At 31.8% G+C, this 230,686-nt stretch carries 211 protein-coding genes, 2 tRNA genes, 3 rRNA genes and 1 other RNA gene (2 of these 217 running past the window's edge); 113 read left to right on the top strand and 104 right to left on the bottom strand.

Annotation, left to right across the window (positions count from 1 at the left end; genetic code table 11):
- The 6 genes from ABGB03_RS09455 to ABGB03_RS09430 all read left to right on the top strand — a co-directional run.
- Window positions 1–267: ribosomal RNA gene (locus tag ABGB03_RS09455) — 16S ribosomal RNA — on the top strand; it begins 1,257 nt to the left of the window's first position.
- 90 nt (window positions 268–357) lie between these two features.
- Window positions 358–431, top strand: a tRNA-Ile gene (locus ABGB03_RS09450).
- Window positions 432–530: 99 nt separating this feature from the next.
- A tRNA-Ala gene (locus ABGB03_RS09445) sits at window positions 531–604 on the top strand.
- A 278-nt stretch (window positions 605–882) separates the two neighbouring features.
- Window positions 883–3,710: ribosomal RNA gene (locus tag ABGB03_RS09440) — 23S ribosomal RNA — on the top strand.
- A 141-nt stretch (window positions 3,711–3,851) separates the two neighbouring features.
- Window positions 3,852–3,959 (top strand): 5S ribosomal RNA (gene rrf / locus ABGB03_RS09435).
- The 16S, 23S and 5S rRNA genes sit together here with 2 tRNA genes alongside, the layout of an rRNA operon.
- Window positions 3,960–4,103: 144 nt before the next feature.
- Window positions 4,104–4,604 (top strand): hypothetical protein, encoded by a 501-nt coding sequence (locus ABGB03_RS09430; RefSeq protein ID WP_347922252.1) that lies wholly within the window; start codon window positions 4,104–4,106, stop codon window positions 4,602–4,604.
- Here ABGB03_RS09430 and ABGB03_RS09425 read toward each other — a convergent pair.
- From ABGB03_RS09425 to ABGB03_RS09385, 9 genes are all read right to left on the bottom strand, one after another.
- Complete coding sequence (locus tag ABGB03_RS09425) at window positions 4,597–4,839, bottom strand: DUF6095 family protein (protein WP_347922250.1); 243 nt, start codon at window positions 4,837–4,839, stop codon at window positions 4,597–4,599. The two genes, ABGB03_RS09430 and ABGB03_RS09425, sit on opposite strands and share 8 nt — an antisense overlap.
- Window positions 4,829–5,647 (bottom strand): N-acetylmuramic acid 6-phosphate etherase, encoded by an 819-nt coding sequence (gene murQ / locus ABGB03_RS09420; protein WP_347922248.1) that lies wholly within the window; start codon window positions 5,645–5,647, stop codon window positions 4,829–4,831. The genes ABGB03_RS09425 and murQ overlap by 11 nt, the downstream gene beginning before the upstream one ends.
- 28 nt (window positions 5,648–5,675) lie before the next feature.
- Entirely contained in the window at window positions 5,676–6,539 is an 864-nt protein-coding gene (locus ABGB03_RS09415) for a DUF4249 domain-containing protein (protein ID WP_347922247.1), read from the bottom strand.
- 3 nt (window positions 6,540–6,542) lie between these two features.
- The gene (locus ABGB03_RS09410) at window positions 6,543–8,918 is read right to left on the bottom strand and encodes a TonB-dependent receptor (protein ID WP_347922245.1); all 2,376 of its coding nucleotides are present in this window, start codon (window positions 8,916–8,918) and stop codon (window positions 6,543–6,545) included.
- Between the two features lie 70 nt (window positions 8,919–8,988).
- The gene (locus tag ABGB03_RS09405) at window positions 8,989–11,205 is read right to left on the bottom strand and encodes an NADP-dependent isocitrate dehydrogenase (protein ID WP_347922243.1); all 2,217 of its coding nucleotides are present in this window, start codon (window positions 11,203–11,205) and stop codon (window positions 8,989–8,991) included.
- 198 nt (window positions 11,206–11,403) lie between these two features.
- A complete protein-coding gene (locus ABGB03_RS09400) occupies window positions 11,404–11,973 on the bottom strand; it encodes a pentapeptide repeat-containing protein (protein ID WP_347922241.1) in 570 nt (189 codons plus the stop codon).
- A gap of 700 nt (window positions 11,974–12,673) precedes the next feature.
- Window positions 12,674–13,024 (bottom strand): 50S ribosomal protein L19, encoded by a 351-nt coding sequence (gene rplS, locus ABGB03_RS09395; RefSeq protein ID WP_347922239.1) that lies wholly within the window; start codon window positions 13,022–13,024, stop codon window positions 12,674–12,676.
- Window positions 13,025–13,148: 124 nt separating this feature from the next.
- The gene (gene trmD, locus ABGB03_RS09390; RefSeq protein WP_347922237.1) at window positions 13,149–13,826 is read right to left on the bottom strand and encodes a tRNA (guanosine(37)-N1)-methyltransferase TrmD; all 678 of its coding nucleotides are present in this window, start codon (window positions 13,824–13,826) and stop codon (window positions 13,149–13,151) included.
- A 316-nt stretch (window positions 13,827–14,142) separates the two neighbouring features.
- A complete protein-coding gene (locus tag ABGB03_RS09385; RefSeq protein ID WP_347922235.1) occupies window positions 14,143–15,156 on the bottom strand; it encodes an NAD(P)/FAD-dependent oxidoreductase in 1,014 nt (337 codons plus the stop codon).
- Between the two features lie 99 nt (window positions 15,157–15,255).
- Between ABGB03_RS09385 and ABGB03_RS09380 the strand changes: the two genes are divergently transcribed.
- Window positions 15,256–15,624, top strand: a complete 369-nt coding sequence (locus ABGB03_RS09380) for a transcriptional repressor (protein ID WP_347922233.1) — start codon at window positions 15,256–15,258, stop codon at window positions 15,622–15,624.
- A gap of 113 nt (window positions 15,625–15,737) precedes the next feature.
- On the opposite strand, the gene nhaA is transcribed toward ABGB03_RS09380, so the two are convergent.
- The 12 genes from nhaA to ABGB03_RS09320 all read right to left on the bottom strand — a co-directional run bounded on the left by nhaA (window position 15,738) and on the right by ABGB03_RS09320 (window position 26,828).
- Complete coding sequence (gene nhaA, locus ABGB03_RS09375; protein ID WP_347922231.1) at window positions 15,738–17,033, bottom strand: Na+/H+ antiporter NhaA; 1,296 nt, start codon at window positions 17,031–17,033, stop codon at window positions 15,738–15,740.
- 34 nt (window positions 17,034–17,067) lie between these two features.
- A complete protein-coding gene (locus ABGB03_RS09370) occupies window positions 17,068–18,318 on the bottom strand; it encodes a sigma-70 family RNA polymerase sigma factor (protein ID WP_347922229.1) in 1,251 nt (416 codons plus the stop codon).
- A complete protein-coding gene (locus ABGB03_RS09365; protein ID WP_347922228.1) occupies window positions 18,318–18,665 on the bottom strand; it encodes a YciI family protein in 348 nt (115 codons plus the stop codon). Before ABGB03_RS09365 ends, ABGB03_RS09370 begins: the two co-directional genes overlap by 1 nt.
- Before the next feature lie 87 nt (window positions 18,666–18,752).
- On the bottom strand, window positions 18,753–19,118 hold the full coding sequence (locus ABGB03_RS09360; RefSeq protein ID WP_347922226.1) for a DUF1801 domain-containing protein: 366 nt from the start codon (window positions 19,116–19,118) through the stop codon (window positions 18,753–18,755).
- Complete coding sequence (locus ABGB03_RS09355) at window positions 19,118–20,029, bottom strand: alpha/beta fold hydrolase (RefSeq protein WP_347922224.1); 912 nt, start codon at window positions 20,027–20,029, stop codon at window positions 19,118–19,120. The genes ABGB03_RS09360 and ABGB03_RS09355 overlap by 1 nt, the downstream gene beginning before the upstream one ends.
- A 9-nt stretch (window positions 20,030–20,038) precedes the next feature.
- Window positions 20,039–20,683, bottom strand: a complete 645-nt coding sequence (locus ABGB03_RS09350) for a hypothetical protein (protein WP_347922222.1) — start codon at window positions 20,681–20,683, stop codon at window positions 20,039–20,041.
- Window positions 20,684–20,781: 98 nt separating this feature from the next.
- Entirely contained in the window at window positions 20,782–21,261 is a 480-nt protein-coding gene (locus ABGB03_RS09345; RefSeq protein WP_347922220.1) for a nuclear transport factor 2 family protein, read from the bottom strand.
- Window positions 21,262–21,370: 109 nt separating this feature from the next.
- Window positions 21,371–22,567 carry an alpha/beta fold hydrolase gene (locus ABGB03_RS09340; protein WP_347922218.1) on the bottom strand — a complete coding sequence of 399 codons (1,197 nt, stop codon included), beginning with the start codon at window positions 22,565–22,567 and terminating at the stop codon, window positions 21,371–21,373.
- Between the two features lie 34 nt (window positions 22,568–22,601).
- A complete protein-coding gene (locus tag ABGB03_RS09335; protein ID WP_347922216.1) occupies window positions 22,602–23,042 on the bottom strand; it encodes a GNAT family N-acetyltransferase in 441 nt (146 codons plus the stop codon).
- 62 nt (window positions 23,043–23,104) lie between these two features.
- The gene (locus ABGB03_RS09330) at window positions 23,105–23,713 is read right to left on the bottom strand and encodes a tRNA (guanine-N1)-methyltransferase (protein ID WP_347922214.1); all 609 of its coding nucleotides are present in this window, start codon (window positions 23,711–23,713) and stop codon (window positions 23,105–23,107) included.
- A gap of 115 nt (window positions 23,714–23,828) precedes the next feature.
- On the bottom strand, window positions 23,829–25,277 hold the full coding sequence (locus ABGB03_RS09325) for a glyceraldehyde-3-phosphate dehydrogenase (RefSeq protein WP_347922212.1): 1,449 nt from the start codon (window positions 25,275–25,277) through the stop codon (window positions 23,829–23,831).
- Between the two features lie 141 nt (window positions 25,278–25,418).
- Window positions 25,419–26,828, bottom strand: coding sequence for a trypsin-like peptidase domain-containing protein (locus ABGB03_RS09320; protein ID WP_347922210.1), 1,410 nt, complete (start codon window positions 26,826–26,828; stop codon window positions 25,419–25,421).
- Window positions 26,829–26,987: 159 nt separating this feature from the next.
- On the opposite strand from ABGB03_RS09320, the gene dapF reads away from it, so the two are divergent.
- The 5 genes from dapF to ABGB03_RS09295 all read left to right on the top strand — a co-directional run bounded on the left by dapF (window position 26,988) and on the right by ABGB03_RS09295 (window position 31,003).
- Entirely contained in the window at window positions 26,988–27,767 is a 780-nt protein-coding gene (gene dapF, locus ABGB03_RS09315; protein ID WP_347922208.1) for a diaminopimelate epimerase, read from the top strand.
- Window positions 27,761–28,285 carry a GNAT family N-acetyltransferase gene (locus tag ABGB03_RS09310; RefSeq protein ID WP_347922206.1) on the top strand — a complete coding sequence of 175 codons (525 nt, stop codon included), beginning with the start codon at window positions 27,761–27,763 and terminating at the stop codon, window positions 28,283–28,285. Before dapF ends, ABGB03_RS09310 begins: the two co-directional genes overlap by 7 nt.
- The gene (mltG, locus tag ABGB03_RS09305; protein WP_347922204.1) at window positions 28,285–29,328 is read left to right on the top strand and encodes an endolytic transglycosylase MltG; all 1,044 of its coding nucleotides are present in this window, start codon (window positions 28,285–28,287) and stop codon (window positions 29,326–29,328) included. The genes ABGB03_RS09310 and mltG overlap by 1 nt, the downstream gene beginning before the upstream one ends.
- Before the next feature lie 3 nt (window positions 29,329–29,331).
- The gene (locus ABGB03_RS09300; RefSeq protein WP_347922202.1) at window positions 29,332–30,237 is read left to right on the top strand and encodes a DUF2279 domain-containing protein; all 906 of its coding nucleotides are present in this window, start codon (window positions 29,332–29,334) and stop codon (window positions 30,235–30,237) included.
- A 112-nt stretch (window positions 30,238–30,349) separates the two neighbouring features.
- A complete protein-coding gene (locus tag ABGB03_RS09295; RefSeq protein ID WP_347922200.1) occupies window positions 30,350–31,003 on the top strand; it encodes a peptidoglycan-binding protein LysM in 654 nt (217 codons plus the stop codon).
- On the opposite strand, the gene ABGB03_RS09290 is transcribed toward ABGB03_RS09295, so the two are convergent.
- Genes ABGB03_RS09290 through dnaA form a run of 5 tightly spaced genes read right to left on the bottom strand, consistent with a single transcriptional unit; the run spans window position 31,000 to window position 37,165 of the window.
- Window positions 31,000–31,716 (bottom strand): SAM-dependent methyltransferase, encoded by a 717-nt coding sequence (locus tag ABGB03_RS09290; RefSeq protein ID WP_347922198.1) that lies wholly within the window; start codon window positions 31,714–31,716, stop codon window positions 31,000–31,002. The two genes, ABGB03_RS09295 and ABGB03_RS09290, sit on opposite strands and share 4 nt — an antisense overlap.
- Window positions 31,717–31,719: 3 nt before the next feature.
- A complete protein-coding gene (locus ABGB03_RS09285; protein ID WP_347922196.1) occupies window positions 31,720–33,705 on the bottom strand; it encodes a PQQ-dependent sugar dehydrogenase in 1,986 nt (661 codons plus the stop codon).
- A 55-nt stretch (window positions 33,706–33,760) separates the two neighbouring features.
- Window positions 33,761–35,233, bottom strand: coding sequence for a PQQ-dependent sugar dehydrogenase (locus tag ABGB03_RS09280; RefSeq protein WP_347922194.1), 1,473 nt, complete (start codon window positions 35,231–35,233; stop codon window positions 33,761–33,763).
- A gap of 32 nt (window positions 35,234–35,265) precedes the next feature.
- Window positions 35,266–35,727 (bottom strand): low molecular weight protein-tyrosine-phosphatase, encoded by a 462-nt coding sequence (locus tag ABGB03_RS09275; protein WP_347922192.1) that lies wholly within the window; start codon window positions 35,725–35,727, stop codon window positions 35,266–35,268.
- Between the two features lie 10 nt (window positions 35,728–35,737).
- Window positions 35,738–37,165, bottom strand: a complete 1,428-nt coding sequence (gene dnaA, locus ABGB03_RS09270) for a chromosomal replication initiator protein DnaA (RefSeq protein WP_347922190.1) — start codon at window positions 37,163–37,165, stop codon at window positions 35,738–35,740.
- A 203-nt stretch (window positions 37,166–37,368) separates the two neighbouring features.
- On the opposite strand from dnaA, the gene ABGB03_RS09265 reads away from it, so the two are divergent.
- On the top strand, window positions 37,369–37,767 hold the full coding sequence (locus ABGB03_RS09265) for a thioesterase family protein (protein ID WP_347922188.1): 399 nt from the start codon (window positions 37,369–37,371) through the stop codon (window positions 37,765–37,767).
- Here the strand turns inward: ABGB03_RS09265 and ABGB03_RS09260 are convergent.
- Genes ABGB03_RS09260 through ribD form a run of 4 tightly spaced genes read right to left on the bottom strand, consistent with a single transcriptional unit; the run spans window position 37,764 to window position 40,833 of the window.
- Entirely contained in the window at window positions 37,764–38,378 is a 615-nt protein-coding gene (locus ABGB03_RS09260) for a YigZ family protein (RefSeq protein ID WP_347922186.1), read from the bottom strand. The genes ABGB03_RS09265 and ABGB03_RS09260 overlap by 4 nt on opposite strands.
- A 1-nt stretch (window position 38,379) precedes the next feature.
- Window positions 38,380–39,243, bottom strand: a complete 864-nt coding sequence (locus tag ABGB03_RS09255; RefSeq protein WP_347922184.1) for an EamA family transporter — start codon at window positions 39,241–39,243, stop codon at window positions 38,380–38,382.
- On the bottom strand, window positions 39,240–39,863 hold the full coding sequence (locus ABGB03_RS09250) for an HAD family phosphatase (protein WP_347922182.1): 624 nt from the start codon (window positions 39,861–39,863) through the stop codon (window positions 39,240–39,242). Before ABGB03_RS09250 ends, ABGB03_RS09255 begins: the two co-directional genes overlap by 4 nt.
- Window positions 39,850–40,833, bottom strand: a complete 984-nt coding sequence (ribD, locus tag ABGB03_RS09245) for a bifunctional diaminohydroxyphosphoribosylaminopyrimidine deaminase/5-amino-6-(5-phosphoribosylamino)uracil reductase RibD (protein WP_347922180.1) — start codon at window positions 40,831–40,833, stop codon at window positions 39,850–39,852. The genes ABGB03_RS09250 and ribD overlap by 14 nt, the downstream gene beginning before the upstream one ends.
- Window positions 40,834–40,889: 56 nt before the next feature.
- Here ribD and ABGB03_RS09240 point away from each other — a divergent pair, with 56 nt between their 5' ends.
- From ABGB03_RS09240 to ABGB03_RS09230, 3 genes are read left to right on the top strand one after another with little or no spacing between them, the layout of a single operon-like run.
- Complete coding sequence (locus ABGB03_RS09240; protein ID WP_347922178.1) at window positions 40,890–41,684, top strand: GNAT family N-acetyltransferase; 795 nt, start codon at window positions 40,890–40,892, stop codon at window positions 41,682–41,684.
- Window positions 41,681–42,529, top strand: a complete 849-nt coding sequence (gene prmC, locus ABGB03_RS09235; RefSeq protein ID WP_347922176.1) for a peptide chain release factor N(5)-glutamine methyltransferase — start codon at window positions 41,681–41,683, stop codon at window positions 42,527–42,529. Before ABGB03_RS09240 ends, prmC begins: the two co-directional genes overlap by 4 nt.
- Window positions 42,526–43,116 carry a TIGR00730 family Rossman fold protein gene (locus tag ABGB03_RS09230; protein ID WP_347922174.1) on the top strand — a complete coding sequence of 197 codons (591 nt, stop codon included), beginning with the start codon at window positions 42,526–42,528 and terminating at the stop codon, window positions 43,114–43,116. The genes prmC and ABGB03_RS09230 overlap by 4 nt, the downstream gene beginning before the upstream one ends.
- Before the next feature lie 24 nt (window positions 43,117–43,140).
- Here ABGB03_RS09230 and ABGB03_RS09225 read toward each other — a convergent pair whose 3' ends face one another.
- A complete protein-coding gene (locus ABGB03_RS09225) occupies window positions 43,141–43,620 on the bottom strand; it encodes a TetR/AcrR family transcriptional regulator (protein ID WP_347922172.1) in 480 nt (159 codons plus the stop codon).
- 66 nt (window positions 43,621–43,686) lie between these two features.
- Between ABGB03_RS09225 and ABGB03_RS09220 the strand changes: the two genes are divergently transcribed.
- Both ABGB03_RS09220 and ABGB03_RS09215 read left to right on the top strand, forming a co-directional pair.
- On the top strand, window positions 43,687–43,992 hold the full coding sequence (locus ABGB03_RS09220) for a cupin domain-containing protein (protein WP_347922170.1): 306 nt from the start codon (window positions 43,687–43,689) through the stop codon (window positions 43,990–43,992).
- 423 nt (window positions 43,993–44,415) lie between these two features.
- Window positions 44,416–47,067 carry a T9SS type A sorting domain-containing protein gene (locus tag ABGB03_RS09215; RefSeq protein WP_347922168.1) on the top strand — a complete coding sequence of 884 codons (2,652 nt, stop codon included), beginning with the start codon at window positions 44,416–44,418 and terminating at the stop codon, window positions 47,065–47,067.
- 5 nt (window positions 47,068–47,072) lie between these two features.
- On the opposite strand, the gene ABGB03_RS09210 is transcribed toward ABGB03_RS09215, so the two are convergent.
- The 3 genes from ABGB03_RS09210 to ABGB03_RS09200 all read right to left on the bottom strand — a co-directional run bounded on the left by ABGB03_RS09210 (window position 47,073) and on the right by ABGB03_RS09200 (window position 52,582).
- On the bottom strand, window positions 47,073–49,532 hold the full coding sequence (locus tag ABGB03_RS09210) for a glycoside hydrolase family 2 protein (protein ID WP_347922166.1): 2,460 nt from the start codon (window positions 49,530–49,532) through the stop codon (window positions 47,073–47,075).
- Window positions 49,522–50,211, bottom strand: a complete 690-nt coding sequence (locus ABGB03_RS09205; RefSeq protein WP_347922164.1) for a copper homeostasis protein CutC — start codon at window positions 50,209–50,211, stop codon at window positions 49,522–49,524. The genes ABGB03_RS09210 and ABGB03_RS09205 overlap by 11 nt, the downstream gene beginning before the upstream one ends.
- A 139-nt stretch (window positions 50,212–50,350) precedes the next feature.
- Window positions 50,351–52,582 carry a family 20 glycosylhydrolase gene (locus ABGB03_RS09200; RefSeq protein ID WP_347922162.1) on the bottom strand — a complete coding sequence of 744 codons (2,232 nt, stop codon included), beginning with the start codon at window positions 52,580–52,582 and terminating at the stop codon, window positions 50,351–50,353.
- Between the two features lie 96 nt (window positions 52,583–52,678).
- On the opposite strand from ABGB03_RS09200, the gene ligA reads away from it, so the two are divergent.
- Window positions 52,679–54,673 (top strand): NAD-dependent DNA ligase LigA, encoded by a 1,995-nt coding sequence (gene ligA, locus ABGB03_RS09195; protein ID WP_347922161.1) that lies wholly within the window; start codon window positions 52,679–52,681, stop codon window positions 54,671–54,673.
- A 100-nt stretch (window positions 54,674–54,773) separates the two neighbouring features.
- Window positions 54,774–55,517: a hypothetical protein gene (locus ABGB03_RS09190; protein WP_347922160.1), complete on the top strand. Its 744-nt coding sequence runs from the start codon at window positions 54,774–54,776 to the stop codon at window positions 55,515–55,517.
- On the opposite strand, the gene ABGB03_RS09185 is transcribed toward ABGB03_RS09190, so the two are convergent.
- From ABGB03_RS09185 to ABGB03_RS09175, 3 genes are all read right to left on the bottom strand, one after another.
- The gene (locus ABGB03_RS09185; protein WP_347922158.1) at window positions 55,506–55,895 is read right to left on the bottom strand and encodes a DoxX family protein; all 390 of its coding nucleotides are present in this window, start codon (window positions 55,893–55,895) and stop codon (window positions 55,506–55,508) included. The two genes, ABGB03_RS09190 and ABGB03_RS09185, sit on opposite strands and share 12 nt — an antisense overlap.
- 65 nt (window positions 55,896–55,960) lie before the next feature.
- Window positions 55,961–56,875: a metallophosphatase gene (locus ABGB03_RS09180; protein WP_347922156.1), complete on the bottom strand. Its 915-nt coding sequence runs from the start codon at window positions 56,873–56,875 to the stop codon at window positions 55,961–55,963.
- Window positions 56,876–56,882: 7 nt separating this feature from the next.
- Window positions 56,883–57,638, bottom strand: a complete 756-nt coding sequence (locus ABGB03_RS09175) for a 5'-nucleotidase C-terminal domain-containing protein (protein ID WP_347922154.1) — start codon at window positions 57,636–57,638, stop codon at window positions 56,883–56,885.
- A gap of 132 nt (window positions 57,639–57,770) precedes the next feature.
- On the opposite strand from ABGB03_RS09175, the gene ABGB03_RS09170 reads away from it, so the two are divergent.
- The 14 genes from ABGB03_RS09170 (at window position 57,771) to ABGB03_RS09105 (ending at window position 71,965) form a co-directional block, all read left to right on the top strand.
- Window positions 57,771–58,289, top strand: coding sequence for a hypothetical protein (locus tag ABGB03_RS09170; RefSeq protein ID WP_347922152.1), 519 nt, complete (start codon window positions 57,771–57,773; stop codon window positions 58,287–58,289).
- Window positions 58,289–59,164: a 4-hydroxy-tetrahydrodipicolinate synthase gene (gene dapA / locus ABGB03_RS09165; RefSeq protein ID WP_347922151.1), complete on the top strand. Its 876-nt coding sequence runs from the start codon at window positions 58,289–58,291 to the stop codon at window positions 59,162–59,164. Before ABGB03_RS09170 ends, dapA begins: the two co-directional genes overlap by 1 nt.
- A gap of 124 nt (window positions 59,165–59,288) precedes the next feature.
- The gene (gene bamD, locus ABGB03_RS09160) at window positions 59,289–60,101 is read left to right on the top strand and encodes an outer membrane protein assembly factor BamD (protein WP_347922149.1); all 813 of its coding nucleotides are present in this window, start codon (window positions 59,289–59,291) and stop codon (window positions 60,099–60,101) included.
- Between the two features lie 10 nt (window positions 60,102–60,111).
- The gene (locus tag ABGB03_RS09155) at window positions 60,112–60,441 is read left to right on the top strand and encodes a DNA-directed RNA polymerase subunit omega (protein ID WP_347922147.1); all 330 of its coding nucleotides are present in this window, start codon (window positions 60,112–60,114) and stop codon (window positions 60,439–60,441) included.
- Between the two features lie 6 nt (window positions 60,442–60,447).
- A complete protein-coding gene (gene coaBC / locus ABGB03_RS09150; RefSeq protein WP_347922144.1) occupies window positions 60,448–61,659 on the top strand; it encodes a bifunctional phosphopantothenoylcysteine decarboxylase/phosphopantothenate--cysteine ligase CoaBC in 1,212 nt (403 codons plus the stop codon).
- A complete protein-coding gene (locus tag ABGB03_RS09145) occupies window positions 61,652–62,542 on the top strand; it encodes a DUF4835 family protein (protein WP_347922141.1) in 891 nt (296 codons plus the stop codon). The genes coaBC and ABGB03_RS09145 overlap by 8 nt, the downstream gene beginning before the upstream one ends.
- Window positions 62,543–62,626: 84 nt before the next feature.
- Window positions 62,627–64,279: a DNA repair protein RecN gene (gene recN, locus ABGB03_RS09140; RefSeq protein ID WP_347922139.1), complete on the top strand. Its 1,653-nt coding sequence runs from the start codon at window positions 62,627–62,629 to the stop codon at window positions 64,277–64,279.
- 39 nt (window positions 64,280–64,318) lie between these two features.
- Window positions 64,319–65,137, top strand: a complete 819-nt coding sequence (locus ABGB03_RS09135; RefSeq protein ID WP_347922137.1) for an SDR family oxidoreductase — start codon at window positions 64,319–64,321, stop codon at window positions 65,135–65,137.
- Window positions 65,138–65,369: 232 nt separating this feature from the next.
- Window positions 65,370–66,941 (top strand): T9SS type A sorting domain-containing protein, encoded by a 1,572-nt coding sequence (locus ABGB03_RS09130; RefSeq protein ID WP_347922134.1) that lies wholly within the window; start codon window positions 65,370–65,372, stop codon window positions 66,939–66,941.
- Window positions 66,942–67,041: 100 nt separating this feature from the next.
- Window positions 67,042–68,055, top strand: a complete 1,014-nt coding sequence (locus ABGB03_RS09125; RefSeq protein ID WP_347922131.1) for a glycosyltransferase — start codon at window positions 67,042–67,044, stop codon at window positions 68,053–68,055.
- The gene (locus tag ABGB03_RS09120; protein WP_347922128.1) at window positions 68,052–69,011 is read left to right on the top strand and encodes a YbbR-like domain-containing protein; all 960 of its coding nucleotides are present in this window, start codon (window positions 68,052–68,054) and stop codon (window positions 69,009–69,011) included. The genes ABGB03_RS09125 and ABGB03_RS09120 overlap by 4 nt, the downstream gene beginning before the upstream one ends.
- Before the next feature lie 7 nt (window positions 69,012–69,018).
- Window positions 69,019–69,615 carry a dephospho-CoA kinase gene (gene coaE, locus ABGB03_RS09115; protein WP_347922125.1) on the top strand — a complete coding sequence of 199 codons (597 nt, stop codon included), beginning with the start codon at window positions 69,019–69,021 and terminating at the stop codon, window positions 69,613–69,615.
- Window positions 69,616–69,706: 91 nt separating this feature from the next.
- Window positions 69,707–71,248, top strand: coding sequence for a HAMP domain-containing sensor histidine kinase (locus ABGB03_RS09110; protein ID WP_347922122.1), 1,542 nt, complete (start codon window positions 69,707–69,709; stop codon window positions 71,246–71,248).
- A gap of 6 nt (window positions 71,249–71,254) precedes the next feature.
- Window positions 71,255–71,965, top strand: a complete 711-nt coding sequence (locus ABGB03_RS09105; protein ID WP_347922120.1) for a response regulator transcription factor — start codon at window positions 71,255–71,257, stop codon at window positions 71,963–71,965.
- Between the two features lie 76 nt (window positions 71,966–72,041).
- Here the strand turns inward: ABGB03_RS09105 and ABGB03_RS09100 are convergent, their stop codons facing one another.
- From ABGB03_RS09100 to ABGB03_RS09060, 9 genes are read right to left on the bottom strand one after another with little or no spacing between them, the layout of a single operon-like run.
- Window positions 72,042–72,557, bottom strand: a complete 516-nt coding sequence (locus ABGB03_RS09100; RefSeq protein ID WP_347922117.1) for a nuclear transport factor 2 family protein — start codon at window positions 72,555–72,557, stop codon at window positions 72,042–72,044.
- Window positions 72,554–73,468, bottom strand: a complete 915-nt coding sequence (gene miaA / locus ABGB03_RS09095) for a tRNA (adenosine(37)-N6)-dimethylallyltransferase MiaA (RefSeq protein WP_347922115.1) — start codon at window positions 73,466–73,468, stop codon at window positions 72,554–72,556. Before miaA ends, ABGB03_RS09100 begins: the two co-directional genes overlap by 4 nt.
- Window positions 73,458–74,294, bottom strand: coding sequence for an ion transporter (locus tag ABGB03_RS09090; RefSeq protein WP_347922112.1), 837 nt, complete (start codon window positions 74,292–74,294; stop codon window positions 73,458–73,460). Before ABGB03_RS09090 ends, miaA begins: the two co-directional genes overlap by 11 nt.
- A 34-nt stretch (window positions 74,295–74,328) precedes the next feature.
- A complete protein-coding gene (locus ABGB03_RS09085; RefSeq protein WP_347922109.1) occupies window positions 74,329–76,323 on the bottom strand; it encodes a DUF3857 domain-containing protein in 1,995 nt (664 codons plus the stop codon).
- A complete protein-coding gene (locus ABGB03_RS09080; RefSeq protein ID WP_347926406.1) occupies window positions 76,307–77,695 on the bottom strand; it encodes an exonuclease domain-containing protein in 1,389 nt (462 codons plus the stop codon). The genes ABGB03_RS09085 and ABGB03_RS09080 overlap by 17 nt, the downstream gene beginning before the upstream one ends.
- Window positions 77,696–77,707: 12 nt before the next feature.
- Window positions 77,708–78,379 carry a YggS family pyridoxal phosphate-dependent enzyme gene (locus ABGB03_RS09075; protein WP_347922107.1) on the bottom strand — a complete coding sequence of 224 codons (672 nt, stop codon included), beginning with the start codon at window positions 78,377–78,379 and terminating at the stop codon, window positions 77,708–77,710.
- Between the two features lies 1 nt (window position 78,380).
- Entirely contained in the window at window positions 78,381–79,598 is a 1,218-nt protein-coding gene (locus tag ABGB03_RS09070; RefSeq protein WP_347922104.1) for a DUF1015 domain-containing protein, read from the bottom strand.
- Between the two features lie 6 nt (window positions 79,599–79,604).
- A complete protein-coding gene (locus tag ABGB03_RS09065) occupies window positions 79,605–80,492 on the bottom strand; it encodes a 3-hydroxybutyryl-CoA dehydrogenase (RefSeq protein WP_347922101.1) in 888 nt (295 codons plus the stop codon).
- Window positions 80,493–80,505: 13 nt separating this feature from the next.
- On the bottom strand, window positions 80,506–81,468 hold the full coding sequence (locus tag ABGB03_RS09060) for a Gfo/Idh/MocA family oxidoreductase (protein WP_347926404.1): 963 nt from the start codon (window positions 81,466–81,468) through the stop codon (window positions 80,506–80,508).
- Between the two features lie 130 nt (window positions 81,469–81,598).
- Between ABGB03_RS09060 and ABGB03_RS09055 the strand changes: the two genes are divergently transcribed.
- A complete protein-coding gene (locus tag ABGB03_RS09055; protein WP_347922099.1) occupies window positions 81,599–82,240 on the top strand; it encodes a protein-L-isoaspartate(D-aspartate) O-methyltransferase in 642 nt (213 codons plus the stop codon).
- 606 nt (window positions 82,241–82,846) lie between these two features.
- Here ABGB03_RS09055 and ABGB03_RS09050 read toward each other — a convergent pair.
- On the bottom strand, window positions 82,847–83,341 hold the full coding sequence (locus tag ABGB03_RS09050; protein WP_347922097.1) for a GNAT family N-acetyltransferase: 495 nt from the start codon (window positions 83,339–83,341) through the stop codon (window positions 82,847–82,849).
- A gap of 68 nt (window positions 83,342–83,409) precedes the next feature.
- On the opposite strand from ABGB03_RS09050, the gene ABGB03_RS09045 reads away from it, so the two are divergent.
- Window positions 83,410–83,622: a hypothetical protein gene (locus ABGB03_RS09045; protein ID WP_347922095.1), complete on the top strand. Its 213-nt coding sequence runs from the start codon at window positions 83,410–83,412 to the stop codon at window positions 83,620–83,622.
- 12 nt (window positions 83,623–83,634) lie between these two features.
- On the opposite strand, the gene ABGB03_RS09040 is transcribed toward ABGB03_RS09045, so the two are convergent.
- The 3 genes from ABGB03_RS09040 to smpB form a co-directional block, all read right to left on the bottom strand.
- Complete coding sequence (locus ABGB03_RS09040; RefSeq protein ID WP_347922093.1) at window positions 83,635–85,539, bottom strand: Xaa-Pro dipeptidyl-peptidase; 1,905 nt, start codon at window positions 85,537–85,539, stop codon at window positions 83,635–83,637.
- Window positions 85,540–85,544: 5 nt separating this feature from the next.
- Complete coding sequence (locus ABGB03_RS09035; RefSeq protein WP_347922091.1) at window positions 85,545–86,075, bottom strand: hypothetical protein; 531 nt, start codon at window positions 86,073–86,075, stop codon at window positions 85,545–85,547.
- A gap of 77 nt (window positions 86,076–86,152) precedes the next feature.
- Window positions 86,153–86,611, bottom strand: a complete 459-nt coding sequence (smpB, locus tag ABGB03_RS09030; RefSeq protein ID WP_347922088.1) for an SsrA-binding protein SmpB — start codon at window positions 86,609–86,611, stop codon at window positions 86,153–86,155.
- A gap of 86 nt (window positions 86,612–86,697) precedes the next feature.
- On the opposite strand from smpB, the gene ABGB03_RS09025 reads away from it, so the two are divergent.
- Window positions 86,698–87,438, top strand: a complete 741-nt coding sequence (locus ABGB03_RS09025; protein ID WP_347922086.1) for a DUF6503 family protein — start codon at window positions 86,698–86,700, stop codon at window positions 87,436–87,438.
- A 3-nt stretch (window positions 87,439–87,441) separates the two neighbouring features.
- On the opposite strand, the gene ABGB03_RS09020 is transcribed toward ABGB03_RS09025, so the two are convergent.
- From ABGB03_RS09020 to clpB, 7 genes are all read right to left on the bottom strand, one after another.
- Window positions 87,442–87,957 carry a phosphoglycerate mutase family protein gene (locus ABGB03_RS09020; RefSeq protein ID WP_347922084.1) on the bottom strand — a complete coding sequence of 172 codons (516 nt, stop codon included), beginning with the start codon at window positions 87,955–87,957 and terminating at the stop codon, window positions 87,442–87,444.
- A 61-nt stretch (window positions 87,958–88,018) separates the two neighbouring features.
- A complete protein-coding gene (deoD, locus tag ABGB03_RS09015; protein WP_347922081.1) occupies window positions 88,019–88,717 on the bottom strand; it encodes a purine-nucleoside phosphorylase in 699 nt (232 codons plus the stop codon).
- Between the two features lie 17 nt (window positions 88,718–88,734).
- Window positions 88,735–89,403 (bottom strand): deoxyribose-phosphate aldolase, encoded by a 669-nt coding sequence (gene deoC, locus ABGB03_RS09010; RefSeq protein ID WP_347922078.1) that lies wholly within the window; start codon window positions 89,401–89,403, stop codon window positions 88,735–88,737.
- A gap of 217 nt (window positions 89,404–89,620) precedes the next feature.
- Window positions 89,621–90,109: an acyl-CoA thioesterase gene (locus ABGB03_RS09005; protein ID WP_347922075.1), complete on the bottom strand. Its 489-nt coding sequence runs from the start codon at window positions 90,107–90,109 to the stop codon at window positions 89,621–89,623.
- Window positions 90,110–90,163: 54 nt separating this feature from the next.
- A complete protein-coding gene (locus tag ABGB03_RS09000) occupies window positions 90,164–90,763 on the bottom strand; it encodes a TetR/AcrR family transcriptional regulator (RefSeq protein ID WP_347922073.1) in 600 nt (199 codons plus the stop codon).
- Window positions 90,764–90,811: 48 nt separating this feature from the next.
- Complete coding sequence (locus ABGB03_RS08995) at window positions 90,812–91,672, bottom strand: TraB/GumN family protein (RefSeq protein ID WP_347922071.1); 861 nt, start codon at window positions 91,670–91,672, stop codon at window positions 90,812–90,814.
- Window positions 91,673–91,811: 139 nt separating this feature from the next.
- Window positions 91,812–94,415, bottom strand: coding sequence for an ATP-dependent chaperone ClpB (gene clpB / locus ABGB03_RS08990; protein ID WP_347922068.1), 2,604 nt, complete (start codon window positions 94,413–94,415; stop codon window positions 91,812–91,814).
- A gap of 142 nt (window positions 94,416–94,557) precedes the next feature.
- On the opposite strand from clpB, the gene ytxJ reads away from it, so the two are divergent.
- Both ytxJ and ABGB03_RS08980 read left to right on the top strand, forming a co-directional pair.
- Window positions 94,558–94,941: a bacillithiol system redox-active protein YtxJ gene (gene ytxJ, locus ABGB03_RS08985; protein ID WP_347922065.1), complete on the top strand. Its 384-nt coding sequence runs from the start codon at window positions 94,558–94,560 to the stop codon at window positions 94,939–94,941.
- A gap of 64 nt (window positions 94,942–95,005) precedes the next feature.
- Complete coding sequence (locus ABGB03_RS08980; RefSeq protein ID WP_347922062.1) at window positions 95,006–95,986, top strand: tetratricopeptide repeat protein; 981 nt, start codon at window positions 95,006–95,008, stop codon at window positions 95,984–95,986.
- 65 nt (window positions 95,987–96,051) lie between these two features.
- On the opposite strand, the gene ABGB03_RS08975 is transcribed toward ABGB03_RS08980, so the two are convergent.
- Complete coding sequence (locus ABGB03_RS08975) at window positions 96,052–97,233, bottom strand: hypothetical protein (protein ID WP_347922060.1); 1,182 nt, start codon at window positions 97,231–97,233, stop codon at window positions 96,052–96,054.
- A gap of 113 nt (window positions 97,234–97,346) precedes the next feature.
- Window positions 97,347–98,639, bottom strand: coding sequence for a fumarylacetoacetase (gene fahA / locus ABGB03_RS08970; RefSeq protein ID WP_347922059.1), 1,293 nt, complete (start codon window positions 98,637–98,639; stop codon window positions 97,347–97,349).
- Between the two features lie 215 nt (window positions 98,640–98,854).
- Here fahA and glyA point away from each other — a divergent pair, with 215 nt between their 5' ends.
- Window positions 98,855–100,144, top strand: a complete 1,290-nt coding sequence (glyA, locus tag ABGB03_RS08965) for a serine hydroxymethyltransferase (RefSeq protein ID WP_347922058.1) — start codon at window positions 98,855–98,857, stop codon at window positions 100,142–100,144.
- A 40-nt stretch (window positions 100,145–100,184) separates the two neighbouring features.
- Here glyA and ABGB03_RS08960 read toward each other — a convergent pair whose 3' ends face one another.
- Window positions 100,185–100,622 (bottom strand): nuclear transport factor 2 family protein, encoded by a 438-nt coding sequence (locus ABGB03_RS08960; protein WP_347922056.1) that lies wholly within the window; start codon window positions 100,620–100,622, stop codon window positions 100,185–100,187.
- Between the two features lie 196 nt (window positions 100,623–100,818).
- On the opposite strand from ABGB03_RS08960, the gene ABGB03_RS08955 reads away from it, so the two are divergent.
- The 3 genes from ABGB03_RS08955 to ABGB03_RS08945 are packed head-to-tail and all read left to right on the top strand — an operon-like array spanning window position 100,819 to window position 102,126.
- Complete coding sequence (locus ABGB03_RS08955; RefSeq protein WP_347922054.1) at window positions 100,819–101,361, top strand: DUF2975 domain-containing protein; 543 nt, start codon at window positions 100,819–100,821, stop codon at window positions 101,359–101,361.
- 12 nt (window positions 101,362–101,373) lie between these two features.
- A complete protein-coding gene (locus tag ABGB03_RS08950; RefSeq protein WP_347922052.1) occupies window positions 101,374–101,910 on the top strand; it encodes a DUF2975 domain-containing protein in 537 nt (178 codons plus the stop codon).
- 3 nt (window positions 101,911–101,913) lie between these two features.
- Window positions 101,914–102,126, top strand: coding sequence for a helix-turn-helix transcriptional regulator (locus ABGB03_RS08945; RefSeq protein ID WP_347922049.1), 213 nt, complete (start codon window positions 101,914–101,916; stop codon window positions 102,124–102,126).
- Window positions 102,127–102,128: 2 nt separating this feature from the next.
- Here ABGB03_RS08945 and ABGB03_RS08940 read toward each other — a convergent pair whose 3' ends face one another.
- The 3 genes from ABGB03_RS08940 to ABGB03_RS08930 form a co-directional block, all read right to left on the bottom strand.
- Window positions 102,129–103,724, bottom strand: coding sequence for a hypothetical protein (locus tag ABGB03_RS08940; protein ID WP_347922046.1), 1,596 nt, complete (start codon window positions 103,722–103,724; stop codon window positions 102,129–102,131).
- A gap of 111 nt (window positions 103,725–103,835) precedes the next feature.
- Window positions 103,836–104,570, bottom strand: a complete 735-nt coding sequence (locus ABGB03_RS08935; protein ID WP_347922043.1) for a hypothetical protein — start codon at window positions 104,568–104,570, stop codon at window positions 103,836–103,838.
- 182 nt (window positions 104,571–104,752) lie between these two features.
- Window positions 104,753–105,787 carry a glutaminyl-peptide cyclotransferase gene (locus tag ABGB03_RS08930; RefSeq protein ID WP_347922041.1) on the bottom strand — a complete coding sequence of 345 codons (1,035 nt, stop codon included), beginning with the start codon at window positions 105,785–105,787 and terminating at the stop codon, window positions 104,753–104,755.
- Between the two features lie 89 nt (window positions 105,788–105,876).
- Here ABGB03_RS08930 and ffs point away from each other — a divergent pair.
- From ffs to fsa, 3 genes are all read left to right on the top strand, one after another.
- Window positions 105,877–105,975, top strand: an RNA gene (ffs, locus tag ABGB03_RS08925) — signal recognition particle sRNA small type.
- 50 nt (window positions 105,976–106,025) lie between these two features.
- Window positions 106,026–106,829 (top strand): SDR family oxidoreductase, encoded by an 804-nt coding sequence (locus ABGB03_RS08920; protein ID WP_347922038.1) that lies wholly within the window; start codon window positions 106,026–106,028, stop codon window positions 106,827–106,829.
- Between the two features lie 105 nt (window positions 106,830–106,934).
- Window positions 106,935–107,588 (top strand): fructose-6-phosphate aldolase, encoded by a 654-nt coding sequence (gene fsa, locus ABGB03_RS08915; RefSeq protein WP_347922036.1) that lies wholly within the window; start codon window positions 106,935–106,937, stop codon window positions 107,586–107,588.
- A 54-nt stretch (window positions 107,589–107,642) separates the two neighbouring features.
- Here the strand turns inward: fsa and ABGB03_RS08910 are convergent, their stop codons facing one another.
- Window positions 107,643–109,052 carry a hypothetical protein gene (locus tag ABGB03_RS08910; RefSeq protein WP_347922033.1) on the bottom strand — a complete coding sequence of 470 codons (1,410 nt, stop codon included), beginning with the start codon at window positions 109,050–109,052 and terminating at the stop codon, window positions 107,643–107,645.
- Window positions 109,053–109,306: 254 nt separating this feature from the next.
- Here ABGB03_RS08910 and ABGB03_RS08905 point away from each other — a divergent pair, with 254 nt between their 5' ends.
- Window positions 109,307–110,932 carry an ATP-binding cassette domain-containing protein gene (locus tag ABGB03_RS08905; protein WP_347922031.1) on the top strand — a complete coding sequence of 542 codons (1,626 nt, stop codon included), beginning with the start codon at window positions 109,307–109,309 and terminating at the stop codon, window positions 110,930–110,932.
- A gap of 109 nt (window positions 110,933–111,041) precedes the next feature.
- On the opposite strand, the gene ABGB03_RS08900 is transcribed toward ABGB03_RS08905, so the two are convergent.
- Complete coding sequence (locus ABGB03_RS08900) at window positions 111,042–111,275, bottom strand: DUF2007 domain-containing protein (protein ID WP_347922029.1); 234 nt, start codon at window positions 111,273–111,275, stop codon at window positions 111,042–111,044.
- Window positions 111,276–111,399: 124 nt separating this feature from the next.
- Between ABGB03_RS08900 and ABGB03_RS08895 the strand changes: the two genes are divergently transcribed.
- From ABGB03_RS08895 to ABGB03_RS08855, 9 genes are all read left to right on the top strand, one after another.
- A complete protein-coding gene (locus ABGB03_RS08895; protein WP_347922026.1) occupies window positions 111,400–112,836 on the top strand; it encodes an aminotransferase class V-fold PLP-dependent enzyme in 1,437 nt (478 codons plus the stop codon).
- Entirely contained in the window at window positions 112,833–113,510 is a 678-nt protein-coding gene (locus tag ABGB03_RS08890; protein WP_347922024.1) for a hypothetical protein, read from the top strand. Before ABGB03_RS08895 ends, ABGB03_RS08890 begins: the two co-directional genes overlap by 4 nt.
- Entirely contained in the window at window positions 113,507–114,643 is a 1,137-nt protein-coding gene (locus ABGB03_RS08885) for a P1 family peptidase (RefSeq protein WP_347922022.1), read from the top strand. Before ABGB03_RS08890 ends, ABGB03_RS08885 begins: the two co-directional genes overlap by 4 nt.
- Window positions 114,644–114,657: 14 nt before the next feature.
- The gene (locus tag ABGB03_RS08880; protein ID WP_347922019.1) at window positions 114,658–115,389 is read left to right on the top strand and encodes a sulfite exporter TauE/SafE family protein; all 732 of its coding nucleotides are present in this window, start codon (window positions 114,658–114,660) and stop codon (window positions 115,387–115,389) included.
- A gap of 82 nt (window positions 115,390–115,471) precedes the next feature.
- Window positions 115,472–116,524: an AraC family transcriptional regulator gene (locus tag ABGB03_RS08875; RefSeq protein WP_347922017.1), complete on the top strand. Its 1,053-nt coding sequence runs from the start codon at window positions 115,472–115,474 to the stop codon at window positions 116,522–116,524.
- A 90-nt stretch (window positions 116,525–116,614) separates the two neighbouring features.
- Entirely contained in the window at window positions 116,615–116,968 is a 354-nt protein-coding gene (locus ABGB03_RS08870) for a hypothetical protein (protein ID WP_347922014.1), read from the top strand.
- 1 nt (window position 116,969) lies between these two features.
- On the top strand, window positions 116,970–117,323 hold the full coding sequence (locus ABGB03_RS08865) for a hypothetical protein (RefSeq protein WP_347922012.1): 354 nt from the start codon (window positions 116,970–116,972) through the stop codon (window positions 117,321–117,323).
- A 20-nt stretch (window positions 117,324–117,343) separates the two neighbouring features.
- Complete coding sequence (locus tag ABGB03_RS08860) at window positions 117,344–117,817, top strand: YHS domain-containing (seleno)protein (protein ID WP_347922010.1); 474 nt, start codon at window positions 117,344–117,346, stop codon at window positions 117,815–117,817.
- A 7-nt stretch (window positions 117,818–117,824) separates the two neighbouring features.
- A complete protein-coding gene (locus tag ABGB03_RS08855; protein WP_347922007.1) occupies window positions 117,825–118,361 on the top strand; it encodes a carboxymuconolactone decarboxylase family protein in 537 nt (178 codons plus the stop codon).
- Between the two features lie 60 nt (window positions 118,362–118,421).
- On the opposite strand, the gene ABGB03_RS08850 is transcribed toward ABGB03_RS08855, so the two are convergent.
- Window positions 118,422–119,270, bottom strand: a complete 849-nt coding sequence (locus tag ABGB03_RS08850; protein ID WP_347922005.1) for a phosphatase PAP2 family protein — start codon at window positions 119,268–119,270, stop codon at window positions 118,422–118,424.
- Window position 119,271: 1 nt separating this feature from the next.
- Window positions 119,272–121,701 carry a phenylalanine--tRNA ligase subunit beta gene (gene pheT / locus ABGB03_RS08845; RefSeq protein ID WP_347922003.1) on the bottom strand — a complete coding sequence of 810 codons (2,430 nt, stop codon included), beginning with the start codon at window positions 121,699–121,701 and terminating at the stop codon, window positions 119,272–119,274.
- Between the two features lie 125 nt (window positions 121,702–121,826).
- Here pheT and ABGB03_RS08840 point away from each other — a divergent pair, with 125 nt between their 5' ends.
- The 3 genes from ABGB03_RS08840 to ABGB03_RS08830 all read left to right on the top strand — a co-directional run bounded on the left by ABGB03_RS08840 (window position 121,827) and on the right by ABGB03_RS08830 (window position 124,167).
- On the top strand, window positions 121,827–122,048 hold the full coding sequence (locus tag ABGB03_RS08840; RefSeq protein ID WP_347922001.1) for a hypothetical protein: 222 nt from the start codon (window positions 121,827–121,829) through the stop codon (window positions 122,046–122,048).
- Between the two features lie 82 nt (window positions 122,049–122,130).
- Complete coding sequence (locus ABGB03_RS08835) at window positions 122,131–122,859, top strand: hypothetical protein (RefSeq protein WP_347921998.1); 729 nt, start codon at window positions 122,131–122,133, stop codon at window positions 122,857–122,859.
- A gap of 81 nt (window positions 122,860–122,940) precedes the next feature.
- Window positions 122,941–124,167: a TlpA disulfide reductase family protein gene (locus tag ABGB03_RS08830; RefSeq protein ID WP_347921995.1), complete on the top strand. Its 1,227-nt coding sequence runs from the start codon at window positions 122,941–122,943 to the stop codon at window positions 124,165–124,167.
- Window positions 124,168–124,325: 158 nt separating this feature from the next.
- On the opposite strand, the gene ABGB03_RS08825 is transcribed toward ABGB03_RS08830, so the two are convergent.
- The 8 genes from ABGB03_RS08825 to ABGB03_RS08790 all read right to left on the bottom strand — a co-directional run bounded on the left by ABGB03_RS08825 (window position 124,326) and on the right by ABGB03_RS08790 (window position 140,177).
- Window positions 124,326–124,994, bottom strand: coding sequence for an ATP-binding cassette domain-containing protein (locus ABGB03_RS08825; protein WP_347921992.1), 669 nt, complete (start codon window positions 124,992–124,994; stop codon window positions 124,326–124,328).
- Between the two features lie 644 nt (window positions 124,995–125,638).
- On the bottom strand, window positions 125,639–126,376 hold the full coding sequence (locus ABGB03_RS08820) for a hypothetical protein (protein WP_347921990.1): 738 nt from the start codon (window positions 126,374–126,376) through the stop codon (window positions 125,639–125,641).
- Window positions 126,377–126,510: 134 nt separating this feature from the next.
- Window positions 126,511–128,466 (bottom strand): M1 family metallopeptidase, encoded by a 1,956-nt coding sequence (locus tag ABGB03_RS08815; RefSeq protein ID WP_347921987.1) that lies wholly within the window; start codon window positions 128,464–128,466, stop codon window positions 126,511–126,513.
- A gap of 275 nt (window positions 128,467–128,741) precedes the next feature.
- Window positions 128,742–129,839, bottom strand: a complete 1,098-nt coding sequence (locus tag ABGB03_RS08810; protein WP_347921985.1) for a helix-turn-helix domain-containing protein — start codon at window positions 129,837–129,839, stop codon at window positions 128,742–128,744.
- A 304-nt stretch (window positions 129,840–130,143) separates the two neighbouring features.
- A complete protein-coding gene (locus ABGB03_RS08805) occupies window positions 130,144–133,206 on the bottom strand; it encodes a glycoside hydrolase domain-containing protein (protein ID WP_347921982.1) in 3,063 nt (1,020 codons plus the stop codon).
- Between the two features lie 8 nt (window positions 133,207–133,214).
- Window positions 133,215–136,151, bottom strand: coding sequence for a DUF5107 domain-containing protein (locus tag ABGB03_RS08800; protein ID WP_347921980.1), 2,937 nt, complete (start codon window positions 136,149–136,151; stop codon window positions 133,215–133,217).
- 223 nt (window positions 136,152–136,374) lie between these two features.
- Window positions 136,375–137,568, bottom strand: a complete 1,194-nt coding sequence (locus ABGB03_RS08795; protein ID WP_347921978.1) for a serine hydrolase — start codon at window positions 137,566–137,568, stop codon at window positions 136,375–136,377.
- A 71-nt stretch (window positions 137,569–137,639) separates the two neighbouring features.
- Entirely contained in the window at window positions 137,640–140,177 is a 2,538-nt protein-coding gene (locus tag ABGB03_RS08790; protein ID WP_347921976.1) for a DUF559 domain-containing protein, read from the bottom strand.
- A gap of 79 nt (window positions 140,178–140,256) precedes the next feature.
- Here ABGB03_RS08790 and ABGB03_RS08785 point away from each other — a divergent pair, with 79 nt between their 5' ends.
- Window positions 140,257–141,162, top strand: coding sequence for a patatin-like phospholipase family protein (locus ABGB03_RS08785; RefSeq protein WP_347921973.1), 906 nt, complete (start codon window positions 140,257–140,259; stop codon window positions 141,160–141,162).
- 5 nt (window positions 141,163–141,167) lie between these two features.
- On the opposite strand, the gene ABGB03_RS08780 is transcribed toward ABGB03_RS08785, so the two are convergent.
- The 3 genes from ABGB03_RS08780 to ABGB03_RS08770 form a co-directional block, all read right to left on the bottom strand.
- Window positions 141,168–141,689: a hypothetical protein gene (locus ABGB03_RS08780; protein ID WP_347921971.1), complete on the bottom strand. Its 522-nt coding sequence runs from the start codon at window positions 141,687–141,689 to the stop codon at window positions 141,168–141,170.
- A gap of 71 nt (window positions 141,690–141,760) precedes the next feature.
- Window positions 141,761–143,305, bottom strand: coding sequence for an FMN-binding glutamate synthase family protein (locus ABGB03_RS08775; protein WP_347921968.1), 1,545 nt, complete (start codon window positions 143,303–143,305; stop codon window positions 141,761–141,763).
- Between the two features lie 6 nt (window positions 143,306–143,311).
- Window positions 143,312–143,854: a DsrE family protein gene (locus ABGB03_RS08770; protein WP_347921966.1), complete on the bottom strand. Its 543-nt coding sequence runs from the start codon at window positions 143,852–143,854 to the stop codon at window positions 143,312–143,314.
- A 140-nt stretch (window positions 143,855–143,994) separates the two neighbouring features.
- Between ABGB03_RS08770 and ABGB03_RS08765 the strand changes: the two genes are divergently transcribed.
- Window positions 143,995–146,328, top strand: a complete 2,334-nt coding sequence (locus tag ABGB03_RS08765) for a UvrD-helicase domain-containing protein (RefSeq protein ID WP_347921964.1) — start codon at window positions 143,995–143,997, stop codon at window positions 146,326–146,328.
- 67 nt (window positions 146,329–146,395) lie between these two features.
- On the top strand, window positions 146,396–147,490 hold the full coding sequence (locus tag ABGB03_RS08760) for a serine hydrolase (RefSeq protein WP_347921962.1): 1,095 nt from the start codon (window positions 146,396–146,398) through the stop codon (window positions 147,488–147,490).
- 74 nt (window positions 147,491–147,564) lie between these two features.
- On the opposite strand, the gene ABGB03_RS08755 is transcribed toward ABGB03_RS08760, so the two are convergent.
- Window positions 147,565–148,434: an alpha/beta hydrolase gene (locus tag ABGB03_RS08755; protein ID WP_347921960.1), complete on the bottom strand. Its 870-nt coding sequence runs from the start codon at window positions 148,432–148,434 to the stop codon at window positions 147,565–147,567.
- Window positions 148,435–148,483: 49 nt separating this feature from the next.
- Between ABGB03_RS08755 and ABGB03_RS08750 the strand changes: the two genes are divergently transcribed.
- Window positions 148,484–149,104 carry an L-threonylcarbamoyladenylate synthase gene (locus ABGB03_RS08750; protein WP_347921958.1) on the top strand — a complete coding sequence of 207 codons (621 nt, stop codon included), beginning with the start codon at window positions 148,484–148,486 and terminating at the stop codon, window positions 149,102–149,104.
- Between the two features lie 8 nt (window positions 149,105–149,112).
- Here ABGB03_RS08750 and ABGB03_RS08745 read toward each other — a convergent pair whose 3' ends face one another.
- Window positions 149,113–149,460, bottom strand: coding sequence for a hypothetical protein (locus tag ABGB03_RS08745; protein WP_347921955.1), 348 nt, complete (start codon window positions 149,458–149,460; stop codon window positions 149,113–149,115).
- A 159-nt stretch (window positions 149,461–149,619) separates the two neighbouring features.
- Between ABGB03_RS08745 and ABGB03_RS08740 the strand changes: the two genes are divergently transcribed.
- On the top strand, window positions 149,620–149,892 hold the full coding sequence (locus tag ABGB03_RS08740) for a hypothetical protein (protein ID WP_347921953.1): 273 nt from the start codon (window positions 149,620–149,622) through the stop codon (window positions 149,890–149,892).
- A gap of 309 nt (window positions 149,893–150,201) precedes the next feature.
- On the opposite strand, the gene ABGB03_RS08735 is transcribed toward ABGB03_RS08740, so the two are convergent.
- From ABGB03_RS08735 to ABGB03_RS08725, 3 genes are all read right to left on the bottom strand, one after another.
- On the bottom strand, window positions 150,202–151,059 hold the full coding sequence (locus ABGB03_RS08735; RefSeq protein ID WP_347921951.1) for an OmpA family protein: 858 nt from the start codon (window positions 151,057–151,059) through the stop codon (window positions 150,202–150,204).
- 96 nt (window positions 151,060–151,155) lie between these two features.
- The gene (locus ABGB03_RS08730) at window positions 151,156–152,145 is read right to left on the bottom strand and encodes a glycosyltransferase family 2 protein (protein WP_347921948.1); all 990 of its coding nucleotides are present in this window, start codon (window positions 152,143–152,145) and stop codon (window positions 151,156–151,158) included.
- Window positions 152,142–152,588: a type I restriction enzyme HsdR N-terminal domain-containing protein gene (locus tag ABGB03_RS08725; RefSeq protein WP_347921946.1), complete on the bottom strand. Its 447-nt coding sequence runs from the start codon at window positions 152,586–152,588 to the stop codon at window positions 152,142–152,144. The genes ABGB03_RS08730 and ABGB03_RS08725 overlap by 4 nt, the downstream gene beginning before the upstream one ends.
- A 117-nt stretch (window positions 152,589–152,705) precedes the next feature.
- Here ABGB03_RS08725 and holA point away from each other — a divergent pair, with 117 nt between their 5' ends.
- Window positions 152,706–153,710: a DNA polymerase III subunit delta gene (gene holA, locus ABGB03_RS08720; protein WP_347921943.1), complete on the top strand. Its 1,005-nt coding sequence runs from the start codon at window positions 152,706–152,708 to the stop codon at window positions 153,708–153,710.
- Window positions 153,711–153,718: 8 nt separating this feature from the next.
- Here holA and ABGB03_RS08715 read toward each other — a convergent pair whose 3' ends face one another.
- From ABGB03_RS08715 to uvrA, 11 genes are all read right to left on the bottom strand, one after another.
- Window positions 153,719–154,480: a metallophosphoesterase gene (locus ABGB03_RS08715; RefSeq protein WP_347921941.1), complete on the bottom strand. Its 762-nt coding sequence runs from the start codon at window positions 154,478–154,480 to the stop codon at window positions 153,719–153,721.
- Window positions 154,481–154,563: 83 nt separating this feature from the next.
- Window positions 154,564–154,941 carry a DoxX family protein gene (locus ABGB03_RS08710; RefSeq protein WP_347921938.1) on the bottom strand — a complete coding sequence of 126 codons (378 nt, stop codon included), beginning with the start codon at window positions 154,939–154,941 and terminating at the stop codon, window positions 154,564–154,566.
- A gap of 7 nt (window positions 154,942–154,948) precedes the next feature.
- Window positions 154,949–155,632: a LytTR family DNA-binding domain-containing protein gene (locus tag ABGB03_RS08705; RefSeq protein WP_347921936.1), complete on the bottom strand. Its 684-nt coding sequence runs from the start codon at window positions 155,630–155,632 to the stop codon at window positions 154,949–154,951.
- Window positions 155,622–156,680: a histidine kinase gene (locus ABGB03_RS08700; RefSeq protein ID WP_347921933.1), complete on the bottom strand. Its 1,059-nt coding sequence runs from the start codon at window positions 156,678–156,680 to the stop codon at window positions 155,622–155,624. The genes ABGB03_RS08705 and ABGB03_RS08700 overlap by 11 nt, the downstream gene beginning before the upstream one ends.
- The gene (locus tag ABGB03_RS08695) at window positions 156,667–157,323 is read right to left on the bottom strand and encodes a hypothetical protein (RefSeq protein WP_347921932.1); all 657 of its coding nucleotides are present in this window, start codon (window positions 157,321–157,323) and stop codon (window positions 156,667–156,669) included. Before ABGB03_RS08695 ends, ABGB03_RS08700 begins: the two co-directional genes overlap by 14 nt.
- Before the next feature lie 100 nt (window positions 157,324–157,423).
- Entirely contained in the window at window positions 157,424–159,025 is a 1,602-nt protein-coding gene (locus tag ABGB03_RS08690; protein ID WP_347921929.1) for a class I SAM-dependent methyltransferase, read from the bottom strand.
- Between the two features lie 77 nt (window positions 159,026–159,102).
- A complete protein-coding gene (locus ABGB03_RS08685; protein WP_347921927.1) occupies window positions 159,103–161,514 on the bottom strand; it encodes a thiamine pyrophosphate-dependent enzyme in 2,412 nt (803 codons plus the stop codon).
- Between the two features lie 174 nt (window positions 161,515–161,688).
- The gene (locus ABGB03_RS08680; RefSeq protein ID WP_347921925.1) at window positions 161,689–164,523 is read right to left on the bottom strand and encodes a metalloprotease; all 2,835 of its coding nucleotides are present in this window, start codon (window positions 164,521–164,523) and stop codon (window positions 161,689–161,691) included.
- Window position 164,524: 1 nt separating this feature from the next.
- Window positions 164,525–165,781 (bottom strand): hypothetical protein, encoded by a 1,257-nt coding sequence (locus tag ABGB03_RS08675; protein ID WP_347921922.1) that lies wholly within the window; start codon window positions 165,779–165,781, stop codon window positions 164,525–164,527.
- Window positions 165,782–165,806: 25 nt separating this feature from the next.
- The gene (locus tag ABGB03_RS08670; RefSeq protein WP_347921920.1) at window positions 165,807–166,496 is read right to left on the bottom strand and encodes a TIGR00730 family Rossman fold protein; all 690 of its coding nucleotides are present in this window, start codon (window positions 166,494–166,496) and stop codon (window positions 165,807–165,809) included.
- 32 nt (window positions 166,497–166,528) lie between these two features.
- Window positions 166,529–169,360, bottom strand: a complete 2,832-nt coding sequence (gene uvrA, locus ABGB03_RS08665; protein ID WP_347921918.1) for an excinuclease ABC subunit UvrA — start codon at window positions 169,358–169,360, stop codon at window positions 166,529–166,531.
- Between the two features lie 208 nt (window positions 169,361–169,568).
- On the opposite strand from uvrA, the gene ABGB03_RS08660 reads away from it, so the two are divergent.
- From ABGB03_RS08660 to ABGB03_RS08650, 3 genes are read left to right on the top strand one after another with little or no spacing between them, the layout of a single operon-like run.
- The gene (locus ABGB03_RS08660) at window positions 169,569–170,138 is read left to right on the top strand and encodes a hypothetical protein (RefSeq protein ID WP_347921916.1); all 570 of its coding nucleotides are present in this window, start codon (window positions 169,569–169,571) and stop codon (window positions 170,136–170,138) included.
- A gap of 39 nt (window positions 170,139–170,177) precedes the next feature.
- Entirely contained in the window at window positions 170,178–170,660 is a 483-nt protein-coding gene (locus ABGB03_RS08655; RefSeq protein WP_347921914.1) for a GNAT family protein, read from the top strand.
- A 7-nt stretch (window positions 170,661–170,667) separates the two neighbouring features.
- Window positions 170,668–171,045: a hypothetical protein gene (locus ABGB03_RS08650; RefSeq protein ID WP_347921912.1), complete on the top strand. Its 378-nt coding sequence runs from the start codon at window positions 170,668–170,670 to the stop codon at window positions 171,043–171,045.
- 262 nt (window positions 171,046–171,307) lie between these two features.
- Here ABGB03_RS08650 and ABGB03_RS08645 read toward each other — a convergent pair whose 3' ends face one another.
- A complete protein-coding gene (locus ABGB03_RS08645; RefSeq protein ID WP_347921910.1) occupies window positions 171,308–173,041 on the bottom strand; it encodes a DUF2207 domain-containing protein in 1,734 nt (577 codons plus the stop codon).
- A 4-nt stretch (window positions 173,042–173,045) separates the two neighbouring features.
- Window positions 173,046–173,600, bottom strand: a complete 555-nt coding sequence (locus ABGB03_RS08640; protein ID WP_347921909.1) for a LemA family protein — start codon at window positions 173,598–173,600, stop codon at window positions 173,046–173,048.
- A 216-nt stretch (window positions 173,601–173,816) separates the two neighbouring features.
- On the opposite strand from ABGB03_RS08640, the gene ABGB03_RS08635 reads away from it, so the two are divergent.
- Complete coding sequence (locus ABGB03_RS08635; protein ID WP_347921908.1) at window positions 173,817–174,347, top strand: hypothetical protein; 531 nt, start codon at window positions 173,817–173,819, stop codon at window positions 174,345–174,347.
- Between the two features lie 10 nt (window positions 174,348–174,357).
- On the opposite strand, the gene ABGB03_RS08630 is transcribed toward ABGB03_RS08635, so the two are convergent.
- The 4 genes from ABGB03_RS08630 to ABGB03_RS08615 are packed head-to-tail and all read right to left on the bottom strand — an operon-like array spanning window position 174,358 to window position 178,429.
- A complete protein-coding gene (locus tag ABGB03_RS08630) occupies window positions 174,358–176,394 on the bottom strand; it encodes an ATP-binding protein (RefSeq protein ID WP_347921906.1) in 2,037 nt (678 codons plus the stop codon).
- A gap of 46 nt (window positions 176,395–176,440) precedes the next feature.
- Window positions 176,441–177,154 carry a hypothetical protein gene (locus ABGB03_RS08625; protein WP_347921904.1) on the bottom strand — a complete coding sequence of 238 codons (714 nt, stop codon included), beginning with the start codon at window positions 177,152–177,154 and terminating at the stop codon, window positions 176,441–176,443.
- Complete coding sequence (locus ABGB03_RS08620) at window positions 177,155–177,820, bottom strand: DNA alkylation repair protein (protein WP_347921902.1); 666 nt, start codon at window positions 177,818–177,820, stop codon at window positions 177,155–177,157.
- A 6-nt stretch (window positions 177,821–177,826) separates the two neighbouring features.
- Window positions 177,827–178,429: an ACP phosphodiesterase gene (locus tag ABGB03_RS08615; RefSeq protein WP_347921900.1), complete on the bottom strand. Its 603-nt coding sequence runs from the start codon at window positions 178,427–178,429 to the stop codon at window positions 177,827–177,829.
- Between the two features lie 73 nt (window positions 178,430–178,502).
- On the opposite strand from ABGB03_RS08615, the gene glmM reads away from it, so the two are divergent.
- Window positions 178,503–179,894, top strand: a complete 1,392-nt coding sequence (glmM, locus tag ABGB03_RS08610; protein WP_347921898.1) for a phosphoglucosamine mutase — start codon at window positions 178,503–178,505, stop codon at window positions 179,892–179,894.
- Between the two features lie 66 nt (window positions 179,895–179,960).
- On the top strand, window positions 179,961–180,137 hold the full coding sequence (locus ABGB03_RS08605) for a hypothetical protein (RefSeq protein WP_347921896.1): 177 nt from the start codon (window positions 179,961–179,963) through the stop codon (window positions 180,135–180,137).
- A gap of 13 nt (window positions 180,138–180,150) precedes the next feature.
- Here the strand turns inward: ABGB03_RS08605 and ABGB03_RS08600 are convergent, their stop codons facing one another.
- A complete protein-coding gene (locus ABGB03_RS08600) occupies window positions 180,151–181,050 on the bottom strand; it encodes a lysophospholipid acyltransferase family protein (RefSeq protein ID WP_347926402.1) in 900 nt (299 codons plus the stop codon).
- A gap of 181 nt (window positions 181,051–181,231) precedes the next feature.
- On the opposite strand from ABGB03_RS08600, the gene ABGB03_RS08595 reads away from it, so the two are divergent.
- Window positions 181,232–181,882: a rhomboid family intramembrane serine protease gene (locus tag ABGB03_RS08595; RefSeq protein WP_347921895.1), complete on the top strand. Its 651-nt coding sequence runs from the start codon at window positions 181,232–181,234 to the stop codon at window positions 181,880–181,882.
- Between the two features lie 148 nt (window positions 181,883–182,030).
- On the opposite strand, the gene ABGB03_RS08590 is transcribed toward ABGB03_RS08595, so the two are convergent.
- Window positions 182,031–183,173 (bottom strand): TlpA disulfide reductase family protein, encoded by a 1,143-nt coding sequence (locus ABGB03_RS08590; protein ID WP_347921893.1) that lies wholly within the window; start codon window positions 183,171–183,173, stop codon window positions 182,031–182,033.
- Between the two features lie 133 nt (window positions 183,174–183,306).
- Here ABGB03_RS08590 and mnmE point away from each other — a divergent pair, with 133 nt between their 5' ends.
- Entirely contained in the window at window positions 183,307–184,698 is a 1,392-nt protein-coding gene (gene mnmE / locus ABGB03_RS08585; RefSeq protein ID WP_347921891.1) for a tRNA uridine-5-carboxymethylaminomethyl(34) synthesis GTPase MnmE, read from the top strand.
- 26 nt (window positions 184,699–184,724) lie between these two features.
- On the opposite strand, the gene ABGB03_RS08580 is transcribed toward mnmE, so the two are convergent.
- Window positions 184,725–186,002: a nuclear transport factor 2 family protein gene (locus ABGB03_RS08580; protein WP_347921889.1), complete on the bottom strand. Its 1,278-nt coding sequence runs from the start codon at window positions 186,000–186,002 to the stop codon at window positions 184,725–184,727.
- A 221-nt stretch (window positions 186,003–186,223) separates the two neighbouring features.
- On the opposite strand from ABGB03_RS08580, the gene ABGB03_RS08575 reads away from it, so the two are divergent.
- The 16 genes from ABGB03_RS08575 (at window position 186,224) to ABGB03_RS08500 (ending at window position 202,855) form a co-directional block, all read left to right on the top strand.
- Window positions 186,224–187,885: a serine hydrolase domain-containing protein gene (locus ABGB03_RS08575; RefSeq protein ID WP_347921887.1), complete on the top strand. Its 1,662-nt coding sequence runs from the start codon at window positions 186,224–186,226 to the stop codon at window positions 187,883–187,885.
- A 209-nt stretch (window positions 187,886–188,094) separates the two neighbouring features.
- Complete coding sequence (locus ABGB03_RS08570; RefSeq protein ID WP_347921886.1) at window positions 188,095–189,027, top strand: sensor histidine kinase; 933 nt, start codon at window positions 188,095–188,097, stop codon at window positions 189,025–189,027.
- On the top strand, window positions 189,024–189,704 hold the full coding sequence (locus ABGB03_RS08565; protein ID WP_347921885.1) for a response regulator transcription factor: 681 nt from the start codon (window positions 189,024–189,026) through the stop codon (window positions 189,702–189,704). The genes ABGB03_RS08570 and ABGB03_RS08565 overlap by 4 nt, the downstream gene beginning before the upstream one ends.
- Window positions 189,705–190,011: 307 nt before the next feature.
- Window positions 190,012–190,485 carry an energy transducer TonB gene (locus tag ABGB03_RS08560; RefSeq protein WP_347921883.1) on the top strand — a complete coding sequence of 158 codons (474 nt, stop codon included), beginning with the start codon at window positions 190,012–190,014 and terminating at the stop codon, window positions 190,483–190,485.
- A 110-nt stretch (window positions 190,486–190,595) separates the two neighbouring features.
- Window positions 190,596–191,822 carry an alpha/beta hydrolase-fold protein gene (locus tag ABGB03_RS08555; protein ID WP_347921881.1) on the top strand — a complete coding sequence of 409 codons (1,227 nt, stop codon included), beginning with the start codon at window positions 190,596–190,598 and terminating at the stop codon, window positions 191,820–191,822.
- Between the two features lie 2 nt (window positions 191,823–191,824).
- A complete protein-coding gene (locus ABGB03_RS08550) occupies window positions 191,825–192,523 on the top strand; it encodes a DUF4386 domain-containing protein (RefSeq protein WP_347921879.1) in 699 nt (232 codons plus the stop codon).
- A gap of 195 nt (window positions 192,524–192,718) precedes the next feature.
- Window positions 192,719–194,038, top strand: a complete 1,320-nt coding sequence (locus tag ABGB03_RS08545; RefSeq protein ID WP_347921877.1) for a S41 family peptidase — start codon at window positions 192,719–192,721, stop codon at window positions 194,036–194,038.
- 201 nt (window positions 194,039–194,239) lie between these two features.
- The gene (locus ABGB03_RS08540; protein ID WP_347921875.1) at window positions 194,240–195,337 is read left to right on the top strand and encodes an alpha/beta hydrolase-fold protein; all 1,098 of its coding nucleotides are present in this window, start codon (window positions 194,240–194,242) and stop codon (window positions 195,335–195,337) included.
- Window positions 195,338–195,553: 216 nt separating this feature from the next.
- Window positions 195,554–197,191 carry a serine hydrolase gene (locus ABGB03_RS08535; protein ID WP_347921873.1) on the top strand — a complete coding sequence of 546 codons (1,638 nt, stop codon included), beginning with the start codon at window positions 195,554–195,556 and terminating at the stop codon, window positions 197,189–197,191.
- Window positions 197,192–197,369: 178 nt separating this feature from the next.
- On the top strand, window positions 197,370–198,179 hold the full coding sequence (locus ABGB03_RS08530; protein ID WP_347921871.1) for a DUF2306 domain-containing protein: 810 nt from the start codon (window positions 197,370–197,372) through the stop codon (window positions 198,177–198,179).
- A gap of 32 nt (window positions 198,180–198,211) precedes the next feature.
- Window positions 198,212–199,222: a haloalkane dehalogenase gene (locus tag ABGB03_RS08525; protein WP_347921869.1), complete on the top strand. Its 1,011-nt coding sequence runs from the start codon at window positions 198,212–198,214 to the stop codon at window positions 199,220–199,222.
- Between the two features lie 13 nt (window positions 199,223–199,235).
- A complete protein-coding gene (locus ABGB03_RS08520) occupies window positions 199,236–199,892 on the top strand; it encodes a DUF4395 domain-containing protein (protein WP_347921867.1) in 657 nt (218 codons plus the stop codon).
- A 75-nt stretch (window positions 199,893–199,967) separates the two neighbouring features.
- Complete coding sequence (locus ABGB03_RS08515; protein ID WP_347921865.1) at window positions 199,968–200,750, top strand: helix-turn-helix domain-containing protein; 783 nt, start codon at window positions 199,968–199,970, stop codon at window positions 200,748–200,750.
- A gap of 89 nt (window positions 200,751–200,839) precedes the next feature.
- Entirely contained in the window at window positions 200,840–201,388 is a 549-nt protein-coding gene (locus ABGB03_RS08510; RefSeq protein ID WP_347921863.1) for a porin family protein, read from the top strand.
- 97 nt (window positions 201,389–201,485) lie between these two features.
- Window positions 201,486–202,001: an anthrone oxygenase family protein gene (locus ABGB03_RS08505; protein WP_347921861.1), complete on the top strand. Its 516-nt coding sequence runs from the start codon at window positions 201,486–201,488 to the stop codon at window positions 201,999–202,001.
- A 23-nt stretch (window positions 202,002–202,024) separates the two neighbouring features.
- Entirely contained in the window at window positions 202,025–202,855 is an 831-nt protein-coding gene (locus tag ABGB03_RS08500) for an NAD(P)H-binding protein (RefSeq protein WP_347921859.1), read from the top strand.
- Window positions 202,856–203,186: 331 nt separating this feature from the next.
- On the opposite strand, the gene ABGB03_RS08495 is transcribed toward ABGB03_RS08500, so the two are convergent.
- On the bottom strand, window positions 203,187–203,789 hold the full coding sequence (locus tag ABGB03_RS08495) for a hypothetical protein (RefSeq protein ID WP_347921857.1): 603 nt from the start codon (window positions 203,787–203,789) through the stop codon (window positions 203,187–203,189).
- 238 nt (window positions 203,790–204,027) lie between these two features.
- Between ABGB03_RS08495 and ABGB03_RS08490 the strand changes: the two genes are divergently transcribed.
- From ABGB03_RS08490 to ABGB03_RS08375, 24 genes are all read left to right on the top strand, one after another.
- Complete coding sequence (locus ABGB03_RS08490) at window positions 204,028–204,660, top strand: Crp/Fnr family transcriptional regulator (RefSeq protein WP_347921855.1); 633 nt, start codon at window positions 204,028–204,030, stop codon at window positions 204,658–204,660.
- Window positions 204,661–204,735: 75 nt separating this feature from the next.
- Window positions 204,736–205,293, top strand: coding sequence for a YeeE/YedE thiosulfate transporter family protein (locus tag ABGB03_RS08485; RefSeq protein ID WP_347921853.1), 558 nt, complete (start codon window positions 204,736–204,738; stop codon window positions 205,291–205,293).
- A gap of 11 nt (window positions 205,294–205,304) precedes the next feature.
- A complete protein-coding gene (locus ABGB03_RS08480) occupies window positions 205,305–205,718 on the top strand; it encodes a DUF6691 family protein (RefSeq protein ID WP_347921851.1) in 414 nt (137 codons plus the stop codon).
- Between the two features lie 112 nt (window positions 205,719–205,830).
- Complete coding sequence (gene nrfD, locus ABGB03_RS08475) at window positions 205,831–207,447, top strand: NrfD/PsrC family molybdoenzyme membrane anchor subunit (RefSeq protein ID WP_347921849.1); 1,617 nt, start codon at window positions 205,831–205,833, stop codon at window positions 207,445–207,447.
- A 17-nt stretch (window positions 207,448–207,464) separates the two neighbouring features.
- On the top strand, window positions 207,465–210,377 hold the full coding sequence (locus ABGB03_RS08470) for a molybdopterin-dependent oxidoreductase (RefSeq protein ID WP_347921847.1): 2,913 nt from the start codon (window positions 207,465–207,467) through the stop codon (window positions 210,375–210,377).
- 12 nt (window positions 210,378–210,389) lie between these two features.
- Window positions 210,390–212,102, top strand: a complete 1,713-nt coding sequence (locus ABGB03_RS08465; RefSeq protein WP_347921845.1) for a SulP family inorganic anion transporter — start codon at window positions 210,390–210,392, stop codon at window positions 212,100–212,102.
- Between the two features lie 74 nt (window positions 212,103–212,176).
- Window positions 212,177–213,901: a solute carrier family 26 protein gene (locus tag ABGB03_RS08460; RefSeq protein WP_347921843.1), complete on the top strand. Its 1,725-nt coding sequence runs from the start codon at window positions 212,177–212,179 to the stop codon at window positions 213,899–213,901.
- A 96-nt stretch (window positions 213,902–213,997) separates the two neighbouring features.
- Window positions 213,998–215,419 (top strand): MBL fold metallo-hydrolase, encoded by a 1,422-nt coding sequence (locus ABGB03_RS08455; RefSeq protein WP_347921841.1) that lies wholly within the window; start codon window positions 213,998–214,000, stop codon window positions 215,417–215,419.
- Between the two features lie 154 nt (window positions 215,420–215,573).
- Window positions 215,574–216,062 carry a c-type cytochrome gene (locus ABGB03_RS08450; protein ID WP_347921839.1) on the top strand — a complete coding sequence of 163 codons (489 nt, stop codon included), beginning with the start codon at window positions 215,574–215,576 and terminating at the stop codon, window positions 216,060–216,062.
- Window positions 216,063–216,797: 735 nt separating this feature from the next.
- Window positions 216,798–217,259 carry a cytochrome c gene (locus tag ABGB03_RS08445; protein WP_347921837.1) on the top strand — a complete coding sequence of 154 codons (462 nt, stop codon included), beginning with the start codon at window positions 216,798–216,800 and terminating at the stop codon, window positions 217,257–217,259.
- 11 nt (window positions 217,260–217,270) lie between these two features.
- Window positions 217,271–218,608: a cbb3-type cytochrome c oxidase subunit I gene (locus ABGB03_RS08440; protein ID WP_347921835.1), complete on the top strand. Its 1,338-nt coding sequence runs from the start codon at window positions 217,271–217,273 to the stop codon at window positions 218,606–218,608.
- 12 nt (window positions 218,609–218,620) lie between these two features.
- Window positions 218,621–220,087 (top strand): copper-containing nitrite reductase, encoded by a 1,467-nt coding sequence (gene nirK / locus ABGB03_RS08435; protein WP_347921832.1) that lies wholly within the window; start codon window positions 218,621–218,623, stop codon window positions 220,085–220,087.
- Window positions 220,088–220,177: 90 nt separating this feature from the next.
- Window positions 220,178–220,876, top strand: a complete 699-nt coding sequence (locus ABGB03_RS08430; RefSeq protein ID WP_347921830.1) for a formylglycine-generating enzyme family protein — start codon at window positions 220,178–220,180, stop codon at window positions 220,874–220,876.
- Between the two features lie 4 nt (window positions 220,877–220,880).
- The gene (locus tag ABGB03_RS08425; protein WP_347921828.1) at window positions 220,881–221,582 is read left to right on the top strand and encodes an SCO family protein; all 702 of its coding nucleotides are present in this window, start codon (window positions 220,881–220,883) and stop codon (window positions 221,580–221,582) included.
- A gap of 8 nt (window positions 221,583–221,590) precedes the next feature.
- Window positions 221,591–222,301 (top strand): iron-sulfur cluster repair di-iron protein, encoded by a 711-nt coding sequence (ric, locus tag ABGB03_RS08420; protein WP_347921826.1) that lies wholly within the window; start codon window positions 221,591–221,593, stop codon window positions 222,299–222,301.
- Between the two features lie 28 nt (window positions 222,302–222,329).
- Window positions 222,330–223,592, top strand: coding sequence for an alginate export family protein (locus tag ABGB03_RS08415; RefSeq protein WP_347921824.1), 1,263 nt, complete (start codon window positions 222,330–222,332; stop codon window positions 223,590–223,592).
- 14 nt (window positions 223,593–223,606) lie between these two features.
- The gene (locus tag ABGB03_RS08410) at window positions 223,607–224,386 is read left to right on the top strand and encodes a CbbQ/NirQ/NorQ/GpvN family protein (protein ID WP_347921822.1); all 780 of its coding nucleotides are present in this window, start codon (window positions 223,607–223,609) and stop codon (window positions 224,384–224,386) included.
- Window positions 224,387–224,481: 95 nt separating this feature from the next.
- Complete coding sequence (locus tag ABGB03_RS08405; RefSeq protein WP_347921820.1) at window positions 224,482–226,254, top strand: VWA domain-containing protein; 1,773 nt, start codon at window positions 224,482–224,484, stop codon at window positions 226,252–226,254.
- 89 nt (window positions 226,255–226,343) lie between these two features.
- On the top strand, window positions 226,344–226,682 hold the full coding sequence (locus tag ABGB03_RS08400; RefSeq protein WP_347926400.1) for a DUF4870 domain-containing protein: 339 nt from the start codon (window positions 226,344–226,346) through the stop codon (window positions 226,680–226,682).
- Between the two features lie 316 nt (window positions 226,683–226,998).
- Window positions 226,999–228,801 carry an AHH domain-containing protein gene (locus tag ABGB03_RS08395; protein WP_347921818.1) on the top strand — a complete coding sequence of 601 codons (1,803 nt, stop codon included), beginning with the start codon at window positions 226,999–227,001 and terminating at the stop codon, window positions 228,799–228,801.
- 9 nt (window positions 228,802–228,810) lie between these two features.
- Window positions 228,811–229,656 carry a DUF1963 domain-containing protein gene (locus ABGB03_RS08390; RefSeq protein WP_347921816.1) on the top strand — a complete coding sequence of 282 codons (846 nt, stop codon included), beginning with the start codon at window positions 228,811–228,813 and terminating at the stop codon, window positions 229,654–229,656.
- 313 nt (window positions 229,657–229,969) lie between these two features.
- Window positions 229,970–230,158 (top strand): hypothetical protein, encoded by a 189-nt coding sequence (locus tag ABGB03_RS08385; protein ID WP_347921814.1) that lies wholly within the window; start codon window positions 229,970–229,972, stop codon window positions 230,156–230,158.
- A gap of 2 nt (window positions 230,159–230,160) precedes the next feature.
- Complete coding sequence (locus ABGB03_RS08380) at window positions 230,161–230,622, top strand: hypothetical protein (protein WP_347921812.1); 462 nt, start codon at window positions 230,161–230,163, stop codon at window positions 230,620–230,622.
- Window positions 230,623–230,663: 41 nt separating this feature from the next.
- Window positions 230,664–230,686: the 5' end (the start) of a hypothetical protein gene (locus ABGB03_RS08375; RefSeq protein ID WP_347921810.1), read on the top strand. It continues 862 nt past the right edge of the window; only the first 23 of its 885 coding nucleotides appear in the window; the start codon lies at window positions 230,664–230,666; the stop codon falls past the right edge of the window.

Here is a 230,686-nt window from a genome sequence, read left to right as displayed (position 1 = left end):
CGAGCAGGAGCGAATCTATAAAACCTATCACAGTTCGGATCGGAGTCTGCAACTCGACTCCGTGAAGCTGGAATCGCTAGTAATCGGATATCAGCCATGATCCGGTGAATACGTTCCCGGGCCTTGTACACACCGCCCGTCAAGCCATGGAAGTTGGAAGTGCCTGAAGTCCGTCACCGCAAGGAGCGGCCTAGGGTAAAGTCGATAACTAGGGCTAAGTCGTAACAAGGTAGCCGTACCGGAAGGTGCGGCTGGAACACCTCCTTTCTAGAGAAAGACGACTAGAGGTAATAAGTAAGGAAAGAGATTGTTTATTCTCAACGCTGTTAATTATATTATAACTTAGAAAAAAAGTAGAGTCTCATAGCTCAGCTGGTTAGAGCGCTACACTGATAATGTAGAGGTCGGCAGTTCGAGTCTGCCTGAGACTACTAATTTTTTTTTTTGAAGTTTAAATAAAGGAAATTCTAGAAGTTTGAGTAGTAGTTATGTACTAACTACTAACTACTATATACTAACTACTAGTATATGGGGGATTAGCTCAGCTGGCTAGAGCGCCTGCCTTGCACGCAGGAGGTCATCGGTTCGACTCCGATATTCTCCACAAAATCTAGATGGTTAGATAGTTAGACCATTAGACATTTGTCTAAAAATCTAACGTTCTAAAAATCTAAGATGAAAGTTCATTGACATATTGAAAAAGATACATGAAATAACGAATTAAATTCATTTAATTCAGTAATTTATATTAGAATAATTGAGTTTACGAGCTTTTAATTATTCTAAGAACATTTAGTTTATGAGGTGTAAAGGATTAATAATTTATTATTATGAATTGAAAATCATGAATTAGATAGTAACTCATTAAAAAAGCAAAAAGTACAATAAGCTAAATAAGAGCGTATGGGGAATGCCTAGGCTCTCAGAGGCGATGAAGGACGTGATAAGCTGCGAAAAGCTGCGGGGATTGGCACATACGAATTGATCCGCAGATATCCGAATGGGGCAACCCAGCATGTTGAAGACATGTTATCCGTAAGGAGGCGAACCCGGAGAACTGAAACATCTAAGTACCCGGAGGAGAAGAAAACAAAAGTGATTCCGCTAGTAGTGGCGAGCGAACGCGGAATAGCCCAAACCAGTGTTGTTACGGCAATACTGGGGTTGTAGGACTGCGATATTGGTTGTGTAATGAATTAGAATCCTTTGGAAAGAGGAACCAGAGAGGGTGATAGTCCCGTATAAGTAAAGATCATTAACCATAGCAGTATCCTGAGTAGTGCGGGACACGTGTAATCCTGTATGAATTTGGCGGGACCATCCGCTAAGGCTAAATACTCCTGAGAGACCGATAGTGAACTAGTACCGTGAGGGAAAGGTGAAAAGAACCCTGAATAAGGGAGTGAAATAGAACCTGAAACCATACGCTTACAAGCGGTCGGAGCCCATTAGGGTGACGGCGTGCCTTTTGCATAATGAGCCTACGAGTTACCGTTTCTAGCAAGGTTAAGCACTTCAGGTGCGGATCCGTAGCGAAAGCGAGTCTGAATAGGGCGAACTAGTTAGTGGCGGTAGACGCGAAACCGTGTGATCTACCCATGGGCAGGGTGAAGCTGTGGTAACACATAGTGGAGGCCCGAACCCGTTGACGTTGAAAAGTCTTGGGATGACCTGTGGGTAGGGGTGAAAGGCCAATCAAACTCGGAAATAGCTCGTACTCCCCGAAATGCATTTAGGTGCAGCGTATTATTAGTTTTATAGAGGTAGAGCTACTGATTGGATGCGGGGGCTTCACCGCCTACCAATTCCTGACAAACTCCGAATGCTATAAAATGATGTAATGCAGTGAGGGCATGGGTGCTAAGGTCCATGTCCGAAAGGGAAAGAACCCAGACCATCAGCTAAGGTCCCAAAATGTATGTTAAGTTGAATAAACGAGGTTGAACTGCTTAGACAGCTAGGATGTTGGCTTGGAAGCAGCCATTCATTTAAAGAGTGCGTAACAGCTCACTAGTCGAGCGGTTCGGCATGGATAATAATCGGGCATAAACATACTACCGAAGCTATGGATTTGTATTAATACAAGTGGTAGGGGAGCATTGTAGTGTCGTCGAAGGTGAAGCGTGAGCTTTGCTGGAGAAGCTACAAAAGAAAATGTAGGCATAAGTAACGATAATGCGGGCGAGAAACCCGCACTCCGAAAGACTAAGGTTTCCTCAGCTATGCTAATCAGCTGAGGGTTAGTCGGGACCTAACGCGAACCCGAAAGGGGTAGTGGATGGACAACAGGTTAATATTCCTGTACCTGCTCACGTTAAAAGTGACGGAGGCGAATAGTTAGTGCGCACTGACGGAATAGTGCGTTGAAGGGAGTGGTAACACCCCGATAGTACACTGAGACTACGGTCAAGGTGATAATCTAGCGAATCGACTTCCAAGAAAAGCGAGTGAAGCAGCCCGTACCCTAAACCGACACAGGTAGTTGGGATGAGAATTCTAAGGAGCTCGAGAGATTCATGGCTAAGGAACTAGGCAAAATCGACCCGTAACTTCGGGAGAAGGGTCGCCCATCTTCGGATGGGCCGCAGTGAAGAGGTCCAGGCGACTGTTTATCAAAAACACAGGGCTATGCTAAATCGAAAGATGATGTATATGGCCTGACACCTGCCCGGTGCTGGAAGGTTAAGTGGAGGGCTTAGAGGTTTACCTCGAAGGTCTAAAATGAAGCCCCAGTAAACGGCGGCCGTAACTATAACGGTCCTAAGGTAGCGAAATTCCTTGTCGGGTAAGTTCCGACCTGCACGAATGGTGCAACGATCTGGACACTGTCTCAGCCATGAGCTCGGTGAAATTGTAGTATCGGTGAAGATGCCGATTACCCGCAGTGGGACGAAAAGACCCCGTGAACCTTTACTATAGCTTAGTATTGGCTTTGGATAAGTAATGTGTAGGATAGGTGGGAGACTTTGAAGCGGCATCGCCAGGTGTTGTGGAGTCATTGTTGAAATACCACCCTTTGCTTATCTAGAGTCTAACTTTCACTGAAAGGACAGTGCTTGGTGGGTAGTTTGACTGGGGTGGTCGCCTCCAAAAGAGTAACGGAGGCTTCTAAAGGTTCCCTCAGCACGCTTGGTAACCGTGCGTAGAGTGCAATGGCATAAGGGAGCTTGACTGAGAGACATACAGGTCGATCAGGTACGAAAGTAGAGCATAGTGATCCGGTGGTTCCGCATGGAAGGGCCATCGCTCAAAGGATAAAAGGTACTCCGGGGATAACAGGCTGATCTCCCCCAAGAGCTCACATCGACGGGGGGGTTTGGCACCTCGATGTCGGCTCGTCACATCCTGGGGCTGGAGAAGGTCCCAAGGGTTGGGCTGTTCGCCCATTAAAGTGGCACGCGAGCTGGGTTCAGAACGTCGTGAGACAGTTCGGTCTCTATCTACTGTGGGCGTTAGAAATTTGAGTGAATCTGACTCTAGTACGAGAGGACCGAGTTGGACAAACCTCTGGTGTACCAGTTGTTCCGCCAGGAGCATTGCTGGGTAGCTACGTTTGGAAGGGATAAGCGCTGAAAGCATATAAGCGCGAAACCCATCACAAGATGAGATTTCTTTAAAGGGTCGTGGGAGATGACCACGTTGATAGGCTATAGGTGTAAAGGCAGTAATGTCATAGCCGAGTAGTACTAATAACCCATAGGCTTATTGTACGCCTGTTTTTTTATAGAGTATAAATACAATATTCATGTAATTTTTTCAATATGTTAACTTATTAGAAGTGAGATATTAGATATTAGACTAAAGAAGTCTAAGAGTGAAAGCAATCTAAATCTAATATCTACTTAAAAACTTAAGGTGGTTATAGCAATGGGGCTCACCTCTTACCATTCCGAACAGAGAAGTTAAGCCCATTAGCGCCGATGGTACTACATTCGTGGAAGAGTAGGTCGCCGCCTTTTTTGTACTGACAATAAAGTTAGTATTTGTAAAACCCTTCATATCTCTATGAAGGGTTTTTTTATGTTATAATGTAAGGGTGTTGAATTTATGAGACTAATAGGAAAATAATTTTTTTATTCCTTCTATTTGGCTATTTTAGATTTATGAATATTATCATTCAATCTTCCATCCATACTTTAAGCAAATCAAAACAACTTTTATGCTCCCTTTCAAATGAGGATTTAAGTAATCACTCAGTTTCTCCTTATTATTCGTGTATAGGCTCACATATTAGGCATATTTTGGATTTTTATGACTGTATTATTGATGGAGTAGATAATACAACAATTGATCTTACCCAAAGAAAAAGAGATGAACGAATGCATACTGATTGCAATTATACACTTAGCCATGTTGAACGAATCATTGACACGCTTAAGAGATTAGACAATTACAACTTTACTAAACATTATGTGGTTAGTGATGATTTGGGTATAGGAAAGGTTGATATTATGTACACATTAGGTGCAGTACTTGCGCAAGCAAATAGCCATGCTATTCACCATTATGCAATAATAAGTTATATTCTTGATAGACTAGAAATTCCAATGAAAGATGAAAGTTTTGGATATAATCCAACAACACCTAGACAGATAGTTAATTAGATTTATCACTATCAAACATACTGCTCATAATTGTTTGAAGACCTTTGAATGCAAAAAATATAGCTCCAGCACAAATAACAAGACTTATAATCAGAATGGGAATATAAAGAGGCTTTTCTTTATTGGTTGTTGCAATATAAAATAATGTAGGTCCAGCAAACATCATCACTAAAGAAATAGTCATTTTTTTTAAACCTTTTCCCAATACCTCTTTATTTGTTCTTTTAGTTTCCATTCTTAAATGCTTTTATAGATGCTCTTACGCTTTTATATTTATCAAGTAGTTTAGATGCTTCTTCAGCGGTAATATTCAATTCATTCATGAGCATTTTTACTCCTCTATCAACTAATTTATTATTGCTTAGTTGCATATCAACCATTTTGTTTCCTTTTACTTTTCCCAATTGAATCATTGTAGCAGTAGTAATCATATTTAACACTAATTTTTGTGCAGTTCCAGCTTTCATTCGTGAGCTACCAGTAACAAATTCTGGGCCTACAATAACTTCAATGGGATATTTTGCTGTTTGCGATAAAGGACTATTATGATTACAGGTGATACATCCAGTAATAATATTGTTATTGTTGCACTTTTCTAAAGCAGCAATTACATAAGGAGTAGTACCAGAAGCAGCAATACCAATAACTACATCATTATTAGAAATGGTATGTTTTTGTAAATCTTCCCAACCTTGAGTTGTAGAATCTTCAGCAAATTCTACAGCTTTTCTAATTGCGTTATCACCTCCAGCTATAAGCCCTACAACTAGTTCATGAGGAACTCCGAAAGTAGGAGGACATTCACTTGCATCAACAATACCTAAGCGTCCACTAGTACCAGCACCAATATAAAATAAGCGCCCCCCAGATTTTAATTTACCAATTACTTGTTCAATAAGTATTTCAATTTGTGGCAATGCTTTTTCAATAGCAAAAGGAACGGTTTTGTCTTCATTATTTATGTTGGTGAGTAATTCTGAAACACTCATCTTTTCAAGATGATTATAGTTAGAATCTTGCTCTGTAGTTTTTGTAAAATTCATCTATCAAAAATAAACAATTTGAATAGAGTTATTCAACTATATATATAATTTCATCAACTTCTGATAGTCTAAAATACCCAAATGGAAAGTTATCTGGATTTGTTTGATTGATACAATTTCCTCTAACTGTTGCTGGTGTTGTTTCAAAAGGACCACCGCCTTCTTCACTATTTTGTTGTAATAAAATAAACATATACTCATAAAAAGCTTCAGAAATACCATGATTTTTTATGGTTACTTCATGTCCTGAGGTTAAGTCTTCTTCTGTGTAAAAACCAAAAATTTGGTTACCATTCGTAAATTCATCATCATATACTTCAAGCGTGGGATAAGCTGTAAAATTATTGCTGAATTCAAAGAAATAATAATTCTCTTCATTTTGAGGATCTGTATAATAGACTTTTAATTCAGTTTCTTCTCCAGAAAAGCCTCCATCGTTTTTTTGTTCAACATAATCAATTGGCACTACAGATTTTAAAATTTCTGTACCTGAATATGTTTCACCTTCATAATTTACCACTAGTGTATATTCAGCATTTAAAACTGGAATAAATGTATTGTTTTTATATATACCAGTTGTGTTATCCTCGTTGAAAATAAATTCATTTGCGTTTGTATCAAAAATTGAAACTTGTGCATTATTCGCAGGAGTTGCTTGATTATTGTAAAAAGGAGTAGATAATGATAGCTTTATTTCTTGTTCATTTCCACTAGTTCCTTTTACCCAATTTATTGAGGCTTCAATAATTAATTTAGGTTGTGACGTATTTAAATCTAAATCAATTACATCTTCACATGAATATATTGTTATACTTATTAGTATTAATATTAGCTTTTTGCTCACTGCTTTTATATTGTTTAAGTGTTTGCGAAAACTCTTTGAATTTTTCATTTGTTAGAATTTAAAGTTATAAGAAACAGAAGGAATGATTCCAAAAAGAGATAGTTTTAACGCTTCATTTACTCCAGTTGTTCTATTTTCTCTAAAGCTAATAGACGATGCGTTTTTTCGGTTATAGGCATTATATACACCAAAAACCCATTCGGTTTTCCACTTTTTATTAGAATTATTTTTTGGGGTGTATTTTGCAGATACATCTAATCTATGGTACGTTGGAATTCTGCTAGAGTTTCTAGCTTCATAAATAGGAATAGATATACCATTATATTCATATTGACCATTTGGAAATGTTGATGGTAACCCAGTTTGAAACAAAAAGTTTGAGCTTAAACTCCATTTGTCATTTAGCTTATATGATCCTGTTATAGATATATCATGGGTTTTATCATAAGGCGTATTATACCATAATCCATCGTTGATTCCCCTTTCTTCTGGCGTTCTTCCTTTTGTTTGCTGTTCTGATTTTGATAAAGTATACGCTATCCATCCTTGAAAATCACCTTCATTTTTTCTAAACAAGACTTCAAGTCCATAGGCTCTAGCTTTCCCATTAAGTATTACTTGCTCAATGGCATTATTAGCAATTAAATCTGCGCCATCTATATAATCTATTCTATTTTTAATGGTTTTATAAAATGTTTCTACCTCTAAGTTAAAGGTATTATCGTTTAAGGTTTTAAAATATCCTAAAGCAAACTGATGTAATTTTTGTGGCTTAACATATTTTCCACTTGGTGTCCAAACATCCAAAGGTGTTGGAGAGCTAGTGTTTGAAAGCAGATGCAAATACTGACTCATTTTATTATAGCTAGCTTTTACAGATGCTGTTTCGTTAAGTTGATATGCCATTGCAAGACGTGGCTCTAAATTGGCAAACGATTTAATAACATCACTACGTTTAAAACTTTCTGCGCCAATAGGATCTGCTTTTTCATAAATTTTGAGTTCATCATTAAAAATTAATGGATTATTATTTTCATAAATATTTAGTTCGTCTTGACCTAATCTTGTAAACGAACTAAAACGCAATCCATAACTCAAGGCCAATTTATCGGTTACTTGATGTTCAGCATCTATATATATAGCATTTTCAAAGGCATATTTGTCAATGAGTTTGAATGGATTGATTCCAGAGGTTTTTGTTGTTGGTTTTATATCTCCAGGATTAAACTTGTAGTAAATGCTATTTAAACCATATTGTAGTTTAAAATTGTTAGATATGTAATGCTTTAAGTCATATTTAACATTGAAATTTCTAATACCAGACGTCCAATCAAACTCTACAAAATTAAGCTTTAAGTCGTAATCATAATCAGAATAAATAAGTGATAAATTGGAAAATAACTTATCAGAAAACAAGTGATTCCATCTAAAGTTTATTACTGAATTTCCATAGGTGTTTTCAAAACTATCGGAAATGCTAAACACATCTCTTCCAAAATACCCAGACAGATAAATATTGTTTCTGTCGTTTAGTTTGTAACTTAATTTTGTGTTTAAATCGTAGAAATAAGCAATATTATCAATATCGAATAATGGTAAGAATAAATGAGCATAACTGCTTCTACCTCCAAGTAAAAAGGAGCCTTGCTCTTTTTTAATAGGACCTTCTGCTAATAATCTGCTAGATACTAATCCAATGCCACCATTCATTTTAAATTCATTACTATTTCCTTCCTTTTGATAGATATCTAAAACTGAAGAAACCCTTCCGCCATATTTTGCAGGAATTCCACCTTTATAGAGCTTAATATCTTTTATAGCATCAGGATTAAACACCGAAAACAACCCAAATAAATGTGATGAATTAAATATAGTGGCTTCATCTAATAATATTAAATTTTGGTCTGCTGCACCACCACGAACATTGAATCCAGAAGCACCTTCGCCAGCAGTAGTAACTCCTGGGAGTAGGGTTATAGATTTAATTAAATCTACTTCGCCTAACACTACGGGAATTTGTTTAATAGTATTTATAGATAAAGAGTTGAGACTCATTTGTGGCTTCCTAATGTTGAGTTTTTCAACATCTTCAACAATAACTATTTCATCTAAGCTTTGACTGTCTTCTGCTAGTTTGAAGTTTAAGGTTTGGTCTATATCTAAATTTATGGTTTGTACAATGCTTTTAAAACCCAAATAGCTTATTTGAAACTCATAAATACCTTTATCCAAAGTAATGGAGTAGAACCCATATTCGTTACTAGTTGTTCCAGTTTGTAGTGAAGGAATAATAATGTTGGCACCAATAAGTGTTTCGTTGCTACTCTCATCTGTTATAACACCACTCAAGGTAAATCTTTCTTGTGATAAGGTAAATAAGGGGAGTAAAAGAAACAATAAAAAGAGTTTCTTAGTAGAATATATCATCAGCAATTTTTTATACAAAAATAAAAAAGCTCCATGTGTAAATGGAGCTTTTAACAGTAAGTTAATACTTTTATAAACTTTTCAATATATCATTAAATATTTTACAAGGCCTCATTGCTTGAGATACTAATGTTTCGTTTGGTTCATAATAACCATCAATATTTATGCTGGCTCCTTGAATCTTATTTAATTCATCAACAATTGCGGTTTCATTATTTGTCAATTCCTTTGCAATATTTGTAAATTGATTTTTTAATTCTAAGTCAGTTTCTTGATTTGCTAATTCTTGTGCCCAATACATTGCTAAGTAAAAATGACTCCCTCTATTATCTAATTCTCCAGCTTTTCTTGAAGGGCCTTTTTTGTTTTCTAATAATTTCTCGGTAGCATCATCAAGCGTATCTGCTAAAACTTTTGCTTTTGGGTTATTTGTAGTTTCAGATAAATGCTCTAAAGAAACTGCTAAGGCTAAAAATTCACCTAATGAATCCCAACGTAAATGATTTTCTTCAACAAACTGTTGTACATGCTTTGGAGCAGAACCTCCTGCACCAGTTTCAAATAAACCTCCACCATTCATTAATGGTACAATTGAGAGCATTTTTGCACTTGTTCCTAATTCTAAAATGGGGAATAAATCTGTTAAATAGTCTCTTAGTACATTTCCAGAAACTGAAATGGTATCTTTACCATTCTTCATTCTTTTTAATGTGAATTGTGTTGCTTTTATTGGTGACAAAATTTGAATATCTAAACCACTTGTATTGTAGTTTGGTAAATACATATTTACCTTTTTAATTAATTCAGCATCATGTGCTCTATCTTCATCTAACCAAAAAACTGCAGGAACGTCAGTAGCTCTAGCTCTAGATACGGCTAATTTTATCCAATCTTGAATAGGCGCATCTTTTACTTGACACATACGCCAAATATCACCAGCTTCTACAGTATGCTCAGTTAATGTATTGTTATTAGAATCAACAACTCTTATTGTCCCGTTTGATACTACTTCAAACGTTTTATCGTGCGACCCATATTCTTCGGCTTTTTGTGCCATAAGTCCAACATTTGGTACTGTTCCCATAGTGGTGGGGTCAAAGGCTCCATGTTCTCTACAAAAATCAATAGTTGCAGTATAGATTCCTGCATAACTACTATCTGGAATCACAGCTTTTGTATCTTGAGATTTTCCTTTGGCATTCCACATTTGCCCAGAATTTCTTATCATTGCTGGCATTGATGCATCAATAATAACATCACTTGGCACATGCAAATTGGTAATTCCTTTATCAGAATTCACCATAGCCAAATCTGGATTGTTTTTATAGCAAGCATCGATATCTGCAAGAATTTCTTGTCTTTTTTCTTCGGATACTTCAGATAAATTCGATAATAAATTTCCAAATCCATTATTGACGTCAACACCAATTTCATCAAAGGTTTCTGCATGCTTTTCAAACAGATCTTTAAAGAATACTCGAACAGCATGACCAAAAATAATTGGGTCAGATACTTTCATCATAGTTGCTTTCATGTGTAAAGAAAACAATACACCTTTATTTTTAGCATCTTGTACTTGTGCTTCTAAAAAGCGCAGTAATACATTTTTTTGCATTACTGAAGCATCTATGATTTCTCCTTTTAATATGGTTAAATTATCTTTTAGTATGGTTGTGTTTCCTTCAGCATCAGTATGCTCAATAGTTACAGTTGTTGCTTCAGCAAGTGTGATTGATTTTTCATTATGGCAAAAATCACCTTCAGTCATTGTCGATACATGCGACTTAGAACTTGAACTCCATTTTCCCATAGAGTGTGGATTCTTTTTAGCGTAATTCTTTACTGCTTTAGGAGCACGTCTGTCAGAATTTCCTTCTCTAAGCACTGGATTTACAGCACTTCCTTTAATTTTATCGTATCTGGTTTTTATAGATTTTTCTTCATCATTTTCTGGTTCGTCTGGATAATTTGGTAAGGCATATCCTTTAGATTGTAACTCTTTTATAGCGCCTTTTAACTGCGGAATAGATGCACTAATATTTGGTAATTTTATGATGTTAGCTTCTGGTAATTTAACCAAATCGCCTAATTCGGCTAAGGCATCATTTTGCTTTTGATCTTCTGAAAGAAAATCAGGAAAACTAGCTAGAATTCTTGCAGCTAAGGATATATCTTTTGTTTCTATAGAAATGTTTGACGATTTTGTAAACGCTTTTACAATTGGAAGTAATGAATAGGTTGCTAAAGCTGGAGCTTCGTCAGTTTTTGTATAAATTATTTTCGACATATTATGCGATATTTTTTAGTTATAGAAGATGAAAAATTACAGTGTCAATTCACGCTAGTTTTTCAGTAAGCGAATATACAAAATTTGAAGCTTAAAGCTTAGTGATGTTATGGCAACTAAAGCTAATAATGTATAATTTATGTCATCTATAAAAAACGTGATATTTTTTAAGAATTTCATAAAAACAACTAGCAAAAATTATTCAATTATGATATGATGCGCAGAAAGCAAACCAATAACATTGGATTTTGAAAATTTTGCACCTTTCATTTTGTTTCTATTTGGACTGAAATTGAAATTATATGCTGTTTTAAAATCTGAAGCTTCTAAAATGGTATTTTCAAAAGTAGCATCTTTTAAATTGCAATTATCAAACTGTGTTCTTGATAAGTCAGTTTCAGTAAAATCTGTTTGTTGTAAACTACAATCGTTAAATACTGTATCGGTAATTTTTAGATGATTAAAAGCTGCCAAATCTAAATTACAATTCTTAAAATTGACGGAAAGTAAAAAGGTATTACATTCATAAAAGGGCATGCCAATCATTTTACAATCTCTAAAGAAGACATCTTTAAAAGTTGTTTCTTTTAATTTGGTATTGGTAAGGTTACAATTAATGAATTCACATTCCAGAAAACTTATTGTAGATAAAAAACACGATTCAAATGCACAGTCTATAAAAATGCAATTATCATATTCGGCTTTTGGTAGGCTAGTTTTGGTGTAATCTTCGTTTTTAAAAGTTTTGTCTAAAACAAGTGGAAGCATGGTCAATAAATCTTAGGCTAAGATATAATAGTTAATTAAAAAACAAAAGCCATATCACTTAGAAATTAATCTATGTTGACATGGCTTTCTTAAAATAGCTTCACATGATCTATTTAGCATTGCTGCTAACATCAGTTACGCATCCTTATGTTTGCTAACCTTTTCAATTCAAGTGTCACTATTTCAAAGAAACATTCTAAATGTAACTTTCAAAATGTATTGACCTGTTACTAAATGTTTCCAGTTTTAATTGTTTTTCTTGATACCCTATTAATTACATCTCATTTGCATGGTATATAATCTTTAAAGTATTGTTTCCTTTTTTAGATATCACTTTCGATCCTTCTACTTTTAGAAACTTTCAATTTTACTAGTTTACTGCCTGCATAACATACAGTTCTTTTTAAAATATCATGATTTATAAACCCCTACATGCATACACATGTCGTCTCTAAACCTCAAAAAACAATTATAATAAAGAACGTTACTTTACCAAATTAAAGGTATTACTTTAGTAATTAGAACATCAATTTTCATGATGCTTCCCTTAACTCTTATGCTAATTTAAGATAAGATTTTAAAATTACAAATTTTTGAAAGGGTTAGATATCAACTGTTTATAAACGCAGGTTATTAACAATTGTTAATAATGAAAAAGCCCCAACATTTGTTGGGGCTTTTATAAGTTTTTAAAAAAATTCTAGTGTCTTTTCTCTTTAATTCTGGCTTTTTTACCAGTAAGACCTCTAAAGTAGAAGATACGTGCTCTACGAACACTTCCTTTTTTGTTTATTTCAATTTTTTGTAATGCTGGTAAGTTTAATGGGAAGATACGCTCTACACCAATAGACCCAGACATTTTTCTAATTGTGAAAGTTTCAGAACTTCCAGTTCCTCTGCGTTGTAAAACAACACCTCTAAAGAACTGTGTACGTACTTTTTCACCTTCTTTAATTTCGTAATACACTGTAATAGTGTCACCAGCTCCAAATTCTGGTAAGTCTTTTCTTGTTACAAATTCGTCTTGTACAAATTTTACTAAAGATTCCATTTTAATCTTTTTAATAGTTGACTCGAAACAACATTCACGATTATCGCCAGAGGTTAATCCGAAATTGGGTGCAAATATACATAAAAAGTGAGAAGTAAAAAGTGAAAAGCAAAAAGTTTTTAATTTACTCTTCTAGCAAATCTGGTCGTCTATCTTTAGTACGTTGGTAGGCTTGTTCTTCGCGCCATTTTTCTATTTCAGGAAAGTTGCCACTAAACAATACTTCTGGAACTTTCATGCCTTTGTACTCTCTTGGTTTGGTATAAATAGGAGGCGCTAATAAATTATCTTGAAACGAATCGGTTAGGGCAGAGGTTTCGTTACCTAACACACCAGGAATTAAGCGTATCACTGCATCGCATAACACAGCTGCTCCAAGTTCGCCACCAGACAACACATAATCGCCAATGGAGATTTCTTTGGTAATAAACATATCTCGAACACGTTGGTCTACACCTTTATAATGCCCGCAAAGGATGATAATGTTTTCTTTTAATGAGATTTGGTTGGCAATACCTTGATTTAAGGTTTCACCATCAGGTGTCATATAAATAACTTCGTCGTAATCTCTCTCAGATTTTAGCTTGTTTATACACTTATCAATAGGCTCCACCATCATCACCATACCTGCGCCACCACCAAATTGCGTGTCGTCTACACTTTTATAATTACCAGTTGTGTAATCTCTAAGATTATGAAAATACACTTCTACTAAACCAGCGTCAATGGCACGTTTTAAAATAGAGGCCTCAAACGGGCTTTTAAGTAATTCGGGTAAAACGGTAATAATATCTATTCGCATATTGCAAAGATGCAATTATTCATTTAGAAAGAAAAGTGTTATTTTTTGATAGGATTCGCTGACGGTTAGGCTATGGTTAGTATGGGAATTAAAAGTAGTGAACTTTCGATTGAGTACTTAGCCAAAGCTTTTTATTTTGTTTTACCTTTTTTATTATAAAGCCAAATCAAAAAGATTTGGTGGACTCAATGAATATAGACTAAACTTTGGATTAAGCACCAAAATCCGTATAATTATAGCCATTGTTGTGTGCAGTTTTATTGAAGAATAATATCTTCCATTATTTGACAGTTAAATCCTATTCTATTGATTTTTTTCATTGCTTTTCAAGTTTTGAATGTATTAAATAGTTAGCTACAAAGGGTCCTACTTGTGTGCCATCAGATGAAGCTTGAGCCATATGCCCTTTGGGGTCATGTGCATTTCCAATTACCCATAAACCTTTGGTGCTTGATTGATAGAATTTGTCAGTAATAGCAAAACCATTCTGATCTACTTCGCACAAGTCTTTTACTAATGATGATTTTGCCTTAATTGGTGTTGCAATGAATATGCCATCAGACTCAATCTCTTTTCCAGACTTAGTTGATACATATTTTATTTCTCCTTTTGACCTGATTATTTCTGTTATTTTATCTATGTGTACTTTTATATTAGCCTGTTTCAGTTGAGCTATCTCTTTTCCAGAAAAAGGTTCATTTGCAATAACTGTAATGTCATTTGACCATGAAGTTAAAAATATACTCAAATGTGCTAACCGAGCTTGAGTCCCAAATAATGTAAGCTTTTTATTGTTTAATTCATAGCCAGTAAAGCATGGGCAAACATGGATATCAATACCCCAACCATCTTTTAATCCAGGAATATTGGGTAAAATATCAACAGCCCCTGTTGCAAGAATCAAGGCTGTAGAATTGATTTCAGAGTTTTCGGAAAATGTTGTGAAGGTATCATTTTCCTTTTTTTGAATTCTCATGACTTTTTCTTCAATGAATATTCCTCCGAATGATTCTACCTCTTTTTTTGTTTTAAGAAAATAATCATTCGGGTTCATATTATCAAACCCTAAATATTCATGTATTTTTGCCTTTTCTGGCATTCTCTTTTTGCCCCAGTTAAAAATAATCACTTTTCTATTGGCTCTAGCTAAAAAAAGTGCTGCGGCTAAACCAGAAGGGCCAGCTCCAACAATTATGACTTCTGTCTCTGATATTTCGTTCTTTTTTGTAATATTCATTTCATTATTTTTTGTAAAACTGATTATAGGTAATGGAAGAGCTAGTGATATAGCAACTAAACCTCCTTGTTTTATGGCATATCTTCGATTCATTTTTTATAATTTAATGCGACTTAGTCGCGTTAATTTGTTTTGCAAATATAATAATATTTTGTATTATTGCAACATAATCGCAATAATTAATTAACATTAATGAAAAGAAGAAATACAGTAACCAAAGAAGCTGTGCTTTCTGTTTTGAGTTCAGCAAAAAAAGCTATGAGTCAGGATGCTATAGAGAAAAAAATAAATATTGATATTAATAGAGCGACAATCTATCGTGTATTAAATCGATCTTGTGAAGATGGTATTTTACATAGAATTCAGGCAGATAATGGCAGGCAATATTTTGCTTTGGCTAAAAAGAAAGATGGGCTGCCACTACATCATTTTCATTTTCGTTGTAAACGCTGTGAAACTATTGAGTGTTTGCCTGTTCCAGTAGTTTTCTCATTACCCAATATATATCAGGTGGAAGAGGTTAATTGTGTTCTTACAGGAATTTGCAAAGATTGTACTTAGTTTAAATTGCACACAACTTAAGTGATATGACGTCGTTTTAATGACTTATATCAGTCGTTAGCGAAGTTATCGTTTTATTTATTTAAAATCAATATGCACTTATACGTATATGGTTAGGCTTTTCCACTCGTTCTTAAAATTACAAACCCAGTTATTGCCGAGATTAATGAGCCTATTAAAATACCAATTTTAGCGGAGTCGATATAGGTTGGGTTATCTACAAAAGCTAAACTTGCAATAAAAATGGACATGGTAAATCCAACTCCTGCTAAAAACGATACACCAATAATTTGCTTAAAAGCAATGTCTTTGGGTATTTCTATCAGTTTTAGTTTTCTAGCTATAAAAATAACGGTGGAAATGCCAATACTGTTTCCTATAACTAAGCAAATCACAATATTTGTAACCAAGGCAGTATCTAATGTAATATCACTACTAATCATAACGCCTGCGTTAGCCAAAGCAAACAGCGGAATAATAACATAGGCTACCCAATCGTGTAAGCTATGCTCTAAATGTTGTAATGGTGATTGGTATTTATTGGTCCAATCTTCAAGGTCGTCTATTTCGCGAATTTGTTCTTTAGAAAGTATTGCTTTATCAATTATTTCGGCTTTTTTAATATTATTGGTGATGCTTACTAAATTGTCTATAAACTCTCTTGTTTTTATACGTTGTCTCACAGGCACCGAAAATGCTAATAATATGCCAGCTAAAGTTGGATGAATACCAGCTTTTAAAAACAGCAACCACACAATGGCTCCTAAAAATATGAGTAAAAACTTAGAGTAAATGCCTTTATAGGATAGTGTGTATAAAAACGTAAGTATCAATAATGCATACACGAGTAGCATGATATTTAAGTCACCACTATAAAACAGCGCTATCACCAATACAGCACCTAAATCGTCCACAATAGCAAAGGCTGTTAAAAATATTTTTAGACTTAAAGGAATGCGATTCCCCAATACTTTTAAAATGGCTAACGAAAATGCAATATCTGTTGCCATTGGTATTCCCCAACCTTTAAAGGTTTCAGGGTTTTGGTTAAGCACCATAAATAACAACACAGGTACCAGCATACCACCAAGCGCACCAAAAAGTGGGAAGGCTATTTTTTTTACTGAGTTTAATTCGCCAATTAGGAATTCACGCTTTATTTCTAAACCAATCAGGAAAAAGAAAATAGCCATTAAGCCATCGTTAATCCATAAAATAATTGGTTTACTGAGCTCGAAACTTTCGGTTTTAAAACCAATTTCGTATTGCCAAATAGCTTGGTAAGTATCACCAAATGGAGAGTTTACCCAAACCAATGCTAAAATAGTAGCACCTAATAATAAAAGTCCACTAAAACTTTCAATTTTAACGAACTTTTGAAAAGGTGTGAGAATGCTACTTTTTATCATTGTCTTTGTAAAGATTAAGATTTTCTAGACTAAGTTAGCTTTTTTTTGGTTTTAAAAGCATCTGTTTCTTTTTTTCTAAAAAATCTTTTTCTAAATTATTACTTACCGTATTTAAAGCATTGTCTAAGTGTTGTACTGCTTTTTTAGGCTGGTTGGTGTTGCTGTAATAATCGGAAAGTGTAGCGTAATATAAATACACACGTTGTGCAAAGTCGTCTGCTGAGATTTGGTCTAAATAAGTTTTTGCGGTTTTATAATTTTGCTGTTGCATGCATACTACTGCCATAGTGAGTATATGTGATGCCATAGGTTGTAAAGCATGTAGGCTTTGGTACCATAATAATATCTTGTCCCAATTGGTGACTTCAAAGCGGTTAGCGCGTAAATGCTCGGAGGCAATGGCTGCTTCGTAATGATAACAGGAGAATTCCGAATTTTCTACAGCTTTATTCATCATCATGTTTCCTAATTCTATTAATGGAAAATGCCATTGTGTTCGGTCTTGGTGTTTTAAATCGAGCAGTTCGTTATTGGTGTTAATTTTTGCACTTAAACGTGCCGAGTGAAAACACATTAAAGCATACAAGGCATAACTAGCAGAAGTTCTGGTGTGTTTGTTTTTTAATAGCAGTTGACATAAACGCATGGCTTCGCCACATAAGTCTTGACGAATTAGTTCTTCTTTGTTGTTGGAGTGGAAGCCTTCGTTAAAAATAAGGTACAGTACTTCCATAACACTTTCTAATCTATTAGGTAAATCTTTTCCTTGTGGGATATGAAATTTTAATTGTGACTCTTGTATGGCTTTTCGCGCTCTAAACAGTCGTTTTTTAATTGTGTCTTCTTTGGTAAGTAGTGCAGAGGATATTTCTTTAATACTAAACCCAGATACTGTTTTTAGTGCAAATGAGATACGATCTGTTGGGTTTAAATCTGGATGGCAGGCTGTAAATATCATGCGAAGTTGCGCATCTTCAATTTCGGTATCTAAAAAAAGTTTATTAATTGCTATAACATCTGTTCCTTGGTGTATTTCAGGTAAATACGCTTTCTCTTTTTTAAGCTTTCTTAAGATATCTATTACTCTATTTTTTGCCGCCTTGGTTAACCAAGCTTCAGGATGTTCAGGTTGTTGGCGTCGCCAAGAGATACTGGCTTTTATGAAGGTGTCTTGAACAGCATCTTCAATAATATCAAGATTTGAGAGGCCGAATATTCGAGTAAGAACAGAGACCATCTTTCCACTATGATAGCGAAACAGATGGTCTATGTGCTTATGTTCCATTATTGGTCAAATACCATGATTTCGCGAATTTCAACAGTATTTCCTAAATCGTAATCAGGAAAATCTTTGGCTATTTCTTGCACTTCATCAAAATCTTTGGCTTGAATAAGGTAAAATCCACCAACAATTTCTTTGACTTCGGCAGAGGTTAAATCGGTTACAGTACGATTTTTACCAATAACACGTCTTATTTGAGGTGTTAATGCTTCACCTCCTTTGAGAATACCAGCTTTTTCCATTTTATTTCCCCATGCAAACCATTTTTCCATTCTGTTTTGCATATCTTCTGGAGATAACCCTAAATCTGTATACTCTTTTCCGATAAAAATCATCATAAAATCTTTCATAATTGTATGTTTTTATATGTTTATACTATTAAGACGTTTGTTAAGTTAAAACGTGGACATTTTTTTGAAAAATAAATTGTTGTGAATTTACTTAACTGCAATTGTTCCATTTCTGTATAAATCTAATGCATTATTTAATAATAATTCTATTGTTTGTATTGGAATGTCTTTATTTGGATTTATTCGTAATATTTTCATCCTATTACGTGTTCCTGTTTCTAATTTTTTGTGATTGAGGTGTTGGTCTTCAACAAAAAGAATGTATGGTTCATTGGTTTTTTTGTCAAACCACAGATAGCAAAACATTTTATTCTTATAACAAAAGCAAGGCATTCCATATTTTGTTGTTTCTGCTATATTTTCGTCTTGATTGAGAATAATATCACGCAAAGTCAATAAGCACCCTTTGTTGGGTTCATCTTTATTTAAAAAGAAGTTTTCATTGTTACTCATTATTTATTGAATTGTCGTTCTAAAAAGTTTATTTGTGCTTTACTAGATTTTTCAAATAATTGACTTGGGTAATATAATAAACCAAAATGACCTCCAGAAATATCAACCCATTCTTTTGATTGATTTATAGATTTAAAAATAGTTTCTGTAACTTTTGGACTAGCACCTTGCATTTCATCATTTTTAGCAACAATCATAAGTATTGGAGCCTTAAGGTGTGGAGCACACTGACCTAAATGTAATTGTTTTGGTGCTTCGGTAATAGAGAGCGAAACTATATTTTTCCAGTTTGTACCAAAGCGTCCACCATATTCTATAAACCACCTATAAGCTGTTAATTCTTTCAATTTTGAAGGTGTGTTTATTTGATCGTGAGATACAATAGTCATCTGTTTGGTAGTTGAATATGGCAATTCTAAAATATTATCGCTTAGTAATGTTTTTTTTGCAAATTGATATAAACTTCCATCTTTATCTTCTGCTGGATAGTCGTCACCAAAAGCTGGGATTATAGTAATAATAGCACTTACTCTTTCATCAATAGAACCAACCAAAAAGACTTCACGAGCACTCATGCTTGCTCCCCAAATTGCTACTTTGGAGGTGTCAATTCTTGATTGTGTATAAACGAAGTCAATTGCATCTATATAACCTCTCGATTGAACCCAAAAATTTATTTCTTGACGTGGCTCACCATCGCTAACCCCTAAGTTCCTATGATCATATAATAAAACGGCATATCCTACTTTTCTAAATCGTTCGGCATATTTATCGGCTGTCATTTCATTAATCGTTGTTGTAAAACCATGAGCCATAATAACAATAGGTGGCTTATTTTTATTGTTTTTTGGCACATATAGTCTACCTCTTAATGTGATACCTTGCGATAAAAATTCTATTTTCTGATACATTTTTAGTCATTAACCTTTCAACTCTTTATCAATCGCAGATATTAAATTTTCGGCATCTTCTTTTAAACCTTTTTGCATAAAAATAAACGTTTGAATAACATCTTTTGTATAGCTCATAATCCTTTTATACTCTGGATTTTTAATGAATTGATTATAATTTCTTGGTTTGAAAGAACCATAAATTTTAAATGTTTCAAATTCGGCAATAAACATTGGCTTGATGTAATTGATGTAATGTTCTACAAAATAAATGCTCTCATAATATTTATATATACCATATCTAACACCATATAAATTTGAAATAGATGCTCTTATTGAATCATTGGAAATAGAATTCATTCCAATTTGTTTGAGATAGTTAAAGGTTGTTTCATTTGGAGAAAATACGAGATATGGATACAGGTTAGCGAAATGAAAATTTAAAGAGTCATGATATTGAATGTTGCTTTTAATATTGCTGATGATGATTTCATTTGCTTTTTTAGAAATTTTTAAAGATTCAATATTGGAATTAATATCAGTAAGATTCTGAACCAAATCTGAGTGTAACTCTTTAAGAATGGCTAGTTCGGAGTTTTTCTCGCCAGAATTAGAATTTGAGCAGCTGAATAGTGAAATTCCAATTATTACAATATATAGATAGATGTTTTTCATATGGTTAAATTTTTGATAAGAAGAATTATAAAAAGACTAGATTTTGTTTTGTAATCTAGTCTTTTATATTCGAAACCTTATTCTTAGATTATCTATTCTTATTTTTTAAGAGGAGAATGATGTTCATGTACCATTTTCCAGCCATCTTTTGTCTTAACAAACAGTAAGGTAATTTGATCGTTTACAGTAACTAAATCTTCTCCAAATTTTAATTGAAAGTCAGAGTGGAAAGTTAAATTAGCTACATCTCCATAAACAGCAATTTGTAAATCTTTAGCATCGAACTTTACAACTTCTGTTACAGAGCCAAAGACATTACGCTCATGAGCTTCATTAGCTTCACCACCATTCCTTAGTTCTCCGTTTTTAAATTCTGTGAACTTAGGGCTGTAAGCATGGAATGAAATTAACTTATCCATATCGCCATCTTTTATGCTTTGTGCAATTGCGCCAAAAGTTTCCATTACTTCTTGTTTTGCCTCAGGAAATTCATCGTTTATTAAATCTACTTGTGCGTTGCAACTAGTTAAAAGAAACCCCAATGCCATAATTAATGTAAATGTTAATCTTGTTTTCATAATATAATATTTGTTTAATTGAATGATGTAAAATTCACTAAATACAATTACATAGAACTTTCAAAACAGTTCAAAAAACATTCTAAAACGTCCAAATAGGAATATTGAGTTATATTTTAATTTTATAAGACCTGTACTGATGAGGAGGAAGGTTGTATTTTTCTTTGAACGATTTTATAAAATGAGATGAATTTATAAAACCACAATCATAGCATATTTGGCTTATGTTTAGGTCACTTTCTATAAGTAAGGCTTTAGCACGCTCTAGTCGCTTGGATTTTATCCATTTAGATGGTGTCGTATTAAAAATATTCTTAAAGTCTCTTTTAAATGCTGATAAACTTCTCCCACATAATGTAGCAAATTCTTCAACTTTTAAGTTGCGCAAGAAGTTTTCAGACATAATTGTTTCTAAATCAATTCCTTTTTTTTTGGTTTTTATATTAGCATCTTGAAATTGTGATTTGTTCGGACGTATTCCAGTAACAAATTCTTCCATTTCAGCTAATATAGGATACGTGTCTCCAGTCCAAAAAAGATGGTCTTTACCGCTAAGTTCTACAAACTTTGAGTTTGGAATACGCTCTGCAATATATTTACCTTCTTCTACCAAAATCTCTATTTCATCTGTTCTAAATAGAAGGAGTGTTGGCACTTTTATTGAATCTAAAATTTTAGTAATGTCAATTTGTGTGCACTGTTTATGTAAAATTAATGCCGCTTTAGGGCTTGCTCCTGAGCGCAAATAACTAGTCAGCCAATCCATAAATCCATTATCATGAGCTAAAGAAGGAACTAACGATTTGAGTTCGCTAAGGTCTCCTTGTGTCCAATTATTTTCTATTAATTTATTGGAAACTTCTCGTTCTTCATCTGTTGGAGCCCAAGGGTAATCTTCAGAATATCTACGTTTGGCAAAGATTCCAAAACCTATTACACCTAAAGTTCGGTGAGGATAATTAAGTGAAAATAAGAGGCTAACCGATCCTCCTTCAGAATGACTAAATAAAAATGCTTTTTCTGAATTTGTGGCATCCATTACGGCATTAATATCGTCCATACGCTCTTCCATTGTAGAATATTCGTCAGAACGATCTGAAAGTCCAGTACCTCTTTTATCAAAAATTATTAATCTTGAGAAGAAAGTGAGCCTTGTTAAAAAAGCCGCAAGTCTAGGCTCAGTCCACATCGTATCAATATTAGATACCCAACCCGGAATATAAATGATATCAACTGGTCCATTACCTATAACCTGATATGCAATATTAAAATTATCGCTTTTTGTATATTTTGTTATTGGTTTCAAATTGCTTTCATTTTTTAGACTTCACATGATGTGACTATTGTGAATTTACCCAAAACAGATGTAAGTCTGGATCTTTAACAAAACCAACGCGTTCGTATAAATGTTGTGCAGGATTTGTTACTTCAGTTTGAATGCCTAAGCCCTTGTACCCTTTTTCGATGCACAAATCTTCAGCAGCTTTAATGAGTTGTTGTCCCACACCTTTGTTACGTATGTTTGCATCTACATATAAATCGTTTAACAGGTACATTGGTTGCATAGAAACAGAAGAAAATAAAGGATATAACTGCATAAAACCCACTGCTTGTTTGTCTATATAAGCAATGTAAATTACAGATTCGTTTTTACTAATTCTTTCGTTTAAAAATGTTCTAGCTTTTTTAATATTTGATGGCTGTTTGTAGAATTGTCTATAACCATCAAATAATGGAATTAGATCTTCTAAGTGTTCTGTAGTTACTTTAATAATAGTCATAGGTAAAAAAAAATCTGTAAACGAATTTACAGATTTTTAATGAGTTTTATTTTGAAAATGATTTATCCTTTTTGCTTGTTTAATTCGTCTTGTAATTGACGTCTTACTTTTTGCTCTCTCTCAAGAGCTGAACGTCTATGCTCCTCAAACTCTATTTCTACTTCTTCAAGCGCACTTTTAGCAGATTTTGTTATTGAGTTACTGTTTTTAAACTTGTAAATAAAAACTAATAAGAACGTTAATAAACCTGCAATAATGGACCACATTAATACATTGTAACCTGTTTTACTCATTTGCATACCAAACAAAGCCATACTGTCTTTTTCGGCATTTGTGGTATTTAAGGTTTCTTGAGTTTTAGACAGATTAGTTTGAAGGTCGTTTATTTCTTTTTGTTGAGCAGCTACCGTATTTCTGGTAGTATTTAATTTACTTTGAAGTGTATTTAATGAATCAATTGTATGTGCTTGTAAGGTTAGTAACATACTGCGTTTTACGGCTTCATACGATTGCCCATTTGTGCCTTTAAAGTTACCAGATTTTCTAAGGACAAATTCAAATTGTTCGTCTATTGTGCCTTCGTTAATGGATTGAGTTTCCTGTTCTTGAGCTAGAATACTTATAGATACTAAAGAAATAAGAAAAATAAAAAGGGGATACTTTAATTTCATTTTTTTGGTTGATTTGCGTGGTTATTCGTAAAGATAAACATTAAATTTTTAAGCCTCACAAATAGTGAGGCTCAAATATATACGATTATAACAAAAAAAAAGATGTTTTAGTATACTAATAATAGGTAAAACGTCTCACTTTTGCAATGTGTTTTGCAAGTCTAATAACTTGATGGCTATAACCATATTCGTTATCGTACCAAATATATAAAAGCACATTTTTACCATCTGCTCTAATAATAGTGGCTTTACTATCATAAATTGCTGGCGCCGAACTTCCAACGATATCACTAGATACTAACTCATCACTTAATTCATATTTAATTTGCTCTACAAGGTCGCCTTCTAAAGCATATTTTTTTATCACAGAGTTAATGCCATCTATTGATGTAGCATTTTCTAATTCCAGATTTAAAATAGCTAGCGAACCATTAGGTACAGGTACTCTAATAGCATTAGAGGTTAATTTACCTTCAAGACTTGGTAATGCTTTTGCTACTGCACTTCCAGCTCCAGTTTCGGTAATTACCATGTTAAGTGCTGCAGCTCTTCCTCGTCTATATTTTTTATGAAAATTATCTACTAAGTTTTGATCGTTAGTATATGCATGAATCGTTTCTAAATGACCACTTTTTACACCAAATGAATCTTCCATTACTTTTAAAATAGGTGTAATGGCATTTGTTGTACATGAAGCTGCAGAGAAAATATCTACTTTATCTGGGTTATGCTCAAACTGATTAACACCATGTACAATATTTGGTACACCTTTTCCAGGAGCTGTCAATAACACTTTGTCCGCACCTTTAGATTTTAAGTGACGACTAAGAGCTTCTTTATCTCTAAAAGCACCTGTATTATCAATTACTAAGGCATTATTAATTCCGTATTCGGTGTAATCTATATCTTCTGGAGCGTTTGCCGAAATAATATTAACAGTTGTACCATTTATTATTAATGCTTCATTATCTAAGTCTATAGTAACAGTTCCTAAAAAATCGCCATGAACAGAATCATTACGTAATAACGATGCTCTTTTTTCAAGAACTGTCTCGTTAATTTCTCCTCTAGTTACAATAGCTCTAAGACGCAACTGATTACCAACTCCTGCCTTAGTCATTAACTCACGAGCTACTAAACGACCAATACGTCCAAAACCATATAACACAACATCTTTTGGTTTAATAGAGCCGTTTTTACCAGCATCATTTAGTTTGTCGGCAACAAAAGCGATGGCATTGCTATATTTATCGTCTTCTAAATGATATTCGTAAGTAAGTTTACCAATATCTAATTTTGCTGGTGGTATGTCTAATGTTTTAATGGCTTGTGCAATTTCAACAGAATCAAAAACCGAAATTGGTTTTTGTACAAATTCTCCAGCATATTCGTGAAGGTTAAGAATTTCGCTAACATTTCTATCAATTAATTGGTTTCTAAAAAGAACCAATTCGATAGACTTGTCGTACCAAAGATCACTTATTATTTTAATAAATTCGACAGTAGCTCTTCTGCGGTCTGCTTGAAATGCTAATTCTTTTTCATAAGTTTCGTTAAAACTCATTGTAATTTAGTTTAGTGTGTTGTTAATTTTTTTGCAAAAATAGAATATTTCAAACGTTTTCGTAGCCAATTTTGATAAAAAAATAAAACCCTCAAATCCAATAATTTGGATGAGGGTTTTATTATGATTTTTAATTAAAAATTATCTAAATCTATAGTTTACTTTTTCACCATTATTTTTCACGATTTCTATTTTGTAAATTTTATCTGAATACTTTGACATTACAGAATTTACATCATTGATAGAATTTACTTTAACACCATTTATTGCAGTTACAATGCTGCCATTATCTACACCATCTGCTTTCCACTCGTCAATGTAACTACCACTTAGGTTTGTGATTTTTAAGCCATAATCAACCTTCATTTTTTTTAGATCCTTTTTAGATACTTCTTTTAAAGTACCTATTATTGGAACTGTAACAGAAGTTAGCTTAGCTAAGGTAACTGGAACAGTTTTCTCGTCGCCATCTCTTAGAACGGTTACATAGACAACATCATTTGGGCTTTTAGTATTTAAAAACCCTTTAAGATCTGAGAACTTTGAAATTTTTACATTGTCTAATCGTTTAATAATATCTCCTTCTTTAATCCCCGCTTTTTTAGCACCAGAATCATCTTCGACAGTACTTACGTAAAAACCTTCAGTATCATCAACACCCAATTCTTTAGCACTCACGCTATTAAGAGAGCCACCAGCAACTCCTAAGATGCCATTTTGTACATTACCAAACTCCATAATATCCTCAACAACCTTTTTAGCAATATTGCTTGGAACAGCAAACGAGTAGCCAACATACGATCCAGTTTGCGATGTGATTGCTGTATTAATACCTATTAGTTCCCCATCGGTATTTACTAAAGCGCCTCCAGAGTTACCAGGATTAACAGCTGCATCAGTTTGAATAAACGATTGTGCTTGATTACCACCAGATAGGTCACGCGATTTAGCACTTATAATTCCTGCAGTTACTGTAGATGTTAAATTAAATGGATTGCCTACTGCTAGAACCCATTCGCCAACTTTAGAGTTGTCACTATCTCCAAACGTGGTGTAAGGCAGCTCTTCATCGGCTTCAATTTTTAAAAGTGCAATATCTGTTTTTGGGTCTGTACCTAATAATTCAGCTTCATAAGTTTTGTTGTTGTTAAGGGTGATAGAAATTTCTTGAGCACCATCAATAACATGATTATTAGTAATTATCATTCCATCCGAGGAAATAATAACACCAGAACCAGTTCCTATTTGTGGCCTTTGTGAACGTCTTCCAAAAAATAAATCTTCAAAAGTATAAGATCCAGAATTTGTAGTTGTGTTTTTAACATGAACTACAGTATGTACAGTTTTTTCCGCAGCAGTAGAAAAATCAACAGCTTCACCAATTGGTAAATTTGTGTTTACAGCTTTGTAGTTTACTGGAATTGCAAACGGAGAGGTGGTAGCTTGCTGTTGCGCAATATTTGCTTCTTTTTCAATAAATAGTTTGTAGGATCCAAGTGTAAGAGCTCCTCCAAGAGCTGATACTAAAACAAGTGTAAAAATCTTTTTCATGATCTTAGTGTATTATTTTAATTGTTTTACGATTTGATAACGACTAAAATTAATAAAATATTGAAGATTGAAATTTATTTTAACGATTTTTTTTGTCATTTTTAACGATGATTTAACAACATAAAAAACTGTTTAATATTTCTATCTTTGTCATTCAAAATGAAACACACATTTTATAAATATCAAGGGACAGGAAATGATTTTGTGATTATAGATAATCGCGAAGGCATTTTTGATAAAGAAGACACCAAATTGGTCGCCAATTTATGTGATAGGCGTTTTGGTATTGGAGCAGATGGCCTTATTCTTTTAGAGAATTGTATTGATGCAGACTTTAAAATGGTGTATTATAATTCTGATGGGAATGAAAGCACTATGTGTGGTAATGGAGGCCGTTGTTTAGTCGCTTTTGCTAAAGAAATTGGCGTTATAAATAATGACACAGTGTTTTTAGCTATTGATGGTTTGCATCATGCTAAAATTGAAGGACATATAGTAAAGCTTCAAATGCAAGATGTTCCTAAAATAGAAACGTTTAGTAAGCATGTATTTTTAGACACAGGATCTCCACATCATGTTGAGGTAAGAGAGAATGTAGATGCCTTAGATATTCAAAAAGAAGGCGCTTCGATAAGATATGGCCAACCTTATAATGATGAAGGTGCAAATGTGAATTTTGTTGAGAAAATTGACGATTCTATATTTTCAGTGAGAACTTATGAAAGAGGTGTGGAAGGTGAGACGTTTTCTTGCGGAACAGGAGTGACTGCTGTTGGAATAGCAATGAAGGCAACTGGTAAAACCCAAGAAAACCTTATCACATTAAAAACTAAAGGAGGTGATTTAAAAGTGTCTTTTAAACCAGAAGGAGATGGTTTTAAAGATGTTTGGTTAATTGGTCCAGCGACACTAGTTTATAAAGGGCAAATAGAATGGTAACTCTTAAAGGCGAACATATATTTTTAAGAGCCCTAGAACCTGAGGATCTCGATTTTATATATGATGTTGAAAATGATCAAGATATTTGGGAGATAAGCAATACCATTACACCATATTCTAAGTTTTTAATTAAGCAGTATCTTGAAAATGCGCATAAAGATATATTTGAAGTAAAACAGTTGCGCCTTGTTATTTCTACTAAGAATAACCAACCTATTGGCTTAATTGATATTTTTGATTTTGATTTTCATAATAAACGTGCTGGAATTGGCATTTTAATTAAAGAAAACAGTAATAGACATAAAGGTTATGGTACTGAAGCATTAGAGTTATTAATAAACTATTGCTTCAAGCATTTAAACCTACATCAATTATATTGCAATATTTCAGAAGATAATAGCTCAAGTATTAAACTTTTTAAATACCATAATTTTGAAAAAGTGGGGTTAAAAAAAGATTGGAATATTGTTAATGGAGTGTATAAAAATGAATATTTGTTTCAACTAATAAATAACTAATGTATTTTAAAAAAATCTTACTTGCAATAGCGTTAATTGGTTTAGTGATTGCTGCATATTTTGCGTATTATGTGTATTCAGCAATGTTTGTTCCTAATACAGCTTTTAATAATGAGATTGCTTATATCTATGTAGAATCTGATGCGAGTTATAGCGATGTAAGAGAACATTTAGAACCATTACTAAAAGATATAAAGACTTTTGATGCCTTAGCAAACAGAAAAAAGTATACAGCCAATGTTAAAGCTGGTAAATATGTTATTAAAAAAGATATGACTAATAATGATATTATTAATTCTATTAGAAGTAATAATATTCCAGTTAAAGTGTCTTTTAATAACCAAAATTCGTTAGAATTATTAGCAGGAAGAATAGCTAAACAAATTGAAGCAGATAGTGTGTCGCTTATTGAAGCATTTAATGATAAAAGTTTTATTGAAAAAAGTGGATTTAATGAAGCTACAGCATTAGGCATGTATATTCCTAATAGTTATGAGTTTTTCTGGAATACTTCGGCTGAGAGTTTTAGAGATAGAATGTTAACCGAATACAATAAATTTTGGAACAATTCCAGAATAGAAAAGGCTAAAAAAGCTAATTTAACTCCGGATGAGGTTATAGCACTTGCTTCAATTGTACAAGAAGAATCCAAACAGAAAAATGAGCAACCAAGAATCGCAGGTGTTTACATTAATAGATTAAAAAACAGGTGGACTTTAGATGCAGATCCAACATTAAAGTTTGCTGCTTACAAATTACCTAAATATAAAAACACGATTATTAAGCGGGTTCTTAATGTTCATAAAGAAATTGAATCTCCATATAACACTTACAAAAACCAAGGCTTACCACCTGGATTAATAGTAATGCCTGATATTTCGGCTATAGATGCAGTTTTAAATTACGAAAAACATTCATACTTTTTCTTTGTAGTAGATGCAAAAAAACCTGGATATCATAAATTTTCTAAAACTTTAGCACAACATAATCAATACGCTAGAGAGTATCATAGTTATTTATCACAACAAGGTATAAGACGTTAGATTTTGATTTGTAAAATTAAAATCTCAACACTTTTATTTTTTATAAGCATTTCTGGTTTTAGTCAGCAGTTAAATTTATTTCTTAAACCAAATGATACTCTACATATTCAAAGAAGAAATACGGTAGTCATTTCTGAAGCGGCTTTTGGGGCTACTGCATTAATTGGTTTAAATGCTTTATGGTATAAAGATTATGACCGTTCTAAATTTCATACTATTAACGATTTGAATGAATGGATGCAAATGGATAAAGTAGGTCATGCTTTTTCATCATATCAATTGGCCAGAGTAGGAGCAGATGTTTTGAACTGGAGTGGTGTGAGTAAAAAAAATCAGCTTATTTATGGTGCTACTTTTGGATTCACTTTTCTGTCTGCGGTTGAAATTTTGGATGGTTTTTCTAAAGAATGGGGGTTTTCTTGGTCCGATATTACAGCAAATGCTTTTGGAACAGGCTTATATATTGGTCAAGAATTACTTTGGGAAGAACAGCGTTTACAGTTAAAATTTTCTTTTTCCCAATCACCTTACGCTGAAAAACGACCAGAAAGACTTGGTAATTCTTATTTAGAACAACTTTTTAAAGATTATAATGGTCAAACGTATTGGTTAAGTGTAAATTTAGATGCTTTTTTTAAAGAATCTAAATTTCCAAAATGGTTAAATATAGCCATTGGATATAGTGCAAATGGCATGTTAACTGGTAAAAATGAGTCTGTTAATAATATGTTCACAAGTCAAAACCAATATCGGCAGTTTTTTCTGAGTTTTGATGTAAATTTGAATAAGATTAATACAAAATCAAGTGTTTTAAAAACAATTTTTTCTGTGTTAAACGTTATAAAAGTGCCGCTCCCTACATTCGAGTTTAATAGCAAAAATAAAGCTGTATTTCATCTTTTGCACTAGTAGAAAATACACTTAAACGATTAATTTTGAAAATATTAGGAAATTGTGTAATTTTGCACGCTGAAATTTTGAGTTAAAAAATTAATGATTTTGCCCTCGTAAATTTTAAATTATGTATAAAGGATTAGTAGCATATTCGATTATTCCAGTTGTGGTGTTTTCAGCATTTTTTACTGCTTTTAAAACTACAGATACTTTAAACGAAGAAATGTATTCGACACAAGGCTTAGATCTTGCTTACAATTCTCCAAGTGATGCACCAATAATTGAAATTCCTAAATTATCAGATTATTATTTGCCAAGTTTAGGTAAATGTTTTGTTGGCTTTAAAGAGGCATTGGCATTTAAAGAATCTAGAGGAAATTACTTTACAGTAAATACTTTAGGTTATATGGGGAAATATCAATTTGGTAGAAATACGCTAAAACTAATTGGAATTTATAACACTAATAAGTTTTTGAATAACCCTGAACTTCAAGAAAAAGCATTTATAGCAAATACTATGCGAAATAAATGGGTTTTAAGAAGAGATATTAAACGTTTTGTTGGGAAAAGAATAGATGGTGTTTTAGTAACGGAATCTGGTATTCTTGCTGCTGCGCACTTGGCTGGACCAGGAAGTGTTAAAAAATATTTGCGTAGTTATGGTGCGATTGGTTTTGCTGATGCTTATGGAACTACCATTAGAAATTACATGAAGAAATTTTCTGGTTACGATACGTCTTTTATAGAAGCAAATAAAAAAGCGAAAGCTGCTTTGCTTTAATCTTTGTGTATTATAAATATTGCTGGTCTTTTGTGAAGGTCAACATTAGCTAATTTCCATTCACTTACCGTTTTTGTCTTAATATACTCGGTAGCTAGTGTAATATCGCAAGCAATACATACTTTAGTATTTTTATTTAGAGAGGAACAAATGTCTTCTAGCATTTTATTGTTTCTATAGGGAGTTTCAATAAATATTTGTGACTGATTTTGTTCAAAAGATAACCGTTCTAGTTTTTTTAAAGAGGCTTTTCGTTCATGTTTATCAATAGGTAAATAGCCATTAAAAGTGAAGCTTTGTCCATTCATGCCAGAACTCATTAATGCAAGAAGAATAGAAGAAGGTCCTACAAGCGGTACTACTTGTATGTCTTTTTCATGGGCAATTTTTACAACGTCCGCTCCAGGATCTGCTATTCCTGGGCAACCAGCTTCAGATAATAACCCCACAGGTTTTCCTTTAAGGCATGCGTTTATAAAATCTGGTAATTCGTTTTCTTCTGTATACTTATTAAGTATATGAATGTTAAGAGATTGCTGAGATTTTCCAGAACTAATTTTTTTAATAAAGCGTCTTGCAGTTTTCTCATTTTCAACAATGTAATCATCTACTTGCTCAATTATTTTTTTTATTGAAATAGGTAATACTTTTAGAGGCTCATTATCACCTAGTCTTGTAGGGATTAAATAGAGTTTTCCTTTAAATTCACTCATGTATTAGTTAATTATTAGCTTTTTATTTGAAAGTTGACTATTTGCTTTAAAAACTGAGACAAGATACAAACCTGAGGCTAGATTTCTTGTAGAAATTGTAATAATATGATTTGAAAAATTACTTAGGGTTTTAATATGTTTACCAGTAAAATCAAATAAATCTATTGAGAAAGGAATTTCATTTTCATCAAAAACAAAAAACACTTCTTGCCTAGCAGGATTTGGATACATTAAATAACTAAAACCTGTAGTATCAGTTTCTAAGCTACCATCACAATTCTCGTCTATATCATTATTAGGAATTTCTGCGGCGTTAGGGTTTATGTTGGGGTTAGTATCGTCACAATCGGTATTATTTGTAACATAATCATCTGGTTGGCTTGTTGCGGTTTGACTTACATTTGGATTTCCAAAGGTGTCATTGTCGGCATCTTGATACCAGATTGATGCATCTAATCCATCACAATCTTCATCAATATTATTATTAGGGATTTCAGTAGCGTTTGGATTTATGTTAGGGTTCGTATCATCGCAATCGGTATTATTTGTAACATAGCCATTCGGTTGACTTGCTGAGGTTTGGCTTACATTTGGATTTCCAAAGGTGTCATTATCTGCATCTTCATACCATATTAACTCATCTAATCCATCACAGTTTTCATCGATATTATTATTAGGAATTTCAGTAGCGTTTGGATTTATGTTAGGGTTTGTATCGTCACAATCGGTATTATTTGCAACATAACCATTTGGTTGATTTGCAGTAGTTTGACTTACATTGGGATTTCCAAAAGTGTCATTGTCTGCATCTTCATACCAAGTAGAAGTGTCTGTATCAATAATTCTATAGATTGTGCCAGAATTTAAACCAACAATATATAGTTCACCATTGATGTCTTCACCAAAAGAAACCCACCGATTACCATTAAATTGATCACTAAAAGACATGTTCCAGGAATTTCCATTGTTTTGTAAGGTGCCAATTTCATCACTACAATAATCTGCAAAAAAGTACAAACCAATAAAATTTGGATATGCAGATCCTCTATAACGATATCCTCCAGAAATTGAGCATTTAAAATTACCACTATTAGAGTGGGAGTATTCACCAATAGGAAACGTAAGTGTACTCACGTCTGGGCATCCAGTATTGTTAAATGTATTGTTTCCTTCGTAACAACGCCATCCATAATTTAATCCAGCTACAGTAGATGGTGCCATATTTATCTCTTCATATTCACCTTGACCAACATCTGCAATCCAGATATCTCCAGTTTGTCTATCGAAAGAAAATCTCCAAGGGTTTCTTAAGCCATAAGCCCAAATTTCATCTCGAGTGTTAGTGTCTCCATCATTGTAAAAGGGGTTGTTTGCTGGTATCGCATAATTATTACCATTGGAGGTGTTATTGATATCAATTCTAATCATTTTCCCTAGTAATGTACTAAGGTCTTGAGCTCTATTTTGTGGGTCTCCACCTGCGCCTCCATCTCCAGAAGCTATATATAAATAGCCATCTGGACCAAAGGCCATATCTCCACCGTTATGATTGCTATATGGCTGGTTTATTGATAAAATAATGAATTCTGAATTTTGGTTTGCGATATTAGCATCAGTGGAGCTTACCTCAAATCTTGAAATTACTGTGTCACCATTATTATCGATATAATTAACATAGAAATAGCCATTAGTGCTATAGTTTGGGTGAAATGCCAAACCGAGTAAGCCTCTTTCATCTCCACCACCATTAATATCAATGACAAGATTGTTAATGTCTAAAAAAGGTGTGACATTAACTGAGCCATTAGTATTAATAATTCTAATATATCCTCTTTGCTCTAGTACAAAAAGTCTATCGTCACCTGCATTTTTAATATTAACAGGCATATCTAATCCAGTAGCAAAACTCTGTATGTCTATTGTTTGAGTAAAAGAATAAGTAGATGCTAATAAACAGATACTTAGTATAAATGCATTTTTACTTTTCATAGCGCACCTTTTTTACTTAAATGTACGAATAAAATAGTATAATTGGATGTATTAATTACTTGACAATAAGCTTGTTTTGAGATTTTTCACCTTTATGTGTAAGAGTTTCAATTACATATATTCCTGAAGAAATATTTGCAAATTCTATTTTAGCTGTTGTTGAATTAATGGTATCTATTGTTGCTTTTATTTTTTGACCTTGGAGATTGATAGCATTCACTTCTTTTAAAGATGTAGCCTTATTAAAATTTAAAGTCACAACATTGTCTTTAGTAGGGTTTGGCGTAATACTAAACTTATAGTTTAAAGACTCGGTGTTTGTAGATAAAGTATATTCTTTAATCTTATATACTTGACCATTATTACTTAATGGATTACTAACCACGTATAATTCCTTGTTATTATCTTCGGCAAAAGCGACCCAACGTCTACTTGTAAATGTTGTCGGATGATTAGCTCTATTCCAACCTCCACTACCATCTGGAGTTAACATAAATATTTCTCCGCTACACCAATCTCCAGCAAAATATGTGCCTATTAAGTTTGGGTATGCCGAACCTCTATAGCGATAACCACCAGCAACAGAGCATCTAAATTTGCCATCACTTTCAAAATGGTTATATTCATGAGCTGCAAACTCTAAATTGCCAATCGGAGGACACCCACCACTTGTGTTAAATTCAGATGAGCCTTCGTAGCATCTCCAGCCATAATTCAAGCCACTAACATTGCCTGCGTTTAAATTTATTTCTTCAATATCTTCTTGACCTACATCACCAATCCATAAGTCACCATTAGCACTATCAAATGAAAACTTTGCAGGATTTCTAAAGCCATATAACCAAATCTCAGCTAAGGTATTAGGATCATCTGTTGGTGTTTCAACAAATGGATTTCCTGCAGGAATGCCATAGTTGTTTCCGTATGTATTTCCATTTGTAGGATTGTCAACATCAATACGAAGAATTTTTCCATGAATTTCTGCTAAATTCTGAGAACGATTATCAGGATCACCTTGGTCAGTTCCGCCATCACCTTTAGAAATGTATAAGTAACCATCAGATCCGAAAGCCATATCACCTCCATAATGTGCATCATAAGGATGAGGTATATTCATTATCACTAATTCTGAACTAGCGTCTGCAATATCTGGGTTTGCACTTACCGAAAATCTAGAAATTATATTGTTACCTACCTGATCAATATAATTAACGTAGAAGTAACCATTACTAGAATAGTTTGGATGAAAAACCAAACTCAATAAACCTCTTTCCCATTCAGATTGATAATTATCGTAAACCAACGCATCGATGTCTAAAAAAGGTGTAGGACCTACAGTTCCGTTAGATTTTATAATCCAAATAAATCCATCCTGTTCTAAAACAAACATTCTACTGTCTCCAGCGTTAGCAATATTTGTTGGATAATTAAAAGTTGGACCAAATGCTTCAAGATCTAATGTTTGAGCATTTATTGAAAAGGAGGTGAAAGAAAGCGCAAGGATAATAGAGCAGTAAATTTTTTTCATGTTAGATATATTAAAAATCTAAAATACATTATTCAAGAAATGTTTTTAAAGTCTTTATTACATATTCTATCACAGGCTAGATTTAATAGTTGAAATACATCTTCAAAACCAGAATCACCTCCATAATAAGGATCAGGAATATTAACTAATTTGTTATCTAACTCATTTAGAATTAATTCTACTTTCTTTTTATCATCATCATTTCGAGCTAAGGCGATGACATTATTATAATTTGAAGTATCCATAACATAGATATAATCGAATTCATCAAAATCGGATACTATAAATTGTCTTCCTCTTTGGTTAGTAATATCGATACCGTTTTTTTTTGCAACTTCAATAGATCTTTTATCTGGAAGTTCACCAATATGATAATTACTGGTTCCAGCAGATTCTACTATAAAATTATGTTTTGGGAGTTTGTGCTTTAAAATACCTTCAGCTAATGGAGATCGACAAATATTGCCCAAACAAACCATTAGAATTTTAGTCATTTTTTAATACTTATAATGAAAGTTTCTTTGAAAGGTCTTCAACATACTTTCTAAATTGCTTATCTGTAGAAGATAAATTGTCAACTGTTTTACATGCGTGAAGTACAGTAGCATGATCACGTTTTCCAATTTGAGATCCAATACTAGCTAATGATGCTTTAGTAAACTTTTTTGCAAAGAACATAGCTAATTGTCTAGCCTGAACAATATGTCTTTTTCTAGTTTTAGATTGCAAGGTGTCTACATCCATTTGGAAATAATCTGACACTACTTTTTGGATGTAATCTATAGATACTTCTCGTTTTGTGTTTTTTACAAATTTCTCAACAATATCCTTAGCAAGACCTAATGTAATTTCTTTTTTATTAAAAGACGATTGCGCAATTAAAGAAATAATAGCACCTTCCAATTCTCTAACATTCGACTTGATGTTTTTAGCAACATAATCTATAATATCATCTGGCATTTCAACACCATCTCTATAGAGTTTGTTTTTAAGAATTGAAACTCTAGTTTCAAAATCTGGATTTTGTAATTCGGCTGAAAGTCCCCATTTAAATCTTGAAAGTAAACGCTGTTCAATATCTTGCATATCAACAGGAGCTTTGTCACTTGTTAAAATAACTTGCTTTCCGTTTTGATGTAAGTGATTAAATATATGGAAAAAGACATCTTGAGTTCCTGTTTTTCCTGAAAGGAACTGTACATCGTCTATAATAAGGACGTCAATTAACTGGTAGAAATGAATAAAGTCATTTCTGTTATTTTTCTTAACAGAGTCTATATACTGTTGCGTGAACTTTTCTGCTGAAATATATAAAACTGTTTTTTCAGGATATTTATCTTTAATATCTACACCAATAGCATGCGCTAAATGGGTTTTTCCTAAACCAACTCCACCAAAAATTAATAATGGATTAAATGAGGTTCCACCAGGTTTATTAGCAACTGCTAAACCTGCGTTTCTGGCTAATCTATTAGAATCGCCTTCTAAAAAGTTTTCAAAACTATAGTTAGGGTTTAATTGAGATTCAATCTTAACATTTCTAATTCCAGGAATTACAAATGGATTTTTAAGTTCAGGGCTTTTATTATTTAAAGGAACATCAAGATCTTGAGATTTTAAACCGCTTCTATTTGAACTAGGAATTTTTTCGGTAAATGGTTGTTTATTGCCATAAGTGTTTTCCATTTTTATGACATAAACCAATTTTGCGCTTTCACCAAGTTCTTTGGTTAGAGCTACCTTTAATATTTTTACATAATGTTCTTCTAGCCATTCATAGAAAAACTTACTAGGAACTTGAATACTTAAAGCATTATCGGTTAGCTTTACTGCGGAAATTGGTTCAAACCATGTTTTGTATGCTTGCGGTTGTATATTATCCTTTATAAATTCAAGACAATTATCCCATACCGATTGCGCAGTTACACTCATTCTTCGTTGTAAAATTAATAGTTTGTTGTTGGTTAGTAGAAAATTTAAAGAATAGGGGTTTTCTCTGTTTGTTTTCTACACGACAAATATGTGAACAAAATTCTAAAAAAAAAATAGATATCTATTGAATTTTCAGTTTTTTTTTCTCATGTTTAAATCCGCATGAATGTACAAAATTATTTTAAAACTTCCTTTTATATTTTATGAAAAACTACGAGACAAAAATTCGTATTAGATATGGTGAGACTGACCAAATGGGTGTGGTGTATCATGGAAATTATTCAAACTTTTTAGAGATTGGAAGAATAGAATGGCTGAGGTCTTTGGGTGTGTCCTATAAGCAGATGGAGCTAGACGGCATCATGCTTCCGGTGATTTCATTATCATTGAAATATAAAAAATCGGCGTGTTATGATGATGTAATTTGTGTAAAGACGATATTGAAAAAATCGCCAACCGCGACCATAGAATTTGATTATGAAATCACAAATGAAGAAGGAGAAATTTTAACTTTAGGAAACACAATTTTAGCTTTTATTAATATGAAGACGAATCGCCCTACAAGGTGCCCAAAATTTATTTTAGACAAACTGCAAAATTAATCGTTAAACTCACTTATTTCGACTCCAAATATTTGGTCAAAAGCATCAAAAATTGGTTTCGCCTCTTTTTTTCTTACCGAAATATGGATTTGACAATCTAATTCTAATTTTTGATTAGTAATTTTTAGTTGTTTTTCTTTTATCACTCGCATGACCTTATTCATATTTTTGTAATCAAACTTAATAAGGAAATCTTTATTAATGGTTTTTTCAATAATCTTAGAATTTTCCAAAGCTAATTGAGCCGCTGTTTTATAAGCATTAATTAAACCACCAACACCAAGTTTTATGCCACCAAAATATCGAACTACTACAATAAGGACGTTGGTAAGGTTAAAAGATTGAATTTGACCATAAATAGGCATTCCTGCACTATTATTTGGTTCACCATCATCATTTGCTCTGTAAACATAATCTTCAGTTCCTAATTGATAAGCATAGCACCAATGTCTTGCAGAATGGTGTTGTTTTTTTAGTGTTTCTATATGGAGTTTAATATCGTCTTCAGAATTTATAGGAAAAGCATACCCAAAGAATTTGCTGTTCTTATCTTTAAACAGAACTTCTTTAGACGGTTTTGTAATGGTTTTGTATGTATCGTTAATTTCCAAATTATGCCAAAGTTACTAATAGAATAGAAACAATAGCTAAACTTATTCCTATCCAATTCTTTTTTGAAATTGATTCTCTAAATAAAAACAAGCCAACAAGTGTTGATACCATAACAATTGCAACATTATTAACAGTAAATAGAGTTGAGCTTTCAAGGCCTTCAAATTGCAATGCCTTTAATAAAAAGACAATGGAATAGTAGTTGATAACTCCTAAAACAATACCTCCAAAGATGTTCTTTATTTCAAATTTAAATGTTTGTTTTATTGCTTTATATGTTAAGATAAGCAAGCCTATAATTGCTGCACAGCCAAATATGGTAGCTGAAAATATAGGAATACCATTTTTTTGGACATACGTTGTTTCTAAATATTTTATAGATGCATCAATAACTCCTGAGCCTAAAAAGAGTATAAAAGGAAGAAACAACCCTTGTCTTAAACTAATGGAAGATTTAGCTTTTATAGCTGTAAGATAGACCGCAATAAGCGCTAAAATAATTCCAAATATTTTCTGAAAGTTAACACTTTCATTATAAGCATACAGTCCAAATATTACAGGAATAACCACACTCATTTTACTGGCTACCGAAGCTACAGATAGACCATTGCGTTGTGCAGTCAAAGCCATTAAGTTAAATACTGATATAAAAAGAAATCCTAATAATATAGCACCCAAAAACCATTTTGAGTTAAAAATTTCTGAGGTGTTAATTGAAGATTCGTAGCTAATAAGTCCACAAATACAAGCAGTTATATAATTAGTAACAATAGCATGAAACGTATTTATTTTATAACGATTAAATAGCTTGAACACTACAAAAATAGCAGTTGATGCAAAAATGCTGAGTATGAGATATATCAAAATAAATGCTTCTTAGTGGTAAATAAATGGGTTATGTCATCTCTTTCTGGAGTTAAATTCCAGGTATGGATTCCAAGCTTTGAGGCTGCATCAGTGTTTTCTTTTAAATCATCAATAAACAGACATTCAGATGGGGCTAAATTGTTCTCATTCAGCACAAACTCATAGATGGTATTACTTGGTTTACTTAAATGAATTTCTTGAGATAAATAAAACTTGTCAAAACAATTTTTAAATCGCTTATAACGCGATAAGCTCATATTTTCAATTACTTTTTCAATATGTAAATCGTTAGTATTACTTAATAAAATAAGCTTGTAGTAGTTTTTTATAGCAAGTTGCTCAATAAACTGTAATCTATGTTCAGGAAAATCTAATATGATGGAATTCCAAGCTTTAATAAAATCTAATTTTGCGATGTTTGGGAACTTTCTAGTAAAATAACTGGTTAATTCTTCAGTAGAAATCAATCCTTTTTCATATTCTGAAGCAATGTGATACATGTCTAAAGAAATTGTCTTAGGTACTCCTAGCTTGAACAATTCTCTTTCAATAGCAGGTTTATCTAAATTGATAAATACATCACCAAAATCGAATATGATGGTTTTAATTGTTGACATAAATTCTTAGAGTATCGTCAATTATTTTTTCTTCTGAAGTCAATTGTCCGCTAAAGAGGGGTGTTTTTACACCTTCTTTAAAGGTCATTTTTCTAGTAAAAACTCTAGCTTCATCCCAAAGATTAGCATCAATAAACAATTGTAAAGTTTTGGTACCACCTTCTATAATTACTGAATTGACATTAGCTTCAAATAATTTATTACAAATAGCCTTAGCTGAAGTTTCTTTAATAAGTAATGTTTCGGCTTTATCATCAAATACTTTGAGTTTTTTAGACAAGTTTTCGTGTTTGTCTAATACAATTCTAATAGGATTCTTTCCTTTCCAATCTCTTGTTGTTAAACTAGGATTGTCTTCTAAAACTGTATTTCTACCAATTAATATGGCTTGTTCTTCAGCGCGCCATTTATGTACCAACTGTCTAGAATATATGTTGGTTATCCAAACAGGTTTTTGCTCATTTTTGTGTTTTGGGGCAATAAACCCATCAGCAGTTTCTGCCCACTTTAAAATTATATAAGGACGCTTTTCATTATGAAACGTAAAAAAACGTTTGTGATGTTCTTTACATTCAGTTTCTAAAACACCAATAATAACGTTACATCGTGCTTCTTTTAGTTTTGCAATGCCTTTGCCAGAAACCTTTATATTATCATCCAAACAACCAATAACCACGTTTGGAATTTTATGTTCTATAATTAGATTGCTACAAGGAGGCGTTTTTCCATAATGAGAACAAGGTTCGAGAGTAACATAAAGTGTTGCTTCTTTTAAAAGTGATTTATCTTTAACTGAGTTAATAGCATTTACTTCAGCATGAGCACCACCATATGGGCTTGTAAAACCTTCTCCAATAATTGTTGAGTTGTAAACAATCACACAACCAACCATTGGATTTGGTGTGGTTGTGCCTAATCCATTTTTAGCAATATCTATGCAACGTTGTATATATACTTTGTGTTCTTTCAAAAAAAACTATTGAAGAACAATATTAAGATTTATATTTATGGAAAATTCAAATATCATTGAAAAAATTTGTCTTCCGTTTACTAGCTTATTTTGTGTGTGCTTTTATTATGATGATAGGTTTTTCTTTTATGACCTCTTTGCCTGAAGGATTAGAATCACTTTATAGTTCGTGGTTAACTTCTAACTATTTAGGGCTTTTGATTATTTCATTCCCTTTGTCTTATATAATTAATGATTTGATTGGTCTTTTAAAAGGATTTTTTTCTAAAAACGAAAAGGGATTGTCTTTTAGTTTTTTCTCGTTCAAGTCGCGTTTATATTACGTATTTTCACATCACAAAAAGAAGATTAAAAAATTAGGTGTTAATAACATGATTATTAGAGAAATAAAACCTGAAGATAACCAGTCTATAGAAGCAATTATGACGAACTGTTTTAAAGAGTTTGATATGCCAACGGTTGGTTCTTCTCTTGAAGATGATGATGTAAAACACATGTACGAAGGGTTTCAATCTGATAGAGCCATTTATTTTGTGGTAGAGGAAAATGGAAAGGTATTAGGTGGAGGAGGTATAAAGCAGCTAAAAGGATCAGCACAAGATACTTGCGAATTGCAAAAAATGTATTTTCATCCTGATGCACGTGGTAAAGGTTTTGGAAAAAAATTGTTTGATGCATGTATGAAGGCTGCTAAAGATTTCGATTATAAATTTTGCTATCTAGAATCTGCTCCGCAACTCAAATTGGCGCTTAAGCTATATGAGAAAAACGGATTTAAATATTTGGAAAAACCAATTGGAAACACAGGGCATACTATTTGTGGAGTATATATGATAAAAAACATACTATGATATTAAAATCATTAAGAACTTATTTTAACAATGCGCTAATAGGATACTATCCTGATACCGAAATAGACTCATTTTTCAATATGTTGTCTGATCATATTTTAAAAATGAAACGTGTTGATATTTCACAGAATTTATATGCCGTAGTGTCTGGAAAGAAATATGATAAGTATCAAAATGCCATTGATAGACTGAAAAACTATGAGCCTATTCAATATATTCTTGGAGATACTGAGTTTTATGGATTAGTTTTTAAGGTTAATCCTTCGGTGTTAATTCCTAGGCCTGAAACCGAAGAATTGGTCGCTTGGATTATTAATGAACATAAGAACAAGGAAGGTATTTCCATTTTAGATATTGGCACTGGTAGCGGATGTATAGCTATTACGTTGGCTAAAAACTTACCAAACGCTAAAGTTTTTGCGTTAGATGTTTCTGAAAATGCTTTAAAATTAGCTAAACAGAATGCTATTAGTAATGATGTTGAAGTAGAATTTATTGAAGCTGATATTTTAGATTGGGATTTTAATAGCTTACAATTTGATGTTATCGTTTCTAATCCACCTTATGTTCGAGAATTAGAAAAGGAAACGATGAGTGCTAATGTGCTAAATCATGAGCCACATTTAGCGCTATTTGTTAAAGATGACGACGCTTTATTGTTTTACAGAAAAATAACTGAAATTTCCAATGAGATACTGAAGCCAAATGGTCAATTATATTTTGAAATCAATGAGAATTTGGGTGAGTCTACAAAAGAATTATTAGCAAATTCCAATTTTAAAAATGTTGATTTAAAAATGGATATTTTTGAAAAAGATAGAATGATTAAAGCAATAAAAGGATGAAGGAACTAAAATCTGTCGCGGTTTTTTGTGGAAGCAGTGAAGGGAATGATACTAAAATAATTTCTGAAGCTAAAGCCTTAGGGAAAACTTTGGCAAGTGAACATATCACCTTAGTCTATGGTGCTGCAAAAATCGGCATTATGGGAAAAATTGCTCAATCCTCGCTTGATCATCATGGCAAGGTAATTGGCATCATTCCAGAATTCCTAAAAATGAAAGAAGTGGTGCATTTAGGCTTGAGTGAATTGATTACCACAGAAAACATGCATGAACGTAAGTTGAAAATGCATGAAATGTCTGATGGTTTTATTGCACTTCCCGGTGGTTTCGGAACTTTTGAAGAATTATTTGAAATCATCACTTGGGCACAATTGGGCTTGCATCAAAAACCAATAGGTTTGTTTAATATCAATGGATTTTATGATGATTTAATTCGCATGTTGGAAACCATGGTTTCCAAAGACTTTTTAAAACTGGATAATCTTGAGTTATTAATTGTAGATAATAACATAGACAGGCTAATCGATAAAATGAGAAACTTCAAACCGCAAGATGTTCCAAAGTGGTTAAAAGAGGATAGAACTTAGATTGGTTTTGTCCTGTATTTACAGTTATTCCTTTTTGGATTCAAAGTAGCCTTTCAGGATTAATTTCATTCCCCATTTTAGTATTTCTTTTGATTGTTTATTATTTAAACTGGATACATCCTTTGACACTATAAGTGGTTTAATTCCAATCAATATACTTAGCAAATTTACTAAATCATTCTTGTCCTTTGCAGCAATTTCTACATCCTTTAGAGCTAATTCCAGAGTTTTCTTCCGTCTTGCCCCTCTTTTTATTTTCTCTGCATTAGAGGTTATGACCACGCTAAGATATTTGTGAAAGGCATTTTCATTTTCTATGGCCAGCGTATTGAAATAATTCTGAATTTCAAAAATCTTATTTTCAAGATCTTTACTTTGCAAACTCTTGATTAGATTTTCAGGACTTAAGGTGTTTATATCCAAGCTAGCTTCTGCCGCAAGTATTTCAGTATTTGAATAATATCTATAATATAGTCGCTCTAGAAATTCCGGCTTCTTTTGCAACCTCTTCAAGAGAAAAATCAATACCCTTACTTAGTAATTTCTACGCACTTGCTAAAATATGTTCTCTTGTTTCAAGCTTTTGATTTAGTATTCGTGGAAACACCTACAAAAACTCAAGATCCACCACCACATTTTCACAATTCCTATAACGAGTCTTTTTTTATAGTTGAAGGCGAGATGGAGTTTTTTGTTAATGGTGAAACCAAGAAGGTGAAAGCTGGTGAGTCTATAGACATTTCGCTCAAAACATTGCATACTTTTAACAATATTAGTGGTTTCCCTTGTAAATGGATAAATATACATAGTCCGAAAGGCTTTGGAAGTTTTTTCGAGAATATGGGTGTGCCAATAAATGAAGAAAATGCAAAATAAAATCCATGGCACCAGAAATCGTTAGCAAGTTATTAATTCGGTGAAAGATTATGATATGATAATCAAGGTTTAGGTAGCATCATAGAATACTTTGGTAATACGTATGTAAATGTGAGTTCATGTTTTTACAACTGGAAACCCAAGGTTCATTTTCTAGAAATTAACGCAATTATAAAAATTACCACACTACTTAGTTCTATTTCATTAACAGCTAATACATGTCCTAGCTTTTGATACTTATGTTGCAAGGATTAACATATCTGTTTCAAGTCATTAATATGAAACGAGTAACGCTACAAATGTGATATAATTTACAACCTGAGTTTTACTAAAGAATTTCACATGCAAATATCTTTGTTTTAAGTTGTTATAAAAACAGTTTGAATCAATAAATAGATAAATCAAAAGAAAATAATCTCGCTTATGAAAACTTTTACTTTCCTAACTTTTATATTGTTATCATTAACTATGTATACTCAAAACACCTATGTTCCTGATGATAATTTTGAACAGGCTTTAATAGATTTAGGCTACGATACTGTTTTAGACGACTATGTGCTTACCTCAAATATCAATGCAGTTACGTTTTTAAATGTCAATAACAGTAACATTTCAGATTTAACAGGCATTGAAGATTTTACGGCATTAACCGAATTGAGATGTTTTGGAAACCAATTGACCGTTCTGGATGTTTCTCAAAATCTGTCTTTGGAAATCTTAAATTGCGGCTCAAATTCCTTGACCACACTCGATGTTAGGGACAATGCACTATTGGAGGAGTTGCGATGTGGAAACAACAGTATTACACAGCTTAATTTAAGTTTAAATACGAGCTTAATGCTTATCAACTGCAATAATAATGCATTGAAAGCTTTAATGGTAAATAATGGTAACAATACAAACATAATAGAGTTCAATGCATCTTCAAACCCTAATCTAATCTGTATTCAAGTTGACGATATAACCTATAGTTATACAAATTGGGGAAACTATGATGCTCAAACCTCCTTTAGCGAAGATTGCCATTTTAATGATATTTATGTGCCAGATGATAACTTTGAACAAGTATTAATTGATTTAGGTTATGATACGGTTTTAGATAACTATGTAGACAAAAATTCAATAAAAACAGTTACCTCATTAGATTTATTAGCAAAAGATATTGCAGATCTCACCGGAATTGAAGGATTCACAGGCTTAACGTTATTGACAGCATCAAACAATTTATTGACATCGGTAGATTTGTCAAAAAATATTCAATTAGAAACATTATATATAATGTTTAATCAACTCAATACATTAGATTTAAGTTCAAACATAAATTTAAAAACTCTTTTTTGTGGTTACAACAACCTTACATCTATAGAAATCACCCAGAACACAGCTTTAGAAAAGATAAGTATTGGACAAAATCAGTTAACAAGTATTGATATTACAAACAAACCAAACCTTAAAGATCTGTTTTGTGGGCATAACCAAATAACTAGTTTAGATGTCACACAAAATTTAGCGTTAGAAGTATTAGCTTGTAACTCGAATTTATTAACTGAACTTAATGTAAAAAATAATACTTTGTTAAAACGTTTAATATGTGGAGACAATGCTATTGAGCAGCTTAACTTAAACCTAAACACAAATCTTACAGAAATAAATTGCCCTTCTAACAACTTAGAAGCGCTTGATATAAGTAATGGTAATAATACTAATGTTACCTTTTTTGATGCTTCAAATAATCACAATTTAACTTGTATTCAAGTTGATGATATTACATATAGTTACACTAATTGGGGAAACTATGATGCTCAAACCTCCTTTAGTGAAAATTGCCATTTTACTGAAGCTTATGTGCCTGACAATAATTTTGAACAAGCCTTGATAGACTTAGGTTATGATACGACCTTAGATGGCTATGTAAAAATAAACTCAATAGATACCATAACTTTTTTAAATGTAAATTCGAAAAACATTATAGACCTCACTGGAATAGAGGCGTTTTTAAATTTAAAGACATTGTATGCTGTAGGTAATTCAATAACCTCAGTAAATTTTTCAAATAATGTATTACTAGAAGATTTATATTTTAATAACAACCAATTAAGCACAATAAATTTAAGTTCAAACACTAATTTAAAACAATTTCAATGTGCTTATAACAACTTGAATTCATTATCTCTAAATTATAATTTATTATTAGAGTCCTTAATCTTAAATAATAATAATATTTCTTCAATAGATGTTACTCAAAATACAGCTTTAATAAATTTTATTATTTCAAATAACCAAATATCAAATATTGACATTTCAAATAATTCAAACCTTATATATTTTTATTGTGATAACAACCAAATTTCTAGTTTAGATGTATCTCAATTATTAAATCTAAATTACTTAACATGTAGTAATAATAACTTGTCAAATTTAAATGTCTCACAAAATTCAGCCTTAAAAACTCTTTATTGCTATGACAACCAATTAACGAATCTCGATGTCACCAATAATACATTGCTTGAATTTTTATTCTGTAGAATCAACGATATTTCGAGCTTAGATGTATCTCAAAACACAGCACTCACTATTTTAAAGTGTGATGATAACAATTTAACCTCATTGGATGTCAGCCAGAATCCATATTTGACTACGTTGACCTGTCACATTAATAATTTAGAAACTTTAAACGTTAAAAACGGCAATAACTCTAACTTCGTAGAGTTTAATGCAACATCAAATACTGGTTTAACTTGTATTACAGTTGATAATGTAGCTTACAGTACTGCCAATTGGATCAATATAGATGCCCAAACAACTTTTAGTGAAAGTTGTTCAACGCTAAGTATAGATGACTTTAATTTGGCTGCTTCAATAACACTACATCCAAATCCAACAAGAGAGTTTATTAATATTAATGCAACTTCTAACTTTCAGGTTAACCTGGTAGAAATATTTAACGCCCTTGGTAAGAAAGTGCTTATATCCAATGATACATCTATAAATGTCAAAGAGCTAAATAGTGGATTGTATTTTGTAAAAGTTTCCCTAGGCGAAAAAGAAGTCATAAAAAAATTGATAATCAAATAAGAGATTTATTTAATAAATCCATTCAACGCTTTAATCTTCAAACCCTCTAGAGTTTCAGCTTCAGTTTCTAATTCAATTTCAATGGATTCATTAGGAAGTAAGTCGAAAAAATTATTACTAAAATGTCCTTTTGTTTTAGTAAAAAGAAATACATCTTTTTGCAGAGTAGAGCTAGATAGTTTTATCTTAAATCCAGAAGAAATCTTTGTTATTTCGTGATTGATGTCAGCCTGTTGAAGTTTTAAGTCTTTAGGTTTTGCTAAATAATGAGTTGAGGTTGTATTGTTAAAACTCGATATGAGAACAGCATTCCTTTTGTCAATATTAATCAGATTTAGTTCATGCATCAATTCGCTACTGTTTTCTAAAGCGGTAATCTCTTTTGAATAAGTCCAAAGCTCTTTACCTGAAAAATCAATTAATTTTAAGTGAAGTGTGTCAGTTACAGCTTCTAAATTATCATTGATGATAAATGTTTTAAGTATATCTCCTTCAACTTTTGATGATATTAAAACATTGTCAAAAGCCTTTTTTGTTTTATAATGTAACGCTTTCCAGTTTCCGAAAAAGTCAATACTAGACCATGAAATTGAAGGCCAACAGTCATTCAATTGCCAATACAAAGTTCCCATATTATAAGGTTTTGCTCTACGTTGTGCTTCTAAGCCTTTGGTAATACCATATGCTTGTAATAGTTGACTCATGTATACATAATCTTCTGGGTTTGTAGCTACAGGAAAATCACGTTTCATGTACTCATCAATCAACTGAAATCCGCGAACATGCTTTTGATGGTTTTTAAACCCTACTGAAGTAATTTCTAACGAATCACTTTGATTGATATAATTAATAACTTCATAACTAGGAAAGGATTGCATCCCGAACTCACTCATAAATCTTGGAACACGCTCTTCAAGATGCTCAAAAGGATATCCATCATGCCAAATCCACCAATCATGAGCGTCACCTTCAAATTCGTATTTAGGATTTCCACGGCCATATTTTGGCGACGATTCCCAATAATCTGTATCAGTTAAATTAGCGACTGTATTTGGTAAAATAGAGTCAAACACTTTTAAATAATTACCCCATATTTCATCTTTTTCTTCTTGTTGTCTTCCGTCTTGCCAACCCCAACGATGCCAACCTTCGCTATTCTCGTTATTTCCACACCACAAAGCTATACTTGCATGATTTCTTAATCGTTTAACATTGTCAATAGCTTCTTGTTGTACATTTTGTAAATAGTCTTTATCTCCAGGGTACATCGCACACGCAAACATAAAATCCTGCCAAACTAGGATGCCTTTTTCGTCACACAACTCATAAAAAATATCGTTCTCATAAATGCCTCCTCCCCAAACTCGCAGCATATTCATGTTAGCATCAACAACATCATCAAGCAATTTTTCATAATGTGTTTTAGTAACTTTATTTTGCATATTGTTTTGCGGAATATAATTGGCACCTTTAGCATATACAGGAACATCATTGACTTTAAAATAAAAAGATTCACCAATGCTATCTTTTTCTGCAACTAACTCTATAGTTCGTAAACCTTTTTTAACTGAAATACTATCTAAAATAGTTTTGCCTTTTTTAACTACCACTTTGATGTCATATAAATAAGGGTCTCCTAAATTATGTGGCCACCAACGTTTTGGGTTTTTTATTGTAAATGGTATTATTTTAGAATCGTTAGTTAAAAAATCTTCTAAAGAAGCCTGTAATGAATCATTTACATAAATATCAAAGTTTAATTTTTTTAGCTTTGAGTTAGTATCCAATATTACTGCTAATTCAGCTATAGAATCATTTAAAGACGGTTGTTCAATATGAAAACCATTAATTTTATAATCATTCCAAGCTGCCAATTTCACAGGTCGCCAAATAGCACTAGTATTTAGTTTAGGTCCCCAATCCCAACCGTATTGAAATTGTGCTTTTCGGGTAAAAATGCGATTGCCTTCTGGCAAGGTATAACCTAATTTTTCTTTGGCTTGTTCTTCATGTTTTATAGTGTTTTTGAATAGAATCCGTAATACGTTTTCAGTTTTTAATAAGGATTTTACATCTACTTGAAACTCACGAAAGGCATTGTTAGTTTTTAAGATTAAGCTGTCATTTAAAAATATAGATGCATAAGTATCTAAACCTTCAAAATCAAGTTCGATATTCTTTTTTTGAAGTGTTTTTTTTTCTACAGAAAAGGTTGTTTTATATTCCCAATCAGTTTCTGAAATCCATTGTAAATCATGCTCATTGTTTCCAATGAATGGGTTTTGAATAAGACTATTTCCCAATAAATCAGAATGGACATTTCCTGGAACCGTAGCAGGATTCCAAGTTGATTCATTCGCTTTTTTGAATTGCCAATTATTGTGTAGCTCAATAGTTTGAGGTGCATCATGTTTAGTTTGACAGCTAAAGCAAATAAGTATTAAGAGTAGAATACTATATCGCATCAAAAATGGCTTTAATTTTTTTTGAATCAGAATAGGTGAGAGGTGTTGAAAATAATGAACTTTCAATTTCTATTTTTGATGAGGCAGACGCATGAATTTCATTTAAACCTACGTCTATAAATAATTTAGCATTTTTAGGGTTGATGCCACTCCCAGCTAAAATGGTTACTCTGTCATTTGCTTGTTCATGCAATTGTTTTAGTAGATTCAATCCTTTTTCTGCTGAGGTTTCCAAACCTGAGGTCAATACTCTATCAACGCCTAAGTCGATTAATTGTTCTAACGCCTCAAAAGGATTTTTTACACAATCAAAAGCACGATGGAAGGTAAATTGTAATGGTTTAGATAACTCAACCAATTCTTTAGTTCTTTCAATGTCAATCGTATTGTCGTTACTTAAAATACCAGAAACAATTCCAGAACAACCTAAATTTTTGCATAGTTGAATGTCTTGTTTCATGATGTCAAATTCCTCATTTGTGTAGAAAAAATTGCCACTTCGCGGACGTATTAAGACAAATATGGGAATAGAAAGCATATCTATTACTTGTTTTAATAAACCATAACTTGGTGTAATACCTCCAACTGACAATTCTTGACATAATTCTATACGATGAGCTCCTGCTTCTTGAGCATTTTTAGCAGATTGATAGGAGTTAGCACAAATTTCTAGTTTCATATTATCTCCTACAAAGGCAGGATTCTTTTTAATTCATTTTGTCACATCGAGTGATTTTGATTTATCAAAATTGTATCGAGATACTAGGTTCTCGATATAAAATTCTTGCACAATTTCACTCGAACTTACTAGAGGGTAATTAATTTACAATTATTTCATCAATAAATGTCCAAGCTTTGTTCCCAGCACCTTGTTTACCTTCTGGAATAACACCATAGTTTGGAATACTTAATCTTATAGTTTTCGCTTTACCAACTTTTATTATGTTAAGTGGAACTAATAGTTCTCCTGAACTTGGGATAGCTATTATTGATTCTTCATTGTTATCATAACTTATCGCTATTTGTTTAGGCGCATAAATCCATTGTCCTTGCCCATTATGAAATCGCGTTTCAATAGAGTTGATGTCTGTTTCTTCACCTAAATCAAAGGTTATTTCAATATCTTCTCCAGAAAAACCTAACCATTCTTTGTCACCATAACGAGAATCACTTCCAGAAATGCCATTGACTAATCCTGCAGCTCCACTTCCTGGGTAGGATTTATGTGGTTCTTTGTTTATTGTAATTTGTTTTCCAACGGCTTTGTGTAAATTAATGTCCTGCGAAAAGGTATCTCCTAATTTACTCTCTGTATTAAAAACTGCTGCTTTTAGAGTTGTACTTTCAGTAATAAGTATTGGGCTGCTATAAGCGCTAGAATTTATTGTTGGCTCGGTACCGTCTAAGGTATACCGAATGGTTTTTTCTTTAGAAGATGTTTCCAATTGATAGGCTAGTTTATCGTTTTTTGTTACTAGTTTGCCTTCGATTTCATATAAATGATTAGCATAATTGATATTCAAAGCATCCAAACGTTTATGAAAATGTTCAACTCTTGATACAAATTCCTTATAATTCCTTTGTTCAGGGTAGGACCATACAACTTCGCTTAAAGCTAAAATTCGTGGAAAAACCATATACTCAATATGCTGTGAAGTTTTCATGTATTCTGTCCACACATTGCCTTGAGCACCAAGAACATATTTTACTTCTTCTTGTGTTAATTCTTCAGGAATTGGATCAAAGCTATATACTTTCTCTAATGGCAAAAAGCCACCAATAGCAATTGGTTCATCTTTATTTTCGGATTGATAATGGTCAAAATAACAATGAGAACCAGGTGTTAAAATAACATTATGATGTTGTTTGGCAGCTTCTATGGCTCCATTAAATCCTCGCCAAGACATTACAGTTGCATTAGGAGCTAAACCACCTTCTAGGATTTCGTCCCAACCTATTATTTGTCTGCCTTTGTTGTTAAGGTATTTTTCAATTCTAGTAATAAAATAGTTTTGGAGCTCATGCTCATCTTTTAAGTCTTCTTTTTTAATAAGGGCTTGACAATGGTCACAATTTTTCCATCTTGTTTTTGGTGCTTCATCACCACCAATATGAATGTATTCACTAGGGAATAATGCTAATACTTCATCTAAAACATCTTCTAAGAAAGTAAAGGTCTCTTCTTTTGGACAATAAATGTCTTCAAAAACTCCCCATTTTGTTGCAACGTCAACTTGCTCTCTTGTACAACCTAATTCAGGATAGGCTGCAATGGCAGCTTGCGCATGTCCAGGAAGTTCAATTTCTGGAATAACCGTTACAAAGCGACTTTGAGCATATACAACAACATCTTTAATTTCTTCTTGTGTGTAATAGCCACCATATTTTTTACCATCAAATTGATGAGGTTGATCACTATAGTGTCCAATTAAAGTTTCATTTCTATAAGCTGCAACTTCTTGTAGTTTTGGGTATTTTTTAATTTCAATGCGCCAACCCTGATCTTCGGTTAAATGCCAATGGAAAGTATTCATTTTCAACATGGCTAAAGCATCAATGTATTTTTTGATAAAATCAATAGAAAACATGTGGCGACCAACATCTAGATGCATGCCTCTATATTTAAATTGAGGTTCATCTTTAATAGTTGCACAAGGAATAGCTGCTTTGTTATTTTTAAACGTATTATTTTCAAATTCAGAAGGAAGTAGTTGCCTTAACGATTGCACAGCATAAAAAGCGCCTTGGTCCGTTTTAGCTTTTATGTTTATGCTTTTTGGAAGAATCTCTAAAGAATAACCTTCATTAGTAAGATTTTCGTCTTTAATAAATGAAATTAAATTACTGCCTTCTAGTTTTATATTGCTGCCATCTTGAATAAAAGACTTTAAGAATTCGGCGGAAATTTTAAAAGTATCATCATAACTAATTCCAGTTGAAGAATTTAAGATGAATTGACCTTGATTAACAATTTCTTCTGATGGTTGTGGAATTATTAACAATTCTGTAGTTAATTTTTTGTCTTCTTTACAGTTGAATAAAATGCTCATAAAAAGCAGAGTGACGAGTATTTTCTTGTAATGCATTTTAGTATATTAGAAGCTTTAAATATAGCCTAAAAAGATAACTTTTTCTGAAATTATTTTATGGATATTCAGCAACAAATAAAAAAACTAAGCGAAGAACTTCGTTTGCACAACTATAATTATTACGTTTTCGATAAGCCAACTATAAGTGATTATGAGTTTGATATAAAGTTAAAACGACTTCAAGAGTTAGAAACAAAATATCCAGAATTTGCTGAAGTTGACTCGCCAACAAAGCGTGTTGGAGGAGAAATAACAAAGAATTTCGAAACTGTTGTTCATGAACACAGAATGTATTCGTTGGATAATTCGTATTCAAAAGAAGATTTATTGGATTGGGAAACACGTATTAAGAAAATGATAGATGGTGATGTGAAATATACATGTGAGCTTAAATATGATGGTGCTTCCATAAGTTTGACTTATGAAAATGGAAATCTAGTTAAAGCTGTTACTAGAGGAGATGGTACACAAGGTGATAATGTTACTGCCAATATTAAGACTATTAAATCGGTGCCTTTGAAATTAAAAGGGAATTATCCTTCAAAATTTGATATTCGAGGTGAAATTGTATTGCCATTTGAAGGGTTCAACAAAATGAACGAAGAACGTATAGAAATAGGAGAGGAGCCTTATAGAAATCCAAGAAATACGGCTTCTGGAAGCTTGAAACTACAAGATAGTGCTGAGGTTGCAAAACGACCTTTAGAGTGCTTACTATATAATATTACAGGTTCTAATTTAGGAATTAACACACAATTTGAAAGCTTAGAACTTGCAAGACAAATGGGGTTTAAAGTCCCAAATGCTGCAAAATTGGTAAACTCCATCGATGCTGTTTTAGAGTTTGTTGATTATTGGAATGTACATCGTCATAATCTACCTTACGAAACAGATGGCGTTGTAATTAAAGTCAATGATTTGCAACAACAAGAAGAATTGGGCTATACTGCCAAAGCGCCACGTTGGGCAATGGCTTATAAATTTAAAGCAGAACAAGTTTCCACTACATTAAATGAGATTAGCTACCAAGTTGGTCGTACAGGAGCTATTACACCTGTAGCCAATTTAGAGCCTGTGGAATTGGCTGGAACAACCGTGAAACGAGCGTCGTTGCATAATGCAGACCAAATTAAAAAATTAGATATTAGAGTTGGAGATGAGGTGTTTGTTGAAAAAGGAGGGGAGATCATCCCTAAAATTGTTGCTGTAGATTTAACCAAGCGACCAATAAATTCTTTATCTACACAATATATAACCCATTGTCCAGAATGCAATACTGAATTAGTAAGGCAAGAAGGGGAAGCACAACATTATTGTCCTAATTATAATGGTTGTAATCCACAAATTATTGGAAGAATACAGCATTTCATATCTAGAAAAGCTATGGATATTGAAGGGTTAGGAGGAGAAACGGTTGCATTATTGGTTAATGAAGGATTGATTAGTAATTATTCAGATTTATATGAATTAACAAAGGAGAGGGTGATGCCTTTGGAACGAATGGCAGAAAAAAGTGCTGAAAATCTGGTAAATGGTATTGAAGCATCCAAACAAATTCCTTTTGAACGTGTATTGTTTGCTTTAGGAATACGATATGTAGGTGAAACGGTTGCTAAAAAGCTTGCAAAACACTATAAAGGCATAGAGGCTTTATCTCAAGCGACTATAATAGATTTGGTAGCAGTTGATGAGATAGGGATTAAAATAGCAGAAAGTGTTGTTGATTTTTTTGCTTCAGAAGAAAATAGACATATTATTGATAGGTTAAAAGCATTTGGTATTCAATTGGCTTTATCTGAGGAGGTTTTAGCAAATCAGACAGAAAAACTGAAAGATCAAATTTTCGTTGTTTCTGGTGTGTTTGAAACAGTTTCACGTACTGAATTAAAGAAACTTATAGAAGATAATGGAGGTAAGGTTTCTTCATCAATTTCTTCTAAAACGACTTATTTAGTGGCTGGAGATAAAATGGGACCAAGTAAGCGTGAAAAAGCTAATAGTTTAAATATTCCTATAATCAATGAAAAAGACTTCTTACAGTTAATTATTTAGAATAATTATAAATAGAGTTTTTTATCGATAAAAAGCACTTTTTTATCGTTCAATTGTAATATATTGTTATATTTGTCTGACAAATAGACCCCAAATCTATATGCGAAAGACAAAATTATTGCTAGGTATAATAATAGTGCTTACTATTACTTTTCTTGGTTTCCAAATATTTGGATTGCAAGATATTGGTAGTATAGTTAGGTCTTTATTGTTGCCATTACTAACAGTTTTGTATTGTATATCTAACAAATGCAAGAAATCTTATTTCTTTTATTTTTTGGTATTATATTCTATTTCGGAGTTTTCAGGAGTCTTTTTTCCTTTAGCCGAAAACTCTATTTTAATTGATGATATTCTTTATTATGGAGGAAACTTATTATATATAGCTGCTTATTTTTGTTTAAGTATTAGTATATTAATAACAATGAATTTGCGTAGGATATTTAACCGTTTTCCTTTTCATATCATAATATTGATAGCTTTAGATATCTATAGCATTATATTGGTTACTGATACAGCTTATCAAAGTGACTTTTTGTATGGTATTATTGATTATTTAATTGAATTACTTTACAATACGTCAATTATGTTCTTGTTGACTGTAGCATTGATAAATTATATTAGCAGGGATTCTAAAAAAGCAATGAATTTATTGTTAGGAGCCATTTGTATAGTATTCTCTGAAGTTATTCAAGTTGCATATTTCTATGTTTCAGAAAAAAATATCTTGAGCATCGTCTATTCAGTGTTATTGGTATTTGCTTTTTGTTTCTTCTATATACAATCCAGTATGAGTTATATGAAAGCAAAAAAATACGAGGTACTTGAAAAACTAAAGGTATAATCTTTTACCGATTAACGGAACTTCTTTTCGATGCATATAAAGTACAATTGCTGATAAAGCAAAAGTAATTACCGCTGTAATAAACAACATGCCTCCATCATTTTTTACTTCAATACCTAATTGTGTTAAATGCATTATTATAGCGCCTCCAATAAGTCCAAGCGTTAATACCGCTCCTGCCCATACTGTTTTTGGAATTAATAATAAAATACCAGCAATGAGTTCTAAAACTCCAATACCAATTCTTCCGAAAGGCTCTAAACCAACTGTTTCAAAAATATAAACACTGTCTTCATGCGCAGTAAATTTAAAACGAAGTGTTTGAATTAAAATAAAGGCAATAATAATTCGTAATGCTAACGGAATGTACTTTTTCATATATAGTAAGTGCTAATTATCTTTTTTAGACGGCTAAAAAAGAAAGACTTACAATTAGATTAAAATTATACGATAATGGTGGTTCCGTTTGAGGATTTGTTTTTATCGCTATCAAAGTAAAAATCGATTTTTCCTAAATACAAACCATAGCAGCCTACTTGATTTACTAATACATTATTTCCAATACTATTTTTTTCAATGGTTGGTTTTGGTAAAAAGGTATGTGTGTGTCCTCCAATAATTAGGTCTATGTTTTTAGTTGCTCTGGCAAGGGTTAAATCTGAAGGCTTATCAGGATTATTTCGATAATTATAACCTAAATGCGATAAACAAATAACCAAATCGCAATGCTCTTCATCTTTGAGGATACGACTCATATCTTGAGCTATTTCTTTAGGATTTAGATATACAGTTTCTTTATATAAATCTTTAGTTACCAATCCATCTAATTCAATTCCTAAGCCAAAAACACCAATTTTAATACCATCTTTAATAAAAGTTTTATAAGGTTTTACATGTGTATCTAAAGCAGTATTTGAAAAATCATAATTAGCAGAAATAAAGTCAAATTTCGCATGTGGCAATTGTGCATATAAACCATCAATACCGTTATCAAAATCATGGTTTCCAATAGTAGCTGCGTCGTATTTAAGCATACTCATAAGCTTAAACTCAAGTTCACCACCATAGTAATTAAAGTATGGAGTGCCTTGAAAAATATCGCCTGCATCAAGTAATAACGTATTTGGGTTTCCCTTTCTAATATTCTCAACTAGATTGGCTCTTCTAGCAACACCACCTTTGTTAGCATTTCTACCATCATCTGGACCAAAAGGATCAATATGGCTATGTACATCGTTAGTATGTAAGATGGTAATTTTTTTCTGTAATGAACTACTAAAAGATGATAAAGCTAGACCACCTAATCCAATTAGAGCACTACTAGCAACAGTTTGTTGTAAAAAATCTCTTCGTTTCATTTTTGGATTATTTGGTTTTTATAAATCTATTGTCTGCGCTTAAATTAAGGGTGTCAACTTTTTTGAAATAGTCAATTAGTATATTTCTAATTTTATAGTCAAGTTTGTAAAGGGAATCTCCTTGTCTAAAAAAGCTCATATTATCACCTCCATTATATAAATAGTCGTTTGTGGCTACATAATATGTTTTGTTATCATCAATTGCTTCACCTTTTATTTTAGCATCTAACAATTCAAAATCACGATTTAATTTAATACTCATTCCCGAGATTGGATGCGCACGTTTTGCTTTTTGAAGATAGCTTATCATTTCTTTAACTGAAGTTCCTTTTAAATCAGTAACAACCACGCTATTTTCAAATGGCATTATTTGGTATGCGGTTCTGCTGGTTATATCTCCTTTTGAAAGGATGGATCTTATGCCTCCATGATTTAGCATAACAATGTCAATATCATTTCCTGTTCTGGCTTTAAATATTGGATTTGCCATTTCTTTGACAGCATCAGCCATAAAATTACCTATAGCTGTATTTAATTCGCCATCTGTTTTTGAGTAAGTGTCTAGAGAATATGCTAAAACACTATCAAGATCACTATTTACATGTTCTCTAAAAGGTTTAATAAAAGCTTCTATGTCTTTATTTCCAGAAAGAGAATCGTTTATTTCAATTCTTTTACCTTCTATTTTAGTAAGATGTACCTCCTGCTTACAAGACACGAGAAGAATTAATACAATTAGGCTTAAAAAATATCTGTTAGTCATTAACGTTTGTTGTTATATTTAATACAATTTAATATAAAGATGTTATATCTATCACAAATAGATTGAAAGTGCTTAATTGTAATAGTTTTAATCTTGCTGGTTTACTACATTTGTATAAACGCATAAATATAAATGTTTTTAAAACGATTTAAGGAAAAATCAAATCAAAAATATATCAACAATATATTAAATTCAAGGAGCGTAATTGCAGATTCACGAAAAATTGAATCGATTGGAATTATCCTCTCTTTTGATGAATTTAATAATTATGAAGCGTTTAAAAGTCTGTTTAAAGAGGTAAATATATTAGAGAATAAAGTGAAATTTATTGCTTTTATAACGGATGAAAAATTAACGCCTAATAATTGGGATGCTTTTTTTAATTCTAAAAACTTTGGTTGGAAGGGTAAGATTGAAAATGTAGAACTTGAAGAATTTATAAACACTGAATTTGATGCTCTTATAAGTTATTATAAAGAAGATAATTTAGAGCTAAATATGGTAACAGCTTTATCTAAAGCAAATTTCAAAATCGGCATTTCTGGAAATGATGAAAGGCTGAATGATTTTATAATAGATGTAAAACCAAATGAAGTAGAGCTATTTAAAATGGAATTGATTAAATATTTAAAAGTACTTAATAAGATATAATGAACACATTAGTAGGAACAGGAGTTGCCTTAGTTACTCCATTTAAAGACGATTTAAGTGTTGATCATGATGCACTTTCAAACATTGTAAAATTCAATGTGGATAATGGCACTAATTACTTAGTAATAAGCGGAACCACAGGAGAAAGTGTAACTATTTCTAATAAAGAAAAGCAAGATATTGTAGCTACTATAAAAAAGGCTAATGCAGGAAAATTGCCTTTAGTTTTAGGTATCGGTGGTAATAATACAGCAGCAGTAATTAATGAAATTAATAATACTGATCTTTCAGGTTTTGCCGCCATATTATCAGTAGCTCCTTATTACAGCAAACCAACTCAAGAAGGATTTTATCAACATTTTAAGGCTATTTCTCAAGTTTGTCCAATTCCAATTATATTGTACAACGTACCTGGACGTACAGCTAAAAATATGCTACCAGAAACAACATTAAGATTGGCTAGAGATTTTGATAATATTGTAGCTGTAAAAGAAGCTGGAAATAATCAACAACAGTATTTAGAGCTTTTGAAAGATAAACCAAAAGACTTTTTGATAATTTCTGGTGATGATGATTTAGCTTTAGGAGTCACTTTAGCAGGAGGTTCAGGTGTTATTTCGGTATTAGGACAAGCTTTTCCTAAAGATTTTTCGCGAATGATGCAATTAGGACTCGACGGTAAAGCTGCTGAAGCTTACTTGCTACACAATAAGTTTATGGAAATTACTAGTTTAATTTTTGAAGAAAATAACCCTGCTGGCATAAAAGCTGTCTTTGAAAGTATGAACTTATGTAAAGATACCGTTAGACTGCCTTTAGTACCTGCAACAAAAAGTCTAAAGGAGAGAATTAATGACTATGTAAAACAGTATTAAATCATTTAAAAGTTAAATATTACTTAAACGTTATTTAGAAGGAAAATGTCGTTATATTTTAGCTTAAAATAATTGTTTTTAAAATACGTTATAAATGTCTATTTTTGCATCCTGTTTAAAATCTATGAAGAGACTTATTTACATATTTATTATAACTATAACATTTAGTTCTTGTAGTGAATTTCAAAAAGCTATAAAATCTGAAGACATTGCAGTTAAATTTGCAATGGGAACAGAGCTTTACGATACTGGAAAGTACAGAAAAGCACTGCGTTTATTCGAGCAAATTGCTCCAAAATACAGAGGTAAACCTCAAGCGCAAAAGCTTATGTATATGAAAGCCAAAGCGCATTATGAAGTTGGTGATTATTATACATCTAATTATGAAATGGAACGTTTTGTAAATTCTTATCCTGAAAGTGAAAAAGCTGAAGAAATTGCCTTTTTAGGTGCAAAGAGCTATTATCATCTTCCTCCAATTTACAGTAAAGAGCAAAAAGAAACAGTAGAAGCGATTGAGAAAATGCAAACTTTTATCAACTTGTATCCTAATTCTAGCTATTTAGCTGAAGCAAATAAAATGGTTAAAGAGTTAGATTTTAAGTTAGAAAGAAAAGCTTACGAAATAGCAAAACAATATCACACAATTGCACCACACAATAGAGATTATGAAGCTCCTATTAAAGCATTCGATAATTTTATATTAGATTACCCTGGAGCTACCTATAAAGAAGAAGCTATGTTTTATAGATTAGATTCAGCATATAATTTGGCTGTTAATAGTGTAGAGTATAAAAAAGAAGAGCGTATAAAAAATGCAATTGCATTCTACGATACATTTAAAAGAAGATTTGCTAATTCATCATTTATCGAAAAAGCAGATAAAATGAATACAGAATTAGTAGAATTACAAAAACAATACGAAAACAAAGGTTAATTATATAAAGATGGATTTAAAGAAAGTAAATGCTCCAGTAAATACAGAGACGTACAATAGAAATAAAATTGATGCGCCTACTGGTAATATTTATGAAGCAATTTCTGTTATTGCAAGAAGAGCAGAACAAATTAACACGGAGATAAGAAAAGAACTTATCGATAAGTTAGAAGAGTTTGCTACATATAATGACAGTTTAGAAGAAATCTTCGAAAACAAAGAGCAAATTGAGGTATCTAAATTTTACGAAAAATTACCAAAGCCTCATGCATTAGCTGTTCAAGAATGGTTAAATGAAAAAATTTACTACAGAAATACTGAGCAAGATTCTCAAGAATAATTAGTGATGTTTATTTTAAGTGGCAAGAATATACTTCTAGGCATAACTGCTGGTATTGCTGCTTATAAAACAGCGTCATTAGTAAGATTGTTTATAAAAGCAGGTGCACATGTTAAAGTGGTCATGACACCTGCTTCTAAAGACTTCATAACCCCTTTAACCTTATCAACATTATCTAAGAACCCAGTTATCACCTCGTTTACAAACGACGAAGATGAAAACAACGTATGGAATAACCATGTGGAGTTAGGTTTGTGGGCTGACTTGTTTTTAATTGCTCCTGCTACAGCTAATTCACTTTCTAAAATGGCTTCTGGTAACAGCGATAATATGCTTTTAGCAACTTACTTATCAGCCAAATGTCCAGTGTATTTTGCACCAGCTATGGATTTGGATATGTACAAGCATGAGTCTACTAAAACCTCACTAGAAAAGCTTCAAAGTTTTGGGAATGTAATGATACCAGCAACTAGCGGAGAATTGGCTAGTGGACTGGTTGGGGAAGGTAGAATGGCAGAACCAGAAGATATTGTTGCGTTTATAGAAAACCATGTGCTTTCTGGACTTCCATTGCATAACAAAAAAGTATTAATTACAGCTGGACCAACGTATGAAGCAATAGATCCTGTTCGCTTTATTGGTAATCATTCAAGTGGAAAAATGGGTTTTGAAATTGCCAAAGCAGCATCACAACTAGGAGCTGAGGTTATTTTAATTACTGGACCAACACATCAAAGTGTGAGCAGTAATTTGATTAAAATTATTCCTGTAGTTAGTGCAGAAGACATGTACATTGCTGTCCATAATAGTTTTATAGAATGTGATATTGCTATTTTATCTGCAGCAGTTGCCGATTATAGACCAAAATTTGTAGCCGATAAAAAAATAAAAAAGAAAGATTCTACGTTAACCTTAGAGTTAGAAAAGACGAAAGATATACTTGGTTCTTTAGGAAAAATAAAGAAAAACCAAATTTTGGTTGGTTTCGCTTTAGAAACTAATAACGAATTAGAGAATGCAATTGGAAAGCTTAAATCTAAGAATTTAGATTTAATTGTATTAAATTCGTTAAATGATGAAGGTGCTGGTTTTGGTGGTGCTACCAATAAAGTAACTATTATCGATAAAAATGAAAGCAGTGTTAATTATGGCCTAAAATCTAAAGCAGAAGTTGCTAAAGATATTATGCAAGAAATATTAAAACAATACCATGCGTAAACTACTACTACTTATAGCCTCAGTATTTTGTTCGTTTGTTGTAACTTCACAAGAGTTAAATTGCGATATTATTGTTAATGCGCAGCAAACTGGTAACGAAAATGTTCAAGTATTTAAAACTTTAGAGAATCAGTTAAAAGAGTTTGTAAATAATACTAAGTGGACTAACAAGAGTTTTTCTCAGAATGAGCAGATTAATTGTAGTATGGTAATAAATATTACTGGATACAATAATGATGTTTTTCAAGGTTCCATACAAATAAGATCTTCAAGACCAATTTTTAATTCATCATATAGTACACCTATTTACAATTTTAACGATAAAGATTTTTCATTTAGATATCAAGAATTTCAAAACATCACCTACAACCCTAACCAATTTCAATCAAATTTAGTATCAGTACTAGCATATCATATCTATGTAATGTTAGGGATGGATGCTGATTCTTTTGCTTTAAATGGAGGTGATGAATATTACCAACAAGCAAGGACAATTTTAAGCTACTCGCAACAAAGTAATTTTAAGGGTTGGAAACCAGAAGATGGGCTGCAATCTAGATTTGTACTAATAGATAACTTATTATCGCCAACATACAAAGAGTTTAGAAGTACGTTATACAACTATCATATTGGTGGTTTAGATACTATGCATTTAAACCAAAAAAATGCAAAACAAAAAGTTTCTGATGCTCTTTCTGGGCTAGAAGCCATAAATAGAAGAAGACCAAGCTCATTTATTATGCGTGTGTTTTTTGATGCTAAAGCTGAAGAAATTGAAGACATATTTACAGATGGACCAAGTATAAGTATTACAGATTTGGTAGCATCTTTAACCAAAATGGCTCCAAACCATTCTAATAAATGGAGAAACATTAATTACTAAGCTTACATTACCATTTTATATTTAAATTTGTATCTCGTTTCTTGAAATAGATAATGAAGCGATTAACTCTTAAAGTAATTATTTTTGCTAACAGCCTTATCCATAAAAAATTACGCTTTAATTGAAGATTTACAAATATCTTTCAACAATGGTTTAAGTATTATTACAGGTGAAACTGGTGCTGGGAAATCAATTCTTTTAGGAGGCTTATCGTTAATTTTAGGGAAGAGAGCAGATATTAGTAGCGTAAAAGATGCTTCTAGAAAATGTGTTGTTGAAGCTACATTTGATATAGCCAATTACAACTTAAAGAAATTTTTTAAAGAGGAAGATTTAGATTATGAACCTGAAACAATTATAAGACGAGAAATTTTGCCGTCAGGTAAGTCGAGAGCTTTTATAAATGACTCACCAGTAAATCTAAATATATTAGCACAATTAGGAACTTTTTTAATTGACATTCACTCACAACATCAAACTTTAGAGTTAACCAATGACGATTTTCAGTTTCAAATTATTGATGCTTTAGCTAACAACGCAGAGTTATTAGAAGATTATAAAACTACACTAAAATTTTTCAACAAAGTGAAAAATGAATTACAATCATTAAGGCTTCAAAAAGCTGAAGCACTTAAAGAATATGATTATAATTTGTTTTTATTTAATGAGTTAGAAGATGCGCAATTAGTTTCAGGGGAGCTTCAAGAATTAGAAAATGAATATGAATCATTAAATAATGTTGAAGAAATAAAAGAAGAATTACTATTATCAAATCAATTACTTAATGAAGAGCAAATAGGAATCCTAAACAATTTGACTTTACTAAAAAATAGCTTGCAAAAACTGTCCAAATTATCTAAAACGTATTCAGAATTGTTTGATAGAGTAAATAGTACGTTAATAGAATTGGACGACGTATTTGGAGAAATAGAAAACGCTCAAGGAAATTTAGAAGCAAACCCTAATAGACTAGATGAGGTTAATGTAAAACTTCAAAAAATTCATAATTTATTATTAAAGCATTCAGCATCTAATATTGATGAATTAATTGAAACAAAAACACAATTATCAGAAAAAGTATTAGTTACAGAGACTATTGAAGATGCCATTCTCGAAAAAGAGAATACTTTAAAAACATTAGAGCAATCTCTTAATAAACTAGCTGAAGATTTACATAAAAAAAGAAATAAAGCTATTCCAGAATTGTCAAATCAATTAGAAGCTATACTGATAGATCTTGGTATGCAAAATGCCAAATTTAGTATTTCAGTTACAAAAGAGAATAGTTTTTATAACAATGGAAAAGATAATTTAAACTTCTTATTTACAGCAAATAAAGGAGGTGATTTTAAACTTTTAAAGAAAGCAGCTTCTGGTGGAGAATTATCTAGAATTATGTTAGCTGTAAAATCTATTTTGGCTAAATATATTCAGTTGCCATCTATTATGTTCGATGAAATTGATACGGGAGTTTCTGGAGAGATTTCAAATAAAATGGCAGCCATTATGCAGCAAATGAGTAAGTCTATGCAAGTATTTACAATTACGCATTTACCACAAATAGCAGCAAAGGGGGATACACATTTTAAGGTTTTTAAAGAAGATGTAGATAATAAAACGACTACACAAATGGTAAAACTAAATACAGATGAGCGTATTGTAGAAATTGCTCAAATGTTAGGAGGAAAAGAAATGTCAACATCTGCAATTGCACATGCTAAACAATTATTGAATTAATAGTATCTTTGCTAACTCAAACTAACTAAACATTACAAGATGTCATACAATTTATTAAAAGGAAAACGAGGAATTATATTTGGAGCATTAGACCCTAATTCTATTGCATGGAAAACAGCCGAAAGAGTTCATGAAGAAGGAGGAACTTTTGTATTAACTAATGCGCCAATTGCAATGCGTATGGGGCAAATTAATGACTTAGCTGAAAAAACAGGCTCAGAAATCATACCTGCAGATGCAACCTCACTTGAAGATTTACAAAATTTGGTTGAAAAATCTATGGAAGTTTTAGGAGGTAAATTGGATTTTGTATTACATTCTATAGGAATGTCTGTAAATGTTAGAAAAGGACGAGCTTACACAGACCAAAATTACGATTGGACTCAGAAAGGAACAGATGTATCGGCAATGTCTTTTCATAAAGTCATGCAAACATTATATAAAAATGATGCTATGAATGAATGGGGAAGTATTGTAGCCTTAACATATATGGCAGCACAACGCGTATTTCCAGATTATAATGATATGGCAGATAATAAAGCCTATTTAGAGAGTATTGCGCGAAGCTTTGGATACTTTTTTGGGAAAGATAAAAAAGTACGTGTAAATACGATTTCTCAATCACCTACACCAACAACTGCAGGTAAAGGAGTTAAAGGATTTGATGGGTTTATTGCTTATGCAGATAAAATGTCTCCACTTGGTAATGCAACTGCTTTAGATTGTGCTAATTACACAGTAACTTTATTTAGTGATTTAACAAAACGTGTAACACTTCAAAATTTATTTAATGATGGTGGTTTTAGTAATATGGGAGTAAGTGATGCAGTTATGAGTACATTTATGGGAGAAGAATAAAATATATTAAGTAATATTTTCAATTAAAGCCTCTGATTATCAGGGGCTTTTTGCTTTCATTATTATCTGTCTTATCCTAAGTTTTTTATCGAAATAAAGAACGTCGCTAATCGGTTCAACGTAAATTTTTTATCGTTTAACGAATAATAGTTTACAACTTCCCTTTTTTGTAGTAATATGCGCCTGATTTACCTTAATCACAACAAAATAAACTTAACAAAATAGTAATAATATGAAAAAAATTACACTACTGACCTTACTTATGTGGTCATCTTTATTTTACGGACAAGAATACCTTAACGAAGATTTCGAAGGTTCTTTTTTACCAGCTAGTTGGGCAGATGTAGCAGGAACTGGAGATGTTGCGGGTTACCCTTGGGCAGCAACAACAAATGCTGCGAACTCTGGAACAAAATCTGCATTTTATAATGAATTATTTAATTTATCTCATGGTGAAAATGCTGGATCTCCAGATGCAAAAAATAAATGGTTGGTAACACCAGCAATGAATTTTACTTCTGCAACTAATCCGGAATTAACTTATTATGAAACGGTTAGGTTCCCAGATTTCCCCGCAACAACAGGCGTGTATTACTCGACAGATTATGCTGGAGATGCAAATACTGCAACTTGGATAGCTGTTAATACTACTTTTGGGTTTACTAGTGGAGAAGATTTAGTATGGAAAATTAGAGGAGCTTTTGATTTGTCTGGAGCAAATGGAAATTCTTCTGTAGTTCTAGGATTTAATTATCAAGGAACAAGTGATTCAGAATGGTTTATTGATGATGTATTAGTAAGAGAAGCACCAACTTGTGTTGAACCTTCTTTTGGAAGTATTTCTAATGTAATGGCGACTAGTGTTGATTTTTCTTGGACAACTGGACCTGGCGGAACAGAGACACAATGGGATGTTAATTTATTAGATATAACAGGTGGAGATACTGATCCTGATGCAGATGGAACAATAACAAATACACCAGGTGTACCTAGTGCTAATCAATTTACCTTTACATCTTTAACTCCAGGAAACTCTTATGCAGCATATGTAAGAGCAGATTGTGGGGGTGGAGATAAAAGTGCTTGGACTGGTCCATTTGCTTTTGATACATCTTCAAGCAATGATGATTGCTCAGGAGCTGAAGTGTTTACACAAGAAATTGAAATAGCTACTTCGGCATCAGCTACAGCGCACAATGGAACTATTAGTGGTGCTACCAATTCTGGTTTAGCTGCTGAAATGTGTAATGGAAGTGCTGGAACTGCAAATGACGATGTTTGGTTCGAATTTGAAGCTAGAACAGATGCTGTAAATATTACTTTTGAGAGTATGGATTTTGACGGTGTAGCTATGCTGTATTCTGGTACATGCGGTTCTTTAACTTTAATAGATTGTGCAGACGACACTTTTAGTGGATCTAATGACACAGAAGAAATTAATGCTTCAGGCTTAACTGCTGGTGATACTTATTATGTTAGAGTATTCAGTTGGGATGCGACACCTGTTGCCGATGGAAGCTTTACTGTTAAAGTTTGGTCTTCAGAATCTTTATCAATTGAAGATAACAATGATTTGGTTGAATTTAAGTTATATCCAAACCCAGTACAAGATAAGCTTAATTTAAGAGCTCAAGATAGCATAGAAAACGTATCTGTTTATAACATGTTAGGACAAGAAGTATTACGCCAAACTCCTAATAGAAATGCAAGTGAAGTAGATATGTCTGCTTTACAAACAGGTTCTTATTTTGTGAAAGTTACTATTAATGGAGTAACTGAAACTAAACAAATAATAAAAAGATAATATCTTATTTATATAAAACTAAAGCCTCGTTTTACGAGGCTTTTTTTATGCGTTATTTTTAGCAATTAAATATCAGTGCTTTCGTTACCTTTGTATTAATATGACTGCAAACGACCTATCATTTATAATTCCAATTTTTAATAGACCAGAAGAAGCAAAAGAACTTTTGGAAAGTTTTGCTGCTTTAGAGGGTAGCAAAGATTTTGAAATTGTTATTGTAGAGGATGGTTCAAATATTAGCTCTGAATCAGTCGCTCAGGAATATAAATCGCAATTAAATATTTCATATTATTTTAAAGAAAATTCTGGACCTGGAGATTCGAGAAATTATGGTATGAAAAAGGCAACAGGGAGTTATTTCATCATTTTAGATTCTGATTGTGTATTGCCAAAACAATATTTAATTAAAGTTTTAAATAGTTTAAACAATAATTATGTGGATTGCTTTGGCGGTCCTGATGCTGCCCACAACTCATTTAGTAACATACAAAAGGCAATAAATTTTGCAATGACCTCTTTTATATCTACTGGAGGTATAAGAGGTAAGGCGTCTAGTATTAACAAGTTTCAACCAAGAAGTTTCAATATGGGAATCTCTAAAAAAGCGTTTGATGCTACAGGAGGTTTTGGTCGTATACATCCTGGAGAAGATCCAGATTTATCTATTAGATTATGGAAACTTGGTTTTGAAACAAAACTTATTACTGAAGCTTATGTATATCATAAACGAAGGATATCATGGTCTAAATTTTACAAACAAGTATATAAATTTGGCTCAGTTCGACCAATTTTAAACAAATGGCATCCTGACACAAAAAAAATAACTTATTGGTTTCCTACTTTGTTTTGCTTAGGAGTGATACTGTCGTTAATAGCATTAATTTTTAACATAACATTCCTTATTTATTTGGTTTTTTGCTACTTTGCTTTGAGCTTTATTACCGCATTAATTAAAACTAAAAACGTAACTGTTTCTGTGTTAGCAATAATGGCTATATTAATTCAGTTTTTTGGATATGGGTATGGTTTCTTGAAGTCAACTTTAAAGCTTTTATTTTCTAAGAAAAGTGCAGAGAATTTATTTCCAAATTTATTTTTTAAAGGCATTTCATGAGACTATTTAAGCAAAATATTCTATCATATTTTAAAAGTAAGAGACTTAACGTGTTTTTGCTTTTTATTGTATTAGCTTTTTTGTTTTCTGTATTGTCAAAGCTTTCTCAGCGATACACGCATAGTTTTGTATTTAAAATAAATGCTATTAATGTTCCTGAAGATCATGTTGTTTTAAGTGATTCGACTAATGTTATGACTATTGCTTTAACAACGTATGGTTTTAGGCATATTAAGTATTATTTAAGAAACCCAGAAATTGATGTAGACTTTAGTAATTTAGATAAGACAAAAACCCATTATAAATGGATTGAATCGAATGAGATATCAAAAATAATCAATCAATTTGCCACAAATATCACTGTAGAAAATATAACACCCGATACAATAGCTTTTCGGTATGATGTAAATTCTGTAAAAATGGTGCCAGTGAAATTAGTGTCAAATATTAAATTTTCTGCTGGATACGATGTTATTAATGCGTATCAATTAGAACCAGATTCAATTAAAATAATTGGTCCAAAATTAATCACAGATTCAATTTCAGAAATTAAAACAAAATCGCTTAATTTAGAAAATATCAATGCAGACATTAACCATATTATTGAATTAAATTTGCCAAAAAATAGTAAAGAGATAAAAGTTTCTAAAAGTACCGTTGAAGTAAAAGGGAAAGTTGAAAAATTTACCGAAGGTACTATTGAAGTGCCTGTTAATGTTATAAATGTTCCAGAAAATATAAAGATAAATTTTTATCCAAAGACAGTTCCAGTAATTTTTTATACTAGTTTAAGTAATTTTAAATCTATTTCTTCAAGTAGTTTTTTGGTACAATGCGATTTCAATACCATTAAAGAAAACAATACACATTTAGTTCCTAGTATAGTAAATCAACCAAATAAAATTAAATCTGCTAAATTAAATGTAAAGCAAATTGAATTTATAATCGTCAATTAAGTTTATGATGAGCAAAATTATAGGATTAACTGGAGGAATAGGAAGTGGAAAAACAACAGTTGCAAATATGTTTTTCGAGCTAGGTGTACCCATATATATTGCAGATGTTGAAGCTAAGAAGCTAATGAACAGGTCCAAAATAATTAAAAGGAAACTCATAAAATTATTTGGAGAAGAAGCATACTTAGATGATAAATTAAACAAGCCCTTTATTGCCGAAAAAATATTCAGTAATAAGAAAATGCTTGAAAAAATGAATGCTATTATTCATCCAAAAGTAGCTACTCATTTTAAACGTTGGGTTACCAAACAAAAGACACCATATATTATTAAGGAAGCAGCCATTCTGTTCGAAAATAATAATTATTTGCACTGTACTGCTGTGATATTAGTTGTAGCAGATAAGGAGACTAGAATTCAACGCGTGATTAAAAGAGATAACTCATCTAAAGAGCAAATAAACGCAATAATTGATAACCAATGGAGTGATGAAAAAAAAATAAGATTATCTCAATTTGTTATTTATAATAATACATTACTTGATACTAGAAATCAGGTAGAAAAAATTCACGAAAAGATACTCACTACCATTTGTGAAATCTAAATTTTAACATTTGTGTTAATGTAAGGTTAAATGGTATTCTATCTAGATGTTAAAATGTTAATTTTGAGTGATGGGTAAAAAGCTATTCGTCTTGTTGGTAATATTAATGAGTTTGTCGCTTGTTGGAATTATTTTTGTACAAGCTTATTTTATTAATAATACGTTTAAAAATGAAGAAGAGCAGTTTACGTTTAATGTAAAAAAGGCGCTTACTTACACATCCGATAAAGTTGTTGAGTTAGAATACGATAAGTATGTAAATGAGCTAAAAAAGTTATTAGCCAAAGGTACAGTACCCGATTCAACCGATTTAAGAACAATTTTGGTTTATAAGCAAAATGATAACACCAACCAAATTGAAATATATGACACAGGTGTTTTAGAAGAAAGATTTACGCTCTTTGACATAGGTTTAGGTTTAGATAGTTCTACTATTAGTAGGTTTACAGGTTATTCTACCAGAAAGGTATTTAATAATATCGATATGGATAGTGATTTGCCAATTACACCTACGAAAACTACAAAAAGTATTTATTCTTTAAATAAGCTTCAAATGTCAGCTTTTGAAACGCAATATAGAGAAGAAGCTCAAAACACACCAATTCACTTACGAGTATCAAAAAATACAATAAGAGAGTTACTTAGCAAGAAACTATTAGAAAATAATATTGATATAGATTTTGAATTTTCTATTTATCATAAAGACTTAGCTACAAAAGTACAGTCCAATAATTTTGAATTACAACAAGCTAAATTAGGAGTGCCTATTTTTTTAGACAATAATGATGAAAGTGAATATACTTTATATATTAATTTTCCGGATAGAAATAAATTCATTTTATCCTCAATAGTAGGAATGGCATTACTAGCAATAATATTTACAGTCATCATTATTATTGCGTATGCAAGTGCATTATTTCAATTAATAAAGCAACGTCAAATTTCACAAATAAAGACCGATTTTATTAATAACATGACGCATGAGTTTAAAACGCCAATAGCAACAATAAACTTAGCATTAGATGCGATACGAAATCCAAAAATTATTGGAGATGAAGACAAGGTAAAGCGATATCTTGGAATGATAAAGGATGAAAATAAACGTATGCATGCGCAAGTTGAAAATGTACTTAGAATATCTAAACTTGAAAAGAACGAACTTAATATTAGTAAAGAAAGAGTTAAGCTTCATGACATAATAAATGATGCAGCAATGCACATTGAACTAATTGTGGAGGATAGGAACGGTTACGTAAAAACACATTTAGATGCTATAAATTGTGACGTGTTAGCCAATGAAACACACTTTACTAACGTTATAGTAAATATATTAGACAATGCTGTAAAGTATTCTAATGATGAACCTAAAATAGATATATATACCGAAAATGTTGGAAACAACATTTTATTAAAAATACAAGATCAAGGTAACGGAATGTCAAAATCCGTCCAAAAGAGGGTGTTCGAAAAATTTTATAGAGAACACACTGGTGATGTACATAATGTAAAAGGCCATGGATTAGGTCTTTCTTATGTTAAAAGAATTGTTGAAGACCATCAAGGTCACGTATCAGTAGAAAGTGAAAAAGGAAAAGGTAGTACCTTTATTATTAAGCTACCATTAATATCATAAATAGCTATGGAAGAGCAAAACAAGAAAATACTTTTAGTTGAAGATGATCCAAATTTTGGAACTGTATTAAAAGACTATTTAAACATGAACGATTATGATGTTGTTCATGCTAAAAATGGTATGGAAGGATTTGAGAAATTTAAAAAAGATGATTACGATTTATGCATTCTTGATGTCATGATGCCATATAAAGATGGCTTTACATTGGCTAAGGAAATTCGTGAAAAGAATACCGATGTTCCAATTATTTTCTTGACTGCAAAGGCTATGAAAGAAGATGTTTTAAAAGGTTATAAAGTTGGAGCAGACGACTATTTAAATAAACCCTTTGATAGTGAAGTACTATTAATGAAAATTAAAGCTATTATGCAACGTAAAGCTACTGATAGTGTTGCAGATAGTAAACAATTTGAATTTGAAATAGGTAATTTTCATTTAAACTCAAAGCTTCGTTTTTTACGATATAAAGGAGGAGAACCAGTTAAATTATCACCAAAGGAAAATGAGCTTTTACGTTTATTAGCTTTACATGAAAATGATTTAATGCCACGTGAACTTGCTTTAACTAAAATATGGCGAGACGATAATTATTTCACATCAAGAAGTATGGATGTATATATTGCTAAGCTACGTAAGTACTTAAAAGTTGACGAAAATGTTGAAATTTTAAATATTCATGGAGAAGGCTTTAGATTAGTAGTCAACCAAAAAGCTTAAACTTAAAATTAAGTTGTTAATTAAAAAAATCAGCTGATTATTTAGCAAATTCTAAATATAGCTGATTTTTTTTGCGTTAATATTTTTCGAAATCATCAATGACAAAAGCATTTTGGTATGATTGCTTTGTAATAGTATTACTTTCGTTAGAATCATAATCAACTAGTAATTTCCATTGATTTGCTTCTTTTATCATAATGACATGAAACTTGCCATAGTAAGACTGTTCATTGGGTAAGCCATAATTTACTGTAAGTTTATATATTCCTCGTTCTGATGCTTTATTATCATTACAAATACGCTCTAAAAACCTAAAAGATATTGTTTGAGGGCTTTTGCTATTAGTCCAACGATTAGCATAACCATTTATATAATCGGTTTTGTTTCGAAGTAATTTTGAGTTACCTCCAACACGTACAAGTTCTTCTGAATGTAAGCTTCCAAATAACTCATGATCAAAAGTTTCAAAAGCTTTAGTGAAATTTGACCAAACCTGATTATTTATTTCATTTAAGCATTTATTGTTTTGGGCTTGAATTTGTAGAGTAAATCCTATACAGATCAATATGATGAAGGATTTTAAAGTTTTCATAAGACGTCAATTTGATTTTGTATTTGACTAATAATATAATCAATATTAGATTGGTAATCAAACCAAAGAGTCTCTTCATTTTTTTTAAACCAAGTTAGTTGTCGTTTTGCAAAACGTCTTGTATTTTTTTTAATTTCAGAAACAGCAAATTCTAAATCCCATTCACCATTTAAATATTTAAATAATTCTTTATAACCAACAGTATTTAGCGCATTTAAATGTTGGTAATTTTCAAGACTTTTTACTTCATCTAATAAACCACTATTCATCATTATATCCACTCGCTTATTAATACGTTCATAAATAATGTTTCTATCTGCCAATAAGCCAACAGATATGGTTTTAAAATTGCGTGGTGTTTTTTCTTTGTTTAAAAATGAAGAATAGGGTTTTTCTGTACCAATACAAATCTCTAGTGCTCTAATAATACGATGAGGATTATCTATAGCTATAGAGTTATACGCCTTGATATCTAATTCTTTTAATTGTTTTTGAAGGCTCTCGATTCCACTTGATTTCAATTCAATGTTAAGACGTTTCCTAATTTTTGGATCAACACTTGGAAAGTGGTCTAGACCTTTAGTAATAGCATCTACATATAATCCAGAGCCTCCAACCATAATAACGATGTTATGTTTTTTGAAAAGCTCATTTAAACACTCTATAGCATTTTTTTCAAAAGCACCAACACTGTAGCTGTCTTTTATAGATTTATGATGAATAAAATGATGTTTAACTTGACAGAGTTCTTCTTGAGTTGGTGCAGCAGTACCAATTTGCATTTCTTCAAAAAACTGTCTAGAATCTGCCGAAATGATTTCTGTATTATAATGCTTTGCAAGCATAATGCTTAGAGATGTTTTCCCAATTGCAGTTGGACCGACTATAGAAATTAAATAGTTAGTCTTCATTTAGAACTTCACCACAATTATAGCAATATTCAGCATTGTCTTTATGTTTTTCGGCTAAGCAATTAGGGCATGCTTGTGTATTAACATGTATATCTTTTTTTGGGGTTTTTGTCATTTCTGAAGAGACTATTCCAGTTGGAACAGCAATTATTCCATAACCCATAATCATAATTATTGCAGCTATAAACTGTCCAAGAGCAGTAACAGGAGCAATATTACCATATCCTACGGTTGTTAGGGTTACAATAGCCCAATATACACTTCTTGGTATGCTTGTAAAACCACTGTCTTGCCCACTTTCTACCAAATACATTACGGTACCTAGTATTATACATATTATTAATACAAATGAAAGAAATACCACAATTTTTGCACGACTTGCTTTTAAGGCTCTAACAAAATTGGTAGATTCACCTATGTAGCGTGCTAGTTTTAAAATTCTAAAAATTCGCATTAAGCGTAATGCTCTTAAAGCAATTAAAGAATGAGAACCAACAAAAATTAGTGACACATATTTTGGTATGGTTGATAATAAATCAATAATGCCATAAAAACTAGTAATATATTTTAAAGGTTTTTTTACGGCGATTACTCTTGCTATGTATTCTATAGAAAATAAAATTGTAATAACCCATTCTGAAATATTAAGAAAAGTATGATATTTAGCATCAAAACTACTTACACTTTCGAGCATTACTAGAACAATACTTGCAAGTATTGTTATAAGCAAAACCATATTGAATAACTTACCTAATGTTGTATCTGCTTCATATAGAACTTCATGAAGTTTATGCCTCCAGTTGGTATTTTTTTTATTTTCTGTCAAGAATTTGTTTTTTATAAATGTAATAAAAGTTTCACTATTTCTTTTTTAGTGTTAATAGTGTTTTGGTTTGAGTATTTACAATATTACTCATAAATTGCTTTAATGATATGTAATAACCAACCGGATATCTCGTTTTTTTAAGGTTTATTTTTAATGATATATTTATCTTGTTATCTTGTCTACTAATTGCAAAAGTATAATTTCCCGTATCTTCCGGTAAACTCATTTTTTTGCTTTTCGGAAGTTCTGCTAATTCATATGAATCACCTAAATCCAATTGAAAATTGTACATATATGCCATTCTGTAGCCAAAATCAATTGGGTAGGTTCTGTCTTGTAATTTAAATGGATTAGTAGATATAAATGTATCTATAAAAGGGTTTAAATAAAAGGTTTCAGAAGTTGTCTCTAGATCTGGGTATTGAATTTGAAATGATTCTTCAAATTTATCATTATTAATAGATTTATTTTTTACCTCATGTTTAATAACTTCCATTTCTACATGATTGTTTTCAAAATTTTCTAAATAGCTTTCAGGGTTAGAGAAATAGTCTTTTTTCTTGCTTAGAGCAAAATAATCACTATACCTAGAGTTAATAGTGCCATTTAATACGTTGTTCTCATCAAATTTTAAATCTACTTGATATTGAATTATTGAAGAGTTAATACTAACTATATCAATCCACGAACTACCTTTTTTTAAAGTTAATAGTCTACCGTAGTCATTTAAACACCTGAAGGGTAATTGCCCAAAGTTTAGATACTCATCTGTTGCATCTAATAAGTAATGAATACCATCTATAGTTACTTGAGTTATTAAATAGTTAAAATCAGACAACACTGGGTAAAGTGTTGTTGCAAATCCATTTTCTCTTGTTGACAATAATACAGGAGTAGATTCTATATCATTTGCAGTAAGTAAATTGTGCAATAGTAAATTTACTTGTGATACATTTCCCGATTTATTCTTTACAATATCTTTAATAGATGCTTCTTTAAATGTTAAGTACTTTTCGTTCCAAGTGTAATTTTCTTGAACAAAATTATAGATATTTTTTGCTTTAGTTAACTTATCCTTTTCTTTAGTTATTGAAGAATTTAGTAAGTCTTTTACATGGCTTGTTCTATTAAATTGTTTTCCAAGGCTTGGATGGGATTTCAATTCTTTATCAACATCCTTCCATGTCTTAGTTATTCTATCTACAACGCCAGTAAAACTTGTTGTTTTTTTTAGTTCGTAGTCAATTTTAGATAAGTAATTTTTACTTGATGTCATATAATCTTCCTCGATAAAAGCAGGAATATTTTTCATTGCATAAATTGTATTTGTACAATCTGCAGTTCCTGTATTTGTTAGAGAAATCCCACTTGAATTTGGATTAGCCGACAAACATTTCTTTTCTATAACACTCTCATTTTTGTCTAATTTTAATACACCAACTAGTTTGATACCATATTCATAATTCCCTGGAATGCTGGTATTATATTGACTATATAGTTTTGGTATATCTTCCTGAAATTTCCATTCTTTGTAATTAAACATAAAAGGAGATTCTAGTTTATAACTATATGTAATTACGCTTCCAGAACTAATTTTTGGTAATGTAAATTTTACTATAGTATAATTCTTATCATAAACTTCTCTAAAAACCTCACTACCTCTAATGGCTGTTTCTCTAATTTGCCCATTCTCCAAATTATGAGTTTTAGCAATTATTTTGGAGACTTTTTCCTCTCGCCTTTTATCATCACTATTGTATAAATATATTTCAACAGTAGACTCATTTTCGCCATCTTTATCAAGGATTTTTACTTTTTTTTCAATTTCAGTTATTAAGTTATAAGTTTCTCTATGAACATAGCTATTCCCTTTTTCAAAAAGAACCAAAGCGTTTGCAGTTGTATCATTAGCATAAACATTTGTTTGCAAATCCCCTAATGTAACTTTTATACTAGATGAATTAAAATCACTTTGGGCATTTATCTGTAAAATAAAAATTAAACTTAGTAGGTTAATTATTGCTTTCATGTTGTTTTTCTAAGTTAATAATTTTTAATTTATGTCGCTTTCTTCTTAAATACGTTTGTATTATATGTTGAGAATCTCGATTATGCTGCATTGGTGTTATAATAGATTGTAACACTTCAAGATTATTTACTTGATAGTTTAAATTATAAAAACCATAACCTTTAAACACACCATTTTCAATTAAAACGGCACTACGTTCATCTACAGCACGCCCTCGATCTACTATGACCATATTTTCATTATCGAAACTATAGTAATCGATAATATTTAAAGCTCTTTTATTATAGGTCTCAAAATGCTCTTCATCTATACATGCTCCAAAGCATTGTTTAATTGTGTAGTTAAAACAGTTACTATTTGAATGGTGTAATCCTGCAAGTCTTTGACATAAATTATGTTCATCTACAGCTCTAGAAATAAAGCTCTTAGCACTTTGCATGTTAGAAAACGTAATAATTGGTGTTCCTTTTCTATTGATGCTTGCAACCTTTAAGTTAATATATCCATTATCATCTGTAAAACTAAATAAACCATGAGAAAAAATATTCTGTTTTAAGGCCCTATTGAAAATGGGTTTGTTCAGCTTGATTTCCTCACTTTCTTTAAGTAACGCAACAAGTTCACTTCCTGTATCTTCGTAAGTTACTGTAGCTACTTGCATTTGCATTTTTTTTGACTTTGGGTTTGAACTCGTAAAGTGCTGATTAACACGTTTTCTTATATTTTTACTTTTTCCAATGTATATAATATCTCCATTAGAATTATGCATATAATACACGCCAGTAATAGAAGGAAGAGAATCTATAATATCTAGCAGTTTAGGCTCCATTTGGTATTTTGGTTCTAGTCTAATAGATTCTTTAATAATGTTTTTATTTAAATCTTTAGCAAGTAACATTTTAAATAGCTTTACTGTTGCCTGAGCATCTCCAGCTGCTCTATGACGATCACTAACAGGAATTCCTAAAGATCTGGTTAATTTCCCTAAGCTATAAGAGTCTTCAGTAGGAATTAAATCTTTTGAAAGCTCAACGGTACATAAGGTTTCTTTGCTAAAATCAAATCCTAAGCGTCTAAATTCTGTCCGCAATATTCGGTAATCAAATTGTGCATTATGAGCTACTAGAATAGTATCTTGGGTAATTTCGACAATACGTTTTGCAATCTCATAAAATTTTGGAGCGTTTCGTAACATATTACTATTAATACCTGTAAGATTTACTACAAAAGGCTGAATGTCTCTCTCTGGATTTACAAGTGTAATGAATTGGTCAACTACTTCGTGACCATCAAATTTGTAAATGGCAATTTCGGTAATACCTTCTTCGTTGTACTTTCCACCAGTTGTTTCTATGTCTAAGATTGAATAAATAGGACTACTTTTTTAATTAGCATAATTACGTACTCCAAATATACTACTTCCAACTCTTATCATTGTACTTCCACAATCTATGGCAAGTTTATAATCGCCACTCATTCCCATTGAAATGGTTTTTAATTCACTGTTATCGGTTTTAATGCCTTTAAGAGAATTGAATGTTTGCGTTAACTGGTTGAATTCAGTTTTTAACTGCTCTTCATTATCTGTAAATGTTGCCATTCCCATTAAGCCAACTACTTTTATGTTTTTTAGGTCAGTAAATCCATCAGAATTTAAAATATCATGTGCTTCTTGATTTGATAAGCCAAATTTAGAATCTTCAGAAGCTATTTTTATTTGTAATAAACAATTTATAACTCTATTGTGCTTTAAAGCTTGTTTATTAATCTCTTTTAGGAGCTTAAAATTATCAATACCATGAATTAGCGAAACGAACGACGCCATGTATTTTACCTTATTTCGTTGAACATGACCAATCATATGCCATTGAATATCTTTTGGCATTTGCTCATATTTCTCAACCATTTCTTGAATTTTGTTCTCGCCAAAAATTCGCTGACCAGCATTATAAGCTTGCATTAGGTCACTAACAGGCTTTGTTTTAGAAACAGCCACTAAAGTGACCTGTTCTGGAAGTTGAGATTTTATGTTGTTAAGATTTTTTACTATGCTCATTCTAAAACTCATAAATTGTAATACCACTTCGTAATTTAGGTTCTATAAAAGTGCTTTTTGGAGGCATTATTAGATGCTCGTCAGCAATAGATTTTAACTCATCAATTGAAATAGGAACTAAACCAAATCCAACTATAAACTCACCACTGTCTACTTTACTTTTTATGGTTACTAAATCACTTTTACCATGCGAATAATCTAATCGTTGATCGTTTCTTACGTCATTAATACCTAAAATTGGTTGTAATATTGTTTTGTATAGGATTTGAGTATCCAAAGCATCTAATGCATTATTAATAATGTAATTTGCTTTTCTAAGATAAAGAGAATAAAATTCACCATCTAGATACATACTAAAATGGTGTTTCCTTGATGGTTTATAAAGAATATTTTCTCTGTTTTCAATACGAAATATGGTATCTAGTTTCATTAAAAAAGCTTCTTTAGTCATTCCATTTAAATCTTTCACTAAGCGATTAAACTCATGAATTACTAGTTCAGATTCAGGAATTAAATAGCTCATGAAAAAGTTATATGAACCGTTTATATTTTGTTCTTTAGATAAGAGGACTGAAGATGCAGACCTGTGATGACCATCGGCAATATAAAGTCTTTTTATTTTTGAAAATTCAGCAGTTATTGCTTCGATTTTTTCAACTTCATTAATAACCCATAAATAGTGTGTGTCTCTGTAAGTAGTAGTAAATTCAAATTCAGAGCGCTCATTTTGTTTTTCTGAAATTATTTTAGATAACGTATCATTATCAGGATACGTTAAAAGCACAGGTTCTGCATTAAAACCAACTGTTTTTAGGTACTCTTTAAATACTTCCTCTTTGTATTCTATAGTATCTTCATGTTTTTTAATGACATCTTTTTCGTAATCTTCAACACTAGCAGCTGCAACAATTCCGTTAAAAACATCTCCTTCGCGATTTACAATTTTGTACACATAAAAAGATGGTGTGCTATCTTGAATAAAAATAGAGTCTTCTTTAAACTCTAAATATCTATTTCTAACCAATTTATAGCGATCTTCTCCTTTTAGTTCTAAATGATATTTATAGCCAGGGTTTACAATATGTAAAAATGAAAACGGATTATAGTCAAGTCTTGCTTCACGTTCATCCTGTGTATAAGTTTGGTATGAACGTGAAGCAACTAAACTTACTTTGTCCCGTGTTGGACGTACTGCCTTAAAAGGAATTATTTTTGCCAAGATAGATTATAAAAATTGTTTAGCTACTTTTTCTGCTTTTCTGCTTTCAGAATAATCATAAAACCCTTCACCAGATTTCACACCCAATTTTCTAGCGCGTACCATGTTAACCAATAGAGGACAAGGTGCATATTTAGGGTTTTTGAATCCGTCGTACATCACGTTTAGAATGGATAAGCATACATCTAAACCAATAAAATCGGCTAGTTGCAATGGTCCCATTGGATGCGCCATTCCTAATTTCATAACCGTATCAATCTCTTGTACACCAGCAACGCCATTGTATAGAGTTTCTATAGATTCGTTAAGCATTGGCATTAAAATTCTATTGGCAACAAAACCTGGATAGTCATTTACTTCTACTGGAATTTTACCAAGTGTGGTAGACATATCCATAATTAGTTTCGTTACCTCGTCACTTGTATTGTAGCCACGAATAATTTCTACCAATTTCATAATAGGTACAGGATTCATAAAATGCATTCCTATAACCATGTCTGGTCTTGAAGTAACAGCTGCTATTTGAGTAATAGAAATAGATGAGGTATTGGTTGCAAGTATGGTGTCTTCTGGACATGCTTCATCCAACTGTTTAAATATTTTTAGTTTTAAATCAATATTTTCTGTTGCTGCTTCTACTACCAAACCAGCATATTCTACACCTTCAGTGACGCTGGTATGTGTGGTTATATTACCTAAGGTTTCTTCTTTTTGTGCTTCCGAAATTTTTTCTTTAGCAACCATTCTATCTAAATTCTTGGTAATCGTATCAATTCCCTTTTTTAGAGCAGCATCGCTTATATCTATTAATTGAACTTTAAATCCGCTTTGTGCAAATGTATGAGCAATACCATTTCCCATGGTTCCAGCTCCAATTACTGCAACATTTTTCATTAATCTATTTATTTTAATTAAAACAATTTATTATTTGAGTAGCAACACGTAAAGCTTCTGTTCCATCTTCTAGTGTTACTATAGGTGTTGTATTTGTATTTATAGCATGAGCAAAGGATTCTAGCTCATCTAAAATGGCATTATTACCTGAAATTTGAGGGTTATCAAAATATATTTGTTTCTTAATACCTTCGGCATTTTGAAGTATCATATCAAAATCGCCTGGATTTTTAGGTGCATCTTTCATTTTAACCACTTCACATTTCTTTTCTAAAAAATCTACCGAAATGTATGCGTCTTTTTGAAAGAATCGTGATTTACGCATATTTTTTAAAGAAATACGACTAGCAGTAAGATTAGCTACGCAACCATTTTCAAACTCAATTCTAGCATTAGCAATATCAGGTGTATCACTTATCACTGAAACTCCACTCGCCGATACATGCTTTACTTTGGACTTTACCACACTAAGAATAATATCAATATCATGAATCATTAAATCTAAAACTACAGGCACATCTGTACCTCGAGGATTAAACTCTGCCAAACGATGTGTTTCTATAAACATTGGATTAACAATTTGATCCTTAACAGCTATAAAAGCTGGATTAAATCGTTCTACATGGCCAACCTGTCCTCTTAAATTATGTTTAGCTAAAAGTTTACGAATTTCTTCTGCTTCTTCAACCGTGTTTGTAATAGGCTTTTCAATAAATACATGCTTACCTTTTGCTATGGCTTTAAGAGCACATTCATAATGCGATAAGGTAGGTGTGACAATGTCAATCATGTCTACTGCATCAATAAGCGCATCAATAGAATTATAGTATTTATAACCAAACTCCGCTTCAACATTTTTAGCATTTGTCTCATCTGCATCATAAAAACCTACAAGCTCATATTTGTCAGATTGATTTAAAAGTCTTAAATGAATTTTTCCAAGGTGGCCTGCACCAAGTACACCAGCTTTTAGCATGTTTATCGTTTTCAACAAAAATAAGATTTTTTATGCTTTTTTTAGACGGATTCTTTATTTAAAATTTAATGGTATTCTTGTTTTTTATCACTAACATTTTGGCTAATTTTAGCAAGCAAAAACATAAGCATTGAAAGATACATTTAAGCATAAAGGACTGCGTCAAAAACTAGTTGAAACCATAAAGGCAAAAGGAATAGAAGATGAAAATGTATTACAAGCTATAGGTAATATTCCAAGGCATTTATTTATGGATTCTGGATTTTTAGACCATGCCTATCAAGACAAAGCATTTCCTATTGCTGCAGATCAAACGATTTCACAACCGTACACTGTTGCTTTTCAAACAGAATTATTACAGGTTAAAAAAGGAAATAAGATTCTTGAAATTGGTACAGGAAGTGGTTATCAAGCAGCTGTATTGTGTGAGTTAGGAGCAAAGGTTTATAGTATAGAGCGTCAGCAAGAACTATTTAAAAAAACGAGTAAGTTTTTACCAAAATTAGGGTATGTTCCTAAAAAGCTCATTTTTGGAGATGGATATAAAGGACTACCTGAAGAAGCTCCTTTTGATGGAATAGTTGTTACTGCTGGAGCTCCTTTTGTACCTAAGCCATTGTTAGCACAATTAAAAGTAGGAGGAAGGTTGGTAATTCCTGTTGGTGATGACGTTCAAATAATGACTTTGTTTATTAGAAAAGGTGCCAAGGAATTTGAGAAACACGAACTAGGCGATTTTAGATTTGTGCCGCTTTTAGAGGATAAAAATTAGTTGCTTTGTTGTATAATGACTAGGTGATTTCTAGAATAAATTGCTCAAGAAAAGTTATTAGCCCAACTTTTTTTGTTCTTGTGCAAATACTGGTTGTCATATATTTTTTATCAGCTTTCTGATCCCAAAGCCCATAACCAATCTTGGTGTCCTGTTCGTGAGCATAGACTAAATATTTTTTATTTAAAAAAAAGTTTTTTCCGCAATCAGCTCCACCAGCAGTAGAAATTATTGTTATAGTATCTCTATAATTGAAGTCTTTTTTTCCTTTATGTATATGTTTTATTTCAAAAATGAATTCGTAATGAACAAAGTCTTTAATTTTGTTTGAACCTGTTGTTTTCTCTTTGGTAATTACTTTATTTATTTCAAGAACCTTGCCTGTAAAGATGAAGTCTGATTGATTTTGACCTTTTAAAATACCTACTCTAATACAGGAGCAGGCTAAGGATGTATGGATAAAAATACTATAAAAAAAATTGCTAAAAAATATTTCATAATAATAAGTTATTATAGTTTTTTGAAAAATAATTTGATTTTTAGATTTAGAAAACTAACAATGAGTGAACTATGCTTCTTGATGAGTTAACATTATGTAGTTTATATTTAAATTAGATTTTTTACCATCCTATAATCATCCATTACAAATCCATTACCAATATCTATAACGATAGCTTCTATATTCTTGAAGCCTGATTTTTCATAAGCCTTTATAGTGTTAACATTGCCTTTATTAACGGTTAATGAAATCGTTTTACATTGATAATTTTTGGCTTTTTCTTCAATAAAATTAAAAGCAGATTTTCCAATTTTTTTTCCTCTAAACTCTTTAAGAATATAAATTTTACTTAAAAAGAGGTCGTCTTTATTTTGTTTAATTGAAAGATAACCAACATTGTTTTTATCATATCTAATAATATAATATTCGTAGCCATCTTTATTTTGTTTTTGCATAGCTTCAGAGGTTTGAAACTTTGCGACCATATATTCTACCTGATCTTTTCCAATAATTGGTGTATAATGCTCATGCCAAACTATATTAGCTAGTTTGGCAATTGTATTAAAATGTTTTTTAGATGTTGCTGATAAGAATTCTAACATTTGTTTTTAAGTTTAAAATATATAGATTTACAATTGTAATATAATTCTTAATTGATGAATAATAAAAATTGAATATGAATAAGATTAAATACTTAGCAATAATATTTTTTATAGTAATTGTTTCATGTTCTAAAGAAGATGGTAGTTGTCCGTGTATAAAAAGTGTGATATCTGGACCACCTATATCTGGTGAGGGGGAGGTAGATGAAGGTTATTGTACTGGTGAAATTGAAAACCCATCACCCCAATATCATGTTTATCAAAGAATATGTGATTATTAAATTTATGTTATATTAGTTTTTAAAAGCAGCATTTAAAGCTTCAATACCTCCGACAATTGGAAGCACCAACGAAGTCTCATTAAGTTTTATAGTAAGCTCAGTTCCTGGTTGAGGTTGTAACGTAAACTCTTTATCACTAGAAAAAAACATTAAACCAATTTGCTGACCTTTTTTAATAACTTGATCGTCGGGGTTTAAATCAAAAGTCATAGTATAAAATTTACCTTTTTCTAAAGGTTCACTTTTTCTAATAGATTTGTAATTTTGCGGATCTGCCCAACCACGGTTAATAAGATTATCAGTTAGTTTTGCTCTTCTACCTTCTTGCCAAGGTAGCGACACTAACCATACAGACAAGTTTGCTGCTGGTTTATTACTTGATAAAGTTATCATAATTTTTGGTATACCAGAAATATGAACATCTTTAGTTAATGTAGGTGTTACATACAGTAAACGATGATTTGTAATGTCTGCTTGTGCTAAACCTGAACCAGAAAATGAATAATTATCTACTAAAGTTTCAGTTTTATTAGTACTTGTTTTTTTAGGGCTCAAGCCTCCTTTTATTGGAGCTCCAGGGCTCAAATATAAACTTACATTTGAAGCCTCAGGATTTGGATAATCTTTATATGCTGTAGGTTTATCTTGAGCATCATTTTCACGAACTATCCATGCACGAGCATCATTTTCAACACCATTCTCTATACCATGAAGGTAATGTGTAAACCAACGATTCATCATGGTCATTGGAGGAGGTCCACCATGACCGTTTTGATGATAATATATTTGTGTTGGTAATCCCATTTCTTTAGCTTTTTTGTAAATTCTATAGCTATGTTCTGGCATCACATTCCAATCGTTAAATCCGTGAGACATTAACAATGCTGCTTTCATTGGGCCCATATCATTTAGATAATCGCGACCTGCCCAAAAATCATTATAATCTCCAGTAGCCCTATCCATTCCGTTTTTCATTTCTGTATCACGAACCATTGCATTGCTATATTCTCTTTTTGATTTGAATACTGCAGTGGGAATATCTGCATCGCTAATTTTTGTATTTTTCATAGGAGTAAGTGGTTCTTCGCCTCCACTATGAATAAAGTCGTAAAGTACATCAATATCTTCGCCTAAATAGCCACCAGGAGAACGTACTAGTCCGTTTGAGCGATAATAGTGATAATATGATGTATTTGGAGCTATAGGAATTATAGCTTCTAAACCTTCAACGCCAGTTGTAGCAGCAGCTAAAGGAATTGTTCCGTTATAAGATGTTCCTGTCATTCCAACTTTTCCAGTTGACCAAAAAGCTTCAACAGTTTCATTGCCATAAGGTGTAGTATAACCTTTTGCACGACCACATAACCATTCAACCACTGCTTTTGGGGCTAGACTTTCGTTATCACCACCTACGGTTGGCGAGCCTTGTGATAATCCAGTTCCTGGAGATGATGAATGTACTACAATATAACCTCTAGGCACCCAAGTTTTTATTTGCGAATTAGAGATTATTGGGCGCTTTCCTGTTCTAGTTACTTCTGGATGAACTCTTGGTTTAGGCGTTTCTCCTAACTCATGCTTAACATCCCAAAAAGTCCCTTCGCCAAAACCAGCAGTTCCTGCATAATAAGGACTAGATTCGTAAACTACAGGGAGTTTTAAGCCTTCGGTATCGGTTTGCTTTGGTCTAGTTACTGCTACATGCATTCTATCGAGTTTGCCATCGCCATCTGTATCAAATGAAGTTTCTACCCAAAGATCATGACGAATCCAATCATCTGGATTATTAAAAGCTTCAACAATTTGTGCTTCACCATCTTTAAAAACGGGTTTGGCTTTTTCTTGAGCTATTGCTGAAAAAACAATAGATAGCGTTAATAGAAAAATGTATAAGTCTTTTTTAAAAATAACTTTCATTTGTATTAATTTTTATTTGGTAAATACTGTCTCGGAATTGGGTTTTCTTCAGATTCTTGCATCCAATAAATATTAAGAATCCACCATCTATTACCATCATTAAGTAGTTGAATGCTATTAATACCTCTCATAAATGGTTCTTTGTTATTTTTACTTCTATAAGATTCGTACGTGCTAAATACTTGTGTGATATTGCCAAACGTATCAATCTCTCGTTGCAATTCAATTTCATAAAAGCCATTTTCAATTAACCATTGTCCAGAGCTATTTATATAATCATCAGGAGTCATAAAACGAGCACCAATTTTGCCTTCTCTGTTTTTTCCTGATGGTATTAATTTTGCATCTGGATGAAACAGGAATCTGAATAAATCCCAGTCTCTTGCTTCTCCTTTTTCGCCTGAAATCACAGCATATAAAGTTTCAAGAGTGCTGTCTAATGTTTTTACTTTTTTAGTGTACGTTTTATTGCTTTCTTGAGCAACCAAAGTGGTGCAGAAACAGAAAATAGCTCCTAAAATGATTAGTTTTTTCATATTAATATGTTTTAATTAATTGAATTTTACAAAAAAATTCTTTTAAAGATAATAAGATAAAAGAAATACGTTTACTATTACTTGAAGTTTTTCTTGATACGATCTAAGTTACGTTTATTATCTCTGTCTTTTATAGTATCTCGTTTATCGTACAATTTTTTTCCTTTGGCTAAACCTATTTCTAGTTTAGCAAATCCTTTATCATTTATAAAAAGACGTAATGGAACTATTGTAAGACCAACATTCTTTACTTCCTTTTCAAGTTTTTTTAACTCACGTTTATTTAAGAGTAGTTTTCTTGTTGCTTTTGGTCTGTGGTTTATATAATTGCCATAGGCATATTCTTCAATAGTCATATTAACAACAAAGAGTTCTCCACGATCATTAAATTCGCAAAAACTTTCAGCAATAGATGCTTTACTACTTCTAATAGATTTAATTTCCGTTCCTGTTAAAACGATTCCAGCAGTGTATTTATCGAGAATATCATATTCGAAACGCGCTTTTTTGTTTTGTATATTTACATTTTTCTGCATGGAGTTCAAAACTACATAATTTTATTAATTATAATAGTGTTATTTTTTGGCTATTTTTGCGACAAAGCTTATTAAAAATACTAGAGATGAAGCACATTTTATATAGTCTTGTTTTTGTTTTAGTTATTACCTCATGTAAACAAGAAAAATTATTAACAGCTCAAGATATAGTAGATAAAACTATTGAAGTTTCTGGTGGGGAAAAGTTCAAAACATCTACTATTTTATTTGATTTTAGAGATATACATTATAAGGCAATTAGAAATAATGGCATATTTCAATATGAACGAATTATTAATGATTCTTTAGGACTAATTAAAGATGTGCTTTCTAATGATGGATTTAAAAGATACATTGATGAAAAGGAAGTGGCAGTCGTAGATTCTATGGCTGCAAAATATACAAGATCTGTTAATTCTGTGCACTATTTTTCGGTATTGCCTTTTGGATTAAATGATGCTGCGGTTAATAAAGAATATTTAGGTGAAGTAATTATAAAAGATAAAAATTATTATAAGATAAAGGTGTCTTTTAGTCAAGATGGAGGAGGAGACGATTACGAAGATGTTTTTGTGTATTGGATTGGAAAAGAAGATTTTAAAGTTGATTACTTAGCATATTCATATATGGATAGTCCAACCGATTTAGGGCTAAGATTTAGAGAAGCTTATAATGAGCGTTATGTGAATGGTTTGCGATTTGTAGATTATAACAATTACAAACCTGAATCTGAGATTACTGACTTGTTTATCCTAGACTCATTATTTAATTCAGGAAAACTTAAACTACTTTCTAAAATTGAAAATGTGAATATTGAAGTTAATTAGCTATTAGTCAATAACTAGTAGCGTATCCGACTTTTCACCACTTGGAGAAATTGTAACTATATATAAATTTGCATTATTGTTATCGTCCATATCATTATATTTCTTAGTTCCTAAAACAGCATTTACAAATGCAGGTGTGGTATTACTATGCCCAACAATTAATACAGTTTTTCCTTTAGTGTTATTAGCAAATTCCTCAGAGAATAGTTGTCTTGGATCATAAATAGTTACTTCTAAGCCTTTTTTTTCAGCAGTTGGTTGTGCTGTTTGCTTTGTACGATTATAATCAGTGGAATAGACCGCATCAAATGTTATGTTTTCAAAAACCAAACTCCATTTAGCAGCTCTTAAAACACCTTTTTGCTTTAATTTAGGATCCTTATTAGTCTTGTCGCTTCTGTTTTTTTCTGCATGACGAATAAAATAATAAGTGGTTATTTCTTCATTATTCGGCATGTCTTGCGCGTTAGATGGCAAAGTGAAAATTGCAACAAGTAATAGTATGATAAGGTTTTTCATTTATAATTTTTTTTGAAATTTAAAGTTAAGATTAATTCTTTAATAATTGAAAATAATAAATTTATGCTAGTTCCAAAGCAATTTCAATCATATCTTTAAAAGTTGTTTCACGCTCTTTGCTTGTGGTTCGTTCGCCAGATACTAAAGAGTCTGATATGGTTAGTATGGCAAGTGCATTTACATTGTGCTTTGCTGCAACTGTATACAACCCTGCTGCTTCCATCTCTACACAGAGTACACCGAATTTTGACCATTTTTTGTAACTTTCAAATGCATCAGCGTAAAATTCATCACTAGTAAAAACATTTCCAGCTTTGATATCAATATTTTTATTTCTAGCAGTATCAATAGCTTTCAAGAACAGCTCAAAACTTGCAGTTGGAGCGTAGTCAGCACCACCAAAGCGTAGTTCGTTTAGTCCAGAATTCGACGATGCTGCCATGGCTATAACAATGTCTCTAATTTTTACATTCTCATTGTATGAACCAGCAGTACCTACTCTAATTAGATTTTTTACGTCATAATCGTTAATAAGCTCGTGAGCATAAATAGAAATGCTAGGAACTCCCATTCCTGTTCCCATTACAGACACTTTTTTCCCGTTATGTGTTCCTGTATAACCAAACATATTCCTTATTCTATTAAAACAAACAGCATTTTCTAAAAATGTTTCAGCAATCCATTTTGCTCTTAAAGGATCTCCAGGAAGTAAAATAGTTTCGGCTATGTCCCCTTTTTTAGCTTCTATATGTATACTCATTTTTCTTAGATTTTAGGTTAGTAATCTGAATTTGATTGTTCACCATTCATAATTGCAATACCTGATGAAACTCCTAAGCGCTCAACTCCTAAATTAATATACTCCATAGCAGTTTTGTGGTTTTTTATGCCTCCAGAGGCTTTTATTTTAGTACTACCAGGTTCAACTACAGATTTCATGAGTTTTACATCATTTATAGTTGCACCTCCTGTACCAAAACCTGTAGAAGTTTTAATAAAATCGGCACCACTTTGTATTGCTAATTCACTAGCTTTTATTATTTCAATTTCTTCTAAATAACAAGTTTCTAAAATTACTTTTAAGGTGTTATTTGGCATTATTTTTTTTACGGCTTCTATATCTTTCCAAACAGCATCAAAGTCTTTACTTTTTAAGAGCCCAATATTAATGACCATATCAATCTCATCAGCACCATCTTGTATGGCTTTTTTAGTTTCAAAAACTTTAGCTTTTGTGCTCATGGCTCCTAGAGGAAACCCAATAACACTGCAAACTTTTACATTGGAATCTTTTAATTGTTCCTTAGCTAGTTTTATATAGCAGCTATTTATGCAAACTGAGAAAAAATTATATTGCTTTGCTTCATTACATAACTGAATAATATCTTCTTTGGTTGCTGTTGGTTTTAATAGTGTATGGTCTATGTAAGAGTTAAGAGGTTTCATGTAATTGTATAAAGTATAAAGTTACCTTTTTTTTAAATAAATTAAGTACAGTTTTTTTAATAGGTACAATATGCGGATAATAACAAGTTTAGAACAATGATTTTAGTCAGGTTTTAATTTTTTAGAATTATTTTTTACAGCCTAATAGAAGGAAAAGGAGAGTTTTTGTAAATCTAAATAAATAAAAAAATCGCGATAAAAGCGGTTTTTTTATTTGTTAATTTAGTTCCTTAATTCGCTTTAATTGTAATAAACGCTCTTCAAATATTTCAGCATTTACTGGATTAATAATATTATTAAATAAGCCCATAAGTTCTTCATCGTGAGTTTCTCTTTGTTGCTTTAATAGGTTAAAATGCGTAAAACCACACCATATTATTGCTTTTAAATGACTTTTATCTTCATTATACATTCGCATTTCAGCTTTTAAATTACTAGAATCATAGCCTATTAATTGAGATTCAATAGTAACAGTTTCCATTAAAAAGGCGGGTTTTAAATAGGCTATTTGATTGCTATTTGATACCCAGCTTTTTCCAATTCTTTTTGCCATATCATATATATCAATATTATAATGCTTTATGAGTTGGTCTTCACGATGGTTCATGAAATAGTTGATATAACTCCCATTGTTTAAATGATTAAATGGATCGCAATCTTGAAATCTAATTTTTGTTTTACTTTCTACTGTTTTTAATAGTTTCATAATTGTGTTTGTTTTTAAAATATACCAATTGGTATATTTTTGATTAAAAAAATATTATATTTTAAGTTCGTTATTAATCATTTGGTCAATTTGAAACATGGTATCTTTTAAATAAAACTCATCATCCATTGTGTAAGTCATAAATATTGCTCCTTGAATCATGGTATCTAAACGTTTTGCATATTGCATTGTGTTTATTTCAGGAGAAATTTCGCCTGCTTCGATTCCATTTTCAATAATAGTAGCTATTTGATCTTGTATTCTTTCTATTATCAATTTTACTTTTTCAAGAAGTAAAGTATTTTTATTGTTGTTTGCATCTACACCAACATTTATAACTGGACAACCACCTAATTGTTTACTGTAATCGTAATAATTTCTATAAAAATCTGTAATTAAAAGTAATTTTTGAATTGGTGAATCGGTTTGTTCTAAATGATTTGAAATACGAATCATTAATTTCTTTACAGTAAACTTAAAGGCCGAAATAGCGAGTTCTTCTTTGTTTTTAAAGTTGCCATAAATAGCACCCTTAGTTAACCCAGTGGCTTTGGTTAAATCACTCATGCTAGTCGCTGCATATCCATTTTTATTAAAAATTGGGGCTGCAGTTTCTATAATATATTGCGATGTTAATTGCGCTTTAGTTGTCATTGAACTTCAAATGTAATAAAAAAAATATACCAAACGGTATTCTTTCTATTATTTAACAGGAACTATAGTGTATCCAGCTTTTCTAAGAAGCATTATAACTCCATTTTCACCAGCCAAATGCCCAGCGCCAACACCAAAAAATGTAGACTGTTCTTTTGAGTATTCTTCAATTCTAGGTATCCAATTATTATTTCTGTTTTTTAATAAAACATCTTGGTGCTTTGCTATTGTTTGGTTTTTATCATCATCAATCATTTCCAACATAGCAGAGATATCTTCTTTTTCATAAATATCTAAAAGTTTGGAAAAAGTAGCTTTGTCGTAGGCTAAATTATCTTTGGCCATTCTAATTAAATCAATTACTTGATCTTCATAAGGAATCGTATCAAATACTTGTAATTGATCTTCAATAGTTTCTAAACCGTTAACCTCTTCATTTTGTTCTTTTGCAACTTTCATTAGTTCTATTTCATATGATTGCATTGGACAATCTATCATTTTTGGATAAAGCATTGATGTTAGAAAAAATGGCTTGATATTTTGCATCATGCTTATAGACATTCCTGCTTGATTTGTAAATAAAGAATCTATTGCTGCATACTCTTCTACAGAAACATAGTCTTTTAAGGTTTTTCCATCTTTCATATACATACCTTTCATTAATTTGGTTTGCATTGTTGGATCATCCATATCTAGTTCCAAAACCAATTGCGTGGTTTCGTCTAAAGCTTTTTTTACATCATCATCTAGCGTAGCATCGCAAGTAATATGAATGGTTCCAAATAGATAGGATGGTTTTTCTAAACCATTTCCTGATATTTTCCAAAGTGTAGAATTTTCTAACTGTTGTGCATTTATTGTTAAAGTATATAAAAACGCACATAATAAGAGTGATAAAAGGTATTTCATAAATCTATTTTAATTTGACCTATATGTATCTTATTTATATAATTTGTTACAAAAAAGAAAAGCAGCATTCATCTTGTTTAAGAATCTTGCTGCTTTTCAACTAACCAACCAACTATAAGACTGTTTAAGAAGTAAATTGTTACATTTCTTCTACTAAATCATTTTGATTTCTAAATACTAACTTATTGTCAAATGCATCTAGCAGTATAATACTCTCCGTTGTAACTGTTCCAGCCAATATTTCTTTACTCAAAGCATTTAAAACTTCTTTTTGAATAACACGTTTTACTGGTCTTGCACCATATTCTGGATTGTATCCTTTTTCAGCTAAGTAAGCTATAGCTTCCTGTGTAGCATCGAATGTAATACCTTGTTGCGCAACCATTTTTGTAACAGATTTTAATTGAAGTCTAACAATGTCTACAATATTTCCTTTTGTTAGAGGTGTAAACATAATAGTATCATCTATTCTGTTTAAAAATTCTGGTCTAACACTTTGTTTTAATAAAGCTAAAACATCAATTTTTGCTGCTTCAATTGCTGAATCAATATCTTTAGTCGCCTCAAAACGTTCTTGTATTATTTGACTTCCCATGTTTGAAGTCATAATAATAATCGTGTTTTTAAAATCTGCAACACGACCTTTATTATCGGTTAAGCGACCTTCGTCTAATACTTGTAATAAAATATTAAAAGTATCAGGATGAGCTTTTTCAATTTCATCTAACAATACAACAGAATAAGGTTTTCTTCGAACAGCTTCTGTAAGTTGACCTCCTTCTTCATAGCCAACATATCCTGGAGGTGCACCAACTAATCTACTCACTGCGTGACGCTCTTGATATTCGCTCATATCTATTCTTGTCATTGCGTTTTCATCATCGAATAAGTATTCTGCCAATGCTTTAGCAAGTTCGGTTTTACCAACTCCAGTAGTACCTAAAAATAAGAAAGTACCAATAGGTTTTTGCGGATTTTGTAAACCTGCGCGACTACGTCTTACAGCATCACTTACAGCAATAATAGCCTCTTCTTGTCCAACCACTCGTTTGTGAAGTTCTACCTCAAGTTTTAGCAGTTTTTCGCGGTCGGATTGTAACATTTTTGTCACTGGAATCCCTGTCCATTTTGCCACAACTTCTGCAATGTCTTCATAGGTAACCTCTTCTTTAATTAGAGATGTTTCGGCTTGTTCTTGAAGTTGTTTTTGATAGACTTCAAGTTGCTCTTGCGTTTCTTTAATTTTACCATATCTAATTTCGGCTACTTTACCATAATCGCCTTCACGTTCTGCTCTTTCGGCTTCTAATTTGAAGTTTTCAATAGCTTGTTTTGTATTTTGAATATTATCAACAACTTCTTTTTCACTTCTCCATTTGGCGTTTAGGTCATTACGTACTTCTTTTAAGTTTGCTAGATCGGATCGAAGCGTTTTTAATTTAGACTCATCTTTTTCTCTTTTAATAGCTTCAATTTCAATTTCTAACTGCATAATTTTTCTATCCAGAACATCTAACTCTTCTGGTTTGGAATTGATTTCCATTCGAAGTTTTGATGCAGCTTCATCCATTAAATCTATAGCCTTATCTGGTAAAAAACGATTGGTAATATATCTTGTAGATAACTCTACAGCTCCAATAATAGCCTCATCTTTTATTCGCACTTTGTGATGTGTTTCATATTTTTCCTTAATACCACGTAGAATTGAAATAGCACTTTCGGTATCTGGCTCATCAACCATCACTTTTTGAAAACGTCTTTCAAGTGCTTTGTCTTTTTCGAAGTATTTTTGGTACTCATCAAGAGTTGTTGCTCCAATAGCTCTTAATTCTCCACGAGCTAAAGCTGGTTTTAAGATGTTAGCTGCGTCCATAGCACCTTGACCACCACCAGCGCCAACAAGTGTATGTATTTCATCAATAAAGAGAACAATATCCCCCTCGCTTGTCGTAACTTCTTTTATCACAGCTTTTAAGCGTTCTTCAAACTCACCTTTATATTTTGCTCCTGCTATTAAAGCTCCCATATCTAAAGCAAATATTTGCTTATTTCTTAGGTTTTCAGGAATGTCACCATCAATAATTCTGTGTGCTAAACCTTCTGCAATGGCTGTTTTACCAGTTCCTGGTTCGCCAACCAAAATTGGATTGTTCTTGGTGCGTCGAGATAAGATTTGTAGAATTCTACGAATTTCTTCATCACGACCAATTACTGGGTCTAATTTCCCATCTTTTGCTAATTGGTTGAGGTTTTTTGCGTACTTATTGAGTGCGTTGTATGTTTCTTCTTGACTTTGTGAGGTCACTCTGTCTCCTTTTCGCAATTCATCAATGGTTGCTTGTAAACCTTTTTCAGTTATACCTTGGTCTTTTAAAATTTGAGCTATTTTGCTTTTTGTTTTAAATATGCCAAGTATTAAATGCTCGATAGATACATAATCATCGTTCATTTTTTTTGCTACTATTGTTGCCTCGTTAACAGCTTTTCCTGCTTCTCGAGATAGCATAATATCACCACCAGATACTTTTGGGAAACTTTCTAAATCCTTATTCAAAATATCTTGTAAAAGTGATACATTAACATTTAGCTTTTTTAAAATAAAAGGCAATACATTTTCGTCAACCTCGAAAATAGCTTTAAAAATGTGCTCATTTTCTATTTGTTGATGACCATACCCTTGTGCGATTTGTTGCGCTTGTTGTATGGCTTCTTGAGATTTTATTGTAAAATTATTTAAGTTCATACTATTATGTTTTTCTTTTCTGATTAGTTTTGTTCAATAATCTTACCAACAAAGTTTAAGAGACAAAATGTCTGTTTACATCAATAAAAGCAAGACTTTTCGTCAGTTTGTAAGGTTAAATAATTAGATCGACTTACATTTTATGGGAATATTTAAGAACATTTTTAAGCCTTCTGAACCAAAGGAAGAAAAATTACTGCCTTGGATTAATTTGAGTGCGATGCATCAATTAGATGATATTTTAGAAAAGTCTAAAACTAAAACACAGCTTATTTTTAAACATTCCACGCGTTGTGGAATTAGCCGAATGGTGATGAACCAATTTATAGATGCTTATGATGTTGATGCCAATTTAGATTTGTATTATTTAGACTTGCTAAATTTTAGAGGCATATCTAACGAAGTTGGTTATAGGTTTCAAGTGTTGCACGAATCACCTCAGTTACTCATAATTAAAAATGGTGTCGTGGTTTCACATGCTAGTCATGGAGCTATTAATGTGTTGGATATGAGTATATTTGATTAATGCTTTATAAGTATTGTTTAATTGTTTTTTGTAAGTTTACTTTTTTAAATATAAAACTAACCGAATGAAAAATGCACCAATACTATTTGTAATAGTGGTTTTATTTACAGCTTGTGGTCAAAAATCTAATAAATCCATTGAATTTTCTGAGCCCCAAGTTGAGGTTGTTCAAATTAACACACATCAAGGAACCACTCTTTTAGGGAAAGAATTGATTAACCGACAACTTGACCAAAAAAGAGATTCTGCTAGAATCTCGAATTATTTATTAGCAAAAAAGAGGTATGATAAAAATCCTAATGATGCTGAAGCTATAATTTGGGTAGGAAGAAGAATGGCATATCTTGGAGATTTTAAAGAAGCAATAAAAATTTTTACTGAAGGAATTGAAAAATTCCCAGAAGATGCTCGAATGTATAGACATAGAGGGCACCGTTTAATAAGTACCCGAAAATATGATGAGGCAATAGCAGATTTTAATATAGCTGTAAAACTAATTGAAGGTACTGAAGATGTTGTTGAACCAGATGGAGCTCCAAATGTAAGAAATATACCAGTTTCGAGCTTGCATACTAATATTTGGTATCATTTAGGCTTAGCTTATTATTTACAGAATAACATGGATAAAGCTTATTGGGCTTATAATGAAAGTTTGAAAGGATCAACAAACCCTGATATGAAAGTTGCTTCTGCTAATTGGGTTTATATGATATTAAGGAGAATGGGTAAAGAAGAAGAAGCTAAAAAAGTAGTAGAATCAATTACTGCTGAAATGGATGTTTTTGAGAATATGGCTTACCACCAATTATGCCTTTTTTATAAAGGAGAGATAACAGAGAAAGAGTTACTTGGCGAAAATGATCAAGAAGTTGAATATATGAATGATGCTATTGTTTATGGTTTAGGTAATTGGTATCTTTATAATGGAAATAATGAAAAGGCAAAAGAACTATTTACTAAGCTAGTAGATAAAGGTGTTTCAGCAGGATTTGCAGTTCTTTCCGCCGAAGCAGATTTGGTTAGAATGATGAAAGAGGAAGAATAGTTGACGTTTAAGATAGCGTAAAACATATAAATAAAAACTCCCAACTATTGTTGGGAGTTTTTTTGTTAGTACCTTAAGCTATAAGAACTTATTATATCTTTTAGCTTTAGTTTTAAATCTTCGCCAGTATCATAAACCATTTGCTCGTTAGATGGAAATGGTACTTGTCTATTTCTTGCAATATCTAAATCTTCAGGTGTTAATGCTCTTTTATCACCTCTATATCTAGCAAATACATTTTCGAAAATAAACTCACTATCTATTGGAAACGCATCAAGTGTTTGGTTAGATATTAAATCGGTATAAACTACTTCAGCAATTACTTGAGATGATTTTGTTTGTACAAATTCATTATACTTTGCTTTAACAGTAATAATCTTATCTATTTTTATATCATTCCCCAACGTGTCTTTGGCGACATTACCATCACTATCTAATTTGTATTTCCAACCATCTACCACATCTTTTTCTCTAACTATTTGGCGTTCTTTAATTCTTTCTGGAGAAATATTAATACGCTTTAATTGTAGCTGCATAGCAAAATCGTACTTAATATTTGCATTAGCATTTGCATGATAAGTTGTCCAGAATTGGTTTAAACCATAGGTGTCAAAATTAAGTAAATCGTCTTCCAATCGTTGAGGTATTATTTGCTGTGTTTGATTTTCTATACTAACAATGACATAATTTATTCCTCTTTGGTGAGCTTCATCCATTAACTCTCTAGAGTCTTCATAATTTGGATAAATACGTTCTATGTGTCTATAAACATCATAGGCTTCTCTCATGTTAGCTTTATTGTCTGTATCTAATAAAGCCAATCCTTTTTCATATAAATAATCGGCAGCATCGTTACGTGATTTTACAATATCGTAGCTATAATCACTAAACTTAAAGGCTATAGTTTTTCCATTAACTACTAACGGTAGCACTGGCTTAATAGCTTCTTGGCGCGCATCTAAATCCAAATACAATTCATATATTTCTGTAAAGAGTTCAGGGTTGTTACCTTTCTTTAAGTGTTTAATGGTGTTTAAGTCACGCTCAACCACTTTGTAATAAGCATCTCTAAGCATCAATGCATAATCTTGCTTACGCTTCTTATTTTTATTTGTTTCTAATTTTTTTAAAGCATTAGCAATTGCTTGGTCGTAATTTCCAGAATTCACTGCTTTTTCGACTTGCTTTCTCCCACTACATGATATGAGTACAGAAAGTAATACTGTTAAGAGTAGTAATTTTTTCATAAGCTCAATATTTTAGTTCTTTTTATCTATTTTTCAATTATGATGCCAAACAAAAAAAGAACCCTCATAAATTAGTTAATGAGGGTTTTAAGTATTTGACATTTAGTTAGTTGTTATTTTTTCTTTTTAGGATTAAAAACTGGGAGTAATTGTGATCGTACTTCACCAAAGCCAATTCTTGTATCATTCTTTTCACAGTATCCTCTTAAAATCACGGTGTCATTATCATTTATAAACTTACGCTCTGTATCATCCTTCATCTTGATAGGTTTTTCGCCTCTCCAAGTTAGTTCTAGCATAGAACCATAAGAATCTTCTGTTGGTCCAGAAATAGTTCCACTACCCATCATATCGCCCGAATTTACTGGACAACCATTTACAGTATGGTGCGCTAGTTGCTGCGCCATATTCCAATACATATATTTAAAGTTAGAACGAGACACAACGGTTTCTTTTGCACCTTTTGGCTTAATGGCAGCTTCTAAATTAATGTCGAAACTCTTTTTTCCTTTAAATTGTAAATATTCTAATGGTTTTGGATTTTGTTTTGGAGTATCAACTCTAAATGGTTCTAAGGCATCTAAAGTTACAATCCAAGGAGAAATGGATGATGCAAAATTCTTTCCTAAGAAAGGACCTAATGGCACATATTCCCATTTTTGAATGTCTCTTGCGCTCCAATCATTAAATAATACTAGTCCAAAAATATATTCTTCGGCTTCATCAATAGGAATTGGTTCGCCTAAATCGTTAGCATCAGTAGTAATAAAAGCCATTTCTAATTCGAAGTCCACTAACTTAGAAGGTCCAAAAACTGGAGTTTCTGTTTCGGCAGGTAAGGTTTGTCCTTGTGGTCTATGAACTGGTATTCCTGATGGAATTATTGATGAGCTTCTACCATGATATCCAATTGGCATGTGCAACCAATTAGGCATAAGCGCATTTTCTTTTCCTCTAAACATAGTACCAACATTGGTGGCGTGCTCTTTACTTGCATAAAAATCGGTATAGTCCCCAACTTGAACTGGTAATTGCATTTCAATTTCGTCTAAGCGAAACAAAACAATTTCTTTATGTGGTTTGTTGTTTTTTAAGGTAGCGTTGTTGCTGTCAAATATTTCAGCTATTCTATTTCTTACCAAACGCCATGTTTTACGACCGTCTGCAATAAAATCGTTTAAAGTGTCTTGAAGAAAAATATCATCTGTTAATGGGATACCATCAAAGTAACCCAATTGATGTAAGGCGCCTAAATCAATTGCTGTATCTCCAATTCTAGTACCTATAGTAATAATGTCATCACGGGTTAAAAATACTCCAAAAGGAATGTTCTGTATTGGGAAATCAGAATTTTTATCAACGTGTAACCACGAAGTTCTGTCTGGATTGTTTGCAGATAAAGGCATATGAAATGTATTATTTATTTTAATTTTTTTAAAGTAAAAATGTATGTCAAACCTACACATTTTTTTTAAAGTAATAATAAACTTAGACTATAAAAAAATGTTTGCAAGTTATATAATTAACAATAAGATAAATATATGTTTTTTGAAGGATTTAACTAATCTAATTTATTATTTTTGAGCAAGAATTAATATAATTACAAGAATTAATATAAGTTATGCAACGAGATAAACCAATCTTTGAATTAATAGAAGCAGAAAGAGAACGCCAATTACATGGCATTGAATTAATCGCTTCGGAGAATTTTGTGAGCGACCAGGTAATGGAAGCTGCAGGATCTGTATTAACAAATAAATATGCTGAAGGTTATCCAGGTAAGCGCTATTATGGCGGATGTGAGGTTGTGGATGAAGTTGAACAAATTGCTATAGATAGAGCAAAGGCATTGTTTGGAGCAGAATATGTGAATGTACAACCACATTCAGGAAGTCAAGCTAACACAGCTGTATTTTTTGCTTGTTTAAATCCTGGTGATAAAATTCTAGGTTTCGATTTATCACATGGAGGACATTTAACTCATGGATCTCCAGTGAATTTTTCAGGAAAACTATATAACCCTGTGTTTTATGGAGTAGAAGAATCTACTGGTCGTATTGATTATGATAAAATGGAGGCGATTGCAAAAGAAGAGCAACCTAAGCTTATTATAGCTGGAGCATCTGCTTATTCTCGTGATATGGACTTTGAGCGTTTTAGAGAGATAGCTGATAGTGTTGGAGCAATATTAATAGCAGACATTTCTCATCCTGCAGGATTGATTGCTAAAGGTATTTTAAATGACCCATTACCGCATTGTCATATTGTAACAACAACTACTCATAAAACGCTGCGTGGCCCAAGAGGAGGAATGATTATGATGGGTAAAGATTTTGAAAACCCATTTGGACAAAATTTAAAATCTGGAAAGCCAAAAATGATGTCTTCACTATTAAATTCTGCTGTTTTTCCTGGGAATCAAGGCGGACCATTAGAGCATATTATTGCTGCTAAAGCTATTGCTTTTGGTGAAGCTTTGACTGACGATTTTATGCATTACACTTTGCAAGTAAAAAAGAATGCTGACGCCATGGCTAAAGCTTTAGTTGATAAAGGGTATCATATTATTTCTAATGGAACTGATAATCATATGATGTTAATTGATTTAAGAAATAAAAATATAACGGGAAAGGAGGCTGAACAAGCACTTGTAAAAGCTGATATTACAGTTAATAAGAACATGGTGCCATTTGATGATAAATCACCATTTGTAACTTCTGGAATTAGAATTGGTACACCAGCTATTACAACTAGAGGTATGAAAGAAGAAGATATGGCTCCAATTGTGGATTTAATAGACGAAGTAATTATGAATTTCGAAAATGAAGACGCGTTAGAAGCAGTAAAAAAGAAAGTATACGATATGATGGCATATAGACCATTGTTTGTTCAAAATGAGTATCAAGCATAATACAAAATAAAAAAGCCTGCAAAATGCAGGCTTTTTTATTTTATTTCTCCAAAGGACCTTCCCAAATTACTTGCTCAATCATCCATTTGTCATCACGTTTAGATAGTAAGACATAATCAACTCCCCACCAAGCTGTAACTTTAGCTGCTGCAATTGAATTACTAACATCTAGAACTTCAACGACTTTTGGTGCATCAGGTTTTGCAAACTGCTTTTTCTCTTTTACATTTTTTGCATATGCTAAAGCTTTCTCAAAAGACATATAATCTTGTTGGTCGTAATTTCCATCTTTGTTTTTCCAGAATCCAAATTTATTTAAGCTAGGTTGTAAGCTTTCTTTAAGTTTTGCTGCATCACCTTCATAAAATCCTTCTAGATAATTCATACAGGCTTTTTCTACACCAGCTTTATCGTTTGTTTGTGCTTGGGATAAGCTAAATGCTAACACGCATAGCAACATAGTAATTGAACGTTTCATGAGTTTGTATTTATTGTTTTTTTTGATTTTCAATGTCTTAAAGTAATGAAAAGCATGATGTGTTATAGTTAAAAAGACGTTAATCTAATTAGTAAATAGATACTTGCTTAACTATATTTGATGTTAAAAATAAATATTTATTGTTTATCGATAAATATTTATCTATATTTGTATTGTATAATTTAATCAAACTATAATGAAAACGACAACAAATAAGCTTCTAAATGTAATGCATGTTATTTCTTGGCTTGTATTTATAGGCTTGTGTATTAATGTTGGAGCATTACTTATTTCTTTTGCTACCAGTCTTTTTATAAATCCGGAAGGTGCTAATAATATATACTTAGGCTTAAACTTATTTGACCTTAAAGAGTTTAGCAATTTACATTTTGTAATGATAATATTGCTATTAATACTTATAGAGGGTTTAAAAGCTCTAATGCTTTATAAAGTTGTTAGTATTTTTTCAAATATTGACCTTGTGAGTCCTTTTAGTCAAAAAGCTTCTAAGCTAATTGCTCAGATAAGTTATTTAGCATTCTCAATAGGCTTATCGCTCGCTATAGCTATATATTATGAATCTTGGCTTAAGATTGAAAAAAACATCGACCTTCCCACTTTACAAGAATACATTGATGGTGGTAAAGAATTCTTGTTTTTTGCTGGTATCATTTATGTGATTTCTTTAGTTTTTAGAAGAGGCGTGGAGTATCAAGACGAACTAGAAGAAACTGTATAAATTATTATAATTATGTCAAAAACAAATAACGTCATATTTATAGGTCTAAAAATCATTGCGTGGGTCATTTTTGTTGGCTTATGCATTGAAGCTGGAGGATTGATTGTTAATTTCTTTTTCAGTTTGTACAATCCGGAATTTATTCCAAACCTATACAACAAATTAGATTTAAGTAAATTGTATGAACGTAGTAAATGGTTGTTTTTTGGAATGTATAGCTTTTTATTGCTCATTACAATTCTGAAAGCATTTCTTTTCTATCTAGTTGTCAAACTAGTAACCAAAATGAATTTGTCAAAACCATTCAATGGGCTTGTTTCTAGGCATATTTCATTAATTAGTTATTATACTTTTTCAATTGGACTTATTAGTTACATAGCACTAAAAACTTTGAAAAGTTTGCATTATTATGAATATAAACTTAGTATGCATTATCAGTTTGCAACTGATGGTAGAGCATTTATTTTAATGGCAGCTGTTATTTATGTTATTGCTGTTATTTTTTCAAAAGGTGTAGAGTATCAAAAAGAACTAGAAGACACTGTATAAGCCATGAAAATTATTGTAAACCTAGATGTAATGATGGCTAAACGGAAAATGTCATTGAACGAATTATCGGAGACAGTAAATATTTCGTTAGCAAACCTATCTAAACTTAAAACAGGTAAGGTTAAAGCAATTCGTTTTAGTACACTTATGGCTGTTTGTGATGCTTTAGAATGTCAACCTGGAGATATTCTAGAGTTTTCAAAAGATGATGAATAAATTTAATCTTCTTCTTCAAACTCAACACTTTCGTAGGCTCCTAAATCTGGTGTAGCACTTCTAGTAGTGTTTAAAATATCTGATGATAGATTACCAAAGACGATTCCAAAATTATCTACTGGTGAGCCATTTGGAATATTTAGCATGTTGTTATTTGGATCTAAAAATCCTGGATCTTGATTAAAAATAACATTCTCGTATAATAAACTGTTATTAAAGTCGTAAACATCACCCGTAAAGTTATTGTTTGAGTTATCGAATTTTATCAAACTATTGATGAATTTAAAGTTGAAATCATCTGATGAGTCTTTGTCTAAAATTAATTCAGGGTTATCACTTCCATACACAATACAATTTGTAAAATTAGCAGCATCTAGAGGATTAGTAAATACTGTATTATCTTCATCTATAATAAAATTGTTCAGTAAAACTGAAGGGAACTGTCTAAAGCTATTATTCCAGTAATTAGCAAAGGTCGAATGCACAAAATTATATGATCCTCCATAAGTTCCAGCAAATGATGATTGCCCACTATTATTCACCACTATATTTTCTCCATCTATGGAGGTGCCTCTTCCTAAAATTCCAAAATTGCTTGAGTTATAAATCTGAGAATTTGTAAATGTAAATTTTGTTGGGTCATCTTGATTGCCGTCACTCAAAACTCCAATAGTACCATTTTTTATAGTAGCATGGTTTATTACATTATCTACACTATTGTTAAATAACCAAATGGTTTGCCATTGACCTGGTACATTAGCGAAACTTGGTTCTAATCTATCACCTTCAAAAATCACTTCACCTTCCATAAGTTCTTGATCTGTGCTTGGTACACCATTTACTTTTAGTGAGGCGCCACCAGTAATTAATAAACCAGAGTTAGCATGAAAATGCACTCTTGCACCAGATTCAACATTGAGTGTTTTACCATCAGCTACAGCTGCATAGCCATAAATAACGTATGGCTTTTCGTTGGTAAAAGTCAATTCACTATCATCTAGAAATCGACCTTCAATTGTGGTTTCATCTTCCATTCCATCACCATCTACATCAAAAGTGAGCGTTTCAGTTATATATTCGCCTTCAGAATTTAAAAAACGTTGCGGATAAATAAAATTGGCATCTTTTACAAGGGTTACTAATTCTACTTTTTGTAGATTTTCTCCAGAATCAAATTCAATAGCATCTGTGTATAAAAATTGTGTTTGTGAAGCCGCTAAGTCTTGGATATCTATAGTTGTTTCAATAAAAATATACATACTGTCTTTGGCGAGCATTTCAATATTTTCAAATACTTTACCAATGGTTTGGTTAGAACCACCTTCGAGACCAGTAGTACCATCAATAGTCATTCTGTAGAAAGAATTATAACCTTCACCAAGTTTGATTGATGGAATTATAATATCATCATTGCTATTATTATAAACTTTTAAGTTGTAGGTACTTGAACCAATATTGGTAAAAACAGTATCTAGATACACGGTGTCTTTTGAGAATTCTAGTGAGCCAGTACTTGCAGAAAATTCAAAATCTTTACGACAAGAACTCCAAAAAAGGAGAATGGTTAGGCTAAGTATAAAATAAGATAGACGCTTCATGTTGTAAAAGTAAACTTTCAAACTATTTAATTCCAATTTTTGAGTTTAAAAAATAGCAGTTAATTAAAAATATAACTTTTGTTGCTGAGTATTATTATTCCTGTAAAGATTTTAATTTTTTATAAACTCTAAAAATTCAATGCTACATTTCATAAATGCATCTAGCAATAAAAACTTGTTACTGTCTTTTAATAGGTCATTGTTTATTTGCTTAACATCACAATATTCAAAAAAAAGATATTTATACTCTTTTGGTACTTTAAGTTCTTCAGTTAGAAGTTTGTCGTTAAAAAAGCTATCAGTATTAAAAAGAGAATCTATTGATTTGTAAGATAAAGGTGTAAACTGTGGTTTTCTATTTTTTTTACGTTTAAATAACTTTCCTATTAATTTACCTATGGCAGCGAAATCAATATTACCACTTGGTGGAGGGGCATACAAATATGGTCGACGTTTCATGTCTTCTTTTATTTGATTCTTAAATGTTACAGTATATTCTTTTTCGTTAAATTCTTTAGGTTCCGGTTCCTTTTTAATTAAAACCTCATCAAGATTATTGATAGTTTTTTTGACTTCAATAACAATAATATCTTTAAAGTGATGTGATTCAACCAACAATGTTTTGGTTTGATGAAATAATGAACTAAATATTAATGTGTCATTTATTTTTGCACTTATGGTGAAGTAACCTTTATCATCGGAATAGGTTTTTACTTTTTGAGCTGTATTTGTAACAGTGAGCCCTTTTACAGTAGATAAATTATCATATACAATCCCTTTAATATTTTGGGAATATGTGAATACTGTGCATAAGAATAAAAACGAAAATAACTTGAATCTTAGCAAAGGTTAAATTTAAGCTGGTTATATTCAAATTAATGGCATTTTTATAGAGTAGTAATACTAATTAAGATACTTTAACAGGCATTTTAATTAAGAATTAACAAAAAAGATTTAATTTTTTGAACTATAACTCTTTCTTAGAAAATTTGTTAATCCATAAAGAAATTTTCCTGTTGCTGTTCTTTCTATTTTTCTATTATCTCTATTTCAAAAAGTTTGTCCCAATGTTTACCAGTTACAAATATTGTTTTAGTGTCTGGGTTGTATGCGATACCATTTAAAACATCTAAAGTTGGATGTTGTTTCACCTTTTTCTTTAATGAAGAAAAATCAATTAATCCTTCCACAGCACCGTTTTTTGGGTTTATAATAGCAACACCATCATTTTGATAGCTATTAGAATATATTTTACCATTAATCCATTCTAGTTCATTTAAATTCTCAACTTTACCTTTGTTTCTGTATACTTGAATATAATCTTTTTCAACTAGTGTTTCAGGGTCTAAAAGCCAAATATTTTCGGTACCATCACTCTTGTAAAGTACAGTCCCATCATTACAAATTCCCCAACCTTCTTTACTTTTTCCGTATTTAAAGTTGCTCTTTTTTTCAAAAGTATTTACGTCGTACACAAACCCAATACCACTTTGCCAAGTGAGTTGATATAGCTTATCATTTAAAATGGTAAGTCCTTCTCCAAAATATTCTTTAGCTAAATCAATATTTTTAATAACTTCACCAGTTTTGTAGTTTACTTTTTTAAGTTTAGATTTTCCTAGTTGACCTGTACTTTCATAAAGTTCACCATTATAAAACTCAAGCCCTTGCGTATAAGAAGTGATATCGTGTGGATACTCATTAATTATATTAAAACTATATATTTTAGGCGCAAAACTATTAAGGATAATAATGTTAGTAGAAACAGTTTCGTTTTGTTGATTATAGTATACGGTTGCTTCAATAACTTGCTTTCCTAGTTTACTATTACTTAAATCTAGAGTATTATTAATTCTTTGATTATTCATTTTATAAACTACAGAGTCAATAATATGATTTTTTGAGTTTTTAATAGATAAGGTTAAAGTTTCACTATTAGAAATAGCATTTTTAGTAGTGTTAGTTTCGATTGAGAAATTCTTTGATTTTTTTTCAGAATTACTACCGCAAGCAATCATTAATACTGGTAATACTATGATAGTAAGAATTTTAAGGCAACGCATAGCTTTTATTGAATTTTTCAGCAATTTATTTATTTAAATTCAGTAAAAAAAATCATTGTACAACTATTAAAAGATTGTATCTTTGCACTCGGCAAGTCCTACACAACCAGCTCCTGTTGAATCCTCCAGGGCGGGAACGCAGCAAAGGTAAATGGTCGTAGCGGTGTGATGTAGGTAGCTTGCCTTTTTTTGTGCCATAAAGTTTCTTACTTTTGGTTGAATTAATCTTAAAAATTTCATGTCTAAAGTTGTTTTAATTACTGGAGGTTCCTCTGGAATAGGAAAATCTGTTGGAGAGTTTCTTAAAGAGAAGGGCTATATTGTTTATGGTACTAGTAGAAATCCGCAAAATTATCCTGATAGCCAATTTCCAATTGTTGCCTTAGATGTTATTGATAATAAAAGTATTTTAAATTGTATTGAAAAAGTAATAAGTAATGAAGGAAAAATAGATGTACTTATTAATAATGCTGGAGCAGGAATAACAGGGCCTATTGAAGAAATTCCTGAAGCAGAAATCAAACGAAATTTTGATACTAACTTTTTTGGCCCAATAAATGTTATTAAAGCTGTATTACCATATATGCGTGGGCAGAATTCTGGATTAATAATTAATGTTACTTCTATAGCAGGTTATATGGGATTACCATACAGAGGTGTTTATAGTGCAAGTAAAGGTGCTTTGGAGCTTATTACTGAAGCCTTTAGAATGGAAATCAGGGATTTTAATATAAACATGACCAATGTCGCTCCAGGAGATTTTGCGACTAATATTGCTGCTGGACGTTATCATGCGCCTGTTAACAATAGTTCACCATATAAAGAATCTTATGGAAATACTTTAAAACTAATGGATGAGCATGTAGATAGTGGTCAAGATCCTTTATTGATGGCTAAAGCTATATTTAAAGTGATTAATTCTAAAAATCCTAAGGTACATTATAAAGTAGGGGAGTTTATGCAAAAATTCTCTATTGTATTAAAACGTATTCTTCCTGATAAGGTTTATGAAAAATTGTTGATGAATCATTATAAGTTATAGCATTTAAAAGTTGTTAATATGTTTTAATTAAAATTTAATTGAAAGCACACCTAATATTGTAAATTCGCCACAAATTTAAACACAACTAAAAACTAAGTTAATTAAATGAAATTTTTTATTGATACAGCTAATTTAAGTCAGATAAAAGAAGCTCAAGATCTTGGAGTACTTGATGGTGTAACTACCAATCCATCATTAATGGCTAAAGAAGGCATTACAGGACATGACAATATTTTAAAGCACTATGTTGACATTTGCAATATTGTTGATGGTGATGTTAGCGCTGAGGTTATCTCTACAGACTTTGAAGGAATGGTAAGAGAAGGTGAAGCTTTAGCGGAATTACACGATCAAATAGTTATTAAGTTACCTATGATTAAAGATGGGATAAAGGCTTGTAAATATTTTTCGGAAAGAGGTGTAAAAACGAATGTAACTTTAGTGTTTTCTCCAGGACAAGCATTATTAGCAGCAAAAGCTGGAGCAACCTATGTATCACCATTTATTGGTAGGCTAGACGATATTTCTACTGATGGTTTAAACCTTATTGGAGAAATTAGACACATATACGATAACTATGCTTTTGAAACACAAATTTTGGCTGCTTCAGTACGTCATACTATGCACGTTATTGATTGTGCTAAACTTGGTGCAGATGTTATGACTGGACCTTTAAGTTCAATTGAAGGCTTATTAAAGCATCCTTTGACAGATATTGGCTTAGCTAAGTTTTTAGAAGATTACAAAAAGGGCAACTAAACCCTTAAATTATATATACAGAAATAAAAAAGACTACTTTTAAAGTAGTCTTTTTTATTTTATTTCATCTAGCAAATCCTTGAAGTCGCTTTTGAATAAATTTGCGTTAGAAGTGATAATGTTGTCATTTCTATCGACAACAATTACTTTAATAATATATTGAATTGCCAATTGCTTTTTAGCAATTTCTGGATTTCTAAATCGATACTCATTACTAACATCAATATTATTTTGTTTTAATAATTGTTTCCAATTAGACTCATTATTAGAATTGATGTTTATAGATATAAAGTCAATGCTAGGGTATAATATTTTTAACTCATTCGCTTTTGCATGACTGTTTTTAAAATGATACTTATTGGCACTAGTCCAAAAATAAAGAACAGTGGATCTTTTGGTAACGTTGCTAAGTGTAGCTGTTTCATTTTTAAAGTTGAGCAATTCAATATCTGGAAGGTTATTTCCAGGACGCAATCTATTTAGCGTTTTATGTAGATTTGTTATATAGGCTTCGTTTTGTTTACTTACGTTCTTTTCTATAAAGGAATTGAACATAGCATCAGAATCTTCAAAAGACGTAGAATAATTTAAGAAGTTTATGGTTGGGATTTTTAAAAGAATATTTTTCATCATTTCATTATCAACCATATCATCAATCAATTCAAGCTTGTTTAAGTGATATTTAATATTAGTTCTTACTAGTTTTTCTTCATTATTATCTTCAAAATACTTTTCCATTGCTAAATTGTTAAAATGCGGAAAAAGAAAATTATAATAAGGGTAAAACTTTTTTAAATCTTCACGATTATAGTCAATTTCTTTCCTAAAATCAAAATAGTCATTTGGTAGTGAATCTAAAGGTAATGGCTCATTAGAACCAAAGTATCTATAGGCATAAATTTCTTTATCTCTGTAGTGACTATAATCAATACCTATTTTGGCAACGTTGGTAAAATAATCTGAAGGTGAGTATTTTTGTTTAAAAGCATCTAAAGACTGATATTTTTCATTTTTTATAGAATCAAGTTTCTTTAAAAATTTTTCTGGATTTAATTTAGACGCTTCATAAATAAAATGTTCTTCATCTTCAAGTTTTAAGAACATATTAATTAAGTAGTTGTTTTTCTTCGAGCCTTGACCAGAAAACACTAATGACTCATCAAAATCAAATGTATTTAACCTAATCATAATACTATCGTTTGGCTCAATAATTGCAACTTGATTTTCATTACCATGATAAAAAGAATGTAAACCAGGGTCTAGTGTTTCAATTTGATAAGAAAAACGATTATTCTTATCTAAGAATAATGTATCAATAAGTAATCCATCTCTAAAAAGTGTCACATAGTCATTACTCGGATTAATTATTTCACCACCAATATAAGCTTGACCACAAGTATTTTCGTTAGTGTTACAGCCAAATAATGTGGTGATAACTAGTATAAGAACAATTAGTTGTTTCATAGTAATCCTGCAATCTCAATCGAGAGATTTTACCTATTTCATTACAAAAGTATGTTTTGCATACTAAAACTGATGTTAAGGCGTTGTTAAATGTTATTATGACTGCTATTTAATTGCTTGAATGGATTGATTTTTCTACTTTTGCGCGAAACTTACAAGGGGCTTTACGTCAAGGAGTAAAATACTTAAATTTGTAGGTTCAAGAAGACTTATTTGTCGAACATTAATCATCTGAGTAATTTAAAAGCAAAAAAATGTTATCAGTTTCTAACTTATCTGTACAATTTGGTAAACGTGTCCTATTTGATGAGGTCAATACTACTTTCAACAATGGGAATTGTTATGGGATTATTGGAGCAAATGGTGCGGGGAAATCCACATTCTTAAAGATTTTGGCAGGCAAACAAGACCCTACTTCTGGACATGTACATCTAGAACCAGGTAAACGTATGTCTGTTTTAGAGCAAGATCATAGTTTATATGACGAGTTTCCTGTTTTAGAAACTGTATTAAGAGGAAACAAACCTTTGTTTAAGATTAAATCTGAAATTGATGCACTTTATGCAGATTATACTGATGAAAATGCTGAAAAAATTGGAGAACTTCAAGTACAATTTGAAGAAATGGATGGCTGGAATGCCGATAGTGATGCAGCAGCAATGCTATCAAACCTAGGCATAAAAGAAGATTTTCATTATACCTTAATGAAAGATTTGGATGGAAAACAAAAAGTACGTGTTTTAATTGCACAAGCCCTTTTTGGAAATCCCGATGTACTAATTATGGATGAGCCTACCAATGATTTAGATTACGAAACTATTTCTTGGTTAGAAAATTTCTTAGCAAATTATGATAACTGTGTGATTGTGGTATCTCACGATAGACACTTTTTAGATGCTGTTTGTACCCATATTTCTGATATTGATTTTAGCAAAATAAATCATTATTCAGGAAATTATTCATTTTGGTATGAATCATCTCAATTAGCTGCAAGACAACACGCACAACAAAATAAAAAAGCTGAGGATAAGAAAAAGGAGCTAGAGGAATTTATTAGGCGTTTTTCAGCTAACGTTGCCAAGTCTAAGCAGGCAACGAGTAGAAAAAAGATGATCGAAAAATTAAACATTGCGGATATCAAGCGTTCTAGTCGCCGTTATCCAGCAATTATTTTCGAAAGAGATAGAGAAGCTGGCGATCAAATATTAAATATTGAAGGTTTAGCAGCATCTTTAGATGGAGAAACATTATTTAGTAATATAGACTTAAACTTAGCAAAAGGAGATAAGGTTGTAATATATTCTAAAGACTCTAGAGCAACAACAGCTTTTTACCAAATCATTTCTGGTAACGAAAAAGCTGACGCAGGAAAATTTGCTTGGGGAGTTACAACAACACAATCATATTTACCACTAGATAATAGTGCTTTTTTTGATAACAAGTTAACTTTGGTAGATTGGTTACGTCAATGGGCAACTACCGAAGAAGAACGCGAAGAGGTTTACGTAAGAGGGTTTTTAGGAAAGATGATTTTTAGCGGAGAAGAAGCTTTAAAAACATCAAATGTGTTATCAGGAGGAGAAAAAGTACGCTGTATGTTATCTAGAATGATGATGATGCGTGCTAATGTATTAATGTTAGATGAGCCAACAAACCACTTAGATCTAGAGAGTATTACTGCTTTTAATAATTCGTTAAAGAACTTTAAAGGTACCGTGTTATTTACGACACATGATCATGAGTTTGCTCAAACTGTGGCAACTAGAGTGGTAGAATTAACACCTAACGGAGTTATAGATCGTTACACAACTTTTGATGAATATATGCAAAACTCGAAAATTAAAGAGCTACGAGAAAAAATGTATTCAGTTAATGTATAATTAGAGAACTTTTGTTTTCAATGGAAAGTATAAATAAGCCAAAAATCTAAGATTTTTGGCTTATTTATTTTATGTAGTAAAGTAAATTACAAATGTTTATCGCATTAAATTAAGCCTCCATTTCTGCTAAAACAGATTGCACAACAGTAACAGCTTTATCTAATTCATCTTCATGTACATACACTTCTTGGGAACCTGGAATTGATGCGGCAAAACCTGCCAATCTACCAGACTCTGTTTCATCTTTTATAATAGCAGTAATACCATTCTCTTCTAGTTTTGTCGTTAATTGCTGAACAATAATAAAACTTCCTGTATATATTTTAGTATAATGAGATTCCATAATAAATAAGTTTAAGATGTGTCTACTAAAGATACAAAAAAACAAATCAATTTGCTTATTTTTAGGACAATAAACGTGACTAATTCTTACAAAAAATGAGAATTAATTTTTTAAAACAATTTTAGTGAATCAACTTAAACACCAAATTTTAAGCTTACAGTCTAAGTCTCAGTCTCTTGAACCAAATGAAGCTCAAAGAAATATATATTTAGAAAAAGTAAATGCTTACGCCAATTCATTTCTTAATTCAATTGATACAACAAATGCATATTGTGGAGATAAAGAAACGCCTGAAATTTTTAAAGTAACCAATAAAACAAAGTCAATAGAGCAAATTTTAGAGCTTTATGCTAATGAGGTAGCAGCAAAAGGAATTAATGCAGCTTCTGGAGGGCACTTAGGTTATATTCCTGGAGGAGGAATATACACATCATCCTTGGCAGATTATTTAGTCGACGTTACCAATGAATATGTTGGAATGCATTATTCATGTCCCGGAGGTGTTGCGATAGAGCATGAACTTTTAAACTGGATGAAATCTATGTTTAATTTTCCGGGTTCTGCCATTGGAAATTTAACTTCAGGTGGTTCTATAGCTAATTTAATTGCGTTAACTGCTGCAAGGGATAAACATGGAATTAAAAATGCTGTAATTGAGAAAAGTGTTATTTATACTAGCCCTCAAGTGCATCATTGTATTCAAAAAGCACTTCGAATTATTGGTTTGGAAGATGTGCAAATTAGATATTTAAAGTTAGATGTATATTCAAGAATTATCGCTTCAGATTTAGAACAAAAAATTGAGAAAGATAAAAGGGAAGGACTAAATCCTTTTGTAGTTATAGCTTCAGCTGGAACAACTGATACTGGAGCAATCGATCCGTTACAAGCTATTGGGAAGATTGCAAAAGCAAATAATTTATGGTATCATATTGATGGTGCTTATGGAGGTTTTTTTATTCTTGTTGATAGAGTGAAAGAGCGATTTGAAGGCATAGAGATGGCAGATTCTTTAGTGATTGACCCTCATAAAGGATTGTTTCTTCCTTACGGACTTGGAGCTGTATTAGTTAAAGATAAAGATGCAGTATACCATTCCAATCATTATCGTGCCAACTACATGCAAGATGCTATTGATGATGATATGCCAGTAAATCCAGCAGATGTATCTCCAGAACTAACCAAACACTTTAGAAGTTTACGCATGTGGTTGCCCTTGCAGTTACATGGAATAGAACCATTTATCGCTTGTCTTGAAGAAAAGTTACTATTAACTCAGTATTTTAGAGAAGAATTAGTAAAAATTGGTTTTAAAGTTGGTCCTGAGCCAGATTTATCGGTAAGCTATTTTTGGTATCCTACTAATAATGATAATGAAAATAATTTTAATGAAACCCTTTTGAAAGAATTACATAACGATGGTGAAATATTCTTAAGTTCTACCTTAATAAATGGAAAGTTTGTAATCCGTATGGCTTTATTGTCATTTAGAACTAAATTAGAAACCATAGATAAAGCTATTGCTATGATAGAAAGAGGATTAACTAAAACAATAATATGAAAAGAATAGCCATAATGTTTTGTTTGACTATCGTATCAGTAAGCTTTTGTTTCGGACAAACAGTATATGATGATATTTCGAAAGAAATATGTGATTGTGCAGAAAGCAAACAAATAAAAAGTTATAAAGAGATTGAGTCATGTATGCAATCAGCTCTATTTAAAAATATAAACGCCTTATTAGTTGCCGAAAAGGTTGAGCTGATTACAGAACTGAACGAAGACGTTTTTGATAAGATTGGGGTTCATTTTACTAAGAATTGTGAGTATGCACTTGAACTAGTTGAAGATACTGTAAAAGAAAAAATCCCTGAGACTAAAGAGCCCAATGCGTTAGAATGTAATGATTTAACTAAAGGTAATTACTATTATGTTCATGAAATTGAGCTAGATGAGGTTGTTGTTGATACGACGTATGTGTCAATATCAGACAGGTTTTTTGTTGAAACAATGAATAATGGAAAGTCATATTCTTTGCTAGAGTTTCAAAGAAAAGGAGATTGTAATTTTGACTTGACTTTTGTTGAAAGCAATGATGAGTTTAAGGGTCAGATTAGTAATAAAGGAGATATTTTTAATTATGAAATTGTAAGTTCTACTCCTAATTCTTTTTTTATCAAAACAACTTATCAAGGTAAAATCTTCCATTTTGAATTAATAAAAGCGAACAGATGAAAACAAACTATTACTTATTATTAATCACATTAATAATATCAGCAAATATGGATGCACAAAACAAACGACTTAGAGATTACGGCATTGAAATAGGTGTTTTAAAAACAGGAAAACTAAATGCAATTACCGATGTTGATGGTGTTACAGTTGGTCATGAAACCATTATAGAAGGAGATAATGTAAGGACAGGAGTTACTGCCATTATACCGCATCAAGGAAATGTGTTTCAAAACAAAGTCCCTGCAGCCATCTATATAGGAAATGGCTTTGGAAAGCTAGCTGGATATTCTCAGGTTAAGGAATTAGGTAATATTGAAACACCAATTATTTTAACTAATACGTTAAGTGTTGCTGCAGGTATGGAAGGTTTAATAAGTTACACCCTAAACCAAGAAGAAAATAAAAATGTACGTTCGGTTAACTCGGTAGTTGGTGAAACGAATGATAGTTGGTTAAACGATATACAAGGACGTCATGTAACTGAGCAACATGTACTAAATGCCATTAAAAAAGCAAAAAACGGAGTAGTAGAAGAAGGTAATGTTGGCGCAGGAACAGGAACCATCTGTTTTGGATATAAGGGAGGTATTGGAACATCTTCAAGAAAACTTCCTAAGTCTTTAGGAGGTTATACTGTTGGTGTATTGGTGCAAACTAATTTTGGAGGTGTGTTAGAAATTAATGGTGTGCCAATAGCTAAAGAATTACAAAAGTATCCTTATCGAGATAAAATTTTAAATGATGCTGATGGTTCTTGTATGATTGTTGTTATTACTGATGCGCCATTAAACGCTAGGAATCTTGAACGTTTGGCTAAACGTGCTATGTTAGGGTTAGCTAAAACAGGAGGTATAGCTTCTAACGGAAGTGGTGATTATGTAATTGCGCTTTCTAATGCAAAAGAAAACCTAATCTCTTATCAAAGTGACTCTATGTTTAACCAGAAAAAAGAAGTAAGAAACGATGATATGTCTCCGTTGTTTTTGGCAACGATAGAATCCACAGAAGAAGCTATTTTAAACTCCCTTTTTGCTGCTGTTACCATTACTGGACGTGATAATCATAAAGTAGAATCTCTGCCAATTGATAAAGTAATTGAGCTTATGAAAACGTATAATAAAATCAAAAACTAATTTAAAAAAGTGAATTGAAAAACCTAGAATATTTATTTTTACTTCTAGCCTTATTGGCTGAAATTATTGGAACAATTGGAGGTTTTGGCTCTTCTGTGTTTTTTGTTCCTATAGCCAATTTTTATTTCGATTTCCAAACTGTATTAGGAATAACAGCTTTGTTTCATGTGGCAAGTAATTTGAGTAAGATTGCCATGTTTAAAAAAGGGATAGATAAAAAATTAGTGACTTATATTGGTATTCCTGCTGTTGTGTTTGTCATTATTGGAGGTATTATCGCCAAATATTTGAATGAATACTTGCTAGAAATCATTTTAGGAGTATTTTTAATTGGTTTGAGTCTTTTATTTCTTATAAAAAAAGGGTTGATTATTAAACCAAATAAAAGAGAAGCACTTCTTGGAGGTACATTTTCAGGATTATTTGCTGGGATATTGGGAACAGGAGGAGCTATTAGAGGATTAACCATGGCAGCTTTTAATCTTGAGAAAAATGTATTTATAGCCACTTCTGCTATCATAGATTTCTTTGTTGATTTTAGCAGAACCATTGTCTATTTCTTTAATGGTTTTATTACCAAAGAAATTTTAATCTATATTCCATTTTTAATAGTGATAAGTATTGTTGGTACTTATTTGGGTAAACTTTTGCTAAAAAGAATATCGCAAGATTCTTTTAAAAAAATGTCTTTATATTTAATACTGCTAATAGGGATTACGACACTTTTTAGCGCCTTATATTATTAACTGAATAATAGTATAGTCAGTTTTAATTGTTATCTGTTAGGTTTTTATAATAACTACTACTAATAAGCTAACAATTTTAATAATGGTTAGTAAATTTTTCCCAGAAATAAACAAGGTTTACTTCATAAACCAATACTCACTTTTTCAAATACTTTCTGGGCATGGAAGTATAGAAGTAGATTTTAAAACGTATTTGAATTGGCAAGATAAAATCATTTATTTAGAAAAAGGACAGTACATAAAGTTCTTATCTGATGATTTTGAGGTTAGACAGATAGTTTTTGATGAAGAGACAATCTTTAAAAACAAAGATGTAAGAGTGCTTTTTAAGCACCTAATATCTTTGGGCTACATAAATTTTAATGAATGTGATGACTGCCAGAAATATCTACAAAACACAGTTTTTTCAAATAAAATAACAGATATTATTGATGTTTCTTCTAAGCAATGGTTTTGGCAAAATCCATTTCATGCAAACAAAGAAGAGTATCACCTAATTTTTGATGTTAAGGATGTTATTGATGTAGAATATAAAAATCATCTTACTAACAACGAGTTGGCAGAAATAGTTAATGATAGTGGCTATGAAGCACAAGCATTAATAAAAGATAAAGTTGGAGTTTCTTTGAAGAATCTTTTAGGAAGCAAAAGATTATTAGAAGGAAAAAAGGAAATTGCGTTTACTGATAAAAGTATACAAGAAGTATCTTATGAATTAGGATTTAAGGATACGGCATACTTTAATCGTGTTTTTAAATTTCAAACAGGGAAAACACCAAAACAATTCAGGTCAGATTTCGATTTTCAACAGAGAGATTCTTTTGTTCAAAATATTTCAGAATTAATATATGACTATCATGCTCAAGAACAATCTCTTGGATTTTATGCTGATAAAATGAACCTTTCCATAAAAGCATTGTCTAAAAAAGTAAAAGATAAAATGAATATATCTTTAGGACAATTAATCCGGTTAGAGCTTACTAATACTGCAAAACGATTATTGTCCGAAGGTGCCAGTATCACTAATATTGCATACCAATTAGGCTTTGAAGAGCCTAACCATTTTTCTGCATTTTTTAAAAAATATTCTGGAGAAACACCATCTCAATTTCAAAATAAAAAGTACAATTTTTAGTGTTTTTTTTGTAGGTCTTTAACTGTATTCCATTCTGATATTTGCAATGTAATTACAAACATATTTTGTTTAATCATTAAAAATAAAAGAATGAATATTAAAGAATTAGCTGTAGAAATGGACAGTGTGGTTGCACAAGGTGCAATAGTAGATGCTGTCAAACAATTTTTTGCTAACGAGGCTACTACTTCAGATTTTGGAGATGTTAAAACTTCAAATAAAAATCAGATGATAGAAAAGATGGAAGGCTTTGCAGGAGCAATAGCCGAAGTAAATGGTATAAAGCATCATCACACAATTGTAGATGGAAATGTATCAGCTTCAGAGTTTACTTTCGATTTTTCTATGAAAGATGGCAGTCATATTTATTGGCACGAAATAATTCGACGTATTTGGAACGAAGAAGGAAAAGTTATTCAAGAAGACTATTTTAACGCCAACTAAAATGAAGTTTCGATTTATTTCTCCTACACTTCATGGAGTTGCAGATTATTCTGCAGGAGTTGGACTTATCATTGCACCTTTTGTATTAGGATTAGGAAGCGTTAATGCTGCATCTCATTGGATTTCTGTAGTTACAGGAATTGCAGTTTTAGCTGTTAGTCTTTTAACCAATTACAAGTTGGGAGCATTTAGACGAATACCTTTTCAAGGACATCTTGCTATAGATTTAGTAGTAGCTATAGCATTTACGATACTTCCATTTGCTCTAGGGTTTACAGGAATGGAAGCAAATTACTACTTGTTTAATGCAGCTGTAGTATTTACAGTCGTGTCATTAAGCGAAAACGATTATTAATAAATTAAAATTAAAAAAAAATGAAAAATATAATAAAAACAGTAACGCTTGCATTAGCATTTTTAGTAACGACTATAGGCTTCTCACAAGATAATAAAGCCAATAATATTGATAATAGCAATATAGCCTTACAAGGTTATAGTCCTGTGTCTTACTTAGACTTAGGGATAGCTCAAAAAGGATTAAAGCAATATAAATCTGAATACAAAAAAATTGCATATTATTTTACATCTGCAGAACAAAAAGCAACATTTGAAAAGAATCCTGAGCGATATGTACCTCAATATGGTGGTTTCTGCGCTTTTGGTGTGTATGCAGGAGCAAAGTTTAGACCAGACCCAAACAAGTTTATTGTAAAAGATGATGAGTACTTTTTATATCTATACAATTTAGAATTAGATGCTCAGCAGCTTTGGTTGGGAGAAAATAACCATGCAAAATTAGTATCTGTGGCAAATAAGAATTGGTCAAAACTAAGTAAAACTCATAATTAATATTGCTATGAAAGAAATACATGTCCCAACAAGAGATCAAGTAGATAATAAATCTAAGGTCATATTTGATAACATCAAAAGCAAAATAGGAATGTTGCCAAATATCTACGCAGTAACAGGATATTCTTCAGATAGTTTAGAGTTACACATGGAAACAACTAATCGAGCTGGGAAAGGAAGTTTTTCAATGAAAGAGCTAGAAGCGATTCGTTTAGTAGTTTCTGAAGTGAATGGTTGTGATTATTGTTTGGCAGCTCATACAGCCATTGCAAAAATGAATGGGTTTAACGATGAAGATGCTATAGCATTAAGAACTTTAAACAGTAGTAATGAAAAGCTATTAGTTTTAACAACTCTAGCTGCTGATATTGTTGAGAACAGAGGAAAGCCATTAGAAAGTAATATTGATAAGTTTTTCGATTTAGGTTACACCGAAAAGGCTTTGATAGATATGGTATCTGTAATAGTAGATATTACATTTACTAATTACATTCATGGCATCACTAGAGTACCAATTGATTTCCCAGAAGTTGTAAGTGTTTAGTTTATTTTTTTAAGATTAGAAGGTGCTTTGTTCGGTTGTTCATGAACAAAGTGCCTTTTTCTAAAAAGTTCCTACAAAACCAATTTGATTTCTACTGAATCTAAAATTCCAAGTTATTGCTTTTTGTTTTTTTGGATAGTCATAGGATTCCGAATTAAATAAGAATTTATCAATACTATCAACCACAACTATAGATAGAGCAGCTCCAAAAGCAACGTCGCTTAACCAATGAGCACCATCCATTAAACGTGTTAAGGCAGGAATACTACCAATAAAGTAAATTCCAATTTTCGTCCAGGTGTTATCAAATTGCTTAGCAATAGAATGTGCCATAGTAATTCCAAGAACCGTATGTCCTGATGGGAATGATAAATAGTCTTCGTTACCAGCAAATGGCTTAAAAGTGTAAGGGGTGTCACCTGAAAAAGGGCGAGCACGACCAAAAGCTGTTCGCGCAAAAATTTGTAAATAACCAGCAGTTATCGATGAAGAAATAATTAAAACACTAGTTTTTCTTATTTGCTCATTCTTTGTTAATAAACCAAAACCATAAAGGCCAGCATTTGCCATTAAATAGTTTTGTGGACTAGCGAAGTAAAAACCAAATTCTTGTATTGGTTGAGGAAAACTATCGTCCTGTTGTCTAAAAAAATTACTGGTTTCTCTATCTGTTGCAGATATTATTACAGTTCCCAATACCATCCCACCAAATTTAGCATAATCTTTACCTTTCCAATGTAATGGTCTTGTAACTGCATGCTTTATACTTCTCCATGAAGCATTAGTATCATATTTAAAAGTTTGCCAAGTATTTAGACTGTCTTTAGATATTTCAATTTTATCTTGGGCAACAATTATTGACCAATAATTGCTAAACAACAGAAAGAATATTATTAATGACCGATTCATTTTAACGCAACTCAGCTCCAAGCTGCTTTTCAAAATTAGCTTGCAGTTTGCTCATGATTTTGTCAATCTGCTTGTCAGTAAGTGTTTTGTGTTCGTCTTGCAACATAAAACTAACAGCATAACTCTTTTTGCCTTTTGGAAGGTTTTTGCCTTCGTAGACATCAAACAAATTCACATTTTTCAGCAACTGCTTTTCAGATTGATTTGCAATTTTATGGATATCATCAAATGAAACAGATTCATCTAATAACAAAGCAAAATCACGACGAACCTCAGGGTATTTAGGTATATCTTTAAAGGTAATTGTATTGCGTTTGGCCACTTCAAGAATGTTGTCCCAATTAAAATCGGCAAATAGTACGTCTTGCGAAATACCAAACGTTTTTAAAATCGATTTCTTTACAATTCCGTAGTCTACTAATTTAGTTTTTCCTAAACTTAAGCTTAAACCTTCACTAAACACATCATTTTTTATTGGAGACGTTCTAGCTCTAGAAATACCTAATCTACTTATTACTGCATCCACACTTCCTTTTAAGTAAAAGAAATCACTTGATTTGCTTTCGGCATTCCAACGTTCGGCATTTTTGCTTCCAGTTATTAATAATGATAAGTGTTTATGTTCTTCGCGAGTGTCATTATAATTATGATATGTTTTTCCAAACTCAAATAATTTTAAGCTTGTTTGCCTTCTATTAATATTATGAGCAATAGCTTCTAGACCAGAGAATAATAATGATTGTCTTAATACAGATAAATCTGTGCTTAGAGGATTCAACATAGTTACATTATGTTCTTCTTTTAACTGCTCACTTAATTTGGCGTAATTAGGCGTGGTTAAAGAATTAGCCATAATTTCATAAAACCCCTGAGAAACTAACTGATTACCAACTACGTTTTGCACTTTGTGATCTTCAAATCTTGAAGAATTTGAAATAGAAGCATTTAATTTTTCAGTTATACCAATATTGTTGTAACCATATACACGTAAAATTTCTTCAATAATATCGGCTTCACGTTGTACATCGTTTCTATAAGCAGGAACGGTTAATCCTAAACCAGTTTCTGTAACATTATTGATAGTGATGTCTAATGACATTAAGATACGTTTGATAATTTCGCGCGGAATTTCTTCGCCAATTAAATTTTTGGCATTTTCAAAGCTTAATCGTACTTGAAAATCTTCAATTTTAATTTTATATTCATCAATTACATCACTTGTTATTTCGCCTCCAGCAATTTCAGTAATTAATAAAGCGGCACGTTTTAAGGCATATTCTGTAATATTTGGATCGATACCTCTTTCAAATCTAAAAGAAGCGTCCGTATTTAACCCATGACGTTTAGCTGATTTTCTAATTGATACAGGATCAAAATAAGCACTCTCTAAAAAGATACTTGTGGTTTCTTTGGTAACACCAGAATGAATACCTCCAAAAACACCAGCAATACACATTGGATTTTCTTCACCATCACAAATCATTAAATCCTCGGCATGTAATTCGCGTTCTACCTCGTCAAGTGTTACAAATTTTGTTCCTGCAGGAAGTGTTTTTACAATGATTTTCTTGTTTTTAATTTTATCGGCATCAAAGGCGTGTAAAGGTTGCCCCAGTTCATGTAACACATAATTGGTAGCATCTACTACATTATTAATTGGAGATAATCCAATAGCTTTTAAACGATGTTGCAACCAACTTGGAGATTCTCCAATGTTTAATCCAGAAATAGTCACACCACAATAACGAGGAGATCTTTGTTTGTCTTGAATGTCTACATCAATTTTAAGAGCACGATTATCCACATGAAATGCACTTACCGAAGGTGTAATTAATTCAAGATGTACTTCTTGTTGAATCAATCCAGCTTTTAAATCGCGTGCAACACCAAAATGACTCATGGCATCAGCTCTATTTGGTGTCAATCCAATTTCAAAAACTTGGTCATTTTCAACATTAAAAATATCAGCAGCTAGTGTACCAACTTTAATTTTAGTATCAAGAATCATAATCCCATCGTGAGATTCTCCAAGACCAAGCTCATCTTCAGCACAAATCATTCCGTGGCTTTCTTCACCACGAATCTTACCTTTTTTAATTGTCCAAGCTTCGCCATCAGCAGTATATAAAGTCGTGCCAATAGTGGCTACAGGGACTTTTTGTCCAGCGGCAACATTGGGTGCACCACAAACAATTTGTAAAGGAGTTTCACCACCAACATCAACCGTTGTTACTTTTAATCTATCAGCATTTGGATGTTGCTCACAAGTTAGCACCTCACCAATAACAACGCCTTCTAGTCCACCTTTAACGGATTGATAGTTTTCAATACCTTCAATTTCTAAACCTAAATCTGTTAGTAATTCTCCAGTTTTTTCGGCATTCCAATCTATGTTAATGAATTGCTTTAACCAATTGTATGAAATCTTCATTTATAACCTAAATATTTATTGCGCAAAGATATAATATTCGAGCATCAATAAAAATATGGATAATCTATTTTGGCATAATAACCGTATATTAATTAGTAAATAATATTAACTTAAACATTAAACGAATGAAAACAGTATCAAAATTAATCGCTATAATATTCCTTTTGGGTTTTGTAGCTTGTAAAGACACAAAAAAGGAAGAGGAAGAAACTCTTGCTGCCATTGATGAAATTGAAACAATAGAAGGTGAGATGGAAGAGATCGCTGAAGATATTGAAAATGGAGTGAAAGATTTAGAAGAGGCTATTAAGGAACTTGAAGAGGATATTAAAGAGATAGTAAATTAATCATACAAATTCGATTAATAATACTGCCTAAATATATGGCAAACAACTATCAAAAAAAATTAAAACACAAAAACTTAAACAAATGAAACATTTAAAATATATAGTTCTTACTGCCGCTTTTTTAACTTTAGTAGGACAACAAGAAATATGTGCACAAGGCAAATCTGAAGCTGCCAAAGCAAAAGTAGAGCAAAAGAAGGAGTCTATTGAGAAAGAGATAAAAGAAGATATTAAAGAAGTAAGAGATGATAAAAGAGAAGATATGAAGGCGTTGCGTGAGCGCTTAAAGGCTGCTACGACTGATGAAGAACGTGAAGCTATTCTTGAAAAAATGAAAGAATTAAGGGGAGATGCAAAAGAGGATATAAAGGAATTGAAGGAAGATCTTGATGATGATGATAAATTGGAAAGAGAAGCCAAAGCGAAACTTAATCAAGAAGTCAAAGCAAAGGAAAACAAAGCGAAAGGAAATGCTTACGGAAAAAATAAAGGTGAATTAAAAGGTAGAGAATTTGGTTTGGCTCGTGCTGCTGAGGCGAAAGCTAAAGTTAAAAAGTATGAAGAAAGTTTTGAAAAAAATGATGAGCTTATAAAAAGAGGGAAATCTAGAATTCAGCAAGCAATGGAGCGTATTAAAAAGGCCAAGGAAGATAAGTCACTTACCGAAGACGAAATTAAAGAAAGAGAAGAGCGAATCAAAAAAGCCGAAAACAAAATAAATAGCCTTGAAGAAGCAATTAAAAAGGCTAAAGAAAAAATGAAAGAAAAGACAGAGCAATTATCAAAAATATTGGTTAAAGAAAATAATTAATTGATATAATCAATCTAAAGATAGAAGGCATTACTACGGTAATGCTTTTTTTTGTAATAAATTTGTTGTTAATTCGAGTTATTGAACAAATTATTAGGTATGAGAAATTGTTTGTGGTGCATTGTTTTGTTGTTTGTTTTTGCGTGCCAAGAAAAAGAAGCTAAAACATTAGAAATTGGTACCTATAGAGGAAATTTAATAGCACAAGATAATCAAGCAATGCCTTTTATATTTGAGGTAACGTCTAGCACGACTTTAAAAATTTATAATGCTGATGAAGTGATTGAAGTTGATGAAATATCTTATAGTAACGATTCGGTGTATATACGATTGCCTTACTTTGAAACAGTAATTGCTGCAAAATTTGATGGAAATAATTTTCACGGACAATGGATTGAAGAGGATAGGGATAGGAGTGTAGCCTTTTTTTCTGAATATGGTGTACAACAAAGATTTGATAAACCGAATACCGAAAAATACGTTGATGTTTCGGGTGTTTGGGAAATGGAGTTCAACGATTATGGAAACATTTACCCTGCAAAAGCTGTTTTAGAGCAAAACGGAAATAACGTGACAGGAAACATTAGAACACCAACAGGTGATTATCGTTTTTTGGAAGGTATTGTTGATGCAGATACGTTAAAAATTTCAACCTTTGATGGCGCACATGCTTTTTTATTTAAAGCGCATGTAACCGACTCGAGTATGGTTGGTGGGTTTTACTCAGGGAATCATTCACTCGAAACCTTTGTTGGGAAGCCAAATCCAGAATTCGAACTACCTGACGCATATACATTAACCTTTATTAACGAAGGTTATGACACGTTTAATTTTTCGTTTCCAGATTTAGAAGATAATATAGTGTCGTTTACCGATGAGAAGTTTAAAGATAAAGTGGTCTTGGTGCAAATTATGGGCTCGTATTGCCCTAATTGTTTAGATGAAACCAAATTCTACTCAAAATTCTATGAAGCGAATAAAGATAAAGGCTTAGAGATTGTAGCGTTGGCTTTTGAAAACGCAAAAACCAAAGAAAAGGCTATTAAAGGGATTACCAGAATGAAAGAACGTGTAGGTTTAAATTATGACATTTTATTAGCACAAATTGGCACGAACGATAAAGGTAAAGCGCAAGAAAAAATGCCAATGCTTAATAAAGTAGTCTCGTATCCAACCACTATTTATTTAGATAGAACAGGTAAGGTTAGAAAAATACATACAGGTTTTAATGGACCAGCTACTGGCGAGAAATATCTAAGTTTTCAAAAAGAGTTTAATGCTTTTATTGAGACGTTGTTGAGTGAGTAAGATTTTTTTGTTACGCTTATCGGTTGGTGTAAGGATAGTTGCGTGATTAAGCAACTAACTTAACAAAAATGGAACGAACCAGAGGAAAATCCACAGGATTTTCCGAGTAAGCAAGAACCAAGCAATTATTTTTACACGATGTTAGGCAAAGTATTTTATTATTCATTTGAGTTCAAATATTCATATTTTACTAAATCATCTTTGTCCAATATTTCAATTTTTTCTGTATCTTTTATAACGAAATTTTTATCTGTTATTTCAAGAACGTCATTATAATAATGGTCAGTCAAGATTATACCTTTTGATTTTTTAAGTTCGAGTAATAAACCTTTTATCACATCTTTATAAATCGGTTCAATCATTGAAAATGGTTCATCCAACATTAAGAATGTATGATTCAAGTTTCCAATAATAAGTAACTCAAGATAGCGTAATTGTCCTAAAGATAATTTCCCAATTTTTATTTTTTCAAAACTCGATACTTGTGGTGAATAAAAAATTTTGTCTTGGTCGTCTCCATTAGGAAAAAACAAAGGAATTATTTCTCTTACCACCCGTTCTTTTGGTAAAAAAGTGTCTTGCGGTAAGTAGCCTATCCTTTTCGATTGAATTACATCTTTTTGAGAAATAATTTCTGAATTTATTTTTATTAGAATTGAATCAGCTTTCACTGTTCCAAATATTAGTTTTAATAATGTAGATTTTCCAGTTCCGTTACGACCAAATATTCCAATTATCTCTCCAACTTTACAGTCAAGATTGATATTCTTTAAAATAGCTTTTTTTCCGTAAGATTTGTTAAGTTCAGTTACTTTTAATAAATCCATTTATCTGAATATCATATATATTAGAATTAATAAAAAGGAAATAACCATATTAATTAGCCACACTCTTTTTAAAAGGTCAGTTTTTGTAAATCCGAGATTGTAATATGCGTAATATTCATTTTTTCTAAAAGTCTGATAGCCCAAATAGCCTATAAAAATCCCAAATGATGAAAAAATAACAACACTCCATAAAATACCTGATGTGAAGGCAAAAATCAATGAAAAAGGAACGTTGAACATATTAATATCCAAAAAGTATTTAGAAATAGCTTTACTGTACATTTTTTGTAATAAATTCCATTTTGAATACGAGTTTCATATTTTGCCTAACTTTAATGATATGACGTCGTTTTAATGACTTATATCAGTCGATAAGCGAAGTTATAAGAAATTTCTGTAAAAGTAAATACCTTATTGGGTCTATTTATTAACAAGTTGTAATCTTAAGCATTCGTTAATTAGCAGTATACTAATAACTTGCATTGCTCTTGGTTGATGGGGTTTTGAGCTTTTTTAGCTTATATAATTCCAAATACTCTTGTATTTACTTAGTTGTTTGTATACTATATTGCCTTATTTTCTAGATTAGATAATGGATTGCTACTTAAAATACGCTTTGCATAAAAATGTACTTGTTGTAAAATTCATATCCTACTGTCTACACTATTAAAATTGCCAACTGCCGTCATATACGAATACCGAAGGATCTGTTTTCCAAATAAAGTTGCCTGTTGTAAAATTAACATGAACCATATTTTTGTCACTGTGTTAACGACAACAATATCATCTAAAAACCTATAAAGAAAATAGCCAACAAGAAATAATAATAGTGTTTGAATATTCAAGGCTAAGGTTTGTTTTAAATTTTTAAATATGGACTTAAGCGAGATAAGAAATGCACTTCCAGCTTTTTTATGCTCTCTTAAAATAAGATACTTACCATAATCAATCATTTTTAGTATAAACATAAATGGAATGGACAAAAGTATGAAGGCTATAATAAGAGCATTAAAGCTTTCAATTATATATAAGTAAGCCAATGGTGTCAAAACAATACTAATGGCTATTAAATATGGGATGAGGTTGAATAATCTCAACTTGAAAAATGAGAAACCATGTGTCTGCATTCCTTTAAGGAAAAATCCACTTTTACCTTTTTCAATTGAGTTTAACATGCCTGCATCAATAAATCCATCAATACATAAAAACAAGACAAAGAAAAAAAAGATTATTCCACCAAGGATTATAGAAAGGTATTGTGGAAAGCCATACCAGGGCATTTCATGTGATACAAAGGCTCCAAAAAAATCGTGAAATGCATTTAAATCTGAATAGTTGAACAAATCTTCATTTATTGTTCTTCCAGAAAAAAATAGGTTCATGGCGAATCTAAGAGGGACTAAACTTATATAAATCGTAAAGGATTTGAGTAAAAAAACAATTAGATGTGTTTTTATTAGATGTGTGTTTTTAGAAATTGAAGTAAGTATCATTTTTATTATTGTTAAGTATTATTTTAGAACCCTCCTAATAATTGAGCTATGTTGTGTATCCAAAATTGCCAACGATTAACAAATTTTCCTGTAGCATTAGCGATATCAACAGATTTTCCATTATTTGAATAAGTAAGATCTATAAGGACTTTGCGTTTTGGATCCAACTGAGCCTTTATTACAGGACTGTTTGAATAAAATTCTATTGTTGTATAGTTTAATTTAAAATCCCATTTAGCAGAAGTCCATACAGTACCATTTTCAAGAGAGATTTCTAGTTCTATTGGGAAGTAGCCATTACCATGGTTTTTAATATCAACACGATTGTAAAAAATAGGTTGATTGCCCGATAAATTGACATCTGGAAATTGTTGAAGACCGAGATCAATAAATTCATAATCTATCTTTTGCTGAAATATTTGATTGAGCTCATAGTCAATTGTTTTATTATCACGAAAGAACTGATCAAAAAACCATGATAGATTTGTTTCTGAGCTTTTATTCATAACTTCAAAGAAATCCTTAGGTTTTGGGTGTTTAAATTTCCATGTGTTGTAGTAAAAACGCATTCCTTTTTTAAAAGCTTCCTCTCCTAAATGCTTTTCTAACGTCCGCAACAAAGTTGCTGGTCTTGCATATGAATTTGTTCCATAGTTAGATGGTTTTTGCTTGTAGCTTTTTGTTAGAATAGACTCATTGTTTGGCTTAGTCAAATATTTAAATCGATCCCGATTTTCATTTGTGAAAGAAAAATTATCCCTATTGATATGACCACCATAATACATATCAATTATACGTTGTGTCCCATAGCTTGTCATTCCTTCGTCCATCCATGCATTTTCAAATTCATTCGAACCCAAAATGCCATAAAACATTTGATGTGCATATTCATGAATAGTTGTAGCTAAATGGACTGAAAACAAATTGTCTATAAAAAAACCATTTCTGCCTACAGTGAAGAATGTGGGGTATTCCATTCCTCCAGCTGCGTTTAAACCATTGGGAGGGTTTAAAAATGTAATAGTAGGATAGGGGTATTTACCTAAGTGCTCTTGAAAATAATCTATTGCATAGCGAAGTGCTTGAACTTGTTCTTCAACATCACTTTCATACTCTTTATTATATAGAAATCGAATAGCTATATTATTATAGCTTTCTTCGTATATTTTAAAATTAGGGTAAGCTGTCCAAGCAAAGTCGTGTACATCCTCTGCATGAAATTTAAGGGTTTTTGTGGAGTCTGTAGTTGTTTCAGACACCAATTGTCCAGTTGCTCCAATAACAAACTCTTTTGGGGTAGTTATCGCTACATTATACACCCCATAATCTGAAAAGAACTCTGTGTGAGGATGCAATTGATGACAGTTCCAACCTGTTTCTTCCAATACGCCAATTTTTGGGAACCATTGTGCAATAAGGAAAAAATCTTTTGCTATGGATGGGTCAGAATATCCTGTTTTAGAGAATAGCATGGGAAGTTTAACAGTGAATTCAATCTCAATATTGACAGTTTCGTTGGTCTTTATGGGTTTATCAAGTATTATTCTTGCTACAGTTGAATCTTGAATATTGTTGTCATCGGGTTGAATAAATTCTAAGTTGTTTAGAAATTCAGTAGCCCCAATTTTTATGGAGGTTATTTTATTAAACCCATTATAGTTTGAATCGAATTTCTTACCAACACCTCTATATTTCCCACCCGATTCTATCATATACGTTGTCCTGTCATGGGAAAAACCATTCATGTATAAATGAAACTGTAATTCATCTGTTGGTTTAGAAGTTATGTTTGTCCATTTAATAGCTTCCTTTCCTTTAAGTTTTTTTGTTGAAGGAAGTAATGTCACTTCTATATTATAATTTGCATTTCTCGGACTTAAAGGATTTGAATCAATAGATTGCTCTGACTGACCAAAGAAATTTGCTGATAGACAAAAGAGCGTAGCTAAACATAGTAATTGCTTATAAGTGTATTTCATTTCAAACTAAGTTTTAATTTAATGATTGTCCGGAATTACTCATAACTGAGTCGTCACGCTGAATTTATTTCAGGGTCTCATTTACAAAGCTTTGTTTTTCTGCTGATTATGAGATGCCGAAACGAGTTCGGCATGACGCAAATTCCAGTTATGATACAAAACGGATATTCAAATTTAATTTCTAGTCAAACATAGGTATAACTATATGTTTATGTGGGTCAACTTATAATTTGACACCTATTTGAAATGAATTAGAGGAAAAGTACTTGGTGTAATTATTCTACAAACGCCTTGGCATACTGAGAAGGTGTTTTTCCGGTACTCTTTTTAAAGTAACGATTAAAAGATGATTTAGAATTAAATCCGCAGTCATACGCCAATGCCAATAAGGTATATTGTTTGTTTTCTGGTATTTTAATTAAGCGTTTGAATTCTTTAACACGGAATGTGTTGACAAAATCATAAAAATTTTTACCTTCTTTTTCATTAATTATTTGAGATAAGTAATTGGGGTGAATATCAAGCTTTGTTGCTAAGTCATTTAAAGATAGATTCATTTCTTTATAATATTCATCTTCAGTGAATAGCTTTATTAAGTCGTTATGAACTTTCACAGCCAACTTGTCTCCAAGTCCAGAACTTAAATATTTTTCTTTTTGCTCATTATCAAGAGATTCAGCTTTAAATTTTTCTAAAACGAGTTTTTTGCCAGAAAAAATGGTTTGTTGTTGCACACCAAAAAACCCAATTAAAATAACAAACACAGAAACACCTAAGAAAATATATTGGTCATTATTGGTGAATATTACAATACACCATACAACACCTAAACCGTATGTTAAAAGCCGCAACCATTTTAAATTTATCTCTTCAATATCAGAAAATTGATTTCGAATTTTCTTTTTGTGCTTACTCAATAAAACACTTGACCATGCCACATAGATTATTCCAGATAGAAAAATCAATATTAATCCAAAATTCATAAAGTTTTCATAGCTTATCTCATCATTCTCATATAAATGCAATCTTTGTGCTGTGGAGGATTTAAAAAATAAAATAATACACATGTATCCAATAATTGACGGTGTTAAATGTAACCAAGCTACCCAGTTTCTTTTTGGGAACTGATTGGTTATGGAGGAAACATAGTAATATAAAAAAACACCATGAAGTAATGGTAGCACGTCAGGAAGACTCAATAGATAAGGAGACTTAAAAGGACTTCCTTTAAAATTAACATAGAAAAGGTACAAATGTAGAGCCATTAAAAGCATCCAGATAAACAAGAATAGGTCAGATTTAGATCTGTTTTTTTTATTTAGCAATAATGCTGATATAAATAGAGCAATACTTAAGCCAGATATATATATCATTTTTCTTGGTGGTGCCTAACTTTAATGATATAACGTCGCTTTAATGACTTATATCAGACTATAAGCGAAGTTATAAGAAATTTCTACAAAAGTAAATATATTGTTAGGCTTATTTATTAACAAGCTGTAATCTTAAACATTCGTTAATTAACAGTATGCTAACAACTTGTAGCACTTTTGTTAGATAACTTTAATCTGGTAAAAAAGTCAATTAGAAAACGAACATTATTAATGTCAGTTTATAACTCAAAGCGCTCTTGGTTGGTTGAAGCTTTGAGTTTTTTTTTGTTTATATAATTATAAATTAGTTGTTTTTTTTCAACACTAAAATTAAACCTTGATTCTTTTCTATAGTAATAGGTTTATTGATATCATAAGTTTTTAAATGTTGCAAATCTTTAATTTCAGGACTGCTTAATTGTGCTGAATTTTCATCAAAACCTAAGGCTTTCCAATCAATATTTAAAATTACTTGTTCGTTTTTATTAGACCATGAACCAATTGCGATTAAGATTTTATCATCATGAACATAGACTGTACTTTTAATATTTGGATGGTTTGTTTTTATAGGAGATCTATCCACCCAATAACCTAGCATTTCAGCATTAGCAATGTCAAATGAATCGAATAGTTCCCATAGTGCTCCTGGATTGAAATTTCCATAAACACGTGTGGTCATTCCATACACAAGGCCACGATATGGGTGACCTCCTTTTTCAAGCATTTCTCCTGTTAAACCAAAAGGAATTCCTGATACTTCAGTTAACCAATAATCTGGGTCTAAATCGTATTCAAAATATTCACCAAACCAAAGTCTAGATATATAAGGAAAATGTTCCATATATAAAAAAGCACTGTTAATAAACCCATCACGATTGTTGTATTGATTTGCTGAATGTAAATCAATCACAAACGAATCTCTATGCGTGTCAAATACACTTGCAATACGTTTTACAGTACTTCTGCTAAATGCAATGTCGTCTAAATAGAGTCCATCTATTTCTTGATTTTTTGCTAGCCAGTTAATACCTTCAATATAATAATTAGTCCATCTAGAAGTACCCTTATTTAATATTGAGGCATCATTTACTTCGGTAGCATGCCACGCAGAATGGTAATTAGATTTAAGGTGTTCTTGCATCCAACTATGGCCGCCGCCTAGACCATCGTTTAATATTTCATCACCAAGACTTTTTAGAGCAAATAACTCATGTGATTTATATGTGAGCTCTCTAATAGTATTATAAAGTTTTACACGAATACCTTTGCTATGAGCCTCATCGATATATGCTTTTTGCTTTTCAAGATTAAAGAATGGATAGTTAATGTAAGGATTAATTTCGTTAGCGTGATGCACATTTGCGATAGTTCCATTATAATTAATAACAGAATCTACAGGAACATATTTATGAACAAAGCGTGTATTAAAATGCTCTTCAGTGTCAATTAGTTTAAAAGGTGTAATTAAAAAGCGAATATTAAAATTTAAAGTGTCACCTTTTTTTATGGTTCTTGCTCCACTATAATTTTTTACCAAAACACCATCATTATTCATGGTGATATCAATACCACCTTTGCCTTCGTTATGCCAAGAAGGAGGGAGGTTTAGCGGTTTTGCTTGATAGAAATTGGTGTTTAGTGGACGCTCATAATTTTTATCTCTCAACACAAATTGAAGTCCTTTGTTGATGCCTCCTAACCAAGCACCTTCATGATGTTTGGTTACATCCCATTTCCAATTGATAGAGCTCTTTAATGAACTTCCTTTTTCACCAAGACCAAGAATATATGTTGCAGCTTCTTTTTGCATAGGAATTTGCAGATTAACGTCATTTAGATTGATGTCATTTTCAGCAGTTAATTGAATGTTATATTCTAGCATTCCATCATACTCTAGTGTTCCATTAACGCTCATCGTTAAATCGTCTGAACGGTTTGTAGCTTTCCAATTAACTGCACTTTTATGTGTTTGATTGATGGAGTAATCACTAGTAGTCCAATCTATTACTGAACCATCAGTTTTTGTAGCATTAAACTGAATAGGTTTTTTTAAAATAGGTTCTTTTTCTTTTGAAAATTTAGTCATCTCTAGAGTGAAATAAGAATCAATATTATTAGGTAAACCAAAATTGTTTAATTCTATATCACGACCTAGAATACTAAGTGTTTTATCTAATACATTTACTGGAGTAAAAGGTTTGATAATAAAATTTTCATCAGTTCCAATGGTTGAATTTAGCCAACGTAAGCGCGACATGTTTTCTGGGTGGCCATCACCATAGTTTTCTATCTTTTCTGATGACACATTTAGCTTAATATAAACCGTGTCTGCAACGCTGTTTTCGGGTTTGATTATTACACTTCCTTTGTAAATACCTTGCTTTGCAGTTTCTGGAATTTCAATGCCAAACCAAAGTGCTTGTGTCTTACCTTTTGATACTGAAACCGTCTTTTTAAAGGATTTTCCATTTAAATCAACACCACCTTTATTAAAGCATGTAATGGCTTCTTTTGAAATTTCGTTATTATCACTGTTTAAATCTGAAAAGGTAATCCCGAGATCATTCAAATCAATTTCAGGAGAAAACACACCTATTTGAAACGTGTAATATTCACCTCTTAATGCTTCGTCTGAAATACCATTTACGTTGTCAGTGTTTTTTATCCAACGAACAGGTAAATAATCAGTAAGTTTTATTGAGTTATTTCTGTATTCTGGGAATAAATAATAAGGTTGAGGATTGCTAGATATAAAACTGGAAACTTCTTCTTGAGTTGCAATAACTTCCATTGGAAAGAAACTATTAAAATTATCAATAGATTGAATACTTGATACATTGGCTTTAGGTAAATCGGCAATAGTGGTTTGTTCTATCTCATTTAGCCAAGCTTCATCGTCAGTTTGTGTTGGTGTTTTGTAATTTAATTTCGGATAATAAGAACCCGTAGATTCATGTGGAAAATAATATGCATAGTACGTTTTTGAATCTTGATTGGGTTGAAATACAATGTGTCCAAATTCATTGTTGATCTCAACAACATGCTTGTTTGTAACAATTAAGTTTGTTTTTGCATCAACAATAATGATATCTTTCGCTTCAGGATTATGATCACGTCGTCTCCATGGAATAGTCACTTGCGTTTTATCAAAATTGTCATTTTCTATTTGAATCACAGCTCTCTGGTTTCCAAAAGATTCAAATGCTTCTTTATAGATAGGATGTTCCCAGTTCCCGCTTTCGTAAACAACATCATATTTTGATGCTGTGACATCTTTGTCTCTGTAAGTGATATCACTAGTTTCCTTTTCTGTGCAAGAACATATCAGTAAAACAAATAGAACAGTTAATTTGCTTAGTTTATTCATGGTAATGGTTAGTTTAATGTTTTTATAGTCTCAAGAGCTAAATCAATATTTAATGTTTCAGAATTACTTTTAATATTTTTAAGCAAATCAACTTTTAATTTTTGAGTGTTTGCAGTATCTCCAAGTTTGTTGTTTGCTTTGGCAATGATGTAATTTTCTAGTTGTTCATCAACATCATAAGGTTTGCCAACACCTAAATTTCTTGGCCAAAATTTTGCTTTTTCGGCATAATCAATGGTTTTGTCGTATTCTTTTTGGTTATAAGCTTGCAATGCTAATTTAATGCAAACCAACGAATATATTTTTTTGCCCTCGGTAGAACCCTCAAAAGGTAGAATATTGAAATTTTCTAAGAATTTCAAAGCATTCAGATATTGTTTGTCTTGTAAAAGTGCTGAGGTGTAATTCATGCCTATGTGCGAATTTTCAGGAAATAATTTTATAAATTTCTCTCCAATTTCAATGGCTTTTGAGGTTTCATTATTAATTAAATGATTATTACTCAAGGCCAATGCTGTTCGCCAATCGTTAGGATTTAATTCTAAAGCTCTTTCAAGAAGCTCTCTTTCTTTTAATGAGGTCGTCTCAACCAACTTCAACTTTGTTAAATAAAATGCAGCAAAATCTGGTTCATTTTGGCATTGTTCAAATAATGTTGATGCTTTTTCTCTCAATCCTTTATGCCAATAAATTAGACCTAGATAGTATTTTAATTTCCAATGAGAATTTGTTTTCAGCGTAGTTTCTAAAAACTCAGATGTTTCAACACGATGTGGAAATACCATTTCAGCAGATGCCTCAAAAACACTTTTTAGATAGTTGCTTTCGTTGTTTTTGTCAAGATTAGCAAGCCAAAGATTAACAATTGGATGCTGTGGACTTTCCTTTAATACAGAGATTGCAGCTTGAGTGTCATTAAATTGAAGGTAAATTGCTGCCAATTCTAAATAGGATTCAAAAGGCAATTCATTAGTAATTCTAGTATTAAAAGTCGCTAAATCATTTAAGTTCATTAGTGCCTCTTCAAACCTCGCAAAATCTGAAAGTGGATCTAGTTTATAAATATTGTTTATAGCAGTGATTGAACTGTCTTCATCTTTTGATTGTCTACTTGCAAAGGCTTGAATCATATGAGCTATAATGTTGTTAGTGTCAGCATCAATTGCTTTGGAAGTATAATGAATTGCTTTAGTATAATTATATTCTTTTAAAAACAGTATTGCTAATTCAACAAACGAAGAGGAGCGAAGGCTTGCTGATTGTGAAGCTATCGAAAACCCAGATTTAGCATCAGTAATGTTTCCGAGTTTTTTATTAACAAGACCATATGCATAGTTTGATTCTGGATGATAAGTGTCTATGGATAAGGCTTCTTTACTATATTTTAAAGCATTTTTGTAATCCATTTGTCTATAATAAGCTAATGACAGTCTACTGTATGCTGGTATAAATCCTTCATCTTTTTCAATGCAATTATGATACTCTTTTGCAGCTTCTTCATATTGGCGCTGTTTTTCAAGCCCTAATGCTTTTGTGTAAATGCCATATGCAGAACCCCAATTAAAATCAGTTTTATGATTGATAGGTCTGTTTACTAAATAATCTTCTTGTTTTGATGAGTATTGAAGTAGGTTATCTCCAAGTTGGATATTAAAATCATCCTTTTGATTAATTGTAATTTTAGTTTTAAAAACCTCTAAAGGTTTAAGGTTTATTTCAAATTTGGTTGTTTCTCTGTTTTGTGTTATCTCTAAAGTTTCAGATAAATGCTCTAAAGCACTTACATAAATAGTTAGTGAATCCGTAGTGCTTTCAACATTAAGAACAGCATATTTAGAAGCAGCAACCATACCATTAGTGTTTTTTAACGGAAACCAAAGCTCTGTCATTACATCTGAATTGTAAGGTTGAAATTCTTTGTGCTTAAAAGGAGAAAAGGTGCTTCCGGGTGAGGCTTGATTGAATAATTTTCCTGATTGGTACTCTATATATTGTCCTTTAGTGTCAGTAAGTAAATCTTCCCAAATCATACCTTGATCAGATAATCCCCAAATCCATAGTTTTTTTCCAGGTTTTTCGTCATAATCTACATAATGACCAAATCCGAAGTCATCATCTTTCCAGTAACCGCCAAAAATATTTGAATATGAATTTAAAACATGATATGATTTATAACCACCAAAATTATTATTCTCGTATTTAGAAATATCTCTATTATTATCTATTGGCCAATTACCAGTTTCACCATTATGTCCAATAAAGTTTTTTCCAGGATATACGAATTCTAAATTCCCTGAAGCTTTAGCGGCTGCATTCATCCATTGGTAATAGCTTGTAAACTGATTGGTTGTGTTAAACCAAGACACCTTGGTTTCAAGGTAGGCTTTATTTTTTGGGAGTTTGATATCAATATTCCATCGTGTTCTTGATGGTAAATCATAAGCACCAACAATGCAAGAAACACTTCCATCACTATTTTCAATCAATTTATAATCAACAGGAGTAGAGCAAGAAGGTGCATGACCAATATCTCCAAAATTAAATTCCAATCCACCAGAAGTCCAAGGGCCTCTCATGGCAATATTTCTAAACTTGACTACATCATTATAATATAAAAACTCTTTTCCAGTAGATTTCTCAATAGCTCCCCAAACCTTACCGCCAATTTCAGGACAAACAAAAACTTTTATGTAGTCATTTTCCATAACGACCATTTTCCAAGATTGATCAATCACATTATTTGTATAACCATCAAATTTAAAATATGGATAAATGTTATTCATATCCACAACAGGACTAGGATCAGAAAAAGGATAGGTTTTAAAATTCATTAACACTTCTTTAATAGAAGCAATTCCTATAGATTCTGGACTGTTATTTTTTTTACAGCTAATCAAAAAAAAGGTACAAAAACAGAGTATTTGTATGCAAGTTTTAAGTTTCATATGGTTGGTTTAATGAGAGCTTAGAAAGCTTTTTTGTGCTAAGTTAAGTTTTTATTATGAAAATAATGAGGTGTTAAATCTTCATAAGATTACGTTAATTAACAATATTATAACAGCTACCTAAATATTGTGTAGTTAACTTAGGCATACATATGTCATCAATCTTAAGTACCGACAAGTATGTACTGTTTTTTTTTTAGCCCAATTGAAAGATTGGGCTTTTTTAATCTTCCCAAGCATCATTATAAGCATCTTTTATAGAGGATCTTAAAAAGCTATCGACACCTGTTTTATACGTGACACCTCTTGAGTTTACAATTACGGCAATTTCAATACCGTTTATTGGGAACATTTGTATTTGCGAGAGCATACCTTGTCCGCTGTTAGAAATGCTTCCATTTTTTCCGTAGTACTTTCCATGTTCTTCTCTGGAATCACCACTAAAATAAGCGTCCAGACCAAAGTAATTATCTTCTATAAGCGTTTTAGAAGCTTCGGTAATTAGATTGTCTGTATGCATGTAATAGGCATTTACAGCAGCCATTTCTACAATGGTCATAAAATAGCCTCCTCCACCAGAAATATGATCCCAATCACCATAGGTTAATCCCGAAACATTATTAACTCCGTCGTTCTTGTTGTAATATCTAGCAGGATTAGGTTGTTCTTCCGTGAAATCAATATTGTTTAAACCACATTTGTCAAATAAGGCCTTTTGCATGTACTGTTTGTAACCAGCTTGAGTCGCTTGGTCACTTTCTAGACTAACTAGTGGTGCATTAGGTAGGTTATTTTGTAAGGATGGGATTAATATTCTAAAAATGGCAAAGTTAATATTGTCGTAGTCTCTTGTTGCTGGTACAGTTACGCCATTTGCAACGGCTTGCTTAATGGCATCGTAAGATAAGGTGTTGTTAAAATCGGTATTATTCGTTTCAAAACCAGATTCATGACGCATAAGGTTAGCAAATGTTAGTTGATCTATTCCAGAACCTTGGCTCCATGAATTAGGTAAATAAGGAGCAATTTTATCATCAACATCTAAGTTGAGATCTTCAATAAGTTGCATAACAACAATTGCTGTGTAGAATTTTGTAATACTAGCAATATTTAATTCTTTAGTAGCAGTCATTGCCTCGACAGTACCATCTGGTTCTTGAATAGCGTTTCCAAATGCTCCAGTGCGAGCTAGTTGTCCATCTTTTGTTATGGCGTAGGTCCAGCCAATGGGAGCATCATTTCCCCAATTGACATAGTCTATTAAGTTTTGCTCAAATAAATCTAGATTAAATTGTGCTACTTGAGGTCCTTGTAATACAGGCTCATTGTTTTGACAGGTATAAGAAATAAGTAATAAGGAAACAAACATCCACTTATAGGTAAATGTTTTTTTAAGAATTGATTTGTGGCTAAACATGACTTTTATTTTTTTTAAAGATACTTAAAATACCTTAAATTAGGTTATTGTAGGTTTATTGGTAAGTGATGTTAACTAATATAGTTCCAAATATTCTTGAATTTACTTAGCTGTTTGTATGTGTGTAATATCTCCTTATTTTCTGGATTTGATAATGTTGGATCACTACTTAAAATACGCTTTGCATAAAAACGTGCTTGTTGTAAAATATTTTTATCTTTTATAATATCGGCTATTTTAAGGTTCAATACACCGCTTTGTTGTGTTCCCATAAGATCCCCAGGGCCACGAAGTTTTAAATCGACTTCGGCAATTTCAAAACCATCGTTGGTTCTTACCATGGTTTCTAGTCGTGTTCGACTGTCGTTACTCAATTTATAGCCAGTCATTAATATGCAATAGCTTTGTTCGGCACCACGACCAACGCGACCACGTAATTGATGTAATTGCGATAAACCAAAGCGTTCGGCACTTTCAATAACCATAACCGATGCGTTAGGTACATTTACCCCAACTTCAATAACTGTGGTAGCAACCATAATTTGTGTTTCGCCTTTTGCAAAACGTTGCATTTCGTAATCCTTATCGGCAGCTTTCATTTTTCCATGAACAATTGAAATTTGATATTCAGGTAAAGGGAAATCTCTCGATATACTTTCGTAGCCATCCATTAAATCTTTATAATCCATAGCAGAACTTTCTTGAATTAATGGATAGACAATATATACTTGCCTCCCTTTTTTTATTTCATCTCGAATAAATCCAAAAACTTGTAAGCGATTTTTATCAAATCTATGGACAGTTTTTATGTCTTTTCTGCCTGGTGGTAATTCGTCAATTACGGATATGTCTAAGTCGCCATAAACAGACATTGCTAAGGTTCTCGGAATTGGTGTAGCAGTCATTACTAAGATGTGTGGAGGAAGGGAAGCCTCACCAACCTCCCTAGAGGGGAGGCTTTTTAATTGATTCTCAATTTTTATAAGTACATTTTCTGTATCTCCAATAACCTGCTCATTGGTAAAACAGATAACATTAAAACCCAGCTCTTTTAAAATGAGTGTCCTTATTTCATCTATCTGTTTTTGTTGTTGAGCGTTATGGTAACCACCATCTATTTCAACCACTAATTTTTTTTCGATATTAACAAAATCAACAATAAACTCATCAATAATATGTTGTCGTCTAAATTTATAATCGATTTTTTTTGCCCTCAAACACTCCCATAAAATACCTTCAGCTTCAGTACTGTTTTTTTTGTTTTCCTGTTGTAAATCTTTCATCAGTTTATAAGTTGATGGTCGTGCAGTTTTATATCTATCGAGTACAGTTTTTGCGTCCTCCCTCTGGGAGGAAAGAGGAGGGCCTTTCTTCCAAAGTTTACTTCTTTGTGCTACTCCAAAACGATGTTGTTCATCAATAATTGCGAGGCCTAAATTCTTGAATTCCACCTTATCTTCAAGGAGCGCATGAGTGCCAATTAAGATGTTTAAATCGCCATTTTTTAAAGATTCATGGATTTTTTTTCTTTCTAAAGTTTTAGTTGAACCAGTTAATAGTTTTATTCTGATATTCAGATTTTTACAATATGAATTTAAACTGTTATAGTGTTGTACTGACAAAATTTCAGTAGGAGCCATTAAACATGCTTGAAAACCGTTGTCAATAGCTATGAACATTGACATTAGTGCTACTATTGTTTTTCCAGAACCCACATCACCTTGTAGTAACCGGTTCATTTGTGCGTTGCTTCCTAAATCTTGCCGAATTTCTTTAATAACTCGCTTTTGAGCGTTGGTTAATTTGAAGGGTAAATGCTCTTTAAAAAAAGTGTTAAAATAGTCACCGACTTTTGTAAATGGAAACCCTTTTATTTTTGATTTATGGATGAGGTTTTTTAAAATTAATTGTAATTGAATGTAAAACAATTCTTCAAATTTTAATCGAAATTGTGCATGTGCTAATAGCTTTTGAGATTCTGGAAAGTGCACATTAAAAAGCGCTTTCGATTTTGATAATAATTTTTGTTCTTTAATTAAGTTTTCTGATAATGTTTCTGTGAATTTTCCTTTGGTCTCCAAAAACAATTGCTGCATTATTTTTATAATTACGCGATTGGTAATTCCCTTATTGGATAATTTTTCAGTAGAAGGGTATACAGCTTGCATTGCTGAGCTTAAGTTTTTTTCATGATCTTCTAAAAGTTCCATTTCAGGATGAGGCATGCTGAATTTTCCATTAAACCAGTTAATCTTCCCAAAAACCACATATGTCGTGTTTAGTTTAATGCTCTCTCGAATCCATTTGTGACCTCTAAACCAAACCAATTCCATGCTGCCTGTATCGTCTGTAAAGTTTCCTACGAGGCGTTTTCCGCGTTTTTGTGCTATTTCTTTAAGACTTGTAATTTGACCTATTATTTGAACTTCGGCTGAGTTTTGTTGTAGCTGATTGATTTTGTAATACTGTGTTCTATCAATATATCTGTTTGGAAATAGGTTAACTAAATCTTGATATGTATGAATACCAAGCTCCTTACGCAGTAAATCTGCACGATTAGGACCAACGCCTTTTAAATAATCTATTGGTGTTTGGATGTTTGTATTCATTCAACTAAAATAATTCTTTTGTTAGTAATAGCAAGGTCAATTAGTAATTTGGTCTTAACTTTGTAGGATACAAATAATTATGAAAGCATTAGTTATATCAGGAGGAGGAAGTAAGGGCGCCTTTGCAGGAGGAGTTGCTCAATATTTAATGCAAGACCTTGGTAAAGAATATGATATGTTTTTAGGGACTTCAACAGGTAGTTTGCTTATTCCGCATTTATCATTAAATAAAATAGATAAAGTTTACGATTTATTTACCAATGTGACTCAGCGAGATATTTTTAGTGTAAGTCCTTTTATACAGAGAAAGAAAGGAGATAGAGAATATGTATCAATCGATTTTGTTAATTCCTTATGGCAATTCATTCGTAAGAAGCGTACGTTTGGAGAGAGCAAGCATTTAAAGAAAAATATAAGGCGAAATTTTACTAAGGATGAGTTTGAAACGATTATAGCTACCAAGGAAGATGTAGTAGTAACAGTATCAAACCTGTCCAAAAATAGAGTGGAGTATAAGTCTATTAATGATTGTACATATGAAGAGTTTTGCGATTGGATTTGGATTTCTTGTAATTACATTCCATTTATGTCGTTGGCAACTGTAGATGGTTTTGAATATGCAGATGGAGGTTTGGGTTGTGTAATTCCTATACGTGAGGCTATTTTACGAGGCGCAACAGAGGTTGATGCTATTGTTTTAGAGGCGGAGAGCATGGAAAAAAAGAAAGTACTTGGGAAAAACCCATTTTCATTAATGCTTGGATTGTTTGGTCACTTACTTGATCAGGTGGAGAAAAACGATATCACAATAGGTAAGTTGGCGGCAAAAAATAAGAATGTAAACTTAAATTTGTACTATACGCCTACTAGCTTGACGGAAAACTCACTAATATTTAGTAAACGACTAATGGTGAACTGGTGGAAGCAAGGGTATGAGTATGCTAAAAAGAAAGATCAAGATCCTTTGTCTAATGAGCTAAAGTGATTTAATTACCATAGTTCTCCTACTTCTTTTTTAATGAATGCTAAGGCTGCATCGCTTGGCGCTCTTTTTTCCATCATTTCGGTTAGAATAACCTCTCTAAGTTTGTCGGCAGTTCCGGTTTTTTCTAATAAACCAGCTTTTCTAATAAGTTGTATGGTGGCATTTTTTGCAGCTACAATGATGTTCCAACAATCATCAGTTACGTAGATTTGCTGTGATAAATTATGTTCAAATTCTTGTTTAATAGTTGCTACAAGTAATGATTCGTAAGTGTTTTTATCTGAGCTTGTTGGACTCACTCTTATTAGTAATTTAGCAGGTGCTATTCTTTCTAAGAATAGTGCCATACGCTCATAAGCTTGAAGTCGAATAGGTAAGGTGTTTACTTGAATGTCTTTATGGAGTAAAAAACGTCTGCGACCATCTTCGTTTTTTGTGTGCTCCTTAAAAAAATAGTAGGCAATCATTCCAGTTATTAATGCTGGAACTGCGTATAGAAATACTTCAAAAATTTTTTCAACTTCCATGTGTTATTGTTTATTTGTTGAGGCGTTAATTTATTTATAGTTATTGTAATTTTGGTAAACTGTACTTAATACTAGTTTTTTCCTCCCAAATATATGCAATCTTTTAATTCTTGCATATTTGTATAGGGGACAGATGTTTTTTCGTAGTTATATGTTTTGTTTAATTCTTCTGATAAATTATGATCGTCAACATTTACATCAATATCTTTCATTGTAAATTGGCAAGGGTGTTCATAACCAGCTGCATGTGTGATTTCTACCAATTCCTTTCTAAAAGTTTTAAAATATTGAGCAAGTCGTAAGGACTTTAATGGAATGTTAATGCCATTTTGCAACCATTTATTTTGTGTAGCAACACCACTTGGACATTTATTAGTATGACAAACTTGTGCTTGAATACAGCCAATACTCATCATAGCTTCACGTGCAACATTAATACAGTCAACTCCCATGGCAAAAGCCATGGCGGCTTTTGCAGGAAAACCTAATTTACCGCTTCCAATAAATACAATACGTTCGGTGAGTTCTCGCTTTTTGAATACTTTGTACAAATCGCTAAAGCCATATACCCAAGGAAGTGAGACATGGTCTGCAAAACTTGGAGGCGCAGCACCAGTACCACCTTCGCCGCCATCAACAGTGATAAAATCTGGGCCTTTGCCAGTTTTTAGCATAATATCGGCAAGTTCTTCCCATTCGTTAAGTTTACCAATAGCAGCTTTTATACCAACTGGAAGTCCAGTGTTTTTAGCTATATCTTCAACAAAGTCTAATAATTCCTTGACATTAGAAAATGCTGAGTGATTTGGAGGGGATAGTACATCTTTACCAACTTCAACACCACGTATATTGGCAATTTCTTGAGTAATTTTTGCTCCAGGAAGCACACCACCTTTTCCTGGTTTTGCGCCTTGAGATAGTTTTATTTCAATAGCTTTTATAAATGGGTTATTATGTACTAATTGTTTTAACTTTTCCATCGAAAAATTACCATTACTATCTCGAACACCAAAATAACCAGTTCCGAAATGGAAAATTACATCACCACCATTGCTATGATATGGGGATAAACCTCCTTCTCCAGTATTATGATAAGCACCTGCAATTTTTATACCTTTATTTAATGATTCTACAGCTTTTGCAGAAAGCGAACCAAAACTCATGGCTGAAACATTGATTATAGAAGCTGGACGATAGGGTTTTTTACGTTTATTGTAATAGCCCATAATTTTTGCACAAGGCAAAAAACTTGGATTAATTGAATTTGGGTGATTATCAGATAATCTATAAGGCATCATTGCATTATTAATAAAAATATGCTGATGCGCATAAATATCACGGTCGGTTCCAAAACCTTCATAGTTATTTTCTTTCTTTGCAGATGCGTAAATCCAACTACGTTCTATACGATTAAAAGGAAGCTCTTCTCTATTATTTGCTACAAAATATTGACGAATTTCAGGGCCGATTTTCTCAAACAAATAGCGTAAATGACCAATGATAGGGTAGTTGTGACTAATGGTATGTTTCTTTTGAAAGAAAATATCGCGTATTGCTACTAATATTAATAGTATAAGTATCCACATCCACCAAGATATTTGCGACAAAAACTCCATAATAATTTAAAATTTTATAAACGTATAACCATTGTTTTGATACTGTATTAAGGCCGTCATAGCTGATAAAGCAAACTTTACATTTGGATTAGCATTATCTTTTGTGATGCCTCTAAAAGAAGCAGTTTGCCCACAAATAATAATATCTGCTCCAGCTTTAGTAAGCTCATTTATTAATTCCAAATTCGGGTTGTCAACGCCATACTTCTCTTTATAGGCTTTATTATTTAATACATCTTGCCATGCACCACCATGAATTGTCATAGCAACTTTTAGCTGTTCTTTTTTCATACCTTCATTAGCATGCATATTTAAAAAACGAGCTGCCGTAACAATATTTTTATTTATAATACTTCTATCTGTCGATGATTGAGATACATCAAAAATCACTTTAAACTCTTTAGAAATGTCTGTCTTAATATCAAGAGTTTCTATAGTAAAAGTCTCACCAAAATTTTTAATAATTTTTCCTTCTAAACGTTCGTTTTGAGATAATAAAGAAAAGCAAGTTAAGGTAAATAGGTAAAGAGTAAATAGGAATTTTTTCATATTAATTAGTTAAGAGCGTTAAAGATATTTAAATTTTTAAGAAACCTAGTTGGCACAAATGTAATTGTTTATAATTATTGGTAAAATCATTAAGAAATCAAAGTAACATTGGCTAAATTCACGCTTTAAAAAAAACAAATTTGGAGACGTATTTAAGTCAATTAAATGAAGCGCAATTAGCACCAACTTTACAAAAGGATGGTCCTATGATTGTGATTGCTGGAGCTGGTTCTGGAAAAACAAGAGTACTTACTTACCGGATTGCTTATCTAATGAGTCAAGGTGTTGATGCGTTTAATATTTTGGCGTTGACTTTTACCAATAAGGCAGCTAAAGAAATGAAAGGCAGAATCGCTGAGATAGTTGGTGATGGTGAAGCTAAAAACCTATGGATGGGAACGTTTCACTCTGTTTTTGCTAAAATTTTACGTTTTGAAGGGCATCATTTAGGGTTTCCTAGTAATTTCACTATATACGATACACAAGATTCTCAAAAATTGTTGGGCTCAATAATTAAAGAAATGGGCTTAGAGAAAGATATCTATAAAACCAAGCAGGTTTATAGCAGGATATCTTCTTATAAAAACAGCTTAATAACGGTTAAAGCATATTTTAAAAACCCAGAGCTCATGGAAGCTGATGCTGCGACAAGACGTCCAAAAATGGGAGAGATTTATGCAGAATATGTTGACCGTTGTTTTAAAGCTGGCGCCATGGATTTTGATGATTTGTTGCTAAGAACTAACGAGTTGCTAACCCGCTTTCCTAATGTTTTAGCACAGTATCAAGATAAGTTCCGTTATATTCTTGTCGATGAGTACCAAGATACAAACCACTCGCAATATTTAATAGTTCGTGCTTTGGCAGATCGTTTTCAAAATATATGTGTGGTTGGTGATGACGCCCAAAGTATTTATGCGTTTCGTGGCGCTAATATTAATAATATTTTGAATTTTCAAAAGGATTATGATGATGTGAAACTCTACCGCCTAGAGCAAAACTATCGCTCGACCAAAAACATTGTAGGCGCAGCAAACTCAGTGATTGAACATAATAAAACCAAGTTAGATAAGGTAGTTTGGACTTCTAATGAAGAAGGTAATAAAGTTAAAGTACATCGTTCGTTAACCGATGGAGATGAAGGCCGTTATGTAGCAAGTACCATTTGGGAAGAAAAAATGAATAACCAATTGCATAATAACGATTTTGCAGTGCTTTATCGAACAAATGCACAATCACGTGCTATTGAAGATGCTTTGCGAAAACGAGACATCCCTTATCGTATTTATGGAGGCTTATCATTTTACCAGCGTAAAGAAATTAAAGACGTTACTGCATATTTGCGTTTGGTTTTAAATCCTGCAGATGAAGAAGCACTAAAACGTGTTATTAATTTCCCAGCACGTGGTATTGGGCAAACTACTATTGATAGACTAGTTGTTGCTGCAAATAATTATAAGAAAACCATTTTTGAAGTTTTAAAGAATCTTGATACGATAGATATTAGTATTAATAGCGGAACAAAAAATAAACTAAAAGATTTTGTGACGCTTATTGAAAGTTTTCAAGTAATGAATCAAACGGCAAATGCTTTTGATTTAGCTGAACACGTAACTAAAACAAGCGGATTAATACGAGAATTTAACAAAGACGGTACTCCCGAGGGCATTACGCGATTGGAAAATGTACAAGAGCTTTTAAATGGTATCAAAGATTTTGTTGAAGGGCAAATGGAGCTAGCTGATGCTGGAGATTCTTTAGCAGAATTTTTGGAAGATGTGGCATTAGCAACAGATTTAGATGGTGACAAAGGAGATCCAAATCACGTAGCTTTAATGACTATTCATTTGGCAAAGGGATTGGAATTTAATCATGTGTTTATTGTTGGTTTAGAGGAAGATTTGTTTCCAAGTGCTATGAGCATGAATACACGTAGCGAATTAGAAGAGGAGCGACGTTTGTTTTATGTGGCTTTAACTAGAGCCGAAAAACAAGCCTATTTAACCTATGCATTGTCACGTTACCGTTGGGGAAAATTAATTGACTCAGAGCCTAGTAGATTTATTGAAGAAATTGAAGATGAATTTTTAGATATTATTATTCCTATTGAAGAACGACGCATCAACCCAATGTTGTCAGCAGATATATTTGGAGATGTTGAGCCTAATAAAATTAGGTTTAAGCCACCAAAAAAGTATGAGCCTAAAAGAAAAAGTAATATAAAACCAAAACCTGAGGGGATTAAAATAAATACACCTAAGAACTTTAAAAAAATAACGAGCTCTAATGAAAACACTAATTTGTTTGACAGCAAATTAGTAGTAGGGAATATAGTAAAACATTTACGATTTGGAAAAGGTGAAGTCCTTAAAATAGAAGGTGTAGGTTCGGATATGAAAGCAGAAATAAACTTCCAAAATGGAGGGATAAAAAAATTACTACTTCGCTTTGCTAAATTAGATATTATTGGATAGAAACGCAATCGCCATTATTTTTGAATTTGTAACAAAACACTTTGAATACCATTATTGCTTACTAAAAATGAAGATCACAATTACATCCTTAGTTTTTATATTCTTTATGGTAATAGTGAGTCATGGACAACAAAGCTATTCTTATACTCAGCCTAAGGATCTTAACGATGGATGGAAAACAGTAAATCTGCGTTCAGAACACTTTGATTCGACAAAAATATATCAATTGTTCAATCAACTTAAAGAAGCTAAGCATAAGCTCAAAAGTATTTTAGTGGTAAAAAATGGGCAAATCATTCTTGAGGAATATTTTAATGAACATGCTGTTGATAAACAGCACGATCTTCGTTCTACCACAAAAAGTATACGTTCTGTTTTAATTGGAATTGCCATAGATAAAGGTTTTATAGGCAGTGTTGACGACCCAATTACAAAATACCTTAAAAACCCTATATTTAGCAAAAACTTGGATAAAAGAAAAGAAAAAATCACGATTAGACATCTTTTAACTATGTCATCTGGACTAGATTGCAACGATTGGGATCAAAAATCTGAAGGGCAAGAAGATAAAGTTTATAGGAAAAAGGATTGGATTCAATATACATTAGATTTACCAATGGTAAATGAACCAGGGTTGGTTTCCAATTATTGTTCAATGGGAGCTGTACTAATTGCCGAAATAATTACTCAAGCATCAGGAATAACAATCGATAAATTTGCTGAACACTATTTATTCAACTCATTAGGTATTGACAATGTTGGTTGGGATCATACAAGCAATAAAAATGTTATTCCATCAGGAAAACGATTGTATATGACCACACGAGATATGGCTAAAATAGGTCAACTAATGCTAAACAAAGGCATATGGAATAAACAGCAGGTAGTTTCTGAATGTTGGATTGAAGAATCCACAACCCCAAAAACAAAAATCACTGACATTGATTATGGGTTTTTATGGTGGAATATTCCCTTTAGAGTAAACGAAAAAACTATAACTTCTATAGTTGCTACAGGAAATGGAGGACAGTATATTATGATTTTTCCATCAGAAAGCATTGTTGCAATATTTAATGGAGAAGCATACAATTCGCAAGAGGAGAAATTACCTTTTGCTATAATTAATAATGTGATTTTGCCAACGTTTATGGATTTAGACTAATTAAAGCAAAGTCAGAAAATACATGTTTTTTTAAACTTATTTATGTTTGTTTGCCTTTAAGTCAACGCATTATTTTATTCCAAATGCGTTTGCGTAAAAGCCTTTAACTTTAGCACTGTGTCTAATAAATCAGTGCCAACCCAACCATGTCCAGCATCTGGATATAAAGTAAATTCGTGAGTTACGCCAAGTGTAGTTAGCTCATCTCTTAAAGCAGTTCCTTGAGTAATAGGTACAAGAGGGTCTTGTCCACCATAAAATAATATGGTTGGAGGTGCGGAAGCTGTTACTTGATGCAACGGACTTACTTCTTCTAAAAATTCGGTAGTTGGATCAATTCCAAATAAATCAATTAATTCTTGTAATGTTGCATTGGCATTGTTTAAATATGCAGGATCTGTAAAATTTGTTGGGCCAACAACGCTACAAACCATTTTTACATCATTATCAGTATCAAATGCATAACTCCATAATAATGATAAATGTCCACCAGCACTTACACCAATAAATCCAAAATCATCATCTATTGTATAATTATCTTTGTTTTCTTTTAAATGATTAATCACAGATGTTATATCGTTTATTTGCATTGGATATGGATTGTTGTCATCATCTGCTAACCTATAATTCATATTTACCACTGCTAAATTTGGATGTTCCTGTCTTACATAATTTTTAAATAAATTCATGTCACTTTTGTCACCACCAGACCATCCACCACCATGCACAAGAATCATTACTTTTGTACTATTCTCTCTATCTGCAGGTAAGTATATATCAAATGTTTGTTTGGCATCATTTCCATAAGCGACATCGAGTTCTTGATAGTATCTTGTAGGATCTAAAGTGTTGGTATTTGGAATAGTATTATCATCGTTTAATGAGCATGCAAATAGTATAAATGTGCAAATAACACTCAACAATGTAGATTTTGGAGTATTCATATTTAAATAATTAGTTTATTTGTATAACACTTTTAGCAAGATAATGAATATGGCAGATTTTGTAAAAATTTATGAAGATAATCCTAATCCAAAAGAAATAGCAAAAGTGGTTGCTGTTTTAAAAAAAGGAGGATTAATCATTTACCCTACGGATACCGTGTATGGTTTGGGCTGCGATATTACTAACAATAAAGCATTGGAGCGTGTTGCTAGAATTAAAGGAGTTAAATTAGAAAAGGCTAACTTTTCGTTTGTGTGTCATGATTTAAGTAACTTAAGTGATTATGTAAAGCAAATAGATACAACTACTTTTAAAGTCTTAAAGCGTGCGCTACCTGGACCTTACACATTTGTACTACCTGGAGCAAAAAGTTTACCAAATGCATTTAAAAAGAAGAAAACGGTAGGTATTAGAATTCCAAATAATAACATAGCATTGGAAATTGTTAAGCAATTAGGTAATCCAATTATTTCTACATCTATTTATGATGAAGATGAAATTTTGGAGTATACTACCGATCCTGAATTGATTTTTGAAAAATGGGATAACCTAGTGGATTTGGTTATTGATGGTGGTTATGGAGATAATGAACCATCTACAATAATTGATTTTTCATTTGGTGAACCAGAAGTAATTAGAGAAGGTAAAGGAAGCTTAGATATCCTTTAATTTAAAACTTATTTATTGTTGAGTTTATCTAGAATTTCAACATTTTGATTTATTATAATATTTAACTTATCATCACTAGTTAAGTACTTCTTACGCTCCTCGTTTACAACATTTTCAGTGAATTTTGATTCTCCAAAAACTAAATAATTAATATCTATATCTAGTTTGCTAACTATTTGCCTAATAATATCTAAACTAGGCTCTGGATATTTGCCATTACGATTTTCTATGGAAAATAGTCGAGTTAATTTATAAGAAGGCTTTATATCGACCATCCTACAAAATTTAGACGAATTATCATCAGCATACTTCTCTACTAATTTTTTTATTCGCTTATTAATTTCTGGTAACTCCATGTTTTAAGCAGGTTCAGACTTAACTGTACTAATAAATAAGAAAATAATTACTAAAATGTTAGTATATTATCTAATATTTTAGTAATTTTATTTTCAACTATTCATCATTAATATATCACAAATATATCATAAAAATATCAATAAGTAAATAATGCATCTATGATTACCAAATCTCAAAAGGAAAAGCTGCAAGAGCATTTAAAAAAGGATTGGATTCCCGAGGTTCTTGAAGAATTAAAAAACAACAATATTGTATCCTCAAGAGGAACCTTTTATAGTGAGAGTATGGTTAGGATGGTATTTACTGGAAAAATTAATCATAAAGAGATAGAACTAATAATTTTTAAAGTGTATAAAAAACGTAAGCTAGCTTTTGAAGCTTATGAAAAGGAAAAAGACCAGATTTTATTTATAAAATATGAAGAAGAATAAGCTTTTTAATTATATAATATTTATACTTTTTATTATGCTATTATTATTTACGCTGATGCTAAATATTTATATGAGTTACTAATAAGTAATATTTATTAAATCGTGATAGTTAATTCTTGTTGTTACAAATAGAGATATAGATGCATCTTACAACTTGCTATTAATCTCTGTTTTAAATCTATTCATGATTTTTTAGCCTGTTGCTCATACATTACCTAAGGACTAGTATGAGTTAACAGGCATTTTTTGCAAATAAAAAAAGCTCAACTATTAAGTTGAGCTTTTATATTTATATATATATAGAAATGATTAGCTTCCAGAAAGAGTTTTCATTTCTTTTTCTATCATGTCGTAAAACTGATCAATTTTTGGCATTACAACAATACGAGTACGTCTATTTTTTGCTCTATTTTCAGCAGTATCATTATCAACTAAAGGCACATGGTAACTTCTACCAGCTGCTATTAATCGAGTAGAGTTAACACCTAAATCTTCTAATACTCTAATAATAGATGTAGAACGCTTAACACTTAAATCCCAGTTGTCTAATAGTATACCATTACTTTTGTAAGATTGACTATCAGTATGTCCTTCAACCATACATTCAAAATCTGGCTTACCATTAACTACTTTAGCAACTTTAGCTAAAACGTCTTTTGCGTTTGAGGTTACTACATAGCTTCCACTTTTAAATAATAACTTATCTGAAATAGAAATAAATACCACTCCTTTTTCAACATTTATTTCAATATCTGGATCGTTTATTCCAACTTCACGTTTTAAACTTGTTACTAAAGCTAGCGTAACACTATCTTTTTTGTTTAACGCATCCTGTAAACGAGTAATTTTAAGATCTTTCTCTTTAATGCTTTCTAAAGTTCTTTCAACATTATCTGCTCCTTTTGCAGTAAGCATCGTTAAGTCTTTATTACTTTGTATTAGGCTTTCGTTATTTTTTCTCATGTCCGCAAGCTGATCTTTTAAAGCATCTGCTCGTGCATTAGCAGCAGCAGCATCAGATAGACATGCATTTAATTTAACGGTTGCAGTGTTTAATAGGTCTTGCGTTTCTTGTTGTTTTGCCTCCAATGCAGCATATTCTTTTTTAGATACGCATGAGCTTAAAACAAGCATAGCAGTAAGACTTAACAATAAAATTTTCTTCATGATGTGTTGTTAATTAATTTATATTCGACGAATATCACAAAATTATGTAAAAAAGAACAAATAAATGTGGTATTAACAAAACTTTTGCTAACGAAGTTATAAACTTTTAAAATATCGCTTTTTACTAATAAAATATGACCAAACGATACTCTTTTGAGTATAGTATTTCTGCATTTTTTTTTGAGATTTCCTTTGGGTTTTTAGGATGCTTAAATGATTATAAAATGAAAAGTGTGCTTTAAAAATTGCGAGGGTGTGTTTGGGTTTTAATTCGAATAAAAATTTAACACCAGCTATACCATCTAAAATAAGCCTAATAAGAACTAAGTAAAAAACACTGCCTGAGGCATTTTTTACAAGCGTAAATAAACTATTTCTAAAATTTAAGTAAGTTTTTTTAGGACTTGTGTTGCTAAGTGTAGCTCCTCCAACATGGTAGATAATTGAGTTACCAACATATTTGATGTTATATCCTAAGTTTTTAGTTTGCCAACAGAAATCAATTTCTTCCATGTGAGCAAAAAAGGTTTCATCAAAGCCTCCTAATGTTTTGTAAACGTTACTTCTTACAAATAAGCAAGCACCTGAAGCCCAAAAGATATTTATAGTATCATTATATTGACCTTGATCTTTCTCTATAGTGTTAAAAATTCGTCCACGACAATACGGATAACCAAATTTATCTACAAATCCACCAGCTGCTCCTGCATATTCAAAATAATCTTTGTTTTTTTGGTCTAGAATTTTTGGTTGGATAATGGCAGTATTTGGCTCATTAATAAACGTTTTTTGAATTGGTAACAACCAGTTTTTAGTTACTTCAACATCACTGTTCAACAAACAGAACACATCTGCCTTAACATGTCTTAACGCATCATTATAACCTTTAGCATAGCCACCATTAGTGCTATTTTGAATTATTTTTATTTGAGGAAAATGAGTTTTAAGAAACGAAGCCGAATCATCACTAGAAGCATTATCTGCTACATAAATATCTGCTTCAGAGGAAAATGATATTACCGAAGGCAAAAATTGTTCTAACAATGCCTTTCCGTTCCAGTTTAATATGACTATTGCTATTTTCACAGTTGGTATTCAGGAATATCCTTTAAAAATTGATAGCGTTCTTCATCAAAATCGATACTACAATAATAATGATTTAATCCGTTTGTAACCATTAAATATGTGGCATTTAGTGCCAAATTGTATCGTGCAATTTGGTCGAAAGCACTTTGATTAATGGTAATTTTAGGTGCTTTACATTCTACAATTAAGTGTATAGAACCATCGCTATTAAAAATAACGATGTCGTATCGTTTTTTAAGATTATTTATTTTTAACTCTTTCTCGACATTAATTAAAGACTTTGGATACTTCTTTTCATTAATAAGAAACTGCACACAATGTTGTCGAACCCATTCTTCAGGCTGTAAAACCACAAATTTTTTGCGGATCTCATCAAAAATATAAGGTTTATTTTCGCTATTTTTGAATCGGAAGGTATATGTGGGAAAATCTAATTTTTGCACAACACAAATTTATAATTATAATGTCACTTCGAGTGATTTTCAAAGAAAATTTTATCGAGAAATTCTCGAGATTCTGGGACGCAACTCGAACTGACTAAATTCATCATATTAATTGCTTTGGACGAAGTTAAACAGCTAGTAAACGATATTAAAAATGGCAATTTAAGGCCTATTTATTTCCTAATGGGAGAGGAGGCTTATTATATTGATAAGATTTCTGATTTTATTGAAGATAATGTACTTGCTGAAGAGGAGAAAGGATTTAACCAAATGGTGTTGTATGGTCGTGATGTAACGATTGATGATATTGTAGGAAACGCCAAACGGTATCCAATGATGGCTGAGCGTCAAGTAGTGATTGTAAAAGAGGCGCAAGACCTATCACGTAGTATTGAGAAACTAGCTTCTTATGCCGAAAACCCACAACCAACAACAGTTTTAGTGGTAAATTATAAGTATAAAAAAATTGACAAACGCAAGGCTTTATATAAGGCTATTAACAAAGTTGGTGTTGTTTATGAAAGCAAGAAATTATACGAAAACCAGGTAGCCGATTGGATACGTCGTGTATTGTCATCTAAAGGTTATAGCATTTCCCCAAAAGCTGCACAGATGTTGGTGGAATTTTTAGGAACCGATTTAAGTAAGATAAATAATGAGTTGGAAAAGCTGCAGCTTGTAATACCAAAAGACACTCAAATTTCGCCAGAGCTTATTGAGGAGAATATAGGCATTTCTAAAGACTATAATAATTTTGAGTTACGTAAGGCAGTAGGTGAGAGGGACGTTGTTAAGGTGCACAAAATCATCAACTATTTTGCCGATAACCCAAAGGATAATCCAATGGTAGTGACTGTATCATTGTTATTTAGTTTTTTCGCTCAGTTACTGCATTTACACGGTTTGAATGATAAATCGCCTAGAAATATCGCGTCTAAGCTTCGCGTAAATCCTTATTTTGTTAATGAGTATACCAATGCAGCTCGTAACTATCCAATGAAGCAGGTTAGTAAAGTAATAGCCACCTTGCGTGAATTTGATGTTAAAAGTAAGGGTGTTGGTGCTAATGCGGTACCACAAGGTGATTTACTAAAAGAGTTGATGGTTAGGATTATGAGTTGATTTCGGTTTTATATTTCCATTTCGACCATTTCTGCTCTTGCTCCAAATCTGATAGGTAGAATACTTGTTCCAATACCTTTTGATATATACATTTTCGGTTCAGATTCTTTATACCAGCCTTTTAAGTATTCTCCACTTCCTTGTGGTTTGAATGGGACAACTCCTAAAAAAGTAATTTGTCCTCCGTGTGTATGACCAGAAAGGACTAAGTCAATATTTAAACTTCCTTTTTGTTTAGCAATTATATCTCTATACTCAGGACAATGGGATAAGACAATATTTGTGTTGCTTTGTTTTAAGTTTTTGACTGCTTTCTCAAAATCAGAATTTCCACCAACTAAATCGTCAATTCCAATTATTGATATTTCGCGATTTCTAATTGAGATAGTTCTATTTTCATTTATTAGTAATTCACAATTATTGCTTGAATAAACTTTTTCAAGCTCGATTAGATTTACATTTCCCCAATATTCCCAATTACCAGTGATAGCATATTTTTTGATGGATTTGTCTATCAATTTAAGAAAATCATTAAATGGTGCTATATTTTCTGTTTTATCAACAGAATCGCCGGTAATAAATACTAAGTCAGGTTTTATTAAATTTATTTTTTTTGCTATCGATTTGTGAAAATATCTCAGTTGGTTAAAATGTAGATCAGAAATTTGAATGATCTTTATTTTGTTTTCATTCGATTTTGAAATATCGAAATAATTCCAGTCAACAACATATTTTTCAAACCAAAGCGAATCTAAAAAAAAACAATCCAATTGAGGCTAAAATGCCTCTCTTAATAAATTTTCTTCTTGTTATGTTAGCCATTTACTAAATTAAATGGAAATATTTTCAGTGTTTATTTCCTGTCAAACGAATACTTTCCAGGACCTGCAAAAAATATTGTAATAAATACTACTAAGTAAAGTAATGCTTTTTCTTGCCTTTCTATTGGGTCATTTAGATGCACAAAAAAGAACGCTACTAGCATTACCCCAATTGGAAATAGTGTTGCAAGTTTGGTTCTTAAACCAATTATTATAAAAATTGGTGCAATGACTTCCCCAATAATGGCTAATGTAAGCGAAGTAGGAGCTCCTACACCTAATGGATCTGGAAACTCAATAGTATCTGCAAATAAATTTTTAACTTTTGGGATTCCATGGGTAAGCATTAAAGCAGATGCTCCAATACGTAAAATAGCTAAGGCTAAGTCGGTAAAATTCTTTTTTAACATGGTTTAGTTAGTTTAATGACTTTAAAAAGTCCGATTTATAAGTTTGACCAATTGGAACAGTTTTGTCTCCAATAGTAATTACATTTCCTGCTAAGCTATTCATTTTTTTTAAATTAATCGCAAACGATTTATGACAGCGTACAAATTGTTTAGGTAACTGTTTTAAAATATTTGTAAATGTACTATTTGTTAATATATAGTTTTCTACTTGATGTATTTTTACATAATCACCAAAAGCTTCTACATACAAAATGTCGTCTGGAGCAACTTTATGCAGTACTTTATTAGATTTAAAAATTAAAAATTCTTCAACATCATTTTTTATGCTATTTGTGCGTTTTTCGACTACTTTGTTTACTGCAGTTAAAAAGCGTTCAAAAGAAAAAGGTTTTAGTAAATAGTCTATAGCATTAACCTCAAATCCTTCAATAGCATATTGTGAATAAGCAGTTGTGAAAATTACATCAGGTGGATGTTGTAAAGATTTATAGAAACTTAAGCCAGAAATTTTAGGCATGTTAATGTCAAGAAACAAAAGATCTATTGAGGTAGTATTACTTAAAAGAGTATTAGCTTCAATAGCATTGTTACAAGTAGTGACAAGCTTTAAAAAAGGAACATCTGCTATGAAGCTTTTTAGAACGGTTTGTGATGAAGGCTCATCATCTATAATAATGCAATTAATAGTCATGGTTTAAAATAGCTAAGGTTACTGCAAAGGTATTTTTTGTTTTGGTTATCTCTAGGCTATGCGATTCTGGATACACAATTTCCAAATTCTTTTTAATATTTTCTAATCCAACACCAGATGGCTCTTGATTTTCTATAGATTCTTTAAAAAGGTTATTTTCTATACGGAATGTAAAATCATTTCCTTTTTGATTGATGTTTATATTTATAAAAGTATCACTTAAATCACCTTTAATTCCGTGTTTAAAACTGTTTTCAAATAAAGGTAGCAACAACATAGGATAAATTGTAAATACTTCGTTTTCAACTTCAATATCTGTATTGATATTTGTAAAGCCATGTACACGATGTTTTTGAAAAGCTATGTAATTTTTTAAAAGCGTTATTTCGTCTTTAAGCGTTACTTTTTCCGTGTCGGAATCATAAATCACATATCTTAAAATATCCGACAACTGAACAATAGCATCTTTTACACCATCTTTTTTTTCAATAGTCAATGCATAAATCACATTGAGTGAGTTAAATAAAAAATGAGGATTGATTTGCGAACGCAACGATATTAGCTGTAACTGTATCTGTTTATTTTGAAGCTTTAATAGCTTGTTTTCATTTTCATTAAAGTAAAACCAATCTTCTGATAATTTAATAAGTGTAGTGCCAACTAAAAATATACTAAAAATGACTACGAGATTAGTATTTGAATGGTACGAAATAAAAAAATAATTTGGAAAAAGCTGATCTATAATAGGTTGAAACAAATGCAAGTGTAATTGTGTAAATACAATTAAGTTAAGGGCAAACACTATTAAGTAGCCTATGTACTTTTCTTTCTTTAATAGCTTAGGAATAAATAGATAAAGATTAACTACTACTGGAATAGCTACTGAAGTAATAAAACAAATTGTATAGATGTAATCAACTTTAATAGGTTTTTGTCCTTTAGAAAAAATAAAAAGGACAATAACAAACGCACAAAACCACAGTACCAAATTGAATAAAAATGGTCTGTGGTTATTGAGTTTTTTTAGATATGGATTAAGGTTGAGCATTTACTTTTGTTAAGATAAACTTTTCGGACGATTCCCATTTATTTTCAATATTAGAATTTAGATACTTTTTTAAAAATCCATATAGTTCCTCAGACGATGCAGTTAAAACAAAAGACTCTTCAAGGCCAATAAGCTCATGCTTTAATTTTAATTGATCTTTTTCGAATAAATCTTTAAGCCTGCCTTCATCAAGCCAAGTAAGTTTAAGTGTGTTATTCTCTGTTTCATCTACTTTTGCAACAGAGTGAGTGTTAAGCAAATGTTGACTAGTTAAATCGTTGGTTATAGTTTCGTAGTCAAAAGGAATGAAATCCATAAATAATTGATTTTCAATTTTAAAAGGCATAGCTAAAAAACTTGATTCTTTATCTTTTTTTGTAAGGGTTATAAAGTAGCCTGCTTTATATTTTTCAAAAATTACTTTGTCTTCATCTGTTACTTTAGACAAATCTTTGTTTTCTTCTAAAAACACTTCTTTAAAAGAGACAACTTCCCAAGTTCTTTCTCCTTTATCTATCCATTTTCCGGTAAAAGATTCTTGATATGCAATTGATTCGGGAGTGTAGAATGGTTGTAATGATTTTACAATACACGAGTTTAGTAATACTAAACAACAAATTAAAATTCCAGTTTTAAGTTTCATGAGTTTTGTTTTATAAATGTATCGGCAAAGCAATACTAATGTAATACATAAATCAACTTATTTCGTCAAACACAATCTAACTCATGTCAAACAAGTTTTGTTATCCTTTTAGGAGGTTTATACTCACGGTAGCTAACTCGTTATTTGGAAACTTTGTATAGTAACGATCATCAGGAAATAAGCCAGCTTCTTTTGCTATCTGATTAAAAACCTCTATTTCTAATATATACTGATCAGAGTAGCCATGTGTTGCATCATAGGCTGTTGCAGCTGTTTTTCCCAAATGTTTGGCGGCTAATTCTGGAGGTACTGTATGAAGTTCAATAATTAATAAGCCAAACTTTTCTACAAATGGCTTCCATTTTTCTAGATGTTCTTTTAATGAAGCTTCTACCATATTGTTGGGAAGACGTTTTCCTAAAGAAGCATATGCACCTGATGAATTACTAGATTTTTGTATAGGATTATTTGGTGACTTCCAAATACGATTATGGTCTAAAAATGTACGAACATTTAAAAGGTCTTTTAAATCAATATTATAATCCTCTTTGAGATCTTTTGCTAATAAATCAGGCCGTCCAATATCTCCCCAGATTACTTTTGCCCAAATATCTGCTTTAATAAGATTCGCTCTAGTAACTTTTAATGCTGCTTGATTAAAATCTGCCCCAACCAATAACAAAGGATGCTCTTCTAATAATTTGCCTCTTAACGTTTGGTGTTCAATAACATCAAAAATATGTTGTATAAAGGCACCATTACCACAACCCATATCTAAAATACCTTTGGGTTGTTCGTCTATAGGTTTATTAAATAATTCTATTATAATTGCATCAATCACTTTAAAATAGGTTGAATGTGCGCCTCCGCTTCCCCAAACATTCATCTCGCGATGCACGTGTTTTTCGGGTTCGCTTGCAGAGTTTGCTTTTAATATTAACGGATTACCAAATATGAGTTGGTCCAATTGAGCGAATGTAGGTAAATAGGAGACTGTTACTCCATAAGCACTAGCACGCTTTGCAAAGAACAGACCTTTATCTGTAAATTGATAGGTGTCTTTCTTTTTGTTGAACCATCCTAAATAGGCAAAAAAGTCTAATATTTTTTTAAAACTTTCTGGATTTTTATGATACTCTTGTGCTCTAAATGAAGCTTCCATGAAATATTTATGAAACAAACCATTAACGCCTAACATTACAATAACTGGTGCAATTATAACGCCTTCAATGTGCATTAATACCTGATGTTCAATTGAGTTTTCTTTAATGGTTTCTAATCCAAAATTTGTTTTATACTCATTAAATATTCTTTCTAAAGCACTAAAAGCGTCAGGTCCAATTCGCTCTTCTGGAAATTTAATAGAATAGGAGATTAGGTTTACAGCATCTTTGTATAATTTTACTAACCCAAAAGCTTTTTCACTATTGCTATTTGTAAAATAAGTTATACTATCTGTATTGTTGTTAATAGTTTTATCTAACCAGCCTTGAGAGCATAATATTCTTAGTGCTATATTAAGGTAACCTTCATTTGTGTTGAATTTCTCTGTTAACTCAGATAGACTAGTCTTTTTTTGCTGAAGTAAATATGTAAGAACGCCTTTTTTACTTAATGAATATGCAGTAGTGGCAGTAGCAATTCCATCTAGGTGACGAAAAATTACTGCTCTAAGTTGTTCCTTGTCGTATTTTGAAAGCATATCACTACTAATATACTTTAAATATTGAAAAAGAAATTACTCCTGTTTGATAATTGTGATTGTTGCTTTGAGCTTATTTAACGCAATTTTGGATAATCTTCAGGGTTTACCTCATGCATCACATTGTAAACAGCTTCAAACATATCTTCTAAAGATGGTTTTGAGAAATAATCACCATCAGTTCCATAAGCTGGCCTGTGCTCTTTTGCAGTCAATGTTTTTGGCTGACTATCGAGATGTAGATAGCCTTTTTGGGCATTCATAATTTTATCTAAGATATAGGCTGAAGCTCCTCCAGGAACATCTTCATCAATAATCATTAAACGATTAGTTTTTTCAAGGCTTTTTGAAATATCGTGAGTTATATCAAAAGGAATTAACGATTGTACGTCAATAACTTCGGCATCTATTCCTACTTCTAATAACTCTTTAGCAGCTTGTTCCACCATTCTTAAAGTAGACCCATAGGATACTAAAGTAATATCTGCTCCTTCTTTTACAGTTTCAACAACGCCAACGGGTGTTTTGAATTCACCTATATTGTTAGGCATCTTTTCTTTTAGTCTGTAGCCATTTAAACACTCAACGATAAGCGCTGGTTGATCACTTTCAAGCATCGTATTATAAAACCCTGCAGCTTTGGTCATATTTCTTGGAACAAGCACATAAATACCTCTTACTAAATTTAAAATACCACCTAATTGCGAACCAGAATGCCAAATACCTTCAAGTCTGTGTCCTCTCGTCCTCACAATCATCGGAGCCTTTTGTTTTCCTAAGGTTCTGTAATGTAAGGTTGCAAGATCGTCACTTATTATTTGAAGTGCATACATCAAGTAATCTAGATATTGAATTTCGGCAATTGGACGTAAGCCTCTCATCGCCATACCAATTCCTTGACCAACAATAGTTGCTTCTCGTATACCAACATCAGCAACTCTAAGTTCACCATACTTTTCTTGTAATCCTTCAAGCCCTTGGTTTACATCTCCAATACTACCTGAATCTTCTCCAAAAATCAAAGCTTCAGGGTATTTACTGAAAATAGCATCAAAATTATCTCTAATAATTATACGACCATCTACCATAGAAGCATCAGCATCATAAGTAGCCACTATTTCTTTTATGTTAGTTGCTTTTTGATTAGATTGACTATAAAGGTGAGAGCTATATTTTGGTTGATTGGCAACAAAATAGCTGTCTATCCAAGCTTGTAACTTCTCCTTTTCAATAGAATCATCAAAAGTGACGTAACGTAATACTTTACGAGCAGCCGAAACCACATCTCTTCTTGTTGGTTCATCAATAGTATTCAAATCGTTTACTATTTTTTGAATAAACACTTTGTTATGGCTAGATTGTGATATATTATTAAGCAACTCTACAAGCTCGATTTTATCATTAAGTATGGGAGATATAAAAGCATTCCAAGCAGCTTTTTTACCATCTCTTACTTCCTTTTTAATATTTTTTTCTAATTGTGTTACTTCTTCATTAGTAATAATACTATTACTAATCATCCATTCTCGCATTTTAGTAATACAGTCATGATCTTTTTCCCAAGTTAATCTTCCAGGGCTCTTATAGCGTTCATGTGATCCAGAAGTTGAATGTCCTTGAGGCTGCGTCAACTCTTGTACATGTAATAAAACTGGTACATGTTCTTCTCTTGCAATTTTTGAAGCTTCTTCATAGGCATTTACTAAACCTACATAATCCCAACCTTTTACTCTTATTATTTCATAGCCATTACCATATTCGTCTCGTTGAAATCCTTTTAGAATTTCAGATATATTTTCTTTAGTAGTTTGATGCTTCGCGTGAACAGAAATACCATACTCATCATCCCAAACACTTATAACCATAGGTACTTGTAATACTCCAGCAGCATTAATGGTTTCAAAAAAAACACCTTCACTTGTACTAGCATTACCAATAGTCCCCCAAGCAACTTCATTTCCATTTTCCGAAAACTTTGTACTATCAATGCCTTTTACATTTCTGTATATTTTTGATGCTTGCGCTAATCCTAATAATCTAGGCATTTGACCTGCTGTAGGAGAAATATCTGAGCTAGAATTTTTTTGTTTAGTGAGGTCTTTCCAATTGTAGTTTTCGTCTAAACTATGTGTACCAAAATGGCCACCCATTTGCCTTCCAGCACTCATTGGGTCTGCCTCAATCTCAGTATGTGCGTATAAGCCAGCGAAAAATTGTTGAATGGTTAATTGGCCAATAGCCATCATAAATGTTTGGTCTCTATAGTATCCAGACCTAAAGTCACCATCTCTAAATGCTTTTGCCCAAGCTAGTTGTGGAATCTCTTTTCCGTCGCCAAATATTCCAAACTTTGCTTTTCCAGTTAAAACCTCACGACGACCAAGTAAACTACACTCTCTACTAGTTACAGCGATTGTATAATCATTAATGATTTCACTCTTAAAATCATTAAAAGACATATTCTTGGTAATATCAGGGTTTGTTTGCATTTATTAAAAATTAAGATGCTACAAATTTAGCTTTTTTTTATGTTTTACACAATCTGATAGACTGTTAATAATTTATCAAATTCACAATAAAAAGCAAAAATGACTGGCAAATACATAAAAAAGTGAAATATTTTAAATTTATATTAAGAATTATTCAAACGAATAATCATGGTGCTAATACCATTTTCTGCGAAATAATCCCAACAAAGATTTAGGGTCTACAGTAAATAGAAATCGTATTTTTTGATCATAATTAGGTTGACCAATCTCCCATCCAAGGTTTGAGTAAATAGGGAAGTAGACTTCAAAATAATCGGTAACTAAATTGATTCTTAAGCCAGTGTCATATTGAAATTTAACTGGATTAAAAGTGTTTTTTGCTAAACCAAAATCGGTGTAAGCCTGAATGTATTTCCAAAGTGTAGTGCTAAAATTAAAAGTTGTCATCCACCTGTTTGCGAATGGTGTATTTAGTTTTGATTTGAAGCCACCTTCGGCTATGATTATTTGCTGACTAAATATCCCTGAAGATTCCGAGCGCCCTAAATAGTTGTAATCAAACAAATAATCGGTTGGTCGATCTAAAGCGAAGCTAAAATAATCGGAACCTGTTGGATTATTGTTATATAAAAAAGCTCCAGCAAAAAAGCGAATATTAATTTGTCTATTGCTTTCAAATAGTTTTCTGTATTCGTAGTTAAACGATAATTTCCCAAAATCTTTAGCTAGTTGAAAATCGGTGTACCACTTATAATAGTTTATTAACCCAGGATTTGTATTGATATATCTTGCGTTAAAAACACTATAATTTGGATCCGTATTATTTGTAATATTATTGATGTCTTCATCTCTATTAATGTCTAAATATCTAAAATTTAGTGATTGAAACTTGTTAGATCTATAATCTGTATGATCTCTAAAATTAAGCCTTAGATATGGTGTAATAACCCTTGCAAATAAATCTGGTGCATACGAAGAATACTTCCCTGTTAAACCATAAGTAATTCCATATAAGTCCTTATTTTCAATATTTTGTGTGTAATTTATTGATGCTGAAAATGTAAACGATTTAGACTTAGTTCCATAGTTTGGAGAAATCTTGTAGTTAAATCCTCTACGCAATAAAGTTTTGTTATAAAACTTACCACCAAGAACTAAACCATCATAAATATTTCTAAATTCTACAACAGGCATTAAAAATAATTGTGTCTTTGATGGGTCCTCTACGTCTTTAAATAATCGTACTTGTAAAGGTTTGTTATTTGCTAAAAAACCGTTTAAAGATTTCCAATTATCTCTTAAATTGTATTCAGGAATAGAACTGTCATAATTTAAAACCAGCTTATTGGTGTCATGTCTTGGAATTGTAATTGTTTTACTATTCTTAATATTTTCTACCCAAATTTTTGATGTTACAGTGTCATTTCTTAAAGTAAACAAAGAAATTGGCATACTGTTATGACGTTTATTTTTTATAGTAAGTGTTATAGAATCCTCTGTCTTTTTTAAATATTTTATTTTAAAATCTATTTTTTTATTAGTGTTAATGTACTCTTTAAAAAACCAATCTAAATTTTTATCGGTTTTAGATTTTAATAATGTTTCAAATTCTTTAGTTGACGTGTTTTCTAATAAGTTGTTTTTTAAAAATTCTTTTATGGTGCTTTCTAAAGTTTGAGCGTTTATAAAATCATCTAAATATTTTAATCCAACACCAGCTTTGTATTTATTGGCTAAGTCACTATTGAAACGTAACAGAGAATCTTTTGAACTGGTTAAAGCTTGATCTCTATTGGTTCTAGCCATGTGTAAATACACCAAATTATATTGTTCGTTAAATTTTAGAGATGCAGCGTGAAAAGACCTCAATCCCCATATGTCTGCTAAATTCCCAGCGAGTTTCATGTCTGGATAATTTTCTTCAATATATTTAATAAGAAAATAGATTTGTAATCCATCTTTTAACCATTGCTCTTTCCGTGGATTTATAAGCAAGGTGTTATCTAAATAATTACCGAGCGTGGTTTTTAATAACTGCAATTCATATTGAAAATTTTTGGGAAATGGTCTAATAAAATCTGGAAGTTGATTTAAACCATAAACAGGGTCTTTTTTTGTATCTATATTTGAAACAATGAGTTTTTTATGAGGATAAGGCCCAAGATATTTTGTAACGTAAGCTGTAATTTTATCAGTAATTATAGCTTTTTTAGAAGGCTCTAAGTCTTTTTCGAGATAGTTTGAGATTATTGAAAAATCATCAGTCTGCACCGTTTTATAAACTGGTAATTTTTGTAAAAACAATTTGCTATCCACTCTATTTGCTCCTTGCAAAATAAGAGTTTGAGAAGTGTTATTTTGAATTACATTTATTAAATCTAATTCCGAAGTAAGGACGTAATTTCTTGGGAATTCAAGTTGAAGTGTAATATCTGCTTTCGGAATATAAAGGTCATCCAAATTTTTGTTACTGTAATAATTCCAATTGCCATTGTATACAGCTGGTGTTATGTACCAATATTTTAAATTATAATCTTTTAAAGGTGTGACACCATAATCTGTAAACTTTGTTTTAGGAAGCTTTACAATATATTCAAGCGTTATTTTATAACTCTCGTTAGGTAGCAAAGGTCTTTCTAAATCTATTTTCAATACATCTGGATGTTCCTTTAATCTTTCAAAATTTAAATTAGTGCTGGTTGAATTAATAACAGATGTTATGGCAGTAAATCCACGTTCTTCACTTTCTGCAAAATGAAATTTACCATCATATTCTTCAGAAAAACGTCTAGCAAGCGGTGTGTTTTTTGTAGAATAACTATTGCTCCAATCATTTAAATAAATACTCTTTAAAGTATCATTAGATTTATTTTTATAAGCAATAAATTGGTGAATTTGTATTTGATCTAGCTCTATATTAAACGTCGCTTTTATGTCAATTTTGTCTTGACTAAAAGCACTGGAATAGGCTAAAGCAACAATTAATATATGTAGAATTTTGTATCTCAAATTAGCGTTTGATAAATTTTAAGGGCTCAGTAATGTTATTGTCAGCTGTTATATAATACATACCACTGGACAAGTATGAAACATTTAACTTAACTAAATTCCTATCTTTGACTTGATGTTCTTCCATTTTTTGTCCCAGAAAATTGTAAATAGCAAGCTTGTTTATATTTAGTTGCGGTTGTATTTTTAAATTAACAACTTCATCTACTAAATTACTTCCCTCAATAGTTATTCCGTTTTTAAATGCAACTGTTTTTGTACTTAATAAGGTTTTGTTAGTTTCTAATGTTAAAGTTACTGGCAAATGGTCACTAAAATAATAAAGTGCCTCTCTAATAGATTGACTATATGTTGGGCCACTACAATTTGTGGAATTTATATTATTGTTATAACAATTTATGTTATTGTTATTTCCATAAGCTTTATAAGATCCAGAAACAAAAGAAATATCAGGGTTTGTATCCATGTTTTCAGATGTCATAATAAAATCGAACCTATCGTCAAAACCACCACTAGCTCCACCTAGCTCATTGGTTGTTCTAGTTGATTGAGTAAATACATCTAGATAATTTGTATTGTTACTCCAACTTCCAATTCGATTTACAGGATCGATTAGCGTAATATTATTGGTATTGTCAAGTAATTCCTGGAAAGCAGGTTCAGAAGAGGTGTAGAGATTTAAATCTCCACCGAGTAAAATATTACTATCATTAGGCATTGTGCTTAAATATGCTACAAAAGCATCAACCATTTGTTTGCGTAAATTTTTATTAGTTGTACCACTAGAAGATTTTAAATGCGTTACAAACACATCTAAATATACTGGATCACTAGTTTGGTCAGTAGTATTTAATTTTAATTTATAGTGATTAAAATCACGGTAAATAGTGGTAACAACTGCTTGTGATTCTAGAATAAACTTAGAACTATCATAAAAAATCATGTTTTGCAATTCGTTCTGGTCACCAAAATTATCATCCGAAGTGTTTTCTACAAATGCAGCTCTTTCATAATCTGGGTTTATAAACTGCATCGTTTGTAGTATCGTATTTGCTCCAGCTTCAGTATTTAATTCACAAATCATAAATAAATCAGGTAAGTAATCATTTAGTACAGCATCCAAATGTTGAATCCTATTAGCAGGCTCTTGAAGTGGAAAGTTCAATACATTATAAAACATAGCTTTAAAAGTTTCTTGAGAAAAACCCAAAAAACCAATAAGCATTACAGTTAATACTATTACATATTTTTTTACCATTCTTAGGGAGAAGGGATTTGTTTTATTAAAAGTTTGGACTCAACTCATATTTCTTATAGAATGAATCTAAAATCTCAATTACTTCAGCTTCTGTATCTACTAGATTAATTAAATCTAAATCGGTTGCGCTAATATTTCCAAATTGTTCAAGCAAGGTGTCTTTTACCCAATCCATAATACCACTCCAAAACTCGGTTCCAACTAAAATAATGGGAAATTTTTCGATTTTATTTGTTTGAATAAGTGTTATTGCTTCAAATAATTCATCAAGTGTACCAAATCCCCCAGGCATTACTACAAAGCCTTGCGAATATTTTACAAACATGACCTTGCGTACAAAGAAGTAGTCAAAATCAAGGCTCTTGTCACTATCTATATAAGGATTATCGTGTTGTTCGAACGGTAAGTCAATATTCAATCCAACTGATGTTCCACCTCCTAAATGTGCACCTTTGTTACCAGCTTCCATAATACCAGGACCACCACCAGTGATTACACCATAACCAGCTTCTACAATTTGATGAGCAATACTTTGCGCTAATTTGTAATATTTATTATCAGGTTTTGTTCTAGCGGAACCAAATATTGAAATACATGGCCCTATGCGACTTAGTTTTTCATACCCATTTACAAATTCACCCATGATTTTAAAAATAGCCCACGAGTCGTTTGTTTTTATTTCATTCCAACCTTTTGGATGTAAATTCTTATTCATCTGTTCTTTTCAGTTTTATTTTATTCCAAACGCTAATTTAGTTCTTTTTTAAGGAACTGAGCTGTGTAGCTCTTTGGGTGTTTTGCGACGTGTTCAGGAGTGCCTTCTACAATAATTTGTCCACCACCTTTACCACCTTCGTAGCCAATATCTATAATATGGTCAACTGTTTTAATAACATCCATATTATGTTCTATAATTAGCACAGTATTACCTTTGTCTACTAACTTATTAAGCACTAACATCAATACTCGAATATCTTCAAAATGCAATCCAGTAGTCGGCTCATCAAGGATGTAAAAGGTGTTTCCTGTATCTTTTTTTGATAATTCGGTTGCAAGTTTAATACGTTGTGCTTCACCACCAGAAAGTGTCGTGCTTTGTTGTCCTAAAGAAATATAGCCAAGACCAACATCTTGAATGGTTTTTAGTTTTCTATGAATTTTCGGAATCAATTCAAAAAACGGAACAGCTTCTTCAATAGTCATATTCAACACATCGCTAATTGATTTTCCTTTGTAGCGTATCTCCAACGTTTCACGGTTAAAACGCTTTCCTTGGCAGGTTTCGCACTCTACATATACATCTGGTAGAAAGTTCATTTCAATGACTCTCAAACCACCACCTTTACAGGTTTCACAGCGCCCACCAGCGACATTAAAGCTAAAACGACCAGGTTTGTAACCACGAATCATCGCTTCAGGAATTTTAGCAAACAAGCTTCGTATTTCACTAAAAACACCTGTGTAAGTGGCTGGATTACTGCGTGGTGTACGACCAATTGGCGACTGATTAATATCAATCACTTTATCGATATGTTTTAAGCCAGTAATCTTACTATAAGGCATTGGTGTTTTTACACCATTAAAATAGTAGTTGTTTAAAATAGGGTAGAGCGTTTCGTTAATTAATGTGGACTTTCCGCTACCAGAAACACCAGTAACACCTATCATTTTTCCTAACGGAAATTTTACCGATACATTTTTTAAATTATTTCCAGTACAACCAGTTAAACTCATTGTTTTTCCGTTGCCCTTGCGTCGTTTTTTTGGAATTTCTATCTCTTTGGTTCCGTTTAAATAATCTGCAGTAAGTGTATGGTGCGTTAATAGCTCTTTAGGAGTCCCTTCGCTAATAATTTCACCTCCATGTTTTCCTGCAAAAGGACCAATATCTATCACATGATCTGCGCGCTCTATCATGTCTTTATCATGTTCAACCACAATCACAGAATTGCCAATATCTCTCAGAGAGATTAACGAATTGATGAGTTTTTCATTATCACGTTGGTGTAAGCCAATACTTGGTTCATCTAAAATATAAAGTACGCCAACGAGCTGCGAGCCAATTTGTGTTGCTAATCGAATTCGTTGCGCTTCACCACCAGAAAGAGATTTTGAGCTTCTATCTATGGTTAAATAATCGAGACCAACATCTAGTAAAAACTGAACTCTCGCTCTAATTTCTTTGATTATTTCTTCTGAAATGGCTTTTTGCTTATCCGATAAATGGTTTTCTAGATTCTCAAACCATTCTGCTAAATCAACAATATCCAAATTGGCTAATTCCGAAATGTTTTTACCATTAACTTTAAAGTACAACGATTCTTTCTTTAAACGAGAGCCTCCACAATCGGAGCACACCACCTTATCCATATAGTCTTTCGCCCAACGTTTAATAGAGGTAGACTCTGCATTTTTATACTGACTTTCTATAAAATTGGCTATTCCTTCAAAGTCGATACTGTAATTACGAGCAACACCTAAGGTTTTGCTATCTACGGTAAATTTTTCGTTACCACCAAACAAAATCATTTGCATAGCGTCTTTTGGAATTTTATTAATTGGATCTGCTAAATCAAATTCGTAACGCATCGCAATGGCTTCCAATTGTTTGAAAATCCAAGAATTTTTTTGTGGTCCTTGAGGTGCTAATCCACCATTTTTTATAGATAGGGTTGGGTCTGGAATAATTTTATCTTCATTTACCTCGTATAAGGTTCCAATACCATTACACTTGCTACAAGCCCCTTTTGGAGAGTTAAATGAGAAGTTATTTGGCTCAGGATTTGGATATGAAATCCCAGATGAAGGACACATGAGGTTTCTACTAAAATAGCGAACTTCGTTGGTGTCGTTATCAATTACCATAAGCACATTGTCACCATGATACATGGCAGTATTGATGCTTTCAGTGAGTCGCTTATCGTTATCAACATTCTCATCAATTTTGAGTCTGTCAATCACAATTTCTATATCGTGCGTTTTATAACGATCCAGCTTCATGCCTTTTACAAGGTCTTTTATTTCTCCATCAGTTCGTACCTTTACAAAACCTTGTTTGGCAATTTGCTCAAATAGTTCGCGGTAATGTCCTTTTCTAGAACGAATCACAGGAGCTAAAATATTAATGCGTTTGCCTGCAAAACTCTCTATAATCAAGGCTTGGATTTGCTCGTCATTATAGCTTACCATTTTTTCGCCAGTGCTATAGCTGTAAGCATCACTTGCACGAGCATATAGTAGACGTAAAAAATCGTAAATCTCGGTAATCGTACCAACAGTAGAGCGAGGTGATTTGCTAGTTGTTTTTTGCTCAATGGCAATAACTGGTGAAAGTCCATCAATTTTATCGACATCAGGACGTTCTAAACCACCTAAAAACTGTCGTGCATAGGCTGAAAACGTTTCAATGTAGCGTCGTTGTCCTTCGGCGTAAATAGTATCGAATGCTAAGGACGATTTACCACTACCAGATAAGCCTGTAATTACTACAAGTTTTTCTCTAGGGATAGTCACATCTATGTTTTTTAGATTATGAACCCTAGCACCTTGAACATCTATATAGTCTTTAAAATTGGTCATAAATTGGCAAAGTTGCAAAGGTACAGATTTTATAGGTAAATAGGAAGTAACATACTAACAGGAAATTGTTGATAAGTGAGGGTATATATACGTATAGACTTTAGTATAAAAAATACCGCCTTTCGTATACAGTAAATATAAAAACGCTTCAATTATTTATTTTCTAAAACTTCAAAAAAATAATATACTTGTATTGTATAACTAAAAAATGAGTATTATGAGATTCTTTGGCAATAAAAATCTATTATTCAGCTTCTTTTTTTGTCATGTTTTTGTAGTAAATTCTCAGGAGATTACTAAAGAGCATTTTAAGCAAATACTAGCAAATTCTTATATTATCATTAATTATTTAGAAAAGAAAGATATAGATAATGCTGAATTATATCTTAAACTAAGTCCTAGTGATGCAAAAAAATTGAAAATATCACTAAGTAATGGTTTTAATATAGAATCTGCTAGACCTTTACCTTATTTTTTGTTAACGGATACCCCAAATAAATTTAACATGGTTATTACTGGATTTGATATTTTAGATAAAGTGGATAATGAAGAATATCCACGAGGTGATTATTATTTTGTAATTAGGTCTGAAGTGGTTATTGATGTAGAAAATCAGGTGATTAATTTTATAAAATCTGATGTAATTACTAGTGATGATGAGATAAATAAATGGTGGCTTTCGCGATATAAAACTTATGTAGATAAAACTTTGTTGGTACGCGACAAGTATGGTTTTGTTCCACCACCTCCACCGTTGCCTCCTAAGAATTTAAAATAATTTAGTTTGTCAGCTAAAAATTAATATACTTATTGGATTTTGTTAGTTAACACCAAAATAGAAGACCTAGACCAAATTATTGCTATGGAGACTCATAGTGATAACTCGGCATTTGTATTCCCAAATAGCAGAGAAGAACATCTAGATTTAATTAGTAATAATGACATTAATCATTTTGTGCTTAAAGAAGCTAATGGCAGTCTTATTGGTTACGTGATTTTAGCTGGATTAACTAATGCTAATAAAAGTATTGAACTTAGACGTATTGTTATTTCTAAAAAAGGAAAAGGTTATGGTAGAAAAACCTTAAAAAAAATAAAAGACTATTGTTTTAGTGAATTACAATGTCACCGTCTTTGGTTGGATGTATTGGAGGTTAATGAAAGAGCGCGATATTTATATCAAACCGAAGGATTTAAAGAAGAAGGGATATTAAGAGATAGTATTTTTAAAGATGGAGAATACCAAAACCTAATAATTATGTCAATGCTCGAATCGGAATATAGAAATCAAAAAAAATAAATTTAACATGGAGTTTTTCCGAATTATTAAACAAAAGACACAAGATAAAGATATACAAGAGCTATTAACTCTAGAAAATCTAGAATTGATGAGCAATGAAATAATTATTATTAGTATTCAAAATAAAATTGAAGCTAGTATTGGAAGTATTTGGGGTGAATTTACTTTAACTAGAAATGAGATTAGAGGAGGGTTGCGTTTTGCATTGTTAGAATGCCCTAATGCTTTAACTTGGACCATTACAACTGGACTTCAGCCAGAACCAGAATCTATAGTTATTCATCTAACAATAAATCGACAAGAACAAAAAGAAATATTTATTGAAGAAATTAATGAGTTTTTAGATGATCAAAGTAATTGTTTGAAACAAATTTTTCCTTCATAAATCATCTATTTTAAGCACATAGTAAAATTGCTAATTACGTTCAATTATTAAAATTGCTTCCTAGCCTTTTTATTTCTACTGCTTCTAAAGTTTCTACCGTTTCTGGTAAAGTAAGCAGCAAAAGCCCATACTGCACCAATTATCCCAATTATGACAAGTATATCGAATGCTTCTTCTGGTATATTCATAGTATTAAGATACAAAAATTATTCGATATCTTAAGTTTTGTAAGATTGTGGAGTTGAAATAAGAAGTCGTACTGTTACCAGCCACCACCTCCACCACCGCCACCACCGCCACCAGAGAATCCACCACCTCCAGAACCACTACCACTGCTTGATGGTGGCGTTGCAGATTTGCTTAAGGAATTAGATAACGATGAATTTAAGGTATGGTTAAAGGTTGAGAAGTTGCCAATACGTCCTCCAGTATACCATGTTGGTTGATAGTTTTGGTCTATTAGCGATTTATCAATAAGGTTTTGGAATTTGTCTCCCCAAACATCTTCTGCACCCAACACAACCGCATAAGGCAACAGTTTTTCAAAAATATCTGGTGTCAAATCTGGTGGATTAAAGTGGGCGATTTGTTTTTCTTCGGCTGCACTCATGTACATTTTAAAGCCATCAATTAATGATTTAATCCTAAGTTTTTCTACAGCAGGTTTTCTAATTAAATATTGGTAAATCAAAAAGAATACAATATTTAAAATCAAGAATAAAACGAATATTACTCCATCATTTTCACCTTGGAAGTATTGCGACGCTAAAAAGACAAACAAAAACACATAAGCGATGATGGTCAATATTGGAACTATCCAAAATTTTGCATTGAACCCTTGATAAATTAAACCATGGTGCTGCTTTCTTAATGATGATTTAAAGGCGCTAACGGCACTTTGTACTTTTGAGTCGTATTTTCCATCTAATGTTACCGTAGAGGTATTTGAAAACAATTTTGAGAATAGCACACGTTCTTCATCGTTGAGTGCACCTGTATCTTCTTTTACTTTATGGATAAAAAACGTTTTGCTTTTAAAGATTCCAAAAACATAATCTTGAGTGTCTTCTTCTATCTTAAGATATCCTTTTACTGCTAAATTTAAAATAGTGCCTGTAATTAAATCGCCATGATAGCGGAACTTATCTAACATGCCAACTGAAGCTGGTGTCATATTTTCTGGAACTTCAAATTGTGGAAATACCGTTGGCTTTGCTGGGTCAATACCAAATTTTAACCAAGTAAAACCGTAATAAAATAAAAGTACTAAACTTATAAGTCCACTTAGGATAAGCGCTCCAAACTTTTGAAAAAATGTTGGAGGTGGTGGCGGAGGAGGTTGATTTACAGTACCTTTATTAAATCCTACTGCTATAGTTAAGTTTTCTCCAGCTCTTATATTTTCAGCATTAAAGTAAATACTATTATTAGTGAGTATTTTTGAACTACAGTTAGTACTGCTACTACCGTAAGTTCCTGTATAACATGCATTTTGTATAATGTTTCCACCAAAAGGTAATGTTATTTTACTGGACACTCGACCAAAAGGTAACTCCCAATCAAAACCATTGACATTCCAATAAATTTCATCATAAGTGTCAAAAAAGCGAATTTGTCCACTCATATGATAGGTAATTGTGTAGTCGTATTCACCTTCATTTAAAAACACATCACTTTCTCCAACATAAATGGTAATGTCACCACTTCCCTTTTCAGTGTGATATTTTGAAGCTTTGCCATCTCTTTCTACAGATAGTATTTTATAATTCAACTTCACTTTTTTGCCAGAGCTGTCTACACTTACAGTTGGGATAGTGCGTGTAATTCCTCTTTTAAAAATGCTGCCACTAGCGTAAATTTTAATAGACTCTTTTACGGTAATTGTACTTGAGGTGTCTACTTCAATGTCTGAATGAAATGAAAGCACTCGTTCACTTTGCGAAAACAAAGAAAAAGTGTTCGTAATTAATAGTACAATAAAAAAGAGTTGTTTCAACGCTTTAAAATTTTACTTGAGGGTTTTGTCTTTCTGTATCAGTATCTATTTCAAAAAACACTGCTTTGGTGAAGTTGGTAATTCCAGCAATAATATTTGAAGGAAACGAATCTATTAAAATGTTATAATCGCGAGTCGTGCCATTATAGTATCGTCTTGATTTTTCAATGTCAGATTCTACAACAGACAATTCGTTTTGCAAGCTTAAAAAATTTTCGTTTGCTTTTAGTTCAGGATATTGTTCAGCTACTGCAAATAGATTTATTAGCGATTTATTTAATTGATTTTCTGCAGCTTGTTGTCCTTCAACAGTCGTCGCATTTTGTGCTTGACTCCTAGCTTTAGTGACATTTTCAAAGGTTTCCTTTTCATGGCTTGCATAGCCTTTTACGGTTTCAACTAAGTTTGGAATTAAATCATAACGTTTTTTTAATTGTACGTCTATTCCACTCCAAGCCTCGGCTACGAGTGTTTTTAATTTTACTAATCTGTTGTAAATTCCAACACCATAAAATGCTGCCAATACTACAAGACCAATTAATGCGTATGTTACTGTCATAGTAATTAAACTTTAAGTATTAAAGATATGAAATTTAATGAGAATAAAAGTGAAACATTAAAGCGTTTTTGATGGTGGTTTGAATTTTATTTTGAGCTTTTAAGAAGGTGATATTTCGAGAAATATTAATATACTTGTATAAGATATTGTTTAATGAGATTCCTGTCTTCACTTCGATAAGCTTAGTGACCTTGCAGGAATAAAAAAAGATTATTGATGAGATTATTAGGAATAGGCTCTAGAATTAACCATCCTGACTATGGTAAAGGCGTAGTTACCAACGTAACATCAAGACATTATTGGGTAACTTTTATTGATAATGGTTTAGAGACCATAGAATTAGATAGCGAATTTGAAGTGATTGAGTGTGCTAATACTGATGATGTAGATACGGTGAGTTTGTTTGATGTAGAAAGTAGTTTGGTAGACATACTAAAAAAGTGGAGCGATGCAAGTGAGGTGGTTCCAATTGCCGATAAATGGAAAGGTGGCAACCTTATTATGGAACCTGGAGATACGGCATTACAGAGTAAAGAAGTGCCAATCGACACGTTTTTTCATAAAATAGTCATGCTTCGTGATAGATTGAGAGTTATGGAACAAAAAATAAACTCTAGCAAAAACCTTGACGAGCAAGAAAAAATCGATTTACAGCAATATATTACCAGATGCTATGGAAGTTTGACAACGTTTAATGTGTTGTTTAAACAAAAGACGCAGCAATTTTCGGGACAGAAAAGTAATTAATAATTGCTTGTTAATTTATTATTGGAATTTCAGCAGTAATAGTAGTTCCATTAGTCGAGTTAGATTCGATTTGAAATTCCCCTCCTAAGTTTTGAACTCTCGATTTTATATTACTCAACCCAATTCCTTTTGTTGCTGTTTTTGAATCATAACCTATACCATCATCTTTAACTACTAGCACAAGCTTTTTGTTTATTTGATTAAAACTAACATTAATATGACTTGCTTTCGCATGCTTTATAGTATTTTGAAGAGTTTCTTGTATTATGCGATATAGGTTCATTTTTAAATTGTCATTAATTGTATCCCAAGAGATATTTGGATCAGAATTTAGATTATAATGTAGGGAATGTAATTCACTTTGAGTTTTTAAATAATGCTCAATAATGTTTTTAAAATTAATTTTATGAGAAGCAAGCCCATCTTTTAATTCGTGAGAGATATCACGTATTTCTAATTCGGTGGACTGTATATCATTTATGTAATCGTTAAATCTTTTCTTTAAAGCATCTTTCATTTTAGTTTTTACTAATAAAAACTCAATACCTACTCTAATTCCAAATAATTTGCTCAAAATACCATCGTGAAGTTCTTCCGAAATGCGTTGACGTTCATTTATACGCCCTTCTTCCAGTTTCGATTGTTGAGAAAGCATCAGGGAATAAATATCTTCGTTTGCTTTTTGTTGTGTACTTTCAAAAACTAATTGTTTGTTTTTTAAGCGTTGTGAATAAATAACATATAGTAATATTGAACCTATAAATAAGGAGCAAGCAATTATAAAGAGTACAGAACGGTCTTTAGCAATTTTTATATTTTCAGCAACAACTTCGTCTGTTTCGAATTCGATTCGCGCAAACTTATTTTGCATGATGTGTTCTTCATTAAGTAAACTATCTCTAAGAGTTATATATTCATATAAGTATTGTTTGCCTTTTTCTCCTTCAATTGATTTTGATAAGAGATACAAAGATCTTAGTACTTCTGTATTATATTTATTAGTTTTTGATAAAGCATAGGATCTCTCTAAATATTTTATAGATGAATCTTTCTGTCCTAAGGATAAATAGAATTCAGATAAATCGTTTCCAGAAGCTGCTTTCTCATACTTATAATTTAAACTATCACAAATTTTGTATGCTTTATTAAATAGGGTAATTATTTTATCATTATCATTATGCTTTGCTTTAAACTTTACATAGGCTAAGTTGTTTATTATAGTAGCGTAATTTATTGGATCATTAATTAATACAATATCATTTAGAAGTTTATTATAAATTTTAATAGATTTATTAAATAACTTTTGTTCTTTGTAAAGTTCTGCTAGATTTATATTGATAAAGAGTTTACATTCACTATCATCCGATAGTTTATCACAAAAAGAAAGCGCTTCTTTATAATAGTCATTTGATTGTTGATATTGTTTTTGTTTTTTTTTGATTAAGCCTAATAAGTTATATATACCCCATAAAGTATCTAAGTTATATTGATTTTCGGGAAGAGTCTTTATTAATTCTAAAGACTTTATAGCACTATATTCACTATTACTAAAATCAGCATATTTTTTTTGAATAGTTGCAATGTTAAATAAAATGAACCCTTCTTCTTGTTTTTCATTTTTTAAATTATGAAATAATTTTTTTGCTTTTTTATAATAGAAAAAAGCACTATCATTTTGAGAATTAACATAATTATACCAGCCTAAATTATTATAAGCAATAGCTAAAGCTTTTGAGTCCCCAACTTTTTTTGCCAATTTTAAAATTTTAAAACTTACTTTTTGAAAGTCATCATATTGATCTAGATATAGATAAACTGCAGCAAGATTCCTATTACTCTTAAGAATGGTTGTGTCAACTTTTGTGTTTTCTGAAAGAGACAATGCACGTTTAGCATAATTTATTCTGTCATTCGAGTTTAAACTTTCATTTCTCGACAACTTTCTTAATTCTTGAATGCTACCTAAAGTCTCATAAAAAGATTGATTTTGAGATGCAATATTGAGTGAAAACAATAAAATTATTATAAAGGATAATTTTGAGTTCAAAATAGAAGGATTTATAGTACAAGATAATAAAAGGAATCTAAATATATTACCTTGTCGTTTTAATATGGTTTATTTCAAAACCAAAGAAAAGTATTTTGTGAAAAGTTGGGAGTTGTGCACCTGTTGAGGTTGTTGTCCAGTCGCTCCAAGAAGCTTCCAAACCGTCCATAGGCAAGAGGTCTGTCCACATTTTAAATTTTGTAGGTTTTCCAGTTGCATCAAAAGACCATAAATAGGAATCTCCAGGAGTCGTGCCACCTTGTGTGTAAGTCACCAACAATGCATCTTTACCATCTCTTTTTACAACACTACGTTTTACACCATCGTCGTAGACTTTGTATGGAGCAGCAATCCAAAAGGAATCATTATTAAAATAGTTTAAGGCAGTAGTAACCAATGCATCTTTTTGATCGCCAATAATATTAAAACTATGGACATAGGCCTTACTACGCTCAGGGTAATTAAGATGCAAATCTACTTTATACTCTTTCCAACGAACTGTACATAAGTTATTAGCTTTATCCCACTCGTAGCGACGCTTGTTTTGATACGTCCATTCTATATATTCTGTTTTTTTATAAGCTTCGTAGTCTAAAACATCAAGCATAGTATCGGCTAAGGCATCGGCAGTTTCACCTTCAATACCAACTGGCACATCTTCGCTATATTTAAAATAAACGTAGCCTAAAAAGAGTAGGGTTGGTAGTGTGAAAAACACCACTACACCAACAATAATTTTTATAGACTTTTTTAGCTTCATTTATATAATGTTTCTAATAGCTTCTCTATGACTTAATGACTTTAGACTTGTTGAATTTACAAAATTTAATACGGATTGAGGGTTTGTTTTTCCATATTCTCTAAGTGCCCAACCAATAGCTTTTTGTATAAAGAATTCGTTGGATTCTTTATGAGCCATACATTGTCTAAACAATAATTCTTCATTGGTATTGTGTTTATATCCCAACTGAAAAATAATAGTGCTTCTATTTAGCCATATATTATCTACGTTTGAAAACCCATTTATAGTTTTTTCGACCATATCTGGATACATTGTTAAATAGTTACCTAGAACCCATTTTGCAATAAAATCGACCGTATCCCACCATGCATTTTCAGTGATTAATCGTTCAATTAAAATAATATCGCTTTTTAAGTATTTTTTACGGAGTTGCTTATCGAAAATTTCGATAGCTGTTAAATGGTATTCGCGCTGAGATAAATTATATAATTGAAATGTAAGTTCACGAATATTAGAAGTGACTTCTTCTTTGTTTTTCTCGATAGCTTGTTTTAAAAGCGCTCTACGGTCTTTGGTTTTTATGCCATAAAATTCGAATTGACCTCTCATGTAATTTTTCATATGAGACGCATTTTCTGCATTTGCATACTTACCAAATAGCTTAGTGAGATCTTCTACAAACATGATAAATTATAGTGTTTTTTGAGCTGATAGAAACTCTAACTTCTCTTTAGCAAAAATAATAAGCTCCTCAAAAAAAGAAGTGAATTCTATTTCAAATTCTTCATAGAACTCTTCAAGTTCATTCACAGCTAAATTCATTTGAGCCCTATTATGTGTTCTTCTGTTCATGCCTTCTAACACTTTTTTAATCCCTTCAACTGATGCATAACTCAATAACCAATTATTGGTAATCATGTATGGCATCATTTTTTTGATACGCAATGGTAAAATATCAAAGTGTTCTTCTAACGAATCGTAAAAATTGTCGACATACTTGTCTAAAGGTATATCGCAATAGCTATCCCAATTTTTAGCTAAAAAATGGTCGTACAGAATATCTACAATTACACCAGAATAATGGCTGTATTTTTCATGCAATCGTTTTGTGCTTTTTCTAACAATTTTATGAGCATCAGTATATGTATCTATTTCACGATGTAGCAAAATACCAATTTGGAGTTCTCTGCTGTATTTTCGATAATCTTTTCCTTTAATACCATCTGCTATAAAATTACCGATAGTTATTAAATCGCTATCACCAGAAAGATAAATATGTGCTAAAAAATTCATTGGTCGAATTTACAAATTCGTAACGAGGAATACGGTTTTGAAATATTATATTTGTTCAAAATTAATATAGCATATGACACTTATAAAATCTATATCTGGAATTCGTGGGACTATTGGCGGACAAGTAGGTGAGAATTTAACGCCTATTGATGCAGTTAAATTTGCATCGGCTTATGGTACCTGGATTAAGCAACAACGTAATAAAGAAGACTATAGAGTTGTGGTTGGTCGTGATGCGAGGATTTCTGGAGAAATGATTCAGAATTTAGTAATGAACACATTAGTTGGTTTAGGAATTCATGTCATAGATTTAGGATTGTCTACAACACCAACTGTTGAAGTAGCTGTGCCTATGGAACATGCCGATGGAGGCATTATTCTTACTGCGAGTCATAATCCAAAACAATGGAATGCTTTAAAATTATTGAATCATAAAGGTGAGTTTTTAAATGGTGCTGATGGTGAAGAAATTTTAAGATTAGCAGATTCTGATAACATGAACTTTAGCGACGTTGATAGTTTAGGTAAAATCACTATTAATGAGGCTTATATAGATATGCATATAGACGAGGTATTAAAAATGCCTTTAGTGAATAAAAAAGCAATAGAAAAAGCAAAGTTTAAAGTAGTAGTTGATGGTGTGAATTCTACAGGAGGGATTGCCATTCCTTTACTTTTAGAAAGACTTGGTGTGCATGCTGTGAAATTGTATTGTGATCCAACTGGACATTTTCCGCATAACCCTGAGCCTTTAAAAGAGCATTTAACAGATTTGTCTGAGAAAGTAGTTAAAGAGCATGCCGATTTTGGTATTGTGGTAGACCCAGATGTAGATAGACTAGCATTTGTTAGTGAAGATGGAGAAATGTTTGGTGAAGAATATACTTTGGTTGCTTGTACCGATTATGTATTGAGCAATACACCAGGAAACACAGTAAGTAATATGAGTTCTACAAGAGCACTTCGTGATGTAACAGAAAAACATGGAGGTACTTATGAAGCAAGTGCTGTAGGTGAAGTGAATGTTGTAGAATTAATGAAAAAGAACAATGCCATTATTGGAGGTGAAGGTAATGGTGGGATTATATATCCAGAATTACATTATGGTAGAGACGCCTTAGTAGGTGTCGCTTTGTTTTTGAGTTTATTGGCAGATAAGAAAATGAAAGTGAGTGAACTGCGAAAAACTTATCCATCTTATTTTATGAGTAAGAATAAAATACAACTGACACCAGGTTTGGATGTTGATAGTATTTTAAAAGAAATGGAAACACGCTACGCTAAAGAAAACATCACCACTATTGATGGCGTAAAAATAGATTTTCCAGAGAATTGGGTACATCTTCGTAAAAGTAATACAGAGCCTATTATTAGAGTTTATACAGAAGCAAAATCGCAACAAGAAGCAGATGATTTAGCATCTAAAATTATGGGTGAGATTAAGGAGATTGCTGGTATAAACTAATTTTTAATAATTACACATTGTAACAATAATTGAAAATTACTACTAATTAGATAAATTGAGTATTGTATGAAAAATAATTATATAGCTTTAAGCTTAATTTTTGGAGTAGGAATAGGAATTAGTATTGGAGTAGCAACAAATAGTCTTGCAGTTGGATTATCTATAGGTATTGGAACAGCTATGTCTTTTACAGCAGCTATTAGAAACGAAAGCAGAAAGTGTAAAAGCAAAAAAACTAATTAAATAGTCAAAATATTTATTGAAACTCTTTTGGAACATTATCCTTATGTTTCCAACGTTTATGAGTCCATAAATAATATTCTGGCGCTGTTTTAATTTGCTCTTCAACTAATTTATGAAATATATCGGTTAAATCATAGTCTTTAAAGTCTTTAGGCGTTTTTGTAATGGTGCTAAAAGTAGTTTCATAAAAGCCACGTTTCACTTTTTTTATAGCCATAAATACTATGGGCAAATCCAAACGTTTTGCAATCATTTCTGAGCCTGTATAACAAGGTACTTTAACTCCCATAAATTCTGTCCAGTGATAGGCTTTATTTAGCTTTGGCGATTGGTCAGCAGCCATACCACATAAGAAAAGTTTACCTTCTTTTTTTGATTTAACAAGTGTAGGGATAATCTCTTTTGTAGAAATTAAATAACTATTATATTTTCCTCTTACACGCTTCACTAATCTATCAAAATATGGATTGCGTAATCTTTTATATACACCATAACCAATAAAATCTATGTGCTTTTGTACACTAATAGACCATTCCCAGCTAGCATAATGGCCACACATTAAAATCACACTTTGGTTAGAAGTTTCATACTGTTTAAGTTCTTCGATATTGGTAAACTTAAAACGACGTAATATTTCTTTTTCCGAAATAGTTAACGATTTAATAGATTCAAAAATCATGTCGCAGAAATGGTGATAAAACTTCTTAGAGATATGGTTTATATCTTGTTTGCTTTTTTCTGGAAATACTAAAGCTAGATTATCTTTTACTACTTTTTTTCTATAGCCAATTACGTAATATAAAATGATGTAAATACCATCAGACAAGATATACAAAAGTCTAAAAGGAAGTATAGAGATAATCCATAAAATAGGATAAATAATTATGTATGCTAGAAGTTGCAAATGCTTAATTGTTTTGGCAAATATATGCTATATTTCTTCTTCAAAAACTAAATTCAGTTTAATAAAATGAACTAAATTTAGTTTTGCTTCAGTAATCACTTCGTTAATCCATAATTTTTTTTTCATTTGATTTTTGTTAATTTTCAAATGAAAAAAATCATGTACTTTTGGCTTTTTACGTTTACACTATATGGGCAAAATAGATTTAATTACAATAATTATTATTGGTGCTAATGTTTTAGTCTCTTTAACGGGGTTTAATGACTTTTCTTTTTTTGAAAAATACAAATTCAATATAGGAGGTATTAGACGTGGTGAACAAGTAAGAATGCTTAGTTCTGGATTTTTGCATGTCGATGAAATGCACTTGTTTTTTAATATGTTTACATTGTATTTTTTTGCTAATCCTGTGATGACGCATTTAGGAACATTTAATTTTGTGCTAGTGTATTTTGCGAGTTTAGTTTTTGGAAATTTACTATCCCTCTATTTTCATAAAAATGAATATCATTACAGTGCAGTAGGTGCAAGTGGAGCGGTTACTGGAATATTATATGCTGCTATTTTATTGAATCCAAGTATGAAATTATACATGTTTTTTATTCCTGTACCAATTCCAGCCTATTTGTTTGGAATAGGGTATTTGTTATATTCAATTTATGGAATGAAAAAGAGAAGTAGTAATATTGGTCATGATGCTCATTTTGGTGGCGCCATTGGAGGTTATGTGATTACTTTAATTTTAGCACCCTGGTTATTTACAGAACATACACTTATGGTAATTCTGTTAGCTATACCGATTGTACTTTTATACGTTATGCGGAAAATGGGCAAGATATAGAAGCACAAAGTCAGCCAGAAAATCCAAAAGCTTCCGTCATTACGAACAAAGTGAAGTAATCTGGTTATTTAATTACTAAATATTATAGAGATTGCCACTACTGACGATAAGCGTCAGTATCGCAATGACCTAAACTAAGACCTTTTTATTAATCTAGCATTGAAGCTATTTGTTTTTCTAAGTCGCTGCCTCTTAGTTTTTTTGCAACTATTTTACCATTTTCGTCTAAAATAAATGAAGCAGGGATTGAATTAATATCATACATTCTAGCAACAGGATCATTAAAATATTGTAAACTACCAACATGATACCAGTTTAAATTATCATCTTCAATAGCTTTTTGCCACCTAGCTTTATTACCAGGTTTATCTAAAGACACTCCAATAATAGCTAATCCTTTATCTTTATACTTTTCATAAACTCTAACAATATTAGGGTTTTCACGTCTACAAGGGCCACACCAAGAAGCCCAAAACTCAATAATAGTAGCTTTTCCTTTAATATCATTTAATGAAATCATTTCACCATCAATGGATGGAGATGTGAAATTAGGAGCTATCTTACCAATATTTAGGCTAGCACTAGCTTCAATTATTTCTATTTGACTTTTTATTTTTGCCCCAATAGAGATAAATGCGGCATTTTTATTAATTACACTTTGTAAAGCATTATAATTGCTTTTTAATTTTTCAAGATTAATATCTTTATTAGCAATTTGTGTTTCAAGTAGCAAAAGTGAAAAAGCTGAATTTGGGTTATCAGCAATGAAGTCCATACTAAATTCTTGTATCTCTTTATTCAACTGTCTTGCTTTTTCTATAATCTTATTTCTAGATTCTTGGTCAGCTGCTTTTCCGTATTCAGCATTTAAAGCATTAATAGCATCAGCTTTTTTCTTATACTGCTGTTTAAACCCATTATAATCTTTATTATTTTGTGAGCCTTCAACCTTCGAGTTAAACAAACTATCTTTATTAATGTTTATTAAGGTTCTTCCAGATTCAAAGACAAAGGGTAAAGTACCTTTAACACCATTTATAGTAATTGTTTGAATAGAAGGGCTAGCGACTTTGCCACTAAAAACGAATTGCTCGTTCATGACTATTGCAGTATCTATAACTGCTTCTCGATTACCTTGGGCAGTTTTAATATAAGCACGTAAACCATTAACAACTCCTTTGGCTGTTACAGATATTTCGTAAGTATTTGCAGTAAGAGGCTCTTGTTTTTGAGTCTTATTACAGCTATAATTTAATATTACTAAGACTAAAAGTAGGAATGTCTTTTTCATTTTAAATGTATTTTACGCAAATATACATCGATTTTGTTTTCTTTTGAATTTAAGCAGATGAGATACGCTATAATTAGACAATATGTGAAAAATCAGTCGTCATTTCCCTATTTTTGCATAAAATTTAGATTTTGTGATAAACAACGATAACATTATTGCATTAGCAACACCTTCAGGAGCTGGAGCTATTTCGGTTATTAGAATTTCTGGTAAGGATGCTATAACTATAGTTGATAATTTCTTTAGATCTGTAAAAAGCCAAAAGTCTCTTAGCGATCAAAAAACGCATACTATACATTTAGGACATATTTTAAAAAACGGCAAGGAGTTAGATGAAGTTTTAGTGTCCGTTTTTAAAAATCCAAATTCTTATACAGGCGAAAATGTTATTGAAATTTCGTGTCATGGAAGTCCATATATTCAACAGGAAATTATTCAGTTATTTTTGCGACATGGCTGTAGAATAGCAAACCCTGGAGAGTTTACCTTAAGAGCTTTTTTAAATGGTAAATTAGATTTAAGTCAAGCCGAAGCTGTGGCAGATTTAATTGCAAGTGATAATGAGGCATCACATCAAGTGGCAATACAGCAAATGCGTGGAGGATTTAGCAATGAGATTAAAGCGTTGCGTGATGAGCTTATGAATTTTGCTTCGTTAATTGAATTGGAATTGGACTTTGCCGAAGAAGATGTAGAGTTTGCCAATCGCGACCAATTTAAAGATTTAATTGAACGCATTACTAAAGTACTGAAGCATTTAATAGATTCATTTGCAGTTGGTAATGTGATTAAAAATGGAATACCTGTGACTATTGTAGGTGAGCCAAACGTTGGTAAGTCAACATTGCTTAATGTGTTACTTAATGAAGAGAAGGCAATTGTTAGTGATATTGCAGGAACAACAAGGGATGCTATTGAGGATGAATTAACTATTGGAGGTATTGGTTTTAGATTTATTGATACTGCGGGTATTAGAGACACACAAGATGTTGTTGAAAGTATAGGAATAAAAAAGACATTTGAAAAAATAGATCAATCGCAAGTGGTAATTTATTTGTTTGATGCTGAAATCAGTGTGTCTAATTTAGGAGTTGCACTTGTTGAAATAGAAAAAATCAAAAACAGGCATCCACAAAAACCACTAATAATTATAGCTAATAAGATTGATAAATTGGATGACATACAATTATCTGAACTAACAACTCATATTCCTAATGCTATTTTACTATCTGCCAAAACAGGTTTTGGAGTAGAGGAGTTGACTAATAAGTTGTTAAGTCTCATCAACACAGGTGCTTTAAGAAATAATGATACCATTGTAACAAATTCACGACATTATGATGCGCTTTTAAAAGCTCTTGAGGAAATACAAAAAGTACAGCAAGGTATGGATAGCAGTTTGTCAGGAGATTTACTAGCGATAGATATTCGACAAGCCTTATATCATTTTGGAGAAATTACAGGGGAGATTACCAACGATGATTTATTAGGTAATATTTTTGCTAATTTCTGTATCGGCAAATAGTTTAAAATAATTGTCGCGTATTTGTCTTAATTAGAATAAAAACCGACATCTTTATATTGCCAAAGCAAATTGATTATTTTCCATTCCTTATTCGTTTTAATTAAATGTAGATATTCTACCCAATTATCTGATACTAGTTTAGCAGTAGCAATACGATCATAAATATCTAAAATAATGACTTGATTGTTCGGGTTAGGAGGAAATTTATTTCCTGCTTTATTCCATGAATCAGCAAACTGTAACATTTGGTTATAAGAAGTTTTTCGTATAGTATCTCTTCTGTTTCTTGGATTGATTCCTATAGTCTCTTTTGCTAATTCTTTATGAAGAGCTTTTTCAATTAGCTTTGGATTTAACTCTTGTAGTGCTGTTAAATATTCTAATGATTTTTGTTTAATCTCTAATGAATCCTTTTGCGAAGCTTTGGACGCAATTTTCACGATTGCGTTTGAATAAATGTCTCTTACATTTATTAATGAATCATTTTCATCATATGATAATAATGATAGATTATTACCATTATTGTCATACTTTTTTATTCTATAAGCAAATCCCCATTGGTTTTTTACAAGTTGATTATTTGCATTATGATACGAATACTTAATATGATTTCCTTTTGTATCGTATGTGTCTTGGTAAGAAGCTATTCCTTTAGAATTCTCTTGGATTTCAAATTTATCATTTAAATTATAATGCTCTTTAGGTAAATTATTTTTATCATATAAAATTCCTGTAATTTCAAATTCAAAATAAGGAGATAAATCAACTAGCTTTTCATCTAAATTAAATCGTTTTTCTACAATCATTTTTCCTTTTTTGCTCCAACTATATTTTGAAACTTTCCAACTAGACTCCATTGGTTTGTTTTCTAAATCATAAAATTTGAGCTCATATTTAAAACCTTCTTTATCGATCAAATACACTTCTTTATATACATCACGATCATTAGTAATTCTCCTATTATTTTTATCAAAGAAAAGACGTGTTTCTAAACCTTCAGTATAATTTATAACGGTTTTATAAGCACCTATTGATGCAAGTGGATGTCTTTTTTCTGTATGATAGTGGTTATTTATAATTTCAACCAGTTGATTAGATTTATTGAATTTAAAAACATAATGAGATGTTTTAGATGCCACCACCTTATTAATTTCGTAAATACCCATTATTGGTATATGTGGCGATACATGATTGTATTTCAGATGTCTATAATACTTCTCATTGTGATTATTTTGTCCTTTAGAGATAAAAGAAGTTGTAATAAAAAGTAGAATAACAATAAATTTAAGCTTCAATGATTTCATAAAATAAATTTTTTTCCAAAATTGAAAATAAAAAGTTTAAGTATTTTAAGAAATAGACCAATGAGACTTAACAGCAAACATAAATGCTATTTTGCTGAAATAATACTTATTCTTAGGTATAGCTTTTATGTTTGCTCGTACCTCTTGTATGTCTACAGTTTTCATAAAGCATCTCTTTTACTTTTAAATTTGAACCAAAAAATAATCTAATTTTTACAAAAATGAAGACAAATCTATCCTTCCTTATTATTTTAATTTCGTTTTATTCTTGTGCACAAACGAATCATTTAGACAAAATTAAAGCAGTTGACAATCTGTTCGAAAAATGGAACAATTCAAGTTCACCTGGAGCTGCAATCGGCATCATTCAAGATGGAGAGTTCCTATATTCAAAAGGATATGGTTTAGCAAATTTAGAACATAATATTCCTAACTCTCCTCTAACAGCATTCAGTATTGCGTCTAATAGTAAACAATTTACAGCTGCCAGTATTGTTCTTTTATCGCAAAGAGGAAAGTTAGACTTAAATCAATCATTAAGTTCATTTTATCCAGAGTTTCCTGAGTATGCTAAAACTATTACGATTAAAAATTTGTTGTATCACACAAGTGGTCTTAGGGATTATGCACAAATCACTTATTTAAGTGGATTGCGACCAGATGATTATTATAATGATGATGATATTCTAAAATGGATTAAAAACCAGAAGCAATTGAACTTTTCTCCTGGTGAAAAACATTTGTATTGTAACTCTGGATATTGGTTATTAGGGCGAATTGTAGAAAAAGCATCAGGAATGAGTCTTGCCGATTTTGCTCAAAAGGAAATATTTGAACCCCTTGGAATGACTAACACTCATTTTCTTGACAACAATACCATGATTATAAAACAGAGAGCATCAGGCTATAGTCCAAGTCGCTCAGGAGATTTTAGAAATATTTTATCAACATTAGAGCATACTGGAGATAGAGGGATTTATACTACTGTTGAAGATATAAAGAAATGGGATGATGAATTTTATAACCGTAAAATTTTAAAGGACAATTTTTGGGAATTAATGACTACTCAAGGACTACTTAACAATGGAGACCTTATAGATTTCGCATTTGGTTTGCAAATCAAAAAGTACAGAGGGTTAAAAACTATGGATCACGGAGGAAGAGCTCCAGGGTTTTGGTCAAATATCATACGATTCCCAGAACAAAAATTTTCAGTAATTGTATTTACAAATACTGCAGATGCAAATGCAACACCATTAGGGTACCAAATAGCAGATATATTTCTTGGTGATATGTATAAGGAACCTAAAAGTGTAAAATCAAAAAGAGAGATAACTATTAAAAAACTACCGAAAGAAACACTAAATAAATATGTAGGATCTTATTGGAATACAAAAGACAGCTATTCAAGAAAAATTACTCTAAAAAACGACACCTTAAGATATGAGCGTTCACCAAGAAGTATGAATAGTTTAGTGTCTATTAGTAAAAATGAATTTAAAATGTTAAACACGCCTCCTGGTGCTAAAGTTTTTGTGCGTTTTCAACAAGAAAATAAAATGGTTTTCATTGAGAATGGTATAGAAGTAGGTGTTTTTAAAACATATACCCCGGCGACATATAATTTAGAGGAGTTACAGCTGTTTTCTGGCAATTATTATAGTGAAGAAATTAATGCATATTATGAATTTAAAGTCATTAAAGATAGAATAATACTATATATTAATAAGAGAGAGACTGTTCCTTTACGACCTATCATGGAAGGTTTGTTTTCAAGTCCAATGGGAATCTTTGAATTTAAAAGAAATGGGGAAAATAAAGTTGAAGCATTCAACATATCAACACCAAGAGTTAAAGGCCTTACTTTCACGAAAGTGAAATAAGGTTATTAATAAACATTGCATTTAGCTAAATTATTAGATAGTAGCTAGTTTATTTTATATTTGAGTTCTATATGACATTTAAAAGCACAAAAAATATTTTTCTTAGTAAGAAAGTTCTAACTCACATAGTGTTTTGGCTTATAATGCTTGTTTATTATATAAGCTCTTCTTGGCCATTTGAATCTGATAAAGTATTCCTGTTTGAAAGAATGATTTCAAAAACAGTACCTCAAATTATTCTTTCTTATATAGCCATATATGTACTTATTCCTTTTCTGTTAAATAAAAAACGTAAAGTTCTTTTTGTTATCAGTAGTCTTGTTCTTATTTATTTTGCATACACCTTTCATACAGCCTTACGTTGCTATTATTTAGTTCCAAAATATCCCGAGATATTTAGTGTTAGACCTCCTTTAATTTTTATAGAACGTATCACTAATGTGTATGCTTTTTTAGGTAATATAACTGGTTTGATTTTTCCAACTATCATATTAATGGTACTTAATTATTATAGGCATCAAAAAGAGATATTGAGCTTGAAGGAGCGGCAAAAATCGTCAGAATTAGAAGCATTAAAAAATCAATTGAATCCGCACTTTTTATTTAATACACTTAATAATTTATATGCTTTATCTTTAAAGAAATCAGACAAATCTCCAGAAGTTATTGAAAGACTTTCTGATATCTTAGATTATATTCTATATAAGTGTAAAGATAAATATGTAAACATTGAAGGAGAAATAGATTTATTAGAAAATTATATAGCTTTAGAAAAATTACGCTACGGAAAAAGGCTAAATATAGTATTTAATCATTCAGTTGAAGATAATATAAAAATAGCTCCACTTTTATTGCTCACTTTAACGGAGAATGCATTTAAGCATGGTGTAGAAGAAGAAATTAATGTAGCTTCTATAAAGATTCAATTAAAAGCTACAAAAAAAGAAATTTATTTTAATATTGAAAATACGATACCTGTGGTTGTCTCGACTACTAATGACATAGTTGATAATAGGGAGTCCATTGGGTTAAAGAATATTGAAAAGCAATTACAACTATTATATAAATCTAATAATTATGTTTTACACATAAGTGATAAAAATAATGTTTTTGGGGTAATTTTAAAGCTCATATCCAAATGAAATATAAATGCTTAATAGTAGATGATGAAGAATTAGCAAGAGAATTAATTCAAAATCACTTGTCTAAATTTGATGATTTTGAGTTAGTTGGGTCTTGTGATTCTGCACTAGAGGCACATAAAGCTTTAAAAGAAAATAAAGTAGATTTAATTTTTTTAGATATTAAAATGCCTGTTTTAAAGGGGACAGATTTCTTTAAAAACCTTTCTGTTAAACCTAAAGTGATATTTACAACTGCGTATAGAGAATATGCTGTGGAAGGCTTTGAATTAAGTGCGGTAGATTATTTACTTAAACCAATTGTATTCAGTCGTTTTTATAAAGCCATAGAAAAATTTACAGAGAGCACAAATAAAAAAGATTCTACATTTAGAGAAAATCATATATACATACAAAGCAATAAGAAAAATGTCAAAATTCTATTAGACGAAATTCTTTATATAGAAAGTATCAAAGATTATATTAGAATACATTTCCTTGAAGATAAAATGATGATTAAACACGGTATAACTGCTTTTGAAAAGGAGCTAGATAAACGGTTTTTAAGAGTACATCGTTCTTACATCGTAAATACAGATAAAGTTACTGCCTTCACCAAAAATGATATTGAAATTGGTAAAATAGAAGTCCCAATAGGTGAATATTATAAAATCAATGCTTTAAGCGTGCTTAAATAAGCAAAATAATTCCAGATTACATCTTTCGGTTGTTGTTAAATTCTATCTCAAGGGTTTGGGTTTGTAGTTTCATAAACCATTTCTATTTGCGTTTACCTTCTGTATGTCTAAATGTTCCAAGATGTATTAATATTCGCTTTAAATTAGAGACTGGAACTTAATCATTAGACTGCTCGTAAAGTGTTAGTGAATAAATCTAGAATTTTTTCTTTCATTTTATTTTGTCGGTTTTGTTCAATTTTAATATTTAAAAAAATCAAAACTTTGAAAATTAAGTGTAAAAAATATTAATTAAAAACAATTTATCATGATGACTAAATCAATTTTAAAATCAAAGTATTCCCTAGTATTCTCTACTGTATTTGTAATGTTTATGTGTTTAAATTTAAACGCACAAGACAAACTTAAAAACACGGCTGAATTTCCATATGAATCAATAGATGAAGTGCCTGTCTTTCCTGGGTGTGAGAATCTATCAGACAATATAGAACGAAGAAAATGTTTATCTGACAACATTTATAAATACGTAGATGACAATTTAAATACAAAACTTGCCAAACAACTTGGGTTTAAGGGGGAAATGAGTATTGCGGTGATTTTTAAAATTAATGAAGAAGGCACTGTTACAGAAGTAAAATCTAGAGCACCACATCCAGAATTAGAAAAAGAGGCTAAAAGAGTAATTAGTTCTATTCCTAAAATGATTCCTGCAAAACGTAAAGGAAAAGGTGCAGTTGTGCCATACTCTCTACCAATCACTTTTGAAGTAGGTAAAAAATAGACCTAGTAGCTAATTATTGAAATGTTAAAAGCCCAAGATTCAACTTGGGCTTTATAGAAAGAGAACGTTTTATACAAAACCTCAGCTTAGACTAAAAAAATTCAATTAATATGGACATTAAAAAAACACTTTTAATATTAATAATAACCAGCGTGTTCTCTAACTACTCTTCTGCACAAACAGAAGGAATAGATAATACCGTAGGTAAAAACTATAATATTAACTCAAAAATATTAGAGGAAGACCGCGAAATTCAAGTATATGTTCCAGAAAGCTATAAAACATCAAATAAAGAATATCCAGTATTGTATGTTTTAGATGGACAGCGCTTTTATTTATATGCGGTTAGTTTGCATCAGTCATTTTTAGAGTTTGATATAACTCCAGAATTTATCATTGTAGGGATAAAAAATAAGTATCCGCAACGTTTTAGTCATTTTAGTACAGGCACGCCTAAGTTTCTCAATTTTATAGAAAACGATGTCATCTCTTTTATAGATAAAACGTACCGAACTACTAATGAGCGTATGGTATTTGGATGGGAATTTGGAGGCGGTTTTGTTATTCATGCAATGATAGAAAAACCAAGTCTATTTTCTGGTTACATATCCGCAAGTCCAAACCCAATAAGTAAAAAGGGGTCTAGAATAAAAGCCTTAGAGAAGTTACTTGATGAAAATAAAGATCTTAATACCTTCCTATATTTTGGAATAAGTTCTCAAACACCTTTTAAAAGTTATGCAGAAGATTCAGATAATGCAGATTATTTGAGTGAACTTCTCACAACGAAATCTCCAAAATCATTCCGTTGGAAATATCAAAAGCTAGTTGGCGAAAACCATAGATCATCTTCTTATGGAGTTTTATATCACGGTTTAAGAGCATATTTTTCTTATTACAATACGCTAGTCTATAATACCGTAGAAGAATTTGAGAAAAGTGGAGGCATACCTTTCATGAGAGAATATTATAGTAAAAGAGCCAAAAAATATGGGTTTTCTACAGATGTGCCTGACTGGACTATATCTACAGCAATAACCAGTGCAATAGATGAAAACAATTATGCTGTGTTCGATGATTTAATAAGCTCATTTTTTACAAATGAGAAGTTAGGAAAGTTAAGAAGAAGTACGCCCTATCATATTGCAGCATTCTACCAAAAGCATAAAAAATTCAATAGAGCAATAGACATCTATAATGCGTTACTATTAAATAACCCAAACTCTGAGAGACCTTTAAATGGTTTAGGAGATGTGTACACCGCTATGGATAAAAAGAAAAAGGCTGCAACCTATTATAAAAAAGCAGAAGCATTGTCAAATAAAGAAAAAGAATAAAGATGGATTCAAATAAAAAAACAGCAAGAATAGCAGGGCTTCTATATTTTATAGTTGTACTAACCGGTATTTTTGGAATCATGTATGTGCCTTCCAAATTATTAGTTATGAAGGATGCTTCTGCCACGTTTAATAATGTTGTAAACGGTGAACAGTTATTCCGATTAAGTATTGCCAGTACTTTGATAAGTTATATCATCATGTTAATTATCCCTTTTGTGCTTTATAAACTATTAAAATCTGTCAATAAAAATACGGCAGTTCTAATGGTAGCACTTGGTATGGTAAGCGCCATACTTTCCTTTATTCCTGTGTCATATAAAATGGATGTCATCACTCTGATTAGTGATGCTGATTACTTAAATACATATAGCACAGAACAACTGCAATCTAAAATGATGCTATCTCTTGGGTCTTATTATAGTGGAACTCGAATTGCGATGCTATTTTGGGGATTGTGGTTATTTCCGTTTGGTTATTTAGTGTTTAAATCAGGAATTCTCCCCAAGTTTTTAGGTGTATTCCTAATGCTTGGTTGTTTAGGGTATCTAATCCAAGTTTTCGGGCGTTTAATTATTCCAGGCTACAGCGAACTAGGAATCTCTTCGTTTGTTACACTACCTGCCACCATTGGAGAACTCGGTATATGTTTATGGCTCTTGATTATGGGAGCGAAAGAAAAATTAAGTACAGTTGACTAAAATGATCTTAAATTAATAAGTAAGCATATTTAGATGTTGTAGCCAATTTGAGAAACTGAACCTGAATTAAACATCTCTAACATAGAGAATAAAAGAAATATGACTTTTATGTTTGCTCTTAACACCTATCTGTCTATAGTTTAAACTTCACATTGTATTAAGCTATACGTTTATTGTTATTTAAATAAGCTAATTATGAAAAACTTAAAAAATGCCCTTTTTGCAATTCTAATTTTTACACCATTGTTGCAATTTGCACAATCGAACGATGATATAATCAAAAACATTCAAAAGCTGATGCTAGAGAATTATATATTTCTTGATAAAGCAAAAGAAACCAATCTACATTTAGAAGGTTTAATGAAAAATAATTATTTTGATACGTATACTGATCCAAAAGATTTTGCTAAAGCTTTATCTGTAGAAATGCAAAAAATAACGAATGACAAACACCTAAATGTCGCACCTCCAAGACCCCCGAGACCACCAAGGAGCAATTCTGATTTCACATCAAGACATTTAACCAATTTAGTACGATTTCGTTCTGGTGGATTTGGAAAAATTGATTTGCTTGAAGGAAACGTTGGCTATGTAGAGTTAAAAGGGTTTAGAAGAGAGGATATTTCTAAAGTCGATGATGTGATGAATTATCTATCAACCGCAGACGCCATCATTATAGACTTACGGGAAAATGGAGGTGGAGGTGGACTTGGTCTTTATTGGAGTTCTTATTTTTTAAAGGAAAATACGCCCCTAACAGGATCCTATGAAAGAAGAACGGATACAACAATAGAATTAAAAACTGTCTCAGTAAAAGGAAATCAAAGACTATCTATGCCAATATTTTTCTTGACGAGCAATCGCACTTTTTCAGCAGCAGAAGCCTTTGCCTACGATTTGCAGGCTAGAAAAAGAGCAATAATTGTTGGCGAAACAACCGGAGGTGGTGCACACCCTGTTAATGGCATGAGGTTACCTAAAGGATATAGACTAATTGTGCCTTATGCAAGGTCTATTAATCCTATTACCAAAACCAATTGGGAAGGCGTAGGTGTAATTCCTAATTATAAAACTACTAAAGAAGAATCTCTAACCAAAGCAAAAGAACTGGCCATAATTGCCGCAAAAAAATATAGAGAAAAGCCTTTTAACGAACTTAAATTACTTTTAGCAAAAAGTGAGATCACTCAAAATGATGAAGATACAGTTTATGAACTATTCAAACTTTTATTAAAAAGAAATCATCTTGAAGATTTTATGATTAATAATATGGGCTATTCCTATTTAAGAGATAAGCAGATAAATTCAGCTTACGTTATTTTTAAATCTAATATGAATATTTTTCCAGATTCACCAAATGGGCACGATAGTTATGCAGAAGTACTAGCATTAAAAGGCAACAAAACAGAAGCTTTAAAACATTACAAACAAGCTGTTTTACTTGCCGAAAAACAGAATGACAGACAACTTGAGATATATAAGAATAATTTATTGAAATTTGAAAATAAAAGATAGTAAAAAGGCACTCCAATCAACTGTGCTCAATCCGAAAACAATTTTCTAATTTGCATGCTACGAGCCATATACAAGACCGTTAATACCTATTAATCCCAACATATGAACAAAAATATTTTCATTGTATTATTGCTATTTCTTTTAAACGTCAAGTCCTTTTCCCAAATTGATGGAACAGACAATATCGTTGGTAAAACTTTCTTGATTCAATCGCAAGTACTCAATGATGAAAGAGAAATTCAAGTCTTTTTGCCTGATAGCTACACTAAGTCAGATAAAAAGTATCCTGTTCTATTTATTTTAGATGGTCAACGATATTTTCTTCATGGCGTTAGTCTCCAGAAATCATTTGTTGGATTTGGACACGCTCCTGAGTTTATTATAGTTGGTATTTCTAAAAAACAATCTGACAGGAATAGATATTATAGTATTGATTCGAAAAAATATCTTGACTTCATTGAAAATGAAATTTTACGTTTTATTGATGAAAAATTTCGAACATCAAAAGAACGTTTAATATTTGGATGGGCATATGGAGGAGGTTTTGTTATTCAAACTATGACTACACATCCTGACTTATTTGATACCTATATTGCCGCAAGTCCGTTCCCCTTAGATGAAAAAATTAACAAAGTAGATAGCCTGCTCTTAAAAAATCCGCACTTCGACAAACTTCTATATTTCACCTCTGGTACTGACGAAGGTATAGTGAGAGAAGGGACCGATAAATTGAATGCTCTTCTAACAAACAAAGCTCCGAAAACAATGAACTGGATTTTTAGAGAATTAGAAGGAGAACAACATAGGTCAACCCCATTTACAACACTTTATCACGGGATTAAGAAACACTACCATTACTATCCAGAACTTCAATTTAGTAGCCTTGAAGAATTCACCAAAGCTGGTGGTTTGAATTATGTTTACGGCTATTATGAGCAAAGAGCAAAACGATTTGGATTTTCTTCTGACTTAACAAATTGGACAATGTTTACTCTGACAAGAAATGCTATGCGAGCAAATGATTATGAGCAGTTTGACACATTTGTTAATGAATTTAAAAAAACAAAATTTCTTGGTGAGATAAGAGTGAGTAGAGCCTGTTCAATTGCTGAGTTTTATTTGAAGAACAAACAATATGACAAATCAATAGCCCTATACACATATTTAACTGAGAAATATCCAAGCTCTGAAATACCATTGAATGGATTGGGAGATGCATATAAGGAATTGAAAAAAGAAAGAACAGCTTCAAAATATTATCAAAGAGCAAAAGAACTTTCTGAAAATAATAACAACTGATTAAGAATAAGGGCTAACATCGTATAAGACGTTCAAACACATTAACAAATATAGAATATGAAAAACAGTATTTCAATTATCTTCATCTTAATTCTTTTCCAATCATGTACAAAAAAATCAAAGACTACTACAATTGATTTAATTAAAGAGGTAGAAACTGGTCTTACAACTCGGGTGCACATAGAAGGTGATTCCACATGGTCTATAGAAGAACGGATGAAACATTATGGAATACCAGGTGTGAGTATTGCAATTATACATAACGGTGAAATTGCTTGGGCAAAAGGGTATGGTGTGATGGATAAGGAAAGTCAAACTCCTGTAACGACACAAACACTTTTCCAAGCAGCGGCAACTAGTATGCCAGTAACGGCATATGGTACATTACGTCTTGTAGAACAACATAAATTAGACTTAGATGAAAACATTAACAGCTATTTAAAATCTTGGAAAGTACCAGAAAATGAATTTACCAAAGAAAAGAAAGTAACAATAAAAAATCTTTTAAACCATTCTGCTGGAATACACCCGCGTGTAACAGAATCATATGGTATAAACGAAGAAATTCCAACACTTGTAGAGATACTAAATGGAACTCCCCCAGCCTCAAACGAGCCACTTACTGTAAATAAAGAGCCCAATGAAAGCGTTCGTTTTGCATACGCCAGCTATGTGCCCATTCAACAAATGATGCTAGATGTTGAGGGAAAAACCTTCCCAGAGGTCATGCATGAACTCGTGCTGCAACCCCTAGAAATGGTCAGTAGCACGTTTGATCAAACCCTTACACCCGACCAATTAAAAAAGGCAGCAACAGGTTATTTACAGGATGGCTCTATGGTTGAAGGTGGAAGAAATATCCAGCCGGCAATGGCTTCAGGCGGACTATGGACAACTGCCGAGGACTATGCCAAATTCATAACTCATATACAACAGTCTAAAGATTTGTCAGCATCAATGGGTACACCATATGGTGTGCATAATAATGATTGGTCATTTACGCTCGGATTAGGGTTTCAACTTTTAAATAGAAACAATGAAATCTACTTAAGGCATCATGGATGGAATACAGGTTTTTATGCTGAGATAGTAGCTCATAGAGACAAAGGTTATGGTGTCGTTGTGATGACTAATTCTACTTTTCCAGAATTTAATGCCGAAGTAATGCGCTCTGTAGCTCAGGCATATGATTGGGATAATTATGTTCCGGTACATAAAAAAATGGAAATTGAACAGTCATTAGTCGATAAAATTACTGGGAAATATCAGTCCAATAACTTTACTGATGAAGTTTTTCAAAAAGACAATCTACTGTTTATTAAAAATATTCTTGATTTAGAAGCTGAAGAACTAGTCAAATTTTCAGATAGTCTTTTTGTTAAAAGAAATTCTAGTCGACTTATTCAATTCAAGATAAACTCTGAAAATGGAACTACCAATTTACTTTACCGTAATAGGAATGATGGAGCTATAACTTCAACTTTTGTCAAGGTAGCTAATGACAAAAAAAGTCCAGTGGAATTCCTTCTTGATGGTGACTTTGAAAACGCACGTATAGCCTATCAGAATCTATTGGAGCTCGACCCTAACCATCCAACTGTAACTGAAAGCTACATAAATGATATTGGTTACGATTTTTTCCACGAGGACAGAATGACATTATCACTAAACACTTTCAAAGTGAATATGATACTCTACCCTGATAGTTACAAAGTGTATGATAGTTATGCAGAAGCCTGTATGAAAGCAGGAGAAATTGATTTGGCAATTAAAAACTATTCGAAATCACTTGAATTAAATCCTCAAAACAACAGTGCAAGGAGTAAGCTTGTGGAATTACAAAAAAGTGAATAAAACGAACTTTCATCTAATTTAATAATGGTTAAAGGTTGGCAGCAACAGTAATCATTAAACAAACAAGGTTCTAAAAGCAAAATTAAATTATATAAAATAGTAATTAACAAATCGTTATCAAACAGTTATAAAAAATAAATCGGATAAAAACAAACTCGAAATAAGTTCAAATAAACAAATGAATATACACAGAAGCAAAATCAAAAAAGCAAACAAGGTTCTAAACGCCACTGTAACATTGTGGTTTGTTTTGGCTGTGTTGGGACAATGGATCTTTGCATATTATGTGGCCACTTTCTATGGAGGCTCTGCCATTCACGGAAATTTAGAAAATTGGAATAAAGTGCTCCCTCAAGGTTATGTTTATGGTGAGACTACGGGAAATTTAGCAGTTGCCATACATTTATTTTTTGCCATAATTATTATTGTTGGTGGACCACTTCAATTTAGCCAACAATTAAGAAATCGTGCTAGAAATTTTCATCGATGGAATGGTAAAATTTATATTGTAACTGCAATTATTTTAAGCGTTAGTGGCCTGTATATGATATTAACCAGAGGTAGTGCTGGAGGAACTACGGGAGCAATTACCATTAGTATTAATGCGGTTTTAATTATTATCTGCGCAGTTTTGGCTTGGCGCTTTGCTTTGAAACGAAATTTTAAAGAACATCGTATCTGGACAATTAGACTATTCTTGGTTGTTAGTGGTGTTTGGTTTTTTAGAATAGGTTTAATGTTTTGGCTCTTTATTAATAATGGCCCCGTAGGATTCGATATGAAAACTTTTCAAGGGCCTTTTTTAACTTTTTTAGGGATTGCTCAATATGCATTACCATTGGTTGTTTTTGAGTTTTATTTAGGAGTCCAAAAAAGAAAAAACATTTTAGCTAAATACGCTGTTTCTTTTCTCCTCGTTGCTTTAACAATTTTAATGCTCGTTGGAATTTTTGCCGCTACTAAAAATCTATGGTTGCCACGAGTTTAATTATTCATTGGTTTCCTTTAAAATTTAAAATTATGATAAACAATAAGTTATTAAAGCGTAATTGTCATTATTTCATTGCAATAGTTGCCTTTTTGGGATTATTTGGAAAACAAATTCATGCTCAAACAAGTAGTAAACCCTCGCCTCCTAAAATTTCATCGGAATTCCCATTTGAATCTAAATATGTGGAAGTTCTTGGGTCAACAATGCATTATGTAGAATTAGGAGAAGGTGATCCTATTTTGTTCCTTCATGGTAACCCAACCTCATCTTATCTTTGGAGAAATATTTTACCATACTTACAAAAACAGGGTAGAGTAATTGCGCTTGATAATATTGGTTTTGGAAAATCTGCTAAACCTCAAATTGAGTATAAATTTAGTGACCATATAAGGTATTTGGAAGGTTTTATAAAAGCCCTTAAACTCAAAAATATCACTTTAGTAGTGCATGACTGGGGATCTGTCTTTGGATTAGATTATGCTTCACGACATGAAAATAATATTAAAGGACTTGTGATAATGGAAGCTTTAATTCCTCCATTTGTGCCAATGGAGAGTTATGAAGCCTTAGGATCTTATGGTAACCTGTTTAGAACTTGGAGAGATCCTGTGCAGGGAGCAGAAATGCTTATTGACAAAAATATACTTATAGAACAGCTACTTCCTAATAGCATTGTACGCGATTTAACATTTGAAGAAATGGAAGCTTATCGTGCTCCATTTCAAGAGAAGCTAAGTAGAAAATCACTCTCTGTTTTATTAGCAGAATTGCCAATAGGAGGTGTCCCAGAAAATACAACAAAAGTAATTGAGCATTATGGAGAGTGGTTAAAAAATACTTCTATATCAAAACTGCATATATATGCTTCTCCTGGCGGTGTAAATCCACCAAAAATGATAGAATATCTAACAACCCAATTTAAAAATTATGAAACGGTTTACGTTGGTTTGGGGTTGCATTTTATTCAAGAAGATCAGCCTGATGCAATTGGACGAGCAATTTCAGACTGGTATCGCCGTAATCAACAAAAGTCAAATTAATTACAAATAAATTATGAGTAGAATAAAACAATTTGGAGAAAAAGTGGAAGGTTATAATATACCAGTTCTAAATGAAAGAGAAATAAGAGCATCGGCAGGAATAATATTTCTTTTTATGTTTATTGCTATAATATTAGCAGGTTTTAGCGGTAAGTTCTTAATGTTGAAATATATGATCACAATATTTTTAACAGAAATGATAATACGTGTTTTTATCAATCCAAAATTTGCGCCGTTATTAATTATAGGTCGATTAATTACAAACAAACAAAAGCCTATATATGTTGGTGCACCACAAAAAAAGTTTGCTTGGATAATAGGCATAATCTTCTCTGCAACTATTGCCTTTTTTACAATAGGGTTAAACACCTTTCACCCTGTTGCTACAGGGCTAGTATGTTTAATTTGTCTCATTTTTTTATATTTTGAGACAGCTTTTAATGTTTGTCTTGGCTGCAAAATATATGGTTTGTTTTACAGAGAAAAAGCTCAGTATTGTCCAGGAGAGATATGTGATATAAATTCAAGAGAAGATATTCAAAAAACATCAAAGGCTCAATTTATAATCGTCTTGGGGCTAATAGCGTACATATTGTTAATCATATTCCTCTTCAATGAATTCTATAGCAAAAAACCAATTTACTTGATGAAATTTATTGACTCCTTATAATTTAACCAAAGTCACTGATGGTAAGCCTTTAAAGCAAGTTGAAACAATATTGTACCTTAATAAAAGCTTAATATTATGATAAAACAGATTTCCAAAAATAAAAGCCTTCATCCATTTGTCAAAGAAATTATGTTCCTTGAAAATTATGAGGAATCTACTGAAAAAAGTTATCCATTTTATGCAAATGGTTTTCCGGGGATTGTGTATTCCAAATCAAATAATCCATTTTATTTAAACCCGGGGAATAAAGAGTTGTCTGAGTTTTATTTGTACGGTCAAACTATAGCACCAATATCATTAGATATAAAAGGAGCATTTCAATTAATAGACATTAGACTGTACCCTTTTGCTGTTAAAATTTTATTAGGGGTTGACCCTAAAATATTAAATGATGATTGCTTTGATCTTAAGTTGATAAAAAATGTAGATACCAATGTAACTTTAGCCAAATTAAATCAAACCTCAAGTAAAGATGAAACCATAGGTATTTTAGCCAATTATTTTGAAGAATTGCTTAAAAACGCATCTTCTAATCCAGATTATAGAGTCAAATTGGCTACAAACCTTATTCTAAGCTCTAACGGTAATATTAGTGTAAAAGAAGTAAGAGATAGACTGTGTGTTACTGAAAGAACATTAGAACGCCATTTCATGAGGGATATGGGAGTAACAACAAAGCAATTTGCAAAAATTATTCAGTTTAGTTCTTCTATAAAGCAAATTACAACTTCTGATTATGATAGCTTAACTAAAATAGGATATGAAAATGGCTTTGCAGACCAATCACATTTTATTAGAACCTTTAAAAAGTTTACAGGAAAAACACCAAAGGAGTTTCAAAAGGAACTTTCTCTTTAAAATAGTATTCCATTTTATTTGTCGGGTTTATACAATTCTTAAGATTGATATCTCAATAAACTTGCCCTTAATTTAAATTAAAAAATATTATGAAGAAATTATGTATAGCAGTAGTGGCTATTTTTTTTGCAGGAAGTTTAAATGCACAAAGTTTAAAGTTTGGTGTTAAATCTGGTATTAATGTGGCAACAATAAATGGAGGAGAGTTAAATGTAGATTCACGAATAGGGTTTCATATAGGAGTTGTGTCAGAAATTGAAATTAATAATAAGTTCTCTATACAACCAGAATTAATGTATTCCTCACAAGGTGCAGAAGAAGATATTGTACAAGTAAAATTAGATTATCTGCTATTACCTTTATTGGCAAAATATCACATAGTGAATGGTTTCAGTATTGAAGTAGGTCCTCAATTTGCATTTTTAGTAAATGATGAAATTGAATTGGATAATGATAATCAATCTGTTTTTGATACTGACTCAGAAAATTTTGACCTTAGTGCTAGTTTTGGGTTAGGCTATCAATTAAAGTCAAGTTTATTCTTTCAGGTAAGATATAATTTGGGTATTATACCAGTTGTAGAGAACCCAGATGTTACTAATGGTGTTTTTCAGCTATCTGCTGGATATCAATTTTAGTAAAATCCTTTGTAATTGCTAATTGCTTTTTCAGTTTGACGGCTTTGTTCAATTTTCAAGATTAAAAGCGTCATATGTTTGCCTTAAATAAGGTAACATGGAAATAAATTTAAAAACTGTCACATTACTACTTGCAATTTTAATTACAGGGCTTTCAGCAGGGTTATTTTATGCTTGGAAAATTTCAGTTATTCCAGGATTAAAAAACATTTCAGATAGAAGCTATTTAGGAACAATGCAGTCTATAAATAGGGCGATTTTAAACCCTGAGTTTTATATCATTTTCTTTGGTGCAATTCTCTTTTTAATACTGAGTGCCTACTTTCAATTCAAAGTCAGTATAGATAATTCTTTTTGGTTAATTACAGCTGCTATTCTTTTTTATGGCATAGGTACTATAGGAGTAACAGCTTTTGGTAATGTTCCTATGAATGAGTCTTTAGATTTAGTTGACTTAACCAAATTAAATGTTGAGGAGCTAAGGCTAACAAGATTGCACTATGAAGGTCAATGGAATCAATTTAATACGATTAGAACGGTTTTCTCGGTACTTTCTTTTATAGCAATTTTAGTTTCTAGCTTCCTCAATGAATCCATTTCAATAAAAATTTAATCAAATAATTTAATGTAAACATTATGTCGAAAAAAACAATTTTAATATTGGGAGGTACTGGAAAAACAGGTCGTAGAGTTGCCCAACGATTAATCAGATTAGGAAAATCAATTCGTATTGGTTCAAGAAATGGAAACCCTAAATTTGATTGGGAAAAGCCAGAAACATGGGAAGACGCTTTAAAGGGGATTGATACCGTTTACATCACTTTTCAACCAGACCTAGCTGTTCCAGGCGCTGTGCCAATAATAGAAAACTTCACAGCATTATCAGTGAAAAATGGAGTCCGAAAAATGGTATTACTCTCTGGAAGAGGCGAAAAAGAAGCTCAAAAATGTGAACAAATAGTAATGAATTCAGGAGCAGATTGGACAATTGTTCGTTCAGACTGGTTCAACCAAAATTTTAGTGAAAGTTTCTTTTTGGATCCAATAAAGGCAGGTCATGTTGCATTGCCTAGAGCTGAAGCACTTATTCCTTTTGTTGATAATGATGATATTGCAGATGTAGTTGTAGAAGCTCTATTAGATGACAATCATATTGGACAAATATATGAATTGACAGGACCTCATCTTTTAACTTTCAAAGAGGTTACTGCAGAAATTTCAAAAGTAACAGGAAGAGATATTCAATTTCATTCCATTTCAATGGAAGAATACACAAACATGCTTAGAGAATTTCAAGTCCCAGAAGATTTCATTTGGTTAGTAAAATACCTATTTACTGAGGTTCTGGATGGTAGAAATTCTACGATAACTAATGATATAGAAAAAGTACTAGGTAGAAAAGCTAAAGATTTCACCAATTATGCAAGAGAAACAGTTACCACAGGTGTTTGGTCTTCGTTGAACTAATTCTATAAATTACCCCTTTGAGATAAGAGGTTAATAGCTGCCACTTAATAATATTATATCATGATAAAGATTAACACTTTTTCTCTAATCAGGATATAACACGTTAGTGGTATTCAAATTTTGAAATTGATTACATATTATAAAAATACTTTAGAAAATTATTGTTTCAAAAAACTCACTAATAATTATAGAGGATGGTATTCTAAATTATTTGTTAATCAATTTTAGTTTTATTTTGATCTTTTTTGATTTAAGATGTGCCATTTTTGTACCTTTTTAGGATTAAGTGCTTTTAATACTGATTAATTACTTTCTGTATCGGGAAGTAAACTTACTCCTTTATAATAACCAAAGTCGCTTTATAACCAGTTCTAATTAGCCATTTATTAGATGTCAACGTATTACCATTAGGGTCTAACACCATAAGTTGTGCTGTATTTGGAGAAGACTCACCTTCGTTTAAGGCAATGAAATTAATAGTATTATAACCTTCTTTTAAGTCTATATCAATAGTATAGAAATCTCCATAAAGCCTTATGTTTGGATGAATAACAACATCATTCACTGTTAATTTAATTCTATCCCCATCAACATATTCATGATCTCTACATTTTATAACTACAGTTTTTGAAGTAGTTCTCAAATCACCTAAATAGTAATCCTTCTCAAACTCATCTAAGTCTTGTCTGTCCTCACTAAAACGTTGTTTAATTTTCCATTCTTTATTAACTAAAGAACTTTTTTTGGTCATATCTACTGTGTATTCCTTTTTATTTGATTTAGGTAGTGATTTATAGTTAAGCGTATACCTAATATTTTTATTAGTTAAACCTATTACAGGAGATAGTCTAAAAGAAAATTTTAACTCAACTTGTGTAGTACTATCAATAGGACTTATTTTAAATCCTTTTTGAAAATCATTTACTTGAGCCATTGAGGCAAATGTAAAACATAGAAGAAGTAAAGAAGTTATATAAAATTTCATAGCTTTCAGCATATATAATGCTTGGGGTTAAAGATATATATTTGATTCTTATTTTTTTAATCTGCAAGGAGATTAACGTTACTTTATAATAATTTACAGTTACCTTAACAAAAATTATTCCATAGCTACATTTTAGTAGATAGTTGTTATTTTTGTATAAATCATTAACGTTTAAAGTTTAGTATTTATGATTGAAGGATTGCAAAGTAATTACGCCTATTTGTTTGAAGATGCTCTTTTAAATGAAATAAGTGAGATTGGCGTATACAAAAAAATACCCGAAGGCTTTACATTAATGGACATAGGCGATAATATTAAAAGCATTCCGTTAATTTTGAGCGGTGCTATTAAGGTTATGCGGGAAGACGAAAATGGTGACGACTTAATACTCTATTTTGTTGAACAAGGAGATACTTGTGCCATGACAATTACCTGTTGTATGGGAGAAACTAAAAGCGAAATTAGAGCGATAGCCGAAACAGATACACGTATTATAATGATTCCAATTAGTAAAATGCAAGAATGGATGCATAAATACCCTAGTTGGCAAAGTTTTATTCTTCAAAGTTATCATGAACGTATGAAAGAACTTTTAGAAGCAATTGACACCATTGCATTTTTAAAAATGGACGAGCGATTATTTAAGTATCTAAAAGACAAAGCAATGGTCAATAGAGACGATGTAATTAAAACGACACATAAGGAAATTGCTTTAGATTTGCACACATCTAGAGTAGTAGTTTCAAGGCTATTAAAGAAACTCGAAACAGAAAATAAAATTAAACTGCATAGAAATAGTATTAAAGTAATCGATTTGTAATTCGATATTTTTTCAGGTAACAAATGTTACGTACATAGTTATATTAATTGCTAATTTTGGCAAAAAAAATATTTTATGAATTTTATATTAGAGCCTTGGCCTTGGTATGTTGGAGGACCATTAATAACCTTGGTCATGTTTTTTCTTTACTATTTCGGTAAGAAGTTCGGAATTTCTTCAAGTCTTGAATCTATTTGTGCAATGGGAGGAGCTGGAAAGATACATGAACACTTTAATTTTGGATGGAAAAAAAGCAAATGGAATTTAATGTTTATAATAGGCACAGTAATTGGTGGCTATATAGCATTTCAATTTATGACGCCTAACCAAGCAATTGCTCTAAATCCACAAACTATAAGCGATTTATCTGAAATTGGTTTTCAAAATGCAGGCGAACAATTCTTGCCCGAAGAATTGTTTGGACTCGATGCTTTACTATCTATTAAAGGAGGTGTAATTTTAGTTATAGGTGGTATTTTGGTTGGCTTTGGAGCAAGATATGCAGGAGGATGTACCTCAGGTCATGCCATTACTGGGTTAAGTAATCTAGAATTACCGTCATTAATAGCTGTTATAGGATTCTTTATTGGAGGGTTGGTTATGACTTGGCTTATTTTACCATTACTATTTTAATTTCGAGCATTATGAAAAATATTAGATTTATAATTTTAGGTATTCTTTTCGGAATTATTTTAAGTAAAGCCGAAGTCATTTCGTGGTATCGTATTTATGAAATGTTTAAATTTCAATCATTCCATATGTATGGTATAATAGGTTCTGCTGTTGTTTTAGGAATCATTTTGTTTTCATTCTTTAAAAGAGGAAGTATTAAAAACTATTTGGGAGAAAAAATAGAAATAGAGCCTAAGAAAAAAGGAATTTATAGAACCATAATAGGAGGCATCATTTTTGGACTTGGATGGGGATTAATAGGCGCTTGTCCAGGACCAATGTTTATATTATTAGGACGAGGTGCATTATCTATTCTAATAGTCATTTTTGGAGGACTTCTCGGAGTTTTGTTTTACCATGCCATAAAGCATAAACTACCACACTAAATTAAAATTTTTCAAATTGGATAGTTAAGTAACTATTGTTACAGTTTTTTAGTCAAAGTTGGTTAACTTTGAGAGATAAACTAAAACACCTAACTATCCAATTTTTAATTATATGAAGTACGGCTTTATTATTGATAACCGAAGATGTATTGGTTGTCATGCCTGTACCACTGCTTGTAAATCAGAACACGATGTTGCAGTAGGAGTTAACAGAACGTATGTTAAACAGGTTGAAAAAGGAGAATTCCCTAATACTCGCCGAATTTTTTCCGTAATGCGTTGCAACCATTGTACAGATGCTCCTTGTGTGGAGATTTGTCCAGTCGAAGCATTGTTTATTCGAGAAGATGGTATTGTAGATTTTGATAATAACAGATGTATTGGATGCAAGTCTTGCATGCAAGCATGTCCTTACGATGCATTATATATTGATCCCGAAACGCATACTGCAGCCAAATGTAATTATTGTGCGCATAGGGTAGATGTAGGAAGGGAACCAGCATGTGTTTCTGTTTGCCCAGAACATGCTATTATTGCTGGAGATATGCACAATCCTAATACAGAAATCTCTCAACTTTTAGCAAGACAAGCTGTAAAAGTACGTAAACCTGAAAAAGGAACAAACCCTAATCTGTTCTATATAGATGGAGACGAATCATCGCTAAATCCCGAAGCAACGGCTAAATCTGGTCCTGGTTTATGGAACTCGCAAGCACGTGGTGTTGGTCATTTTGCTAAAGCTGCCGAAAAAATGTTGCATACCAATGATGATGTCGATTTGTTGCAAATGAGTATTGATAATGAAATACAAGCGGCTTATCAAAGAAAAGATTCAGAAAACCCTAACTATATTGATGTGTTAACTGGAAAAGCAAGACGTGTTTATGACACACCTGATAAAGGAATTCTTTGGGGTTGGGAAGTATCAGCTTACGTGTTTACAAAAGCCATTGCTGCGGGTGCATTCCTAATTCCATTTCTAGCAATTCTTTTAGGATATGAAATTTCTGATACTGCTAAATTGTGGTCAGCCGGAATCTCATTAGTTGGTTTAGCCTTAACAGGGCTATTCTTGGTAATGGATTTGGATAGACCAGACAGATTCCTAAATGTATTATTGCGTCCACAATGGAATTCATGGTTAGTAAAAGGCGGCTATACCATTACAATATTTGGATTATTAGTAACCCTTTGGGGAGCAAATACTTGGTTTAATTTAGGTATTTCTGAAATGCCATTATTATGGGTAACCGCAATATTTGCAGTTCTATTAGCTATCTATACGGCGTTCTTATTTGCTCAAGCAAAAGGACGTGATTTCTGGCAAAGTCCAACGTTGCCATTACACATGTTAGTTCATAGTGTTATGGCTGGTGTTGCCATTTTTGTATTAGCTTCTTTAATTTTTGGAAAAGAAGGTTGGATGTCTATCTTAAAAATGACATTGATAGTTGCCTTAGCTGTAAATTTATTCTCGATGATAACCGAATTAACTATTACACATCCAAGCACAGCAGCTCATACTGTTGTAGAAATGATTACAAAAGGAAGATATAAAAAATTATTCTGGATTGGCGTAGTACTAATTGGAAATGTAATTCCATTAGCTCTATTAGTGTTTGCACCTAGTGGAACTATATTAACTGTTTCAGCAATTCTCGTATTGATAGGAATTTATGTAACAGAAAAAATTTGGGTAGAAGCGCCACAGCGAGTTCCGTTAGCTTAATTTAAAAGAAAAGAATCATGGGATATAAAAAGCCATCATTTATAGAAAACATAGCAGAAAAACTAGGAATTATTCCAAACCTACATAAGGAGAACTATCAAGAGTTTCAAGATGATATGCGCCATTTTAGTGACGAAAAAGTAGCTCAAATGTATGAGAATTTTCCGCCACCCAAAAAATGGGACAATTGGGTAGAATATAACCCTAAAGTGTGGCCTAAAAAAGATAAAAAAACCTATCAAATAGTGCCAACGACTTGTTTTAATTGCGAAAGTGCTTGTGGTTTAACCGCCTTTATTGATAAGGAAACACAAGAAGTTAAAAAATTTGAAGGCAATCCGCATCATCCAGGAAGTAGAGGAAGAAACTGTGCCAAAGGACCTGCAACAATAAATCAAATAACAGATCCGGACAGAATATTATTCCCTCTTAAACGAAAAGGAAAAAGAGGAGAAGGAGAATGGGAGCGTGTTTCTTGGAATGAGGTTCTAGATACTATTGCTGATCGTATTAGAAAAGCAATAAAAGAAGATCGACATAACGAAATTGCCTATCACGTTGGCAGACCTGGACATGAAAAATTCATGAACTGGATACTTCAAGGTTGGGGAATTGATGGACATAATTCGCATACTAATATTTGCTCTTCTGGAGCGCGTTTTGGTTATAATTTATGGTATGGTTACGACAGACCATCACCAGATCACGCCAATGCTAAATTCATTTTACTGGTCTCTGCGCATTTAGAGTCAGGACATTACTTCAATCCACATGCGCAACGTATCATTGAAGGTAAAATGAAAGGGGCAAAATTGGCCACAATGGATCCACGTTTATCAAATACAGCGTCTATGTCAGACTATTGGTTACCATCGTATCCTGGTACTGAAGCGGCTGTGTTGTTGGCTATGGCTTTAATTATTCTTGAAGAAGACCTATATAACAGAGAGTATCTTGAGAATTGGACAAATTGGAAAGAGTACCTTAAAGCAAGACATTCAGACAAAGATGTCACTTTCGAGAATTATATAGTTGCAATGATTGATGAATATAAAGAGTTTACACCTGAATTTGCAGAAAAAGAATCAGGAGTAAAAGCAGATATGATAGTTGAGATTGCTCATAAAATTGGCGAAGCTGGAGAACGTTTTGCATCTCATAACTGGAGAGCAGCAGGTGCATCAAACCTAGGTGGTTGGTGTGTTTCCAGAGCGTTACACTTCTTAACTGTTTTAACTGGAGCAGTTGGTGCTAAAGGAGGAACATCACCAAATTCATGGAATAAATTTAAACCAACACAACCAAACCCTCCAGCACCTCAAAAGAAATGGAACGAATTACATTTTCCTAAAGAATATCCTTTAGCATTTTTTGAAATGAGTCAATTGTTACCACATTTCTTAAAAGAAGGACGAGGTAAAATGGATGTATATTTTTCAAGAGTGTTTAATCCAGTTTGGACTTACCCAGATGGCTTTACTTGGATGGAAACACTTGCCGATGAATCTAAATTCGGAATACATGCAGCCTTAACACCAACTTGGAATGAAACTGCTTTTTATGCCGATTTTGTGTTGCCAATGGGATTAGCTTCAGAGAGGCATGACTTAAACAGTTACGCCACGCATGGTGGAACTTGGGTGGCTTTCCGTCAACCAGTATTAAGGGAAGCGGCTCGAAGAAATGGAAAATCTGTTGAATTTACATATCAAGCAAATCCTGGAGAAGTTTGGGAAGAAGATGAATTCTGGATTGAATTATCATGGCGTATAGATCCTGATGGAAGTATGGGAATTAGAAAAACCTTTGAATCGCCTTATAGACTAGGAGAAAAGATTACAATTGACGAATATTACCAATATATTTTCGAACGTGTAAATGGTTTGCCTGAGGCAGCAAAAGCAGATGGATTTACTGGACAATTTGCTGAATTGGAATACATGAAAAAATATGGTGCTTTTGCTATTGAAGAAGGGGAATCATACAAAGTCAATGAAAATGAGCTCTCAGAAGAGCAATTAAAAGGCTCAATTGTAGACCCAGTAACTGATGTAATTACCAAAGACGGTAAGCCAATTGGAGTCATGGTGAATGGAAAAGCTTGTGTAGGTTTTCCAACACCGTCACGTAAAAACGAATTCTACTCGCAAACAATGGTTGATTGGAAATGGCCAGAATATGCAACTCCTACTTATATAAAGAGTCATATTCATAATGACGTATTAGACAAATCTAAAGGTGAATATGTTTTAGTGCCAACGTTTAGGTTACCAACCTTAATTCATACACGCTCTGGTAATGCAAAATGGTTGATAGAGATTTCCAATAGAAACCCAATTTGGATGCATCCAGACGACGCTAAAAAATGGGGATTCAAAACAGGTGATTTAGTTAAATTGAATACTGATATTGGTTATTTTATTGATAAGGTTTGGGTAACCCAATCTATGAAACCTGGAGTTGTAGCTTGTTCGCATCATATAGGTCGCTGGAGAAGACCACAAGACAAAATTGGAAACCGTTGGGCAACTAATACGGTTAATATTGAAAATGATGGAAAAGGTGGTTGGAAAATGAATACGATTTCTGGAGTAAAACCTTTTGAATCTCATGATAGTGATTCAAAGCGTATTTTCTGGAAAGATGGAGGTGTGCATCAAAATATTACACATGCTGTGCATCCAGATCCAATTAGCGGAATGCATTGTTGGCATCAACGCGTTAGAATAGAAGTACCTAGGAAAGATGAAAAATATGGTGACATTTATGTAGACACGAACAAGTCGCATGAAATTTATAAAGAATGGTTAGCGATGACACGACCAGCTCCTGGACCAAATGGTGAAAGAAGACCACTTTGGTTTAATAGAGCTTTTACTCCAGACAAATCAGAAGGAGGTTGTTATTATATTCCTAAAAAAGAAAAATAACTAAATTAGTACATGCTAAAGAAAGTTTTTCCTTTTCTTACTTGGTTACCATTAGCAAAAGACAACATTAAAGATGATGTTATTGCTGGAATTACTGGAACTATAATTGTAATTCCTCAAGCAGTTGCATTTGCAATGATTGCAGGGTTACCGCCAATTTATGGTTTTTATACTGCAATGCTTACACCAATAATTGCTGCATTATTTGGGTCGTCGTATCATTTGGTTTCTGGACCAACAACTACCAGTTCAATTGTGCTTTATGCCATTGTTAGTAAATTTATAACACCAAATTCAGATATAGAAGCTTTTATTTCCTTAGCCATTTTGTTGTCTTTTATGGCTGGATTTTTAAAACTGTTAATGGGTTTATTTAAAATGGGTAAACTAGTTAACTTTGTTTCTAATTCAGTAATTATTGGATTTTCAGCTGGAGCAGGTATTTTAATAGCCTTTAAGCAGTTAAAACATATTTTTGGATTAGATATTCCTCAAGGTAGTTCCTTTTATTCTATTAGTAAGTATTTAGTCAATCACGTTCCTGAAATTAATTGGTATGCTTTTTTAGTAGCAATTAGTACACTATTAATAGCAATTATTATTAGAAAAGTGAAAATAATATCTAAACTCTCCATGCTTATTGCGATGGTTTTAGGTAGTTTTATAGCGCTTTATTTTGGAAGTGTGCATGGCATAGAATTAGTTGGAGAAGTCCCATCGAATTTACCACCATTTAATCTACCTGATTTTGATTTAGGTAGTATGAAAATGCTAAGCTCTGGAGCTTTAATTTTAGCAATTCTTGGATTAGTTGAGGCAGCAGCTATTTCTAGGTCAATAGCACTACAGACACACCAAAGATTAAATATTAATCAAGAATTTGTATCACAAGGTATATCAAATACAATTTCTAGTTTTTTCTCTTGTTATACAAGTTCCGCATCGTTTACGCGCTCTAGTGTCAATTTTCAAACTGGAGCAAAAACACCTATGTCAGCTATTATTTCAGCAATAGGATTAATGATAGTAGTTTTACTATTTGCTCATTACGCTTCGTTTTTGCCAAAAGCTGCTATGGGAGGGATTATACTGTTAGTTGGCTATAGTTTAATAGACTTCAAACACATAAAAGTGGTTTATAAGGCTAGTGGAAGAGAATTAATAGTACTACTTATTACTTTATTAGGAACACTCTTTTTTGATTTAGAATTTGCACTACTTTCAGGAATTTTAGCTTCATTTTTCTTTTATATGGAAAAAACGTCTAAACCAAATATTGCAATTTTAGGAGTAGATAAAAACAAGCGTCTTATTAATATAATTAGAGATGATGAGACTAGAGAATGTTCAAATCTAAAAATTGTTCGAATAGATGGCTCCTTATACTTTGGATCTATAGAAAAAATATCTAATTATTTTTCAAAATTATATGAGGATAATAAAGTAAAACATATTCTAATTGCTGCTGATGGGATTAATTTTATTGACTTAGCTGCTGCCGAATGGTTGACAAATGAAATCAAGAAATGGCAAAAAAATAGAGGAGGGATTTATTTTGCAGGATTAAAATTAGTTAGCCAAGATATTTTACAAAAAGGGGGGTTTGTAGACAAAATAGGAAGCAATATATTCTTCAAAGAAAAGAAAGATGCTATTCGTGAAATTCATAAAAAAATTAAAGAACCTTGTCTTGATAAAGTATTTGATGAATGCAAAACAATTTGATTATGCACGTTCTGTAATTCTGGTTACAATCTTTCCTTTAACTTATACTATCTTTACTCTGGCAAATTAATTCTATGAATTTAAAATCTATTCTACCAATTTTAGATTGGTTACCTGGCTATAAAAAAGAGTGGTTAAAAGGAGATATTAGTGCAGGATTAACAGTAGGAGTTATGTTAGTTCCTCAAGGTGTAGCCTATGCTATGATTGCTGGTTTGCCACCTATTTATGGTTTGTATACAGCATTAATACCTCAAATTGTTTATGCTGTTTTTGGAACATCTAGACAACTATCTGTTGGGCCAGTGGCTATGGACTCTTTAATTGTAGCTTCAGGTGTAGTTGCTTTAGCAGAAATAGGCACACAACACTTTATTGAATTTGCAATATTGTTAGCTTTTATGATGGGAGTATTGCAATTTATTTTTGGAGTTTTTAGATTAGGATTTCTAGTTAATTTTCTTTCTAAACCAGTAATTAGTGGTTTTACTTCAGCAGCAGCATTAATTATAGGAATAAACCAATTTAAGCACTTATTTGGTATAGATGTCGAAAGAAGTAATAAAATTCAACTGTTACTAAAAGACACGTATGAACATATACATGAAAGTAATCTCATTACAACGGTAATTGGAATTTTATCGATTATTATTTTAGTTTTTTTAAAGAAAGAATTCAAGAAAATACCTGGAGCTTTAGTAGTTGTAGTTCTTGGAATAATTGCAGTCAAAATATTTAATTTAGATCAATTAGGAGTGCAAATTGTAGGTAGTGTACCTGAAGGGTTACCGAGCTTTAGAATACCATATTTTAGCAAAGATATCATCATAAAGTTAGCTCCAGTTGCACTTACATTATCTTTTATTGGCTTTCTAGAAGCAGTTTCTGTTGCTAGAGCTATTGAGACGAAACATACAGATTATAAAGTAGTTCCAAATCAAGAGTTAATAGCTTTAGGTTTGTCTAATGTTGTTGGTTCATTTTTTCAAACATATCCTTCTACAGGTGGGTTTTCAAGAACAGCAGTAAATAATCAAGCAAATGCTAAAACACAATTGGCATCATTAATATCTGCTATTGTAGTAGGTTTAACATTACTTTTTTTAACGCCTGTATTTTATTATTTGCCAAAAGCTGTTTTAGCTGGAATTATTATTGTAGCTGTATTTGGACTGTTAGATTTTAGAATACCACGACAATTATTAGCCTATGCTAGAAAGGATTTAGTGATACTAAACATTACATTAATAATTACTGCTATGGTTGGTATTACTGAGGGTATTATTAGTGGTGTGATTTTGTCGTTAGGAATGCTCATTTATAAAACAACAAAGCCGCATATAGCGATTTTAGGTAACGTGCCCAACACTCACTTTTATCGTAATAGAAAGAGATTCAAAGATGTTATTATAAACGAAAACATATTAATTGTGCGCTTTGATGCGCAATTATATTTTGCAAACACTTCTTATTTTAAAGATAAACTACAAGAGTTTAGTGAGTTTAAAGGAGATAAGTTGAAGTTTTTAATCATAGATGGCGAAAGCTTAAACAGTTTAGATAGTAGTGCTATTTTTGCTTTAAATGAAATTTATTCATATTTTAAAGATAGAGAAGTACAAATAGCATTTACAGGCTTAAAAGGGCCAGTAAGAGACAAAATGGTAAAATCTAAGCTTATGAATAAAATAGGAGATGAATTTTTCTTTATGAGTATTCAAGAAGCAGTTGATTTTTATGAAGCTGGATTTAAAAAGCAAAATAAATTTGAAAAATACACTAATCAAGCAAATAAGTAGTCTCAAAACACCTCTGTAACTCTAGTTACAATTAGTAGAGTGCATTTTAGTTAATTTTGTGATTAAATAATTATGAATCAATAAAATAAAAATAATATGAAAGTAGAACAATTATTTACTGGATGTCTTGCCGAAATGGCTTATTATATAGAGTCTAATGGTGAAGCAGCTGTTATTGATCCTTTAAGAGAAACTGAGCCTTATTTAAGAATGGCTGAAGCAGATAAAGCTAAAATAAAGTATATTTTCTTAACACATTTCCATGCAGATTTTGTGTCTGGACAATACGATTTAGCACAAAAAACAGGTGCAAAAATTGTTTTTGGCCCTCATGCAACAGCCGAATATGATATTTATAATGGTAAAGATGGTGAAGAGTTCTTACTAGGTGGTGGTAAAATTACGTTATTGCATACACCTGGACATACAATGGAATCATCTTCATACTTAATTACCGATGAAGAAGGAAATACGCCTTACGTATGTACTGGTGACTGTTTGTTTATTGGTGATGTTGGTAGACCAGATTTAGCTGTAAAGCAAGGAACTTTAACTGAAGAAGACTTAGCAGGTTATTTATACGATTCTTTAAGAAACAAAATAATGACCTTACCTGATGATATTATAGTATATCCTAATCATGGAGCAGGATCAGCTTGTGGAAAAAATATGAGTAGTGAAACTTTTGATACATTAGGTAATCAAAAGAAGACTAATTATGCGTTACGAGCAGATATGACAAAAGAAGAATTTATTGTGGAGGTAACTACTGGTTTAAAGCCGCCACCACAATATTTTCCTAATAATGTTCGTATGAATAAAACTGTAAACACTAGCATTGATGAGGTGTTACATAGAGGTACTACGCCATTAGATCCAGCTACTTTTAAAGAAATGAGTGAGCAAAAAGATGTCCTTGTTGTTGACACACGCTCTAAAGAATCTTATACAGAGGAAGGAACTGTTCCTGGAGCTTGGTATATTGGTATAGATGGTAGTTTTGCACCTTGGGTAGGCGCATTAATAAAAGATATTAATCAGAAAATCATTTTTATTGCTGATGATGAATTGCGAGTTAATGAAATAGTAACACGCTTTTCAAGAGTGGGCTACGATAACACATTAGGGTATTTAAATGGAGGTATTAAAGATTGGATTGCTCATGGATTCGAAGTAGATAGAATTGATTCAATGTCGGCAATTGAATTTGCAAAACGACTATCCGAAGGTTCTATGGAAAAACCTGTGGATGTTCGTAAAGAATCAGAATACTTATCTGAGCATGTTAAAGAAGTTGAGAATTTTCCTTTAGATTGGATACATGAAAATTTTGCAGAAATCAACCCTGGCAAAGAATATTTCTTGCACTGTGCTAGTGGATACCGTTCTTTAGTAGCAGCTTCAATTTTTAAAGCAAATGGTGTTAAAAAAGTAACTGATGTAAGAGGCGGATTTAAAGATTTAAAGGAAACAGGTGTGCCAATGACAGATTATGTTTGTCCAACGACATTGCTATAGATTTTAATAAGTTATTTAAAAAAAGAGCAGCTATTAGCTGCTCTTTTTTTATGAGTTATATGTAACTAATGTTACTGCAGAACTTAATATTAAGCTTTAATTTTAATAATAAATTCAACGTATTATTATAATGCGTATTCAAAATAAAATAGAAATGAAAAGTTTTGTCAAACCCTTAATTCTAACAATAATTGTATTGATTCTAGCCACATTGTTTTTTAGTTATAAAAAAATAAAACTAGATTATCAAGACGTAGCTATTGTAGAAAGTCAAGAGCACCCAGGAAAAAAACTTATGGAAACTAATTGCTATGTATGCCACAACCCTGTGACTTCGCATGATGATAGATTAGCACCTCCAATGATTGCTGTTAAGAAGCATTATAAAAATAATAATATCACTAAGAAAGAGTTTATTGCTAATTTTAAGAAATGGGTTAATAAACCTTCAGAAGAAATATCAAAAATGCCTGGAGCTATTAGAAAATTTAATATTATGCCTTACGCTCCTTATTCAGAAGAAGACATTGAACAAATTGCTGATTACATATATGATAATGATATTGAACAACCAGAATGGTTTGATGAACATTATAAGCAAGAACAAAAAAAAGGTATGGGGAAAGGAAAAAATAAAAACTAATAAGACCATTTATTTAATAAAATAAAGGTATACGATTTAAGTTTTAGTAGATTTTATGCAACTAGATGAAGATATTTATTAAAAGAAAAAGAGGGCAATTTGCCCTCTTTTTCTTTTATCTAAAACTTATATTGTAAGAAAGCAGTTAAGTTTCTTCCAGGTTCATTAATAGGGACTCTGCCTAAACCCGATTGGTTGTTAAATGAAAAACTTAAATGGTCATTGTAGGTTTGATCAAAAACATTAATAGCTGCCAAACCAACTGTTATATTTTTTATTGGTTTTAGTCCAACACGAATATCTAACGTTTCATAGCTTTTTGTATAAGTTTCACCAAAGCTTTCGGCAATTTTATCTTGTTTAGAAACTAAATTAAAGGTTGCATTTACCCAATAGTTCTTTTTCTCGAATCCAAAATCTAGTTTGGTGGTTAGAGGAGGGTAAGTAGAAGCGATTCTTTTAAGCCTTTATTTTTAGCATACACATAAGAAATATCAGTTTTTGAAAAAGAAACCATCCGTAAATTCAAGCTTAATTGAGGCTTCAAAACCTATTTTATATCGAGACAGATAACATTAGTGATATTACTAATGAGCTAAATTTCACAGAACAAAAATATTTAGGATTTAAATATCCTAAACTGACTTTTGTCATGTTTTAAACTTTTTTCGTGAACTATTTTTGGAAAAAGATAAAATTGTCTTTTTTATAAATCAAACTAAAAAACCAATTAACATGTTATCTAAAAAACAAGCAAGAGCTTTCTTTCTAGGCGGAACCTTAGTAACATTTTTAGTATTCATTGGTTTGACTGTGTATTCTTTGTCGATGTCACAGGATCAATCTAACCATGAAAACATTACTGAATCTGTTGTTCGAGGAAAAAAAATCTGGGAGGAGAACAATTGTATGGGCTGCCATACAATACTAGGAGAAGGAGCATACTATGCTCCAGAGTTAACTAAGGTTATCGATAGACTCAATATGAAGTACGATGGCCAAGGAGAAGAAGTTATAAAAAGTATTTTAATGTCTCAAGTACCATGGCAACCAAATGGAAGAAAAATGGTGGCTTATAGTATGACAGAACAAGAAGCTGAAGATATGATTGCTTTTTTTGAATGGATAGGCGAAATAGACCTTAATGGCTTCGATCGAATTGTATCCCCATTAGCAAAAGATAGAATCAATAACTAAACTAACGAATCATGAAATATAAATCACAAAAAGTTGCCTATTGGTTTTTTGCCCTTTCTATGTTACTACTCGTATTGCAAATAACATACGGTTTTATAATGGGTTTTGCTAGAATAGGTTTCGACAATTTACACGACTTTATTCCTTTTAATACAGCAAGAGCTGTGCATACTAATTTACTAGTTGTATGGTTATTATCTGGTTTTATGGGAGCTGCATATTATATTATTCCAGAAGAAGCTCAGCGCGAATTAGTGAGCGTAAAATTAGCTTATGTTCAATTAATAAGTTTAGCTGTAGTTGGTGTTGTAGCTATAGTAGGGTACCACTTTAACTATTGGGAAGGAAGAAAATTTTTAGAAATACCAAGACCTTTAGATTTCTTGGTTGTAGCAAATGTGCTCTTGTTTTTAGGACTTATTCTCGTCACACTTTTTAAAGGGAAACGAAAAACAACAACAGCATTAGTCCTATCTATGGGATTATTGTTTGCTGCTTTGTTATACTTACCAGGTATGCTGCCATTTGATAGTCAAGTAACCGATTCATTTTTTAGATGGTGGGTTGTGCACTTATGGGTAGAAGGTGTTTGGGAATTAATTATGGGAGGTATTCTATCTTTCTTATTAATTAAACTTACTGGTGTAGATAGAGAAGTTATTGAAAAATGGTTGTATGTAATTGTTGGGTTAACATTCTTATCTGGAGTATTAGGAACAGGACATCACTACTATTACATTGGTGTAAATAAAATTTGGTTAATTGTTGGTGGTATATTCTCAGCTCTTGAGCCTTTAGCATTCTTAGCAATGGCATTATTTGCAGTTAATATGTATAGAAAAGGCGAGAAAAAGCATCCAAATAAATTAGCATTATACTGGACTTTAGGAGCTGCTATAGTATCCTTTGTTGGAGCTGGGTTATTAGGTTTTGCTCATACATTACCACAAACAAATTTATACACACACGGAACACTCGTTACAGCAATGCATGGTCACTTAGCGTTTTGGGGAGCTTATGGTATGATTGTTTTAGCAATTATAAGTTATGCATTACCAAATTTAACTGGACGAAAATTATACGAAAGTACAAGAGGTAGAGCTGCATATTGGTTGTCTAATATTGGAATGATTGGTATGACGGTAGCTTTTGGAGTTGCTGGTGTTGCTCAAGTATACTTAGAAAGAAAATTTGGTATGGACTTTATGCAAGTTCAGGGAGAAATCAGCATACACTTTGTTGTACTAATACTATGTGCAACAATCTTTACAACAGGTATCATACTATATGTAATAGATTTTTACAAACATGGGAGACCAAATGATGAAGCATTAGAATTAGACAATTAATAAAAAGAAATCATGATAAAATTAAATAAATTAGTATCAAAAGTAAGTATGTTAGTTGCTTCTTTTGTTTTAGTATTTAGCTGCGGAGATTCTGCATCTAATGAAAAAGTAGCAATGCAAGATCCAACTACAATAGTAATAAAAGGAACCATGGAAGCTGAATTAACAGCACCGCCTTTTGTACCTGCTCCAGTTGGAGATCGTCCAGCAAAAAAATTGATAGTTAACATGGAAATCCTTGAAGAGGTAGGAACCATGACTGACGGTGTAGAGTATGTCTACTGGACATTTGGTGGATCTGTGCCTGGGAGTTTTATTAGAACTCGAGTAGGCGATGAGGTCGAATTTACCTTATCTAACCATCCAGATAATAAATTACCACATAATATTGATTTACATGCGGTTACTGGTCCAGGTGGTGGGGCAACATCATCGTTTGTGGCACCAGGACATGAAAAAGTGTTTTCGTTTAAAACCTTAAATCCAGGACTATATGTGTATCACTGTGCCACTGCACCAGTTGGAATGCATATTGCAAATGGTATGTATGGTTTAATTCTGGTTGAACCAGAAGGAGGCTTGCCACCAGTTGATAAAGAATACTATATCATGCAAGGAGATTTCTATACTAAAGGAGAAAATGGAGAACCAGGGTTACAACCTTTCGATATGCAAAAAGCGGTAGATGAAGATGCAGATTATGTAGTATTTAATGGTAAAGTAGGAGCTTTGACAGGAGATGGAGCGATTACAGCTAATGTTGGAGAAACTGTTCGCCTTTACGTAGGTAATGGTGGTCCAAACTTAACATCGTCATTTCACGTAATTGGAGAAATTTTTGATAATGTCCATGTTGAAGGTGGTTCTATAATTAATAAAGATGTGCAAACAACTTTAATTCCAGCTGGTGGAGCTGCAATTGTTGACTTTAAAGTAGATGTTCCTGGAACTTTTATTTTAGTGGATCATGCTATCTTTAGAGCCTTTAATAAAGGAGCTTTAGGAATGTTGAAAGTAAACGGAGAAGAGGACAAGCAAATATACTCAGGTGTAAAACAAGAGGGTATTTATAATCCAGAGGGAGGAACAATTCAAACAATGCCAAATGATGGTTCTGCTGTTGTTGCTACAAACACAAACAAATCGCTAAGTGAAAAGATGATTTCTGGTAAGCAAATATATATGAAAACGTGTTTTGCATGTCATCAAGCCGAAGGTCAAGGTATACCAAATGCATTTCCTCCTTTAGCTAAATCAGATTATTTAAATGCTGATGTTAAAAGAGCTATAGGTGCTGTATTAAATGGTTTAACTGGTGAAATAACGGTTAACGGACAAAAATATAATAGCATAATGACTAAGCAAACATTAACAGATGAAGAAATTGCTGATGTTATGACATACGTTTATAATTCTTGGGGAAATAATAAAACTAACGTAACTCCTACAATGGTTGCTGAAGTTAAAAGTTCTCATTAATCATTAAAAGTAATAAATATGAAACCTATTTTTAGATTGATAATTTGTTTATTTCTGTTTTGTACGGTCAATGCAAATTGTCAATCTAAAATGGTTAAAATTGAAGGAGGAACTTATATTCCATTATATGGAAGAGATTCATTACCGGTTACTATTTCCGATTTTCAAATGGACGTCTATCCAGTTACCAATCAACAATATTTAGAGTTTGTAAAAAAGTATCCTAAATGGAAAAGATCTAACGTTAAAAAGTTATTTGCAGACGACAACTATCTAAGGGATTGGAAATCTGATACACTTTTAGGTAAAGACCAATCACTAAAAGCACCAATCACTAATATTTCTTGGTTTGCAGCAAAAGATTACTGTGAATGTCAAGGAAAACGATTGCCAACTTTAGATGAATGGGAATATGTAGCCATGGCAAACAAAGAAATGCCAGATGCTAGAAGATTAAAGAAGTATAATGAGTTTATCCTCTCATGGTACGAGAAACCAAAAACTTCAAATAATGAGATTGGTTCTACATTTGAAAATTACTGGAAAGTCTATGATTTACATGGTTTGGTTTGGGAATGGACGTACGATTTTAATTCGGTTTTAATTTCTGGAGAGTCTCGTAAAGATGTAGATGATGACAGTAACCTATTCTGCGGAAGTGCTGCAGTAGGCACTACAGATTTAATGAACTATGCCGCATTTATGCGTTACGCCATAAGAGGAAGTTTAAACGCAAATTATACAATGAAAAACTTAGGTTTTAGATGTGTAAAAGATGAAAACAACTAAAAAGATGAAAGCAATAAAATATATAGGAATTCTTTTCATTGCAATTTTTATAAGCTCATGTAAGGATAATTCAAGTAATGACATTGCTAGTGTATATCAATGCCCTATGAAATGTGAAGCAGAAAAAACGTTTGACAAACCTGGAAGTTGTAGTGTTTGTAACATGGACTTACAACCCATTGCAATTGAGTTAAATGATGAACCTATTTCCGAAGAAATATCAGAAACCTCAATTTTCAATTTAGATTCTAAGTGGCATACAGAAGAAGGAGAAACCATATTACTAGAAGATTTAAAAGGTAAAACCTTGGTAATGGTCATGATTTATACAACATGTAAAGCTGCTTGCCCAAGATTGGTTGCAGACATGCGAAATATAGAAAAACAAATTCCTAATAATAAAGATTTGCGCTATGTTTTAGTTAGTATAGACCCAGTAAATGACACTCCAGAACGTCTAAAAGCATTTGCTATAGAAAATCAAATGGATGCAGAGCATTGGACGTTTTTGCAAGGTACAGAGAGTACAGTCCGTGAGTTTGCAAATGTACTTGCTGTCAAATACAAGCAAATCTCTCCATTAGATTTTTCACACTCAAATATTATAAGTGTGTTTAATGACAAAGGAGAACTGATGCATCAACAAGAAGGGCTAGGAGTAGATAATAAAGAAACAGTTTCAACAATATTAGAGTTAGTAAAATAAAAATTAAAATGAAAGTAAAAGAAAATAACACAGTTGCCGAAGTGGTTGTAGACAATATAAAAGCAGCTCATGTTTTTAAAAAGTATGGTATAGATTTTTGCTGTGGTGGCGGAATCACTTTAGAGAAAGCGTGTAAAAACAACAACGCAGATTTTGATGCTTTAAAAGCAGAAATTGAAGCACTAGATACCAATACGAATAGATTATATAATTATGATAAATGGGAATTAGATTTCTTGATAGATCATATTGTAAATATTCATCATACATATGTTGAAGAAAACATTCCAATACTTCTACAGTATGCAAATAAAGTGGCAAAAGTACATGGACACCATTATACTGAGGTTGTTAAAATTAATAACTTAGTTGAAGCTGTTGTTAAAGAGCTAGCAGCGCATATGAAAAAAGAAGAGCTTATACTTTTTCCTTATATAAAACAACAAGTAAGAGCTTTAAAAGAGGGTGTTAAACCACCAACACCACATTTTGGTTCTGTAAACAACCCAATTGATATGATGTTGGATGAACATGAAACTGCTGGAGATATTTTTAAAGAAATTGCTGCTTTGAGTAATAATTATGCACCTCCAGAAGAGGCGTGTAATACCTTTAGAGCACTATATTCAAAACTGGAAGAGTTTGAGCAAGATTTACATCAACATATTCATTTAGAAAATAACATTTTATTTCCTAAAGCTATTCAACTAGAACAATAATTTAAGAACACTATAAAAAGTTATAATTATGAAAAAAATAATTTTTTCAGGACTCCTTATTATCTCAATAATAGGTAATACTAACTCTCAACAATTAGACATATCAGCCGAATTAAGACCACGCTACGAAAATAAACATGGTTTTGGTACATTACTAGCAACAGACGCAGATGGTTCTAATTTTATATCTCAAAGAACAAGGTTAAATTTTGATTTTAAACAGGACAACTTAATATTTAAGATGTCACTTCAAAATGTTAGAGTTTGGGGAGATGTAAACACTTTGTCTAGTGATGATACTGCTAATGCATTACACGAAGCTTGGGCAGAAGCAGTATTAAATGACAAAATATCATTAAAGCTTGGACGTCAAGAAATTGCTTATGATGATCAAAGAATATTCGGTAGTGTTGATTGGGCACAACAAGCAAGAAGTCATGACGCATTTTTATTTAAATATGTACCAAATGCAAAAAACAGGTTAGACATTGGATTAGCTTTAAACTCTGATTCTCAAAGTAATTTAGATAACTTGTATAGTAATGCAGCTGGTTATAAAGCGTTCCAATATGCTTGGTACCATGGTGATTTTGATAATTTAGGATTGAGCGTTTTGCTTTTAAATACTGGAATAGAATATCTAGATAATATTAATGAACAAACCTTAGATTATATGCAAACCATAGGTTCGCGATTAACTTATAAGTTTGATAAGTTTAATGTAAATGGAGCTGCGTATTTTCAAACAGGAAAATCTTTTGATAACAAAGTTAGTGCGTCATATTTTACAGGAAACTTATCCTATAAAATATCTAGCGATATTTCTTTAGGTTTAGGTTACGAATATTTATCTGGAAAAGATCAAGATGATGTTGATACAGATATAAAATCTTTCATGCCTTTATTTGGTACTAACCACAAGTTTAATGGTTGGATGGATTACTTCTATGTAGGGAATCATGGAGGCTCTGTTGGATTAAATGATATTAGTTTTACATTTTCATATCAAAAAGATAAATTTTCAGCGAAATTAGTACCACATTTATTCTCTTCAGTAGCCAACATTTATGATGGTTCAACTAAAATGGATAATAATTTAGGAACAGAAATAGACCTTACTTTTGGATATAAAATATCTGAAGATATATTATTGAACGCAGGCTATTCAAAAATGTTATCGACAGAATCTATGGAAATTATAAAAGTGGGAGGAGATAGTGACGAAAACAATTCTTGGGCATGGGTAATGATCACTTTTAAGCCACAATTATTTTCGACAAAGCAACAATAAAATTTAATTATTAAGTGAATACTATAGCACCATATTATCTTCCTGTTGGAAAGGAGATTCAAGTTTTTGAAAAAACATATTTAAACAAGTTACCTTTTTTATTAAAAGGGCCAACTGGAACAGGAAAATCAAGATTTATAGAGTTTATGGCTCATAAATTAGATAAAGAACTCATTACAGTTTCCTGTCATGAAGAAACGTCGTCAACCGATTTAATTGGGCGTTTTATTATAAAAGGGGCAGAAACCGTTTGGCTAGATGGTCCTTTAACTTCAGCAGTTAAAAAAGGAGCTATTTTGTATTTAGATGAGGTTGCCGAAGCACGGCCAGATGTAATTGTAGCCATACACTCTTTAACCGATCATAGGCGTGAATTGTTTATCGATAAATTAGGTGAAACAGTTAAAGCACACGAAGATTTTTGTCTAGTAGCATCATTTAATCCTGGGTATCAAAGAGGTTTTAAAGAGTTGAAACCATCAACTAGACAACGTTTTGTTGCTATTTCATTTGATTACCCAGAACCTAAAACAGAAGCAGAGATTTTAGTTTCAGAAACTGGTGTCGAAGCTTCAATTGCTAAAAAATTAGTGAATATTGCTACAAAAATTAGAAACTTAACAGAGTTAGGTCTAACCGAAACAGTTTCTACACGTTTATTGGTAGATGCAGCAAAATTAATACATAGTGATTTACCTAAACGTTTATCTGTGCATGTAGCAATTGTTGAGCCTTTAACAGATGATCCCGAAGTGATTATAGCACTAAAAGATTTGTGTGATTTAATGATATAATGAAGCAGTTAGCAGTTTACTGTCACAGTTTGCAGTTTTTCGAATTTAAAATGCTTACACTGTATACTGCTACTGAATACTGAAAACTAAATACTATGTTTGAGTTCGAGCCAGACGAATATATATTTACCAAACTTGCTTACTATTTCAAACGAAAAAAGAAAGAGAAGCAAGAGCGAATCTCTTACACTGTAAATTTAATTGATATAAAGCCTCGATTAACCCTTATTGCTAGAGCTATTACAGGAAATTCAATCGAAATTTTTGACGCAGAACGAGAAGGAGGTTACAAGAATAATAATTTCTTTTTACCTAGTAGTTTTTCACAGTTTAAAGATGCAGAGGTTAACTTATCTTTTTATCTTTTTAGAGTTCTGTATTTATCTGTTCAAAAGCAATTACATTTTAATTGGAATAATGTAGAACAAGATAATTTAGAGATGTCTAGGCAGAAAGCTTTTGAAAGTTCTAGTCAAGTATTAAAGCAACTTTTTGAGGAATTTCCTGTTACACAAAAAATTCATACTAAGCTTCTAGAGCACTATAAGAAGCTTACAAAAGAGACATCTAAAGTTGACACGACTTTTCTTTATGGAAAGTGGATGAAAAATAAGCCTGAAGCAAATTCACAAAACACGCTCGAAAATTTTTCAGAAAGAGTTAAAACAAAAAAAGAAGAAGTAAAGACGATTATTAAAGCAAATGCTGTAGAAGAAATAATATCAGTAGAAGTTGATGAAAAGCAGCTTGATGATGCAGTATTACAGCATCAATTTGAAAAAGTTGAAACAGCTGAAGAGTTTGGAGGCAATTGGAGAGACATGGATGGAGACGATGAGCTAGATGACCACTCAAATGCCTTAGAAGACCTAAACATGAAATATACGGTTAGAGTTGACGATACAGCCCATTCCGTTTACCAAGCAGATTTTATTGAGAATACTACTATTTCAGAAAGTGCAGAAACAGACACTAAAGGCTTTCATTTAAAATACGATGAATGGGATTTTTCAAGTCGTACTTATAAGCAAGATTTTTGTAAAGTCTATCCAAAATCAATTTTAAAAACTAACGTCGATTATTATAAGGAGACTATTTCTAAAAATAGTTCGACGTTGTTGGGTTTACGTAAGTTATTATCTAATGTCAATAATAGATTTCAACAACAAAGACGTCAACCACAAGGCGAAGAGTTTGATATAGATGCGATTACCGATTTGTTTGTAGATGTACATAAAGGACATACACCTTCCGAGAAAATATATTTATCAAATAGAAAGAAAGAAAAAGACCTATCTATTTTATTATTATTAGATGTTAGCTTATCTAGTGATGGTTATGCAGCAGGAAACAGAGTGATAGATGTAGAAAAGCAAGTTTCCATATTATTTGGAGAAATTTTAGACGAATTTAATATCGATTTTTCTATCAACTGTTTTTATTCAAAAACCAGAAACTATTCAAATTATATTACTTTAAAAGGTTTTGATGAAGATTGGAACAAAGCAAAATTTAAAGTAGGAGCAGTGGAGCCTAGTGGATATACACGCATAGGTTCAGCTTTAAGGCATTCTGGAGCATTGTTGGATACAAGACCAACCAAAAACAAGTGGGTTATTGTAATTTCTGATGGTAAACCAAACGATTATGATAAATACGAAGGAAAATATGGAATTAACGATGTGAAACAAGCTTTACGTGAGTTAAACGAACGTCAAATAAACTCCTATGCCTTGGCTATAGAGGCACAAGCCAAATATTATTTACCACAAATGTTTGGTCAAAACCACTATCAAATTTTAACAACACCTGTGGAGTTGCTCCAATCATTAGTAAAACTCTACGAAAAAATTAAGCATCAAAGTTAACGTACTTTTTTTGTAACATTTCTCATGAACTTACGTCAAATAAGTATCAATCAAAAATTAAAATCATGAGAAAAGAACATTACATAGCAATGAGAGAAGATAGACAACTTATAGTGCTAACGCATTTAAGTCAGTTAATCACTTTAGTTATTGGTTTTGGAAGTTTAATATTACCATTAATTTTATGGGCAACCAATAAAGAAAAGGTATATGAAATGGATAATCACGGTAAAAGCATTGTCAATTTTCAATTAAGCATTTTAATATATTCTATTATGTGCATTCCGTTGATACTGTTATTAGGGTTAGGAATTTTAGGTCTAATAGTATTAGGCATTATATCATTTGTTTTCCCAATTATTAATGCTATTAAAGCAAGTAATGGTGAACAACCTAATTACCCAATGTCAATTCAGTTTATTAAATAATATAAAACATATTATCTCTTAGTTTTATTAGTTAGTTAGTTTATTAGAGATAAAAAAAGCTCACTTCTTAGAAGTGAGCTTTTTGTTTATGTCTAGTTTTTGCATATGACTTTACAACTACAGTATTGTAAATAATAGTTTGTAGTTTAATCTTATTTTCGATTTTAAACCTCAAAGATTTCTCATTAGTATATCAATATGTTAAAAATGAACACTTTAAATAATACAGTATTTAAAAATATACGTATTTATACGTATTGTTTAAATGTGGCATTACTCTTACATTTAAAATCATAAAAATCAAATATTTAAAATAATGAAAAGCACAAAGTCAATTGCAGTCATCCTATTTTCCTTATTATTTCTTAATCTTATAAGTTGTGATAAAGAAAATGTAGAATCTAAAGAGCCTATTCAGGAAAAACTTAAGCAGAAAATTAAAATCACTACAATAAGTGATTATAAAAATGATGCTGAATTTAGAGAAATCACTTCAAAATTTGGTTTAGAAAAGATAATTGATAACGAGTCTTCCTCAAATGACAATGAAAGAATAAGTAAAAAATCTGATTTTTTAATTGATACTGATGTCATTAAAAAAGTAGAAACAGATAGCCTTACAACATATACAATGTTAATAGAAAGGCAATCAAAACCTGCCACTGTACTATTTGAAAATTTGGTTATTGAAAAAAGAAAAGATAGTATTAGTGGTTATTTTGTTGCTTATACTTTTGACAAACCATTTCTACAGCAAAATCAAAAAGAAAATATTTCTGGAACGGTAAAAATATCGCCTCATGAAGGAGATATTAAGGAATTAATTAAGAGAATTAACTCGCAAGCAGAAAGCAATGCTTTTTTGAGAGCTGATGACGAATGCGAAACTATAGAGATTATTGTTGAGACTAGCTGCCCCTGTGAAGGTCATTGGTCAATTCAACAGTGTACTTGTAATATAAGAAAGCCAACGAGAGAGAGTTTTCTTTTTAACACGTGCGATAGTGATGGTGGCAATTTCAATGATGGCGCTACATATTATAGTGATGGAGGCGCCACAGGAGGAGGTAGTGGAAACCCTAATTCTTACTCCGCAACTGTAATACCAGATGAGGATTTGGAAACACTTGTAAAGTCGTTTTTAAGTACTTTGAGCAATGCAAGTAGAAATTATTACTTAAATAATCCAGCTGAAAAGGATCTGATTTTTGATTATCTTAATGATAATGAGTTTAGTGAAAGTTCGATGGATTTTGCTGAAGAGTTAATAGATATAGTTAGTGTTGAATCTATAAATGATATTGATGCTTTTAATTTTGTTTTAGCAGCAAAAAAGCAAAATAAAATTTATAGTGACATTGATGGTTCGTTTTTGCTATCTGTGGATCAATTTACAAATTTAGATTTGTCTATTTCTGATGATCATGATCCAATTATTGCACACTTCATGATTAAAATGGCAGTTCTAAGAGCATTGAATCCTGAATGGTCAGATATTAAGGTGTTTTGGGAAGCAACTAGAGATGTTGTACATATTGCTCTTGATGGCATAGGTCTTATCCCAGTTGTTGGTGAGTTAGCTGATTTCTTAAATGGAGGTCTTTACCTTCTTGAAGGTGATGGTGTAAATGCAAGCTTAAGCTTTGCAGCTACTGTACCAATTTTTGGTTGGACAGCTACTGGAGCAAAGTATGCAGTTAAGCTTACAAACACTGTGACTGGACAAACTACTAAATTGGTTTGGAAAGTAGTGAATAATGTGATAGATTTTGGAAGAAGTAGTCAGTTAAGAAAGGTACTTGGTTTGTTACCTGGCAATCCGCAGCAGGCTCATCATCTTGTTCCTTGGGCGTTAAGAAATAATCCAGTAGTACAGAAAGCTGCTAACTCTATTTATACATTTCACATGAATGATGTAATGAATGGTATAGCTGTTGCTGCATGGAGGAATCAACCAAATCATAATTTATATAATCAAAAAGTTCAGGCATTATTTGATGCATTACCAGAATCTTTAACTCCAGATGAAGCTTTCGAGCAAGTTAACAATATTGTCACTAACATAAGAAATGCTATAATTGACAATCCTAATACTCATTTAAACGATTTAATTTTTTAGATTTATAGCATGAATAATGATAGCCAAACTATTGAGGAAAGCATTAATCAGTATATGATAAATAATCATATAAATGTATATGCAATTTTATTAGATTTAATAAAGCCTACTATCGCATTTAAAAAGAGTGAGAAAAGCAAGAATATATCAAAATTTGGTGGAATTCCTTTATTCTCTGATGATTTGGATATGGATCGTTTTAATATCAAATCGTTATCCCATCTTTGTCAAATTTCGGTAGATGAGATAATGCCGTATAATGAGTTTAATTACTTTTTTGATGGCGGCATGATATCATTTTTTATTAATCTTAATTTAAGTTTTCCAATTAGACGAAGCGATTATAAAGTATTTTATCATAATTGTAAGAAAGAATATTTGACACAAAGACATGAACACTTCGTTAATTCACCAGTTTTAGACGAGATGTTTATTGATTTCTATTTACATTATAATTTTCCTTCATATCAAAACTATAAAATGCTTGAGTTAGAAACTAGAGGTATTAATTTAGATGAAGAAATTGATGAAATACAAGATTTTATTGATACTAATAACAATCATTTTTCTAATAATATAGGTTCTCAATTATTTGGAAACCCTCAAGCTGTGCAAGGAACTGTTTCTTTTCATTGGGCTGCTAGCGCATTAAATTTAAGCTATCCATTTACAGACCAAGATTTAAAAAAGATTAACGAGATTGAAAAAGAATATATCCTTTTATTACAAGTAGATTTTTCAGATATAAATGTTACTGAAAATTTTGGAGATGGGATGTTATATTTTGGTATTAAAAAAGAGGATTTAATGAGAAAAGATTTTGATAATGTAGAGTTGGTCTATCAATCAACTTAGAAATTTTAAAATTTGATGAAGCCAAAGTTTAAAAGTATGTTATTAATAGCGCTATTAAGGATTATTCTCTTTTTCATTTATCATATCCGAGTGACAAAAATTATATAGATTATAAAAAAGTAAATTTTTAATAGGCAAACTTGGAGATTCGAAAGATATTAGTATCAGAAAACCTATAAAAGTCAATAATTATTTAAGTCTTAATGGAAAACGATTAGATAGCTATGATCCGCTAACCGGAGAAATAGTTTCAAGAAAAGCAACAAATTTAAGTGAAATTCAATTTTCTACATTTCAAAAATATTTAATTGAAATGAATCAAAAATATGCGCCAGGTACCGTTATTAGATCTAATAAGTATTCTAATTTAGATGGGCTAATTCTGCATGGGCAACAAATTCTAGAAATTCCTGACAGCAATCAGTCATTATCAAATATTCAAGATTTTATTGATTTTGCAAGAGATAATTACGATATTGAAATCCGTTTTAGACCAGAATAAATATGAAACAACTTCCTGAAATAAAACTCATATTAGAGAATATAAAATTTGAAAACTTATATAGAAATATTTCTGAAAAGTATTCTGCTTCTAAAGAAGAAACGTTAGAAAGTTATTCGAATGAAAAAGTTTTATCCATTTTTACATCTTTAAGCTATAGTTTTATATATAATAAAAAGGAGAAATTTTATGGGTTAAACCAAAGTATTGGTGATTACCTTTTCACTTTCAATATTTCATTAAGATATGGTTTGGTAGAGTTCATTTGGGTGCTTCGTAAAAATGGAGAATTAATAACTCTAGGTGGTCCTTGGGCTTTTATTATTAGATTGTTAAACAATGGTGATAAAACTGATATAAAAAAGCCATCTTTTAGTAATTATGAAGATTTGGAATCTATTTTAAAAGAAGGCCTGTCTTTATATGAAGACTTTAAATCAGAAGTTTTAAAGATAAAACCTTAAAAATTTAAAATTCAATTAGCTATCTAATAATAAATTAAAAAATGTTTAAAAGTATATTGATAAC

The organism is Pontimicrobium sp. SW4, from assembly GCF_039954625.1.
In the GTDB taxonomy this organism is placed as follows: domain Bacteria; phylum Bacteroidota; class Bacteroidia; order Flavobacteriales; family Flavobacteriaceae; genus Pontimicrobium.
The sequence above is the reverse complement of the archived record's forward strand: the minus strand, read 5'-3'. Positions and strand labels throughout refer to the sequence as shown.

What these genes read in the sequence shown, in the direction of transcription:
- ABGB03_RS09295 (WP_347922200.1), top strand. Translation starts at nt 30,350, where the DNA reads ATGTATAAAGGATTAGTAGCATATTCGATTATTCCAGTTGTGGTGTTT.
- ABGB03_RS09180 (WP_347922156.1), bottom strand. Translation starts at nt 56,875, where the DNA reads ATGAAACGAAGAGATTTTTTACAACAAACTGTTGCTAGTAGTGCTCTA.
- ABGB03_RS08470 (WP_347921847.1), top strand. Translation starts at nt 207,465, where the DNA reads ATGGGATATAAAAAGCCATCATTTATAGAAAACATAGCAGAAAAACTA.
- ABGB03_RS08535 (WP_347921873.1), top strand. Translation starts at nt 195,554, where the DNA reads ATGAAACATTATGGAATACCAGGTGTGAGTATTGCAATTATACATAAC.
- ABGB03_RS08975 (WP_347922060.1), bottom strand. Translation starts at nt 97,233, where the DNA reads ATGAAAAAATTACTACTCTTAACAGTATTACTTTCTGTACTCATATCA.
- ABGB03_RS08400 (WP_347926400.1), top strand. Translation starts at nt 226,344, where the DNA reads ATGAGAGAAGATAGACAACTTATAGTGCTAACGCATTTAAGTCAGTTA.
- ABGB03_RS09280 (WP_347922194.1), bottom strand. Translation starts at nt 35,233, where the DNA reads ATGAAAAAAATTTACTGCTCTATTATCCTTGCGCTTTCTTTCACCTCC.
- dapF (WP_347922208.1), top strand. Translation starts at nt 26,988, where the DNA reads ATGAAACACACATTTTATAAATATCAAGGGACAGGAAATGATTTTGTG.
- ABGB03_RS09170 (WP_347922152.1), top strand. Translation starts at nt 57,771, where the DNA reads ATGTTTTTAAAACGATTTAAGGAAAAATCAAATCAAAAATATATCAAC.
- pheT (WP_347922003.1), bottom strand. Translation starts at nt 121,701, where the DNA reads ATGAAGATTTCATACAATTGGTTAAAGCAATTCATTAACATAGATTGG.
- ABGB03_RS08780 (WP_347921971.1), bottom strand. Translation starts at nt 141,689, where the DNA reads ATGGAAGTTGAAAAAATTTTTGAAGTATTTCTATACGCAGTTCCAGCA.
- ABGB03_RS08660 (WP_347921916.1), top strand. Translation starts at nt 169,569, where the DNA reads ATGAGTATTATGAGATTCTTTGGCAATAAAAATCTATTATTCAGCTTC.
- ABGB03_RS08670 (WP_347921920.1), bottom strand. Translation starts at nt 166,496, where the DNA reads ATGAATAAGAATTTACATCCAAAAGGTTGGAATGAAATAAAAACAAAC.
- ABGB03_RS08695 (WP_347921932.1), bottom strand. Translation starts at nt 157,323, where the DNA reads ATGAAACTTAAAACTGGAATTTTAATTTGTTGTTTAGTATTACTAAAC.
- ABGB03_RS08555 (WP_347921881.1), top strand. Translation starts at nt 190,596, where the DNA reads ATGGACATTAAAAAAACACTTTTAATATTAATAATAACCAGCGTGTTC.
- ABGB03_RS08550 (WP_347921879.1), top strand. Translation starts at nt 191,825, where the DNA reads ATGGATTCAAATAAAAAAACAGCAAGAATAGCAGGGCTTCTATATTTT.
- ABGB03_RS09060 (WP_347926404.1), bottom strand. Translation starts at nt 81,468, where the DNA reads ATGCTAAAAGCTGGTGTACTTGGTGCAGGCCACCTTGGAAAAATTCAT.
- ABGB03_RS09350 (WP_347922222.1), bottom strand. Translation starts at nt 20,683, where the DNA reads ATGAAAAACATCTATCTATATATTGTAATAATTGGAATTTCACTATTC.
- ABGB03_RS08770 (WP_347921966.1), bottom strand. Translation starts at nt 143,854, where the DNA reads ATGAAAAAATTCCTATTTACTCTTTACCTATTTACCTTAACTTGCTTT.
- ABGB03_RS08885 (WP_347922022.1), top strand. Translation starts at nt 113,507, where the DNA reads ATGAAAACAAACTATTACTTATTATTAATCACATTAATAATATCAGCA.
- ABGB03_RS08755 (WP_347921960.1), bottom strand. Translation starts at nt 148,434, where the DNA reads ATGAATACTCCAAAATCTACATTGTTGAGTGTTATTTGCACATTTATA.
- ABGB03_RS08750 (WP_347921958.1), top strand. Translation starts at nt 148,484, where the DNA reads ATGGCAGATTTTGTAAAAATTTATGAAGATAATCCTAATCCAAAAGAA.
- trmD (WP_347922237.1), bottom strand. Translation starts at nt 13,826, where the DNA reads ATGCGAATAGATATTATTACCGTTTTACCCGAATTACTTAAAAGCCCG.
- ABGB03_RS08405 (WP_347921820.1), top strand. Translation starts at nt 224,482, where the DNA reads ATGTTTGAGTTCGAGCCAGACGAATATATATTTACCAAACTTGCTTAC.
- ABGB03_RS08745 (WP_347921955.1), bottom strand. Translation starts at nt 149,460, where the DNA reads ATGGAGTTACCAGAAATTAATAAGCGAATAAAAAAATTAGTAGAGAAG.
- nrfD (WP_347921849.1), top strand. Translation starts at nt 205,831, where the DNA reads ATGAAGTACGGCTTTATTATTGATAACCGAAGATGTATTGGTTGTCAT.
- rplS (WP_347922239.1), bottom strand. Translation starts at nt 13,024, where the DNA reads ATGGAATCTTTAGTAAAATTTGTACAAGACGAATTTGTAACAAGAAAA.
- ABGB03_RS08595 (WP_347921895.1), top strand. Translation starts at nt 181,232, where the DNA reads ATGGGCAAAATAGATTTAATTACAATAATTATTATTGGTGCTAATGTT.
- ABGB03_RS08520 (WP_347921867.1), top strand. Translation starts at nt 199,236, where the DNA reads ATGAGTAGAATAAAACAATTTGGAGAAAAAGTGGAAGGTTATAATATA.
- ABGB03_RS08390 (WP_347921816.1), top strand. Translation starts at nt 228,811, where the DNA reads ATGAATAATGATAGCCAAACTATTGAGGAAAGCATTAATCAGTATATG.
- ABGB03_RS08785 (WP_347921973.1), top strand. Translation starts at nt 140,257, where the DNA reads ATGAAAGCATTAGTTATATCAGGAGGAGGAAGTAAGGGCGCCTTTGCA.
- ABGB03_RS08910 (WP_347922033.1), bottom strand. Translation starts at nt 109,052, where the DNA reads ATGAAACAACTAATTGTTCTTATACTAGTTATCACCACATTATTTGGC.
- ABGB03_RS09200 (WP_347922162.1), bottom strand. Translation starts at nt 52,582, where the DNA reads ATGAGCATTTTATTCAACTGTAAAGAAGACAAAAAATTAACTACAGAA.
- ABGB03_RS09250 (WP_347922182.1), bottom strand. Translation starts at nt 39,863, where the DNA reads ATGTCAACAATTAAAACCATCATATTCGATTTTGGTGATGTATTTATC.
- ABGB03_RS08430 (WP_347921830.1), top strand. Translation starts at nt 220,178, where the DNA reads ATGGTTAAAATTGAAGGAGGAACTTATATTCCATTATATGGAAGAGAT.
- ABGB03_RS09265 (WP_347922188.1), top strand. Translation starts at nt 37,369, where the DNA reads ATGAAAAACTACGAGACAAAAATTCGTATTAGATATGGTGAGACTGAC.
- ABGB03_RS08960 (WP_347922056.1), bottom strand. Translation starts at nt 100,622, where the DNA reads ATGAAACGTTCAATTACTATGTTGCTATGCGTGTTAGCATTTAGCTTA.
- ABGB03_RS08685 (WP_347921927.1), bottom strand. Translation starts at nt 161,514, where the DNA reads ATGCAAACAAACCCTGATATTACCAAGAATATGTCTTTTAATGATTTT.
- ABGB03_RS09125 (WP_347922131.1), top strand. Translation starts at nt 67,042, where the DNA reads ATGACTGCAAACGACCTATCATTTATAATTCCAATTTTTAATAGACCA.
- ABGB03_RS09290 (WP_347922198.1), bottom strand. Translation starts at nt 31,716, where the DNA reads ATGAGTGAATTTAAAGGAAAACTCTATTTAATCCCTACAAGACTAGGT.
- ABGB03_RS08790 (WP_347921976.1), bottom strand. Translation starts at nt 140,177, where the DNA reads ATGAATACAAACATCCAAACACCAATAGATTATTTAAAAGGCGTTGGT.
- ABGB03_RS08815 (WP_347921987.1), bottom strand. Translation starts at nt 128,466, where the DNA reads ATGAAATACACTTATAAGCAATTACTATGTTTAGCTACGCTCTTTTGT.
- coaBC (WP_347922144.1), top strand. Translation starts at nt 60,448, where the DNA reads ATGTTTATTTTAAGTGGCAAGAATATACTTCTAGGCATAACTGCTGGT.
- ABGB03_RS09365 (WP_347922228.1), bottom strand. Translation starts at nt 18,665, where the DNA reads ATGAAAGATTTTATGATGATTTTTATCGGAAAAGAGTATACAGATTTA.
- ABGB03_RS09130 (WP_347922134.1), top strand. Translation starts at nt 65,370, where the DNA reads ATGAAAAAAATTACACTACTGACCTTACTTATGTGGTCATCTTTATTT.
- ABGB03_RS08380 (WP_347921812.1), top strand. Translation starts at nt 230,161, where the DNA reads ATGAAACAACTTCCTGAAATAAAACTCATATTAGAGAATATAAAATTT.
- ABGB03_RS09145 (WP_347922141.1), top strand. Translation starts at nt 61,652, where the DNA reads ATGCGTAAACTACTACTACTTATAGCCTCAGTATTTTGTTCGTTTGTT.
- ABGB03_RS09105 (WP_347922120.1), top strand. Translation starts at nt 71,255, where the DNA reads ATGGAAGAGCAAAACAAGAAAATACTTTTAGTTGAAGATGATCCAAAT.
- ABGB03_RS08395 (WP_347921818.1), top strand. Translation starts at nt 226,999, where the DNA reads ATGAAAAGCACAAAGTCAATTGCAGTCATCCTATTTTCCTTATTATTT.
- ABGB03_RS09410 (WP_347922245.1), bottom strand. Translation starts at nt 8,918, where the DNA reads ATGATATATTCTACTAAGAAACTCTTTTTATTGTTTCTTTTACTCCCC.
- ABGB03_RS08635 (WP_347921908.1), top strand. Translation starts at nt 173,817, where the DNA reads ATGAGATTATTAGGAATAGGCTCTAGAATTAACCATCCTGACTATGGT.
- glyA (WP_347922058.1), top strand. Translation starts at nt 98,855, where the DNA reads ATGCAACGAGATAAACCAATCTTTGAATTAATAGAAGCAGAAAGAGAA.
- ABGB03_RS09005 (WP_347922075.1), bottom strand. Translation starts at nt 90,109, where the DNA reads ATGAAACTATTAAAAACAGTAGAAAGTAAAACAAAAATTAGATTTCAA.
- ABGB03_RS08800 (WP_347921980.1), bottom strand. Translation starts at nt 136,151, where the DNA reads ATGAAACTTAAAACTTGCATACAAATACTCTGTTTTTGTACCTTTTTT.
- ABGB03_RS09205 (WP_347922164.1), bottom strand. Translation starts at nt 50,211, where the DNA reads ATGAAACTAGAAATTTGTGCTAACTCCTATCAATCTGCTAAAAATGCT.
- ABGB03_RS08860 (WP_347922010.1), top strand. Translation starts at nt 117,344, where the DNA reads ATGAAAAATATAATAAAAACAGTAACGCTTGCATTAGCATTTTTAGTA.
- ABGB03_RS08480 (WP_347921851.1), top strand. Translation starts at nt 205,305, where the DNA reads ATGAAAAATATTAGATTTATAATTTTAGGTATTCTTTTCGGAATTATT.
- ABGB03_RS08560 (WP_347921883.1), top strand. Translation starts at nt 190,012, where the DNA reads ATGATGACTAAATCAATTTTAAAATCAAAGTATTCCCTAGTATTCTCT.
- ABGB03_RS08465 (WP_347921845.1), top strand. Translation starts at nt 210,390, where the DNA reads ATGCTAAAGAAAGTTTTTCCTTTTCTTACTTGGTTACCATTAGCAAAA.
- nirK (WP_347921832.1), top strand. Translation starts at nt 218,621, where the DNA reads ATGATAAAATTAAATAAATTAGTATCAAAAGTAAGTATGTTAGTTGCT.
- ABGB03_RS09275 (WP_347922192.1), bottom strand. Translation starts at nt 35,727, where the DNA reads ATGACTAAAATTCTAATGGTTTGTTTGGGCAATATTTGTCGATCTCCA.
- murQ (WP_347922248.1), bottom strand. Translation starts at nt 5,647, where the DNA reads ATGAATTTTACAAAAACTACAGAGCAAGATTCTAACTATAATCATCTT.
- ABGB03_RS08945 (WP_347922049.1), top strand. Translation starts at nt 101,914, where the DNA reads ATGAAAATTATTGTAAACCTAGATGTAATGATGGCTAAACGGAAAATG.
- ABGB03_RS08855 (WP_347922007.1), top strand. Translation starts at nt 117,825, where the DNA reads ATGAAAGAAATACATGTCCCAACAAGAGATCAAGTAGATAATAAATCT.
- ABGB03_RS08605 (WP_347921896.1), top strand. Translation starts at nt 179,961, where the DNA reads ATGAAAAATAATTATATAGCTTTAAGCTTAATTTTTGGAGTAGGAATA.
- ABGB03_RS09355 (WP_347922224.1), bottom strand. Translation starts at nt 20,029, where the DNA reads ATGTATCAGAAAATAGAATTTTTATCGCAAGGTATCACATTAAGAGGT.
- ABGB03_RS08810 (WP_347921985.1), bottom strand. Translation starts at nt 129,839, where the DNA reads ATGATATATATATCTGGCTTAAGTATTGCTCTATTTATATCAGCATTA.
- ABGB03_RS09020 (WP_347922084.1), bottom strand. Translation starts at nt 87,957, where the DNA reads ATGAAAAACCTTATCATACTATTACTTGTTGCAATTTTCACTTTGCCA.
- ABGB03_RS08900 (WP_347922029.1), bottom strand. Translation starts at nt 111,275, where the DNA reads ATGGAATCTCATTATACTAAAATATATACAGGAAGTTTTATTATTGTT.
- ABGB03_RS09360 (WP_347922226.1), bottom strand. Translation starts at nt 19,118, where the DNA reads ATGAGTAACAATGAAAACTTCTTTTTAAATAAAGATGAACCCAACAAA.
- ABGB03_RS08415 (WP_347921824.1), top strand. Translation starts at nt 222,330, where the DNA reads ATGAAAAAAATAATTTTTTCAGGACTCCTTATTATCTCAATAATAGGT.
- ABGB03_RS08510 (WP_347921863.1), top strand. Translation starts at nt 200,840, where the DNA reads ATGAAGAAATTATGTATAGCAGTAGTGGCTATTTTTTTTGCAGGAAGT.
- ABGB03_RS08570 (WP_347921886.1), top strand. Translation starts at nt 188,095, where the DNA reads ATGATTTCAAAAACAGTACCTCAAATTATTCTTTCTTATATAGCCATA.
- ABGB03_RS09310 (WP_347922206.1), top strand. Translation starts at nt 27,761, where the DNA reads ATGGTAACTCTTAAAGGCGAACATATATTTTTAAGAGCCCTAGAACCT.
- ABGB03_RS08500 (WP_347921859.1), top strand. Translation starts at nt 202,025, where the DNA reads ATGTCGAAAAAAACAATTTTAATATTGGGAGGTACTGGAAAAACAGGT.
- ABGB03_RS09135 (WP_347922137.1), top strand. Translation starts at nt 64,319, where the DNA reads ATGTCATACAATTTATTAAAAGGAAAACGAGGAATTATATTTGGAGCA.
- ABGB03_RS08445 (WP_347921837.1), top strand. Translation starts at nt 216,798, where the DNA reads ATGTTATCTAAAAAACAAGCAAGAGCTTTCTTTCTAGGCGGAACCTTA.
- ABGB03_RS09330 (WP_347922214.1), bottom strand. Translation starts at nt 23,713, where the DNA reads ATGAAATTAAAGTATCCCCTTTTTATTTTTCTTATTTCTTTAGTATCT.
- ABGB03_RS09085 (WP_347922109.1), bottom strand. Translation starts at nt 76,323, where the DNA reads ATGAAAGCAATAATTAACCTACTAAGTTTAATTTTTATTTTACAGATA.
- ABGB03_RS08870 (WP_347922014.1), top strand. Translation starts at nt 116,615, where the DNA reads ATGAATATTAAAGAATTAGCTGTAGAAATGGACAGTGTGGTTGCACAA.
- ABGB03_RS09065 (WP_347922101.1), bottom strand. Translation starts at nt 80,492, where the DNA reads ATGAAAAATGTTGCAGTAATTGGAGCTGGAACCATGGGAAATGGTATT.
- ABGB03_RS08615 (WP_347921900.1), bottom strand. Translation starts at nt 178,429, where the DNA reads ATGAATTTTTTAGCACATATTTATCTTTCTGGTGATAGCGATTTAATA.
- nhaA (WP_347922231.1), bottom strand. Translation starts at nt 17,033, where the DNA reads ATGATAAAAAGTAGCATTCTCACACCTTTTCAAAAGTTCGTTAAAATT.
- ytxJ (WP_347922065.1), top strand. Translation starts at nt 94,558, where the DNA reads ATGGGAATATTTAAGAACATTTTTAAGCCTTCTGAACCAAAGGAAGAA.
- ABGB03_RS08840 (WP_347922001.1), top strand. Translation starts at nt 121,827, where the DNA reads ATGAAAACAGTATCAAAATTAATCGCTATAATATTCCTTTTGGGTTTT.
- ABGB03_RS08890 (WP_347922024.1), top strand. Translation starts at nt 112,833, where the DNA reads ATGAAAAGAATAGCCATAATGTTTTGTTTGACTATCGTATCAGTAAGC.
- ABGB03_RS08700 (WP_347921933.1), bottom strand. Translation starts at nt 156,680, where the DNA reads ATGCTCAACCTTAATCCATATCTAAAAAAACTCAATAACCACAGACCA.
- ABGB03_RS09155 (WP_347922147.1), top strand. Translation starts at nt 60,112, where the DNA reads ATGGATTTAAAGAAAGTAAATGCTCCAGTAAATACAGAGACGTACAAT.
- ABGB03_RS08835 (WP_347921998.1), top strand. Translation starts at nt 122,131, where the DNA reads ATGAAACATTTAAAATATATAGTTCTTACTGCCGCTTTTTTAACTTTA.
- deoC (WP_347922078.1), bottom strand. Translation starts at nt 89,403, where the DNA reads ATGAAACCTCTTAACTCTTACATAGACCATACACTATTAAAACCAACA.
- ABGB03_RS08640 (WP_347921909.1), bottom strand. Translation starts at nt 173,600, where the DNA reads ATGACAGTAACATACGCATTAATTGGTCTTGTAGTATTGGCAGCATTT.
- fsa (WP_347922036.1), top strand. Translation starts at nt 106,935, where the DNA reads ATGAAATTTTTTATTGATACAGCTAATTTAAGTCAGATAAAAGAAGCT.
- ABGB03_RS08955 (WP_347922054.1), top strand. Translation starts at nt 100,819, where the DNA reads ATGAAAACGACAACAAATAAGCTTCTAAATGTAATGCATGTTATTTCT.
- ABGB03_RS09175 (WP_347922154.1), bottom strand. Translation starts at nt 57,638, where the DNA reads ATGACTAACAGATATTTTTTAAGCCTAATTGTATTAATTCTTCTCGTG.
- ligA (WP_347922161.1), top strand. Translation starts at nt 52,679, where the DNA reads ATGGATATTCAGCAACAAATAAAAAAACTAAGCGAAGAACTTCGTTTG.
- prmC (WP_347922176.1), top strand. Translation starts at nt 41,681, where the DNA reads ATGATATTAAAATCATTAAGAACTTATTTTAACAATGCGCTAATAGGA.
- ABGB03_RS08625 (WP_347921904.1), bottom strand. Translation starts at nt 177,154, where the DNA reads ATGAAGCTAAAAAAGTCTATAAAAATTATTGTTGGTGTAGTGGTGTTT.
- ABGB03_RS08850 (WP_347922005.1), bottom strand. Translation starts at nt 119,270, where the DNA reads ATGAATCGGTCATTAATAATATTCTTTCTGTTGTTTAGCAATTATTGG.
- ABGB03_RS08740 (WP_347921953.1), top strand. Translation starts at nt 149,620, where the DNA reads ATGATTACCAAATCTCAAAAGGAAAAGCTGCAAGAGCATTTAAAAAAG.
- ABGB03_RS09405 (WP_347922243.1), bottom strand. Translation starts at nt 11,205, where the DNA reads ATGTCGAAAATAATTTATACAAAAACTGACGAAGCTCCAGCTTTAGCA.
- ABGB03_RS08590 (WP_347921893.1), bottom strand. Translation starts at nt 183,173, where the DNA reads ATGAAAAAGACATTCCTACTTTTAGTCTTAGTAATATTAAATTATAGC.
- ABGB03_RS09025 (WP_347922086.1), top strand. Translation starts at nt 86,698, where the DNA reads ATGAAGCACATTTTATATAGTCTTGTTTTTGTTTTAGTTATTACCTCA.
- ABGB03_RS09380 (WP_347922233.1), top strand. Translation starts at nt 15,256, where the DNA reads ATGAAAAGAAGAAATACAGTAACCAAAGAAGCTGTGCTTTCTGTTTTG.
- ABGB03_RS08775 (WP_347921968.1), bottom strand. Translation starts at nt 143,305, where the DNA reads ATGGAGTTTTTGTCGCAAATATCTTGGTGGATGTGGATACTTATACTA.
- ABGB03_RS08460 (WP_347921843.1), top strand. Translation starts at nt 212,177, where the DNA reads ATGAATTTAAAATCTATTCTACCAATTTTAGATTGGTTACCTGGCTAT.
- ABGB03_RS09385 (WP_347922235.1), bottom strand. Translation starts at nt 15,156, where the DNA reads ATGAATCGAAGATATGCCATAAAACAAGGAGGTTTAGTTGCTATATCA.
- uvrA (WP_347921918.1), bottom strand. Translation starts at nt 169,360, where the DNA reads ATGACCAATTTTAAAGACTATATAGATGTTCAAGGTGCTAGGGTTCAT.
- ABGB03_RS08675 (WP_347921922.1), bottom strand. Translation starts at nt 165,781, where the DNA reads ATGGTAAAAAAATATGTAATAGTATTAACTGTAATGCTTATTGGTTTT.
- ABGB03_RS08525 (WP_347921869.1), top strand. Translation starts at nt 198,212, where the DNA reads ATGATAAACAATAAGTTATTAAAGCGTAATTGTCATTATTTCATTGCA.
- ABGB03_RS08530 (WP_347921871.1), top strand. Translation starts at nt 197,370, where the DNA reads ATGAATATACACAGAAGCAAAATCAAAAAAGCAAACAAGGTTCTAAAC.
- ABGB03_RS08805 (WP_347921982.1), bottom strand. Translation starts at nt 133,206, where the DNA reads ATGAATAAACTAAGCAAATTAACTGTTCTATTTGTTTTACTGATATGT.
- ABGB03_RS09230 (WP_347922174.1), top strand. Translation starts at nt 42,526, where the DNA reads ATGAAGGAACTAAAATCTGTCGCGGTTTTTTGTGGAAGCAGTGAAGGG.
- ABGB03_RS08455 (WP_347921841.1), top strand. Translation starts at nt 213,998, where the DNA reads ATGAAAGTAGAACAATTATTTACTGGATGTCTTGCCGAAATGGCTTAT.
- ABGB03_RS09100 (WP_347922117.1), bottom strand. Translation starts at nt 72,557, where the DNA reads ATGAAAACTTTAAAATCCTTCATCATATTGATCTGTATAGGATTTACT.
- ABGB03_RS08980 (WP_347922062.1), top strand. Translation starts at nt 95,006, where the DNA reads ATGAAAAATGCACCAATACTATTTGTAATAGTGGTTTTATTTACAGCT.
- ABGB03_RS08950 (WP_347922052.1), top strand. Translation starts at nt 101,374, where the DNA reads ATGTCAAAAACAAATAACGTCATATTTATAGGTCTAAAAATCATTGCG.
- ABGB03_RS09190 (WP_347922160.1), top strand. Translation starts at nt 54,774, where the DNA reads ATGCGAAAGACAAAATTATTGCTAGGTATAATAATAGTGCTTACTATT.
- dnaA (WP_347922190.1), bottom strand. Translation starts at nt 37,165, where the DNA reads ATGAGTGTAACTGCGCAATCGGTATGGGATAATTGTCTTGAATTTATA.
- ABGB03_RS08490 (WP_347921855.1), top strand. Translation starts at nt 204,028, where the DNA reads ATGATTGAAGGATTGCAAAGTAATTACGCCTATTTGTTTGAAGATGCT.
- ABGB03_RS09185 (WP_347922158.1), bottom strand. Translation starts at nt 55,895, where the DNA reads ATGAAAAAGTACATTCCGTTAGCATTACGAATTATTATTGCCTTTATT.
- ABGB03_RS08450 (WP_347921839.1), top strand. Translation starts at nt 215,574, where the DNA reads ATGAAAAGTTTTGTCAAACCCTTAATTCTAACAATAATTGTATTGATT.
- ABGB03_RS08735 (WP_347921951.1), bottom strand. Translation starts at nt 151,059, where the DNA reads ATGAAGAAAATTTTATTGTTAAGTCTTACTGCTATGCTTGTTTTAAGC.
- ABGB03_RS09210 (WP_347922166.1), bottom strand. Translation starts at nt 49,532, where the DNA reads ATGCGATATAGTATTCTACTCTTAATACTTATTTGCTTTAGCTGTCAA.
- ABGB03_RS09075 (WP_347922107.1), bottom strand. Translation starts at nt 78,379, where the DNA reads ATGAGCATAGTAAAAAATCTTAACAACATAAAATCTCAACTTCCAGAA.
- ABGB03_RS08440 (WP_347921835.1), top strand. Translation starts at nt 217,271, where the DNA reads ATGAAATATAAATCACAAAAAGTTGCCTATTGGTTTTTTGCCCTTTCT.
- deoD (WP_347922081.1), bottom strand. Translation starts at nt 88,717, where the DNA reads ATGAGTATACATATAGAAGCTAAAAAAGGGGACATAGCCGAAACTATT.
- ABGB03_RS08760 (WP_347921962.1), top strand. Translation starts at nt 146,396, where the DNA reads ATGAAGATCACAATTACATCCTTAGTTTTTATATTCTTTATGGTAATA.
- clpB (WP_347922068.1), bottom strand. Translation starts at nt 94,415, where the DNA reads ATGAACTTAAATAATTTTACAATAAAATCTCAAGAAGCCATACAACAA.
- ABGB03_RS08875 (WP_347922017.1), top strand. Translation starts at nt 115,472, where the DNA reads ATGGTTAGTAAATTTTTCCCAGAAATAAACAAGGTTTACTTCATAAAC.
- ABGB03_RS08705 (WP_347921936.1), bottom strand. Translation starts at nt 155,632, where the DNA reads ATGACTATTAATTGCATTATTATAGATGATGAGCCTTCATCACAAACC.
- ABGB03_RS08650 (WP_347921912.1), top strand. Translation starts at nt 170,668, where the DNA reads ATGGAGTTTTTCCGAATTATTAAACAAAAGACACAAGATAAAGATATA.
- ABGB03_RS09370 (WP_347922229.1), bottom strand. Translation starts at nt 18,318, where the DNA reads ATGGAACATAAGCACATAGACCATCTGTTTCGCTATCATAGTGGAAAG.
- ABGB03_RS08425 (WP_347921828.1), top strand. Translation starts at nt 220,881, where the DNA reads ATGAAAGCAATAAAATATATAGGAATTCTTTTCATTGCAATTTTTATA.
- ABGB03_RS08920 (WP_347922038.1), top strand. Translation starts at nt 106,026, where the DNA reads ATGTCTAAAGTTGTTTTAATTACTGGAGGTTCCTCTGGAATAGGAAAA.
- mltG (WP_347922204.1), top strand. Translation starts at nt 28,285, where the DNA reads ATGTATTTTAAAAAAATCTTACTTGCAATAGCGTTAATTGGTTTAGTG.
- ABGB03_RS08385 (WP_347921814.1), top strand. Translation starts at nt 229,970, where the DNA reads ATGAATCAAAAATATGCGCCAGGTACCGTTATTAGATCTAATAAGTAT.
- ABGB03_RS08495 (WP_347921857.1), bottom strand. Translation starts at nt 203,789, where the DNA reads ATGGCTCAAGTAAATGATTTTCAAAAAGGATTTAAAATAAGTCCTATT.
- ABGB03_RS09400 (WP_347922241.1), bottom strand. Translation starts at nt 11,973, where the DNA reads ATGCTTCCACTTGTTTTAGACAAAACTTTTAAAAACGAAGATTACACC.
- ABGB03_RS08580 (WP_347921889.1), bottom strand. Translation starts at nt 186,002, where the DNA reads ATGAAATCATTGAAGCTTAAATTTATTGTTATTCTACTTTTTATTACA.
- glmM (WP_347921898.1), top strand. Translation starts at nt 178,503, where the DNA reads ATGACACTTATAAAATCTATATCTGGAATTCGTGGGACTATTGGCGGA.
- ABGB03_RS08905 (WP_347922031.1), top strand. Translation starts at nt 109,307, where the DNA reads ATGTTATCAGTTTCTAACTTATCTGTACAATTTGGTAAACGTGTCCTA.
- ric (WP_347921826.1), top strand. Translation starts at nt 221,591, where the DNA reads ATGAAAGTAAAAGAAAATAACACAGTTGCCGAAGTGGTTGTAGACAAT.
- ABGB03_RS08620 (WP_347921902.1), bottom strand. Translation starts at nt 177,820, where the DNA reads ATGTTTGTAGAAGATCTCACTAAGCTATTTGGTAAGTATGCAAATGCA.
- ABGB03_RS09430 (WP_347922252.1), top strand. Translation starts at nt 4,104, where the DNA reads ATGAATATTATCATTCAATCTTCCATCCATACTTTAAGCAAATCAAAA.
- ABGB03_RS09120 (WP_347922128.1), top strand. Translation starts at nt 68,052, where the DNA reads ATGAGACTATTTAAGCAAAATATTCTATCATATTTTAAAAGTAAGAGA.
- ABGB03_RS08485 (WP_347921853.1), top strand. Translation starts at nt 204,736, where the DNA reads ATGAATTTTATATTAGAGCCTTGGCCTTGGTATGTTGGAGGACCATTA.
- ABGB03_RS09050 (WP_347922097.1), bottom strand. Translation starts at nt 83,341, where the DNA reads ATGTTAGAATTCTTATCAGCAACATCTAAAAAACATTTTAATACAATT.
- ABGB03_RS09040 (WP_347922093.1), bottom strand. Translation starts at nt 85,539, where the DNA reads ATGAAAGTTATTTTTAAAAAAGACTTATACATTTTTCTATTAACGCTA.
- bamD (WP_347922149.1), top strand. Translation starts at nt 59,289, where the DNA reads ATGAAGAGACTTATTTACATATTTATTATAACTATAACATTTAGTTCT.
- ABGB03_RS08795 (WP_347921978.1), bottom strand. Translation starts at nt 137,568, where the DNA reads ATGTTTAGCCACAAATCAATTCTTAAAAAAACATTTACCTATAAGTGG.
- ABGB03_RS08940 (WP_347922046.1), bottom strand. Translation starts at nt 103,724, where the DNA reads ATGAAGCGTCTATCTTATTTTATACTTAGCCTAACCATTCTCCTTTTT.
- ABGB03_RS08505 (WP_347921861.1), top strand. Translation starts at nt 201,486, where the DNA reads ATGGAAATAAATTTAAAAACTGTCACATTACTACTTGCAATTTTAATT.
- fahA (WP_347922059.1), bottom strand. Translation starts at nt 98,639, where the DNA reads ATGCCTTTATCTGCAAACAATCCAGACAGAACTTCGTGGTTACACGTT.
- ABGB03_RS09415 (WP_347922247.1), bottom strand. Translation starts at nt 6,539, where the DNA reads ATGAAAAATTCAAAGAGTTTTCGCAAACACTTAAACAATATAAAAGCA.
- ABGB03_RS08930 (WP_347922041.1), bottom strand. Translation starts at nt 105,787, where the DNA reads ATGCGTTGCCTTAAAATTCTTACTATCATAGTATTACCAGTATTAATG.
- ABGB03_RS08825 (WP_347921992.1), bottom strand. Translation starts at nt 124,994, where the DNA reads ATGGATTTATTAAAAGTAACTGAACTTAACAAATCTTACGGAAAAAAA.
- ABGB03_RS09345 (WP_347922220.1), bottom strand. Translation starts at nt 21,261, where the DNA reads ATGAAAACAAGATTAACATTTACATTAATTATGGCATTGGGGTTTCTT.
- coaE (WP_347922125.1), top strand. Translation starts at nt 69,019, where the DNA reads ATGAGCAAAATTATAGGATTAACTGGAGGAATAGGAAGTGGAAAAACA.
- ABGB03_RS08820 (WP_347921990.1), bottom strand. Translation starts at nt 126,376, where the DNA reads ATGAACCTATTTTTTTCTGGAAGAACAATAAATGAAGATTTGTTCAAC.
- ABGB03_RS09320 (WP_347922210.1), bottom strand. Translation starts at nt 26,828, where the DNA reads ATGAAAAAGATTTTTACACTTGTTTTAGTATCAGCTCTTGGAGGAGCT.
- miaA (WP_347922115.1), bottom strand. Translation starts at nt 73,468, where the DNA reads ATGAAGACTAACTATTTAATTTCTATAGTCGGTCCAACTGCAATTGGG.
- ABGB03_RS08995 (WP_347922071.1), bottom strand. Translation starts at nt 91,672, where the DNA reads ATGAAATACCTTTTATCACTCTTATTATGTGCGTTTTTATATACTTTA.
- ABGB03_RS08515 (WP_347921865.1), top strand. Translation starts at nt 199,968, where the DNA reads ATGATAAAACAGATTTCCAAAAATAAAAGCCTTCATCCATTTGTCAAA.
- ABGB03_RS09000 (WP_347922073.1), bottom strand. Translation starts at nt 90,763, where the DNA reads ATGACAACTAAAGCGCAATTAACATCGCAATATATTATAGAAACTGCA.
- ABGB03_RS08545 (WP_347921877.1), top strand. Translation starts at nt 192,719, where the DNA reads ATGAAAAACTTAAAAAATGCCCTTTTTGCAATTCTAATTTTTACACCA.
- smpB (WP_347922088.1), bottom strand. Translation starts at nt 86,611, where the DNA reads ATGCAGAAAAATGTAAATATACAAAACAAAAAAGCGCGTTTCGAATAT.
- ABGB03_RS09215 (WP_347922168.1), top strand. Translation starts at nt 44,416, where the DNA reads ATGAAAACTTTTACTTTCCTAACTTTTATATTGTTATCATTAACTATG.
- ABGB03_RS08575 (WP_347921887.1), top strand. Translation starts at nt 186,224, where the DNA reads ATGAAGACAAATCTATCCTTCCTTATTATTTTAATTTCGTTTTATTCT.
- ABGB03_RS09335 (WP_347922216.1), bottom strand. Translation starts at nt 23,042, where the DNA reads ATGACTATTATTAAAGTAACTACAGAACACTTAGAAGATCTAATTCCA.
- ABGB03_RS08710 (WP_347921938.1), bottom strand. Translation starts at nt 154,941, where the DNA reads ATGTTAAAAAAGAATTTTACCGACTTAGCCTTAGCTATTTTACGTATT.
- ABGB03_RS09285 (WP_347922196.1), bottom strand. Translation starts at nt 33,705, where the DNA reads ATGAAAAGTAAAAATGCATTTATACTAAGTATCTGTTTATTAGCATCT.
- ABGB03_RS08565 (WP_347921885.1), top strand. Translation starts at nt 189,024, where the DNA reads ATGAAATATAAATGCTTAATAGTAGATGATGAAGAATTAGCAAGAGAA.
- ABGB03_RS09035 (WP_347922091.1), bottom strand. Translation starts at nt 86,075, where the DNA reads ATGAAAAAACTAATCATTTTAGGAGCTATTTTCTGTTTCTGCACCACT.
- dapA (WP_347922151.1), top strand. Translation starts at nt 58,289, where the DNA reads ATGAACACATTAGTAGGAACAGGAGTTGCCTTAGTTACTCCATTTAAA.
- ABGB03_RS08690 (WP_347921929.1), bottom strand. Translation starts at nt 159,025, where the DNA reads ATGCTTTCAAAATACGACAAGGAACAACTTAGAGCAGTAATTTTTCGT.
- ABGB03_RS09325 (WP_347922212.1), bottom strand. Translation starts at nt 25,277, where the DNA reads ATGAGTTTTAACGAAACTTATGAAAAAGAATTAGCATTTCAAGCAGAC.
- ABGB03_RS08865 (WP_347922012.1), top strand. Translation starts at nt 116,970, where the DNA reads ATGAAGTTTCGATTTATTTCTCCTACACTTCATGGAGTTGCAGATTAT.
- ABGB03_RS09425 (WP_347922250.1), bottom strand. Translation starts at nt 4,839, where the DNA reads ATGGAAACTAAAAGAACAAATAAAGAGGTATTGGGAAAAGGTTTAAAA.